This is a genomic window from Yersinia antarctica, from assembly GCF_056636475.1.
The window spans coordinates 458910-689595 of record NZ_JBSJQF010000001.1; the positions used below are offsets into that span (position 1 = coordinate 458910).

Consider the following 230686-nt stretch of genomic DNA (forward strand, 5'->3'; position numbering starts at 1 on the left):
CGGCCTTTGAACTGGCGCGTAAACAGTACCCAGCGGCGAGTCACTGGTTGATATTGTGTGGCCACGGTAATAATGGTGGCGATGGTTATATCGTTGCGAATCGGGCATTAGCCGCGGGGCTGAATGTTACGCTTATTGCCTGCCCCGGCAATCGGCCATTACCCGCACAAGCGCATCAGGCGCAATCCCAATGGTTGGCGGCAGGTGGCATAATTCACCAGCCTGAGACACCGTGGCCACAACATGTTGATTTGATTATTGATGCATTGTTGGGTATTGGCCTGCGAGCGGCACCGCAAGGCGTTTATGCTACGCTGATTGACACCGCGAATCGCCATCGGGCCGCAAAGATTGCCTTGGATATTCCTTCTGGACTCAGTGCCGACAGTGGTGCTGCTCCCGGATCTGTTATTCGCGCAGACCACACCCTGACTTTTGTCGCGCTGAAACCGGGTTTGCTCACCGGTCAGGCCCGTGATTGGGTGGGGCATTTACACTGCAATGACTTGGGGCTGACAGCATGGCTGCTCACTCAACCGCTACAAATTGAGCGAATGACTGCAGATCACCTACCGCAATGGCTACAGCCACGCCGCCCTTGTGCTCATAAAGGGGAACATGGCCGATTGTTGCTAGTGGGCGGAGATAAAGGGCTGGGAGGTGCGATTCGCATGGCCGGTGAAGCCGCTCTGCGCAGTGGGGCTGGCTTGGTGCGAGTGCTCACTCACATTGAGCATGTGGCACCGATTCTGGCGGCAAGGCCAGAGTTGATGGTACAAGAGTTAACGCCGGAAACTCTTGAACAAGGTATTGGCTGGGCTGATGTCCTGGTTGTCGGTCCAGGGTTAGGGCAGTCCGATTGGGGCCGGAATGCTCTGAATTTATTGCAACAAAGTGATAAACCAGCATTATGGGACGCAGATGCGCTCAACTTGCTGGCATTAAATCCACATAGGCGTCAGAATCGGGTATTGACCCCACATCCAGGGGAAGCTGCTCGTCTGCTTGGTTGTCGCGTCGCTGATATTGAGAGTGACCGCTTACTTTCGGCCCGAAACATCGTTAAACAATATGGTGGTGTGGTGGTATTGAAAGGTGCTGGTACCCTGATTGCCAGTGAGCAGGGCGAGATGGCGATTGCTGATGTTGGTAATGCAGGGATGGCCTCCGGCGGCATGGGGGATATTCTGTCCGGTATTATTGGTAGTTTGATAGCACAAAAGCTGGTGCTGTATGATGCTGCCTGTGCAGGTTGTGTCGTGCATGGCGTTGCCGCAGACAAACTGGCTGAAGTTCAAGGCACCCGGGGTTTACTGGCAACAGATTTACTGCCAGTTATTCCGAAGTACGTTAATCCTGAGTTAGCAAGATAGATATCACAGAATGAAAGAACTCGTTTTACCTCTGCCTGATGAGGCAGCGACCGTTGCATTAGGGGCTCGTTTGGCCCATGCCTTCAATGGTGCTAGCGTTATTTATCTGTTCGGTGACTTAGGTGCCGGAAAAACAACTTTCAGCCGCGGCTTCCTTCAGGCCCTTGGCCACATTGGTCATGTTAAAAGCCCTACTTATACCTTGGTTGAACCTTATGCGTTAACTCCAAGACCGGTTTACCATTTTGACCTATATCGTCTGGCGGATCCTGAGGAGCTGGAGTTTATGGGTATTCGTGATTATTTCGATGTGCGGGCAATTTGCCTGGTGGAATGGCCACAGCAAGGTGAGGGGTTCTTACCTCGGGCCGATATAGAGTTACATTTGGCGTATCAGGCTGAAGGGCGTGAAGCCCGTCTGGTTGCCCTTTCTGATGCGGGTGCGGATGTATTGCGCCGTTTAGCTGCTGTGCAAGGATAATTTGATAATGATGCATAGCTTGATGCTAATAAATCGCTACCAACGATCGTTTACCGCAGTCATGTTGGTTATGGTTAGTTTATTAAGCCTACCTTCCGCCTTGGCTATGAAACTCACCGATATTAAGGTGAACAATGGCCCGACGGAAAGCCGGGTGACGCTCAGTTTTGATGGTAAACCGATTTATGCCTTTTTCTCGTTGAGTTCGCCTGAGCGAGTGGTGTTGGATGTCCGCCAAAGCGGTAATCTCTCTGGTTTACCCTTGGAGTTCAGTGGGCAGAATCTGCTGAAAAGAATTCGTTCCAGTACCCCGAAAGATGAGCAAAGCACCCGTCTGGTGCTGGAATTGACGCAAAAAGTTAAAACCCGCGCGGTGACACAGCAGTCGGGCAGTAACTACACGGTGGTCATTACCATGACCGTAGCCGCCCCTGCTCGTCAGGTACAAACCACGTTAAGCCCGAACAATACGTTAAGCTCAAACAGTACGTTAAGCTCAAACAACACGTTAAGCCCAAACAGTAGGCCACTCAGCCAAACCAATACCCCTAGCCCGAATGCTGGGCGTTTGACGCCGCCGGTCAATAACGTGAATACGACACCGCGCGTGACCAGTTCAAACACCACATCGGAGGCTAAAAACCCGTTTAACAATAAGCCGACTGTGGTTGTCAGCAGTGATACCGTCACCACCAATACCGCCCGCCCGATTAAAGCCAGCCGTGTTGCTAATAGCGATCGTGTAGTGGTGGCAATCGATGCCGGTCACGGTGGGCAAGACCCAGGTGCAATCGGGCAAAATGGCCTGAAAGAGAAGAATGTCACGATTGCCATCGCCCGCCGACTTGAAGCATTGCTTAATAGCGACCCGATGTTTAAACCGGTTTTAACCCGCAATGGCGATTACTTCATTTCGGTGATGGGCCGTTCGGACGTGGCCCGTAAGCAGGGGGCTAACGTGCTGGTTTCTATTCATGCGGATGCGGCACCTAACCGCAGTGCTACTGGGGCTTCGGTCTGGGTTCTGTCAAATCGCCGTGCTAACAGTGAAATGGGCAACTGGCTGGAACAGCATGAGAAACAATCTGAATTGCTCGGTGGTGCCGGTGACGTGTTGGCGAATACCGCGTCAGACCCCTATTTGAGTCAGGCAGTATTGGATCTGCAATTCGGCCACTCCCAGCGGGTGGGCTACGACGTAGCGACCAAGGTGCTGCGTGAGCTACAAACAGTAGGTGACATTCATAAACGTCGGCCTGAACACGCGAGTCTTGGGGTGTTACGTTCACCGGATATTCCATCGTTATTAGTGGAAACCGGCTTTATCAGTAATAGTACGGAGGAGCGGCTGCTTGGCAGTAGCGCGTATCAGGAGAAGATTGCTCAGGCCATTTATAAAGGCTTGCGCAGTTATTTCCTCGCGCATCCGCTACAAGCCGACCCAAAGGTCGAAAACCGTCCGCTAATAGAAACAGCGGCGGTTGATTCTTCAGTGCAGCGTTCAAATGTTAATCAGCCAGAACCGATTGTCAGCAATGCGCAAAGCGGCAGAGTTTCTGCCGTCAAGCCTGTGGCGACAGGGAAAAGCCAAATCCATAAAGTACAACGTGGTGAAACCTTATCCGGCATTGCGAGCCAATACGGTGTCAGCATGGCGCTATTGCGGCAAAATAATACGCTGAAAAATGATGTGGTGTGGGTGGGGCAGCGTTTGAAAGTGCCGGCATTGGGCAGCACGGTAACGGCAGCGGCACCAAAAAACCAAACAATTGCTAAAAACAAAACAGTAAAACATCTGGTAAAACGCGGTGATACGCTATCAGCCATTGCGGCCAGATATGGCGTGTCGATGAGTGAGATTGAGCGGGCGAACAAGATAAAGTCAGGTAATGTCCAGCTAGGGCAAACCCTCACGATTCCACAATCGTAAGCGAAAGGAACTGCTATGCCGATTCATATTCTGCCACCACAGCTTGCTAACCAAATTGCCGCCGGTGAAGTGGTAGAGCGGCCTGCGTCGGTGGTTAAAGAGTTGGTAGAAAACAGTCTGGATGCAGGAGCTACCCGGATTGATATCGATATTGAACGGGGTGGCGCCAAACTGATTCGTATCCGCGATAATGGCTGCGGCATCGGCAAAGAAGATTTATCACTGGCGCTGGCGCGCCATGCCACCAGTAAGATAAGTTCGCTAGAAGATCTGGAAGCTATCCTCAGCATGGGCTTTCGTGGCGAAGCACTGGCCAGTATCAGTTCAGTCTCACGTCTGATTCTGACTTCCCGCACTGCCGAACAAAATGAAGCCTGGCAGGCTTATGCGGAAGGGCGTGATATGGCCGTCACTATCAAGCCAGCGGCGCATCCGGTGGGGAGTACTCTTGAAGTGCTGGATCTGTTTTATAACACGCCAGCGCGCCGCAAATTTATGCGCACTGAAAAAACCGAGTTCGGTCATATTGATGAAGTGGTGCGGCGCATTGCGCTGGCGCGCTTTGATGTGGCAATAAACCTGAGTCATAACGGTAAGTTAATGCGTCAGTACCGCGCAGCCCCTGACCCTTCACAGCACGAGCGTCGGCTGGCGAGCATCTGTGGCCCGGCTTTTTTGCAGCATGCACTGGCCATTTCCTGGCAACATGGTGATTTGACTATTCGTGGTTGGGTGGCTGATCCTGCCGCCAGTCGTACACTCAGTGAAATGCAGTATTGTTACGTCAATAATCGCATGATGCGTGATCGGTTGATTAATCACGCTATCCGTCAGGCCTATCAAGATTTACTCAAAGATGATCAACAACCCGCTTATGTTTTGTATCTGGATATTGATCCGCATCAGGTGGATGTAAATGTGCATCCGGCGAAACATGAGGTGCGTTTCCATCAGGCGCGGTTGGTACATGACTTTATTTATCAGGCTGTTACCACTGTTTTACAGCAGACTGCCTCGCCAGTGCTAAATATCAATGAAGATGGTGAAGAGATAGAAGCACCCCGCTGGCAGCCGGAAAACCGTGTGGCGGCGGGGGGGAATAAATATGCGCAACCAGAGCCTGCAAAAGCGCCAGCGGCAGAACGGACACGGGTTTCAGATAAAGTATCGTCTTCAGAACCCACGCTAGCGGCAGCGCGGTCTCCTGCCCGTGAACAGGCAGCACCTGGCTATAGCGCTGGGCAACCCTACCAAATGCAGGAAGGCGAATTGTATCGTCAATTGGTGCAACCCGCCGCTGTGAGCCAAGCCGTAGAACAGCCTGCATCGGTGCCAGCCCCGCGCTTTGCATCAGCAGATGAACCACTTCATGGTGATTATTACAGCTTTGGCCGAGTATTAACGGTATTCCCACCTTGCTATGCTTTGATTGAATATAAGCAAGGTGTGGCATTATTGGCACTGACTGTTGCCGAGCGCTGGCTGAAACAAGCTCAACTGAATCCGCCAGCCGAGGGTTTACGCCCTCAGCCATTACTTATTCCATTAAAACTGACATTAGATAAGAATGAGGCCGCAGCCTGTCTGCGCCATCAGAACTTATTGGTTACTATGGGGATAGAATTGACCGTTGAGCAGACAAGAGCCACTTTACGTGCGGTATCTTTACCATTACGCCAACAAAATTTACAAAAACTGATACCGGAACTGTTAGGCTATCTGTCGCAGCATGAAGAGATATCGCCAGATGTTCTGGCCACATGGATTGCCCGCCACCTTGGCAGCGAACATGAGGTTTGGAATATGTCTCAAGCGATACAGTTATTGACGGATGTGGAACGTCTTTGTCCGCAGTTGGTGCAATCACCGCCTGCTGGATTATTACAACCTATTGATATAAAGGCTGCATTGGCAACCCTAACACATGAATGATATTGAAAATCTAGACCGGCCACCGGCAATTTTTATTATGGGGCCTACCGCTTGTGGTAAAACAGCGCTCTCCATTGCGCTTCGCCAGCGGTTACCTGTGGAGTTAATCAGCGTCGATTCTGCCTTGATCTATCGTGGCATGGATATCGGCACGGCGAAACCCAGTGCTGAAGAACTGGCGTTAGCACCACACCGGCTGATTGATATCCGTGACCCGGCTGAATCCTACTCAGCCGCTGATTTCCGTAAAGATGCATTGAAAGTGATGGCCGATATTACCGCTGCCGGGCGAATTCCGCTGCTGGTGGGGGGGACCATGCTGTATTTTAAAGCGCTGTTGGAAGGATTATCTCCGTTGCCACCCGCAGACCCACAAGTGCGCGAGCATATTGAACAGCAGGCCGCTGAGCTGGGTTGGGAGGCATTGCATCAGCAATTGGCCAAGATAGACCCAGTTGCTGCGGCGCGAATTCATCCTAATGATCCCCAACGGCTCTCTAGAGCACTGGAAGTTTTTTTTATTTCAGGTAAAACTTTAACGGAACTGACTAAAATTTCGGGTGAAACCTTACCCTATCGGGTTCACCAATTTGCGATTGCGCCTGTTAGCCGGGAACTGTTGCACCAGCGGATTGAATTACGTTTTCATCAGATGCTGGATGCAGGATTTGAAACAGAGGCTAGGGCGCTTTTTGACCGCGGTGATTTGCATACGGATTTGCCTGCCATTCGTTGTGTGGGATACCGGCAGATGTGGTCTTATCTGTCCGGTGAGATTGATTACGACGAAATGGTTTACCGTGGAGTTTGTGCGACACGTCAACTGGCAAAGCGCCAAATGACTTGGTTACGGGGCTGGAGTTCAGTTCAGTGGCTCGACAGTGATAAGCCGGGAGAGGCTTTAGACTCTGTAATACAGGTTGTTAGTGCATAGGTTGAATGATTGTGTACAATTGATTAGTACTCAACGCGCGGATTTTTTTTACGCAGTTTATTTTCGAGCCGATAGGTTCTTAGTTAAAAACAACAAGCAAATAAGGAAAATATAGAATGGCTAAGGGGCAATCTTTGCAAGATCCGTTCCTGAACGCATTGCGTCGTGAACGGGTTCCGGTTTCTATTTATTTAGTGAATGGCATTAAACTGCAGGGCCAAGTTGAGTCTTTTGATCAGTTTGTCATTCTGTTAAAAAACACAGTCAGCCAGATGGTTTATAAACACGCCATCTCTACTGTAGTGCCTTCTCGCCCGGTTTCGCATCACAGCAATACGCCGAGTGGAAGCACCAATAATTATCATGGTAGTAATCCGTCTGCGCCGCAACAACCGCAGCAGGATAGCGATGACGCTGAATAAAGCGCATTGCTGGTCGACCATGACGGGGAACATAAACAACGGATTCGGGTTTATGTTCTCCGCACTAGCGGTTTTAATCCGTTTGAGAGGTTGCACGTTTGTTTGACCGCTATGAAGCCGGTGAGCAGGCCGTACTGGTTCATATCTATTTCTCGCAAGACAAAAACTCAGAAGATCTGCGTGAATTTGAAGCGCTGGTATCTTCTGCGGGCGTAGAAGCTTTGCAAATTGTGACGGGTAGTCGCAAAGCACCGCACCCTAAGTATTTTGTCGGTGAAGGAAAGGCCGAAGAAATTGCTGACGCGGTGAAAGCCAGTGGCGCGTCTGTCGTCTTGTTTGATCATGCCCTTTCCGCAGCGCAAGAGCGAAATCTTGAGCGTTTGTGTGAGTGTCGGGTCATTGATCGTACTGGGCTAATCTTAGATATTTTTGCCCAACGGGCCCGTACCCATGAAGGTAAATTACAGGTCGAATTAGCGCAATTACGCCATATTGCGACCCGTTTGGTACGTGGCTGGACGCATCTTGAGCGTCAAAAGGGGGGGATTGGCCTTAGAGGGCCAGGTGAAACCCAGTTGGAGACCGACCGCCGTTTGTTACGCGACCGTATCAGCTTGATTTTGAGCCGTTTGGAGCGGGTGGCAAAGCAGCGTGAGCAGGGGCGACGTGCGCGTACCCGTGCTGAAATTCCGACAGTATCTTTGGTGGGATATACCAACGCCGGTAAATCCAGCCTGTTTAACAAAATTACGGCAGCTGATGTTTATGCGGCTGACCAATTATTTGCCACGCTGGATCCTACTTTACGCCGTATTAATGTGGCGGATGTGGGTGATACAGTGTTGGCGGATACGGTAGGTTTTATCCGGCATTTGCCGCATGATTTGGTCGCTGCTTTTAAAGCGACATTACAAGAAACACGGCAAGCCTCATTACTGTTACACATTATTGATGCAGCAGACCCTCGGGTAACCGAGAATATGGCCGCAGTTGATTCTGTTTTGGCAGAAATCGAAGCGGATGAAATACCTACATTATTAGTAATGAATAAAATTGATTTGTTGGATGATTTTGTCCCGCGAATTGATCGCAACGAAGACAATCTGCCAGTCAGAGTTTGGCTTTCGGCCCAAACCGGCGCAGGGATCTCGTTGCTATTTCAAGCGTTGACGGAGCGTCTTTCAGGTGAGATCGCACACTTTGAATTACGTTTGCCACCTCAGGCAGGTCGTCTACGTAGCCGTTTTTACCAGCTTCAGGCAATTGAAAAAGAGTGGATAGACGAGGACGGAAACGTCGGTATGGTGGTCAGAATGCCTATCGTTGATTGGCGTCGTCTCTGTAAACAAGAGCAAGATTTGGTCAGTTATATTATTAATTAGTCGGTGTGGCTAATTAGTTGATTATTTGACCTTTTTTGTGAGATTAAGAGCCAGCTTCTTTGGCATGTGCTCTTGGCCTGAAGAAAACCAATCATAGAAGAATGGAGCTAAAACATGGCGTGGAATCAGCCCGGTAATAACGGACAGGACCGCGATCCGTGGGGGAGCAGCAATAATAATGGCGGCAACTCTGGCGGAAATAACAATAATAAAGGTGGTCGTGACCAAGGGCCGCCTGATCTGGATGATATCTTTCGAAAACTGAGCAAAAAACTGAGTAGCCTCGGTGGTAAAGGTGGCGGCAGCGGCAATGATAACAGTGGTACGACAAGAGGCCCTGGTTTCAGTGGCCGGATTGTGGGCATTGCTGTGGTTGCTGTGGTAGTTATCTGGGCGGCAAGTGGTTTCTATACAATTAAAGAAGCCGAGCGCGGTGTCGTTACTCGCTTGGGTAAATTAAGCCACATTGTGCAGCCTGGTTTGAACTGGAAACCGACCTTTATCGATGAAGTAACGCCAGTTAACGTTGAATCGGTACGTGAATTGGCAGCGTCCGGCGTGATGCTGACTTCTGATGAGAACGTGGTTCGCGTCGAAATGAACGTGCAGTACCGTGTGACTGATCCGGCCGCTTATCTGTTTAGCGTGACTAACCCGGACGACAGCTTGCGTCAGGCAACTGACAGCGCAGTACGTGGTGTTATTGGTAAATACACCATGGACAAAATCCTCACCGAAGGCCGTACCATCGTTCGTAGCGATACTCAACGTGTACTGGAAGAAACTATTCGTCCATACAATATGGGTATAACGCTGCTGGACGTTAACTTCCAGGCGGCGCGTCCACCAGAAGAAGTTAAAGCGGCATTTGATGATGCGATTGCAGCCCGTGAAAACGAACAACAGTATATTCGTGAAGCGGAAGCTTATACCAACGAAGTCCAACCACGGGCGAATGGTCAGGCGCAGCGTCTGTTAGAAGATGCGCGTGCTTATGCCGCACGTAAAGTGTTGGAAGCGCAGGGTGAAGTCGCAGGTTTTGCTAAGTTGTTGCCTGAGTATAAGGCGGCACCAGAAATTACCCGTGAGCGTCTATACATCGAAACGATGGAGAAGGTCCTCGGTCATACCCGCAAAGTACTAGCGAGTGATAAGGGTAATAGTCTGATGGTGTTACCACTGGACCAAATGCTGCGCGGCCAAGGTGCAGATAAGGCAGCGGATGGCAATAAAGACACAAGCCTGATTCGTCTGAATCCGCCTTCTTCTGCTAATAGCAGTCAAGAGTCTGGTGCAAGCAACGCCAATACCAGCTCAACCAGTGGCTCTATCATGGATCAGCGCCGGGCGAATGCTCAGCGTGATACTTCCACTCGCGTAGGGAGAGAATAACCAATGCGTAAGTCTTTTTTACTTATCGTCGTTGTGGTGTTAATCGCACTCTACGCTTCTCTGTTTGTGGTACAGGAAGGCCAGCGCGGCATCGTGCTACGCTTTGGCAAGGTATTACGTGATAGTGATAACAAGCCGCTGGTGTATGCACCGGGCTTGCACTTCAAAATACCGTTTATCGAAACCGTGAAAAGGTTGGATGCCCGTATTCAAACCATGGACAACCAGGCTGACCGTTTCGTTACCAACGAGAAGAAAGACCTGATTGTTGACTCCTATTTGAAATGGCGTATCAGCGATTTCAGTCGTTACTATCTGGCCACCGGTGGTGGTGATGTTTCTCAGGCCGAAGTGCTGCTGAAACGTAAGTTTAGTGACCGTTTGCGTTCTGAAATTGGTCGTTTGAACGTGCGTGACATCGTTACTGACTCACGTGGGCGTTTGACTTCAGATGTCCGTGATGCGCTGAACACCGGTAGTGTGGGTGATGAAGCTGTGACCACCGAAGCTGATGATGCAATTGCCTCTGCGGCAGCCCGTGTTGAGCAGGAAACCCGTGGCAAACAGCCTGCGGTTAACCCTAACAGTATGGCAGCGCTAGGGATTGAGGTCGTTGACGTGCGAATCAAGCAGATCAACTTACCGGCTGAAGTGTCTGATGCTATCTTCCAACGTATGCGTGCTGAGCGTGAAGCGGTAGCCCGTCGTCATCGTTCACAAGGTCAGGAAGAAGCAGAGAAGTTGCGTGCAACAGCTGACTATGAAGTAACACGTACACTGGCAGAAGCAGAACGTCAGGCGCGTATTACTCGTGGTGGCGGTGATGCAGAAGCAGCTCGTCTGTTTGCTGACGCATTCAGTAAAGACCCAGACTTTTATGCCTTCATTCGTAGCTTGCGTGCGTATGAAAACAGCTTTAACAGCGGCAATGATGTGATGGTTCTGAGCCCGGATAGCGATTTCTTCCGTTATATGAGGTCGCCGGATAACTCCAGCAAACGTCCATAACGGCTGTCGTTACAGCTCGTCTTGACCGTAACAATAAGGCCCGTTAACGCGGGCCTTTTCCATTTGAGACAAATAATGAATTCAACCATCTTGTTAGCATTGGGTCTGGTTTTGGTGCTCGAAGGGCTTGGCCCGATGCTGTACCCCAAAGCCTGGCGCAAAATGATTCAGGCGATGACCCAATTACCGGATGCCACTTTGCGCCGTTTTGGTGGCGGATTAGTGGTTGCTGGTGTGGTTATCTACTACATGTTGCGTAGCCGCATGGGTGGCTGAATGTAAGCACAAAAATTGTTCAGTTATGTGTTAAAAAGTACTGAAAGCAGCCGAATGAGATGTTAGAATCCTTTTTTAAGCAACCTGGTGATTTTTGAGATGGGTAAGAACGTCGTCGTACTGGGCACCCAATGGGGTGACGAAGGTAAGGGCAAGGTCGTTGACCTGCTGACTGAACGGGCTAATTATGTTGTGCGCTATCAAGGTGGTCACAACGCTGGCCATACTTTGGTTATCAACGGTGAGAAAACCGTTCTTCATTTAATTCCCTCAGGTATTCTGCGTGAAAACGTAACCAGCATCATCGGCAACGGTGTTGTATTGGCACCTGACGCTTTAATGAAAGAGATGACAGAGCTTGAAGCGCGCGGTGTGCCTGTACGTGAGCGACTGTTACTCTCCGAAGCATGCCCATTAATCCTGCCTTATCATGTGGCTTTGGATAATGCGCGTGAAAAAGCACGTGGTGAAAAAGCGATTGGTACTACCGGCCGTGGTATTGGTCCTGCTTATGAAGACAAAGTTGCCCGCCGTGGTCTGCGCGTCGGTGATTTGTTCAACAAAGAAACCTTCGCTATCAAACTGAAAGAAATTGTGGATTACCACAACTTCCAGTTAGTGCATTACTACAAAGCTGATGCAGTTGACTACCAAACAGTGCTGGATGAAGTATTAGCTATTGCTGATATTTTGACTGCCATGGTGGTTGATGTTTCTGACTTGCTGGACAGCGCCCGCAAGCGCGGTGATCTGATCATGTTCGAAGGCGCACAAGGCACCTTACTGGACATCGATCACGGTACTTATCCGTATGTAACTTCATCTAACACCACTGCTGGTGGCGTAGCCACCGGCTCTGGCTTGGGTCCACGTTATGTTGATTACGTCTTAGGTATCGTTAAAGCTTATTCCACCCGTGTAGGTGCAGGTCCATTCCCTACCGAGTTGAATGATGAAACTGGCGAATTCCTGCGTAAGCAAGGTAACGAATATGGCGCAACAACAGGCCGTAGCCGTCGTACCGGTTGGTTGGATATCGTTGCAGTGCGTCGCGCCGTGCAGATCAACTCCCTGTCTGGTTTCTGTATGACCAAACTGGACGTGTTAGATGGTCTGAAAGAAGTGAAGCTGTGTGTTGGCTACCGCATGCCAGATGGTCGCGAAGTTGATACTACCCCACTGGCTGCTGAAGGTTGGGAAGGTATCGAGCCAATTTACGAAACCATGCCAGGCTGGTCAGAAACCACCTTTGGTGTGAAAGAACATAGCAAGTTGCCACAGGCAGCCCTGAACTACATCAAACGAGTAGAAGAGCTGACCGGTGTTCCGGTTGATATTATCTCTACCGGTCCTGATCGTGAAGAAACCATGATCTTGCGCGACCCATTTGATGCATGATTCGTTTGATTTATGATTAAGTGGCTAACCGCCAAATAGTCAGAATTCAGACTTTAATAAACCGGGCTTAGGTCCGGTTTATTGTTTATACCCGTCATACTTCAAGCTGCATGTGCGTTGGCTACGTTCAATCACCCGAATCACTTACTCATGTAAGCTCATCGGGGTTAATGAGCCTCATCCTTGAGGTTCACCCTACGGGCTAGCATAAATGCTGTTCAAATCGGTTCCCGACCGATTTGTCTGTCTCTTGCCGCCTTCCTGCAACTCGAATTATTTAGGGTATATACCCTAAATACATTGTTAACTGCAAAGTCAGCTATTTTGGGTATAATGAGATGCAGAAGTGACCTCGGATATGCCGTTTTATACCAAAAGCGCCACCCTTCACCTAAATGATTAGCCGCAAGCTTTATGGCTGGTTTATCATTCAAAGAATATATCCGTCATACTTCAAGTTGCATGTGTGTTTGGCTGCCTTCATTCACCCTAATCACTTACTGATGTAAGCTCTTGGGGATTCGCTTAGTTGCCGCCTTCCTGTAACTCGAGTTATGTAGGATATGAGTTTTCTGAATCACACTTGGAATCGCACTTATAACCTATCCAAAAAGTGTTATTTCCGATGGGGTTAAGCCGGGTAAATTGATACTCAGGGGTATACGTGCAGTTAACAAGTTTTACTGATTATGGTTTGCGGGCGCTTACTTATATGGCCTCGCTACCGGAAGGCCAAATGACCAGCATTTCTCAGGTAACTGAGGTATATGGTGTGTCTCGCAATCATATGGTTAAAATAATCAATCAGTTGAGCCGTGTCGGTCTGGTGACCGCTGTGCGGGGCAAAAATGGTGGTATACGGTTGGGTAAACCGGCTAACCAAATTCTAATTGGTGATGTTGTGCGCCAACTGGAGCCACTGTCTCTGGTGAATTGCAGTAGTGATTTTTGCCACATAACACCCGCTTGTCGCCTGAAACAAGTGCTTAATCAGGCGGTACAGAGTTTCCTTAACGAGCTGGATAACTATACTTTGGCTGACATGGTTAAAGATAATTCCCCGCTCTACAAACTGTTACTTGTTGAGTAGATTTTTGCTTAATCAAAGATATATATACCCAAAGAACTTGGAGTTGCAGGTAGGCAGCCAGTAAACGAATCCCGATGAGCTTACACTGGTAAGTGATTCGGGTGAGAGCGCGCAGCTAACACCCCTGCGGCTTCAAGTACGCAGGGTATAAGACCTGCTGCTGACAACGGAGGAACCGCAATGTCACAAGATCCATTCTTGGAACGAGAAGCAGAAAAATATGAGTCACCGATCCCTAGTCGGGAATTCATTTTGGCTCATCTCGCGAAGCGCGAAACACCTGCCAGCCGTGAAGAGCTGGCCAATGAACTTAATTTAACCGGCGAAGAGCCTTTAGAGGCACTGCGTCGCCGCCTGCGCGCTATGGAGCGCGATGGGCAATTGGTCTTCACCCGTCGTCAGTGCTACGCCTTGCCTGAGCGTCTCGACTTACTGCGTGGGACTGTTATTGGTCACCGTGATGGTTTCGGCTTTTTACGCGTTGAAGGCAGTAAAGACGACCTGTATCTCTCCGCAGAACAGATGAAAACCGCCATTCATGGTGATGTGGTATTGGCCCAAGCAGTTGGCGCAGACCGCAAAGGCCGCCGTGAAGCACGTATCGTGCGTGTATTAGTACCGAAAACCAGCCAGATTGTTGGTCGTTACTTTACTGATGCCGGCACCGGTTTTGTGGTGCCAGATGATGGTCGATTGAGTTTTGACATTCTGATCCCGCCAGAGGCAATCAACGGTGCGCGGATGGGTTATATGGTGGTGGTCGAGTTGACTCAGCGCCCGACCCGCCGGACTAAAGCGGTAGGTAAGATAGTTGAAGTGCTCGGCGAAAATATGGGTACCAGCATGGCGGTGGATATCGCACTGCGTACCCATGAGATCCCCCATACCTGGCCGCCACAAGTTGAAAAACAAGTTGTGGATCTGAAAGAACAAGTACCGGAAGAGGCGAAGAAAGGGCGGGTGGATTTACGCAACCTGCCATTGGTCACTATTGATGGTGAAGATGCCCGCGACTTCGATGATGCTGTTTACTGCGAGAAGAAACGCGGTGGTGGCTGGCGCTTGTGGGTGGCGATTGCTGATGTCAGCTATTATGTGCGCCCACGCACCGCGCTGGATGATGAAGCTCGCAGCCGTGGTAACTCGGTTTACTTCCCGTCGCAAGTGGTTCCGATGCTGCCGGAAGTGCTCTCAAACGGCCTTTGCTCCCTGAATCCGCAGGTAGACCGCCTGTGCATGGTGTGTGAGATGACCATCTCCTCACAGGGTAAGCTGTCGTCGTATAAGTTCTACGAAGCAGTGATGAGCTCCCACGCACGTCTGACCTACACCAAAGTGTGGCGGATTATTGATGGTGAAGAGACACTGCGTGAGCAATATAAGCCGCTGGTGCCGCATCTGTTAGAACTGCATACCATGTATAAAGCGCTGGATCAGGCCCGTGCTGAGCGTGGTGGTATCGCGTTCGAAACCGAAGAAGCCAAGTTTATCTTCAACGCTGAACGGCGCATTGAACGTATTGAATCGACGGTGCGCAATGACGCGCATAAGTTGATTGAAGAGTGCATGATTTTGGCGAATATTGCAGCCGCTCGTTTTGTCGAAAAACACAACGAACCTGCATTGTTCCGTGTACATGACCGCCCAAGTGATGACCATATCTCCGCACTGCGTAGCGTGCTGAATGAGCTAGGCCTGACCTTAGGTGGCGGCTTGAAGCCCGAGCCGAAAGATTACGCTGTACTGATGGATGAAGTTGCCGATCGCCCGGACCATGAAATGCTGCAAACCATGTTGCTGCGCTCAATGAAACAGGCAATTTACGATCCAGAAAACCGGGGTCACTTTGGCCTGGCATTGGCCTCTTATGGCCATTTCACCTCACCAATCCGCCGTTATCCTGACTTGGCGATGCACCGCGCTATCAAGTACCAGCTCGCCAAAGAGCAAGGCAATCAGAAAGAGCGCTGGACACCAACCGGTGGCTGGCACAGTGAATACGAAGATATGCTGCAATTGGGCGAACACTGCTCAATGACTGAACGCCGCGCTGATGAAGCTACCCGTAACGTAGCGGACTGGCTGAAGTGTGATTTTATGCAGGATCAGGTTGGTAAAGTCTTCACCGGGATCATTGCCAGTGTTACCGGCTTTGGTTTCTTCGTGCGTTTGGATGATCTGTTTATTGATGGTTTGGTGCATGTTTCCAGCCTGGATAATGATTATTACCGTTACGACAACATCGGCCAACGTCTGATCGGCGAATCCTCAGGTCAGGTTTACCGCTTGGGTGATACCGTAGAAATTCGGGTTGAGGCGGTACATATGGATGAGCGCAAAATTGACTTTGCTCTGGTCTCCAGTACCCGTAAGCCGCGCGGTGAGGGTAAAACAGCCCGTGATAAGGCGAAGAAAGCTGATGGGCAGCGCACGATGCGTGATACCTCAACCGGTCGTGGTGGGCGTGGTAGTTCATCTGGTGCTCCGCGCCGTGATGGCGCGCCAGCCGGTGGTGGGCAGCAACGGCCTCGTCGGGCAAAAAAACCAGTGAACTTCGAGCCGGATAGTGCATTCCGCCCAGCAGATGCCGCCGCTAAACTAGACGATAAAGCACTGGCTGAGAAAAAAGCCAAAGCGAAAGCAAAACGAGCGTCCGCTAAAACCAAAAAAATTGCCGCCGCCACCAAGGCCAAGCGTGCGAAGAAGAAAACCAGCAGCGACCAGTAATGGCCTGCTGATTGTCGGACGGCCCCGGTCGCCCGCATTCGTTTACTTATTAATACTTAATCATTTATAAAAGAGCATCATGAGCGAAATTATTTACGGTATTCACGCCGTCAAAGCCCTGCTAGACAATGATCCGCAACGTTTCCTGGAAGTTTTTATTCTGAAGGGTCGTGACGATCGCCGTCTGCAACCTTTGGTCGCGGAACTGGAAGCTGCCGGTTTAGTGATTCAGGTGGCTAGCCGCCAATGGCTGGACTCTCAGGTTGAAGGGGGTGTCCATCAGGGGATCGTAGCGCGAGTGCGTGAAGGGCGTCAGTATCAGGAAAATGACTTACCTGCCCTGCTGGAAAGTGTGGATATGCCGTTCTTGCTGGTGCTGGATGGCGTAACTGACCCGCATAATCTCGGGGCATGTTTGCGTAGCGCCGATGCCGCCGGTGTCCATGCGGTTATTGTGCCACGCGATCGCTCGGCGCAGCTTAATGCTATTGCCAAGAAAGTGGCCAGTGGTGCCGCTGAGAATGTGCCATTGATTAAAGTGACTAATCTGGCGCGTACCCTGCGGTTACTGCAAGAACACAATGTCTGGATTGTTGGCACTGCCGGTGAAGCAGACCACACCTTGTATCAGAGCAAAATGACTGGCCCGATGGCGCTGGTGATGGGGGCTGAAGGTGAAGGCATGCGCCGTTTGACCCGTGAGCATTGCGATGAACTGATCAGTATTCCAATGGCGGGTACGGTTTCTTCGCTAAACGTCTCGGTTGCCACTGGGGTTTGCTTATTTGAAGTTGTGCGCCAGCGAGCATTGAAAGCGTAATATCTCTTTTGCTATTGAGTTCAGAAAGCCAGCATTTACGGATGCTGGCTTTTTTATAGGAATTTTAATTAAATCATCAGTGATATATAGGGCTTTCATCCCCGTTTGTGATGAGCCTGCCAGCAAAAATTCGCGCCTGCACCATACTTAACCCTGATTTATGAATGCCGATGGTACAGTTATATCCAAAGTAACTGAAGTTGCAGGTAGGCGGCAAGTGAACGAGTCCCGATGAGCGCACGACGGTGAGTGATTCGGGTGAGTAAGCGTAGCTAACACCCCTGCGGCTTCAGGTACGAAGGATAGAATACCGAAATGGAGGAAGGTATGGAGTGGCAGACTCACTTGGTTTTCAATCAGCCGGAGCCATTGTCGAACAGTAATTTATTTTTGTCTGACATGGCGTTGCGGGAAGCAGTGATGCGTGAACACGCTGGTTGGGATGGAGAGACTCTCTCTTTGATCGGGCTACAATTGGGATCACAGGAGTCTCTTGAACTTGGGCGGCTGGCAAACACCAATCCTCCTGAGTTATTGCGCTACGATGCTGCCGGGCAGCGGTTGAACCAAGTGCGATTTCATCCCGCGTGGTATATGTTAATGCAAGAGCTGGTCAATCATCGCCTGCATAATCTACCGTGGCAGGAAGATGCTCGAATCGGTTCTTTTGCCGCCCGTGCGGCGCGTTTTATCCTGCATGCACAGGTGGAAGCGGGCACGCTCTGCCCAATAACCATGACCTTTGGTGCTATCCCACTACTACAGCAAACACTCCCACCACTATTTCAAAACTGGCTATCGCCACTACTTTCTGATCGCTTTGATCCCCATCAGTCCATTGGTAGCCAGAAACGGGGCTTGTTGATAGGAATGGGCATGACAGAAAAACAGGGTGGTTCCGATGTACTCAGTAATACTACCCGGGCTGAGCCGCTGGAGGGGCGGGGCAATGGTGAGGCTTATCGTCTGGTGGGGCACAAGTGGTTTTTCTCGGTACCACAAAGTGATGCACACCTAGTGTTGGCGCAGACCGATGGCGGGCTATCCTGCTTCTTTCTGCCTAAAATATTGCCGGATGGCAGCTATAACGCCATTCGATTAGAACGGCTGAAAGATAAACTTGGCAACCGCTCCAATGCCAGCAGTGAAGTTGAGTTTGATAATGCGACTGCTTGGTTATTGGGGGATGAGGGCGACGGTGTGCGCCAAATTTTAAAAATGGGGGGCTATACCCGTTTTGATTGTGCGCTGGGTAGCCATGGTCTGATGCGGCGTGCCTTTTCCGTCGCGCTGTATCATGCGTGGCAGCGGCAGGCCTTTGGTAAGCCACTGGTAGACCAACCTTTGATGCGACAAGTGCTGAGCCGCATGGCATTGCGTCTGGAGGGGCATACAGCACTGCTGATGCGCTTAGCTAGCGCCTGGGGAAAGTCAGATGAGGCTCATGAGAAGATATTTAGCCGTCTACTCACTCCTGCGGCTAAATATCGGGTATGTGGGCAAGGCAGTGGGTTTGTTGCCGAGGCGATGGAGGTGCTGGGTGGGATTGGCTATTGTGAGCAGAGTGAACTGCCACGGCTCTATCGTGAAATGCCGGTAAACAGTATTTGGGAAGGTTCCGGCAATATTATGTGCCTTGATGTGTTGCGCACATTTCGCAAACTACCGGCAGCCCTTGAGATGCTACAGCAGGAGTTCTATCCGGTTCGCGGGCAGAATCGATTGTTTGATCGTGCGTGGCGGCAATTACAGCAGCGGCTGAAAAACCCCAAAGAGGAACAAGGGCGGGCATTAACTCAGCAACTGTTCGATCTGTGTTGTGCTTCTCAGCTACTGCGTTTTGCCTCACCACCACTGGCCGATGCCTGGTGCCGCATGACCTTGGATCACCGTGATCAATATATGCTGCCGGAAGCGGTTTGCGCGCGACTACTCAGTCGCGGCAGCGGCTTTCAATAGGGGAATCAGCAGTCAGCAGCAATGAGTTACTTATACAGCAGTGCGTTGGCATACCAGGTGCCGGGATAAATGCTGTCGGACAACATAATAATCAAATAGTAGGGCGCGCCACTGGCATTAGCCCTACGTTGAATTTCGGCTTCTATATCCATCGGGCTACCAAATACCTGTGCTGAGACGGTGCCTACTTTTTGCAAATTAAGGCTCTGGGCGCGGGTAATTTCTTGTGCATAAGGCTGGATTGCAGGAGGGGGGGCTGGTGTCGTATGCAAAACACTACAACCCGAAAGCCCGAGCGCCAGCAGCAAAACCCCCATCACACGTTTTATCTTCATTTATTGCCTCTTTATCAACGGCGCGGTTACCGTAAAACCCCAAGGTGAAGCGTAATATCTTGGAAGAAATTGATTTAAGACTTTATATCCTCATTTTGGCACACTGCCTTGTTCCTTGGGTATATTACGCTGGTTTTTCCTGTTTACGCGCCGCTGCATCAATAAAGGATTTTTGCCATGATTGAGATATCGCTGGAAAATATTAATGGTATTGAGGTGATTCATGCTACCCCTGCGGGTAAACGCCAGCAGCCGCTACCGACCATTTTTTTCTATCATGGCTACACCTCATCGAAAGAGGTCTATTCCTACTTCGCCTATGCCTTCGCACAAGCCGGTTTTCGCACCATCTTGCCAGATGCGGATATGCACGGTGCGCGGTTTAACGGTGATGAATCACAGCGCTTATCCTATTTCTGGGAGATCCTGAAATCAAACATTGATGAGTTGCCTGCGATTAAACAACATTATCAACAAGCAGGATTGATTGACGGTGATCGCATTGGCGTGGCGGGTGCATCAATGGGCGGTATGACCACATTGGGGGCGTTTGCTCGCTATCCATGGGTGAAAGTGGCCGCAGACTTTATGGGGTCAGGTGATTTTACCTCACTGGCCCGCTCGTTGTTTCCGCCATTGAAAGCGGGGCAGTCGGTCAACGCTGCTGAATTTGAGCGCCGTTTAGCGCCGTTGGCGGATTATGAACTGAACCATCAGTTAGAAAAGATTGCAGAGCGGCCCTTATTGGTCTGGCATGGCGAGGCTGATGAAGTGGTGCCAGCAGCAGAAAGTACGCGATTGGTACAGGCGTTAAGGGCAAGCGGGCGCGCTAATCAGCTAACCTATATTACCGAGGCCGGTATTGGCCACAAAATTACCCCAAGTGCATTAAAGGCTGGAGTCACATTCTTCAGCAGCCACTTATAAAAAAGCCCCCAAAGGTCTGGGGGCAAGGGCATATCAAAGGGCTTTTTTGGTTGTTGGTCGTCGTATTCACCGGTGTTGTATCTATACTGCTGCGTCTAACGGTAAATCTCAGCATTGACCCGAATTGAGCTGTTGCTACCCGGCTCATGCATCTGAGTAATGTGGTATGCCGTAGCACCGCGCTCATCAGCCATTTTGCTAATTTGTGCCACGGCGTCATCCGGTGACACCACATTATGGTTAAGAGAGATCTCGCCGATACTGACACGCTGCTGCTGCATCGCTTCCTGGCGGCTGATTTCTGTGGCGGCAAACGTGTTGGCGGATAAGAGCAAACTGACTGTGGCTGCGATGATGAGTGTATGTCTCATAGGTGACTCCAATATTTTATACCCGTCATACTTCAAGTAGCAGGCGCGTTGGTTGCCTTCGTTCACCCCAGTCACTTACTGGTGTAAGCTCCTGAGGATTTGCTCAGTTGCCGCCTTCCTGCAACTCGAATTATTTAGAGTATGTTTATATACTTTGAATAACTTTCCATTAACGCTACCGCTTAATATGCGGTGGATGTAAATAATTCTAGTCGCTTTTGTTAATTTAAAAATACGTAGTAATTGATTCACTTGGTCAAAAAAAATGAATGATATTTTCACTGAGCCAATGATTTTATTGAAAGATTTAATAGACTAATGGATCTACATCCATTGGTTATTTAATGAACAAAAAATGCCTTTTTAGCGAAGTAAGGGCCAGAACAAGAATAAATCCCCGTCAGTCCTTGAGTTTCAAACCGCCCGCAAGTATAGTTACGCGTCATTTTTCAGCCGCACACAAACACGTTCCTTGCCTCCATGGGCCGCGGTTGACCCTATCAGGAGGCTGAATAATCCGTAAGGAGCAATAATCGATGCGTCATTACGAAATCGTTTTTATGGTCCATCCTGACCAAAGCGAACAGGTTCCGGGCATGATCGAGCGCTATAGTGCAACTATCACTAATGCTGCTGGTACCATTCACCGTCTGGAAGACTGGGGCCGCCGTCAACTGGCTTACCCGATCAATAAACTGCATAAAGCTCACTACGTTCTGCTGAACGTTGAAGCCCCGCAGGAAGCGATCGATGAGCTGGAAACAAACTTCCGCTTCAACGACGCCGTTATCCGTAGCATGGTTATGCGCGTTAAACACGCGGTAACTGAAGCATCACCAATGGTTAAAGCGAAAGACGAACGCCGTGAGCGTCACGACTTCGCATCAGAAGCCAATGATGATTCTGAAGCTGGGGATTCTGAAGAGTAATTGCCGTGGTGACCACTAATCGTCTGGTACTTTCTGGCACAGTGTGCAAGACGCCGGTTCGAAAAGTAAGTCCTTCTGGTATTCCGCATTGTCAATTTGTGCTTGAGCACCGATCAACACAGCAGGAAGCCGGATTTAGCCGACAAACATGGTGCAGAATGCCGGTTATTGTCAGCGGACAAAAGTCACAAGCATTAACTCACAGTATAACGGTCGGCAGTCAGTTAACCGTTGAAGGCTTCATTAGCTGCCATCAAGGTCGCAATGGGCTGAACAAATTGGTTCTGCATGCCGAGCAGATTGAATTTATAGATTCTGGAGACTAGCCAAATGGCACGTTATTTCCGTCGTCGCAAGTTCTGCCGTTTTACCGCGGAAGGCGTTGTAGAGATTGATTATAAAGATATCGCTACGCTGAAAAACTATATCACTGAAAGTGGTAAAATTGTCCCGAGCCGTATTACCGGTACTCGCGCAAAATACCAGCGTCAGCTCGCCCGTTGTATCAAGCGCGCACGCTACCTGTCTTTGTTGCCGTACACTGATCGTCATCAGTAATCGGCCACTGTCCATTAACGACTTTGAGAGGATAAGGTAATGCAAGTTATTCTGCTTGATAAAGTAGCAAACCTGGGCAGCCTGGGTGACCAAGTGAACGTTAAAGCGGGCTATGCTCGTAACTTCCTGGTTCCACAAGGTAAAGCTGTTCCGGCAACGAAGAAAAACGTAGAGTTCTTTGAAGCACGCCGTGCAGAATTGGAAGCCAAATTGGCTGGCGTTCTGGCTGCTGCTGAAGCTCGCGCAACCAAAATTAACGAACTGGGCAGTGTCACCATCGCTTCTAAATCTGGCGATGAAGGCAAACTGTTCGGCTCTATCGGTACTCGTGATATCGCTGACGCAGTAACTGCGGCTGGCGTTGAAGTTACCAAGAGCGAAGTTCGTTTGCCGAATGGCGTTCTGCGTACCACAGGTGATCATGAAGTTCACTTCCAGGTACACAGCGACGTGTTCGCTAAACTGAACGTGATCGTGGTTGCAGAAGCGTAAGTTACGCTGCTGTTAACCTGCTAAAACGCCAGCCTCGTGCTGGCGTTTTGCTATCTGGTGGTTGATGAAAATAGTCATCTGCATGTTTGGCTCAACACTAAAAGCTTAACCCGCCGCTAAAATTTCAAACTTGCACTCTTCGGCGGCAACACCTGAACACTGGTAAATTTCTAGAAAAGGATTTTGTTGGTACACCCAGAGTGGTTGCCCATTGACCGATACTGGCCAAGTTTTATTACCGTAGAACATATCTATCTGCCTACCTTGCGCCTGCAAGTTATAGGTACACTTTTGAAACTCACCCTGTCCAACGATATTGTTTTTATCACTATCAATGATGATCAGCGCTTCACTAAAATTTTTAACTGAACTGTTTGGTGGAAGGGTACCTTGTAATATGCCAACCCATTCTTCATTACCTGCCGCAGGTGCACTGTAAACTCCACCAATCTGTTTAATTGTATCCACTGGCGGGCAATGCAACTGAGCTAAGGTACCAAACGAGGTGAATAGCATTAAAAAAGGTAATTTGTATTTCATATCATAGTCACTCCCTTTATTTCTCCCCGCTATCTTTCAGGCTGCTGGTGTGTTGGCGATAGTCATGACTCTTGGGGACGCTCATCGGGTTCTATGCGCTTGTCGCCTGGCTGCATCTTGAAATCTATTGGGTATATGAATGTGGTTATCAATGGTGGATGGCGTTAACCATCCAGAAAACAACCTAATTCGGAAGAGACGACGTGACAATATCAAAGAAGGTAACGGGCAGGACAAAAGTGGCTATGGATAACGGCGATTAACGGTCGCGACGATAACTGCCATCGCTCTGCCGGGTAAACAGCACTTCTGTATTATTGGTGGTTTCAATGGCCAGTGCGGCAACTACACCTTGAGCGTCCAACATAATTTTGATTTCTTGCCCAGCTTTCAGATTACTCAATGGCTTATCGCTACCCTCAACCTGTGCCATCGCAAAAACTTCATTGACCGGCAGGTTATTATCACGGAATAACTGTGCCAGTGTTTTCCCTGATTGAATTTGATAACTTTGCCAATTTCCCTGCGTCAAAGTCGGTGGTTCGGGTTCGGGAGACGCCACCGTTGGAGGTGGCGGAGCATCAAGATTGCCCTGTAATTGGGCTTGTAGTGGCGCGCTGCTGGACGGCGCGCTCACTGGGAAGGAAAGGTTGGTGTTATCCCGCGATGCGGGCCACAGCAGTGCCAGCAGCAATACAGCGGTGGCGACAATAACCCAGCGGCGATGGAACAGAGGCAAAGGTTCCATCCATTCGAAACTGTCCGGCAAATGCCAGATTTTCAGCAGCAGACCTTTGATCCCTTTTTCTGCTGTGGCGGTTGCCACGGATTCAGGGGGCACATTAACGTTTGCAGAAACGCTATCTTCGGTAGTAACAACGTTCTCCGCAGAGGCTGTGTGCTCAGGCGCACTGATTTCAGACATCAGGTTTTGCTCATCGGCAGCTTTAGAATCCGGCATGATCTTCTGCCTAATCGTCAGCCAGGTGTGCAGCAGTGGTTGATAAACCCGATTATTCTTCCTTCTCCTGGGCGCGATTCTGCCCATGGTAACCTCTCTTCAACAACGTAAAACAACATAAAATTAAATATGGGCGGTAACCCCATAGGCTTCTAAGTATATACCTTTATCCCCGTTACCTTCCAAACTACGGTTTGTTGGGTGCTTTTAATTACCCGAATCACTGGCTTGAGCCATTCAACGGGGTCCACGCGCGGGGTGTCATTGTTTCTTTTTCTTCGACAAAAGTCATCATTCACGACGCAAGATTTTACCGCGCTCCCCTGCTGCTGTTATGCTGGCAGCTTCAATATGATGAGTGACTAAAGGAAAATCCATGACGACCCCTTCTTTTGATAGCGTTGAAGCGCAAGCGAGCTACGGAATTGGTTTACAAATCGGGCAGCAATTGCAAGAGTCCGGGCTGGAAGGTTTATTGCCAGAAGCACTGTTGGCAGGTTTGCGTGACGCGATGGAAGGGAATGCACCGACCGTCCCGGTTGATGTAATACATCGCGCACTACAAGAAGTGCACGAAAAGGCTGATAAAGTGCGTGTTGATCGCCAGAGTGCGTTGGTAGAAGAAGGCAAAACCTTCTTAGAAGAAAATGCCAAGCGTGATGATGTGACCACCACTGAGTCTGGCTTACAGTTCTCCGTGTTACAGGCTGGCGAAGGCCCGATCCCATCCCGCCAGGACCGTGTTCGTGTGCACTATACGGGCCGTCTGGTTGACGGTACGGTATTTGATAGCTCAGTTGAACGTGGCCAGCCAGCAGAATTCCCGGTCAGTGGTGTTATTCCTGGTTGGATTGAAGCCTTATCCATGATGCCAGTAGGTTCTAAGTGGAAGTTGTACATCCCGCACGGCCTGGCTTATGGCGAGCGTGGCGCGGGTGCGACTATTCCACCTTTCAGCGCATTGATGTTTGAAGTGGAACTGCTGGAAATTCTGTAATTTCTGCATGCGGTGAAACCAGAAAGGGCGGCGTGATGTCGCCCTTTTGCATTTATTGATGCCGGCCATGACCAATAGCGAGATTATTCGCCTTTTAGCGCGCGCGGGAACAGCAAATTGTTTTCCAGATGAATATGTTCCATTAGATCAGTTATGAATTCATTGATACCGGTGTAGAGTGCCCGCCAGGTATTGCAGGCTCCTTCTGGTGGGGTGACATTTTGTGTTAACTGTTTTACCACTTCTAGCTGCTGCCCAACTGCATCGTGTTCCGCTTCCATCACAAATATTGGCCCACCAGCCTGAGACCCCATACCACGGGTTATCATTGGGAACAGAATTTGTTCCTCTTTGTACATATGCTGGGTTAGCTCTTCTAAAATTGCAGTAAGTTCAACCGCCAGTCCACGCGGACAGGCTGGTTTCTCGCCGTGTACCCGTTCAACTTTTTCCGCCATCAGAATTAATTCCGGTAACTGCTCACGATGGCGGTTATGGTAGCGGCTGATAATAAAATCGATGATATTAGCCAGCGACTGCTGTTGCCAATCTTCAGATGACTGAGGCTCGGATTGCAAGGCACTCAGTTGTGCTTCCAGCTCATCGATATCCAGGTTCAGCTTATTGGCTGCGCGTAGCAGTGTCTGTTTACCACCACAGCAGAAATCGAGCTGGTGGTGACGGAATAATTTTGTGGCTCGTGGAATAGCGATAGCCAGGGCACCGAGAGACTGATTGCGGTAATCCATAATGACACCTCATTGAATAGTTAAACGTCTATAACATGCATAATAAATACATGTTATAGATTGCGATATAACCACAAAGAGGTACTTGTGAAAAGTAACAGCGCGTTGAAGCGCTGTTATCCGAGATTATTTGTTCTGTAAGTCGATTTGATAAACGGCAAAGCCAATTTCATCAGTACCTTGTGCTTTCATCGGGTACTGCGCTTTTTGTTTGATAAATTCAGCGGCTTTAGCACTTGGTGACGTTTCAAAGCGGATATCCAGTGGCTGCTTACTGTCGATCGTTGCCAGACGCCAGTTATTATCAGCCTGTGGGGTAACTTGCCCGTGTTTCTTGGTTTCAGCACTGATATAAGCCGACAGTACCGCCCGGTTTTCATCAGGAGAAGCAAATGCAATATGGCTGTCACCCGTACCGGCAAATTTACCGCTATAAGCCCGATAGTTGTTGGTCGCAATCAGGAATGTGGCTTTCGGATCGATAGGTTTGCCATTAAATGTCAGGTTTTTAATCCGTTCGGCTTTATCGTTGATCAGTGCGCATTCACCGTCATAGCGCGCAGGTTGGCTGACATCGATTTCATATTTCACGCCATCGATAACATCAAAATTATAAGTACGGAAACCATCCCAGTTAATCAACGATTGTGGCTTGCTGCTGGTCACATCAATTTGATTGAATTGCGCGGCAGAGCACTCTAACCATTGCTTAACTTCCGCCCCACTGGCTTTCACTACCACCAGAGTGTTCGGATACAGATAGAGATCGGCGGCATTACGGAAGGTCAGTTCACCTTTTTCCACTTCAACAAAACTGGCGGGATCATTTTTACGCCCGCCGGCTTTGAAGGGGGCGGCGGCAGAGAGTACCGGCAGATTGGCTAAATCGGGGTCGCCTTGAATAAAGTGTTCGGTATAGGCGCGTTGAGCATTGTTCACAATCTGCACTGTCGGGTCATCTTGGATGAGTGCCAGATAGCTGTACATATTATCTGATGCTTTGCCGATCGGTTGACTGACGAAGTCACGAGTACCCTGATGGTCTGCTGCGAGCACTTTCACCAGACTGGCATCTTCGATTGCCAGCGATTTTTGTGCTGTTTTATCGTAGATCGGGCGCGCTTCAGCTTTGGCTCCAGTAACTTGCCATGGGCCTTTATCATTATTCAGGACGAAATCAACCACCCCCAGGTGATCACCCCACTGGCCCGGCATCACAGCCGGAATACCATTTAAGGTGCCTTGAGCGATATCAGCACCTTTGATGGCGGCAAAATCTTTACTAGGGAAAACGGCATGGGCGTGGCCGAACATGATGGCATCAATCCCCGGCACCTGGCTGAGGTAGTAAACTGAGTTTTCCGCCATGGTTTTATAAGGGTCACTGGAAAGCCCAGAGTGCGGGATAGCCACCACCAAATCAGCACCTTGCTTGCGCATTTCCGGTACCCATTTTTTGGCTGTTTCGGTGATGTCGTTAACGGTCACTTTTCCGCTCAGGTTCGCTTTATCCCATATCATCACTTGTGGCGGGACAAAACCAATATAACCAATGCGCAAGTTATGGGTTTTACCTTCACGATCTTGCACTGGTGTGTCGACAATCAGGTAAGGCTGGAACAGCGGCTTACCGGTTTTCACATCAATCACGTTGGCATTCACATAGGGGAATTTTGCGCCAGCCAGCGATTTTTTCAGATAATCCAGACCGTAGTTAAACTCATGGTTACCGATATTCCCCACCGCATAATCCAGCGTATTCATTGCTTTGTAGACTGGGTGAATTTCTCCGGCTTTCAATCCCTTGGCTGCCATATAGTCACCAAGCGGGCTACCTTGGATCAGGTCACCGTTATCCACCAGTACGCTGTTGGTCGCTTGTTGGCGGGCAGCACTGATCAGGCTTGCAGTGCGCACCAGACCAAACTTTTCGGTAGGTTTATCTTTGTAGTAATCAAAATCCATCATATTGCTGTGCAGGTCGGTGGTTTCCAATACCCGCAAATCAACGGTAGCAGCAGTTGCTACAGACATTGAAGTCGCGACAGCAATCAGGCTGGCAAGAAGAGATAACGTCAGCGGACGCGTGATCATGGCTTTCTCCATTAAAATCTATTCGACATGTATCGCAAAAGAATATGTAACTTTATTTAATTGCTACAACAAAGTGTGAAGTTTGGCAGAAAACGCCCTAGGATAACGCGCAGAAGTTCACAGTTGTGGCAGGTTAATCCCACTGATTTTATTGGAAGTTACCGACATTGATGGCTATTTGGTAGGAATCTTATTAGTCTGCAACTCTGATGATTGAGGGCATATCCCCGTTATCTTGTAACTTGCAGGTCTGCTGGTGGCACTTGTTGCCTTCATCTGGAAATCTATTGGGCTTAGATAATTAATTTTTACGTTTGCGTTCTAAACTGTATATATGGCGAACGAGTAGCGCGAGCCACTATTGGTCTAAACAATCACTATTGGCTTAAACAATCACTATCGATTTAAACAGCCATTATCAGTATCCGGCATGACTCATAATACCAAGGGGTGGATGATGTTAGAGCAAATTTGCCAGTTGGCCCGCGAGGCAGGCGTGGCGATTATGGCGGTCTATCAGGGGGATAAACCCCTTGATGTGGCCCATAAGAAAGATGATTCGCCAGTGACAGCGGCTGATCTTGCCGCTCACCAGATTATCAAAGCCGGATTGGCGGCACTGACTCCCGATATCCCACTGTTATCTGAAGAAGATCCGCCGGTTTGGGCGGTACGTCAACACTGGCAGCGCTACTGGCTGGTTGATCCGCTGGACGGTACTAAAGAGTTTCTACATCGGAATGGCGAGTTTACCGTTAATATCGCGTTGATTGACCAAGGAGTACCGGTGCTTGGCGTGGTATATACCCCAGTGACTGAAGTGATGTACAGCGCTGAAAACGGCCAGGCGTGGAAAGAGGAGTGTGGCAGGCGCATGCAGATTCAGGTGCGTGCTGCACTACCGCCGTTAGTGGTAGTCAGTCGCTCTCACAGTGATGCTGAATTGGAAGATTATTTGTCGCAATTAGGTGAACACCAGACTATATCAGTCGGTTCGTCACTCAAGTTTTGTCTGGTGGCGGAAGGGAAGGCGCAACTGTACCCGCGCTTTGGGCCTACTAATGTATGGGATACTGCCGCCGGGCATGCAGTAGCCATTGCTGCCGGAGCACTGGTTCACGATTGGCAGGGTAAACCACTCTCTTATACCCCACGTGAATCTTTCCTGAACCCCGGCTTTAGAGTGTCTTTATTCTAACCACATAGCCAAAGAGTGTGGCGTTGCAGGGAGGTGGCACGCAAACGAATCATATGATTCGGGTGAGTGCCCGCAGCGAATTCCCTGCAGCTTCAAACCTTAAGGGGAGATTACTGTTTCACCAGTTGGTGCAATTGATCGATCACCTGCTGTACTTCCTCCGGTGTCAATGCGCCATCTTTGGCAAATCTCACATTCCCTTGTGGGTCCAATACCACAATCGCCGAGCCCTTTTCCGCTAAACCCCAGGCCTTTTTGACATTCCCGTCGCTATCGACCACAAATTGTGACCAGGGAAAGTCGCGTTTATTACTTTCAATGCTGTTACGCACAAACACTGCCGTGCCGATGATGGCGTCATCAGTATTGACGATTGTCGTCGTTTGGTAATGTTCGTGTGGCAGATTAGCGTGCTTAATGGCTTCCACTAACGGGGCATTCAGCTCTTTTGCCGAGGTGCGGCCAGCAATATGTTGGATCACCCGCACTTTGCCGGGCAGTTGCGAGCTATTCCAGTTTTTGTAGCTAAACTGATCAGTAGCTTTATCATAATTTAATTCGCCTTTATCGCTGACACCCACCGGCGGTACCCGCTGGTTGATTTGTAGGGAGTGAGCGCAGGCCATTAGTGGTGTGAGTAGTAGTGACAGTATCAGCAGGCTATTTTTTATCATGGCATGTCCTTGTGGGATCTTATGGGTAATGTCGGGTACTAAGTCCTGCATGCAGGTCTACCCGTAGTCTTTCAAATTGCAGCTGTGTTGGCAGATTGTGTTTGCCGCTTGCCAGCATCTTGAAACCTATTGGGCATCAGTTTTCCAATAATAGGTGCAGATCAGAGGTCTGTCCTGTTTCTCTACAGTATTTATTTCTGACACTGACTAGATGGTTATTCTGTAATTAAGTCTCATTTTATCTATATGACCCTGTAATTTTGTGTAAATCCAGCAGTAATGACTGGTTTTGGCGGAACTAAAGCCCATACTCTAGGTCTATTACTCTGCAATTATATTACGTTACCTGTGATCTTGGTCGCTAAGGCACCAGAGGGAGCGTATTGATGTCATGGGAGGAAAGTAAAAAAATGAGGATCTTCCAACGTTACAATCCGGCTAAAGTGGCGATGTATGTCAAAACGCTTTTCCGAGGGAGGTTATATATCAAAGATATGGGGGCTTTTGAGTTTGACAAAGGTAAGATTTTAATCCCGAAAGTTAGGGATAAACGCCACTTTGAGGTGATGTCAGAGGTTAATCGTCAGGTGATGCGTTTGCAGGCTGATACCCTTCTTACATAATTGCTTTGGGTATGACATTAGTCTGAACAGAATTAATTGCGGCCCCTATTGTGGGGCCGCTAATGTTTTAAATAATGACTGATTTAAACTTTCATTAGGCATCACTGCTTTCGTGTGGGGCTTTTGGCAGTATTGGGGCTGGTAGGTCACTGAGTTTAGTCACCAGTAGCTGATCGATTTTGTAGCTATCGATATCGACTACTTCAAACTTGTAGCCGGCATATTTGACGAAATCCGTGCGTTTGGGAATTTTGCGCAGCATATACATCATAAAGCCGCCGATGGTTTCATAATTGCCAGACTGCGGGAACTCATCGATATGCAGCACTCGCATTACATCTTCAATCGGGGTACCGCCCTCAATCAGCCATGAACTTTCATCACGAGCAACAATTTGCTCTTCCTGCCCCTGACCGACCAAATCCCCCATCAGCGTGGTCATCACGTCATTCAGGGTAATGATACCAACCACCAGGGCGTATTCGTTGAGGATAACGGCAAAGTCTTCACCGGCGGTTTTAAAGCTCTCCAGCGCCTCGGAGAGTGTCAATGTGTCTGGCACAATCAGGGCTGAGCGAATTTGCACGCCACTGCTCAGTACCAGACTCTGGTTACCTAATACCCGGTTCAGCAAGTCTTTAGAGTCGACATAACCCACAACTTGATCGATATGACCATCACATACCAAGAATTTAGAGTGTGGGTGGGTCGAAATCTTCTCTTTTATGCTGTCTTCGCTTTCCCGCAGATCAAAATAAATCACACTTTCACGTGACGTCATCGACGAAGGAACAGTACGTGACTCCAGTTCAAAGACGTTTTCGATCAATTCATGCTCTTGTTTACGTAACACCCCGGCTAATGCACCTGCTTCCACGACGGCATAGATATCATCTGATGTGATGTCATCATTGCGTACCATTGGCAGCTTGAATAGTCGGAAGATTAGATTCGCCATCCCATTGAAGAACCAAACTAGTGGGCGACAAATCATCAGACAGAAGCGCATCGGGTTGACGATCCGAACGGCAACCGCTTCAGGTGAAATCATACCGATGCGTTTCGGGGTTAAGTCGGCAAAAAGAATAAATAAACTGGTGACCAGAACAAACGAGCAAATGAAACTCACCTGGTCGGCAAGCTCTGGTGACATGAAGCGTTCAAACACCAATTTAAAGGAGGGGGAAAACGCAGCATCACCGACGATACCCCCCAGAATGGCGACGGCATTCAAGCCAATCTGGACCACAGTGAAGAAAATCCCCGGAGTCTCTTGTAATTTAAGTACCCGCAAGGCGTTGATATCGCCTTCATCTGCCAGAAGTTTTAGTTTAATTTTGCGCGAAGCTGCCAGTGAAATCTCTGATAATGAGAAGAAGGCACTCACCGCAATTAAAAAAAGAATCAGTAAAATACTGTTTAACATAATCTGTCCGTGTCGTACCGACAATCGCGCCGGCGATCGTAAGGAAGGCCATACATTTGTTTGAATTAAAAAATACTGTTTAAATTTAAGATAACGGCAGAAAGCCGCCATCGGGCCGAGTGAACAGCCCGAATAGTATAACCCGTCTTACTTTAAGTTGCAGCGGAGTTAGCTAGGTTCATTACTCCGGCCATGCTTGAAATCCCCCTGTGGGCTAGCATAAATGCTGTTCAAACCGCATTCCAAGCGATTTGTCATTCCCTTGCTGCCAACCTGCAACTCTACGCAATTTGGGGATAATCGCAGCGATAAGAGCGTGGGCAACCTTACAAATCAGGCGGCATACACACGCCAATACCGCCAAGGTTACAATATCCATGTGGATTTTTGTGCAAATATTGCTGGTGGTCATCCTCTGCATAGTAAAACGGTAGTGCAACCGCCACTTCACTGGTAATCAACCGGCGATCAGCCGCTTGCTCCATGGCTTGCTGGAACAAGGCTTTGCTCTCGTTAGCTTGCACTTGCTGCTCAGGTGTCAAAACGTAAATGGCTGAACGATATTGTGTTCCGACATCTCCGCCTTGACGCATTCCTTGGGCGGGATCGTGATTTTCCCAGAAAATCTGCAATAGTTGCTTATAGCTGATGATGGCCGGATCAAAGACAACACGAACCACTTCTGCATGGGCTGTGCGGCCACTACAAACTTCATGATAGGTTGGGTTTGGTGTGTAGCCACCGCAATAACCTGCGGCAGTACTGTAGACGCCAGGCAGTTGCCAGAACAGGCGCTCAACCCCCCAGAAGCAACCCATGGCGAAGATAGCGATCTCCATTCCGTCAGGGATATGTGTCATGGAATGCCCATTCACCACATGGAGAGTTGCGACTGGCATTGGTGTGATTCGCCCGGGTAAGGCATTCGCCGCATCAATGACGGCAGTTTTGTCAAAATTTTGCACCAAAATAGGCTCCAATGTTTACAGTGAATTTGAAGTTTACAGTAAATTAATAACAAGATGTTTACAGTGAATAGGTATAGACAGTTGTATCTGATTGCGAGTTTGCACACAATAAGAGCCATTCTGCGTTAATGTATCGGCTTAAGGTGGAGTTTTAGGGATAACAGGTTTAAATCGGTCTTTAAGTGCGGAATGATTGCGTAAGTGATAAAAAGTCCGTCAGATCGTTTTTACAGGAAAATATACCCAATAGGTTTCAAGATGCGGTAAAGCGGCAAGGGAGAGAACCCTGATGAGCTTATAGGGTAAGTGATTCGGATGACAAATCTGCTGGGAGCAGATTTAAATGCTGCTTGCAGAGGTCAGGTCGAGTAATGAGAGTTGCCAATACACCTGCAATTTGGAAGATGGCAGGTATAAAATTAATTAGGAGTACGCGTGCCACGATACCCTATTTTGTGTTTTTTGTGCGTATTGCTCGCCACACCTCTTGCCTACGCTGCCAATGTGCGGTTGCAGGTCGAAGGTCTTAGCGGGGATTTAGAGAGAAACGTCAGGGCGCGTTTATCAACAATTGGTACGGATGAAGTGACGTCCGATGGCCGTTTCCGCTCAAGGGTGGATGACGCCATTCGTCAGGGGCTACGCGCGTTAGGTTATTACGACCCCACCATCACCTTTGATTTGCAGCCGCGCCCGGCACCTGCACGTTCCGTTTTAATTGCCAAAGTGATTCCTGGTGAACCGGTTTTGATTGCTGGTGTTGATATTGTGCTGCAAGGTGGGGCGAAAACTGATCCTGATTATCTATCATTGGTACGCCGCGATACCCCTAAAATTGGCTCAGTCCTCAATCATGGTGATTTTGATAATTTCAAAAGTTCACTGACGGGCTTAGCGTTACGCCGTGGTTATTTTGACGCCAATATGATCAAAAGCCAGTTGGGTGTTGCCGCTGAGTTGCGCAAAGCTTTTTGGGATATTGATTTTGACAGTGGCGAGCGCTACCGGTTTGGTAAAGTAGCCTTCCAAGGCTCGCAAATCCGTGAGGATTTTCTGCAAAATTTGGTGCCCTTTCATGAAGGTGAGTTTTATACTTCTGATGAACTGGCCGAATTGAACCGCCGTCTGGCTGCGACTAACTGGTTTAACTCGGTGGTGGTTTCACCGGATTTTCGCGACGCGAGAAAAACCAAAGTCCTGCCACTGGATGCGGTCGTCACTCCACGTACCGAAAATACGGTTGAATTGGGGGGCGGTTATGCGACCGATGTCGGTCCACGTCTGACGGCCAGTTGGCGTAAGCCGTGGATGAACTCCTACGGGCATAGTCTAACCACCAGTACTACACTTTCCGCGCCCGAACAGACGCTGGATTTCAGCTATCGAATCCCACTGTTAAAAAACCCGCTGGAACAGTATTACCTGTTACAGGGTGGGTTCAAACGCACCGATCTGAATGATACAAAATCTGACACCACCACCCTGAACGTTGCCCGTTTCTGGGATTTGTCCAGTGGTTGGAAGCGCTCAGTTAACCTGCGTTGGAGTTTGGATCACTTTACTCAAGGTAGTGTCACTGATACCACCATGTTGCTGTATCCGGGGGTGAACATCAGCCGTACCCGTCAGCGCGGCGGTGCTATGCCGGTGTGGGGGGATAGTCAGAATTATTCTATTGATGTGTCTGATACCACATGGGGGTCAGATGTCGATTTCGCCATATTCCAAGCGCAAAACGTGTGGATTCGTACTTTGGGTGAGAAGAACCGTTTTGTCGTTCGGGGTAACTTAGGCTGGATTGAAACCAATGATTTCGACCGGGTACCGCCGTCACTGCGTTTCTTCGCCGGTGGGGATCGCAGTATTCGTGGCTATAAATTCCGTGATATTTCCCCACGCGATAGCGAAGGTAAATTAACCGGTGCCTCTAAACTGGCAACCGGTACGCTTGAGTATCAATATAACGTTACCGGAAGATGGTGGGGGGCTGTATTTGTCGACTCGGGTGAAGCGGTTAACGATATTCGCAAGAGCGATTTCAAAACTGGCGCCGGGGTTGGGGTCCGTTGGGCTTCTCCGGTCGGTCCGATCAAGCTAGACATCGCCAAACCTATTGGTGACAACGAAGCACGTGGCGTGCAATTTTATATCGGTTTGGGGCCTGAACTATGATGTTGGTAAAGGGAGGGAGGTGGATAAAGAGACTCAGTATCGCATTTCTGCTCATTATCCTGCTGCTGGTCGGGGCTTTGGCGGGTTTGTTGGGCACCACCAGTGGTCTACATTTTGTGATAAACAGTGCCGCACGTTGGGTTCCCGGGCTGGATATCGCCAGTGTCAGTGGGGGGTGGCGTGACCTCACCTTAAAAGGCATTCAATATCAAATGCCGGGTGTCACTGTTAAAGCAGGGCAGTTCCATCTTTCATTACAGCTCTCTTGTCTAAAACGCAGTGAGTTGTGCATTAATGCCCTGACGGCACAAGATATTGATGTGGTGGTGGATACCAACGCCATGCCGCCTGCGGCCCCTGCTCCTGCCAGTAGTGAACCGATGGGGGAACTTAGTACTCCGTACCCCATTACATTGCGTATGCTGTCGCTGAATAATGTCAAAGTCACTATTGATGACACCGCGATTTCACTGGATGAATTCCGCACTGGAGCACATTGGCAACAGCGCGCACTGGCACTAATGCCGACCAAAATCAGTGGGTTATTGATAGCTTTACCAAAAACGGTGCCAGCGATGGTGCCGGATGCGGCTAAACCTGCGGTTGAAACGGCTATCGCGGTAAAAGAAGCGGTTGAGCAACAGGCAGCCGCGCCATCAGAGCAGGAAGCTCCGCTAGGTGAAACGTTAAAAGCGCTGTTTGCTAAACCGTTACTGCCAGAATTGCCGGACTTCCGTTTGCCGCTGGATTTACAGATTAAAGAGATCTCAGGGCAACAACTCCGGCTTACAGGTGATACCGACGTACTTATCAGTAGTCTTTTGCTGCAAGCCAGCACGCAACAAAACCAAATAACACTGGATAAGCTGGAGATTAAATCGCCACAGGGTGGGCTGTCAGCACAGGGTGACGCCACGCTGGCCGATAAGTGGCCAGTGAGTATGGTCATCAATAGTGCGCTGAACATTGAGCCGTTGAAAGGCGAAAAAGTAAAATTAACTGTCGGTGGTGCGCTGCGTGAAAAACTCAACGTGGCACTCAATCTGTCAGGCCCGGTGAGCGCGCAACTGGATGCAGAAACTGCGCTGGCACAGGCTGGTTTGCCACTGGCGTTAACTCTACAAAGCAAGCAACTGCGTTGGCCGTTGAGTGGCGAACCTCAATATCAAATTAATAATCTTCGAATGCGCCTCAATGGGCAGGCGACAGATTACGCACTCTCGATCCGTTCTGATTTTAAAGGCACTGACCTGCCACCGGCAGTGTTCACTCTTGACGGTAAAGGGAGTGTTGAGCAATTCAATCTGACCCGTTTACGTCTGGCGGCATTGCAAGGTAACACTGACCTGACTGGCGTAGTGGATTGGAGTAAAGCAATCAGTTGGAACTCGGTATTAACCTTATCGGGTATTAACACCGCGAAGCAGTGGCCGGAGTGGCCAGCAAAACTGGATGGTAGAATTGTCACCCGTGGCAGTATCCACGGTGGTAGTTGGCAATTACAAGTACCGGAGCTGGCACTGGACGGGAATGTGAAACAAAACCGTGTGACGGCCCGTGGCTCCCTGACAGGGAATGCGGCAGGCCAGTGGCATATTCCGGGCATTAATCTGGCATTGGGCCGTAATAGGTTAGATGTGAGAGGCAACCTTAGTGACACCTGGCAGCTCGATGCCACTGTGGATGCGCCACAACTTGATGGTGCGTTACCGGGATTGGGAGGCGTGATGAAAGGGGCGCTGAAATTGCGCGGCAACCTTACAGCACCACAACTGCTAGTGGACCTCACCGCCAGCCGCCTGCAATGGCAGGAACTGACCATTAACCGGATTAAGATTGATGGCGACGTTCGCTCCACGGATCAGATTCAGGGTCAGTTGGCCGTTAGGGTTGAGCAACTCAAGCAAGCGGAGTTGGTTGTAAGTTTATTGACGCTAGATGCCCGAGGTAGCGAAAAACAGCATCAGGTGCGCCTGAATATACAAGGGGAACCAGTTTCCGGTCAGTTGGCGCTGGATGGGAGCTTCGATCGCCAACAAGAACGTTGGCGCGGTTCGCTTAATAACACGCGTTTCGATACGCCGGTAGGTGAATGGCGTTTAAGCCGTGCGATGGCATTGGATTACCAAAATAGCTTACAGCGGGTCACCATCGGACCCCACTGTTGGCTTAACCCAAATGCAGAACTTTGTGTTCCTCGGGCCATTGAAGCTGGCCCTAGTGGGCAGGCGAGTGTGGTTCTCAATCGCTTTGATTTAGCGATGATAAAACCATTCCTTGGGCCGGATACCACCATGAGTGGCGTGTTCACTGGCCGGGCCGATGTCAGTTGGACGGCCGGTGGTAACCTGCCAGATGTACGGGTATCGCTCAGTGGCAATGGGGTTAAAGTGCAGCAAGTAGTGCAAGGTAACCCGTTACCGATTGCTTTTGAAACGCTGAATCTCAATGGTGGCCTAACCAATGGGCAAGTGCGGGCTGATTGGTTGATTAAACTGGTGAATAACGGCCAGTTCTCCGGGCAGGTTCAGGTTGCTGATCCACAAGGGCGGCGCAATTTGTCCGGTAACATTGCTATCAGTAATATTTCTTTGGCAATGATTAACCCGATACTGAGTGATGGTGAAAAAGCCGCTGGCACATTAAACGCCAATCTGCGTTTAGGGGGGAATGCGAAGAGCCCGCTAGTCTTTGGTCGTTTGGCGCTGGATAATGTCGATGTTGATGGTAGCTGGATGCCATTTGATATTACCGAAGGGCGTCTGGTGATGAACTTCGACGGTATGACCTCAACATTGGAGGGGTTAATTCGGACTTCTCAAGGGCAGCTCAATCTCTCCGGTGATGCCGATTGGCGTGATATCAATGCCTGGCGTGCCCGAATCGCCGCAAAAGGCAATAAGTTGCGGGTTACGATCCCACCAATGGTACGGATTGATGTTTCACCGGACATTGTTTTTGAAGCGACACCGCAGTTGTTCACCCTCAATGGTTCGGTTGATATTCCATGGGCGCGGATAACGGTGCAGGAAGTGCCGGAAAATGCGGTGGGTGTCTCATCAGATGAGGTGATGCTCAATAACGATCTGAAACCTATCTCCCCACGGACGGCCAGTATTCCAATCAACAGTAATCTGGTGATTCGGGTAGGTAATGATGTGCGTCTGAATGCATTTGGTTTGAAAGCCCGTTTGCAAGGTAATTTGAAAATGATCCAGGATCAGCGCGGGCTGGGCTTGAACGGGCAAATTAATATTCCGTCGGGTAGCTTCCGTGCTTATGGTCAGGATTTAATTGTCAATAAAGGGATATTGCTGTTCTCCGGCCCGCCGGATCAACCGCTACTCAATATTGAAGCGATACGTAATCCAGATGCTACGGCAGACGGTGTTACTGCTGGTGTGCGGGTTACCGGGATGGCTGATGCTCCACGGCTAGAAGTGTTCTCGGATCCGGCTATGTCACAGCAGGAGGCGTTATCATACCTGTTGCGTGGTCAGGGGTTGAGTAATTCGGGGGCTGACAGTGGCATGATGACCTCAATGCTTATTGGCATGGGGGTTGCGCAGAGCGGTAAACTTGTGGGTAAAATCGGCGAGGCATTTGGTGTCAGTAATCTGGCACTAGATACGCAGGGAGTCGGTGATAGCTCACAAGTCGTGGTAAGTGGTTATGTCACTAAAGACCTGCAAGTAAAATACGGTGTGGGTATATTTGACTCGCTGGCGACGTTAACATTACGTTATCGATTGATGCCAAGGTTGTATCTGGAAGCGGTGTCTGGTATTGATCAGGCATTAGATGTGCTTTATCAGTTTGAGTTCTAACCATGCGAATTATTGTCTACGGTAGTTTACGGCGCAAGCAAGGTAATAGTCATTGGATGACGGACGCCCAGTGGTTGGGTGAACATGACCTTGAAGGCTTTGATATGTACAACTTAGGTCATTATCCGGCGGTTATCCCCGGAGACGGCACTGTGCATTGTGAGGTTTATCGGATTAACTCATCTATTATGAATGAGTTAGATGAACTTAAAAGTAATACTAAGGATTACCGACGCGAGCTGATTCAGACGCCTTATGGTAGCGCGTGGATATACCTTTATCGCTTACCGCTCGAAGGTGTGCCACGTATCTACAGTGGCGACTGGCTAAAACGCCATGAAGAGAGCGACAAGCCATAAAATTAAGCTGTTATTAGCAAAAAAAAACACCGCTCACAGGGCGGTGTTTTTACGTTTCGCGCTTAAAGCATCCTCAAGAGGCGCTTTTTGGCATGCGAAACGGGAAATTACTTCTTCGCACGTTCGAAAGAGGCCAGGATCTCGGCTTTAGCTGCGGCGGCATCTTCCCAACCATCCACTTTCACCCACTTGCCTGTTTCCAAGTCTTTGTAATGTTCAAAGAAATGTTTAATCTGCGCTTTCAGCAGTTCTGGCAGATCATTTACATCTTTAACGTGGTCGTATTCTTTGGTCAGTTTGCTGTGTGGAACCGCAACCAGCTTGGCATCTTCGCCCGCTTCGTCAGTCATTTTTAACACGCCAACCGGACGGCAACGAATCACGGAACCTGGTTGCAACGGATACGGTGTTGGCACTAGTACATCAACCGGGTCGCCATCTAATGACAGGGTGTTGTTGATATAACCGTAGTTACATGGATAGAACATGGCAGTAGACATGAAGCGGTCTACAAACAGCGAGCCAGTCTCTTTATCGATTTCATATTTGATCGGATCCGCATTCGCAGGGATTTCGATCACTACATAGATATCTTCTGGCAGGTCTTTACCTGCGGGTACTTGGTTCAAGCTCATGTCGGTTTCCTTTTATCAAACCAGAAATGGAGTGCTGGCTATTATAGCCAACTCTTTTGTGAATTCCCGCCCTTTTCACTGTCAGATAGCGGTGAGATTGCCTGAGTGAGGGCCATTTCAGTGAGATAAAATCCCGTCATTCGCTAAATGTATCTATTTTGAGCTGTTTTTCCGGTGAGAGTTCAAGCTGACATCTGTATAGCCGATAACTTAATCAAACAATAAGACCGTCCGCTGTAATGCTAACGCTTTGTAATCTTAACCATTTGCACATAACCGGAAAAAAACCGATGTTAAAAAAGATTACCATTAAGAATGGGCTTATTGCCCAGCTAAGCTTTATGTCGTTGATTTTATTAGTTGTCAGTGTTATCGGGATTAATTCAATTCAGGAAAGTTCGCGCTCGTTGCAAATAATAAATCAAATCCAGGGGGAGGAGCTGGGTCTCTATCTAATAGCTTTAATGCCACGTTAAGCGCCAGAACTGAAGCAGCTCTGGCGATCCATCAGTTAGAAATTGGTCTGATTGAGGAATCATTACAAACGGCAAAACAGGCTGAAGGTTCACTAGCATTATCGCAAAAAGAGATGGCACGTTTTGTCAGTGCGGTATCTGACCGGGGAGACGGGCAGGGATTGGCGATAAATATCCAGAAAAGTTATAAAAATTATATTGATAAGGGCGTAATACCCATGCTGACCGCGATCAAGGCGGGGTATGCTGACGAGTATTACGCTGTATTGGAAAAGAGTATTACCGACATTAGTAAAGCCTTTAACAATGATGTCACTGCTTTTCGCAGCTATGCACTGGACGCTGGTCAATTGCAAATCGCCAACGCAAACAATGCCGCCAAAATTAAACTGACGATCATTATAGCTGCAGGGGTGATCACGTTGATCTCTGCGGTACTGGCATGGTTTGCGCTCAAATACATTATTTTGCAGCCGTTGGTGCAATCAATTCATCAGTTGGAATATATAGCTGCTGGTGATTTAACTCACAGTATCAATAGTGAGGGCAACACTGAATTGGCCCGATTGGCAAAGGCGTTACAGACGATGCAGCAATCGCTGGTGGCGTCAGTGAGTAATGTACGGGATGTGGGTGGGCAGATTGGTATTGGCTCGCGGGAATTAGCTGTCGGTAACAGTCATTTGGCTGAACGTACAGAGGAGTCGGCGTCTTCTTTGGAACAGACTGCGGCCAGCATGGAGCAGTTGACCTCAACCGTAAAAATGAATGCTGAAAACTCGGATCAGGCTAATCGTTTGGCGATGAGTGTATCGGATATTGCCAATAAGGGCAGTGAGGCCGTGAGTCATGTGGTTGATAAGATGCAGGCAATTACCACTAGTTCGCGCCGTATCTCCGATATTATTGCCGTAATTGATGGCATTGCGTTTCAGACTAATATTCTGGCACTTAACGCTGCGGTTGAGGCCGCCAGAGCCGGTGAACAGGGGCGTGGTTTTGCTGTGGTTGCGGGTGAGGTACGTAATCTGGCACAACGCAGTGCGCAGTCGGCGAAAGAGATCAAAGATCTGATTGTTGAGTCGCAAAGTCGGGTGAAGGAGGGCGCAGACATGGCCGAATCGGCAGGGAAAACCATGCATGAGATCGCAGATGAAGTTAGCCGAGTAACGGCATTGATGCGTGAGATCTCAGCCGCAAGTTATGAACAAAGTAGCGGTATTGAGCAAGTGAATGTAGCTATTGCGCAAATGGATCAGGTTGCCCAGCAGAACGCCGCATTGGTTGAACAGGCCGCCGCAGCGACGCGATCATTAGAAGAGCAAGCCAATGCATTGTCAGCCAGCATGGCAGTGTTTAAATTGCACAATCATGAGTTGGCGGTTGGAGCATAAAAAAGCAGCGGCTTAGGGGCCGCTGCTCTCTTTTTTAACTGTATTTACCCAAATTACTTGGCTTCTTCATCCGGGAATTTGGCAATAAAACCTTCCGCATCTTCCACCATGGATTTGGTACCGACAAAGAAAGGTGCGCGCTGATGCAGTTTCTCTGGCACGATATCCAAAATGCGGTTCACCCCATCCGTCGCCTTACCACCGGCTTGTTCTGCCAAGAAGGCCATAGGGTTGCATTCGTACAGTAAACGCAGTTTCCCTTGTGGGTGGCTAGCGGTGCTTGGGTAAATATAAATACCGCCTTTCAACAAGTTACGATGGAAGTCGGCAACCAGTGAACCAATGTAGCGTGAGGTATACGGGCGCTTGGTGGCTTCGTCTTGCTCCTGGCAGTACTTGATGTATTTCTTCACACCCAATGGGAATTTAATGTAGTTCCCTTCGTTGATGGAATACATGCAACCGGTTGCGGGATAACGCACTTTTTCGCCGGATAAACAGAAAACGCCCAGCGACGGATCATAAGTGAAAGTATGGACACCGTAACCTGTGGTATAGACCAGCATCGTTGAAGAACCGTAGACGACATAACCTGCGGCAACTTGTTTAGTGCCAGGTTGCAGGAAGTCAGCTTCGGTAATCGGAGTACCAAATGGGGTAATGCGGCGATAGATGGAGAAAATAGTACCGACGGATACATTCACATCGATATTTGAAGAACCATCCAGCGGATCCATCAGAACGACATATTTGGCATTTTCTGCCCGGCCACCATCAAAGATAACAATATCATCTTCTTCTTCGGAGGCGATACCGGCAACTTCGCCACGCGCTTTTAGGGCCGCTTTTAATTTTTCATTGGCAAACAAGTCCAGTTTCATCTGGTCTTCGCCCTGAATATTGGAAACACCGCTGGCACCTAAAATATCAACCAGACCTGCTTTGTTGATATCGCGATGAATAATCTTCGCGCCGAGTTTGATTGCTGAAAGTAATGCAGTTAATTCGCCGGTGGCGTGAGAGAAGTCTAGCTGTTTCTCAACGATGAATTCGCCTAACGTTTTCATGACTCAATCCCTGGATCTACGGTTAAATATCGATTTATTAACAAACAACACACCTGATGGCAGCAGTGTAGCCCAAAGGTGAGAATGATTCATAGGCAATTCCATTTCTTCTCTTTGATTCTGAGCGGTAGAATGGTTACAAACTCGAAGCTTATTAATACGGAAAATTTATGCGCATTCACATATTAGGTATCTGCGGCACTTTTATGGGCGGCCTGGCAATGCTGGCCCGCTCATTAGGTCATGAAGTGACAGGAGCGGATGCTAACGTGTATCCACCAATGAGCACGTTGCTGGAGAATCAAGGGATCGATTTAATTCAGGGATATGATCCAGCTCAACTGAGTCCCACCCCGGATTTAGTGATCATTGGTAATGCCATGAGCCGTGGTAACCCTTGTGTTGAAGCAGTATTAGAGCAAGGCATCCCTTATGTTTCCGGCCCACAATGGTTACATGACCATGTATTGCCAGAGCGTTGGGTATTAGCGGTGGCGGGTACACACGGAAAAACCACCACTGCGGGTATGGTGACCTGGATTCTGGAAGCCTGTGGTTATGAACCGGGATTCGTCATTGGCGGAGTGCCGGGTAATTTTGATGTATCAGCACGTTTAGGTAATAGCCCATTCTTTGTCATTGAAGCTGATGAATATGATTGCGCCTTCTTTGATAAGCGCTCTAAGTTTGTTCACTACAGCCCAAGAACGCTGGTTATGAATAACCTTGAGTTCGATCATGCGGATATTTTTGACGATCTGAAAGCTATCCAGAAGCAATTCCATCATCTGGTACGTTTAGTGCCAGGGAAAGGGAAAATCATCGTGCCGGATAATGATAATCACCTGAAGCAAGTGATGGCGATGGGCTGCTGGAGTGAGCAAGAGTTGGTCGGCGAAACTGGCAGTTGGTCGGCGCGCAAAGTATCGACCGATGCCAGTGTTTATGAAGTGTTTCTTGATAATAAATTAGTGGGCGAGGTCAGTTGGTCACTGGTGGGTGAACACAATATGCATAACGGTTTGATGGCGATTGCCGCTGCCCGTCATGTCGGGGTTTTACCCGCCGATGCTTGCAAGGCACTGGGTGATTTTATTAATGCTCGTCGCCGGCTGGAATTGCGGGGTGAAGCTCATGGTGTCACGGTTTATGATGATTTTGCTCATCATCCTACCGCTATTCTTGCCACTCTGGCGGCACTGCGCAGTAAAGTGGGTGGGACTGCACGTATTCTGGCCGTTTTGGAGCCACGTTCTAACACCATGAAATTAGGGCTATGTAAAAATGAGTTGGCACCTTCATTAGGTCGTGCGGATGAAGTGTTTCTGTTCCAGCCGCAGCATATCCCTTGGCAGGTAGTGGAGGTGGCTGAAGCATGTATTCAGCCTGCGCATTGGAGTGCTGATATTGATGCGTTAGTCGATATGATCGTGAAAACAGCACAACTGGGCGATCACATTCTAGTGATGAGTAACGGTGGTTTTGGTGGGATTCATAACAAATTGCTGAGCGCTTTGGATAAAAAAGCGGAGCAATAAGCTCTATCGCAGGATTAAGTCGGATAAAAAAAGCCCCCGCGATAGCGGGGGTAAAGGGTTCGTCGGATAGACGAGGGATTATTCGGATGTGAGCTGACTTCAGCCAATACTTTGTTGCAATCAATACTCTATTCAATAAGCTAAAAATTAGTATTTATCTTTATTTTCAGTCTATTGAATAAATTATCAAGGTACGAAAGTATGCCCCTCTGAGCGGGGCATTTACTTTCACTGCTGGCGCTTAATCTTATTTGTAAATCTTAGCTGTGGCGTGCCAACCATTGTCTTGATGCATACCAATGATTTTGTATGCCGTAGCGCCTTCACTATCAGCTTTTTTCGCGATGGCCTGCTCAATATCAGAAGGAGCACCGGTAATCGCGCTCACACTGACTGCGCCTAAATCAGTCATTTTGCTTGCTTGGGCGGCATTGATTGATTCCGCAGCAGATGCGCCGAAAGCAACAACAGAAAGTAAACTCAGGGCTGCCAGAGTAGTTTTGATTTTCATGATTTTTCCTTAATCAGATTCAACAATCCAAAAGTACTTTTAATGATTCTGGTACTTTTAGTTTATTGTTTTTACTGTTTATTTAATTTTTTCGATTTGGGCTTCACGCCATTTTTGATCTATCTATTGCGAATTACTGGTAAATCTTGGCAGTGGCATGCCAGTTATTTTCTTCTCGCACTTCGATCACTTTGTAAGCTTTAGCGCCCATAGCATCAGCTTTATCAGACAGCGCCTGACGAATATCGGATGGTGCGCCGTTAAGGCCACTGACGGTAATGGTGCCCATTGGTTGTAATTTTTCAGCCTGACTCTCATTGATAGAATCCGCTGCAAAAACACCAAATGACAGTGCAGAGAGAATGCTGGCAGTTGCGATGGTAGTTTTAATATTCATGTTATTGCCTCTATTTATTCTTTATCACTTCGCATGAAGTGTGATTTACGTCACGAAAATGAGTATACATCTAGTAACTGAGAATATTAATAGCAAGCTAATAATATTTAAGGTCACTTTATCGCTAGTGACTACTTTTTAAGAACTAAAAGGAATAAAAAGTGATTAAAAAACAGCACGTTCAAGTAAAAACTTAATGTTTTCAATTGAGTAAGCGTTTTTGACTAAAAGTGCGTTAGTCAGTGGTAGGTTTGACTGTAAGGGAGAGATAAGCAGAATTATTTTGTGGTTTAGACCGAAATCAGTAGTTATATGCCCTGGTTAAAGGCTATGAAGGTATGATTAATCGGATAACGGTGACAGGGATACAGTGCGGCGCAGAAGGCCGCATCTATATACATCAGACATAAAGATGTGGAATTAAAGCTCTTGTTCGAATAGCCCAAGAATGGCTTCATGCAGTTGTTTAACCGTAAAACCTCTGGCAGGCGTTGTGAAAATGGTATCGTCACCAGCAATACTGCCTAAGATCCCTTCAGCCTTACCTAATGAATCCAGCAGGCGGGCGATCAGCTGTGCCGCACCAGGGCTGGTATTAATCACAACGACTGAATCATTATAATCGACATCCAAGACCAGATTTTTTAGTGGGCTACTGGTTGTTGGCACCCCCAATTCTGCGGGTAAGCAGTAAACCATCTCCATTTTGGCATTACGCGTTCTAACCGCACCGAATTTGGTTAGCATACGTGAAACTTTGGATTGGTTGATATTTTCGAAGCCTTCTTCCTGCAAGGCCAAAACGATCTCACCTTGAGAACTGAATTTCTCTTCTTTCAATAACGCTTTAAACGCTTTGATAAGATCTTCTTGTTTTGCGGGATTACGCATTTTCTGTGCCTTGATCAGTCAATAGTGAATAGGATTATTATGCATATAAATGAATTTTTATTCAACATGACTATGGAGTATTGGCGATAAAAGCACTGATATCAAGGTGTGGTGAAATTTTCACATCATCTTACTGTTACGATTATGCTAAATCAGTTTTTATCAACATTCGGCGCGAGTAACTAAAATGTTATTAAAATGATGTTGTTCTGATGTAACGGAAGGGTGTAATGTAACCGCCGATTAACCTGTCATGAATACTTCAGTAAATTTTAGAATAATGTGCGCTATATCATTAATGAATAAGCGATTTACTCTAAAATGCATACGTCTTATGCGCCTTTTTGATGCGTGATATCTCAATCTGACTGTTAATAGATTGTGTTTAAAATCACAATAAATTAAGGTGCCTAAATAGATGAATTCACGGCAAATTTAAATTAAATATAAAAAGGAGTATAGGATGAAAGTTGCAGTTCTCGGTGCCGCTGGTGGTATCGGCCAGGCCCTCGCTCTTCTACTCAAGACCCAGCTTCCTTCAGGTTCAGACCTCTCATTATATGATATCGCGCCAGTGACTCCCGGTGTTGCGGTTGACCTGAGCCATATCCCGACCGCTGTTAATATTAAAGGCTTCAGCGGCGAAGATGCTACCCCAGCCCTTAAAGGGGCCGATATTGTTCTGATTTCTGCGGGTGTTGCACGTAAACCGGGCATGGATCGTTCAGATCTGTTCAATGTTAATGCTGGCATCGTCCGTAATCTGGTTGAGCAAATCGCGCTTACTTGCCCGAAAGCATTAATCGGTATCATTACCAACCCAGTTAACACGACAGTAGCGATCGCCGCAGAAGTACTGAAAAAAGCCGGTGTTTACGACAAGAATAAATTATTTGGCATTACGACACTGGATACCATTCGCTCTAATACCTTTGTTGCTGAACTGAAAGGTAAGCAACCTCAAGATATCGAAGTGCCGGTTATCGGTGGCCACTCTGGTGTTACCATTTTGCCATTGTTGTCACAAATTCCAGGCATTAGCTTTACCGAGCAAGAAGTGGCTGACCTGACTAAACGTATCCAGAATGCGGGTACTGAAGTTGTTGAAGCAAAAGCCGGTGGCGGGTCAGCGACTCTATCTATGGGGCAGGCTGCGGCACGTTTTGGTCTTTCTCTGGTTCGTGCTCTACAAGGCGAAAGCAATGTTGTTGAATGTTCTTACGTTGAAGGCGACGGTAAATATGCCCGTTTCTTTGCTCAGCCAATCCTGTTAGGTAAAGAGGGTGTTGCTGAACGTAAAGACATTGGCAAATTGAGTGCGTTTGAACAGCAAGCGCTAGAAAGCATGCTTGATGTATTGCACAAAGATATTGAGTTGGGCGAGCAGTTCGTCAATAACAAGTAGTAGCAGGGGCTTAAAGCTGCCCCTGAGATAATATTATCAACCGCCGAAGCTATGCATCGGCGGTTTTTTTATGCCCGAAGAATAGCCGGCCGTATCCTCACTTTTCGGTCAAGAAGAACCCCTGTTTTCGGATCAAAATAGCGTGTTGGCCAAATTTCGGAAGGATGAATCTCTAAACATTCGGCAATCAACCATTCCCCCTTTGGCCAAGGACGAGTTAACGCATTGGCAAGAGTCGAGGAACTTAACCCTGCCTCACGAGAGAGGGCGGCTAAAGTTGTGCCTTTTTTACGTAGTGCGGCAATGATGTCTGCTGGGTGCCAATCAGATTTCCTTAAAATCATCTTTAATCCTTTTTTTTTCTAAGCAGCTGACGTGTTAGTGATATAAATAACAGTACATTGTTAATCGTACTGTGAACAGAAAGTGACCATTTAGAAAGATCATACCATTTATTTTCTAAAAGATTTTAAATGTTTTCTAAATATTCCTTTTTTGTGTCACAACGCATATTAGGAAGCAACACCATGAAAAAAGAGTGGTTTGCCGCTAAGGAACTGGCAGGTCTTGAGGGATTACCCTCATCACCACAAGGCATTAACCTCATGGCGAAACGTGAGGGATGGGAACAGCGCCGTCGTCGTGGCGTTCAAGGGAAGGCGGTGGAGTATCATGTTGAAAGTTTACCTTCCACCATACTGAATTCATTACATTTAAGAGAAGAGCCGGCACAGTATACGCCAGCACGGCAAGACCCATTAGCCCTATGGATAGAGGCTTACTATCGTTTTACGGAGGTTGAACGGGAGCAGATTATTACCTTTATTTTTCGTGAAGGAGCTAAAAGCCTGATCGAGCAATTGAGAATCGATTAAGCCCGCCAGATGTGCACTTTGTGCCAGGAAATTGCTACAGCAGCTCATTGATAGAGAATTGATATGAAAAAACAATGGATTACCGCTGCTGAGCTTATTGGTATTGGCGGATTGCCTAACACGCCTGCAGGGGTTAATGGTCGAGCCAGAAAGGAAGGTTGGGAACGCAGACGTAAACTTGGGGTGCAGGGAAAGGCGGTAGAATACGCTATCGAGGGGCTACCATCTGATGTACTGTGTGTTTTACGCTTGAAAGAAACCCCCCCGGAATATGTTGTGCGGTGCAATGACCCATTGGCTATATGGATTGAAGCTTACAATCAACTCACTGATGCTGAGCGCTCGCGAGCTATTGCATTTTTGCTACGGGAAGGGGTAGGAACACTGATGAAACGTTTGGATTAATAGCAGAAAAGATAAACCCGGGCGGTAAAGCACGGGTTTCTTAATGATTTCTCAAAAGGCGCGTTGTACTGCAATGTGCGCTAAACCCTCAAGAGCCAGGCGGTATTCACTTTCAGGGAGAATCTGTAACGCAGCAATGGCTTTGTCGGCCTCTTCCTCTGCACGCCGACGGGTATAGTCAAGTGAGCCACACTGCTGCATTGCAGCCAATACGGGTTCGAGTAAATGGCGGCCATTGCCTTGTTCAATTGCTTGTCGAATCATGGCTGCTTGTTCCACGGTGCCATTACGCATGGCATGCAGTAGGGGCAATGTAGGTTTACCTTCATTGAGGTCGTCACCGGTATTCTTACCCAAAGTGGTGCCATCAGAGCTGTAATCGAGCAGGTCATCAATTAGCTGGAATGCAGTACCCAGATAACGGCCATAATTCTGTAACGCCAACTCCTGCGTTTCAGTGGCATCCGCCAGCACGGCCGCAGATTGTGAAGCTGCCTCAAACAAGCGAGCCGTTTTGCTGTAAATAACCTGCATATAGTTTTCTTCAGTGATGTCTGGGTTATTACAGTTCATTAACTGTAAGACTTCACCTTCAGCAATAACGTTTGTGGCTTCTGACATCAAAGTAAGAACGCGCAGTGATTCGAGGCCGGTCATCATCTGGAATGAGCGCGTATAGATATAGTCGCCCACCAATACACTGGCGGCATTACCAAATGCCGCATTAGCCGTCGCTTTACCACGGCGCATATCAGATTCATCGACCACATCATCATGCAGCAAGGTCGCTGTGTGGATAAATTCAATCAATGCCGCGACGGTGATATGCTTACTGCCCTGGTAGTGCAACGCACGGGCCACCAAAACGGCGATCATAGGGCGAATTCGTTTCCCGCCACCACTGATAATGTAATGGCCCAATTGATTGATGAGAACAACATCAGAGTTCAACTGGTCGAGAATTGTTGTGTTTACTGCCGCCATATCCGGCGCGGTTAACTCGATAATCTTTTCTAGGTTCATTGTTATATTCAGCTGTTTTTCTCTTTAACTGCGATGAGATTACCGCCCACATTATTACATGACGTTCCCTGAGACTATGATTGTACTTGAAAAATCCATCAAATAAACATGATGTAAGAAACTGTGCTTTTTTTCTTCGCTTGGGCTGATTATATACTTGTCATTCACTACATTTTTGCGTAGAATTCGCGCCCTATTGTGAATATTTATAGTGCGCTCTGGACTACAAAAGTGGAGTGCGCGGAAAGCGGAGTTTTATATGTACGCGGTTTTCCAAAGTGGTGGTAAACAACACCGAGTAAGCGAAGGTCAAACCATTCGCCTGGAAAAGCTGGACATCGCAACTGGTGAAACTGTTGAGTTTGACCAAGTTCTGATGATTGCTAACGGTGAAGAAATCAATATCGGCGCTCCTTTAGTCGATGGTGGCAAGATCAAGGCTGAAGTAATTGCTCACGGTCGTGGCGAGAAGATTAAGATTGTTAAATTCCGTCGTCGTAAGCATTACCGTAAGCAGCAAGGTCATCGTCAGTGGTTCACTGATGTTAAAATCACCGGTATCAGCGCTTAAGATTTAGGAGAGCGGATAAATGGCACATAAAAAGGCTGGTGGCTCGACTCGTAACGGTCGTGACTCCGAAAGTAAACGTCTTGGCGTAAAACGTTTTGGCGGCGAAGCAGTTCTGGCAGGCAGCATCATCGTTCGTCAACGTGGAACTAAGTTCCATGCAGGCACCAACGTAGGTTGCGGTAAAGACCATACTCTGTTTGCTTTGGCTGACGGTAAAGTCAAGTTCGAAGTTAAAGGCCCGAAAAACCGTAAATTTATCAGCATCGAAGCTGTATAAGTTTTTCGCGTCCTGTAAATAGATGTAAGCCCTGCAATTTCGTTGCGGGGCTTTTTACATTTCAGGGTTAACCCCTTCGGTAAAAAATGGATACGAAGCAGCAGGCTGGTTTAGGTATTTTTTTGGCACTAACCACTGCCGTATTCTGGGGTGCCTTGCCGATCGCAATGAAGCAAGTGCTTGAGGTGATGGAGCCTTTTACCATTGTTTGGTATCGCTTCACGATGGCGGCTATCGGCTTGGGGATTATTCTGGCTTCGCGTCGTCAGCTACCCTCGCTTAAACTTTTTCGCCAACGTCGCTGGCTGGTATTACTGATAGTTGCGACGTGTGGCCTACTGGGGAATTTCATCTTCTTCAGTTCATCATTACAATATCTAAGTCCGACGGCATCCCAGGTTATCGGGCAATTATCACCAGTCGGTATGATGGTTGCCAGTGTGCTGATTTTAAAAGAGCGGATGCGCATTACCCAGGTTATTGGTGCGGGTATGCTGATTTGTGGCTTGTTGTTATTTTTTAATACCAGTCTGCATGAAATCTTTACCCGTTTGACTGATTATACGCTTGGCGTGGCATTGGGAGTCTGTGCAGCGGTTGTTTGGGTCAGCTATGGTGTCGCCCAGAAGGTGCTATTAAGGCGTATGGCATCGCAACAAATTCTATTATTGTTGTACACTTTATGTGCAATTGCATTATTCCCAATGGCGAAACCAGCCGTTATTTTTCAGCTAAATGGGTGGCAGTTTGCCTGTTTACTATTTTGTGGGGTTAATACCCTAGTGGGTTACGGTGCTTTGGCTGAGGCCATGGCGCGCTGGCAGGCAGCTCAGGTAAGCGCACTTGTCACATTGACACCGTTGTTTACCTTGTTTTTTTCAATTCTATTGGCGCTGGCCTGGCCAGAAATGTTTGCCGCACCGTCCCTCAATCTTGTGGGATACGCAGGCGCATTCGTGGTAGTGGCCGGCGCAATGTTTTCCGCAATTGGACATCGTTGGTGGCCACGTCGGACAGAAATAAACCTGGTTGCTCCGCAAAAGCAGCGGCCCGGTGAATGATTTACGGAGAAAGTAAATGAAGTTTGTTGATGAAGCTACGATTTTGGTTGTAGCCGGTGACGGTGGTAACGGTTGTGTCAGCTTCCGCCGCGAAAAATATATCCCTAATGGTGGCCCTGATGGTGGTGATGGTGGTGATGGCGGCGATATTTACCTGCTGGCCGATGAAAACCTTAACACGCTGATTGATTACCGTTTTGTGAAGTCTTTCCGTGCTGAACGTGGGCAGAATGGCCAGAGCCGTGACTGTACCGGCAAACGTGGTAAAGATATCACCATTAAAGTCCCGGTTGGTACCCGCGTACTGGATCAGGGAACGGGTGAGATTGTGGGTGATATGACCCGCCATGGTCAGGTTCTGATGGTCGCGAAAGGGGGGTTCCATGGGTTAGGGAACACTCGATTCAAATCATCGGTAAACCGTGCGCCACGCCAGAAAACCATGGGTACTGAAGGCGAAACACGTGAATTGATGCTTGAGTTGTTGCTGCTGGCTGATGTGGGGATGTTAGGTTTGCCAAACGCGGGTAAATCCACCTTTATTCGTGCGGTCTCTGCGGCTAAACCAAAAGTAGCCGATTATCCATTTACGACATTGATCCCAAGTCTGGGTGTTGTACGAATGGATCATGAGCAGAGCTTTGTGGTTGCCGATATTCCCGGTTTGATCGAAGGCGCATCAGACGGTGCTGGTCTGGGTATTCGCTTCCTGAAGCATCTGGAACGTTGTCGTGTACTGTTGCACTTGGTTGATCTGGCTCCGATCGATGAATCAGATCCGATTGAGAATGCCAAAGTCATCGTTAATGAGTTACAGCAATACAGCGAAAATCTTGCAGAGAAGCCACGCTGGCTTGTTTTCAATAAGATTGACCTGATAGGTACAGAAGAAGCTGAGGTTCGCGCTAAAGCCATTGTAGAAGCGCTGGGATGGGAAGATAAGTACTACATGATTTCCGCAGCAAATCGCGACAATGTAAACGCGCTGTGCTGGGATGTCATGAAATTCCTCAACACCCAACCTAAAGCTATGGCCATTGCAGAAAGTGCACCAGAAAAAGTTGAATTCATGTGGGATGATTATCACCGTGAACAACTGGCTGAAGTGGAAGCGGCAGCGGTAGAAGAAGATGACGACGATTGGGATGAGGAAGATGATGACGGCGTAGAGTTTATCTACGAACGTTAAATTTCCGGTTGTTGTGAGTCATAACGTTGTTATGAGTATAAATGAGGGCTGCCACTTCACCTGTGGCGGCCCTTTTATTTGAACACCTAATGGGCGACACTAGCTAAATGGAGGTAACGCCGTGCCATGGGTGACGGCAGGTATCCAGCATTGCGCCTGCAGTCCTGAACGGTCTGGGCGGTTCTCCAGTGTTAACCTGCCTTGGTGCAGTTGCACAATACGGATCACGATATTTAGCCCTAACCCACTGCCGCCATAGCGTTGATCCATACGACGAAACGCTTGAGTCAATTCACCCGCCTGTTCTGGTTTTATTCCCGGCCCTTCATCCATCACTTGCAGAATGGCACCCAAGTTTTCAGTAACGAGTTTGACTGAAATCTGGCTACCAACCGGGCTATAACGATGGGCATTTTCAACTAGATTTCGCAACATCAGGCGCAGCAGCGTGGCGTCACCTTCTGTCTTGGCATAAGGCGGGAATTCCCACTGGATAGTTTGTTGCCGAAGATCACACATTTCCTGTAATTCATCTTGCAGTGGCTGCACCACATTTTCAGTCCAATCAAGAGATTGATATAGGCCACTAGCAAAATTTTGGCCTGCTCTGGATAGTGTCAGTAACTGTTCAATAGTATGCATCAATAAGTCGATGCGACTAATCAATGATTTACTTTCAGTGATCCCTTGTTGTTCCATCAACTCAAGGTGCAGACGAATCCCGGCCAGAGGTGTGCGTAACTCATGTGCGGCATCGGCAGTGAACAGGCGTTCTTGCGCAATAGTATTAGAGAGCCGGAATAACAACTGGTTAAGTGTCGATGTTACAGAGACGATTTCTTGCATATCGCTCTTAACAATCACTGGGGTGAGATTATCGGCTGAACGTTCAGCCAGCTTTTTTTGCAATTGATCAAGTGGACGAATAATCCAACTGATCGCCCAGAAAGAGAGCAAAAGGGTGATGGCCATCATGATGAGCGACGGCGCAAGCAGTGATGCAATGGCTTCCGCTATTTCCGTATCAACCCGCTCATTACGCGCTTGTGCGCTAAGGGTTTCATCAACCAGGAAGCTGATTTGTTCCTGACTTTCATGCCATAACCAAAAGGCACTAATCAACTGGGTAACCAATAATATTAACGCCAGCATTAAAATCAGACGGCGTCGCATACTGATCATGATTGTGCCTCCAGACGATAGCCAATACCCCTTACGGTACGAATACGATCTTTGCCTAATTTGCGGCGAAGATTATGGATATGCACTTCTAGCGTGTTGGAGCCGAGATCATCATTCCAGGTATACAGATCCTGCTGTAATAACTCACGGTTAACGGTTTGGCCGGCCCGCATAATTAAGCGCGAGAGGATCGCAAACTCTTTGGGTGTGATTTCCAGCGGCTGATCCTGCAAACAGACTTGCTGTGTTGATAAGTTAAGGCTCAGGTCATCTTGTTGCACCAAATTGTCACTTTGCCCCTGATAACGACGAATCAATGCGCGAACGCGTGCCAGTAACTCGGCTAACGCGAAAGGTTTGATAAGGTAATCGTCAGCACCGGCATCCAGCCCGTCAACCCGATCTTCCAGTGCATCACGGGCGGTGAGGATAAGTACCGGTAAGGTGACATGCTGGCGCCGCCATTGACGCAACAACACGGCACCATCTTGATCCGGCAGGCCGAGATCGAGGATTACCATGCTGTACTGACTGGTGTGTAATAAACTGTGCGCTTCGGCTGCGGTACCGGCACAGTCACAGGCATAGCCCTGATTGGTCAGGGCCATAGCTATCCCGCGTTGCAGCAGTTCATCATCTTCAACAATCAGTAGTTTCATAATTTTTAATTATTCTGATAGATGTCTTTATACAGGCGGCTTTCGAAGCGAACCAAAGGTGCCCGACGATTTTTTTGATCTTCAGGTGGTACGGCGTAACCCGACAAGAATTGGACAAATGCCATGCGCTGCCCACTGGCGGTAGTAATAAATCCGGCCAGATTGTATACGCCTTGTAGTGCCCCGGTTTTGGCCGAAACTTTGCCATCAACACCCGCTTCATGCAGGCCACCACGATAACGTAATGTACCGTCATAGCCCGATAATGGCAGCATTGAGATAAAATTAAGTTCTTGATCATGTTGAGCTATATATTGCAAAGCTTGCATCATGGTTGCCGGCGAAATGAGATTATGACGTGACAAACCCGACCCATCCACGACAATACTGTTCCCCAGATCCACACCGGCCTTCTGGCGCAGAACCTGACGTACCGCATCGGCACCAGCGCGCCATGTGCCCGGTACACCAAATCGCTGATGACCAATGGTCCTGAACACGGTATCGGCAATCATGTTGTCAGACTTTTTCAACATGATTTTCAGTAAGTCATGTAACGGTGCTGACTGTGCTTGGGCTAGCACGGTGCCAGCGGCATTGGGGGTCGTCTGCCGACGTAGGCTGCCGTCAATCTGAATATCCGCTTTTTTTAGTTCATCTTTCAAGATGGCACCGGCATAGCTGGCACCATTTTGTACTGCAAAGGCCAGAGGCAGCGGTTCACTGCGTTGTGTCAGGCATCCGGTAAGCGTGAATCGGTTTAATTCGCCTGGAACGACATCTAACTCGCAATATTGCGCATCTGGTGAACCTTTAGCTAAAGTACGTACTTCACTGAACATCTGCACCGGATAATAGGATGCAACTCGGATAAATGCCATGTCGCCCGGATTAGGCGCGCTGTATAGTGAGACTGAAAAACAGTTACGATCGACAATGGCCGCCGCAGGTGGGGCACTAAAACATTGTGTCATATCGTTCCACGGCCAACCGGGTGCTTTGTCGTGGCTGGCAAAAACCGACGTATCAATGATCAAATCACCTGCAACTTGTTTTACACCGGCTTTTCTTAGCGTAGCCACCATATTACGCAACTGCTGGCGTGTTAAAGTGGGGTCACCGTCAAAACGTGCAATTAAATTGCCGCGCAACACACCGTCGGTGATCGGGCCGTGACTTTCTAGTGTGGTATTGAAGCGAAAATCAGGTCCAAGCTGTAGCAAAGCGGCCAATGCGGTCAGGACTTTTTGCGTACTGGCGGGTAAGACCATCTGCTGAGCGTGATAGTCTATTGCTGGAGTCGTAGCCCCGATTTTTTGTACTACTAACGCAAGATTTGCCCCATCAGGCAGATACTGTGTGTAATTTTCGACCTGAGCCGCATTGGCGTTAGATATGCTGATATTGATCGCAATAGCACAGGCCAATCCACTGACAATTCGTGAAAAATGCATAATTTCGGTATAACTGCTGAATAACGTGTTGCCATACTACGGTGCAACGAGGGCGAAAGTAAACGATGACCCTAAAGGAACTCTACGTTAAAATGCATATCAAAATGCAGAATTGATCCTGACTTGGGGTTTTGGCTCCGGGGTGATTTTTTTTGTTTATCGCCTGGAGGCGGGTAGGCTATCAAACTAGCCGCATTTTCATTCGAAAACGTTAGGATGACGGTTTTTTGAACAGGATAGATTTAGAGGTATTTAAAAGATGAAACAGATTCCGATGACGGTAAATGGCGCAGAGAAACTGCGTGAAGAGCTGGATTTTTTAAAAGGCGTTCGTCGCCCTAAAATTATTGCTGATATCGCCACTGCCCGCGAACACGGTGACTTGAAAGAAAATGCGGAATATCATGCAGCCCGCGAGCAACAAGGGTTCTGTGAAGGCCGGATTCAAGAAATAGAAGCAAAACTCTCTAATGCGCAGGTGATTGATATCACCAGAATGCCTAATAATGGCCGCGTTATTTTTGGTGCCACGGTTCGTGTATTAAATGTGGATAGCGAAGAAGAGCAGCAATACCGGATTGTGGGTGATGATGAAGCGGATTTTAAACAAAATCTTATTTCGGTTAACTCACCTATCGCTCGTGGCCTGATTGGTAAGGAAGTTGATGACGTCGTTGTTATTCGAACTCCAGGCGGCGAAGTAGAATATGAAATTCTTAGCGTGGATTATGTGTAATACTTGTCCATCTGAGCAGCTATTACGCGTTATTTCTCAAAAATGAAGTTGTAAAGAAAAGTAAAAGGCCGCTTGCGGCCTTTTATCAGAACAAAGTGCATGGCACCTTTTCTCTAAAACAAGCGCCATTAACGCGGTAAAATAATTTTCCGCTCTTTCGCTGGGCGATAGAGCACTAAAATATTACCGATGATTTGGACGTTAACGGCACCGGTCTCACGCACGATGGCATCAGCAATTAGGGCTTTGGTTTCACGCTCTTCAGCAGTGATCTTCACCTTAATAAGTTCATGATGTTCCAGCGTTTGTTCGATTTCAGCCAGCACCCCTTCGGTTAACCCGTTATTGCCCAGCATGACTACTGGCTTTAATGGATGGGCCAGGCTTTTCAGGTGCTGTTTTTGTTTGTTATTCAGATTCATCGTCTTTTTTGCTTAAGTTGGGATTGAAAACGGTTCATTCTACCGCCATCTCATGTGTATCACCAAATCGGTCTACGTCGATGGGGAGTTTACGCGAGCTAAGCAACAGATGCGCGGGCTCTTAATTAAGATAGTTGGAAAAAGAGATGTCTAATAAAAAGCGTTCGGCTAGCTCTAGTCGCTGGTTACAAGAACACTTTAGCGATAAATATGTAATTCAGGCACAGAAAAAGGGGCTACGCTCTCGCGCCTGGTTTAAACTTGATGAAATACAACAGAACGATAAACTTTTTAAACCCGGTATGACAGTAGTCGATTTAGGCGCTGCACCCGGCGGTTGGTCCCAATATGCAGTAACCCAAATAGGCGGTAAAGGGCGGGTCATCGCATGTGATCTTCTACCAATGGATCCTATCGTTGGTGTCGATTTCCTTCAGGGCGATTTTCGTGATGAACTAGTCCTGAAAGCTTTACTTGAGCGTGTTGGGGATAAAAAAGTTCAGGTGGTCATGTGTGATATGGCCCCGAATATGAGTGGTACTCCGGCAGTCGATATACCTAAATCAATGTATCTGGTTGAATTAGCTTTAGATATGTGTCGTGATGTACTTGCGCCAGGCGGAAGTTTCCTGGTGAAGGTGTTTCAGGGAGATGGCTTTGATGAATACCTACGGGAAATTCGCTCCCTGTTTACGAAAGTTAAGATTCGTAAGCCAGACGCTTCTCGTGCGCGATCGCGTGAAGTGTACATTGTAGCGACAGGGCGGAAACTGTAGTACCCTAACGCTGTTTGTTAACACAGTTGTAATATGAGGTTAATCCCTTGAGTGACATGGCGAAAAACCTAATTCTCTGGTTAGTTATTGCAGTCGTACTGATGTCTGTATTCCAGAGCTTTGGACCCAGCGAATCGAATGGCCGTAAAGTGGATTACTCTACTTTCATGTCCGACGTAACCCAAGAACAGGTTCGTGAAGCGCGTATTAATGGGCGTGAAATTAACGTCAGTAAGAAAGATAACAGCAAATATACGACTTTCATTCCGGTCAACGATCCAAAGCTGTTAGATACCTTATTGACTAAAAATGTGAAAGTTGTTGGTGAGCCACCGGAAGAGCCGAGCTTGCTGGCCTCTATCTTTATTTCCTGGTTCCCAATGTTGTTGTTGATTGGGGTCTGGATCTTCTTTATGCGTCAAATGCAAGGTGGCGGCGGCAAAGGGGCGATGTCCTTTGGCAAGAGCAAAGCTCGCATGCTGACAGAAGATCAAATAAAAACCTCTTTTGCTGATGTGGCCGGTTGCGACGAAGCAAAAGAAGAAGTCAGTGAATTGGTTGACTATCTGCGTGAGCCAAGCCGCTTCCAGAAACTGGGCGGTAAGATTCCGAAAGGCGTATTGATGGTTGGTCCTCCAGGGACAGGTAAAACCTTGCTGGCGAAAGCCATTGCAGGTGAAGCTAAAGTGCCATTCTTCACTATTTCTGGTTCTGACTTCGTAGAAATGTTCGTTGGTGTGGGTGCATCCCGTGTCCGTGACATGTTTGAGCAGGCTAAAAAAGCCGCACCTTGTATCATCTTTATCGATGAAATCGATGCGGTAGGCCGTCAACGTGGCGCTGGTTTGGGTGGTGGTCATGACGAACGTGAACAGACACTGAACCAAATGCTGGTTGAAATGGATGGCTTTGAAGGCAATGAAGGCATCATCGTCATCGCAGCAACTAACCGTCCAGACGTTCTTGACCCGGCGTTACTGCGTCCAGGTCGTTTTGACCGTCAGGTTGTGGTTGGTTTACCTGATGTCCGTGGTCGTGAACAGATTCTTAAAGTTCATATGCGCCGCGTGCCATTAGATACCGATATCGATGCTTCAGTTATTGCACGTGGTACACCAGGCTTCTCTGGTGCTGACCTGGCTAACCTGGTCAACGAAGCCGCGTTGTTTGCTGCTCGTGGTAACAAGCGTGTTGTTTCGATGGCTGAGTTTGAGAAAGCGAAAGATAAAATTATGATGGGTGCGGAACGTCGCTCCATGGTAATGACAGAAGCACAAAAAGAATCAACGGCTTATCATGAAGCAGGCCATGCGATCATCGGTCGTCTGGTACCTGAACATGACCCAGTACATAAAGTGACCATTATTCCCCGTGGTCGTGCGTTGGGTGTAACATTCTTCCTGCCGGAAGGTGATGCTATCAGCGCTAGCCGTCAGAAACTGGAAAGCCAGATCTCTACCTTATACGGTGGTCGTCTTGCTGAAGAGATCATTTACGGGCCGGAAAAAGTCTCTACCGGTGCATCGAATGATATCAAAGTTGCCACGTCTATCGCGCGTAACATGGTGACGCAGTGGGGCTTCTCCGAAAAACTGGGGCCGTTGCTGTATGCTGAAGAAGAAGGCGAGGTATTCCTTGGCCGTTCTGTGGCAAAAGCCAAGCATATGTCTGATGAAACTGCGCGTATTATCGATCAGGAAGTTAAGTTACTTGTCGAGCGTAACTATCAGCGTGCACGTACATTGCTGATGGAAAATATGGATGTTCTGCATACCATGAAAGATGCTTTGATGAAGTATGAAACGATTGATGCACCGCAGATTGATGATTTGATGAATCGCAAAGAAGTTCGCCCGCCAGCGGGCTGGGATGATGCGACCAAGAATAAATCATCTGACAATGACAGCACACCAAAGGCACCAACGCCGGTTGATGAGCCAAATGTACCAACGCCAGGCAATTCAAATACCATGTCAGAACAGTTGGGCGATAAGTAAGTCAACTGTTGGCATCTATACTCTAAATAATTCGAGTTGCAGGAAGGCGGCAAGTGAATGAATCCCGATGAGTTGACGCCAGTCAATGATTCGGGTGAGAGAGAGCAGCTAACGCACATGCAGCTTGAAGTATACCGAGTATAAAGCGTTGTGATTAATATAAACCTCGGGCTTGCCTGGGGTTTTTCTTTTTCTAAGATATAAAATTGACGTGAACTGCCACTTTTAAGGTGCGATGACATGCATTTAACTGCCAGAGATCGGGTTCTGGATCTCTCTCTCCCACACGTTATGGGTATCTTGAATGTCACCCCGGATTCGTTTTCGGATGGTGGACATCACAATAATATTGATAAAGCATTACAGCATGCCCAATTGATGTTATCAGCAGGTGCTACGCTGATTGATATTGGTGGCGAGTCCACCCGCCCTGGTGCTGCACAAGTGAGTGAGCAGGAGGAGCTTGATCGGGTAGTGCCAGTTGTCGAGGCATTAGCCAAGCGCTTTGATACTTGGTTATCTGTAGATACCTCTAAAGCGGCGGTTATCACTGAATCTGCTCAAGCTGGTGCCCATCTGATTAATGATATCCGCTCATTACAAGAGCCAGGTGCGCTCGACGCTGCGGCAAAAACCGGTCTGCCGGTGTGCCTGATGCATATGCAGGGGCAACCGCAAAGTATGCAGCAGTCACCGCATTACGATGATTTACTGGCTGATGTAAACCAGTTCTTTGAATACCATATTGCTCGCTGTGTTGCGGCCGGTATCGCAAAAAGTAAATTGTTACTCGACCCAGGCTTCGGTTTCGGCAAAAATTTGGCGCATAATTACCAGTTATTGGCGCGACTGGCTGAACTGCATCATTTTGGGTTGCCATTGTTAGTGGGAATGTCGCGAAAATCGATGGTGGGTCAGCTATTACATGTTCCGCCACAACAGCGGGTCATCGGGAGTGTCGCTTGTGCTGTCATTGCCGCTATGCAAGGCGCACAGATTGTCCGAGTGCATGATGTCAAAGAAACTGTCGAGGCGATGCGTATCGTCGAGGCAACACTTTCAGCGAAGGGATAAATAAAAATTATGAGTAACCGTAAATACTTTGGTACAGATGGCATTCGCGGCAAAGTGGGTGAGAGTCCGATTACGCCTGATTTTGTATTAAAGCTCGGCTGGGCTGCCGGTAAGGTTCTGGCTCGACATGGTTCTCGTAAAATTATCATCGGTAAAGATACGCGTATTTCCGGCTACATGCTGGAATCGGCGCTGGAAGCCGGCTTGGCCGCCGCTGGGCTATCGGCATCATTTACCGGCCCAATGCCGACCCCTGCTGTTGCTTATCTGACCCGAACTTTCCGCGCTGAAGCGGGTATTGTTATTTCAGCGTCCCATAACCCTTTCGAAGATAATGGCATTAAATTCTTCTCAATTGATGGCACCAAACTGCCTGATGATGTGGAGGAGGCTATTGAAGCAGAAATGGAAAAACCATTAACCTGCGTTGAATCTGCCGAATTGGGTAAAGCTAACCGTATCGTGGATGCGGCCGGGCGCTACATTGAGTTCTGTAAAGGCACATTCCCGAGCGAACTTAGCCTGAAAGAGTTAAAAATTGTGGTCGATTGCGCCAATGGTGCCACCTATCACATCGCCCCAAGTGTATTACGTGAACTCGGGGCAAATGTTATCACCATCGGCTGTGAACCTGATGGCATGAATATCAATGAAGAATGTGGTGCCACGGATGTTCGCTTGCTGCAAGCGCGTGTGCTGGCTGAAGATGCACATGTTGGCCTGGCATTTGACGGTGATGGTGACCGCTTGATGATGGTTGACCATCTGGGCAACAAGGTTGATGGCGACCAGATTTTGTATATCATCGCGCGCGAAGGCTTGCGTCAGGGTCAACTGAAAGGCGGTGCGGTTGGTACGCTAATGAGTAACATGGGTTTACAGCTGGCTCTAAAAGAACTGGGTATTCCGTTTGTTCGTGCCAAAGTGGGTGACCGCTACGTACTGGAAGCCATGCAAGAGAAAGGCTGGCGCATTGGTGCTGAAAACTCAGGTCATGTAATTTTACTGGATAAAACTACCACCGGTGACGGCATTGTTGCTGGTTTGCAAGTGCTTACTGCTATGGTACGTAATCACATGAGCCTGCATGATTTATGCAGTGGCATGAAGCTATTGCCACAAATCCTGGTGAACGTACGTTTCTCTGGTGAACACAATCCTCTTAAATCTGAGGCAGTTGAAGAAGTGACTCGCCAGGTTGAAAAAGAATTGGGTGATCGTGGCCGCGTTCTGTTGCGTAAATCAGGTACCGAACCATTAATCCGCGTGATGGTTGAAGGTGATGCTGAAGAATCATTGATTGCTGAAATGGCAAACCGGATCGCAGATGCGGTGAAAGCGGCAGGTTAATGGTGCTTTTATGGGGGAGGGTGTGACTCTTTCCCCCATAAATTGCGCTGAAGTTGAATAACTTGACGCTTTTTTCTGCAAATGAACTCGTGTTGTGAAATTGCCCTTGCGTGTACTATGCGCTTTGGTTAGTATTCACACCCGCTTAAGTGGGTGAATAAGTCCCCGCTGATGGGTGAAAAGCATTTGGCATGCGGTGAATCCGCAAGGATACAGGTACAACTATGTACGAAGCTCTTCTGGTATTTTTCTTGCTGATTTCGATTGGGCTAGTTGCTCTGATCATGTTGCAGCAAGGTAAAGGCGCGGATATGGGAGCCTCATTCGGAGCAGGTGCGTCTGCAACTCTGTTCGGTTCGAATGGTTCCGGTAACTTTATGACTCGCATGACGGCTTTATTGGCGACGCTGTTCTTCGTCATTAGCTTGATTCTGGGCAATATGAGCACCAACCAGGGCCATACAGGCAGCGAGTGGGAAAACTTGGGTACGCCTGCAAAAACTGAGCAGACTACAGCTCCAGTAGCACCAGCTAAGCCAAGTAGCGATATCCCGCAGTAATGTTTTGCCAGCAGTAAGTAGTAACGATAGAAAAAAGTTTTAAAATGGTTGTGACGACTTAAATAGTAAAAACAACCAGTTGAATCAGTGCCGGGGTGGTGGAATTGGTAGACACGCTACCTTGAGGTGGTAGTGCCCGATTGGGCTTACGGGTTCAAGTCCCGTCCTCGGTACCAAATCAGTCAGATAACTTGCTTTTTTGTCGTTATCAACGTAATATTTGCCACGTTTTCGGACGCGGGGTGGAGCAGCCTGGTAGCTCGTCGGGCTCATAACCCGAAGGTCGTCGGTTCAAATCCGGCCCCCGCAACCACTTTCCTAAAGTGTTTTTTTTCAAATGTTGTATTCGGTAGACCTCAGATACTTTCGATTTCAATTTGAAAAAAATACTTGTCAGAAAGTTGTACCGAAGCCGCTTTGCGGCAAACAGGGTCCAGTTGCATAAAGCCCCGAATTTCGGGGTTTTTTGTTATTTGACAGCAGAATCACTGGGCTATTAGGCCCTTTTTTTATGTCTTGGGGGTGGGCTTGTCCACATTAGAACAAAAGTTAACAGAGATAATTTCAGCACCGGTTGAGGCCTTAGGCTATGAATTAGTCGGCATCGAGTTCATCCGGGGGCGCCAATCGACGCTACGAATCTATATTGATAGTGACGACGGAATCACTGTTGATGCTTGTGCTGATGTCAGCCACCAGGTCAGCGCTGTATTGGACGTAGAAGATCCAATTACGGTCGCTTACAACTTAGAAGTTTCCTCTCCGGGCCTTGATCGCCCTATGTTCACCGCTGAACATTATACTCGTTACCTCGGTGAAGAAGTCACTTTGGTTTTGCGTATGGCAATGCAGAACCGCCGTAAATGGCAGGGCATTATTAAAGCCGTTGATGGTGAAATGATCACGGTTACTGTGGATGGAAAAGATGAAGTGTTCGCGCTGAGCAACATCCAGAAAGCGAACCTGGTACCCCACTTTTAAAGTTTGGATGAGGCAACTAGGATGAACAAAGAGATTCTGGCTGTTGTAGAAGCAGTTTCCAATGAGAAATCCCTTCCGCGCGAGAAGATTTTTGAGGCGTTGGAAACCGCTCTAGCGACAGCGACCAAGAAAAAATACGAACAAGAAATTGAAGTTCGCGTCAGCATCGACCGTAAAACCGGTGATTTCGACACTTTCCGCCGTTGGGTCGCAGTTGACGAAGTTACCATGCCAACGCGTGAAATCACGTTGGATGCGGCTCAATATGAAGATCCAACCCTCCAGTTGGGTGATTATGTCGAAGACCAGATTGAATCTGTTACTTTTGACCGTATCACAACCCAAACAGCTAAACAGGTCATCGTACAGAAAGTACGTGAAGCCGAACGTGCTATGGTGGTTGATCAGTTCCGTCAGTATCTGGGCGAAATTGTTACCGGTGTGGTGAAAAAAGTTAACCGTGACAGTATTGCACTGGATCTGGGTAACAATGCTGAAGCCGTTATTGGCCGTGAAGACATGCTACCGCGTGAAAACTTCCGTCCAGGCGACCGTATCCGTGGTGTTCTGTATGACGTGCGTCCAGAAGCTCGCGGTGCTCAGTTGTTTGTCAGCCGTTCACGTCCTGAAATGCTGATCGAACTGTTCCGTATTGAAGTGCCAGAAATTGGCGAAGAATTGATCGAAATTAAAGCTGCCGCCCGTGATCCTGGCTCGCGTGCTAAAATTGCGGTCAAAACCAACGACAAACGTATCGATCCAGTCGGTGCTTGTGTAGGTATGCGTGGTGCCCGAGTTCAGGCTGTTTCCAGCGAGCTTGGCGGTGAGCGCATTGATATTGTATTGTGGGATGATAATCCAGCCCAGTTTGTTATTAATGCCATGGCGCCAGCTGATGTTGCGTCTATTGTGGTTGATGAAGACAGACACACGATGGATGTTGCCGTTGAAGCCAGCAACTTGGCACAGGCAATTGGCCGTAACGGCCAGAACGTACGTTTAGCAGCACAACTGAGTGGCTGGGAACTGAACGTAATGACGGCGGACGATCTTCAGGCGAAGCATCAGGCCGAAGCTCATGCCGCTATTGATACCTTCACCAAATATCTTGATATCGATGAGGACTTTGCCACCATATTGGTAGAGGAAGGTTTCTCTTCTCTGGAAGAATTGGCTTACGTGCCAATGAAAGAACTTCTGGAAATCGACGGTCTTGACGAAGATACGGTTGAAGCGCTGCGTGATCGCGCCAAAGCTGCATTGACCACGCTGGCCCTGGCACAAGAAGAAAGTCTTGGCGACCAAAAACCCGCTGATGATCTGCTGAACCTGGCGGGTCTGGAACGTAGCATGGCATTCAAATTGGCTGCGCGCGGTGTGTGTACGCTGGAAGATCTTGCCGAGCAGGGTATCGACGATCTGGCAGATATTGAAGGGCTTAGCGATGAGCAAGCCGGCGAGCTGATTATGGCCGCACGTAATATCTGTTGGTTTGGCGATAACGCGTAATAAACTGTAGCAGGAAGGAACAGCATGACAGATGTAACCGTAAAATCGCTGGCAGCTGAGATTCAGACCCCAGTTGATCGCCTGGTACAGCAATTTGCTGATGCAGGGATCAAGAAGTCTGAAGTAGACTCAGTTACCCAGCAAGAAAAAGAAACATTACTGGCGCACTTAAACCGTGAACACGGTAGTGCGCCGAATAAACTCACGTTGCAACGCAAAACGCGTAGCACCTTGAATATTCCGAGCACCGGCGGAAAAAGTAAATCGGTGCAAATCGAGGTCCGCAAGAAACGCACTTATGTAAATACGCCGGAAGCTGAACAAGCTAAAGCGGAAGAGCAGGCACAGCGTGAAGCGGAAGAGCAGGCACAACGTGAAGCGGAAGCAGCAGCGCAGAAAATCGCTGAAGAAAAAGCTAAACGTGCGGCCGAAGAACAAGCCAAACGTGAGGCCGCTGAAAAAGCTAAACGCCAAGCAGCGGAAAAAGAAAAAGTGACGAATCAACAAACCGACGAAAAAATCAAGCCAGCTCAGACCGATAAAGCACGCCGTGAAGCTGAAGCTGCCGAGCTGAAACGCTCAGTAGAAGAAGAAACACGCCGTAAGGTCGAGGAAGATGCTAAACGCGTTGCTGAGGAAGCCCGTAAAATGGCAGCCGAAAACGAAGGTAAATGGCCAGCACCTGTGGCTGAGCAGACTGAGTCTGCTGACTACCATGTAACCACTTCACAACATGCGCGCGCCGCGGAAGACGAAAACGACGCCAAAGTTGAAGGTGATCGCCGTAGCCGCACTCGTGGTGGTAAAGCAACTAAGCAGAAAAAAGGCAATAAACTCTCCGAGTCTAAAGCTGATCGTGAAGAAGCACGTGCTGTTGGCCGTAAAGGCAAACGTAAACCAAGCACACTTCAACAGAGCTTCAACAAGCCTGTTGTTGCGGTTAACCGCGATGTTGTGATTGGTGAGACTGTAACAGTTGCTGAACTGGCAAACAAAATGGCTGTTAAAGGCTCTCAGGTCATCAAAGCAATGATGAAACTGGGTGCTATGGCAACCATTAACCAGGTTATCGATCAAGAAACAGCACAGATGGTTGCTGAAGAGATGGGCCACAAAGTGATTCTGCGTCGTGAAAACGAACTGGAAGAAGCTTTGATGAGCGACCGTGATACTGGCGCTGAAGCCGCAGCCGAGCACCGCGCTCCGGTTGTGACCATCATGGGCCACGTTGACCACGGTAAAACCTCTCTGCTGGATTACATCCGCTCCACGAAAGTGGCGTCAGGTGAGGCCGGTGGTATTACACAGCACATCGGTGCTTATCACGTTGAAACTGAAAACGGCATGATCACCTTCCTGGATACCCCAGGACACGCCGCGTTTACTTCAATGCGTGCCCGTGGTGCTCAGGCGACTGATATCGTGGTGTTGGTTGTTGCAGCCGACGATGGCGTGATGCCACAGACTATCGAAGCTATTCAGCATGCCAAAGCGGCGAAAGTGCCGGTTGTGGTTGCAGTGAACAAAATCGATAAGCCAGAAGCTGATCCAGACCGCGTTAAAACCGAGCTGTCTCAGTACGGTGTCCAGCCAGAAGAGTGGGGCGGTGACTCTCAGTTCATCAACGTATCTGCGAAAGCTGGTATCGGTATTGATGAATTGTTGAACGCAATCCTGCTGCAAGCTGAAGTTCTGGAACTGAAAGCAGTTCGTACTGGCATGGCAAACGGTGTGGTTATCGAATCCTTCTTGGATAAAGGCCGTGGCCCTGTTGCTACCGTGCTGGTTCAGAAAGGTACCTTGAACAAAGGTGATATCGTACTGTGTGGCTTTGAGTATGGCCGTGTACGTGCTATGCGTGACGAGTTGGGCCGTGATATCACGTCTGCTGGTCCGTCTATTCCGGTTGAAATCCTGGGTCTGTCCAGTGTTCCTGCTGCCGGTGATGAAGTGACCGTGGTTCGTGATGAGAAGAAAGCTCGTGAAGTTGCACTGTACCGTCAGGGCAAATTCCGCGAAGTCAAACTGGCTCGTCAGCAGAAATCTAAGCTGGAAAACATGTTTGCTAACATGACCGAAGGCGAAGTTTCTGAACTGAACATCGTAATCAAGTCTGACGTACAGGGTTCTTGTGAAGCTATCTGTGATTCACTGGAAAATCTGTCTACCGATGAAGTGAAAGTGCGTATTGTTGGCTCAGGCGTTGGTGGTATCACCGAAACTGACGCAACACTGGCCGCAGCTTCTGGCGCAATCATCCTTGGCTTTAACGTTCGTGCTGATGCTTCAGCCCGTCGTGTCGTTGAAACTGAAGGTCTGGATCTACGTTACTACTCAGTAATTTATAGCCTGATCGACGAAGTCAAACAGGCGATGAGTGGTATGTTGGCACCTGAGTACAAACAACAAATCATTGGTCTGGCTGAAGTTCGTGATGTGTTTAAATCACCGAAATTTGGCGCCATTGCAGGTTGTATGGTTACTGAGGGTGTGATTAAGCGTAACAATCCAATCCGTGTTCTGCGTGACAACGTGGTTATCTATGAAGGCGAGCTGGAATCTCTGCGCCGCTTCAAAGATGACGTTAACGAAGTTCGTAATGGTATGGAGTGTGGTATCGGCGTTAAGAACTATAACGACGTCCGTACTGGTGATGTGATCGAAGTCTTCGAAATTATCGAAATCAAACGTACTATCGATTAATCGCCTCAGATCTGCTTATATCCATTTGGGGGGCCTTGGCCCCCCAATTTGTCTGGAGAATCCAAATGGCAAAAGAATTCAGCCGTTCTCAACGTGTTTCGCAGGAAATGCAAAAAGAGATCGCACTCATCTTACAACGCGAAATCAAAGACCCACGTGTTGGCATGGCTACCGTATCCGGTATCGAGCTGTCCCGTGATTTGGCTTACGCTAAAGTCTTTGTGACCTTCCTGAATGTGTTAACCGATAACGCAGACCCGGATACAGTTAAAAATGGCATTAAAGCACTGCAAGATGCCTCTGGTTATATCCGCACTCTGCTGGGTAAAGCGATGCGCTTGCGTATCGTACCGGAACTGACCTTCGCTTATGATAACTCATTGATTGAAGGCATGCGGATGTCTAACCTGGTGACTAACGTCATCAAAAATGATGTAGAACGTCAGGTTAATCCAGGTAACGACGAGGAGAAGTAATGGGGCGTCCACGTCGTCGCGGCCGTGACATTAACGGCGTTCTGTTATTGGATAAGCCGCTGGGCCTCTCCTCTAATGACGTTTTGCAGAAAGTAAAACGTCTCTTTAGCGCTAACCGCGCAGGCCATACCGGTGCACTCGATCCACTGGCGACCGGTATGTTGCCTATCTGTCTTGGTGAAGCGACCAAATTCTCTCAATTCTTGCTGGATTCTGATAAGCGCTACCTGGTGGTTGCCCGTTTGGGCCAGCGCACAGATACTTCGGATGCCGAAGGTGCGTTAATCAGTGAGCGTGAAGTTAACGTCACTCAGGCGCAGATGGATGCTGCTCTGGATAGTTTCCGCGGCGATAGCCAGCAGATACCTTCCATGTATTCGGCACTGAAGCATCAAGGTAAACCGTTGTATGAATATGCCCGGCAGGGGATTGAAGTAGAGCGCGACGCCCGTAGCATTACCGTGTATGAATTGCTGTTTATTCGCTGGGAAGGCAATGATCTTGAGCTGGAAATTCATTGCTCAAAAGGTACCTACATTCGCACTATTGTTGATGATTTGGGTGAATTATTAGGCTGTGGGGCACATGTTAGCTATCTGCGTCGTTTGCAAGTGGCCGCTTACCCAAGTGATCGCATGGTGACTTTAGAGCAGTTGACTGCCATAGTTGAAGTGGCACAGGCAGAAGAGCGCTCACCAAATCCAGAGCTGGATTTACTGTTGCTACCGATGGACAGTGCAGTATTAAACTTCCCTGAAGTCAATCTGTTACCTGCTGTTGCAGCCTATGTAAAGCAAGGGCAACCGGTGCATGTTGCTGGCGCGCCAAGCGAAGGTATGGTCCGTATCACTGAAGGCGAAGAGCGTAACTTCATTGGTATCGGCACTATCGCAGAGGATGGCCGTGTTGCACCCAAACGCCTGGTAGTAGAGGCGCAGGAAGATGCACTGTAGGCCATACTCTATATAATTCGAGTTGCAGGAAGGCGGCTACCTTGCGATTCCGCAGTGCAAAGAGTAGAATAGTGCGGCTTACATATTGGGTTGCTGAATTAGAGATCGGCGCCTGTTTTAATTTATCTATATATTTGGAGTTGTATCATGTCTCTAAGTGTTGAAGCGAAAGCTAAAATTGTTGCTGACTTCGGTCGCGGTACCAATGACACCGGTTCAAGCGAAGTTCAGGTTGCTCTGTTGACTGCTCAAATTAACCATTTGCAAGGTCACTTCTCCGAGCACAAAAAAGATCACCACAGCCGTCGTGGTCTGCTGCGTATGGTATCCACGCGTCGTAAGCTGCTGGACTACCTGAAGCGTGAAGATGTAGCACGTTATGCTTCCCTGATCGAGCGTCTGGGTCTGCGTCGCTAAGTCTGCGAGTTTCGGGAGAAAGGGGCCAAATTGGCCCCTTTTTTCTAAGAAGCAATGATAAAATACGTTAGTATATTGTTGTTGTTCTATAGGATTTGTCTACCCAATAGATTTCGAGATGTAGGAAGGCGGCAAGCGAAAGAGTCCCGATGAGCTTACATAAGTAAGTGATTCGGCTGATTGAACGCAGCCAACACAGCTACATATCGAAAGATGACGGGTATAAATAGGATCTTCCGGTGCAGAGGTTCGCGCGGCTAATGAGAGACTTTAACTCAATTAGAGTTAAGGATTGTCATTAGTCGCGAGGATGCAGTGTGAAGATATTAGTAACAGGTGGATGAGGTCGTCAATACGATCCGGCACCGCATAGTATAAGGATACTATTTTGCTGACTCCGATTATTCGTAAATTCCAGTACGGTCAACATACCGTTACCATTGAAACCGGTATGATGGCTCGCCAGGCAACGGCTGCTGTAATGGTAAGCATGGACGACACCGCAGTATTTGTGACTGTTGTTGGCCAAAAGAAAGCCAAGCCAGGTCAGAGCTTCTTCCCTCTGACCGTTAATTATCAGGAGCGTACTTACGCTGCTGGCCGTATCCCAGGTAGCTTCTTCCGTCGTGAAGGCCGCCCAAGTGAAGGCGAAACACTGACTTCACGTCTGATTGACCGTCCGATCCGCCCACTGTTCCCAGACAGCTTCTTGAACGAAGTGCAGGTGATTGCGACCGTTGTTTCTGTTAACCCACAAGTTAACCCAGACATCGTGGCACTGATTGGTGCCTCAGCAGTGCTGAGCCTGTCAGGTATTCCATTTAACGGCCCAATTGGTGCTGCTCGTGTTGGTTACATCAACGACCAATATGTGCTGAACCCAACGACCGATGAGCTGAAAGAGAGCCGCTTGGATCTGGTTGTTGCCGGTACTGCTGACGCAGTATTGATGGTTGAATCAGAAGCACAGATTCTGTCTGAAGATCAAATGTTAGGCGCGGTCATCTTCGGCCACGAACAACAACAAGTTGTGATTGAGAATATCAACGCTCTGGTTGCTGAAGTTGGCAAACCTAAGTGGGATTGGCATGCAGAGCCAGTTAACGAAGCGCTGCACGCGCGTGTTGCTGAGCTGGCAGAAGCTCGTCTGGGTGATGCTTATCGTATCACTGAGAAACAAGAGCGCTATACTCAGGTTGATGCTATTAAAGCTGACGTCACTGAAGCGCTGTTGGCACAAGATGAATCTTTAGATGCTAGCGAGATTCATGACATTCTGGGCGATGTTGAGAAAAACGTCGTTCGTAGCCGCGTATTGCGTGGCGAGCCACGTATCGATGGCCGCGAAAAAGACATGATCCGTGGTCTGGATGTGCGTACTGGTGTATTGCCACGTACCCATGGTTCTGCGTTGTTCACCCGTGGTGAAACTCAGGCGCTGGTTACTGCAACACTGGGTACTGCCCGTGATGCGCAAAATATTGATGAGCTGATGGGTGAGCGTACTGACTCATTCCTGCTACACTATAATTTCCCTCCATATTGTGTTGGTGAAACAGGTATGGTTGGTTCACCTAAGCGTCGTGAGATTGGCCATGGCCGTCTGGCGAAACGTGGTGTACTGGCAGTAATGCCAAGCCCGAGCGAGTTCCCTTACACTGTTCGTGTGGTTTCTGAAATCACCGAGTCTAACGGTTCTTCCTCAATGGCTTCTGTTTGTGGTGCTTCTTTGGCCCTGATGGATGCAGGTGTGCCAATTAAAGCCGCTGTTGCGGGTATCGCGATGGGTCTGGTTAAAGAAGGCGAAAACTTTGTTGTTCTGTCTGATATTCTGGGTGACGAAGATCACTTGGGCGACATGGACTTTAAAGTGGCAGGTAGCCGTGACGGTATTACTGCACTGCAAATGGACATTAAAATTGAAGGTATTACCCGCGAAATCATGCAGGTGGCTCTGAACCAGGCCAAGGGTGCGCGTCTGCACATTCTGGGTGTTATGGAACAGGCTATCAGCACACCTCGTGGTGATATCTCTGAGTTTGCTCCACGTATCTACACCATGAAAATCAATCCTGAGAAAATCAAGGATGTGATCGGTAAAGGTGGTTCTGTGATTCGTGCGCTGACTGATGAAACTGGCACTACCATTGAAATCGAAGATGATGGCACCATTAAGATTGCAGCAACCGACGGCGATAAAGCGAAACACGCTATCCGTCGTATCGAAGAAATCACTGCTGAAATCGAAGTGGGCCGTATCTATGCGGGTAAAGTAACTCGTATCGTTGATTTCGGTGCATTTGTGGCAATCGGCGGCGGTAAAGAAGGTTTAGTTCATATTTCTCAAATCGCTGACAAGCGTGTAGAGAAAGTGACTGACTATCTGCAAATGGGCCAAGAAGTGCCAGTTAAAGTAATGGAAGTTGATCGCCAGGGCCGTATCCGCCTGAGCATCAAAGAAGCCACTACTCCTGACGCAGAAGCTCCGGCACCAGAAGCAGCAGAGTAATAAAGTATTCCATAGCTCCTTACCTCTGGTGAGGGGCTGTGTTATCTCGAGGGCAGGATGCTCTTGTGTTAAACAAATGGATGAAAGGATATTTATCCAATGTTTGTCTTCGGGAGTAGGAAATGAAGCCTTTCTTGCGCTGGTGTTACGTTGCGACAGCACTCATGCTGGCAGGATGCAGCAACCATGATTGGCGTAAAGACGAGGTGTTGGCTATCCCGTTGCAACCTACGTTGCAGCAGGAAGTGATTCTGGCTCGCATGGAACAAATCCTTGCAAGTCGGGCACTTACGGATGATGAGCGCGCGCAGCTTTTATATGAGCGCGGAGTGCTGTATGATAGCCTCGGGCTACGGGCACTAGCGCGAAATGATTTTTCGCAAACGTTAGCTATTCGTCCTGATATGCCAGAAGTTTTTAACTATCTGGGCATTTATTTAACGCAGGCAGGCAATTTTGATGCTGCCTATGAAGCGTTTGATTCTGTACTAGAGCTTGATCCAACTTACAATTACGCGCGTTTAAACCGGGGTATCGCTCTGTATTATGGCGGTCGACTCCCGTTGGCGCAGGATGATCTGCAGGCGTTTTATCAAGACGATCCAAATGATCCCTTCCGTTCGTTATGGCTGTATCTGGTGGAAAGAGAAATCGATCCCAAGGCGGCTGCAGTAGCGTTACAACAGCGCTATGAAAAATCGGACAGAGGGCAATGGGGATGGAATATTGTCGAATTCTACTTGGGCACGATCAGCGAAAAAACGCTGATGGAAAGGCTCAAGTCAGATGCAATGGATAACACTTCGCTCGCTGAGCATCTCAGTGAAACTGACTTCTATTTAGGTAAACATTACCTAAGTCTGGGGGACAAGGACACCGCTTCGGCGCTGTTCAAACTGACGGTAGCTAACAACGTTCATAATTTTGTTGAGCACCGCTATGCATTGTTGGAATTGGCGCTTTTGGGCCAAGAACAAGACGACCTATCGGAATCGGACCAGCAATAGCTGACGAACAACTATTAGCCTGACTACCTTGGTTTTTACCAATGTTAATCACCCTAACAGGTGATGGCCTTTTTGTTCGTTTTATAATCTAATTTGAGCCGGTTCACACTTTTCAATGAAAATGACTGAAAATTTTCTCGACGAGTTATGTAGACTGGCTGCCATTATTAATGAGGCACGTGTACATGACTACTGAGCTTGAAACCTCTTTTGCTGATCTGGGGCTATCTGCTCCTATTCTTTCTGCTCTGACTGATCTTGGTTATGAAAAACCATCTCCTATCCAGTTGGAATGTATCCCACACCTGTTAAACGGCCGTGATGTTCTCGGCATGGCGCAAACAGGCAGTGGTAAAACAGCCGCGTTTGGTTTGCCGCTGTTACACAATATTAAAGCTGAGCTGAAAGCTCCACAGGTTCTGGTGCTGGCACCAACCCGTGAGTTGGCTATTCAGGTCGCACAGGCATTGTCTGATTTCTCTAAACACATTAATGGCGTCAACGTTGTAGCCCTTTACGGCGGCCAGCGTTATGACGTTCAATTACGCGCTTTGCGCCAGGGGCCACAAATTGTTGTTGGTACCCCAGGTCGTCTGTTAGACCACCTGAAACGCGGTACTCTTAACCTGTCCAACCTGAGCGGTTTAGTGTTGGATGAAGCAGATGAAATGCTGCGTATGGGCTTTATCGAAGACGTCGAAAACATTCTGGCGCAGATGCCGGCTGAACATCAGACCGCACTGTTCTCTGCGACTATGCCAGATGCGATCCGTCGTATTACCCGTAAATTTATGAAAGATCCACAGGAAGTCCGCATTCAGTCTAGCGTGACTACCCGCCCTGACATCAGCCAGAGCTTCTGGAGAGTGGGTGGCGGCTATCGCAAAAACGAAGCACTGGTACGTTTCCTGGAATCTGAAGATTTCGATGCAGCTATTATCTTCGTGCGTACCAAAAATGGCACACTGGAAGTGGCTGAAGCCTTGGAAAGTAGCGGTTATAACTGCGCTGCCTTGAACGGTGACATGAACCAGTCTTTACGTGAGCAGACACTGAACCGCCTGAAAGATGGCCGTCTGGATATTCTGATTGCAACTGACGTTGCGGCACGTGGTTTGGATGTTGACCGTATCAGCTTGGTCGTAAACTATGATATCCCTATGGATTCAGAGTCTTACGTTCACCGTATCGGCCGTACTGGTCGCGCCGGTCGTGCTGGTCGTGCGTTGCTGTTCGTTGAGAACCGTGAACGCCGTCTGTTGCAAAACATTGAACGCACCATGAAACTGACTATTCCAGAAGTTCAGTTGCCAAACCCCGAATTGTTGGGTGAACGTCGTTTAGCTCAGTTTGCTGCTAAAGTTGGCCAACAGCTGGAAAGCAGTGATTTGGACCTGTACCGTGCATTGCTGGCTAAGCTGCAACCAGAAGAAGAGTTTGATCTCGAAACCCTGGCTGCTGCACTGCTGAAAATGGCACAGGGCGAACGTCCTCTGATTCTGCCACCAGAAGCTCCGCGTCGTCCGCAGCGTGAATTCAATTCCCGTGATGACCGTGGTAGCGATCGTGGCCGTGATCGTGGTGACAGTCGTCGTGAGCCTCGCCCTGACAGCCGCGCTGACAGCCGTGATGGTGGTGAGCGTCCAGCACGTCGCGAACGTCGTGATGTTGGTGAGATGGAACTGTACCGCATTGAAGTGGGCCGTGATGATGGTGTTGAAGTTCGTCATATCGTTGGCGCGATTGCTAACGAAGGCGACATCAGCAGCCGTTACATTGGTAATATCAAGCTGTTTGCTTCGCATTCAACTATCGAGTTGCCAAAAGGCATGCCGGGCGAAATGTTATCTCACTTCACCCGTACCCGTATCCTGAACAAACCGCTGAACATGCAGTTGTTGGGTGATGCGCAGCCACATGAACGCCGTGAGCGTCCTGCTGGTGGTGCTGGTGCCGGTGGTGAGCGTCGTGGTGGTGGCCGTTCATTCGGTGGCGAACGTCGTGATGGCGCAGCAGGTGCTCCTCCTCGTCGTTCATTCGGTAGTGACCGTGCTCCAGCCGGTGGTGGCGAACAACGTCGTGGCAACCGTGATGGTCAGCGCTCAGCAGCTCCGCGTCGTGAAGATGCGCCAGCGCCAGCAGCAGCACCTACTCGCCGTCGTTTTGGTGACGCATAAGTCTTAATCATTTCTGATGATTAAAAATAAAAACCAGCCCTTGGGCTGGTTTTTTTATGTCTATAATTTTGCTTCAGTTGGCGGGTTATAGGTGCTCAACAGCTTGTAACTCTGGCTGTAATCCGGCAACTATTTCAAATGAATATAGTCGTGCCTGATGGTCGAAAATCTGGCCATTCACCATCAATTCGTCAGCCTGGGTCTCCCGCAGTAATGACTGAAGCCCATGCCGCACTTTACTTTTATCACCAATAATAGATAGGCGTAACGCCTGATCGACACCAAATTGTTCGACGGGTGAGCAGATATTATCCATGTTTTCTACTGGTGGCGGTAGTTGACCTGGCGTGCCGCGGCGTAAATTGACAAATTGCTGCTGCATGGAGGTAAACAGGAAATGGGCATCGCGCTCGCTATCTGCGGCCACCACGTTCACACAAACGATAGCATAGGGTTTTGGCCATTGAATGGACGGCTTGAAGTTTTCCCGATAGAGCTTGAGCGCCTGGAATAACATATCTGGTGCGAAATGTGAGGCGAAGGCGAACGGCAGGCCCATGGCCGCAGCCAATTGAGCGCTATACAGGCTGGACCCCAGTAGCCACAATGGAACATGCAAACCCTGCCCAGGCACGGCTTGTACCGCTTGCCCCGGTTGTACTTCAGCAAAGTAGTTTTGCAGTTCGCCAACATCGGCGGGGAAGTTATCCACTTCACCGGACAGATGGCGGCGTAGTGCCATCATGGTGCGTTGGTCACTGCCGGGAGCACGGCCAAGGCCGAGATCGATACGGTCTGGGTAGAGAGAGGCGAGGGTACCAAACTGTTCGGCAATCACCAGTGGTGAGTGGTTAGGTAGCATGACGCCGCCGGAGCCGACACGGATGCTCTTGGTACCTCCGGCAATATAGCCAATCAGTACTGAGGTCGCCGCGCTGGCAATACCTGTCATGTTATGATGCTCAGCGAGCCAATAGCGGTGATATCCCCACTTTTCAGCATGTTGAGCCAGACTCAGCGAAGCATGAAAAGCCTCTCGTGGTGTCTTGCCTTGCGCTATCGGCGATAAATCAAGCACTGAAAGCGGAACTGTCTTTTTGTCAGTCATAGAATCGTCCATCTTAACCTTATGTCGAGTCGCTTGAAGGGCGAACGCACTAATTTATTAATCCAAACAGGGGGCTAGCCGCATTAATACGCACATAAGAAGCCACATACAGTGCGCGACTATCACCTATAAAAGCATAATCTAAATCGTGGTTTGGCAAGGGGGAATAAATGCGGCGGCAAAAGGATGATTGAAGCGATGAAAAAGAGAACGCCATGGACCCTACGATTCGTGGTAGTAGCTATATCGAGTGACTGGGTAAGAATGCCTGCGCATAGAGTGATACGGGCGTAGTGCTACGCCCGATGGGTTCTTATGACACCAATTCCAGCCCCGCGAGACGCCGCCAGTAGCCGTTACAGTCGGCTTTATCGGTCAAGATGAGTGGGCTCAATCCCTGCTCATTAGCCCGGAACTGCTCGATAACTGTCAGCGTATCTAGACCTTGCGGAGAGAGTCGCACGATATCCACTAATCCTTGCATGGAAATCAGTTCATTACCGAGGTTATAGCAGTAGCCACTTTGGGTTTGAATACCGTTTAGGATGAATACCTGTTGGTCTTCTTGTGATAATACCGGCCGCCCTTGTGGGTAGTTGATGCAGCAGGTTTCACACTCATCTTTGGCTCGGTCTTCTGAGCGCGCGGTGAAGCAACGGGCAGAATAAGCCAGCGGCAGGTGGCCGTAGCTCAATACTTCTACCTCAAACTGATTGCGGAACCCCAGCTCTTCGCACTGTTGCAGCACATTAACCAGCCAGTCACGTGATAGCTCAACCGGCATACACCAACGCATCATGCCCTGACGGTGTAAAATTCGCAGAGTATAAGCGTTGTAGCAATTCAGGGCATGGCCGGCAACAAAGGGTAAGCCACGTTCAGCGGCCATATTCACCGCCCCCAGGTCATTGGCTTCCAGCAAAAACTCACCGTTTTCCACATAACGTTTTAATTCATTCAACTCTGACGGTGCTTGCAGCAGCGCCAGTGTGGAAATTACCACCTGTTTGCCACTGGCAGCCACTTCTTTAGCAAGTGCCAACCAGTCACCCACCTTCATTTCACGGCGTTTGGTACAGACATTCTCACCGAGATAAATAATGTCGGCGCTGCTGTTGGCCGCAGCCTGGTAAAAGGTTTCGATATCAGTTTTTGGCCAGTAATAGAGTACTGCGCCTAAGGCGTACTTCATGTTTCCTCCGGCTACTGCCACTTACGATGATAAGCACCCAATGTAGTTTGAGTACCTTCGGACATTGCGCCCAGTTGTTCCATCCATTCCGCTTTGGCGACAAACTGCGAAGGGTTGGCCTGATAGCGGTCAATCGCCTGTCGCCAGACCTTGGCAACCTGGCTGACATAAGCTGGACTGCGTTGGCGGCCTTCAATTTTCACTGACGCAATGTTGGCAGCAAACAGCTCCGGTAATAACTCAAGCGTATTCAAACTGGTTGGCTCTTCCAACGCATGATAGCGCTGACCGTCCACCCGATAACGGCCTTTGCACAGGGTGGGATAACCGGCATTCTCATTATCTTCATAACGGTCGATCAGCACTTCATTAAGGCGAGACTCCATCCCCTGTGGGGTTTGCTGCCAGCGAACAAAGCGCGCTGGAGAGCAGGCTCCGACCGTATTGGGTGATTCACCGGTCAAATAGGAAGAAAGGTAGCAACGCCCTTCAGCCATAATGCATAAGCTGCCAAAGGCAAATACCTCCAGTGGCACCGGGCTGGTACGCGACAGTTGTTTCACCTGATGCATTGACAGTACGCGTGGTAAAACCACTCGCGCCACATCGAAATGACGTTGATAAAAGCGGATAGCTTCATCATTGGTAGCCGACGCCTGTACCGATACATGGCGCTCAACCTCCGGGTAACGTTCGGCGGCATATTCCAGCATGGCCAAATCAGCCAGGATCAGGGCATCCGCCCCAAGCTGTGCCGCCATATCCACCGCCCGCTGCCAGCGGGAATAACCGTCAGGGTGGGCGAAGGTGTTAATGGCGATATGCAGTTTACGTTTGCGGCTATGAACGTAATTGACCGCTTCCTGCAACTTTTTATCGGTGAAATTGAGGCCAGCGAAATGGCGGGCGTTGGTATCATCTTTCAAGCCAATATAAACCGCGTCGGCACCATTATCGATGGCGGCCTTTAATGCGGGTAAGTTGCCGGCAGGACAAAGCAGCTCCATAGAGTTTTCCTGAATGAGTCAACGGCTCGCCTTGCTGAGGTTACCGCTGGCAATTATTGTTCCCCATCCGAAGATGATATTCGTGGCGATGAAAATTTTATCGAGTGGCGATTCTAGTTAACCTGCTCCACCCGGACCTTGATTTAAGGCAGTTTCTTTGGCATTGGTGTCATTCTTCTGATATTTAGCAATACTTTCAGCGATAACTTGGTGCAAAATTTATCGATATAACGCGCTTTCCGGTTTTGCTAATGTGGCAAAATAGAACTTTATTTTATGCAGATTGATACCCAAAGTAATTGGAATTGCAGGTAGCCAACACCCCTGCGGCTTCAAGTACAAAGGGGATATCACCAAAAAGGAGTCTGCCTGTGTTGGGAGAACTACGAGCACGTCTGGTGCGTCAAGGGCCGGCGCTACTGCGGGGTCCGTTAAAATTGACCCCCTTTGCCTTAAAACGTCAGGTAATAGAGCAAGTGCTGGGGTGGCAACTTCGTCAGGCTCTGCTGGACGGAGAACTGGAATTTTTGGACTCCCGCTGGTTAAAGATTGAAGTGCGAGACCTCGCATTGCAATGGTTTATGACAGTAGAACACGGTAGGCTGGTCGTAAGCCAACAGGCTGAAGCTGATGTGAGCTTTAGCGGTGATGCCAACGATCTAATTTTGATCGCTGCCCGTAAAGAAGATCCGGATACGCTGTTTTTCCAGCGCCGGTTACGAATTGAAGGGGATACCGAATTGGGTCTGTATGTCAAAAATCTAATGGATGCCATTGAGTTGGAGTCCATGCCAACACTACTGCGTGTTGGCCTGCAACAACTGGCTGAATTTATCGAGGCAGGTCAGCAAGAGGGTGCGGCGAGTGCTTCCCGTACATTAGCATCGTGCTGATCCGGGTTGAAATTCCGGTGGATGCGCCGGGGATCGACGCCCTGTTGCGTCAAGCCTTCAAGCAAGATGCAGAAGCCGAGCTGGTACAGCAACTGCGTGAAGATGGCTTATTGACGTTGGGTATCGTGGCAACTGACGATGAAGGCGGTGTGGTTGGTTATGCTGCATTCAGCCCGGTTGAGGTGGGGGGTGAAGACCGTCAATGGGTCGCACTGGCACCACTGGCCGTGGAGGAGGGGTTGCGCCGCCAGGGTTTGGCTGAAAAACTGGTCTACGAAGGGCTAGACTCTCTGAATGAGTTTGGCTATGCCGCTGTCGTGGTGCTAGGCTCTCCAGCCTATTATCAGCGTTTCGGTTTTGTACCAGCGGCTCGTCATCAATTGACCTGCCGTTGGCCCAGTACTGAAGAGGCTTTTCAGGTTTATGCGTTGGCGGAAGATGCACTGGCGGGTGCTGATGGTGAAGTGGTGTTCTCTGCCCCGTTTAATCGCTTTTAACGCCAGGTAACGATAGCAACGAAGAAGGCTGGCTAATTACCAGCTTTTCTTTTTGCTGCTTATTGAGTTGCTTCACCCGATATTCTAACTTCAATGCTGTCGATCTATCCCCTGCCTCACACTGAAATACCAAGGTTAACTCACCTTTCCCTCGCAGCGCTTTCGCGCCTTTCCCTACCTGATGTTGGGCCAATCGCCGTGTTACATCTGTGGTGATACCGGTATAGAGCATGCCAGTGGGGGTGCGCAGTAGATAGAGATACCATAGGCTGTCCGACATAATTTTATTCCAGTCCGGGGGTAGCGGTGCGGAACATTATTACCGGAATCAGCTGCGGTATCCTGATTTTTTTATCGACTGGCACCTGATTGGTTAAATATGCGGGGGAAGTGACCTTCCACCCGCAGGGTTATGGCTAGTTATTTGGTTTTTGCTGCAAACTCAAAGCGTGGTGAAACCAAACCGTACAGTGTCCAACCAAGGAAGGTAACAATCGCACCCCATGTCATGGCTTCTTGCCCTGAGCTGTAAAGCGCATAGAAGCTATACATCGCACCAATGAAGGCAATGATATTGGCTTTACGCGCTTTGGCTGGTGGCACATTGGCGGTTTTCTGGATAATGACCAGCGCTGCCATCGACAGAATATAAGGGATAATATTGGTGACTACCGCCAGATTGACCAGCACGTTGAACTGTTTGTTCAGTGACGGGCTAATGGTCATCAGGGACAGCACACTCTGGATGACAACAATGGTCAGCATCCCTTTGATGGGTGCATCGGCTTTACTGACTTTTGAGAAAATTTTCGGGAAGAAGCCTTCATCAGCAGAGGATTTGAATACCTGAGCGATGGTGAACTGCCAACCCAGTAATGAACCCACGCAGGACATGATCATCAATGCCATGATGATTTTACCGACCGCAGGGGTGAACATATAAGCGAACGCCAGGCCAAACGGCGCTGTAGAGTTAGCCAAATCCATATTTGGTACGATACCGGCAATCACGTTGGTTGAGATGATATAGATAACCGCTGCACCTAAAGTCCCACCGAGTACGGCGATCGGAACGTTACGTTCAGGGTTTTCGACAGCATCAGTATTGGCACAAGCAGATTCCAGACCAAGGAAGGCCCACAGCGTCATTGAGATAGAAGAGCCGATGGCTTCAAAAGTGGGAACTGCATGTGGGTTCCAGGCCGCCATATAGGCTGAACCACTAAACCAGAACCAACCAACGATTGAGATACCGACCACTGGGATAATAACCCCCCAGATAGTAACACTACTGATCTGCCCGGTAATGCGCGCGCCACCAAAGTTAGCAACCGTTGCCAGCCACAGTACGCCAATAGTTGCAATACAAATACCCAGTGGTGTTAGTGTCGCTCCCAACAATTCAGTGCCGTAACCTACTGCTGAGATTGCAATGGCGATATTGGCAATCAACAGTGAAGCACCATAGGTGTAGTTCGCCATAAAGTTGCCAGATTTGCCGAACGCATATTCAGCATAGCCGCCCATACCACCGGATTTACGGCTGAACATCCCACATTGGGCGAAGGCATAGGCCAGTGCGCCAATTCCCAAACGAAATGCAACAAAGTGACCCACCGGTCAGGTACGGATAAAATAGCCGTATTGACCCTGTCGGAGACCCTGTTGCATGAAGGGAAAACATTTGACTCAGCATGAGCGCTTTTACATCGAAAAACGAAAAGCTGAAGGCGTTAATCAGTCCTGCATTGCCAGAGAACTGGATGTCTCTCGCTCTACCCTGAGCCGGGAGCTCAGGCGTAATACGGACCCCGCTTTCAACGGACTTTACTCCTCCAGACGCGCTGATGCCTTAGCCAGACAACGGCGGGGCGCCACCTCGGCACACAATGCCTGTTTCCCTCTGGGCCAGCAGACACAAGACTTTCTCCGGCAGGCGCTGGCTGTACATACCTCCCCTGAGGTTATCTGTGGGAGACTGAAAATCCAGTTTGATATCGCCGTCAGCAAAAATACCCTCTACCGCTATATCCGTTCGGACAGACAGGCTGGCGGTAAGCTTTACCTTCAGCTCCCTCACCGGGGTAAACGCTATCGCTATGATACGGGTGAGCCCGGACGCACGCCCATCCCGGACAGGGTTGGCATTGAGCACAGGCCTGCTGAGGCTGAACTCAAACAGGTTCCCGGGCATGTTGAAATCGATACGATTTTTGGCAAAGACCAGAAGTCATTCCTGCTGACGGTCGTGGACAAAGCCACAAAGCAGGTCATTATCCGTAAACTCCCCAATAAGTGCGCTGAGAGCGTCGTGGAAGCGTTCAGGGACATCGTGGCGAATACTTTCTGCGAGTTTAAAACCCTGACGGCAGATAACGGACCCGAGTTTGCGAAACATAAGGACATCACTCAGGTAACGGGCGCAAAGGTTTACTTTGCCCGGCCTTATCATTCCTGGGAGCGGGGGTTGAATGAGCATACCAACGGTCTGATACGGCGGTTTTATCCGAAAGGAACCGATTTTAATGGCGTCAGCGATGAAGATATTGCGAGACTGGAGCACATCCTCAACACTCGGGGGCGCAAATCTCTGGAATACAGCTCACCGAATGAGGTATTTTTAGAGTATCTACTCGCTGCATAACGCATGATGGTTTGTTGCGTTTCGTTCGGGAATGGGGCAGTGCCATTGAACCTATTGCGGTGACTAACCATGAGACGATAGAGATTGTCCCGACTTCGGCGAGTTTGGTTGGCAGCATAATTATTCCTGACCCCATCATATTGACGGCGGTTAGAATTGTTAGCTGTACTACTCCCATCTTATTATTTGTTTTACTCATTTTTATTATCTCTTTTTTAATTTCAGAGACTGCAGGAATAATTTATTCCCGCAGGTTTGAGTTATTGGTGTCGTCAAATCCCTTTTTATTTGAAATTATAGCCTTGTTGGCGATTATCATTACTCGGTCCATCCTACTTGGACCACGCAAATAGAGTTGTCACCCGAATCACTTAATGTTAACCAGTGATTCGGGATTATTTCGTTTGCCGCCAGGCTGTAACGCCAACTAAATTGGGTATAAATTTATTATTGTTAACTTATTGCTTCATCATATAACCGTATGCACGGTTCCAACCATCTTCGTCGACTTGTAAATAAACGCCTTGTAACTCAGGCGCAAACCCTGGAAGTAAATTAATACTTTCTTCTAATGCCAGGAAATAACGCTGTGCAGCCCCCCCCCAAACTTCACCAGGGACTACACACAATACTCCCGGTGGGTAAGGAAGCGCACCTTCAGCAGCAATTCGACCTTCGGCTTTACACAATGGTACTAATTCGGCATGACCACGGACGAATTCAATATTGGCATCCTGTGGATTCATCATAACTTTAGGGAAATACTGTTTGCGGAACATCTCTTTCTGTAGCTGTTTAACATCATAGCTGACATAAAGGTCATGCATTTCCTGACATAATTTGCCAATAGTATAACCTTTGTAACGTGCTTCATTATTACGATACACAGTAGGTAATACATCGCTTAACATTGCATCTTCTTCGATGAAACGTTCAAAACGGGCAATTTGTGCGACCAGGTGCTGCATTTTCGCCAAGTCTTCTGCTGGCGTTAATAAGAATAGGATCGAGTTGAGGTCACATTTTTCTGGCACGATACCATTTTCGCGCAGGAAGTTAGCCAGAATGGTTGCTGGGATCCCTGATGCTGTATATTCACCAGTATTAGTATCAATACCCGGAGTGGTTAATAATAGTTTGCATGGGTCAACAAAATATTGTGACTCTTCATAACCTTCAAATGCATGCCATTTTTCGCCAGGAATAAAGTTAAAGAAGCGTAAGTCTTGTGCCATGGCATCGGTGTCATATTGCTGCCACAGTTTGCCATCAACTTCTACCGGTACAAAAGGCTTAATCATATTACAGGTATTCAAGATCATTTTACGTGCTTCAATACCGGTCTTAACACAATCAAGCCACATGCGTTGACCACTTTTGCCTTCATGCATTTTTGCGTTAACATCTAAAGCAGCAAACAATGGATAGAATGGGCTGGTGGAGGCGTGTAGCATAAAGGCGTTATTAAAGCGTTTATGATTGCAGTAACGATCCTGACCTTTAATATGTTTATCTTTTTTATGAATCTGCGACGTTTGTGAGAAACCGGCTTGTTGTTTATGTACTGATTGAGTAACGATAATGCCCGGATCATTTTCATTCAGTTCAAGTAATAATGGTGAACAATCTTTCATCATTGGAATGAATTGTTCGTAACCTACCCAAGCAGAGTCGAACAGAATATAGTCACAAAGGTGGCCAATTTTATCCACAACCTGACGAGCGTTATAGATGGTGCCGTCATAAGTACCCAGTTGGATGATAGCCAGACGGAATGGGCGCGCTTCGTTAGCACGATCAGGTGCTACGCTACGGATTTGTTCACGCAGGTATTTTTCTTCAAAACAGTGGGCATCAATACCACCAATAAAGCCAAATGGGTTACGGGCAGTTTCCAGATATACCGGTGTTGCACCGGCCTGAATCAGCGCACCATGATGGTTGGATTTATGGTTATTACGGTCAAACAGCACCAGGTCACCACGCGCTAACAGCGCATTGGTAGCGACTTTATTAGAAGCAGAAGTGCCGTTCAGTACGAAATAAGTTTTATCGGCGTTAAATACTTTTGCTGCATGTTTTTGAGCATCACAAGGTGCGCCTTCATGAATAAGCAAATCACCTAATTTTACGTCGGCATTACACATATCAGAGCGGAAAATAGTTTCGCCGTAGAAGTCAAAAAATTGGCGGCCCGCTGGGTGTTTACGGAAGAATTGACCACCCTGATGACCAGGGCAAGCAAAGGTAGAATTACCCATCTCCACGTATTTCTTTAATGTACTAAAGAACGGTGGCAGCAGCTCTTTTTCATATTTTTCTGCGGCTGATTCCAGTTGTTTACCATAAAAATCAGTATTGTCACCACACAGTTCAAATACCCCATTTAAAGAGGGTAATACATCGGTATTCAACTCTTCTTCACAGCAGACAGCGGCAAAAATTGGAATCTCTAAACCCAACTCATGAATGCTATCAATTACACCATTATTAATGTCCTGAACTGAAAGCACCACGGCTGCAATATCAGTAAAATCGGTATGTAAAACATCTACGACTTCGCGCTGTGATTCAAAGCAAGGTATTGCCGATAAACTTGCCGCGATATTTAATTTTTTCATCATAAATTCTCTTTTATTTTAAGAGGCTATTTTACTTGTCACTTTGAGGTTGAGCAGTGCTCGAAATCCTCACGTAGCCATGATTTATAAGGTCATGGTGTACGCTCCGGTTTCCATGCGCTGGTCGCACTAAAATTGCCTGTGACAATTACGCCTACATTATTTGTTGGTTTATTTAAGTTAATTTCCATTAAATTTTTGGTATAGCAGTCCATATCAATGAAATAATATTCATTAATAGTCTTGGCTGCTTTCTGCGTAACACCGTGACTGAATTTCAGACGCAGTGATCCTCTGGTCATTTAGCATTAATGACAAAGGTGACAGTAAATTTTACAGGATAGCTATGTTTCTGCTGAAAGATGAATAACACAGGCTGAGTATCGATTGGTTAATAAAAACCCACAATCAGATAAACGTATAAATATAACCGAGTGTTAGTCTCTTCGGAGAAAGCAGACAATAGTTAACTCAACGTAAAGGTCGTAAACACTTTTCGCATTTGTTAAATATTGTGCATAGACAATGACTATCCAATAAAAGTGGATGTCATCGCAGGGAGGATGTTATCTATAGTGATAATAAGAAAAGTTAAAATAACTACGATGTGCCGGCATCATTAAATGCGTTGTTCGCCTTATATGCGCCATTTTTTTGTTGTTATTTTCCATTTACGTAAGGTCTCTATTTTTTAATCAAGGTTTACGAGCAATGAACTGATGGTGGCTATTTTAGTCATAACACTTATTCATTCTGTGACTCAAATCATGTTTTCTACCGATTTTAAAAGGTGATATGACTAAAAAATGAATAAATTATCGATTTTATTCATTTTAAACGTTGTTTATTCAAAACTGTACTGTATGTTATGCAAAACAGTAAGGTTATATTTAACACGACGGATACATTGGCAGGCTTATTATTATCCAATATTAGCAATGAGAGCGGGTTCTTAATAGTTTTTGTATTTTATTTGTTAATCCATAATTATTTGTTACATCCAAATTTATACGTAAAATCTGCATATAAATTCATATGTACCTTATGCGGTAAATGTTAGCTAAATCACGTTATTAGGCTGTTTCTCGGCTAAGACTCTATTATTAGGAAGGATATGCTGGCAATGATCCCCTGCTCAGAGATAAGTATGGGGAAGGAGGGGCAATGGCTGCCCCGACACGAATAAGTTTAACTGAATAGCGGTAGGTCGGTGCGGGTAGCGGGGATTTTTATCTGTATAACCTGCTGTTGACGGGTCAATTTGAGCGACAATATCTGCCCATCATTCTCTACCTGGAGGTGCAGTAACGGATCATGGGTGTTCATATCAAAAACACATGTCACCTGAGCCTCCGGTTGACGATTACGCAAAATCAGGTAGCTGATATCACGTACTGACGGATTTGCCGGTGCCAGTCCTTGGAATAGTGTGGCATCGGCCGCCAGCCAAAGTGATAGCGGGTGTGCTGCTGTTTGATAGCAACACTGGATAACACCATTGAGTGGCTGGGCAGTAACCTGATGCAAATAGTGCATGGGGCCACTGTCATTGAAGACTGAATTCTCACCCATCAATTCTGTTGCTACTCCGTCGATATGCAGTGTCCAATCCCATTGTTGTTGATGTGGATTAGCGATATTACTGATATCAATGATGGCATCTTCCAGCCACAAAATACGGCGACGGAATTTTACGTCGCGATAGGATTCGCTGTCCCACTGAATCCGGGTATGGCTATCCAACTCGGGTGCTGTTTCTCCCCAATCAACCTCTGTATCCAGCCAACTAAAGTTAGCCGATTGATGCCAGTGATGGATAACCGGCACTGCTGGCGGTTGATTTGTTTGGTTAATACTGAGCGTATTGTGAGTTGCACTATTTTTGTAGTAGCCATAATGCAGTTGCGCACCGTAACCCGTGGTGCCTAAATCCGGCAGGATCTCGTGCCCTTGCTCAAACAGAATTAAATTTAGCCGATCATAATGATCATGTTCACCACCATATGGGCTGTGTTTTACCAGCAAAGCGCGCCCTGCTTGTGGCTGACGTAAAATTGTTAGCCCGCAATCCGGTGCATGCAGTGTGTCTGTCGGTATGACATCAATCATTTGTGGTGGCAATTCTTCAACACCGTACAGCAGGGCATCCAGATTTAAGCGCGGCTGTTGGCGATAAATATGTTGCAAGGCAGCGGCATACTCATCATTGCCATAAGTTTTAAAAGCAAATTCATATAAATGAGCGTGGTTGAGCTGCTCTTGCCCAGCGGTGCAATCGTTAATTCGTGGAAATGTCCCGTCTGGCATTAACATTTGAAGCGGGAAACTGAGCATATTGCGGTAATAGGGCAGGGCAAGTAGGCTATAGCGGCTACCTGCAGCCAGCTTTTCAAATGACCAGAAGCCTTGCAGTGCATAAAAGTGATAATGCACTGAGCCTTCAAACCACAATCCTTCACTGAACAGCCCATGCTCCAACTGATAACGCAGGCCATAATCTGCGTTGACGGCAAACTCAATATAGTGCTCTTCTGCCAGAATTAGGCCGATCACGGCGATCGCACTGCTGATTTTAACTTCATGGTTATGTAATTGGCGGGTACGGTGTTGCATCAGGAAATCTGCGCCTTCGCGCAATAAACGCCCGGCGATGCAGTCGCGCTGCTCCTGACAGAGGGCATCGGAGATAAAATCATAACCCAAAGCAAAATCGAGCAGGCAATTGGCCTCACACAGGGTTTGTGCATTGGCCTTACCCGGCCCGTTGTACGGAATACCGCCGTGAACTTCATAATCAGGGTAGTGACGGGCATAATTAATCAGAATGTCCCGCACTTTATTGAAGTAACACACCTCCCCAGTTAACTGCCAAAGCAGACCTAGCTGATTACAGGCTTTGGCATTCAGGCCATTAAGCGCCCGCCACCAGGCACCGTCATAGGGTTCGCCACTGAATAACTGAGAGTCAACCGGGCAACGATGCTGAGTGGGTGAGTCGCGATCCCACTCCAGCCGCACACCGTGATCCGGGCAATAATAGTAATGATTCCAGGTGGCGATACCGGTGGCAGGAACCCGTGTTGCCGAGTCCAAAACCACCCGATTATCCGCAATCAGCGTGGCAATAATCTCCGGCTGTTGCACTCTATTTCCCTGTTGTCGTACAACCCGCTGGCGGATTTTAGCCATCTGCCGATCCGTAAACTGCTTCATATCTGGTGTGTCCTCGACGAGAGTTATTTTTGCGCGATCAGGGGTTGTGTGATCGGATAAAGCAGGATTTCGACGGCATCTGGGTATTTTGCTATCAGATATTGTGCTTTCTGCTGGAACTCACCGTCAGCAGGGTAAGCTCGGGCGGCGGTTATCATATTGATCAAGGCTTTCTTATCTTGTAGGCCATCCAAGTCTTTATACGGCCAGGCTTGGTCGCTATTGATAAAACCTGCCACATATTGATAGCCTTTTTTCAGGCTGTGCTCGTCCAGAGAAAAGTTCCAGATATCTTTGTCTGCAACCTCACCCAACCGGCCTAGCTTGTTGTAGGCTTCTAAATGAAAATTACTGTAATGCCAAGGACGAGTACGTTCCAACTCGGCATTTTGTCGGCCCTGCATATCAAAATGCGAGGGGATTCGACGGAGTTGAGTTATCTCCAGGCGCTTTTGAGCGGCGGCTTTTTGGTCGCTAAATAGAGCAAAGGAGGCGGCCTGCATATCAAAATAGGTGCCGTGATTATTATGCCAATTGTCTTCTTCGAAACCGTTCTGGCTGGTAGTCATCCATTGGTAAAAGTCTTTATACCAAAGTTTGATTGCTTGATAGTCGGTATCATTAAGTACATTGGCTGGTCTTATCAATTCGACAGCATCAATCACATCGACCAGTGCCCGACTATCGATCAAACCAATCCCGCGCCCTTCATTGATACCCGGAATGGCTTGGGCATATTGTAGATTCGGGTTCATTCGGGTGTTTGGATTGACAAACCAGTTAGCCAATTGATCCCGTGCTTTCTCGGCGTACTCGGGCTTACCGGTAAAGCTATAAGCCAATGCCAAATAATAGACATCTTCGCTTAGGCTGTTCATGCGTTTTTTATCGGTGGCGTCACTATTGGCGTCTGGATTTGTTTCGCCGTCTTTACGCAAATAAGGCATGCCGTCTTTCTTGCTTGGGTCTGGCCACCAATAAGGCGGGAAGCTGTAATAGTCGTGTTTATCGCCACTGGCGGCCGACAGGCTTTTATCCATAACGGAGTACAGTGGTTTTTTTAGTGCTTTATCTGCCTTATCTATCAGATTCTTATACGATTTTTCATATAACGGATTGTTTTGTTTAACCTGAGCGATGCTGTAGTTTATATCATCCATTTTTAATAGTAATGGGTAGCTTTCCGCAGCATAAATAAAAGGGGAAGACCCCAAAAGCATAGCCAGTAATAGGTTTTTATTACCTGAAATTTTCATCACTACTCTCCTTTTTCTTTATGATTTACATTATTAAAAATAAAGAATTCTGATTGCTTTAATTGCTTTCCTTATTGTTTTAAAATAGAAATTTAACCTTATTAAAATAAAGTAATTAAATGTATTGGCACTCTTTAAATAAAAAATAACACTGTTTAATTTCAGATGGATTTGAATTCTATGGGAAAGTTTTTGGGATTTTGTGATCCAAGTCTATATTATAAATTATCTGTAAATAAATAATTTAAATTGTGATGAATATCAAATTAAATCTTAGTTTTAGACGTTTTTTAGCCAATTTTAATAATTGCATGGTTTTTTTAATTTTTAAAATGAAGGTTTTAATTTATTGTTTTATATGATTTACTTTGTTTATATTCATTTTTTGTTGATTTTTTTAATGTGATCTCAAGCAGAAATATTTAAATGGAATTAAGTTTTGTTTTTTATGGTGTAGTTTTTTGTTTTTCTCTGGGTTCTAATGTTATCGAGTGTTTCGTGATTTTATTCTGTTATTTAATCTTCTGGGTAAATTCATAAAAATTAGATTTCAACGAGGCGATGAGATGAAGACAAAAATGATAATGTCACAAGTAAAAATAAAATCCTTGCTGTTATTAACTTATTTAGCCATGGAGATCCCTTCTCTTCACGCTGCAGAAACATTGCAAGTGTGGATCCGCGCCAGTAATGATTCCAAGAATATTTATAAAAAAGAAGCCGACACTTTTGAGAAGAAAACCGGTATCAAGATTGAATATTTCAATGCGACGACTGATTTTGAACAGCGTCTGGCACGGGCCGCAGCGGGTAATGCGCTGCCGGACCTGATTTTCAACGATGCCGTGGCTATTGGGCAGTTTGTCCAGCTTGGTATTGTCGAACCGATTGAACCGAAAAATATCATTGGCGGAGAAGATATCTTCGATACCGCCTGGAAAAGTGCCCAATATATTGATGGTAAATATTATGGGGTGCCTACTTCAGCTCAGACCTTCGCCCTGTTTGTACGTAAAGACTGGCGAGAGAAACTGGGATTAGAACAGCCTAAAAACTGGCAGGATATCAGTACATTAGCGAAGGCGTTTACTTTTAATGACCCGGACGGCAACGGTAAGAACGATACCTATGGCTTTATTCTACCGGCTTCAACCACCCGTGGTTACGCCAGTTGGTTTATCAGTTCTTATCTTTGGCAGGCCGGCGGTGATTTTATTCGCCCAACCAGTGAAGGTAAATTTAAAGCATCGTTGGAAGAGCCAGCAGCGACTGAAACGCTGAGTTTCATGCGTGGCATGGTATGTGACAAAACGGTACAGCCGGGGGCTATCAATGCCACTACCGCAGATGCCATTCCATCATTCCGTTCCGGTCAAAGCGGCATGTTCTTCTCCGGCCCATATCACATTGCTTTGTTTGATAAAGATCCCGGTAAAGAGGCTTTTGAAGTGATCCCACCGCCGGCCGGAGCAAAAGGGCAGGCAACACTGGCTGAAGGCACCACCGTATTTTTGATGAAAAGCAGTCAGAAAAAAGAAGCCGCTCAGAAATTCATAGAATTCATGATCTCACCTGAAGGGCAACAAATCGGCATGGGAATGGGCAGCAACAATATGCCGGTCGTGCGCTTGTCGATTAATAAGCAAGTTGATACTAAAGCGGTTTATAACGATCCGCGCTGGGCAATGTTTGCTGACTTATATGCCGAACATGGCCGCTATATCCCACAAGTGCCTAACTGGACGCCTATTCGTCAGGTCACTGCTGAAGGTTTCAACCGCATCTTAGCCAACTGTGACAGTGATATCCCTGCTGAATTAAAAGCCGTGAATCAGAAAGTGAACGATGAATTGGCTAAACAGAATGTCTTAGGGCTGTGAGTGAAACATGATAACGCTAACCCCCCGACTAAAACGTAATCTGGTTCCGTGGCTGTTCCTGGCTCCGGCACTGGTCATCTTCACCTGGTTTAAATTCATTCCGATGCTGCAAGGGCTAGTGATGAGTTTTTACAAGGTTAACTTTAACCAGCCAAATGAGTGGGTCGGGTTTGACAACTTCTCCCGCGCGATGGGTGATGAAGCGCTGCACTCTGCGGTGTTCAACACCCTGTTATATGTGGTGGTCACCATGGTGGTGGCCGCTTTTATCGCCTTCTTTTTAGCCATGTTATTGGAAGGCCCGGCACGGCATCTGCGCTTTATCCGCACCGCTATTTTCCTGCCGGCGGTAACCAGTGCGGCTATCGTCGCCGAAATGTGGCGAATTCTGTTTAACCCGACCAGTAATGGTGTGGTGAACCATGTTCTGTCATGGTTCAGCATTGAAGCGCAGGGGTTTTTGGCAGATACCGATCAGGCGCTGTGGACTGTAATGATGCTGCATATCTGGAAAGCAGTGCCTTACAACATGGTTATCTTTATTGCCGGGCTGGTAGGCATTAGCCGTGATTTGTACGACGCCTCGAATGTGGATGGTGCCAACTGGTGGAATCGCCTACGTTACGTCACCTTACCGGGCATGATCCCAGCACTTTCAGTGGTACTGATGCTGTCGTTTATCCGTGGTTTTCGGGTGTTTGCCGAAGTGTATGCCACCACTGGCGGTGGTCCATCGAATGCAACGGAAATGATAATGACCCATATCTACAAGCTGGGCTTTGAGCAGTTTGATTATGGTTATGCCTCTGCGGTGTCCTTCCTGCTATTCGCGTTCACTGTGATATTGACGATTTGTCACCTCACATTGAAAAAGCGCATCGCCCGTTACTAACCCGAGCCGGAGACTGGTCATGAAAACTAAAAGTTGGAACAGTATCGGCCGCTGGATAATTTATGGTCTGTTACTGATTGTATTTGTTGGCCCGTACTGGGGCATTATTGCTACCGCATTCAGCGGTGCGCCAGTTAAACCCGGTGAGCTGTTGGCATGGCCAAATCAGTTCTCGTGGGACAACTTTATTTTTGCCTGGATGGATATCGGCGTCTGGCAATATCTGCTGAACTCGATCATCGTGGTGTTCTTTGGCACGGTTCTACAGGTGTCAGTCAGTGCACTGGCGGCTTATGCGTTGGCGCGTAAAAAGTTTGTCGGAGTCTCTCTGACCAGCTTGATCATCCTGTCGACCATGATGCTGCCGGAAGAGGTGATCGCTATTCCGCTCTATATGATCATTAACTGGCAACTGCCAATTATCGATTCCTCGTTGTACAACAGCTATTTGGGCATGATCCTACCGGTGGTTGGCTGGGCCTTCTCAATCTTTGTTTTGACTGAGTTTATGGCTGCTATCCCAAAAGAGTTGGAAGAGGCGGCACGCATTGATGGTGCCAGCGAATGGCAAATTTTCTTCCATGTGATCCTGCCACTGGTTAAACCGGCTTTGGGCACGGTAGTTACCTTCGGATTTATCATGATTTGGGATCAATATCTGTTGCCGCTGATTGTCGTGAATCAGGACAGTTTGAATACCATTCCGGTGATCCTCGGCACGTTACGTACCGACGAGAGCATCACACCAAATATCTTTATTGCCATCACCCTATTGGCGATGCTGCCGAGCATCATCGTGTATCTGGGTCTGCAAAAACATTTCAATCGCGGGATCATGTCTGGCGCGGTTAAAGGTTAGGGAGAAACAAAATGGGATCGGTTGTACTTAAAAATGTCTGTAAATCTTACGGTGACACCCATGTGATCCGCGATGTATCGCTGGAAATCCCTGACGGTGAGTTCTGCGTATTAGTTGGCCCGAGTGGCTGCGGAAAATCCACCTTACTGCGTATGATTGCCGGGCTGGAAGAGATTTCCGGCGGCACGGTAGGCATTAATGATAAAGATGTCACCGACGTTGAACCTAAGATGCGCGATATCGCTATGGTGTTCCAAAGCTATGCTCTCTATCCACAGATGACGGTGCGCGAGAACATGGGTTTTGCACTGAAAATGGCCAAAATGTCCAAGGCGGAGATCAATAACAAAGTCGAAACCACGGCAGAGTTATTGGGTTTACAGGCCCTTTTGGAGCGGTTGCCGAAAGATTTGTCCGGTGGTCAGCGTCAGCGCGTCGCCATGGGGCGGGCTATCGTGCGTAACCCACAGGTATTCTTGTTTGATGAGCCATTATCGAATCTGGACGCCAAATTGCGTACTCAGGTGCGTGGTGAGATCCGCGAATTGCATCAGCGGCTGAAAACCACCTCTGTTTATGTCACCCATGATCAAATAGAAGCGATGACGATGGGGCAAATGATCGTGGTACTGCGCGAAGGGCGCATCGAGCAGGTCGGATCGCCATTGGACTTGTATGATCGTCCGGCTAACTTGTTCGTCGCGGGGTTTATTGGATCACCTGAAATCAATCAATTGAAAGGCTCCGTGGTGCAACAGGGTGATAAATTCCTGCTACAACTGGAAGATGGCTCATTGCTGACATTGCCTGTTGGCTTGCAGTTGAGCGACGGGCAGCGCGTGGTGTACGCCATTCGGCCAGAGCAGGTCAACGTGGTAGATGCGACACACAGTGCCAGTGCACTGAAAGCGACCATTACTGCGATTGAGAATACCGGCTCGGATATGCAGCTATTTTGTAGCACTGGCGGTGGCCGCTTTACCTCGGTTTTCAAACAGCGTTTGGCGGTGAATGCAGGGGAGACGGTCTATCTGCAACCTAAGCTTGCCGGTATCCACATTTTTGATGCTGCCACCGGTTTACGGGTTGCTTGTCAGGCTACATAAGGAAGCAAATACCCATGACGCCAATGAAAACGTCTATGACGCCAATAAAATTGTATACGCTGGATCTAGATTGCCTGATCAAGGCGAAAGCGGTATTACAGCAACCTTTTTCACCATTACAACCGGCATTACGCCGGTTATTAAGTGAAGCCGATATATTGCGTGATCAGCCACCGGAAAGTGTGACTGATAAAAAGTTATTGCCGGTCAGTGGTGATATTCACGACTATTACAGCTTTGGTACTTATTGGTGGCCAAATCCGCGCAAGCCTAATGGTTTACCCTATGTGCGCCGCGATGGGCATACCAACCCGCAGAGTCAGAATGACGATACTGATACTCAACGTATCGTACGAATGTGTGATCGCTGCCTGACACTGGGGCTGGCCTACTATTTTACCGGGAATAGCCGTTATGCACAGGTGGCCGCCGAGCAGATACGTTGCTGGTTTTTAGATGCTAAAACTCGTATGAATCCGCATCTTAATTACGGGCAGGCCATTCCTGGTATCGTTTCTGGCCGTGGTACCGGCCTGATTGATACCCGCCTGATGTGGATGGTGATTGATACTCTCGGCTTGATATCACCAGCCAAGCTGCTCGATACCGAGGATACTGCGGTGTTACAGCAATGGTTCCGTGATTTTAACCATTGGATGTTCCACAGCGAAGTGGGCCATTCAGAGTATGTCTGGCACAACAACCACGGCACCTGGTATGACGTACAGCGCGCGGCCAATGCGATGTTTTATGGCGATCGCGGGCTGGTTTCCACCATTATCCAGCAAGGTATCACCCAACGGTTGGCGGCGCAGATTGCCCAAGATGGTAAACAGTGGATGGAGCTGGAACGCACCGTGCCGTTCCATTACTCGTTGTTCAATTTGGAAGCCCATCTACTGCTATGTCGCTACGGTGAACATGTTGAAATTGATCGCTGGGAGTGGATACAGGATGGCCGCAATGTTCAGCAGGGGATTGACTATCTGCTACCGTTTATTGCTGAACCGGAGCTGTGGCCCTACCGCGATTTGCGTGGCATCGACTATGACAGTGCATTGCGGTTGTTATTACAGGCCGCCCGGGGTTACCCGATGGACGCCAAACGCTATCATGCGGTGCTTGCCACCTTCCCGGTGGAAACCCTGACATCCCGTGATCGTCTGTTGTGGCAGAATTAATTGGGTCAAAGTTAATAGAGGCAAAGTTGATGTACACTCAGGGCTATTTCTAAGTCAGAGGGCGTTGTGAATAATGAGTGACGTGAATAACCCTGAGGATCTGCTTGGTATTAACCGCTTTCTGCGCCAGCAACATGTACTGACGCTGTGTGCGGGCAGTGGTATCGATATGTGGTGTGCCAACTGTTTTTACGTATTTGATGAAACGCAGATGGCGCTATTTATCATGACAGAAAAGCACACCCGACATGGTGAACTGATGCAGATAAACCCACAGGTTGTCGGCACCATCGCCACCCAGCCGCGCACAGTAGCCTTGATTAAAGGTATTCAATACCGCGCAGAGATAAGCGAATTAACGGGGGATGCGGAACACCGCGCCCGCCAGCGCTACTGCCGCCGCTTTCCGGTGGCTAAAGTGGTATCCGCTCCACTCTGGCAGCTCAATCTGCTGGAAATCAAGATGACTAATAATACCCTTGGTTTTGGCAAAAAACTGTATTGGCAGCAAGACTCTTCACTATAAATTTCCTGTTTTAATGATAACTGCTATTTTTCGATTCTATGTAATAGTGTCTCTGGTATGTATTATTCATAACAATTGATTTCAATAATTGTCTCCGCACTTTTTCGCGGCATTAGCATCAATACCAGAAGGCAGGAGGTCAGATGGCGAAGGTATTATTACTGGGCGCAAGTGGCCTGGTGGGGGGCGAATTACTGCGCCTGTTACGTTTGGATGCCAGAGTGACATCCATCATTGCACCTAGCCGTAAACCCTTGCCAGCCATGAATAAACTGATTAATCCGCAGGGTGAAAATATCGGCGAGTTGCTGAAAACCTTGGATCAACCGGTGGAGTTGGTTTTTTGCTGTTTGGGGACCACCCGTAAGCAAGCTGGCAGCCAGGCGGCATTTCGTTTGGTGGATTATCGGTTGGTATTGGCCGCTGGTGAAACCGGCTTGCGGCTGGGCGCACGGCATTTTCTATTGGTAAGCGCGATGGGTGCTAATGCCAACTCATGGGTGTTTTATAACCGCACCAAAGGTGAGGCCGAGCGTGATTTACAGGCTCAGGGCTGGCCACAACTTACTTTTGCCCGGCCCTCAATGCTGGCAGGTCAGCGCGATAAGCCCCGCTTGATGGAGAGCCTGAGCGCGCCTCTGTTTGCCTTATTGCCAGATAAGTGGCGCTTGATTAAAGGCAAAGATGTCGCACAGGCGATGCTGGATCAGGCTTTTGCGCCGCCGAAAGAGGGCGTGACAATCTTAACCTCCGCTCAGATGCAGCAGCGTTGATCATAATAGGGTAATCGTCTGATTATCATGGGCGATTGCCACCTCTGCCGGTAATGGGTGGTCAAGCAACCATCGATCAAGTTGGTGGCTGGCATGGGTCAGCAACGTCTGTTGTGGCATTAGCAAATCCTTAATGGCTAACGCGATGGTTACATCATTGTGATTGCGTGGCGGCGGCGTCTGCGGCGGGTGGCTGCAATCCAGCACCAGCAGATCGATATTTTTGCTGGTCAGAAATAGCGCACTATCAGCGGGTAGCCCGACGGTATCGGTTAAATAGGCGATGGTCCGGCTGGGGCTTTGCAATAAATAGCCGAAGGTTATTTTGGAATGGGTTAGCGGCACCGGTGTGACCCGTAAGTCACCAAAATGGAGGGTCTGGAATGCGGCCATCGGCGGCTGAAAATGCAGAATTCCAGGATGTTTGAACAGATCGTCACAGCCGTCTGGATCCGGCGGTCCGTAGATCGGGATCGAATTTCCGCATCCCCAACGTAACGGAAATAACCCCTGAACATGATCCATGTGGTAATGTGTAAGCAAAAAACGCTGAATTTCCCCCGCAGTAAACTGCTGATCCAGTGTCGGCAATCCGGCATCAATCAAGGTGGTTTCCCCCTGATATCGCAGCATGGCACTGCAAGGTTTACGGCCCAATGCGGGCTGCACTCTGGCTTTAGCACAAATCACGCAGTCACAACCAAATACCGGCACCTGCTGGGCGCAACCGGTGCCTAACAGTGTCAGTTCCATTTTTTATCCCCCATTTCTTTACTGGTTAGGGGAGCTAGCAGTAATTGTTGTAACTGCCCCAGTGTGTGGTGCAGCTCACCATCATTAGACAGTTGCAAACAGTTAACCGGTAGCTGTTGCTGATAGTGTTGCGCCCGTTGTAATCGTGCATTGATCTGTTCATTGTTCTCTCGGCCACGTTGCTGCAATCGTTGCGCCAAAATAGCCGGAGAAACCGTCAGACAGAGCGGCAAAAGTTGGTCGGAATAGCGCTGTTGTGCCTCTGGCAGATAAGCTCTGGAGCCATTAACCACCACATCTAACCCGTGTTGTAGCCAGATATCAATCTCAATACCTATGCCATAGTGATACTGATGCGCTTGCCAGTACAGCGCGAATAATCCTTGGGCCGCCCGCAGTAAAAACTCCTGTTCACTTAGCGCAACATGGTTTTCCGCCCCGGCATTGGCCTGGCGGGTGATATAACGATGTGCCACGATAATATTTGCCGGATTGGCTGCCCGCAGCGCCGACAGCAGACAATCTTTTCCGGCCCCTGATGCCCCCATCAGATAGATTAAGCGCCCCATCAGAACACCTGTATTCCCTGACGCCAGACGTTTTGCACGTAAACATGTTTACTTTGCGCACTGTCATGAGCGCGTGCCAGTATCAAATCAGCCCGTTTACCTTCGGCAATAACACCACGATCCTGTAGTCCCAAGGCGTTGGCAGGATTACGTGTTACCAAATTAACCGCTTGCGGTAAGGTGAAGCTATTGGTTGCATCGTGTGCGATACGAAAGGCCGCATCCAGCAAGCTGGCTGGGTAATAGTCAGACGATAAAATATCCAGTACTCCAATAGCGGCCAGTTGGTGTGCTGCAACATTGCCTGAATGGGAGCCACCACGGACGATATTTGGCGCGCCCATCAATACTTGTAAACCATGCTGATGTGACGCTCTGGCCGCCACCTCCGTGGTGGGAAATTCAGCAATCACACTGCCCAGTGCTTGTGATTGTGCCACATGTTCCGCCGTGGCATCATCGTGACTGGCGAGGGCAATGCCCCGCTGAGAGCAGTGATCGGCGATCGCTGTTCGATTCGGCGCTGACCAGCGCGCTGACAGGGTGATTTGCTCTTCCTCAAACTCTGCCATTTGTTGATCATTAAGATGGTATTTGCCCTGATAATACTCACGATATTTTGCCCGGGAGGCGAATTGACGCTGGCCTGGTGAGTGATCCATCAGCGATACCAATGACAGTTCAGGCTGCATCATCAGTTCTTCAAACAGCGGTAGAGTACTTTCATGAGGTAATTCACAACGTAAATGAATCCGGTGTTCTGCCCGGTTCAGTCCCGCCCGCTGACTATCCACCACCGCATTAATCATTTTTTGCAGATTATCCAGACGATGCCCGCCATCGCGCACATCGCCAATCGCCACTGCGTCCAACACGGTGGTGATCCCACTGGCAACCATCAGCGCATCATGGCTGCTCATCGCCGAATGAGCTGGCCAATCAACGTTGGGGCGTGGGGTAAAAAACTTGTCCAGATTATCGGTATGCAGCTCGATCAATCCCGGCAACAGCCAGCCATGTTGTCCATCTAAGGCGGCAGAGAGTTGGGTTGGGCGATCACTGTAATTGTGGATAACCCCGTTTTTGATTTCGAGCGATCCGTTGACCACCTGATCTTCAAGAATAAGGTTGATGTTATTGAGGATCATGCGGGTATCTCCGGACTGGCATCGGCGGGAAAGGGCGTCATGACCAGTAAGCGATCACTGACATGGTTACGTACGGCCTCATCGTGGAAAATTCCAATGATGGCGGCCCCTCGCTGTTTAGCTTCATCAATCAGGCTAACGACTGCCGCGCTATTGGTGCTGTCGAGCGATGCCGTTGGCTCATCAAGCAGCAATATGGGGTAATCTTTGATAAAACCACGGGCGATATTGACCCGCTGCTGCTCGCCGCCGGAAAAGGTCGAGGGGGCCAGATCCCATAAGCGTGGTGGAACATTGAGGCGAGTCAGGAGATCCTGCGCGCGCTGTTGGCATATATGGCGTTCAACGCCAAGCTCCAGTAGCGGTTGCATCACCACATTTAATGCACTGATCCGTGGGATCACCCGCAAAAATTGGCTGACCCAACCCACGGTATGACGGCGTACCTCCATAATTTGTCGCGCTGGTGCTGCCACAATGTCGAGCCATTCCCCCTGATGCTTGACCCAGATATGCCCGCTGTCTGGCAGATAGTTGGCATATAAAGAGCGTAGCAGAGTAGATTTACCGCTGCCGGAATGGCCGTGTAATACCACACATTCACCGCTACTCACTTCCAGTGAGGTTTGATGCAATACCGGTAAGCGAATACCATGCTGGTGGTGTAGTACGAAGGTTTTACTGAGATTTTCAACTCTCAGTTGTGGGTGATTGATATGCCGTTGCTGGTGATTCATAGTGAGCTCTCGTTAATCTATTCACGGGTTAACAGACAAAACAGTCAGTTTTGCAGCACCGATGAAACCAATAGTTGGGTGTAGGGATGATGGGGATCGTCTAGTACTCGATCGGTCAGGCCGCTTTCGATAACCTGACCCTCCTTCATCACCAGCAACCGGTGTGCCAATAGCCGGGCCACACCGAGATCATGAGTGACAATCACCACTGCCAGTTGCATTTCCACCACCAGATTGCGCAGTAAATCCAGTAGTCGCGCTTGTACTGATACATCCAGGCCACCCGTCGGTTCGTCCATAAATACCAGCTTGGGGTGGGTCACCAGATTGCGGGCAATTTGCAGACGTTGTTGCATGCCGCCGGAGAAGGTAGTGGGTAAGTCATCCAAGCGTGATAGTGGGATCTCGACATCCTCCAGCCAGCGCCCTGCTTGTTGGCGGATGTCGCCGTAATGGCGCTGGCCAATAGCCATTAGACGCTCGCCGATATTGCCACCGGCGGAAACCTGTGGGCGCAAACCATCCAGTGGATGCTGATGGACCACCCCCCATTCGGTGCGCAGTAAACAGCGGCGCTGACTTTCAGCCATCTGATATAAATCAACTGGTTGCTGGGCACCAGAGTGGTAAATAACCTGCCCATGCTGTGGCGGCAACCGGGCAGAAATCGATTTTAATAAGGTGGTTTTGCCAGAGCCGGATTCACCGACAATTCCCAATACTTCACCGGGATAGAGCTGGAAAGAGACGTTGCTAAACCCCTTACCTGGCGCATACAAGTGTGTGAGATTCTCCACTGATAGCAGTGGGTGAGCGGCTGCGGATGATGAAATAACCTGTTCGGAAATCATTGAATATTTACCTCTTGTGCCGCCAGTTGCTGCTGGCAAAAATCAGTATCAGAACAGACAAACATTCGGCTGCCCTGATCGTCCATCACCACTTCATCAAGATAGCTGTGGCGCGAGCCGCACAAGGCACAGGGTTTATCCCATTGCTGCACGGTAAATGGGTGATCGTCGAAATCCAGACTTTCCACCTTGGTAAAGGGAGGCAGGGCATATAACCGCTTCTCGCGACCGGCCCCGAACAGTTGCAGCGCGGGCATCATGTGCATTTTGGGGTTATCAAATTTTGGGATCGGTGAAGGGTCCATCACGTAGCGATCGTTCACTTTGACCGGATAGGCGTAGGTGGTGGCGATATGGCCGTAGCGGGCGATATCTTCATACAGTTTTACCTGCATCACGCCGTATTCTTCCAGCGCATGCATTTTGCGCGTTTCGGTTTCGCGTGGTTCGATAAAGCGCAGTGGCTCTGGGATCGGCACCTGATAGATAAGGATCTGATCTTCGCTCAGTGGTGTTTCAGGAATGCGATGCCGGGTTTGGATCAAGCTGGCATCGACAGTGCTTTCGGTGGTCGTCACCCCGCTGACGCGCTGAAAAAAACGGCGGATAGAGACAGCATTGGTGGTGTCATCTGCCCCTTGGTCGATCACTTTTAATACATCTTTGCGGCCAATCAGGCTGGCGGTCAATTGAATGCCACCGGTGCCCCAACCATAAGGCATCGGCATTTCCCGCCCGCCGAACGGCACTTGATAACCGGGGATCGCCACTGCTTTTAGCAGCGCGCGGCGTAAAGTCCGTTTGGTTTGCTCATCCAGGTATCCCAGATTATAACCGGTGAGAACCTCAGTCATGGCGTGGTTCCTGTTCTTGAGAGGATGGCTGTTGCGAGGCGAGTAAGTGCTCACGACGCAGGCGTTTTAGCAATTCCAGTTCCGCTTGAAAATCTACGTAATGCGGCAGTTTAAGATGAGAAACAAACCCCGCGGCTTCGACATTATCGGCATGGGAGAGCACGAATTCTTCATCCTGCGCCGGGCTGGTGACCTTTTCGTCATATTCGCGGCTTTGTAAGGCTCTATCCATCAGCGCCATCGACATCGCTTTGCGCTCACCACGGCCAAACACCAGACCATAACCACGTGTAAAGTGCGGTGGTTCTGATTCCGGGCTGACGAAGCCATTTACCATCTCGCATTCGCTCAGCAAAATTTCGCCGATATCAATAGCAAATCCCAGTTCTTCCGGTTGAATTGAAACGCTCAGATGACCGGTGCGGATCTCGGCGGCAAAGGGATGGGTGCGGCCATAACCGCGTTGCGTGGAATAGCTTAGCGCCAACAGAAAACCTTCATCGCCACGGGCCAGTTGTTGCAACCGGGCCGAGCGATTGCAGGGGTAAACAGGAGGATTTCGGGTGATATCTTCCGGCTGAGTACCGTCATCTTGCTCTGTCAGGGCAAGCTGCTCTTGAACTAATAAATCAAACACATGGGCACAGTTATTGCGTAATAAGTCATCGGATAATGTTTCGCCATCGTTGCGCGCTTGCGGTGCATCGCCTGCGGCCAGCAGGGTAAAATCCAGCAGCCGGTGGGTGTAATCATAGGTTGGACCGAGCACTTGCCCGCCAGGCAAGTCTTTGTAAATGGCTGAAATACGACGCTCTAGCCGCATATGCTCGCTTGCTAGCGGTTGACTGACAGCCAAACGGGGTAAGGTTGTGCGGTAAGCGCGTAGTAGGAAAATGGCTTCCACCAAGTCACCACTGGCTTGTTTAATTGCCAGTGCGGCCAGCTCGCGATCATAGATGCCCCCTTCGGTCATCACCCGATCAACCGCCAGACCGAGTTGTTGTTCAATTTGCTCGCAATCGACTGCCGGGATCTGGCTGTCGCCACGCCGTTGCTGTTCCAGCAATTGATGGGCTGCTGCAATCGCTTTTTCGCCCCCTTTGACTGCAACGTACATCAGCACACCTCCACATGGGTGGTTCGTGGGATTGCCATCAGGTTCTCGCCACAGGTAAACAGAAAATCGATGCCAGCCGGAAATGCAGCAGGGCGGTTAAGCAGATAATTCAAGACGGTGGCGGGCAGGTGTGGTGCAACAGTGCGGCTGTGTTCAATACCTGGCCCGCGTAACCGTAATGGCACGCCGTGGTGTAGGCTGTCGGTCTGAATCACCACCGTAGTGGATTGTTCCGGTGAGAGTTCATTACCTGCCGGGCAGGTAGCGAGTTGCTCTGCTGTTATCTCATTATTAAATAATGAAAAAGAGGATTTATCACCGCATGTCGTTAGGGGCGCACCGGTATGAAAACGCACATTGTGTTGCACGCTGTCACTATTAAGTGCTGCGTCGAGATAGAGTGGCGTCTCTTGGTCGGCCAGCGTGAGCAAAACACTGGTGGTTGCTGGGTTCAGTGGTTGCCAGCCGGTAGCATGGGGCAGTGTTACCAGCACGCCCGGTTCACTCAACGCTTTGAGAATACGACGAAAAGTGTGCTGCGCATCATCCACCGGATGCTCAAAATGAGTTAATAAGTTCATCAGTCCTCTCCCCGCACCAAGGTGAAGAAATCAACCTTACTGGCGGTGATAGCATCAGCGCGTAATTGCCGCCGTTCTTGTTGTATTGCGGCCAGTGGGTGAATCACGGTTTTCAGCAATAATTCATTCAACCCGGCGGGTTTACCCTTGACGGTGGAGAGTTGTAACAAGGCATCCAGCACGGCGCACAGCTCGGCATGAGGCTTATTACGCCCGGCAATGTAGCTGTAACCATAAATATCCGTGCTGTCGTTAAGCTTGATAACGGCACGCGTTATGGTCATATCACCAAGGATAAAACGGCGACCAGTAGCCCCCATCCGGGCCTGTAATTGGTTTAAACCTATCTCTGGGGCGCGGATCACCTGATATTCCGGTGATAAATTCAAGGCTTGCCAGTGAGCGAGCAACTCTGCTGGCTGGCAGTGGGCTAACACCGACATCCAGTTTTGCCGAGTGGTATGGCGAGTTTCCATTCAGTGCTCCATCGTCAATTCAATCATGTCGGCCCGCGTCAGGCTGACGGAGTATTCCGCCACCTGCTGGCTATCAACACAGATATTTAAGGTTCGCACACAGAGCAGCGGCGCATGAGTCGCAATCTCGAGTAAGCGGCTCTCTTTTGCCTGCGCACGACGTGCGCTGATGCGGGTTTGGCTACGACTCAGTGGTTGTTGTAAATGCTGGGTGATGAATTGATGCAATGAACCGGAGTTGAATTGTTGTAAAGCAGGCCACCAGCGCAGGTCTGGCAGGTAGTGATCGATAACACAGACTGGTACGCCATTAACCCGCCGCAGAGTACGTAAATGGATCACGGTGGTGCCTTCTGCCAGTGAGAGCGCTTTGGCTACATGCTCTATACACGGGCGCAAGACTGCGAGTAAGCGCTCACTGGTGGGGTCACTACCTTGATCCAGCAAGTTCTGGCTAAAGCGAGCATTAGCATGCAGTGGATAGTCATACGGGCGCATTAATACCAGCGTGCCGATGCCCTGGCGGCGTTGTAGCCAGCCACGTTCAACCAGTTCATCCACTGCCCGACGCAAGGTATGGCGATTAACTTGATAGCGATCAGCCAGTTGTTGTTCAGAAGGCAGGTAATCGCCACAACGATAGGCACCACGCAATTCCTGTTCTAATTGGGCCGCAATTTGTTGATAGCGGGTGGGGTAGCTGGTCGGTGGTCTAGATAAGTGCATGGTAGATATACCCTCTCAGTGCTATCCCCCTCATGGCCGTTTCTAGCCGCAGCGAAGCAACAGAAGTAGCAAAACGGACGAGCAGATGGCGGATAGTCATAGTGATAACCGGTAAGTGATCTCACCGCTATGCTGGCTGTTTTTGATGACAGTAGGGTTAAGCTGAGATGGCGGAACGATGAAGTTTTTGCGTTTATCGGTGCGGGTTTTATTGAGAAAATAGAGATTTTTATAAGAAAAAGTTTTATCGCATTATCAAAATGATACATATCCAGCCGATAAATTTTCATTTAAAACAAAAAATAAACATTACCTTAACTTGAGTGAAACATAAGTGTCTCTTATGGTTATTTCACGCCGCTGTGGCGTTCTCTCTGGGGGGTTATGCTATGAGCCCTAATAATATCAGCCGTCTGAGCACAATCAGTTTGGTAATATTGCTTGCCAGCTCACTTGCGGCATGTAGTGGAAGTGGTGGTGGTTCTCACAATACTGCGAAGAATAATACGGGTCAGGCCGCCGGTGGAACTGGTTCTGGTAGTGATGGCAGTGGCGGCGATGGTAATGGTGGCACTGGCTCTGGCGGCGGAACGGGCGGAGGAACAGATAACGGTGGTGGGACAACCGCGAATAATTCCGCGGTCGGGAATGTGGTTAGTGGTGTCGGTACCGCCGTAGATGGTGTCGGCAATACGGTCAGTGATGTTGTCAGCCAAACACCTGTCGGCAGCTTGCCAATCGTCGGTGGTGGTTTGGTCACCGTGGTTGACAGTGCAGGTAATGCAGTCAGTGAGGTTGGGACCGGATTACAGAATGGCGTCGGCCAATTAGGAAATAATCCTAATGCTTTAGGCACGACAGCCGCCAGTGTACCGAAAGCTGTCGCTGATGTCGGTACTGGTGTTTCAGGATTGGGAGGCACGGTCTCAGGTATCGCTGCTAATACACCATTGGGCGGTGTTACTAGTACGGCAGGTGGGCTGGTGGATAAGACCGGTGGTGCGGTAACGTCCATTGGTAATGGGCTGGCGCAAGACCTGCAAACCGGTACCACCAGTAAGTTGACGACCGCAGCGACCGGCATAGTGACGCCGGTGGTGGGTCAGGTACAAGACATTACGCAAACCGTAGGTGCAACCACGGGGATTGGCGCACCGGTTAATAACTTATTGACCGCGGTCGGCGGCACCGTTGCGGCGACGGGGACACAAGTGGGTACGAGTGTGCCAACCTTAGCGGGAGTGGGCCAGGTATTACAAGGCACCGGGCAGGCAGTTGAGAGGGCCGGTGGTCTGGTCACTCCTCCAGCGTCAACTGGCGGTTCGAATGGCTTATTGGCGGGCGTTACCACGACCTTGACTCCCAGCACCGGTGGCAGTAATAGCGGGTTGCTGGCAGGTGTGACTAACACCGTTGGTGGCATTACCGGTGGGTTGACTGCGGGCGTCTCCGCTAACGCAAATGCCAGTGCGGGGGGAGGCTTGGGCGGAATATTAAAACCAAAAACCAATTAAAAATATAATGAGATTTGCTCTCCCTTACTCTCTGGGGAGAGCCTCGCTGTCTGACGATAATAAAAATAGGCTATTAAAATTATAATTTAATGTGCGCATAAGGAAATATTCTATGAATAATAGAGTGTGGCTGTTATTGTTATTTGGCACTGGTGGTATATGGCAATATAGTGCATGGGCCAATACGGTTCCCATGTTGATTGATCAGAATAATCCGTCCAGAATATCACGTGACATTGCTAAGCCCCAAACCACACGAACAGTACCACCTGCTATTTCAGTGTCTGCTCCCAATGCTAAGTTAACACTTGAAACCTTAATTGATGTGCAGCATATTCAATTTATTGGCGGTACACGTTATGATCTTAAGTTACTTCGTGAACCGTTCAACGGTTATATTGGTAAAAAAGTACCGTTAAAGAGTTTATTGGTGGCAACTCAATCTATTACTACATTATATCAGCAAGACGGTTATATTCTCTCTTATGCTTATTTACCCTCAGATAACTTTATTAATGGCACGGTAAAAATAGGCTTGGTTGAGGGTTACATTGCCAATACGCGGATTCAAAGTGAAAATGTTGCGATAGGCCGCTGGCTAACCAAGCTATCACAGCGCATCATGGCAGAGAAGCCACTGACGCAGGACACCTTTGAACGCTACAATATTTTGATGAGCCGGACCCCAGATACCAAAATCATTGCCACGGCTAAAAACCCGGATAATATTTATGGCGCGACACTACTGGACGTTAAAGCCGAACATCCACGTAACTGGAATGTTAGTACTGCGCTGGATAGTCGCAAAGGAGTATACAGTGGTGTACTTAATGCAACCTTAAGTGGATTTACACCCTATGCCGAACAATTTGGTGTGGCGACGTTATTACCGCTCGACAGTAAAAATCGCGACCAATATCTTGGTTTAAACTATCAACAATATCTAGGGAGCAATGGATTATTACTACAAACCCGTGGCAGCTATTATAAGCAGGTTCCCAAAGACTATACCGATGTACTGACATTGTATCCGCAAGATATTACCTTATCAACGCGTTCCGAGCAGACGCAATATACCGGTGGTGTGGTATTGAGTTATCCATTGCAATTAACGCGCAAGCGGCAATGGACCCTGAGTGGTGGCGTAGATTATCTAGAGAAAAGTTACAATTTAAAAACTCGCGCCCGATTTAATACTGTTAATAATTATTTGCTGGATTTAGAAGAGCAGAATCAGCGAATGCGTTATCCGGCGGCTGAATTAGCACTGGCGGGTTATCAGGAATATACCCAATCTTATTGGAGCACCCGCGCCAGTGTGCGCAAAGGGATCAATGGTGCTCTGGCATCCAGTTCGGTACCGTGGGGCGACTTGGGCTTTACCCGCTGGAAACTCACCGGTGACGGGGCATATCTGATGGACGAGAAATGGCGCTTGAGTGCCTCGGCAGAAGGGGATTGGTCGGACAATGATTTACCCGAGGCCGAGCATGTCACTTTTGGCGGACTGCGCTTCGGCCGTGGTTATCCAGACAGTGACGCAACCGGGGATTATGGTTATGGCGGGCAGGTAGAAATGCGCTATCTGCATAACCGGGAACAGGGCAACTGGTTGAAGACGGTCCAACCTTATGTGGTTTTGGATACAGCCCACACGTGGTACAACTCTGCCATTTTCCCCGCGAAGAAGCTGGCTTCATATGCCGTTGGGGTGACCTTTGGTGACAACAAACACTATTCACTGTCATTGGAAGGGGCGAGGCCGATTGGCGACCTCCCCAGTGATAGCACACGCCGTGATTGGCGGTTTAATGCTACTTTGACCTATAATTTTGCCAATTAACGCAGGTGATGGATAACCTGATTACCGCTGCCACGCCAGATAAGCGAGGGATCTTTTAGATCTTGCACGAATTTGCCGTCAACCAACACGTTGATCAGATCAACCACTTGCTGTTGTTCGTCGGTCAGTTCAGCCAGGGTGTAGCCCGTCCAGACCCAAATATCTTTGCTATCGCACTCATTACGCACTCGCTTAACCAGTTGCAGTATCGCAGACAGGTTTTGCGGGTGCAGTGGATCACCGCCGGAGAGGGATAACCCTTGCCGATGGATGCGGGCGTCATTGAGATCAGCCACTATCTGATCCTCTAGTTCACGAGTAAATGGCTTACCCGAATTCAGTCGCCAGGTACTTTTGTTATAACAACCCACACACTCGTGCATGCAGCCAGAGACGAACAGCGTGCAGCGGGTGCCGGGGCCGTTGATGACATCGACCGGGTAGTATTGATGGTAATTTATAATCAGTGCCTCCCTTTGTACTTGGCGCTGCGGGGGTGTTGGCTGAGTTCGCAAACCCGAATCACTTGACTACTATGTAAGTTCATCGGGATGAGTTCGCTTGCCGGCTACCTGCAACTCCAATTACTTTGGGTAATATCGTATTAAGCGGTTAGCCCAGTTGTCCGTTCGCCAGATGTTTCACGCGCCGCTTCACTTCTTCTTGCTTACCGGCATTGAATGGTCGTGCATCCGGGCTCCCCAGATAGCCACATACTCTGCGGGTTACCGAGACTTTCGATGGCTCATGATTGCCACATTTCGGGCAGGTAAAACCTTTACTGGTACAAGAGAATTCACCGGTGAAGCCACATTCGTAGCACTCATCAATTGGCGTGTTAGTACCGTAATAAGGCACCCGACTGTAGCTGTAGTCCCAGACATCTTCCAACGCTCTGAGGTTGTGCTGCAAGTTAGGGTATTCGCCGTAACAAATGAAGCCACCGTTCGCCAATGGTGGGTAAGGTGCTTCGAAGTCCAGTTTGTCGTATGGGTTAACTTTCTTCTCAACATCCAGATGGAAGCTGTTGGTGTAATAGCCTTTGTCGGTGACGCCGTCCACCACACCAAATTCAGCGGTATCAAGGCGGCAGAAACGGTCACACAGGTTTTCACTTGGTGTGCTGTACAAGCTGAAGGCGTAGCCGGTTTCATCTTTCCAGGTGTCTGTTGCTTGTCTCATCCGTTCGACGATAGCCACGCCCTTTTCACGCAATTTTTCGTCATCAAAGACATGGGTCTGATGGCCAAACAGCGCATTAACCGTTTCATGGATACCGATAAAGCCCAGCGAGATGGATGCACGGCCATTTTTAAAGATCTCAGAAACGTTGTCGTCGGCTTGTAAGCGCACGCCGCAAGCCCCTTCCATATACAGAATCGGAGCCACACGGGCTTTAATCCCTTCCAGACGGGCAATACGGGTCATCAGGGCTTTCTTGGCTAACAGCAGGCGTTCATCCAGTAATTGCCAGAACTGGGCTTCATCGCCTTTGGCTTCCAGCGCAATACGTGGCAGGTTGAGACTGATAACCCCGAGGTTATTACGGCCATCGTGGATCTGTTTACCCTCTTCTTCATACACTCCGAGGAAGCTGCGGCAACCCATTGGTGTTTTAAAGGAACCGGTTACTTTTACTACTTGGTCGTAATTTAGAATGTCCGGGTACATGCGTTTAGTCGCACACTCCAGCGCCAGCTGTTTGATATCGTAATTGGCATCGCCAAACTTGTGATTAAGACCGTCACGGATAGCAAACACCAGTTTCGGGAATACCGCGGTTTTGCGATTTTTGCCCAAACCGGCAATACGGTTACGCAGAATGGCCTGCTGGATCATGCGCGATTGCCAACTGGTGCCTAAGCCAAAACCGAAAGTGACAAAGGGGGTCTGACCATTGGCGGTGTGGAGGGTGTTAACTTCATATTCCAGCGACTGGAAGGCGTCGTAACACTCTTTCTCGGTGCGCGACATGGCATAACCGGCGGCATCAGGAATTTGCCACTCTTGAGCCACAGATTTATGTTTGTTAAAACTTTCAGTGACAAACGGGGCCAGAATTTCATCGATACGGTTAATGGTTGTACCACCATAGATATGGCTGGCAACCTGCGCGATAATCTGTGCGGTCACTGCGGTGGCGGTAGAAATGGATTTCGGTGGTTCAATTTCCGCATTACCCATTTTAAAGCCTTGGGTTAGCATGCCATCGAGATCAATCAACATACAGTTGAACATTGGGAAGAAGGGCGCGTAATCCAAATCGTGATAGTGGATTTCACCACGTTCATGCGCTAACACCACATCCCGTGGCAAGATATGCTGTTTGGCATAGTGTTTCGCCACAATACCGGCCAGCAGATCGCGCTGGGTGGGGATCACTTTACTGTCTTTATTGGCATTTTCGTTAAGCAGCGCTTTGTTACTTTGCTCAACCAATCCACGGATTTCCTGATTCAGGCGACCACGCAGCTCCCGCGAGATATCCCGGTCATGGCGATATTCAATATAGGCGCGGGCTAACTGCTTGTATTGACCGGCCATCAGTTGGTTTTCTACCGCAGTTTGGATGTCGCGGATATCAACTTTAGGCTGGTTTTCCATCGTCTGAGCGACCACACGGGCAACAGTTGCACAATAATCTGCGTCCACAACGTCAACAGCCAAGGCTGCGCGTTCGACGGCTTCCTTGATCCGCACCTCATCAAAAGGTACCTGACAACCGTCCCGTTTAATCACTACTGTTTTCACAATGCCTGCTCCTGTAGCCGGTAATAATTATCCACAAGAAATCTTATCCACAAGGCAAGCCGCAGCGGGTAAGGGCTGCGAGGGAGGTGTGGATGGTTTTGTGGATAACTACTACATATAGATGTTTGAATTCCTACAACCACTATATATGGGTAATGGCAGAAGTGACAGTCAACTAATTTGACTTAGAACAAGGAAATCGACGTTAGGTCTATTCCCTGCTCAGTGCGTCACAAAAACGATATTTTTATGTGACTTATTGTGCGGATAAAGCGTGATGTGGGCCGAAATGTTTTAACAGGAAATCAACCCAAACACGGACTCTGGGTGGTAAATCGGCAGAAGCATAATAAAGCCATACTGGGGTCGGGGCGGGCCAGTAACTCACCAATACCGGCATAAGGCTGCCATCGGCAAAGTGTGGCGCTGCATGCCATTGTGCCACATAGGTGATCCCCATATCCGCTAATGCGGCATGTAGCAGCATATCCGGCTGGGAAGAGATCAAACGACCTGATAACTCTAAGGATTGAACCTCATTATTCTGCTGCAATTGCCATTTTACTCTCCGGCCATTTGATGGATTACGGTGTATTAAACACTGATGTTGATAGAGATCCTGTGGGTTGGCGGGTGAACCATTGTGGGCCAGATAAGCAGGGGATGCCGCCAGCAGCATTTGCATTGGGTAAAACTGACGAGCAATCAAGCGGCTATCGGGATCGATGCGAGTGCCGATGCCGACATCAAATCCTTCTCCGACCAAATTCACCACTCTGGCCTCCAGTGAAAGATCCAAATCAATCTGCGGATAACGCGCCATAAATTTTGGAATAAGTGGCATCAACAGTTGGCGGCCAAAGCCGGGAATGACACTGACCCGCACCGTACCACTGGGTTGTTGCTCATCATTACGTACCGTATCCAGAGTGTTGGAAAGTGCCTGCCACAGTGGTGCCACTCGTGCCAATAATGTTTTACCTTCATCCGTTAGCACCACGCTGTGGGTATTGCGCTGAAACAGACGTAGCGCCAGTTTTTCTTCCAGTACACGAATATTCTTGCTGACCGCAGCAGGTGTGATACCTAGCTGCCTGGCTGCGGTGGAGAAGTTGTCACTCTGAGCTGCGGTGAGAAAAGCGGGCAGTAAACGATGAATATCCAGAGGCAGCGACATAGTGGTTGATACCTTTAGTTGAAATTAATGTGACTGATAGCAGCCTACACCGACCAGCCGGAAAATGAAAAAATAGGTTTATCAAACTGGTTGGAGAAGTGCTATGCCCGCTATTTTAGTCTTAACATCCCATCGTCACCCGGATGAGTCTCGTATTAACCGTCGGTTGATAGAGGCCATCCGCCCATTAGCGAATGTCACGGTGCATGAATTGATGCGTGAATACCCTGATTTTCAGATAGATGTGGCGCGGGAACAGGAGTTGTTGAAGTCACATGATGTGATTGTGATGATGTTTCCGTTTTACTGGTACAGCTCACCGGCTATTTTAAGTGAATGGCAGGATGCGGTATTAACCCATGGTTTTGCCTACGGCAGTGGTGGCAATAAGCTACAGGGTAAGCCGTTGCAGTTGGTGGTTTCCACTGGAGGGAAGGCTCAGGATTATACGCCACAGGGATATAACCGTTATCCGGCGTTAGATCTGTTATTGCCCTTCCATGCCATGGCGAACCTGACCGGAATGGATTATTTACCACCGTTTTTGGTGCAGGGGGCAAATGAGATGGAGGAGGAGACGTTGGATGGCTATGTTCAGGGTGCGGTGGGGTTGATGAAGGGGTTTTAGTCACTAGTCCTGGTGGTAAGTGATCCGGTTCATTATTTTGGTTGATTTGGTGATTTGGTGATTCGGTGCTCGGATTTGGTTGTTAGAGTAGATCGGATCATTATTTCGGTTGATAATCGTTCAGTGCTCAATTCATTTCCGCCACCTCAACCGAGTTAAGGCCCATAAGCGTGGGCCTTAACAATCCGCGCTTGCGCACGTATCGCTGGCCTGCTGCGCAGGTACCCTCAATCATCGTTCCGGCTAACGGACGGCTTTATTCGCGTCCCTGCTCATGACGCCTCAACCCGCCGTCCTTGGCGGGTTGCCTTGCCTACTCTCTTCACTCGGCGGCTCAAATGTGCTTTTAAACATCAAAACCTAAAGAAAAGGTTTTGATTTTGACGTTGGGCGCAAGTCGGCCCCGGTTCGATTAGCCTGCAAGCGGCCGGAGGGCATGGCGAAGCCACAATATTTCGCGCAAGCGCGGGATTCCACAAGGGGGCCCGCCCGCCCCCTTTGGCGGTTGAGGCGACTAGGGTTAGGTTAGCCGTAAAGTTATAACAACCGAATCCGAGCACCGAATCAACCGAAACAGTGATCCGATCTATTCTATAAACCAAAACTTAACCCTCGAGTGAACGGCAAAACGCTATCCCATAAAATGCTCAGCCAGCTCTAAATCCCGCCGGGCAAACTCTCTTACTATCTTCCCGCTCTCCATCAGGGCCGCACGTTCAGACATATGGGCCACCACATCGCTGTCGTGGCTGACCAATAAATACGTCATGCCATGTTCGCGTTTCAAGTGATTGAGCAAATTGAGGATTTCCGCCTGAACCGACATATCTAATGCTGAAGTAGGTTCATCCAACAACAACAGTTTAGGGCGCAGCAGCAAGGCGCGGGCAATAGCAATGCGTTGGCGCTGGCCGCCAGAGAACTGATGAGGGTAACGCTGGGCGGCAGAAGCAGGCAGACCTACTTGCTCTAATGCACTTACAATTCGCTGCTGGATATTCTTTTCACCGTGAATCTGTAATGGCTCACCCAATGTGCGTTGAATATTATGCTGAGGGTGCAGCGAGGCATAGGGGTCTTGAAACACCATCTGCACATCTTTACGCAGTTGGCCGGTGAAACGTTGCCCTGGCCGTAACGGCGTACCCAGCAAGGTTATCTCTCCTTGCCATTCTCGCTGTAGACCGGCCAAAGTACGTAATACTGTAGATTTACCACAACCGGATGCGCCGATCAGGCTGAAGGTTTCACCCGCTTCAACCGCAAAGCTTACTGATTCAACTGCGGTTTTCACCTGATTTCTCTGCGGAAAACTGACCCGGAGATTATTGACTTCAATCAGTGCCATGGGAACCTCCAGAGAAATCAGCGCTGCGATCTAATACTGGCAAGTCAGTGCCATAGGTACCGGCATTCGGACGGCAGGCCCATAACGTATGGGTATAAGGATGAGTTGAATAAGGCAAATCTGCCGCCGCCCCTTGATCGACCAGTTTCCCTTGATACATCACCAGCACGCGATGGCAATGCTCAGCGACCAACGGCAAATCGTGGCTTATTAACAGTAAACTCATATTGCGCTGCTCGGTTTGTTCAACAATCAATTCAAGAATTTGATTACGCAGTTTGGCATCCAAGGCTGATGTTGGTTCGTCGGCAATTAATACTCGTGGGTTATTCACCAACGCTATAGCTAACATTGCCCTCTGGCCCATTCCGCCGGAGAGTTGACCAGGATAGCTGTGGTAAGCACCTTCATTCAGCCCGACGGCGGCCAGTGCATTTAATACTCGTTCATGAGCATCGGCCCCTGAAAGAGCATTATGTAACAGCAGGGATTCTTCAATTTGCTTACCCACGGTTCGCACCGGATTCAGTGCGTAGCGGGGATCTTGCAGCACCATAGCAATTTCACTGCCACGTAACGCCCCCCACTGTTTCGACTTAAGGGATGTCAAATCGTGTTCGACGATCTTACCGGGATTTCCTTGTTCATCGGTATTGTCAGAGTAATAACTCAGCTTTTTGGCGCTGACTTTGCCCGGTGAGCGAACTAACCCCATCAGAGCTCTGGCAGTAATGGATTTACCGGAACCGGATTCACCGACCAGTGCTACGCGCTCATGGCCGAGCTGGAAGGAGATATTATCCACCACCCGCTGTTGTTTAAAGTCGACACTCAAGCCTTCAACGGCGAAAATTTTATCAGTCATGGTGAGGGTCCAAAATATCGCGCAGGCCATCGCCTAACAGATTAAAAGCCATGCTGCTGAGCAAAATGGCGCAGCCCGGAATCGCGGCGATCCACCATTGATCGAAGATAACCTGCATTCCGTCGGCAACCATTGATCCCCATTCGGACATGGGCGGTCTGGCTCCTAGCCCGAGGAAACCTAACCCGGCAGCGGCCAAAATAATGCCAGCTAAATCCAGCGCCAGACGCACCACCGCCGAGGGGAGACACATGGGTAAAATATGGCCCCACAACAGCCGAAGACCTTTAATTCCCATCATTTCAGCGGCGGCCAGATAATCACTTTTGCGCAATAATTGGATCTCGGCTCTGGCCTGACGGGCATAGGCCGGCCAGGTAGTCAGCGCCAATGCCAATGCACCGTTAATCAAACCGGGGCCGAGCATCGCCACGAAGGCAAAGGCCAGAATCAGCCGTGGCATCGACATCACTACATCAGTGATGCGCATCAAAATGCGTTCGAGCCAGCCACCGTAATAGCCGGACAGCACGCCGACCAGTAACCCCAATGGTAGCGTGATCACGGTAACCAGCAGTACCAGCCCTAAGGTTGGGCGGGTGCCGTAAATCAGGCGCGACAGCATATCGCGGCCATAACTATCAGTACCGAGCCAGTGGTGTGCACCTGGCGGTAATAAACGGTCGGCTGCGTTTTGCCAGTTGGGATCTTGTGGCGCTAACCACGGAGCGAAAATCGCAATGATCACCAGCGAGGAGAGAATAAACAGCCCAATGCTGGTGGAGGGGGAACGCTTTAGCGCGTGGCAGAAGGTTATCATCGACATATCAACGCGTTCTCGGATCCAGCAGGCGGACCAGCAGATCCGTCACATTGTTAATCAAAATAAAGCAGATACCTAGCAGCAGTGTCCCGCCCATAATCGCGGTGGTATCGCCAGCAAATAGTGCGCTGGTCAGGTAACGGCCAATACCCGGCCAGGCAAAAACGGTTTCGGTTAACACCGCGCCTTCCAACATACTGGTATAGGCCAGCGCAATCACGGTCAGTAATGTGCCACGGATATTGGGTAGTACATGCATCAGCAGAATTCGCATTTCGCCCGCGCCTTTCGCTCGCGCCAATGTAATGTACTCTTTATTCAACTCGCTCAGACAGGCTGAGCGGGTCAGGCGGGTGATACTGGCTAGGGCATAATAAGAAAGCAGGGAAACCGGCAAAATTAAATGGGCGATGGCATTACTAAAGGCACCAGCATCATCGGAGCGCCAGGTGTCGATCAGCGCAAACCCCGTCTTCGCTTCCACAGTATATTGATAAATATCGTCAAGGCGGCCGGGGCCTGGGCTCCATTGCAGGCGCGCATAAAACAACAGCAACATCAGCAGGCCAAGCCAAAATATAGGTACCGAGTTACCCAGCAGGGTGATAAAGCGAATCGTGGCATCCAGCTTGCTGCCTGCCCAGCGGGCGCACAACAAGCCGAGGATAACCCCCAGTGCTGCGCCAATCACTAATGACAAGGTGGCCAATTCTAACGAGGCAGGGAAAACTGTCAGCAGATCCTGTAACACCGGTTGGCCGCTGGCACTGGCAGTACCCAGATCGCCATGCAGCAGCCGCACCAAATAGTGCCAGAACTGTACGGCTAATGGCTGATCCAGCCCAAGTTGGTGTTTAACTTGCTGATAGGTAGCCTCACTGGCGTGGTCCCCCACGATTTGTAATACCCTATCTACCGGCGACAGCGCCGACAGGAAAAAGGTAATTACCAGCAGACCGAATAAGGTCAGGGCCAGGGTAAATAAACCCTGTAAAAACCCCCAAAGACGACGCCGGGATTGGGTTCCCGGCGTATTATTTAGTGCTACAGACATCGACTAGCAACTCACTATTTCACAAATAAATTTATCAATATATCAACCAGCTATGCCCAAGAACTTGGCGTTACAGGTAGGCGGCAAGTGAACGAGTCCCGATGAGCTTACACTGGTAAGTGATTCGGGTAAGTTCACGCAGCTAACAACCCTGCAACTTCAAGTACGCAGGGAATAGGCTATTTGCTGACACGGTCATAATAGACCATATCCGCATTCAGACCTTGCTGGTAGCCTTTTACGTTATCGCGCAGCACAACTTGTGCTTTGGCTTGATCAATAAAGATATAAGGCGAGTTCTGTTGCAGCTCTTGTTGCAACTGGGTATAGAGCGCAGTGCGTTTCGCCGGATCGGCTTCTGCGACGGCGGCCAGTGTTTGTTTATTCAGCTCAGGAATAACCCAACCGTTTAAACCGGCAACAGTGCTGCTCTTGCCGTCGTTATAGGCAAAGGCGCTGGCATTGGAGTGCGCATCAAAGTAATCTGGGATCCACAAGCGGATAGCCGACTGATGTTGTTTAGCGCGGACTCGACCATATACTTGGCTGCCTGCTGCTGGCAGTAACACCAGTTTCACGCCACCTTGGGCAAAGCTTGCCTGTAACGACTGAGCGATAGTGATAAACGGAGGTTTGTTCTCAACATCCAGTGTCAATGTGGCATCTTTAATGCCTGCTTTGGCCAAAATCTCTTTAGCTTTAGCCGGATCAAAGGTGAATGGATTGCTTTCGAGAGCACCTGGTAAACCGACCGGCAGGAAACTTTGATGCACGAAATATTGGCCTTTCAGCAGATCTTTGGTAATTCCTTCATAATCAACCAAATAGCGTGAAGCGAGCCAAAATTCAGGTTTGCTCAATAGTGGGTTAGCAGGATTGGCGGTGTTGAATACCAAATAGTTTTGTTCCGCTGAAGGGATCTCAACCACCTTAACGCCAGCTTGTGTTTTCAGCGCGGCGGTCTGATCTGGTCCCAATTCACGGGCAATATCGGCATCACCCTGCTGAATAAGCAGGCGGCGGGCACTTGGGTCCGGTACGTTTTTGATAATGATATTTTTAATCAGCGGCTTATCACCCGGAGATGTCGGGTTGGCATCCAGCACGATGGCTTGGTGCGGCTGATATACCCGCATTTTGAACGGACCACTACCGGCGGAATGCATTTTCAGCCAGGCATTACCATAGTCGTTTTCTTTAACATTGGCGGTGACGGCTTTCTTATCAACAATTGAGGCGATTGGGGTTGATAAGATATTCAGAGCAACCGCTGGGCTGACATCAGCGCTCCAGCTCAGTTGAACGGTCTTGTTATCAATCTTTTTCAGATGTTGATCGATGTTGCTAGCATCCCAGCCCAGTACGTTAAGGATGAAAGCCGGTGAACGGTTCATTTTTATCGCACGGGTAAAGGAGTAAATCACGTCATCGGCCTGCACTGGATTACCAGAAGCAAATTCAGCCTGCGGACGTAATTTCACGGTAAGGGTTTTGGCTGCGGCATCACCTTGCCAACTTTCAGCAAGGATCGGCACCACTTTTGCCGGATCATCACGATCAGCCTGTACCAGCCGCTGGTAGAGACTTGGAACCGTTTGAATACTCGACAGTTCATTACTTTCAGCCGGATCAAGGCTGACGATATCATCCAGGGATTGTACTACGACCAGAGTATCTGGTGGCGTTGCTGCCAATGCACCGCCAGATAGTGCTGTCAAAACCAATAATGACAGAATTTTAGCTTTCATTGTGACTCCCCGAAATGGGCTACAACCACGAATGTTTTTCGCGTTAATAGCAAGTATAGATAGTTAACATCGCTAGGAAATTATTGTTTTTTCGACTATTTCATCGCAGTTTCTCACGATAATGGCTTTACTGTCTGTGGTCAAAGTCTCAACAGTTATTTGTTATAACAATTAGTGATAAAAAAATATTACAAAAACGTAATGATTATTAATTCGCCCAGCAGCAGCACAATCTTTATTCCAGATTAATAAATGTTAAACACTTCCCACTAAATGAACAGTGAACTGGTTATAATGAAACGTTATTTCATTTTATTTACACGAAAGGGAAAGCCATGATTACCGGAAATATTCATCATTTGGAATTGTTGCCTTATCTGCCTGCACAATTAAAAGAAGCTATTGAGTATGTGAAGAGCCATATCACCGCAGAAACCCCATTGGGTAAGCATGATATTGATGGTAATAATCTATTCGTATTGATCTCCAATGACTGCACGGATTATCTGGAAAATCGCCGTGCGGAATATCACGCTAAGTATCTGGATATTCAGATTGTTTTGGCGGGCGTCGAGGGGATGACGTTCAGTAATCAGCCTGCCGGTAAGCCGGACACTGACTGGTTAGCGGACAAAGACATCGCTTTTTTACCGGCGGGTGTTGATGAGAAGCAGTTTGTCATGCAGACCGGTGATTTTGTGGTGTTCTACCCAGGTGAAGTGCATAAACCACTGTGTGCGGTGGGGGAACCGGCTAATGTGCGTAAAGCTGTTGTGAAGATATCTGTAAAATAAGCTATTTCACTTGTCAGCTTGAACTTCGGGCAGTGCTCGCCGCCGTCACATACTCCGTGTATGCTCCGTTGGCTGCGCGCTGTCCGCACTCAATCTGCCTGCGCCAATAACGCTTATTGATTAGATGTGAAAATAATTAAAAGCCGACACATCAGATGATCGGCCCTGTTATGTTTAGTCTTGACCCAATGTCGCGACCATCACTGCTTTGATGGTATGCAGGCGGTTTTCTGCTTGATCAAATACGATGCTGTGAGCAGATTCAAACACCTCTTCGGTAACCTCCATTCCCCCCGGCAAATCATACTGTTCGGCCATTTGTTTGCCCACGGTAGTTTGGTCATCGTGGAACGCAGGCAGGCAGTGCAGGAATTTGACCTGCGGGTTACCAGTGAGTTTTACCACCTCCATATTGACCTGATAAGGTTTCAGTAAGGCAACACGTTCTTGCCACACCTCTTTCGGCTCACCCATTGACACCCAAACATCGGTGTACAGGAAATCAGCGCCTTTTACCCCTTCGGCAATATCTTCTGTCAGTGTTATTTTTCCGCCCGTTTTCTGTGCCTGCGCCCGACAAGCCGCCACCAGACTGGCCTCTGGCCAACATGCTTTTGGTGCAACCAGGCGTAGATCCATCCCGACCAGCGCCGCCGCCTCCAGCATGGTGTTACCCATGTTGTTACGTGCATCTCCAAGATAGGCAAATTTCATTTCACTCAGCGCCTTACCCGGCAAATGTTCTTGCATGGTCAGCAAATCAGCCAGTAGCTGGGTTGGATGGAATTCATTTGTCAGACCATTCCATACCGGGACGCCGGCAAATTCGGCCAACGTTTCAACGATTTGTTGCCCGTGACCGCGATATTGGATACCGTCATACATGCGGCCTAGCACTCTGGCGGTATCTTTAATTGATTCTTTATGCCCAATTTGGCTCCCACCTGGGCCGAGGTAAGTCACGCGAGCACCTTGATCATATGCGGCAACTTCGAAAGAGCATCGGGTACGAGTTGAGTCTTTTTCGAAGATGAGCGCGATATTCTTACCTGCTAATTTTTGCTGCTCACAGCCTGATTTCTTGGCTTGCTTGAGTTCAGCAGCTAGGTCCAGCAGGGCCGTAATCTCGGTGGGGGTAAAATCCAGTAACCTTAGAAAGTGACGTTTATAGAACTGACTCATCTGTTCATCTCCATTTGCCCTTCATATTTGCTGTCTGGCTACAACACCAATTATTGGGGGGATTAATTGAACTTCAATATGAATTTAAATTCAATTTATACGTATAAATATTCAATTACAACCCTAATCAATAAATCTTTCTCGTTTATAGTGGAGGCATTAGCGTGGGTGTGGGAAAATAGCATCATACAAAGCCCATTGACTGAGGATAAAGGCATGGCAAACCGCGAAATGCTGGACGAACAACGTGACGAGACCCGCCTGATCATCGAAGAACTGCTAGACGATGGCAGTGACCCAGATGCGCTATACACCATTGAACATCACCTTTCCGCTGAGAAGTTCGACGTGTTGGAGAAGGCTGCCGTTGAAGCATTCAAGCTGGGTTATGAAGTGACAGATGCTGAAGAGCTGGAAGTGGAAGATGGCTCATTAGTGATGTGTTGTGACGTGATCAGTGAAGTTGCACTAAATGCTGAAATCATTGATGCACAGGTTGAACAACTGATTGCACTGGCCGAAACCTGTGGCGTTAACTACGATGGTTGGGGCACCTACTACGAAGACCCGAACGCCGAAGATGACGAAGACGGTGATTTCGACGGTGAAGAGTTGGTGGACGAAGACGACGACGGTAAGCGCCACTAAATTACCCTTCGTCCTTGACGCTATAGCGGTGTTAGCTGCACTCACTCACCCGAATCACTGACTTGAGTCAGCTCATCGGGATTTGCTCGTTTGCTGCCTTGCTATAGCGCCAATGACTTTGGGTAATTGCCTTGGTGCTTGATGCTATAGCGGTGTTAGTGGCTCTTACTCACCCGAATCACTGACTTGAGTCAGCTCATCGGGATTTGCTCGTTTGCTGTCTTGCTGTAGTGCCAATGACTTTGAGGAATCCCCTTTGCTCTTGGCGCTATAGCCGCGTTAGCGGCATTTTCCAGCTAATACTATCAGGGCGCTTGATGCGCCCTGAATAATCACAGTTTTTTTAGCATCGTCACTTCGCAGTCCACATGGCCGGTATTGCCCATCGAACAGTCAATATGCTCAAAACCCAGTTTCTCATATAAGCCAATGGCGCTGGTCAGGCTGGCAGTGGTTTCCAGATAGCAGCGACCAAAACCCTGCTGACGAGCAAACGCCAACGCTTGTAACGCTAACTGTTTTGCCAAACCTTTACCGCGTAATATGGGCAGGAAATACATTTTCTGCAATTCACACAGATCGGCTTCGCCACCTGACAACGGTGCTACGCCGCCGCCGCCAGCGATATTACCGTCGACCTCGATCACCCAATAAGCGCTACGTGGCTGACTATATAGCTCAAACAAGTGATCCAGATTAGGATCAGATACGGTATAGCCTTTATCTGCGGTCAAGCCGAATTCAGCCGAAACATCACGGATAACATTGGCGATAGCGAGATTGTCTGCGACGGTGATAGGGCGCACCAGCAGACGGATCGGTGTGGCAGTGGTCATGGCGTATTACTCTATAAACCAATGGGTAATAACATAGTAATAATCTGTAATACCATCTATACCCGTCATACTTCAAGCTGTATGTGCGTTGGTTGCACTCAATAACCCGAATCACTTACTACCAGTAAGCTCATCGGGATGAATGAGGCTCATCCTGCGAGCTAGCATAAATGCTGTTCAAATCGGTTCCCGACCGATTTGTCTCTCGCTTGCCGTCTTCCTACAACTCGGATTATTTATGGTATGACACTGAATGAATGTAATGATAAAAAAACAGCGGCTAAATAATTAGCTCGCTGTTCTTATCAGGCTGTCGGGACTCGGGTTAATTACAGAGCAGCGATGACTGCCTGCTGTTCAATTAACTTTTGTTTGGCTTCAGCACAGGCCGCCATTCTTTCACGCTCTTTGGCAACTACCGCTTCAGGCGCGCGCGCCACAAAGCCTTCGTTACCCAGTTTGCTTTCGATACGCTCAATCTCGGCTTCCAGTTTTGCGACTTCCTTAGCCAAACGATCCAGCTCAGTAGCTTTATCGATCAAGCCCGCCATTGGAATCAGCACTTCTGCGCCTTCAACCAGTTTGGTCACCGACACCGGGCCTTTATCACCATCAGCGAGCAGAGTGAGAGAGGACAAGCGTGCCAGCGACTGGATGAAACTCTGGTTTTCCAACACACGGCGCTGAGCTTCAGGACTGGCTCCACGCAGTATGACTTCCAGCGGCTTACCTGGCGCGATGTTCATCTCTGCACGGATATTACGCACCGCAATGATGGTTTGCTTGATCCACTCCAAATCACTCAGGGCTTTCTCATCTACCTGGCTGGCATCATATTCTGGGAAAGGTTGTAGCATAATGGTATCTGCTGTAATGCCTTTCAGGGTTTTAACCCGCTGCCAGATAGTTTCAGTGATGTAAGGAATGATTGGATGCGCCAGGCGCAGCAATGCTTCCAGCACCTCAATCAGGGTATGACGGGTACCGCGCAGTTCAGCATCAGAACCACTGTTCATCACCGGCTTGGTCAGCTCCAGATACCAGTCACAGAACTGGTTCCAGGTAAACTCATACAAAATACCCGCCGCTAGATCGAAGCGGTAAGTATCCATTGCTTCACGGTAGGCTTTGATGGTCTGATTGAATTCCGCCAGAATCCAGCGGTCAGCCAGTGATAGCACCATTTCGCCGCCGTTCTGCCCGCAATCTTGTCCTTCAGTATTCATCAGCACGAAACGGCTAGCATTCCACAGCTTATTACAGAAGTTACGATAGCCTTCCAGGCGTTTCATGTCCCAGTTGATATCACGGCCGGTAGAGGCCAGCGCTGCCAGCGTAAAGCGCAGGGCATCAGTGCCGTGCGGTTCAATACCGTTCGGGAACTGTTTCTCGGTGCGCTTGCGGATTTTTTCCGCCAACTGTGGCTGCATCATGTTACCGGTACGTTTTTCCAGCAACTCTTCCAGTGAAATACCGTCAACCATATCCAGTGGGTCGATGACGTTACCTTTCGACTTGGACATTTTCTGCCCTTCGTCATCGCGAATAAGACCGGTCATATAGACGGTCTTAAACGGCACCTGCGGTTTACCATTTTCATCTTTCATAAAGTGCATGGTCATCATGATCATGCGGGCAATCCAGAAGAAAATAATGTCGAAACCACTGACCACAACACTGGTCGGGTGGAAGGTTTTCAAGGCATCGGTTTGCTCAGGCCAGCCCAATGTGGAGAATGTCCATAGACCGGATGAGAACCAGGTATCCAGCACGTCTTCGTCTTGACGCAATGCCACGTCTGCGCCCAGATTGTTTTCGCGGCGCACTTCAGCTTCATCGCGGCCGACGTACACTTTACCTTGCTCGTCATACCAGGCCGGAATACGGTGGCCCCACCACAGTTGGCGAGAGATACACCAATCCTGAATGTCGCGCATCCATGAGTAATACATGTTTTCGTACTGCTTAGGCACGAACTGAATTTCACCGTTTTCTACCGCTTCAATGGCAACTTTAGCCAGCGGTGCCGTGCGTACATACCATTGGTCGGTCAGCATCGGCTCGATAACCACGCCGCCACGGTCGCCATAAGGCACCGTCAGGTCGTGCGGTTTAACCTCTTCCAGCAGGCCAAGTTTATCAAATTCAGCGACGACAGCTTTACGGGCAGCAAAACGTTCCAGACCCTGGAATTGTTCTGGGATTGCACCGCTGCAAGCATCGGTAGCTTCACCGTTAGTATCAAACACTTCAGCTTCAGCACGGATATCACCGTCGAAAGTCAGAATGTTGATCATCGGCAGGGCGTGACGTTTACCTACTTCATAGTCATTAAAATCGTGCGCTGGGGTGATTTTCACGCAACCAGTGCCTTTTTCCATATCGGCATGTTCGTCACCGAGGATCGGAATACGGCGGCCAACTAACGGCAGGTAAACTTCTTTACCGATCAGATCTTTATAGCGCGGATCTTCCGGATTCACTGCAACACCGGTATCACCCAATACGGTTTCCGGGCGAGTGGTGGCGACCACCAGATAATCTTTACCTTCGGCGGTTTTGGCACCATCGGCTAGCGGATAACGCAGATGCCACATGGAACCTTTGGATTCGCGGTTTTCTACTTCCAGATCAGAAATAGCGGTGCGCAGTTTTGGATCCCAATTCACCAGGCGCTTGCCACGGTAAATCAGATCTTCTTTGTGCAGGCGAACAAACACTTCTTTAACTGCATTAGACAGGCCATCGTCCATGGTGAAACGCTCACGTTCCCAATCCACAGAGTTACCCAGACGGCGCATCTGGCGAGTGATGGTGCCGCCTGACTCGCCTTTCCACTGCCAGATTTTATCGATAAACGCATCGCGGCCATAATCGTGGCGGGTTTTGCCTTCTTCTGCGGCAATCTTACGCTCAACCACCATTTGGGTTGCGATACCGGCATGGTCGGTACCCGCCTGCCAGAGGGTATTTTTCCCCTGCATGCGCTGGTAGCGAATCAAGGTATCCATAATCGTCTGCTGGAAAGCATGGCCCATATGCAGGCTGCCGGTTACGTTTGGCGGCGGGATCATGATGCAATAGCTTTCTTTACTGGTATCGCCGTTCGGTTTGAAATAGCCCTGTTTTTCCCAGTGTTCATACAGCGGCTGTTCGATTTCTTGCGGGCTGTATGTTTTATCGAGGGACGGCTCAGTTTTGTCGATATTAGAAGGTGTGTTTTCCATTTTCTTTTTATTTCAATTAGTTGGCGGCGTTGCCGTAGTCAAGTGGAAGCCGACGCTGCGATAAGACTTATATCGGTCGCGCGCCAACTGTTTCAAATTTTCTTCGTAAGGGACGAAGTCTACCACTTCATGGAAAGCGGTGGCAAAACCTGCGAACTCTGGCAGCAGGCTGATAAGCAGGTCGCGGGGTGAATTACCGCGCCGTTCCGGCCAGGCAAGTTCGACTGGCGCGCCATATTTTGGCCCTTCACCGGCCAGATTGTGTGGCACAAATTGGTCTGGTGCTCGTTGCCACAGGGCTTCATCCAGCCGCTGAGCCTGTTCCTGACTTTCACAGGCGATTAGCACCCGTTTGCCCGCCCGCCAATGGACAGCTGCAACTTCGCAGGCCAACGCCTCATGAGCACGTAGTTCACCGGCGGGCGTGTCGTGTTCGAGCAGGTAGAAGGTGGCGTTTTTCATAGGTTCTCAGCACCCTTCGTCCTTGACGCCGCAGGGGTGTTGGTTGCACTCACTCACCCGAATCACTTACTGATGTAAGCTCATCGGGATGAGTTCGTTTGCCGCCTACCTGCAACCCCAATGAGCTTGGGTGTATATCAAATGGAATACATCAAACGATTAATCGTCGCCGTTTAGTCCTGCACGATTTAGCAGGAACTGAGACAACAACGCGACCGGACGGCCTGTTGCACCTTTGTTCTTGCCTGAACGCCATGCAGTGCCGGCGATATCCAGATGCGCCCAGCTATATTTACGGGTAAAGCGCGACAAGAAGCAGCCTGCGGTAATGGCTCCACCAGCACGGCCGCCAATATTTGCCATATCGGCAAAATTGGAGTCCAGTTGCTCGACGTATTCATCACCCAGCGGCAAGCGCCATGCACGGTCACCGGCTTGTTCGGACGCCCCAATCAGCTCATGAGCTAATGGATTATGATTCGACATTAAACCGGTAATGTGGTGCCCTAATGCCACCACACACGCGCCGGTCAGTGTAGCGATATCAATCACCAGTTCTGGATCAAAACGCTCAACGTAGGTCAGCGCATCGCACAGTACCAAACGGCCTTCAGCATCGGTATTCAACACTTCGACTGTTTGGCCGGACATGGTGGTTAGAATATCACCAGGGCGATAAGCACGGCCACCCGGCATATTCTCACAACCCGCCAATACACCAATTACGTTCAACGGCAATTGCAGCTCAGCCACCACCCGCATCACGCCATAAACGGTTGCTGCACCGCACATGTCGTATTTCATCTCGTCCATGCCTTCGGCCGGTTTGATGGAAATACCACCAGAGTCGAAGGTCAGCCCCTTGCCTACCAGCACAATTGGCTTAGCGTCAGGGTTCGGATTACCCTTATATTCTATCACCGACATTAATGATTCATTCTGCGAACCATGGCCAACAGCCAGATAAGAGTGCATTCCCAGCTCTTTCATCTGCTGCTCACCAATGACGCGAGTAATGATATTGGTGCTAAATGCATCGGCCAGTTGGCGCGCCTGAGACGCCAGATACGCGGCGTTACAGATGTTGGGTGGCATATTGCCCAAGTCTTTAGCGGCTTTGATACCAGATGCCACAGCCAGACCGTGCTGTATTGCGCGCTCACCGCTGGTCAATTCGCGGCGGGTTGGCACATTGAACACCATTTTACGCAACGGGCGGCGAGGCTCGGTTTTATTACTTTTAAGTTGATCGAAGGTGTAAAGCGTTTCTTTGGCTGTTTCTACCGCCTGACGCACCTTCCAATAAGTATTGCGGCCTTTAACATGCAGTTCAGTCAGGAAGCAGACTGCCTCCATTGAACCGGTGTCATTAAGGGTATTGATGGTCTTCTGGATCACTTGCTTGTACTGGCGTTCATCAAGCTCACGCTCTTTACCACAACCAATTAACAAGATGCGCTCGGAGAGAATATTCGGCACATGGTGCAGTAACAGCGTCTGCCCGACTTTGCCTTCAAGTTCACCACGGCGCAATAAAGCGCTGATGTAGCCATCACTAATTTTGTCGAGTTGTTCGGCAATTGGAGATAGACGACGAGGTTCGAAAACGCCGACTACAATACAGGCACTGCGCTGTTTTTCCGGGCTGCCGCTCTTTACACTGAACTCCATGCACTCTCCTGAATCTTAAAGACAAAGGCGGAAGCTACCGCTAGAATGTAGCGCTCCGCAACGATCTCTCTCCGTTGTGTTAACGACGTGTGTTAACCTTAACGGCATAAGTTGTTTTGTTTTGGCGACTATAAGCATGTTCCTATAGGACACCTAAACGCTAGATGCTGTAATACTATTTTAGCTGTGAAGGTTGCCATATGATGATAATAAATGGCGGATTAACGATGAAACTATCGATTTTCCTGCAAAAAGACAAGTTTTCACAGGCGTATTAGCGTGATCATCATTAGATATCTGGTACGGGAAACACTTAAGAGCCAAATTGCGATTCTGTTCATCCTGCTATTAATCTTCTTTAGTCAGAAGTTAGTACGGATATTAGGCGCTGCGGTCGATGGTGAAATACCGACAAACCTGGTTTTATCCCTTTTAGGGCTCGGTGTGCCGGAAATGGCACAACTTATCCTGCCATTGAGCTTATTCCTTGGCCTGCTGATGACGTTGGGCAAATTGTACACGGAGAGTGAAATCACCGTGATGCATGCCTGCGGCATGGGCAAAAAATCCCTCATAATGGCTGCATTGATTCTGGCGCTGGTGACTTCTGCTCTGGCGGCGGTCAATACCATCTGGCTTGGTCCGTGGTCTTCTAAACATCAAGATGAAGTATTGAACGACGCCCGCGCTAACCCAAGTTTGGCCGCTTTGGCCGGTGGGCAGTTTAAGTCTTCAACCGATGGCAATTCAGCCTTATTTATCGGTAATGTGACAGGCAAAGAGTTTAACCGTGTATTTTTGGCACAATTGCGGCCAAACGGTAACCAACGCCCCTCTGTGGTTGTAGCAGATAGCGGCCATATGACCGAACGACCAGATGGCTCACAAGTGGTTATTTTAAACAAAGGTACCCGCTATGAAGGCACCGCGTTGTTGCGCGATTTCCGCATCACTGATTTTGTTGATTACCAAGCAATAATCGGCCATCAGGAAGTGCAACAAAACAACAATGTGGCTGAACAGATGACTATGAAACAGCTATGGCGTGCAAATGAACCCGATGCCCGCGCAGAGTTTCATTGGCGTCTGACACTGATTGTATCGGTGATTATCATGGCGTTGTTGGTGGTGCCACTGAGTGTTGTCAATCCACGTCAGGGGCGAGTGCTGAGCATGTTGCCGGCAATGTTGCTGTATTTGATTTTCTTCCTGTTACAAAGCTCCCTGCGTTCTAATGCAGGTAACGGCAAGCTGGACCCACTTGTCTGGATGTGGACCGTAAACGGTGCATATCTAGCGGTTGCGGTGGTATTGAACCTGTGGGATGGCCTGCCGGCTCGTAAGTTACGTGCGCGATTGAGAGGTGCTGCCTGATGTTTGGTGTATTAGACCGTTATATCGGACGGACTATCCTCAATACCATTTTGATGACGTTATTCATGCTGGTATCGCTCTCTGGCATCATCAAGTTTGTCGATCAGCTACGTAAAGTCGGGCAGGGTGACTACTCAGCAGTTTCCGCTGGCATGTACACTCTACTGAGTATCCCTAAGGATATTGAGATCTTTTTCCCGATGGCGGCGCTATTAGGCGCATTGCTGGGTCTTGGGTCATTAGCGACTCGCAGTGAACTGGTGGTGATGCAGGCATCAGGTTTTACCCGCATGCAAATTGCCGCGTCGGTGATGAAAACCGCGATTCCGCTGGTATTGTTGACAATGGCGATCGGCGAGTGGGTTGCGCCTCAAGGTGAGCAGATGGCGCGTAATTTCCGCGCTCAGCAGATGTATGGTGGTTCACTCTTATCAACGCAATCGGGTCTGTGGGCGAAAGACGGTTCTGACTTTATCTATATCCAGCGGGTATCGGGTGACAATGAACTGACCGGGGTTAACATTTATCATTTTGATAAACAAGATCGCCTGCTTTCAGTGCGTTACGCCGCAACAGCCACTTATGACGACAATATTTGGCGTTTATCGCAGGTTGATGAATCTGATCTTACCAATCCTAAGCAAGTGACTGGCTCTCAGACCTTGACTGGCGAGTGGAAGACCAATCTGACCCCAGAGAAACTGGGGGTGGTTGCGATGAATCCCGACTCGCTCTCCATTCGTGGTTTATACGATTACAGTAAGTACCTGCGGCAAAGTGGGCAGGAATCGAGCCGTTACGAGTTGAACATGTGGGGCAAGATATTCGCACCATTCTCAGTCGCGGTAATGATGCTAATGGCGTTGTCATTTATTTTTGGCCCATTACGTAGTGTACCGATGGGTGTTCGGGTGGTTACCGGTATCTTCTTCGGCTTTGTTTTCTACGTACTGGATCAGATTTTTGGCCCACTTAGTTTGGTTTACAGCATTCCACCGGTCATCGGTGCGCTATTACCGAGTATACTTTTCCTCCTAATCAGTGTTTATTTGCTGCTAAAACGGCGTTGATGGCGTTTTTTTCGACACTTAGACTAAACTTGGTGGGATAACAGTTGCATGCGGATCATTGCTAGGTATAATTCACCTCGTTCTCCGCATACTACTTCAGTGCCGAAGTGGCGAAATCGGTAGACGCAGTTGACTCAAAATCAACCGCCGCGAGGCATGCCGGTTCGATTCCGGCCTTCGGCACCATTAGTATGTAAAGAGACCTCAACTGAGGTCTTTTTTTATGTCCAAAATCCAGTCACAGCAAGGCTTCACGTTATTTTGAGGTCTATTCACGTCTATTGCAATCAACCCCATTCAGGGGGCACAATCGGGGGCATATCACTTCGATTGGAAATTATGCCCCCAAAATGAAACTAAACGCCCGTCAAATCGAGACTGCAAAGCCAAAGGATAAAGCCTACAAGATGGCTGATGGTGGCGGTCTGTATCTGGAAGTCTCCCCGCGTGGCTCTAAATACTGGCGCATGAAGTACCGCCGCCCGTCCGACAAGAAAGAGGATAGGCTAGCTTTTGGCGTATACCCCGCAGTTGGTCTAGCTGATGCCAGGGCGAAACGTGATGATGCCAAAAAGCTACTGGCACAGGGTATTGACCCAAAAGCCGAGCAAAAAGGGGCACGATCTGAATCGGAGGGGGCATTTCTATTTGAAACTATCGCTCGTCAGTGGCATGCGAGCATGCTTACGTGGAGTGAAGACCACAGCAAGCAAGTTTTGCGGGGGCTGGAACAATATATTTTCCCTGCAATTGGCGCATTAGATGCAAGAAAATTGAGAACCAGCCAGTTGTTGGCACCTATCAAGTTGGTTGATGCTGCTGGAAAGCATGATGTGGCGCAGCGATTACAGCAACGTGTAACGGCGATTATGCGTTTTGGGGTACAGAATGATGTTCTGGAATTTAACCCAGCTAGTGATATGGTTGGCGCACTGAGTGTAACTAAAGCGACACATCACCCTGCATTGCCTCCAGCCAGAATAAACGAGTTCCTTGCCAGATTATCCAGCTACAAAGGCCGTAGAATCACTCGTCTAGCCGTAGAACTTACGCTCCTTACTTTTGTGCGTTCCAGTGAGATGCGCTTTGCTCGTTGGGCTGAGGTCGATTTTCAAAAGGAAGTCTGGAATATTCCCGGCAAGCGCGAACCCATAGCGGGTGTGAAGCATTCAAGCCGCGGCATGAAAATGAAAACAGATCATACCGTCCCTCTAAGTAAACAAGCACTGCATGTACTGGTACAACTGCACAACCTCAGCGGCAAAGGTGAGGTTATCTTCCCCAGCGACCACGACCCCAAAAAAGTAATGAGTGAAAATACGGTAAATAATGCCCTCCGTGGTATGGGCTATGACACAAAAACAGAAGTGTGCGGGCATGGTTTCAGGACGATGGCGCGTGGCGCTCTTGGAGAGTCAAAGCTCTGGAGTGATGACGCAATAGAGCGGCAGTTAAGCCATGTGGAGCGCAATAGTGTCAGGGCTGCCTACATACACACTTCTGAGCACATTGAAGAACGTCAGTTAATGCTCCAGTGGTGGGCTGATTATCTGGATGCGAGCAAGGTTGCGCATATCACCCCGTTTGATTTTGCGAAGCTGGTGGGTAAAAATGCGTGATGCTGGATGTAACTACAGTGGTAGACTATAGTAGACGTTAAGAGATAAGGCTATGTCTAGGTTCGCTACTGAAAACCCGTATACCTCTACGGGCTGGCATAGCCCCCAATATTTAGAGGGCGAGAGGTGGCGTGTGAAAGACAATATTCCTATTGACCCATTATTCGAGTTAAAAGAAAAAGCCAGAAAATTTATTTCTGTAGAAGATGCTCTTTACATCATTAGTGAAAAATTGGGATGCCCGCTTGCCACTGCTGCGGAAATTATTCTATCAAAAATTCCAGATGAAAATGATTGGAACGGTAACCCTATAAACCCGACTTTTTTCGGGAAAAATCTAGGAATAGCTACGTTTTCTCATTGTGATGATCGACCTCTATTACGCTCAATGCTACTGAGCATCATTGAAGAGGATTTCTATGCATTTGAAGAAATCACAGCAACAGCCTCCGTTGACCTTGATAGTGACATACCTTTTTGAATAAGCGGGATAATGTTATGGAACAGCGTAGATTAAAAAAAGAATATAAAGAATATGGTTTTATTAAAGTACAGTTAGAGGAGCGCTTAGGATTTACTCTTGGGAGTGAAAGTGATTCCTTACCAGATTATCTTAAACCATACAAAACAAGAGTTGGTATTCAATTAACAGAAGTTGCAAACATTATGGCTGGTTGTAAGCCTAGAGATATAATAAACAGACTCCCTGAAGCTGAAATTATTGGTGGATTCACGGCTTCATTGTGGGATGCCGTGGATCACAATATTTTATCTGGTACAAATGTGGTTGTTGATTACGATTACAACGAAGCTCGTAGGGCTGATATTACCCTTTTAAAAGATGAAGTAACGGAATGGGCAAAAAAGTACGACATAAAATGGCCTTTTAGTTTAGCCCATAAAAAGAATGAAGGTGAAGCGGAATCAGCAGAAAATACCGTTCAAATCATTCAAACATTAATGGCTGAAAAAGAGGCTATTGAAAAGGAATTACTAGAGCTTAAAACTATGTTGCCAATTTCATTGGGGCAATATAGACAAGATGACCCGTTGTCTATTGCCATAAAGTTACGTAACGCTGAGTGGTCAAATTATGATGTGGATAACAGAAGAACGATACCTAACCAAGATGCCCTTATTGCCCAGATTAAAGAGCAATATAGTGAATTTGACATGAAAGATGTGCAAGCCAGAGCAATAGAAAAAGTAGCCTGCCCCATTCAGAGGTAATGCCCTGTCCCCTAAAACACCTAGCCCTGACCCCGTTAGGGCTTTTTTACTCCAACCCTGAGGGTGAGTATTGCCTGTTTACCCTTCCCCCTCAGGGCAAACCTTCTCACATTTGGGGTAAAACACCATTAGCCCTAATGGTTAAAATACCACGGCTTACCATTAGGGCTAATGGTGTGAAAAAAATAGCCATTTCCGTGTAACGATATACCTCGTAAACCCCAATAGACGTTACGAGGCAAATATGTCGCAGTCCTTAATTCGCTTATCAGAAGTCCAACGCCGTACTGGCTATAGCAAGGCGTGGATATACCGGTTACTTAAAGAAGAACGTTTCCCTGCATCCATTAAGATTGGTTCTCGAGCGATTGCTTTTATCGAGAGTGAAATTGACGAGTGGATTAATCAGCGTATCGCTGAATCGCGCGGGGAGGCCGCATAATGCAAAAGAAAACCCGCACAGAGGCGGGCATTATCGAACAGGTTAGCGCCAACGATAATACCGCTGTTCATCATATTAAGCCACCACCGAAGAAACACCGCGCCCGCTGCTATATGATGCGTACCGGCGTTAACGGTTTCACTGAAAATGAAATCCTCTATTATTGCCACCTCGCCTCTGGTCGTAATTATGCAACCGAATTAGAACGTCAGCTTGATATTCAGTTAGAGCGTATTGACGAACCTAACCCCGATGGTATTGGTAGCCACTTCCGTTATCGCTTTATGGGCCGTGGCGATGTACTCCGTGTAATCCAACTCGTTAATAACAATGCCACTGCTGGTGGTTATTCACTGCTATCACAGCGGCAAATTAACGACATTCTTAGCCTTTACCCGGATATATCTACCGCCGCATAACGGAGCCTGAAAATATGACTATTCAAAACATGGCAAATAGCCGTGACGGGTACCCCTACGCCCAAAACACGGTGAGCGATATTAACGGTAATAACTTTGCCGCTATTGTTCCAGTTATTCCCGGTCAGATTGGCGGGCATGATACCAGCATTGTGAGCGCCAAAGCTTTACACAAAGTACTGGGAGTGGGGCGTGTGTTCGCCAGTTGGTTTAATGCGCGAGTAGAAGAATACGGATTTATCAATGCGACTGATTATGTCGAGTCTGATCCCTTCGATTTCAGGAACCAAAGTACATCTATTGACCAATTAACACCGGAACGGGTGTTTAATCCAAAGCGTGGCCGCCCAGAAAAAGACTATCTGATTACCCTCGGCATGGCTAAAGAGCTGGCAATGGTTGAGCGCAATGAGCAAGGCCGTGCCGTTCGCCGCTACTTCATTCAATGCGAAGAAGCATTACAGCTTAATGCGCCAACGATAGCAGCTAAATATCGCCGTCAACTCAAAGCCCGTATTGGTGCCGCCAACATGTTTAAGCCGATGTGTACCGCTCTGGATGTTGCCCGCGCTGAACAGGGCAAGCAGACATTGCCAAGGCACTACACCAACGAGAGCAATATGCTAGCTCGCATTGTCTTGGGTGGGCTAACAGCCAAGCAGTGGGCGCAGGTAAATAATATTGATGGTGAGCCGCGCGACAGCATGAACACCGACCAACTAGATCACCTAGCCTATTTGGAAAGTACCAATATCACACTGATTGATATGGGAATGGACTATCACCCACGAAAGGCTGAACTTGAGCGCCTCTCTCAGCGCTGGTTAGCTAAACGCTTAGGGGTAGGACATGACTAAGCCAACAGGCAAGCCTCAACCAGGGCAGCGCTACAAAGACTCACACGGACACCGGATCACGGTGGTTAGTGTGGAGTTCCTACGGGTGACGTTTTGCCGCGACGGGTACGATCACCCATGCGTACAGCCGTTAGAGCGTTTCAGCAATGATTATCAGCTTATCGCCAGGGGTGAGGATGCTTAACAACAATCAAGGCGCTATGAGTGGCGTACAAGTAAACGGCCTGCCGATTGAACTGGTGTGCCAATGGGTTGAGTTCTGGACTAAGCAAAGTTTCGCTGTGTCGGTGCCAACTGAGCTACGTCGCCAGTATTACCCGGACGATGCGGCATTCAGTAAGGCTATGCGCAAAGCTGGTTATGTGCCGGTTCGTACTCGAAAGCTGACAGGGAAAAAAGAGAGCTTTTGGCTGTATCGGGTAACTGGCAATGATAAGGGGGTATGTCCAGCAGACCCCTTATCTAGCAAGGCTTGCGGCCCATTTGTGCAGGTATCACATAAGCCACGATATGGTTATAACGAGGTCGCCTTAGATGGGAAATTACTTCATGTATACGGCGACCATATCCGTTTACTGACTAAAAAACGGGTTCGTGTGAATGGTAAGCAGGTTCAGGGCTACACAGTTAAAGGGTTACGTGTGGAGGTGGTGGGATGATGCTAACGATTACAGCAGCCGTCCAGAAAGAAGCCTTTCCCCTGGCTGGCCTGATGTATGCAAATGTTAACGTTCAGACCTTAACCAAACTTAACCGAATGATGACAAATGATGACGCTCAGAACCTAACAAAACCTGACATTGAATCAGGGAAACCTTTCTCAGATTACAAGATTGGATGCCGCCAAAACGCGACAAATCACGACGTTTTAAGCCCGTACGCTGGTGGCGAAATCCTAACAAATCCTAACGTTCTGGCGAATTTCGAGACAAGTACGCGAGGCCAGAAAGGTTTTTCGGAAGTCATTACGCGAGAAGAATTGAGTTTCGTGACCAGTACGCGCGCGGAGTTTCTGGAGTCCATAAAAAAGGGCAGCACTGCGAATGCTACCCTTTGGCCCCACGTTGAAAAGGTTCAGTCTTTTGGCTTTTTACGTTGGCGTAGTTTGATTTCACTCTGCGCTACATCAACGATGGCTCTGATATTTTCCCCTGCTTTTGTACCGATATCTTCGATACGAGCCAGAGCCTCTAGTGCGCCACTGAGATTGGATAGCAACTTACCCTCATCGCTCTCTTTGAGCTGGCGGCGGGCTATCTCACCCTGCATAGCTGTAACGATAAAACCGGCATTACTTTCACCGTCCATTTTTACCGCTTCCATACCATCCATTACATCGTGTGGAATGCGAATGGATATTTGTTTTGATTTGTCGTTAACCGTATTTGTTGCCATGTTCAGCACCTTGAATAAAACGTGTGATTCATTATACAGGAAATCAAATCACACAAAACACTTGATGTGTGATTCATTTAATTGTAATTTAAATCACACCTTATCCACAGATAAGGCACAGGCAGTACACAAAATAACGAAGCCCAGCAGTGCGCTAACACTAACCGGGCCTCTTACCACCAACGATAGATTGAGTATCGAGGTAGCTATGTTAAATCATACCCCAACTCGCTTTAAATTTCTCTTTCTCGCCGTGTGCCGTTCTGACCTGAACGCCAAGCCGCACCGCAAATCAGTCACCGCCCATTCTGAACAAGATGCCCGCCGCTCTCTGTCTGGCCAGTTTGTGCTTTCCTTTGCTGGCCGCATCCCCAATCGGGAGGTAATGGCATGAGTAATAAGACAATCACCCTAGATGATGTCATGTGCCGCATCCAGCAAGCGCAAACCGTGCTTCACCTCTGGCTAGGCACCTTAACCACAGATGATGGAAATACCCCCGATATGGTTGATTCAGTTCTGACCATTCTGGATAGCCTGCCTGATGCGATAGCTAATCAAATGGAGCGTAAATAATGGCGCATGAAATCACATTAGAAAAAGCGGCAGAAATGGCACGTCAGGCCGAGTTAGTTTGTCTCTTGCTTGAGAGTCATCCCCATGAATTACAAGACAGTGATGTAGTAGATATTGCAAGCCTAGTAGCCAAGCTGGCTGGTCGTGTTGCTGGGTGGTTAATCGAGGAGCAAGCGCAACGGGTGGCCAATCATGAAAACTAACCAACTGGAAGAGGCTTACTGTCAAGTAAAGCAAGCACAAGCGGTCTTGGCAACGTGGCTTGAACTCATTACTAGCAATAACAATAACTCCAATATGATTGGCGCAATTATTACTCTCTTGGATGGTGTGCCAGAAATAATGCTTACAGCCAACAGTGAGCTATGCGATTACGTTATGCAGGAATATAAGGAAGGCAAAAAATGAACGATATTCCGTCTATTTCGCCAAAAACACCCAGCATTTCAGTCCATGTTTACGTAGAGGCCACCCCTGATGGTATCAACTTCATGACCCGCAATGACGAAGGTCTTTATCAGCATAACAAGCTGGTGGGCTACTCCGCGATTATCCGTCAACTGGATAACGGGCAATTCGATAACACGCTATCTGATGGCTTGCGGGTACTGGCTGAAATCTATCAGGGCAACATTAACGGCTGGTTTAGGCAATCGGATGAGCAAGCGGTAACGTGCTGGCGCTGGATAGTTGCCACGCTGTTTATTAACGAGCAACTGGCGCAGTACGGCACCATTGAAGCGACCAAAGAGGACGGCACAACAGAACGCGCAGCCGTTTACCGTGGTCAGCATGGCGGCATTGTTATTTATCCCGCTACAGAACGTTTCGCACTGGCTAATAACGTGGAGGGACTGGCATTCGAGAAGTTTGGCGCTGACGCTCATAGAAAGGCGGTCATGATTTATCAGTCTATGACTGAGACTGACAGCAACGGCGGCAATCTGAGGCTATCACAGTGGGGGCGGGACTCTATGGCGCTACTACATGATGGTTTTATCGAAATGCTCAACACCGAAGGAATACCCGCCGCACCCGTGGCGCATTAAGGGGAAACCATGAAACTGATAACCAAAAATTTCCGACTCAATGCGCTGGCTAACCAGTATTCGGCAGCAGTGTATGACCATGTGACGCAACAGAACGGCGGCGATTTCTTCATTGTGGACTCTGGCGGGCTTTCCCTCCGCATTGACATTGTAGGCGGCGTGTCCGGCGTCCGTGGGCTGGTAGATGCCTACTATCTGGAAGCCTTAAAGCTGAATTATCCAGCGTGGGAGAGGCTGGCAATCGACGTGCTGACTAACTGCCTGAAAGAAAACAACTCTGTCACAGATGTAGGCATTGAAATCTGGCAAAGCATGGGTTCCGACATCGGTTCGACAGTGGCAGGTAACGGAGGCCCTTTCAATGCGTAACATTGACCTTATACGCGAAGTAACCACCTCAGCCGCTGGGCGCTGGCCTGATGTGTTATCACTGGCAGGCATTACTGTACCGCATTCACCCCGCCAACATTCTGAATGTCCGGCGTGTGGTGGCACTGATCGCTTTCGGTTCGACGATGGCGGGCGCGGTTCCCATTTCTGCAATCAGTGCGGCGCAGGTGATGGGCTGGACTTAGTGGCGAAGGTAAACCACTGCGATACCACCGAGGCCGCCCGTTTAGTGGCTGATGTGTTGGGTATTGATTACCGGACAGCAACGGAAACGGCCCCCCAGTCCACCCGCCAAGATAAGGCGGTAATGGAGACAGAGCGGCAGCACCGCGAACAGCAGGCCACAGCGGAGCAGGAACAGAAGCGCCAGCAGTTCAATCGCCGTTATACCGCATTATACAATAGTGCTACGCTGGGCGAATCGGAATACCTCACCGCCAAGGGACTGACCGGCTTCACATTCCCTATGTTGACAGATGGGCGCTTACTGGTGGCTTTAACCGACGAAACCGGCACCGTGACGGCGGCGCAGACGATTACAACCACTGGAGAGAAACGGCAGGTAACGGATGGCACTAAGCGGGGCGCATTCTATGCCGTAAACGCGCCAGAACAGCCGCAGGTGGTGATTATTAGCGAAGGGCTGGCAACCGCACTAACCGCTCACGTAATGCGCCCTGATGCGCTGACAGTGGCGTCTATTGATGCCGGTAATTTGTTGCCCGTGGCGGAGGTGATGCGCCGCCGATATCCACAGGCGAAAATCATCATTGCCGCAGATAACGACTGGTACGAACCAGAAGAATGTGACGAAAAAGGCAAACCTAAGCAGAATATTGGCACTATCTCCGCTGAAAAAGCCGCCATTTCCATTTCTGGCTGGGTAGCCTTACCACCGACTGACCACAAAGCCGATTGGGACGACTGCCGCCAACAAAACGGTACAGAAGCCACTACACGCGCTTTTACTGAATCACTGTACCAACCAAAGGGGGCGAGTATGTCCGTTCAGCTCAAGGCGATAGAGGGCGGTAAAAAAGACCGCCAACAGACTGACCCGCTCAAGCCTCATATTACCAGCCGGAAAGATGGTGTTTATTGGATCACGCCGAAGGTGGATAAAGAAAGCGGCGAGATTATCAACAATGAAAGTTGGTTATGTTCGCCGCTGGAGGTGATTGGCACTGGCAGGGACGATAAAGACCAATACCTGATTATCCGCTGGCTGCCGATAGGTGAAGATATACCGACTACAGCAGCGATTCCCCTGGCTGATATTGGAGAGCGTGAGGGCTGGCGCACTCTAAAGGCTGGAGGGGTGAACGTGACCACTAAAAGCACACTCAGGGCAATACTGGCCGACTGGCTACAGCGCGGCGGCTCCCTTGAGATATGGCGTGTGGCTCAGGCTACCGGTTGGCAGTGCGGCGCATACATCATGCCGGACGGTGAAATCATCGGAACACCTGAAAAGCCGGTTTTGTTCAATGGTCGCAGTGCTGCCGCTGCCGGGTACACAGTGAAAGGTACACCGGAAAGCTGGCGTGATTCGGTGGCAAGGCTGGCGCGGGGCAATCCGTCCATGATGGCGGGGATAGGTGCCGCACTTGCAGCGCCGCTAATTGGCCTTGCCGGTGCTGATGGGTTCGGTATTCACTTTTATGAACAATCGAGTTCAGGAAAAACCACCACGGCCAATATTGCCAGCAGCCTATACGGTGAACCGGATGCCCTGCGTTTGACATGGTTCGGAACGGCTTTAGGTATTGCCAATGAAGCCGCCGCACACAATGATGGGCTGATGCCGCTGGATGAGGTAGGGCAAGGCGCTGATCCTGATAGCGTGGCTAAGTCCGCCTATACGCTGTTTAACGGTGTTGGCAAGCTCCAGGGGGCCAAAGAAGGCGGCAACCGTGATTTAAAACGCTGGCGAACGGTAGCAATCAGCACCGGGGAAATGGACTTAGAAACGTTTATCGCCAGTTCAGGACGCAAGGTGAAAGCCGGTCAACTGGTTCGCTTGCTAAATATCCCACTGGAGAAGGCGCACCAGCATCATGATACACCCAACGGCAAGGCCCACGCTGACGCTCTGAAAGATGCCTACCAGCACAACTACGGGGCCGCAGGGCGTTACTGGATTAAGCACCTTGCAGACCACCAGCAACAGGCCGTAGCCGCTGTTAGAGAAGCGGAAAGCCGTTGGCGCTCATTGATACCGGCTGATTATGGGGAACAGGTTCACCGTGTAGCGGCTCGTTTTGCAGTGCTTGAAGCAGCATTGCTGTTTGGGCGGGTTATCACGGGTTGGGATGAGCAAGAGTGCCGGGATGCGGTACAGCATAATTTCAATGCCTGGATAAAAGAATTCGGTACCGGCAACAAAGAGCACCAGCAGATTATAGAGCAGACAGAGGGATTTCTGAACGCTTACGGCCTGAGTCGATTCGCGCCACTGCCTTATGACCCGCAGAGCCTCCCTATTCGCGATTTGGCGGGGTATCGGGACAAAGGCAAGCATGACCGTGACGCAATGGTGTTCTACACCTTCCCGGCTGCGTTCGAAGATGAGATAGCACGGGGCTTCAATGTAAAACACTTTGCCAAAGCATTAGCGGGCGCAGGGATGTTAACCCCACCAGCAAGCGGGCGAGGTTATCAGCGTAAGTCACCGCGCATTGATGGCCGTCAGATCAATGTCTACGTGATCCAGCACATGCCGGAAAGTAGCCAGCCAGACGAATAATTATTTATCACATGCGAGGTTTTTATGTTGGTTCAGTTAGTTCAGTTGGTTCAATTTGTAAAGATGTTTGTTTTATAAGGAATTTAATTTCCATTTTGAACCAACACTGAACCAACAAATAGGGCTTTTGAACCAACATTTGAGGCCGCGAACTGTGGGAGGCCTTCACTGGCTGGCTAAGAATCATACAGATCACCCACTGAACCAACACGAAAATAGCGTTTGTTGGTTCAAAAAGGGTATTTGTTGGTTCAGAGATTCATGTTTTTTCCTTTAAAAACAGATGTCTTTACAAATTGAACCAACTGAACCGACTGAACCAACACCCTTTTGCTTATATAGAAGCATTGATTCGGTTTTGGACTTAGATAACTGACGAGTAATTGGGCGCGTGCTAGGATTAACCCGTACTTTACTAATGGGAATAGGGATATGAAAAAAGCACTTTTAGCGAGCGTTATTGCCGCCATATTATTGACTGGATGCGGCCCAAAAGAGTTAACTCCTGAGCAAAAACAAGAAGTGGAAAGTCTCAAAAGTGAGCTTTCACAGACAGAAAAAGAAATAACCGAGGCAGTAGAGCGACAGAGTCAGCACATGGGTGGGTTAATCAAAAATCTAACGACTGCCAGGCTTGAAGTGTTGGGAACTAATAAAGCTCTTTTAGAACAGCGTATTAATGCTATTGAGGCTGGAGCTAAGATTGACGTAACAATTAGTGGTATTAAACCAAATCCAGAGGTTGCCGCAGCGTTAAAAGCTGAAATTGATGAGCTTGATATCCAAATCAGTGATGCAAAAAAAGAAGTAAGCCAATATAGCGGCGGTCTAATCCAGGCGTTGAAACTGTCTACTGTTGCGACACAGGAACAGACTAGGGCGATGCTACAGCAACGGTATCTTTCTGCGACGTATGGATTAGCTGAGGTGAAGGTACCTAACGAGCAAGCAAGTACGGCTGTTACAGTAAAACAAACTGAGCAAGCCGCACCAGCAACCACAAGCGCACCATTACTTCCCCCAGGCGAAGGGCCGTTCGGCTTAGAAGCCGGGTTATCTAAAAAGAATATTGAAGATATGACTGGAGAAAACCTCAAGCCAGTGGCAGATCGCGCGAATCTTTACACCTCTGAGTCGCTACCTAAGCAGAACGCTGATTTCGATGCTTACGGACTTCTTATTTCTCCTACGGCTGGCTTATGTCAAATCAGAGCCATTGGTAAAAACGTTGATACTGATCGTTATGGTATTGCTCTGAAATCGAAATATGAAGAACTGAGTGGTTCACTATCCTCCATTTACGGTAAGGCTGAGAAAAATGATTTCTTGCTGTCTGGTTCAATCTGGAAAGAGCCTCAAGACTGGATGATGGCATTGAATAAAAAAGAGCGATTCTTGTCAGCGGAATGGAAAGGGACAAAAGAAGTCCCACTGAAAAACAATTTACATTCCGTATCTGTGGAAGTCAGGTCAAATGATCCTGGTAAGGGATATGTTTTCCTTCAATATGATTTCAATAACAGTGATATTTGCAAAGAAGAGATCGATGGTGTTAAGAAAAGTTCACTGTAAGCAGTAACTTCAATGATAACCAGCCCCGCGATGCGGGGTTTCTACGCTAAATATCTTCCTTGAACGCAACCTAAAGCTTGGTTATTCAGTTGTAGGGGTATCTACATAGTTACGAGTCGTAAATTGCGCACTGCGAACCAACCTCACGCTTAAACGCGCAGTTATAAAAATCCCCCGGAAACGAAACCCGAATCCAATGCGCAAAATAGCCTGTAACCATTGCCAGCTCTGCTATCACGGTACGCAATTCGCAAAATAAATTCACAATTCGCAGTTAAATACGCATATTATTTCGTATTCAGTTTGCGCACGATTCGCAGTTTATGCGCAATGATCCGCAGGGGTAACGCCAGTGAGAGACAGAACGCGCAGCTATACAACGGATTTACCCCGTATCGGTCTGCCATTCCTGGCTAATATGCGGCGCAGCTTGGCAGATACAGCACTGGGTACGCAGATTAGCTGTCAGACAGAGAGCGGAACACTTTATTCATTCAGTCAGGCAGATGGGTATGCTATGACCATCAACGGTGTGACGCGAGCAATCAGAATCACCACTACACGGGCAGGCTTCGGCGTTCGCGAGTGGTATTTATGCCCGCATTGCGTTAGCCGTGTAGCTAAGCTGTATATCGGTTCAAAAGATATCGCTTGCAGGAAGTGTTGGGGGCTACATTACGCCAGCCAGAGCGAGGACAGATTGGGAAGAATGCGCATGATGTTGCGCCGCCAGCGATATGCTATATGGGGGAATACAGAACAAACCCGTAACCTGACTATTTCCCCGTATTTATTTCCAAAACCAAAGGGCATGAGATGGGAAACGTTTGAGCGAAAGCTAGCCCGGTTGATAGCAAGTGAGCAGGCATATTGGCGGGTGTTCAGTCCATTAGTGGATAGGATAACCGGGCATATACGGTAGTAACCCGTCGAACTGACGATATAATGACCGTACATCACAGCCAGCCAGGATAATCATGACCCCACGCGAGATAGAGTTGCTCACCATTGCCAAGTTAGAGCATGAAGGCCACCAGCTCACCCAAGCAGACCATCGAGAGATACACCGTTCAATACAGAATGGCATTGCTTACCGCGCCAGATACCGCAGCATGATGACCAGCCCGGCCTACCAGTGGAAAAAATCAGCGCCGCGCAGGTGATTTTTATCGGTACGCAAAGTGGTACGCGATAATAACACAGCAGTAAAGTGCGTACCGTCGAGACCCGTGCCAGTCCTGATATCAGCGAATATAGTACGCAAAATTAAAGCGAGTTACCGGGTAATACGAAACCGATTCGAGGTTCGCGCACCGCCGCGCCCGAAAAGGAATTGCGATATCACAATCCCACCAGCGAGGCCGCACCATGTTAGACCGCCAAACGTTAGAGCTGACCATACTCAAGATTGCCCGCCAGAAAGGTGAGCCGCTTGACAGGCACACGCTGTGTACCATTCGCAATAGTGTCGCCCAGGCACTTCAAGCGAAAGAACGACACAAGCAAAGGATGACGACGCCAGAGTATCAGTAGAAGAAGCCGGCTCCACGCAGATAGCTGAGTTTTTATAGTTAATAAGGGAGTACGGTATTGTCATCTATGGTCATCAAGCGAATGAGCCTCGGATGAACATAAAGCTTTTCACGCCCTGCCGTTATCTCATGAAGAATGCCGATGTCGCAAAGTTGCTTCAAATAAACAGAGGCTGTTTGACGCTTAACCACTCCTTGATCGGTCAGGTTAGATATGCGGCAATATGGTTGCTCAAAAATAATCTGTACCAACTCATGACTATAGATTTTTGGCAATGACTCTCGAATGTGGTGAGCAGTTACTTCAAGCAATTTCCTAACCGCCGCAATTTTATCTGTTGTCCATTTTGATGTTTCCTGAACGGCCTCTAGCATAAAAATTATCCAGCGTTCCCAGTCACCAGAGGCCGTCACCCCGCGGAGTCGCTCATAGTAATCGGCCTTATGTGCGACTATATATCGGCTGAGATAGAGGACGGGTAGCGTTAGCAGGTTCTTTTCAATTAGGAACAAGATATTAATAATGCGTCCTGTCCTCCCGTTCCCATCTGAAAATGGGTGGATTGCTTCAAACTGGTAATGTGCAATCGCCATTTTCACTAACGGATCGACATCATCATCCGCGTGAATGAATTTTTCCCAGTTGCTAAGAAGGTCACGTATCACAACTTCACCTACTGGCGGTGTGTAAACAACGGTCTTCTCACTACTCACCAGAGCCGTACCGGGAATTTTGCGGATATCCATGTCAGTATTTTTCAATGTGCTACAAATACCGATGGCTGTAGACGTGCACAATGGGCGCTGCTCAAGATGACGAAACCCATCATAAAGCGCAGTGCGATAGCGTAGGGCCTCTTTCGTTGCCGGATCGGCTTGACTGTCCTCTTGAGAAAACTGAAAAAGTTTATCGGATGTTGTCACGATATTTTCAATTTCAGACGAGTCTTTGGCCTCCAGTAAGGGGATTAAATTAATCAACAACCCTTGGTTGGGTAGTAACTCTCCTGCTTGTTTTAGCTCAGCCAGTGCGGCCCGAGCTTTGATGCATGATTTCAGCACAGGGATGGACTCCATCAGCTCACTTTTTGGTGGCAGAGGCGGGAGTTGGTTAAAGGCTTCTTGAGGATCCCAATTCATATGTTTAAAAACCCCGTAGTTATCGACACGTTTTCCTGACATGTCGACACCATAAACATATCTCCAGAATATGTCGATAAAAACGAACTAAATCGACACGTTTTAGTGTTATGTCGATAAGGTGAACATATCTAGTCTTATAGTGATGGCCACACCGGCTTACGAATGGACGAGGCAGACACCTCGGAGGTGATGCGCTATCTGGTTGAACATCAATTTCTAAAAACTTAGGTACAGCCAACTAAACGCCACAGGCCGCTGCTATCTTCGCAGGTGTACCCGCCTGACGTCTCCAGGCGCTGTAAATATCCTTATCCCACGCTTTACCCGCCTTAGTCTGATAACCGGCCTCATTGAGCCGCTCAGAGATGATGCGCCCATTGTCCAAACCCTCGCGGATAGTCTGAGCAACCACAGCCACTACAGCAGCTTGATTGTATGGATGTGGGGGAATGCCTTGCTTACCTCCCCCCAGAGCAGCCGCAGCCGTTTCCAGTCGCTTAACCAGCGCCAACATACGATTATCAACGTTACTGTCTGGCTGGTTAATTTTGTGGCGTACCGCATCAATGAGCCACGCCGTTTTATCTGAACCGGAATCGCTCACGGCAGCAGTAAATGATTCGACCAGTTCAGCGGGAAGGCGAAAGGTTACAGACAGGGATTTACTCATAATAACCACCAGCATCAAGGGAATATAAAACCATTTTACTACTGTAAGACAACGTAAGACAGTATTGATATTCTACATGTGGGATTATCCCGTATGTAGACTTTGCAAGTCAGCAATACTGACACACAAATGTTAAAGTTCAGTCTGGTAAGAGGGTCATATCTACGGCGAAGCTGAATAAAGACCGCAAGAAGTACGGGTGTTGTGATATCGCAATACCTTACCGAGAAGGTGAAGAGCGAGCTGAGGATTTGGTACGCAAGCAGGTACGCAGCAAAATAATGCTTTTGAGTGCGTCACTTAAAGCGGGCAACCGTCATGAATTTAAGACTGTTTAGGACGGATTAGAATCCTAAACTTACGCAAACCTGCACACACCAAGGTTTTGTTGCAAACTGACGATAACTCACGTCTTAAATTTTATGTGGGTTTATGTGGGTTATTGTAGCGGTTCATTGCCGCATGATTAGTTATATTAAGATTGTCATTTCGAAAGCATCAATAACCTGCCGCCTATTGGTGCGCATGGCTTTAATGGGAATCTCCACTAGCATGACAGCAAACTAAAATCGGTATCCATTGGCGAGGTATCCAAACTGGTATCCACCGAAATGCATGGTTTCCACTGGTGGGGTGTCCACGGTGGTTTCCAGCCAAAAGCACCATTAAAACCTGTGACCCCAATTCAGGTTTGGCCACTACGGTTAATCAATCCGCACCACTTCCCCCTCAATGGCTTCATGCTTCCCGCCATCGTCACGCATAACCACACAGGAACCGGGCAAAGCATAGCGCGAGACGTTACACCACACGCCGCGCCCACCACCTGACTGTGTAGTATCCTGCCTTTGCTCATAGCTGGTTATCTTTTCCAGCAGGCCCGCTTTAACCATTGATTCCAGCGTTCGCCGGGTAGACTCAATATAGTGACTGTTTTCGAATGCCCCGGTACCGAAAAGCATGTATGCCACCCCGGACACATCGAGCGGAGGTGCGCCAATCTCACCTGTTACCCATTCGAGGTTGCCCGGTTCGTAATAGCTCAATATTTCTTTTTTACGGTTTGTCATTCTCATGGCGGGGTAATTCCTTAATGTGGGATACATCTATCCTACAATAAAAATAATTTTTAGGTTCCGATTTGGATCCGGAGCACGGAACCAAACCGAATTGATGGGATAAATTTTGAGTAAAAATGAAAGAACGAAAATCAATATGGGGGCACAAAAAGGGGCATTTTATTTTTTAAATTAAATTTAGTTCATATAAAACAATAAATTAAATTATTATTCTATTCCGGCCTTCGCACCATTAGTATGTAAATAGACCTCAACTGAGGTCTTTTTTTATGCCTAAAATCCAGTCGCCGCAAGGCTCCTCTCGCTTTTTCAGTCAACATAAGTCAACCTGATTCAATCTACATCAACTTACTGATGTGGGTACAATTGTGGGTATATCCCGCTTCGATAATGTTTGTACCCACACAGAACCTTTGAAAGGATATTCAACATGGCTCTGAGTGATGTGAAGGTTCGTACAGCCAAGCCTGAAGCTAAAGCTTATAAGCTCACAGATGGCGACGGCATGGTGTTGCTGGTTCATCCTAACGGTTCAAAGTACTGGCGCTTACGTTATCGCTTTGATGGTAAGGAGAAGATGCTGGCATTGGGTATATACCCTGAGGTGACTCTTGCTGATGCCAGGGCGCGACGTGATGAAGCCCGTAAGCAGTTAGCAAATGGCATTGACCCTAGTGATAAAAAGAAAACAGATAAGATCGAGCAAGCTGAAACTCGAACATTCAAAGAAGTTGCAATTGAATGGCATGCTACGAATAAGAAGTGGTCGAAGGATCATAGCAATCGTGTTTTGAAAACCCTCGAGGACAACCTCTTCCCCTCTATCGGTAAATGCAATATTACCGAACTTAAAACCCGCGATTTGCTGGCACCCATCAAAGCGGTAGAGAAGTCAGGGCGTCTTGAGGTGGCTTCGCGCCTACAGCAGCGCACGACTGCAATCATGCGCTATGCCGTTCAAAGCGGTTTGACCGATTATAATCCCGCGCAGGAAATGGCTGGAGCTGTCGCTACAGCAAAACGACAACATCGCCCCGCCTTAGAACTTAGCCGTACTCCTGAATTACTTCAGCGTATCGATACCTACACCGGCAGACCACTCACTCGTTTAGCTATAGAAATAACGTTGCTTACCTTTATCCGTTCCAGCGAACTGCGTTTCGCCCGCTGGTCAGAGATCGACTTCGAGACATCAATGTGGACGATACCGGCAGATCGTGAACCATTGGAAGGCGTTAAGCATTCCCACCGTGGATCTAAGATGCGAACGCCGCACCTGGTGCCCTTATCTCGACAGGCCCTTGCAGTCCTTGAGAAAATAAAACGGCTAAATGGTAATCGCGATTTAATTTTCGTTGGTGATCACGATCCGCGTAAACCGATGAGTGAAAATACGGTTAACAATGCACTCCGGGTTATGGGCTATGACACTAAGGTGGAAGTCTGCGGTCACGGTTTTAGAACCATGGCCTGTAGTTCATTGATTGAGTCAGGGATGTGGTCGAAGGATGCGGTAGAGCGGCAGATGAGCCATCAGGAGCGTAACTCTGTGCGTGCGTCTTACATTCATAAGGCGGAACACCTAGACGAGCGCAGACTCATGCTGCAGTGGTGGGCTAATTATCTGGATGCTAATCGAGAGAAGGGGGTTAGTCCGTTTGATTTTGGGAAATTGGTGTCTCCGATGTATTAACGACTGTCCCAGAATTAGGTACTTTGAACAAAGCCTGCCACCGCAAGGTGGCAGGCAGACAGCCTTAGTTTTTTATATTTTTATGCAACCAAGGTAACGCGTTGGAACTATTTGATAAAATCGTCTTCGGGTAGAATGAAGTCATCATCCTCTGCGGATACTGTAGTTTTTAAGGAATAACAATGGCTGTTAATCAGGCGAAGATTTTTGAACATCTCGAACAACTTGTAGCAACTCCTGAGCAATACGAATTTATCTACGGTTTTTTAACTGCCTTTGAATTCCCTAAAGCGACCCTGAGTCTGATTCGGCAAGGTGGGGCGCGGAATGTTGCGAAAGAGACTGGTCACGTCGCATTAAAAAATAAACTCTACTACCAGCCAGTGGCGGAGACTGATGATATTGAATTTGTTTTTGAGCAACGTATTGCCGATACGGCTATTGCTAAAAATAAGATCCGCTTCGTTCTGATGACAAATTTTGTTCGTTTTTTAGCCTGGGACACGCTGACACAAGAACGTCTCGACATTGAGTTCGAAGAGTTGCCACGTAACTACGGCTTTTTCTTACCGTTGGTCGGGCTGGAGAAGGCTATTCTTAATAGCGAAAACCCGGCTGATGTGAAAGCCGCTGAGAAAATGGGGAAGTTGTTTGATCTTATCAAAGCGCGTAATGATTTAAGCAAAGCAGAAGATATCCATGCACTTAATGTCTTCCTTACTCGCTTGTTGTTTTGCTTCTTTGCTGAAGATACCGGTATCTTTGAAAAAGGCCAATTCACATCGGCAGTAAAAAGCTACACCGCCGAAGATGGCAGTGATTTAGATCAGTTTCTGACAGACTTGTTTGCCGTGATGAACAGCAACCCGGATAGCAAATTACGCCTGTTACTTCCCATTCATTTGACCGCATTCCCCTATGTTAATGGTGGCCTATTTGCCACTGATGAGCCTGTTCCAGAATTGGGACTAAAGGGGCGACGTATTTTACTTGAATGCGGTGCAATGGACTGGAGCGCTATAAATCCTGATATCTTTGGCAGTATGTTCCAGGCAGTAATTGATGTGGATCAGCGTAGCCGTTTAGGCCAGCATTACACCTCCTACAGCAACATTATGAAGGTTATACAACCTCTGTTCCTTGAACCTCTGCGTAGCGAGTTGGAAAAGCAGCGCACAAATACCAATGGTCTTAAACGATTACTGGTTCGTCTGGGCGAAATTAAAATTTTCGATCCAGCATGCGGTTCAGGTAATTTCCTGATTGTTGCCTATAAAGAACTGCGTCTATTGGAAATGGATGTTATCCGGGCTCTATTGCATAGTGATCCACAGTCGTTCCTTATGAGTAGGATTCATCTCGATCAGTTCTATGGTATTGAGATCGATGACTTTGCCTGTGAGATAGCCCGTTTATCCCTCTGGCTTGCGGAGCATCAGCTAAATAAACAATGGGAAGAACATATTGGTTCAGCACCACCAGCACTACCGTTGCGTTCATCAGGTAAAATTTGGAGTGGTAACAGCCTGAAAATTGATTGGCAGACAGTGTGTCCAAAGGGTGCTGATGATGAAGTTTATGTGATTGGCAACCCGCCGTTTTTAGGAACGTTAGGCCGCTCTGATGAACAGCGTGCTGATATGCAGTCGGTATTTAGAGGTTTCAAGTCATTAGGTGGTTTGGATTTTGTTGCCTGTTGGTTCTGGAAGGGAGCGCAATATATCCAAAATAGCCGTGCTGAACTAGCATTGGTGGCTACAAATTCGCTATGCCAAGGAGAGCAGGTAGCAACTCTATGGCCTTCTGTATTCGAGCTGGGTCTATGCATTCATTTTGCTTACCCGACCTTTGCATGGGCAAATAATGCTCGTGATAAAGCTGCGGTGCATGTGGTTATTGTTGGTCTATCAGGACGAAGCAAAACTCGCCAACTTTACCAACAGGTAGAAGGACATTGGCACAGTAAACTGGTGAACAACATTAGCCCTTATCTGATTGAAGGCAGCAACATAGCCGTGCTGGCAAAATCCAAACCAATAAACGATGCATCTTTTATTATGGTCAAAGGTAATCAAGCTACTGATGGCGGTAACTTGCTGATGAATCGTGCGGAACGCGATATTTTGCTTAGACAAGAACCACAAGCCGCCCCTTGGATTAAAAGAGTTATGGGAGCGGATGAGTTTCTCAATGGCAAAGAGCGCTGGTGTTTATGGTTGGCAGATATTACCAATACAGAGCTTCAGTCGATGCCACTTGTCTTAAACCGAGTCCAAAAAGTAGCAGAAGCACGGCGTAAAAGCCCAGACAAAGGCGCTCAGAAAATGGCTGAGCGCCCTCATCAATTCAGAGATTTAAATAATCCAGATGATTATATTTTGATACCTAGTGTTTCGTCAGAGCGACGAACCTATGTTCCTATTGGCTTTTATGATGCCAGTGTAATTTCAACTAATCTTAATTTCATTATTCCCAATGGCACTTTATACGAATTTGCCATCCTGACCTCGCTAATGCACAACGACTGGATGCGACTGGTAGCAGGGCGTCTTGAGAGTCGCTACCGCTATTCAGCAACAGTCGTTTACAACCCCTTCCCTTGGCCTGGTGTGACTGATGAACAGCGTAATTCGCTTATTGCATTGGCAAAAAAAGTATTACTGACGCGGGAAAATTACCCAGAAAATACTCTAGCTGAGTTGTATGACCCGTTAAAGATGCCCGCTGACTTGCTGGAGGCCCATCAGGCACTGGATAAGGCTGTTGACCGCCTCTACCGTGATAAACCATTCAAGGACGCCACTGAGCGTTTAAGCTGCCTTTTAGAACGCTATGAATCACTGACTAAAGCATAAAGTTTCGCTCTTCCAGACAGGGCATACAGAGGATTGCATTGTGGACAATATTTTACAGGTGACTTACGGACAGACCGGGCAAAGTGCGCAGCTTAATGATCTTGGTATGCGGGAAATGCAGGCTCGGGCCTTTGAGCAGCGCAGCAGCTCTTATCTACTTATCAAGGCTCCACCAGCGTCTGGTAAATCAAGAGCATTAATGTTCCTTGCCCTGGATAAACTCGTCAATCAGGAATTACGCAAAGCTATTGTCGCTGTCCCAGAAATGTCTATTGGTGGTTCTTTTAAAAATACCGATCTCAAGAAGCATGGTTTTTTCGCCGATTGGAAAGTGAAACCTGAAAATAATTTGTGCATTGGCGGTGGGGAGGCTGGGAAGGTTGAAGCGTTTAAGCGTTTTATGGCAAGTTCCGACGATATTCTGGTTTGTACTCATGCCACCCTGCGCTTTGCTTTCGATAAGTTGAACATTGAATCATTTAACGATTGTCTGGTGGCTATAGATGAGTTCCATCATGTCTCTGCGGATGAAAACAACCGTTTGGGTAATCTGATTGATGCACTGATGCAAGGTTCTGATGCGCAGATTGTTGCGATGACGGGCTCTTATTTTCGAGGGGATACCGTCCCCATCCTGCAACCCGAAGATGAATCCCAGTTCACGAAAGTGACCTATACCTACTACGAACAGCTCAATGGATATCAGTATTTAAAATCTTTAGGTATTGGCTACCATTTTTATCAGGGGCCATACATCAAAGCACTACCTTCGGTACTGGATGCCAGCAAAAAAACCATTATCCATATTCCCAATGTTAATTCCGGCGAATCAACAAAAGATAAACATGCCGAGGTTGATGCCATCCTGGATGCGCTGGGTGAGGTGCAACAGCAAGAGCCAGATACCGGTATCTATCGAGTGAAACGCAAAAGCGATGGCAAATTGTTGCGTGTAGCGAATCTGGTTGATGATAACCCGGCGGAAAGGCCGAAGGTTCAGGCGTATCTGCGTAACATTCAGTCTGCTGAGGATATGGATATCATCATTGCATTAGGCATGGCGAAAGAGGGATTTGACTGGCCTTTCTGTGAGCATGTGCTGACGATTGGTTATCGCAGCTCTATGACTGAAATCGTGCAGATTATTGGGCGTGCTACACGAGATTGCGAAGGTAAGACCCACGCGCAGTTTACAAACCTTATAGCTCAACCTGATGCGCAAGATGATGACGTTAAAGTATCGGTAAACAACATGCTTAAGGCTATCACCACCTCGTTACTGATGGAGCAAATCATGGCTCCAAACATTCAATTTAAACCGCGATCTCAATGGACTGGTGAGCCATTGCCTGCCAATACGGTTCTGGTTGATGATCATGTATCACCGATATCAGATAAGGTACTGACAATCCTTAACGGCGGAAAAAACGAGATCCTGGCAGCCTTAATGGCGAATGAGCAGGTGGTTAAAGAGGCTATCACCGAATCAACACCGCCTGAAGTAATCACTCAGGTAGTGTTACCATCGGTGATACAAATGCTGCACCCTGACTTGACTGAGTACGAACTAGAACAGGTGCGCAGTGGTATTTTGCAGAGTCTTTTTGTGGGTCAATGCGGGGGTCTTGTGGATGAATCAGATTTACCGCCGGGTGCCATTATCGATAAAACCCCTGGTCAGCGTACCGGTAGTTCGAATGACTCGTTAAATGTTAACCACCAGTTTTTAAAAATGGGTGATAAATTCATCAATATTGAAAATCTGAATATTGACTTGATTGATGCGGTGAATCCTTTTCATGGTGCTTACGAGATTTTGTCAAAATCAGTCACCGCGACGATGCTAAAAACGATTCAGGAAGCAGTCAGAGCAAATCAGGCGCAGGTATCTGAGGAAGAAGCAGTGATGCTCTGGCCTAGAATTAAAGCATTTGCCAGTGAACATCAGCGGGAGCCATCACTTAATGCCAGCGATGCGATAGAGGTTCGTTATGCTGAAGCATTGGCCTATATCCGAAAAATGAAACAACAGCGCGCTGTGCGACAGGAGCTGTAACTTATGCTCAGGCTTTCTCCTGTTCAACCTCGTCAAAAGGCGACCATTGACGATATTTTTTCTGAAGCTGATGATCTAGGTTTACTGGTGGTTGAACCCCTGAAAATGTACTCATCTACCGGTAATCTGTCTGTCAGTCGATTAGAAGAGATTAATGCCTTTTATGTGGTTCACGGCCATCCTCCTCTAACCGATTCGGAGGAGTTTAAAGAAACGCTACTTGCTCAACGTTTGAGAGCACTCAGGGATAACAAACAATGCCATGAGGTGTTGCAGCCGTTTGATATTCACGGCTTACTTGCGGGTGCAAACACCGATAATATCCATGAACCATCGGCATCATTATCAGCCCCCCCTGTCGTGGTTGATAAATCTGAGTTGGTCACCTCGCTGGACGATATCTTTGCAGATGACGATGATGGGCTACTCTCATTTTCTGCACCCGATATTTTCGCCTTAAAACATGTCCCTATTGAAAAGAAAGCTCAGCCGGATGAGATTGCAAAACGGCAACCTTGCCCCGATTTCTATCGCTTTGCCCCACTGTTTGGGACCGTCCAAAATGGCCTAAAAACGGGAGAGTTTTCATTTGTACGTTTCCGCCATGAGTTAAAAATTCATGAAGGTGATTTTTTTATCCTCAATGGAGTGATGGGCTATGTAGATAAAGTCGGTGAGCGGTTAGATGAGTACGGTCCTTGGAATGCCCGATTGCATCTAGTATTCGAAAACGGGACTGAGTTGAATATGCTTTTCCTCTCACTTACACATGGTCTTGTTCGTGATACGGAAGGCCGTAAAGTTGTGCTGAATGGACATGCGATCCGACCTGATGAGACACCGGTTCCGACGGGATTTGTCTATGTACTTGCCACGCATAGCAATCAACCCGCTCTTCAACGTTATAAATCTGATTTGTATAAAATTGGCTTTACCGAAGGAACGGTCGAAGAGCGCATTAAACATGCGGAAAAGGATAAAACCTTTCTTGAGGCACCAGTGCGGATTGTCATGACCACACAATGCTTCAATATCAACACCCAAAAACTGGAAGCGCTTATTCATGGATTTTTAGGAGCACAGCGACTGAGTATCACGCTACGGGGAAAAGATGGCCAGAACTACCATCCACGTGAATGGTTTTATGCGCCTTTAGCAACCGTGCTGACGGTGATTAAGCATATTCTTGATGGCACTATCTCGCAATACAGGATGGATAACACCACTGGAAAAATTGTGGCTAAGCGAGACGTTAACCATCTATAGCGCTTTTTGGTGAGCAAATTCTTTGGAATACCGTAAGGAACGTTAAAAAGAAAGGTGGCAATACGGAAATTGAAATGAAGGAAGATACTTCCTGTTGTATTACTTCGAGTATTTTTCAAGCGAGTACAGGAAATACCATTTAGTTAAGTACAAAGAATCGTTACTCACGTCAAACAACTTCAATTCAGTATTAATATAATAATCAGGTACATATTGAAGTGTATATTGGCTAATTAAAAAAGAAAATTTCGATTTTTGACCGATACATAACTCGTGACTTATGCACATGGAGCTGACTTTGGATACAACAGGAACCACCCCGGAATCTCAACAGTATATCAAATTAGTTGCTGAAGAAGCTTTATCACAACTTGAGCAAATATCCGTTGCTGCTGTACGGAAACTGAGTAACGGCCGAACTAAAGGCGCAGATGCCCTTGCTAGCGTTAATACGATGACGTCAAGCTCTGCGATTTATAATCTTGAGCATATTGGGCAAACAAACCGCGAGAGCTATGAGGTCCTGCTGAATGAACCTGCCATCGCGCGAATCGTGGTAATTGATGAGCAAAACGTTGAGCGAACATATTATATTTGTCGTTCGACCCCTTTATCAGGTTTCTCTAACCTTGCCAGTTATCGTGCTCCAATAGGACGGTTGGCTTCCCTGGAGATTGGTGCCGAATTCACACTTCCCGATGGGTCGATTGTGGAAGTTTTAGAGCGAGCTAAACTGAGGCCGGAGCAACAGCTAGATGGTTGGGATTCTCGCGATACGATCATTGAATCTGCGGAATTTGGACCACTGACGGTTGAATCATTGCGTGTAGAGTTAACCAAAATTTTTGGTGAAGGGGAAACGGAAGATCTACTGGAACAGTTACTCGCGGAAGAAACGTCCAGGATGAACATCATTGACGGTGTTCGTCGCGCTGTAATAACCAAGATGGGACTCAGGGATCAGCCTATTTTGGATCAATATCAGGATGAGATTTTCCGACTTCCTCTTGATACTCGTTTACTTATTTTGGGTCCTCCGGGGACAGGTAAAACGACAACGCTGATTAGGCGTTTGGGGCAAAAACTCGATTTGGATTACCTTGATGAAGATGAAAAACGACTTATAAACTCTGTTACCCCTTCACACATTTCGCACACTGCAAGTTGGCTCATGTTCACGCCGACAGAATTGCTTAAACAATACCTTAAAGAAGCATTCGCGCGCGAAGGGATCGTTGCTTCAGACATGCAAATTCAAACTTGGCACGATTATCGACGTGAACTCGCCAGAAGTTCCTTTGGAGTACTTAGAACAGCTTCTGGCAGGGGAAGTTTTATCTTCAAAGATGATTTATCTAGTTTGTCAGAAGATGCTTTGGCGAAACCTATAGATTGGTTCAGCGATTTTGATGGATGGCAGCGAAGGGAGTTTCTACGCGCGTTACGAGAGGCTGCTGATCAATTAGGTAATGCAGAATCGGCCGAGGTACAGCGTTTGGCCTTTCGGCTATCAGGGATTTTGGCTGATGCCAGTGAGCAGGATTTTGATACCACCTTTGGCAGGCTTGCCCCTGAAATTTCGATTGTACAAGGGTTGGTTTCTTCCTTGAAAGAATCTTCTGATGCCAAGATAAAAGGTGCCCTAACCCTTCAGGTGAATCGAAACCGATTCTTCCTTGATGATCTCGCTCGATTTATTGCCAGCTCACCTCAAATTCAAACGACTAATGCAGATGAGCAGGATGATAATGATGACGATGAAGATAACAATACTTCTCGAACAGGACGTATTGCTGCGGTAAATGCGTTTATGTCTGCAGTGCGTGCTCAAGTCCGAGCCGCTGTTTTGAAGCGAACTGTAAGTAAAACAACTCGTAATGGACAAATTCTGGAATGGCTGGACGGACGTGGCCTTCCTGATAAAGATTGCATAAGTGTTGGGACTAGTTTGCTTGTACAAGGCTATGCTCGGCATTTTAGCAATCCCCTCAAACGTTATCTGGATGGTATTCCCAAAAACTATCGTACATTTAGGCGTGAGCGCCAAAAAGAAGGTTTGTGGTATCAAGGGGGCAGCTTTGATGCACGTGAGATTCACCCGCTTGAACTTGATGTTATTTTACTCGCAATTTTGCGTACTGCGAATAGCTTACTTAGTAGTCCTCGTATACAGCGTGATATAGATAACCCTGCCTGGACAGCGCTAAAACCAATTATTGATCTCTATCGCAATCAAATATTAGTTGATGAGACGACCGACTTTTCTCCAATACAGTTAGCTTGCATGGCTGCATTGACAAATCCGCGTTTAAATTCATTTTTTGCTTGTGGTGATTTTAATCAACGACTGACAACCTGGGGTTCGCGTTCGATTAAAGAGCTAGAATGGGTTTATCCCGCCCTGGAGGTTAAGTATGTATCTGTTCCTTACCGTCAGAGCAAACAACTAAGTGATCTTGCCTGTAGTGTCACAGATATAGTCGGTGGAACAGTGAGTGATTTCGCATTTCCTGCGTATATGGATCCGAATGGGGTTCAACCGGTATTACTAGAACAAGCAGACCAAAAAATATGTATTACATGGTTAGCTGATCGTATTCGTGAAATTGAACATTTTGTAGGCCAGTTACCATCAATTGCCATTTTTGTGAATGAAGAAAGTGATGTTGAACCGTTAGCTACAGCTTTAAATACTACTTTGGCTGAGTACAACATTCCAGTTGTGGCATGTCATGAGGGGCAAGCAGTAAGCTTGGAAAGTAACGTCCGCGTGTTTGATATCCGACATATCAAAGGGTTGGAGTTTGAGGCTGTTTTCTTCGTAAGTGTAGATAAGCTTGCTATTCAGCAGCCAACACTATTTGACAAGTACCTCTATGTTGGCACTACACGTGCGGCTACCTATCTGGGCATGACTTGTGAGGGGGCATTGCCCCAGACTATTGAAGTTTTACGTCCCCACTTTGGGCTGCATTGGGGCCAGGATACCTGAATGTAGTTAATCAGACCAACGCCATGGCGTTGGTCTGATTGAGAAATCGAGGGGGGAGGCGAAGTACATCTAGGTTTTTTAGAGGCCATACAGACAGGCCAGAATTAGTGTTTCCGATGAAATAAATCTACAACATTTGATTGTTCATTTTCTTTCACCTCTGGTGTCAAACTATTCTTGAGCTTAATCTTTGAATTAATATCAAGAAGTGGTTTGTCTGCCAGGTAACTACGAGGAAGCGAAAGAATATCTTCAACATCAACACGTGACATACTCAGCGACTCAAGCAATGTTGATTTTGAGAACGTGTTTGTTTCAAACAACAAATTAACACATCGTGGAAGTAACCTCACCGACTCTGGCTTACGTAGATCATCAAGTGGCTCACCTTTTCTCCAGCCACGAGCTGAAACACTTTTATAAAGACGTTGATACTCAAGCGGAGAGATAAGCTCCAGTGATTTAGCCCGATGGATCATCGATTGAGCAGACATTCCCCAGCGAGTTTTCAGTGAAATAAAATTCTCCAGAGTTGGGTAAGGTGGCAATTCTATCGAAAATGCTTCTTCAGGCAGCATTAAGCATGCCGCAAACTTATGAGCCTGCTCTTCAATTGGCTTAAAATTAATAGAATCAAGCCGCTCAACATATCGATGCAATACGATGTGACCAAGCTCGTGCGCAGCATCAAAACGACTTCTATAGTAATTATTTTTGTCGCTTGCAAGAATGATGTAAGGACGAGCTTCTGACTCATTCCATTGAGAATAACCATCCATCATCGCACTCCCCTGCTCAAAACGAGAGCAGACCACACCCGCATTCTCGATAATCAAGAGCAGATCAGTGATTGGCGCAATACCTAGCCCCCATTGCTGGCGGCATTTGGCTGCCATGATTTCAATCATTTCATCATCGATTGCCCGGTAATCTGTGACTTTCAGATATGGAACATCAACGTCTGGATAATCCAGATATTCCTGTAATATTGCCGAAATCTCCTGCAGCCATCCCATATACCGCTCGGAAGCATTACACAGATCTTTAGCTGTGCTTGCCATTGTCCGGAAAAATACGGGGTTATTTTCTTTCACAACAACAGGTTTGGTAAACCAAGTGACAGGACAATTTAGAACCTGTCCCAAGTTAGCAATAACTTCAGCATCAGGAGAATGGCTGCCATTCTCCCATTTCGTAATCGTAGAAGGGGAACGGTCAACCAAACGGCCTAAATTAATTTTAGATAACCCTCGAGCTTCGCGAAGTTGGGTTAGTCTCTCTGGCTGAAAACCTGTAATTCCCACTCTCATAATTTCACCACGTTAGTTTTCCTGTTCCTTCAGGCGTTTCTTTAGTTGAGGAATAACTTTATCAGGTATAACCACAGCCTGCTCATTATGATAAAGCTCAAGCAACTCGGCTACAGAACGGTTAAAGTGATACCCCTTCATGTTCGTAAAGGGTACGACAATCCTTAAATCCAGCATGCTATCTTGCGAGTGGCTGTGGGGGGGATTGATATTTAAAACGAACATTCCAAGTGTGCCTACACCACCTTCAGACTCCGCACGTTCACTAAATAAATCTGGTGTGTATCCCTCAAAATTCTCGTTTAACTCCGCCAGTAATGAACGATGCTTCGCACCTCGAATACTTGCTTCATCATAGTTCAGCCCAATTCGGCTGATCTTGACACCTGCTGAGTTAAGGACGATATAACTCTCACCTTTAGGCGTCGTGTCAACATCACTACAAACAATCCCGGAATTTTCTGCAGCCCGACGAAATGCAGCATTTAGAAGATAATGCCGAGCCTGAGGGCGAAAGCGGGTTTGCTCTGGCTCACCAAGTTTTGCGATGTTTCCCATCGTAAGTGCATTTGTAGCCACATACGCCGTATACAACTCTTCCTGGATGTTAAGCCAGAATTCTCGTTGAAAGGCATTAACGATCACCGCGCTAATATCTTCCTGCACATCGCTCTTACTCATTTAGATACCCCGATTGCGTTAAGCAGATTTAATGATAGTTTTTTTTCGTTTTGACAGCAAGCAGAGTTCTTCAGTCGGGGGAATGAAACTGTCGTTTAGAAAAGATCATTCTTTGGGAAACTGTTATTGACACCAATTCTTCCCAACACAAACAAATTATTGCGATCGTGTTCGCATCGTGGACAATGCAACACCATGTGTTGAACTTATATCAACGAAATCAATAATTTTTATTAAGTCATGGGATGAGCAATGGACACGAATACTCAGGGTTTTGCGTCATATTGGCGCAATTCCTTAGCAGATGCCGAGTCTGGCAAAGGGGCATTTGAGCGCAGGGATACAGAGGCATTCACCCAGTGGATGGATATCACTGCGGGACGATTGAATGAGGAAATTGTTCGCGCGTTTTTTGAGGGGGAAGTCGATACGGTTAAAACCGTTGAAGTGATGCTACGCCCACAAGTGTGGATCCGCCTGATACAGCATGGCAAAGAGCGGACGGCTGGAGTTCCTGGTATCGTCACTCCGTTAGTGACATCTGCTCTCCTGAACCGTGAAGGATTTTTATTCCCCATTGGGGCAACCACCATTCCTCGTGATCTACTCGAACCGCTCCCTAAAGGCACCTTCTCAATTGGCGAGATGGCGCAATATGACAAATACAAAACCACGCATGATTCGATCACCTTCGGTGAGGATGATGAACAGCAACGCCGTGAGGAAAATGACGAACAGCGAGCTGAACGTTATGCAAAGCATCAGCTGCAGTGGCAAAAGTATCTAACTGAGTCAAATCATCTCCTAAAGAACGTGGCCGAAACATGGCTCTCTACCCACGAGCAATACGAACCCGCTGGGTACCCCCCATGTCAGGGTAGTTGTCGCCTCTAACTGAAAACATCCAAGGGGCTGGAGACAACAAGAATGAAAACGTATTCACCTGAGCTTAAAGCCGCTGTGATTGCCAGAATGATGCCACCACACAATCAGCCGGTTGTTCAGATTGCACGCTCTGAGGGGATCCCTGTCAATACGCTTTACACCTGGCGCTCCAAGGCAGGTATTTCGACCGCGAGCACCCACGTTGAGGTAAAAACCCCGCAGCAATGGTCCCGTGAGGCTCGTTTTGCCATCCTGGTTGAAACGGCACCTCTTTCCGCCCATGCTGTTGCTGAGTACTGTCGCCGTAAAGGGCTCTACCCTGAGCAAATTCAGCAGTGGAAGAATGAGATAATGCAGCCAGATCCGCGTGAAGAGAAAGCACTCGTCAAGAAACAGCAAAACGAAATTCATCAGCTTAAGCGTGAAATTGCCCGCAAGGATAAGGCGTTGGCTGAGGCTGCGGCATTGCTGATATTGCAAAAAAAGTTCAAGGCGTTGTTCGTCGAGGAAAACGGGGACGAATGACGCCGACTCCGGACAGGCTGCGATTGATGACAATCGTAAAGGAAGCCGTTGCTGCAGGCGCGAGGCTGAGCGAGGCTTGCCAGTCTATTGGGCTTAGTGAGCGAACATTACAGCGTTGGGGAAAAGGGACGCATGACCGCAGACCCACGGCGTCACGGCCCATCCCGAAGAACAAACTCACTGCCGAAGAGGAACAACAGGTTTTAGCCCTCTGTCATGAACTGCGGTTCGCCAGCCTGCCACCGACGCAAATCGTTCCTTTGTTGGCGGATGAAAAGCGCTATATCGCCAGTGAGTCAACGTTTTATCGGATACTAAGACGTGCTGGCGAAACAACGCACCGTGGTCGGCAGAGGGTAGCGCAAAGCAAGCCGCTATCGACCTGGAGGGCGACGGCACCGAATCAGGTGTGGTCATGGGATATTACCTGGCTGAGGTCGCTGACGGCAGGACACTGGTTCTATCTGTACCTGATAGAAGACGTGTTCAGCCGCAAAATCGTCGGTCACGAGGTTCACTTGGTTGAAAGTGGTGAGCATGCGGCAGAGCTGATGAATCGGACAGTGCTGAGCGAACGCTGTTGGCAGGAGCCGCTGGTACTGCATGCGGATAACGGAGCCCCGATGAAGTCACAGGTGCTGCAGGTAAAGCTTGCGGAACTTAAGATAACCCCGTCGCACAGCCGGCCACGGGTGAGCAACGATAACGCGTATGTTGAATCGCTGTTCAGGACGTTGAAATACGTGCCGAGCTGGCCGGAGAAGGGCTTCGCGACGCTGGAGGATGCGCAGGCGTGGGTAGAAACCTTCGTTGGCTGGTATAACGAAGAACATCGGCACAGTGGTATCCGTTACGTCACACCAGGGCAATGACACAGAGGTGAAGATCGGGCACTACTGGCGCAGCGTAAATCGGTCTATGAAGCGGCGAAAATGCAGAATCCACATCGGTGGTCAGGTTCAACGAGAAACTGGCACCGGCAGGATGAGGTCTGGTTAAATCCGGAACGTGAAACGTTGGCCGCATGAATTAACTGAGGCGACAACTACCTTGACACGCGCCGGGTATGGTTATGTTATCAAAGCGAACCAACCCGGAGGGGCCAGTATCCATATCTTGCCCATGTACGATCATCTGCTGTCGTGCAAAAAAGAGGTTCCATTACTAACGCGCTTTGCTTCGACTGAAATGCCATCTGTAGAATCTCTCCTTGCCGCCAATGCAATGTTCTGTGAGCGTCTGGGGCATTCCGGGGATGAGTTCCCGTTGGCAATGGCGCAGCGAGATGCCCTAAGCCATTATCTCACTCAGCAATCTGGCGATATCCTCGCGGTGAATGGTCCGCCGGGAACCGGAAAAACCACTCTGGTTCTCTCTATCATTGCTACTGAATGGGCAAGAGCGGCCCTCAATAAAACCGAGCCGCCGGTGGTGATTGCCACCTCAACCAATAATCAGGCTGTGACCAATATTATCGAAGCCTTCGGTAAGGATTTTTCCACTGGCACCGGAGCTATATCCGGGCGCTGGCTGCCTGAGCTAAAAAGCTATGGCGCTTACTTCCCGTCTTCTAGCCGTAAGGCTGACGCAGCGAAAAAATACCAGACGGATGATTTTTTTAACCGCGTTGAATCTCTGGAGTACGTTGAAGAGGCACAGATCTTCTATCTAGAGAAGGCAAGGGCGGCGTTTCCATCGTCGGATTGCAGCTCTCCCGAACGCGTCGTGGATCTTCTACACGAATGTTTAATCGAGCACTCCGAGCAGCTTAAGCAAATCAAGCCCGCATGGGATAGTCTGAACCTTATTCGTAAGGAACGGACCGCCATCAGCGAAGATCTCGACCAGTACGTCAGGACAAAAATACGTTACTGCTCGGTAGCACGAATGAAATCGCTTTTTTGAACCAAGGCAAAAAACAGTGGCGGCAATATCGTGCGGGTGAGTCGATAGTGTATGCATTCTTCTCTTGGCTCCCCGCAGTCCGTACAAAGCGTCACTACCAGATTAACCTCTTCCTGGACGAGGCGTTTGGCACAAGAATGGCTGCGTTTCGGGGGACCGCACCTGAAGGTATCGACGCGTATATCGACGACCTTGTTGCCCTGGTGCAAACAGAACGGGATGGATATCAGCAGCAAATCGATCTTGCCCAAGACGTCTCCCGACGCGAAAGTGAGGCTGCCCGATATTGGCATGAACTGACCCACTCACTAGGGCATACGAGCGAAGAGGAGCTGAGCCTGGCTGGAGCTGATGAGCTTGCCGATATGAAGCTCCGCTTCCCGGCATTCCTGTTGGCGACCCACTACTGGGAAGGTCGTTGGCTGATGGATATGGCGACGATTGATAATCTTCAAAAAGAAAAAGGCCGTAGAGGGGCGAAAAGCGTGAAAGCCCGCTGGCAGCGCAGAATGAAGATTACTCCTTGCGTCGTGATGACCTGCTACATGCTGCCTAACCATATGAAGACCTGTGAGTTTGTCGGTGGGGCTAAGAAATTTGATGACAACTATTTATATAATTTTGCCGACTTGCTGATAGTGGATGAAGCGGGGCAGGTGCTCCCCGAAGTGGCTGCAGCCTCCTTCGCACTAGCGAAGAAAGCGCTAGTGATTGGCGATACGGAGCAGATTGCGCCCATCTGGAACAGTTTACCTAGCATTGATATCGGCAATATGGTGGAAGAGAACATTCTCCCCGGCGGTACCCAGGAAGAGCTCACGGATGCCTATGCACTGGTGTGTGATTCAGGGAAAAGTGCAGCATCGGGCAGCGTAATGAAGATTGCCCAGTTTAATTCTCGCTATCACTACGATCCGGATTTAGCCCGTGGGATGTATTTGTACGAGCACCGCCGCTGCTTCGATAATATTATCGGCTACTGCAATACTCTGTGCTACCACGGCAAGTTACAACCAAAGCGGGGAATCGAAAATGAGACGCTTTTTCCTGCGATGGGATATCTGCATATTGATGGTAAAGGCATGCAGGCAAACAGTGGGAGTCGCTATAACGCTTTTGAGGCAGAGACAATAGCGGCCTGGCTAACGGCTCACAAAGAAGAAATCGAGCGTCATTACCACAAACCGCTGCATAAAGTAGTTGGGGTCGTGACGCCATTTTCAACGCAGGTGAACGCTATTAAAGCAGCGTTACGCAAGCTCGACATTAACTGTAGCGGTGATGAGGATTCGCTAACGGTTGGTACAGTGCACTCGTTGCAGGGGGCAGAAAGAGCGATCGTGCTCTTCTCCCCGGTCTATTCGAAACATGAAGATGGTGGGTTTATCGACAGCGACAGTAGCATGCTGAACGTTGCCGTATCCCGCGCTAAAGATAGCTTCCTGGTCTTTGGTGATATGGACCTGTTTGAGATCCAGCCTGGCTATTCGCCACGTGGATTGCTGGCAAAATACCTGTTTGCTTCCACTAGCAATGCATTGCAGTTTGAGTTTCAGGAGCGCAAAGATTTAAGCGCGGAACAAACGCAGATCTCAACTTTGCACGGCGTGGAACAGCATGATGCATTTCTGAACCAGAGCTTTAGCACTATCGTGAAGAGCATTACCATCGTTTCCCCTTGGTTGACCTGGCAAAAGCTGGAACAAACAGGCTTTCTGGCGTCGATGATCCAGGCGAGCTCACGCGGCATTGATATTACTGTAGTAACGGACAGAAATTTTAATACCGAACACTCTAATTATGAAAAGCGCAAAGAAAAGCAGCAGCGTCTTAACGATGCAGTGGATAAGCTAACCGAGATGGGCATCACTACGAAGCTGGTCAATCGAGTTCACAGTAAAATTGTGATTGGGGATGAAGGGCTACTATGTGTGGGATCGTTTAACTGGTTCAGCGCTGCGAGAGAAGGTAAGTATCAACGGTACGATACGTCGATGGTGTACTGTAGTGGTCAACTAAAATTGGCCACGGTAGTAGACTGTTCATAGAACAGCCGTTCGGATTCATTGGGCGTTAAGCCTCCGTTGTACCAGTGCGGGCGAAGTTCGCTGTAGTAACCCGTTATATATCGGGTGATTGCATTTCTGCCCTCCCCGAAGCTCTGGTAACCTGTCGTCGGTACCCATTCGGATTTCAGACTTCTGAAAAATCGCTCCATTGGCGCGTTGTCCCAACAGTTCCCACGCCGGCTTAGGCTCTGTTTTATCCGGTAACGCCACAGCAACTGACGGTATTTTTTACTGGTGTAATGACTGCCCTGATCGCTGTGGAACATCACTCCGCCTGGGCGTCCCCTGAGTTCCCATGCCATCTGTAACGCTTTACCCGTTAGCGCTGAGTCAGGTGAAAACGACATCGCCCAGCCTATGGGCTTGCGGGCAAACAGATCCAACACCACAGCCAGATAAGCCCAGCGCTTACCTGTCCAGATATAGGTCACATCGCCACACCAAACCTCATTCGGTTGGGTTACTGCAAACTGCCGCTCCAATAGATTCGATATATCAACATGCTCCTGCCCACCCCGTTTATATTTGTGTGTGGGACGCTGGCAACTTGTCATGTTCAGCTCTGCCATCAATTTTCCGGCAAGCCAACGCCCCAGTTTTACGCCCTTATTCGTCACCATTATGGCGATATTTCGGGCACCGGCTGACCCGCCGCTAGCATGCCAGACTTCGTTAACCAGGCTGCGTTTAATGGTGCGCTCGACATCTGGGACGCGTTCTCTGTTATGCCAGTACCGATAGCTGCTACGCTGAACATCAAAAGCCTTACACAGTGCTTTTACCGAATAAAGCGCTCTCAATTTATCGACTATCGCGAACTGTTCAACGAGTCCGACATCAAGAGAGCGGTGGCCTTTTTTAGAATTTCGTTCTCCATTTCAAGACGTTGAATCCTTTTCTTCATTTCCCGAAGTTCTATTTGTTCAGGCGTCAGTGGAAGCCCAACGGGGGTTTTACCCTGACGTTCCAATCTGAGCTTACCCACCCATCGGCTAAGGGCGGAAAGACTGACATTCATGGCTTTAGCGGCCTCCGAATGAGAGTATTTCTGGTCAACAACCAGCTTTGCCGCTTCGAGTTTGAATTCAGCCGTGAAATATTTGGTCATGGATCACCTGTAAAGTTATTGAGGCAAGAATAACACCTCTGGTCAGGTGGCCAAATTCACTATGCCACTACACATTCAGGCGAGCAGAAGCATCGATAAAACTCTGACTGTTTCCACTCATCTCCATCGCCGGGTGAACTGAAACGCCACGTATATGCTGTAGCATTTTCAGTGCGGCGCCAGGACCACCTTGCGAAAGTTTGAGCCGGGCGGTTTCGTAGGCAATTGCCTGCCCTTCAGGCATTAAACGAGGATGCAGAAAACGTGTTTTAGAGGGCAGCTCTTTCGCAACGTCTTCTTTTAAACGACGAAACGCTAAAGGCGGTAGCTGATTGCGAGGCTCAAAAACCAGCTGATACAGTTGAAGCATATTCTGTTCATCAGGTTCGCTGTACAGGCTATTGAAATTACGTAACGTATCGAGAGACCCGGGGGCCAGTTGATCCATGACCGCCCATAGGTCACTTGTTGTATTCTCAATAGGTGTGCCTGTAAGGCCAATTCGATAGTCAGCATTGATGGCTCGAGCTGCACGGGCGCGAAGCGAGTCAGGATTTTTTATTGCCTGAATTTCATCAAAGACAACGGCTGAGAAATGAATTTTCGCAAGGGAATGCTGATAATTGGTGAGCGTTGTGTAAGTTGTTAATATCCAGAAGCGATGGCCTTTGCCCTCCTCGATCGCTTCATGTAGCTGCCGAAAATTCAGTAAGTGAGTACCATCTTTTGTCTCGACACCTTTAGCATCGAAATTTTTATACTGACTTAATGATGAACCATATAGGCGGAGCAAATGGCCGAGCCCTTCGCCATCAGTATGCTGTACTACCTCTGCATTCCAATTTTCCAGGAGGGATGTGGGCGCCACAATTAATATCGGTCCGCATTCTTTATTGCTGGCAGTATTGACGCGGTTGTTCTCTTTTAACCAGCGAAGAAATGCAATGGTTTGAAGCGTCTTACCCAATCCTTGTTCATCTGCGTTCAAGATGCCAGGCATTCCTGACTTCCACGAAGAAAGTTGCAGGCTAAAGCTCTCTAGTTGATGCGATCGCAATGCGGTTTTAACGCCTGTAGGCAGTTGCTCGTCGATAAATACAGGACGTTCTGTAAGGTCCGGCCTCCAAGATATTTCTTCAAAATTATCTTTGGTATCAAGGATAACCGTAGCAGCATGTGGGTTATCAACTGTGGGCTTATCTTTCTTTTCTGTTATTTCTGTCGCGGCCTCGATCTGTTTAAGATCAGCCAGTCGCTTTTCAAGTGCGCCTAACGTGTCTTCGGTGGCTTTAATTGGATAAGAAGCGACTTCAACTTCCTGTTGCGATGCATCTATGGCATTACGTATCTGCTCGCAGACATTTGCCAGCGCGTGGCTATCCATCGCATCAATAATTTTGGCTAGAGCGTCGGGAATTACCTCTGGTAACCAGACCGTTTCGCTAGTCATGTGCGCTGAAACAGCACCTTTTCGGTAATGCAAAATACCTTTAACGCGTTCGGAATACTCAACGGTTTCGATAAAAGCGGGACCTGAAATGGCTTCAATTGCTTCTTCCTCGCCGACCTCATCGAGCCCATCCAGCTTACCTGATTGCCTCAGGTATTTTTCAACAGCATCGGTAATTGCAGGTCGTGGGTTTTCGATAAAAGCGCGTCGCTCTTCAGGTGCAGACTTTTGCTTCTGTACCATGATGTCAAGAATAGGGCGTGCGCTTCGGTCAATGACCAGATAATTGCCTTCGCCAACACGATAAGCGGAAAGAGCCCCTTGAGTTCTGACACGTTGCTGGAAACGACGTAAAGTTTGTTCACGTAGCTCACCTGCAGCTTCGCTGACAGCTTTTCCGTTATTTTCTAGCTCTTCTATGTTCCTGCCAGAGAAAGGGACTATTTCGAAATCATCAGAGCCATTTGAGCTGGTGGAAATAGAAAAACGATCCGCAATACAGACTTCTAAACCTTGCATAAAATCGGTCATCGATACCCGAACGGCATTGATCTCATTGCCCATCTGGACGCCGGGATCGAGAGACTGCCTGAAACGAGCCAGCGATTCCCAGTCGGATGCTTCACCGCCGCCTGGTGTAAATTTTTCTGCGACGTCAATGGCCTCCATCATCCATAATGGCAACCGGCGTAAACCCTGAGATGTGGCTAAAATTGCCCCTGTTCGTTGTGGTATTTGGCGAACACCGTTGCGTAGCCATTCATGTTGTAAACGAAAAGTATCGCTACCTAATGAACCTTCAATGTCGGTTTTTAATGTTAAATCGACAAGAGGAGGTAAGCACAGATTCTGTGCTGTTTCTGAGTCAAGTAGGCCAGTCAACCGGTGACTCATTTCTATAGAATCATGACTTATGTGCAAATGTTCTTCAAATTCTTCCGCCAGGGCTTTCAGATCGGCTATAGCGAAAGCTAATGCGCGATCGTTATGCGTGAGACCAGATAATGTTGCGGATTGCTGCCGTTTAAACAGACGGTTGATTAAACTCTGTTTTTCGTCAGCAATATTCAGAGTGATCGTTTCTGCATTATGATCGAAGGTAAATGTCATGACAGATACTCAATTTGTTCACGCACTTTATCCTGCCAGCCGCTGAAATGTGGAATAGCAACAGGATTCGGTAGCATACGGATTTGTTCGCAATTGTATTTTAATTGGTACAGTTCTGGGCTGCGTTTATTATCATTTCTGAAAATATGAACTTTATAACTGTGTGAACCTTCAATTACGATGCATTTCCCAATTTGTAAAATGAGCAATGAGGTTTTATCACGATTACCAAGAGCCGTTTGAATTCCGAAGTTCAGCGTTGAAGAGTCCCTCATAGAACCTTTCATTTCTTTTGCTTTTTGGGAGGCAATGCTGCTAAACGCTACCCACGCTGCAGTGATTTTTCCTTGGTTATAAAGCCCTAACCAAAATTCACGCCGTGGTTCCCACATATGGCTGTCTTCCACTTTCGAGACCACATCCAGGAAGAACAAAATGTTCTCACGCGTAAGCCAGTTAATGATGAGATTACGGCATTTTTCATCCACGCTGCCCCATACGCCCCCGCGACTAAGGCGTGGATCTTCGTAAAAAGCTACAAGTGTTTCAGTCAGAAAACGTGAGAGCCCCTCGTCGGGTTGCTTATACAGCCAATGTGACAACAACGCATTGATGGCCTCAGAAGCACCACTCATTAACGCGTTACTTTTGCCATCGGGTTTCAACCAGGCAAATAGTTTCTTAATGGTTGCTTTTTCATTTAATTCAGGCCTAAGCAACGCGATATACGCCAGATGGGCATGCGACATTAAACCCGGCTCGTGCGGGTGTGTGATGCCAAACTGTTTGAGCTCTTTCCATGGTGAGTCCATCATCACCATTTTTTCGGCCAACGCTTGATGCGCCTGATTCGCGTCAAAGAATTCAGGCAATTGATCGATAACATCTTTCCATTTATCGCTCATGTGCTCGCTGGAGATATCAAGACAGTTTTTAATTTTGGTTGTGTGCTCTGAACCAGGTTCGTAACTGCGAATGTATGCCGAAATCATTGCGGAAATAAAGGATGATGAGTCCGTAACAATGGTTTCCCGCAGATAAAACTCTTGCAGCGCGGCAAAGTCGTCCTGAGTTCTGAATTCTTTATCAAAAACAATCGGTGCCCCAGAGCAGATGAATGACATTTTCACCTCATCCCATTGCCAGCTTTCTACATACCCGAGCAGCTTGCGTAAAACCTTTTCACGATCGCGTTCGGCAATCTCTCTAACTACATCTGGCCAACGCTCATGAATGGCTTGAATCTTGGCCGATAAACCTTTTGATACCGCTATTGCTGGCTTGAAAAGTGCGACTGGCTTCAGAAAGATATCGCTCAATTTCATGGCATGCTCTTCTTCAACGGTTCAATCAGACGCTGGCGAATGTCTTCAATTTCTGCAGCATTGGCTGGTGTATGCATAATAATGCGAAGATCGATGCGGCGATTCATTGCCATATTCTGTTGTGTGTCATTAGGGCGAACAGGACGCATTTTACCGTAGCCCGCAACCGAAAGAACCGGCTGATGCCGCATATTGAAATGTGCGACCAAATCCGGTGCAGCCGCAAGCATGCTGGTAAATGTCGTTATTGCACGGTTAGTCGAAAGATTCAGGTTATAAACATCATCACCTTTCGAGTCAGTATGGCCTTCAATCTGAACAGCCTCAATGATGGCGAATGAAGGATTACAGCTTTTGTTCCAACCCGTATTCTGGTTAAAGGTATAGCAGGGCAGGAGTGAGTCGAGGGTTTTTGCCAGCGCTTCGACAATCTTTCGCTTGTCATCGTTTAAGGCAAAACTATTGCTGATAAATAGCCCTTCGCCTTGGAAACGCAGAGTTCCTTCCTCAGGAATCACATCAACTGGCAACAATGGAAAAGACTGTTTGAGATTATCGCGTAGCTGATAAAGTAGGTTAAGGCGAGCTGTTGCTGCGCGAGACATATACTGTTCCAAAGGATCAACTCGCTTCAATGCTGCTATTTCAGAGCGGAGATCTTCAATCGTTTTATCGCGTGATTGAACAGCTTGTTCATATTCGTCGCGGGGAACAGTATTTTTATCGTTATACCGGCTGGCAAAGAATGCGAGCAGCACCATAACGATAAACAGGAAGCTCACCGTCATGTCCGTCATTGAAACAAAGACGGATTCTTCTTCCTCTTCATTTGAACGCTTGCGATTGGCGTTCCCTCTCATGACATGCGTCCCTGTTTAGGCGCAAAATTTTCGGCCTGGTGGACAATACCCTGCATTGTATCCAGTGCTGGCATTAACGCGGACTGCATAGTTTTAACGTGATCAAACAGTGTTTCTACAGACGTTGCAACTTGCTCCTGATAAGAGTCGAACGCCTTGCCGAGCTTCTCATCAATACTATCCAGCCGTTCACCCTGATCACGTAATGCAGTGATCAGAGACTGAAGGTTAGTCAGAGTGGATTCAACCGCACGCTGCTGTCCACCCAATGTCTCTTGCGCTGCCGACAGTGTCATAGCGGATTGCTCAGCATTCGTTTTCGCTGCGTTGGCAATAGCTGAAAGGCTATTCTCGCTGCTTTCACGTAGTTGACGCGTGCTGATTTCAATACGCTCCATCACCGAGCGGATCGGGTCGGCTGCGTCAGTGAGTGATTGAGCCGACGAGCGGAAGCTACCTGATGCATTTTCAGAGGCAATGGCTCCCTCTTTAATACCATCTGAAGCACGACGTAAAGCGGTACTTGTTTCGTCAAGCATGCCCATGACGCCTTCCAGTTTTTCCGCAATGGTAGAAAGAGGGGAAAGAAGTTGGCTGCTGGCGTTCTGAGTCATCGTTTCTGTCGCTTTGGTGATCTCTCCGGCGGTATTATCAAATGCGCTCAGTATGTTTGTCGCAGCCTGACCGATAGCATCACTCGCTTGTGAGGCAGATTCTGACATGCGAGCTTGTGCGGCTTCTGCGCCCTGTTTTGCTGCGGTTTCCATTTCTGTTCGGATCCCCAGGGCGGCGGCTTTCATATCTGCAGCTGCTTCGCCCATTGCTCTTGCGCCATCACCCGTATTGTCTTTAATGCCTTGTAGCGTTGAATTCATGGTTGCCAGCAGGTTTTCGGAACCTTGATTAAATGCAGACGTTGCCGTTTCAGCTGTTTGTGACATACCTTCCCGCAGTGTTTCAACCGCCAGACCTAAGCGCCCAATAGCGCTTTCCATTTCGTTGCCCATTTTCCCTGAGCTTTGATCCATTCTTTCCGCGAGCAATTTGATTTGATCGCCTGCCAGCGAAATACGCTCACTGGCTTGTGTTAAGGCCCGGCCAACATCTTCAGAAAAACGCGAGGAGAGACTTTGTACCATTTCGCCGACACCATCATTACCTAAGCGGCTAACTTGTTCTATGACTGGGGTAATTGCTGAGCTGATGGATTCCGAAATCGCTCTTGGCAGATCTTCGCGAAGTGGGCGACCAATTTCTGCCACCATCTCAAGTCCCAGCTTTCGGAAATGTTCTCGACTTTCAATCGTAGCCTTTAGCTGACGAATGGATAAATCTTCCAGACTGATAAATGTCAGGCGTTTTTCAATCAAACTATTGAGGCTATGAACTGTTTTTTCCAGCTGTGAGGTGCCACTACGCAAGCCTATGGTAAAAACTATTGAGCAGAAAAGGCCCGTGAGCGACATGATGAACTTCGCTGAGGCGATGGTAAGTAAACCTTCTAATGCCGCGCTACCGCCATCGTCCAGAGAGGTACTCATCGAATTAAGCGCAGAAATCAAGCCGAGGAAGGTCAGAGAAAGACCAATAGTTACAAACAATCCCGGAACGATGCGCCAGAATCCCTGTGTGAAATGCAAATCATCCAAATTAAAAAACTGACTAGGGCGAACAGCATTGCGAACGACAAGCTTACCGTCCTGATCGTCGACAATATGGGTTTCCCGATATTCCTTCCATGCCTCGGCCACATTTTGCTGTTCTTCTGTCATATTTAAGGCAGCGATACTGGCATCGACGTTAGTTACATGCTGGCTAAATTTATCTTCCGGGGTTTTGGCAATAATGGCATGGATGCTGCCAAGTGCAGTAAGACGGCGCTTAACCAGCTTTCGCCAGCGTACTACGATAATACAAAGAGCGGCGACTAATAGAATAGTCACATAGCCGGGAGCCGCATCATTTTTCAATATTGAAGCAATATGCAAAATGCCATTACGCACCAGCACGCCAGGGGCCAGCAAGATGTCCATCTTTTACACCATAAGTAACGAGGAGGGCGGTATTTTTTTATAAGATTACTCTAATTGATTTCTAAGATCTTATCTATCCTTCAGTATCGGTGGCACAGCCAGGCTTGTGTAAGTAATTTAAGCTATAAAAATTATAAGGTTGAGTATTTTTAGATGTTATCCAAGAATATTTGGTCAATACAACTCATTATATTTCTAGATGTTAATGTCATTTTGGCAGTTACTAGTCGTCACCAGTTCACGCAAAGCGGCGGTACGCTACAAACTGGCGTTTGATAACCCGTTTTATACCCTGCGCAGAACAGGAAAAACGGACTGGCAGGGAATGATCGTCGAAACTGGTACTGAGCATCGACGTGCTCTGAGTCTTACGTCGCTCAATGATCTGCTTAATAGTTAACTGAGTTCTGCGGATCCCGATATGAGCGATCGCCTTATGCTGCGTGGTGTTCGGGCGCAGGATGAAGTGCAAAGTGAGGGAGATACTGAAATTGTCAAGTTAGACGCCACTAGTTATTTCCGCCTATTTCAGGCCACATAGCAACGACAAAACTGGCTCGCAGAGGTAGAAGATGGCGCTCAGCTTTATCGTCGCCTGTTCAGTGAAGCTGGCTGTCTGCTGTAACTGGCAGAAATAGCTAGGGAGCGAGCGAAGCAACCCACTCATCCGGTATTTAACTGGTTCCTTGCGCAGGAAATTCACAGTCTGGCCGCTCTGGCAAGAAAGCGTGTTAAAAGCATCCGGCGCAAGCAGGGGGCAGAAACAATATCAGTGGCAGAACACTTGTGGGAGTCTCTACGCCAATTCCCAAACGAAATGCAACAAAGTGACCCACCGGTCAGGTACGGATAAAATAGCCGTATTGACCCTGTCGGAGACCCTGTTGCATGAAGGGAAAACATTTGACTCAGCATGAGCGCTTTTACATCGAAAAACGAAAAGCTGAAGGCGTTAATCAGTCCTGCATTGCCAGAGAGCTCGGCGTCTCTCGCTCTACCCTGAGCCGGGAGCTCAGACGTAATACGGACCCCGCCTTCAACGGACTTTACTCCTCCAGACGCGCTGATGCCTTAGCCAGACAACGGCGGGGCGACACCTCGGCACACAATGCCTGTGTCCCTCTGGGCCAGCAGACACAAGACTTTCTCCGGCAGGCGCTGGCTGTACATACCTCCCCTGAGGTTATCTGTGGGAGACTGAAAATCCAGTTTGATATCGCCGTCAGCAAAAATACCCTCTACCGCTATATCCGTTCGGACAGACAGGCTGGCGGTAAGCTTTACCTTCAGCTCCCTCACCGGGGTAAACGCTATCGCTATGATACGGGTGAGCCCGGACGCACGCCCATCCCGGACAGGGTTGGCATTGAGCACAGGCCTGCTGAGGCTGAACTCAAACAGGTTCCCGGGCATGTTGAAATCGATACGATTTTTGGCAAAGACCAGAAGTCATTCCTGCTGACGGTCGTGGACAAAGCCACAAAGCAGGTCATTATCCGTAAACTCCCCAATAAGTGCGCTGAGAGCGTCGTGGAAGCGTTCAGGGACATCGTGGCGAATACTTTCTGTGAGTTTAAAACCCTGACGGCAGATAACGGACCCGAGTTTGCGAAACATAAGGACATCACTCAGGTAACGGGCGCAAAGGTTTACTTTGCCCGGCCTTATCATTCCTGGGAGCGGGGGTTGAATGAGCATACCAACGGTCTGATACGGCGGTTTTATCCGAAAGGAACCGATTTTAATGGCGTCAGCGATGAAGATATTGCGAGACTGGAGCACATCCTCAACACTCGGGGGCGCAAATCTCTGGAATACAGCTCACCGAATGAGGTATTTTTAGAGTATCTACTCGCTGCATAACGCATGATGGTTTGTTGCGTTTCGTTCGGGAATGGGGCCTACAGGTTGTAAGCCCCATACTGAACGGTGATGTCGCCAGCCAGCGTTATCTCACTGCCATCAGGGAGGATTAACTGTAGCATTATTATTTTAATCCTTGCTTTAACTGTTTAATCCCGGCATTACGCCAACATAAAAGCGTCCAGGTCATCCGAATTTTTAATGATCTTGTCTTTCTCCACGCCGTAGGCTTGGGCTAGTTCAATGCTTGTCTCTAGCAATTGGCGGTTATTTACAAAATTGAATGCCGCTAATGTCAGTTCGCCTAATGCTGCGAATTCAGACAAAATTCGGTTAAGCGCTCGTTGCTCAATGTCATTTAAACGGCGATTAAAATCCTCCATTCTAGCTGTCAGAGCCTGACGAGCTTTACTGTCCAGATTTTTAGCCACAGTAACCATGAATTTCCCTGAGATAGATCCAATTACGGCGCCCAGAATTGGAACAGGAATTAACGCCTGGCCAGCAATAGCCATCGCACCGACGATGGCGGACTCTGCGCAGACGATAAGCCCAAGATCGGTAAACTCATCAAGATCTATCTCGCCACGCTGGTAAGATATCGGGTGTAGTGGCACACTGAATTTGGCCACCTGAATAGAGGTGATATCATCACCTCATAGTCAAAAAAAGGTGACACAATGAACAAAAGTAATAGACGTAATTTTAGCCCTGAGTTCAAACTTGAAGCCGTTCAGTTAGTCCTCGTCAGCATTACACCGTGGCCGCCGCTGTTGCGGCAATGAATGTCGGTAAATCCACCATGGATAAGTGGGTCCGGCAATTGAAAGAAGAACTAGCGGGGAAATCACCCATAGCTTCGCCAATAACACCTGAGCAGATTGAAATACGTGAACTGAAGAAGAGAATTCAACGTATTGAAATGGAAAGGGATATATTAAAAAAGGCTACCGTGCTCTTGATGTCAGACTCCCTGAACAGTTCTCATTAGTTGAGAAGCTCAGGGCGCGGTTTCCTGTTGCGGTTGTGTGCAACGTGTTTGGGGTTCATCGCAGCAGTTATAAATATTGGCGACAGCCAAAGAAGCCTGATGCCACACGCGTGGCATTACTCAGTCTTGTTCGTGAAAGCTATCGCGAAAGTAACGGCTCCGCAGGTGCACGTAATATTGCCGCAATGGTCACCACCAAAGGCGTAAAACTGAGCCGCTGGCGGGCAACAAAACTAATGAAAGAACTTAATCTCATCAGTTGTCAGCAGCCTGGCCATCGATATAAGAAGGTGTCTAAGGAGAACGTAGAGATCCCCAATCATCTGGAACGCCAGTTTGCAGTAACAGAGCCTAATCAGGTCTGGTGCGGTGATGTGACTTATATCTGGACGGGTAAACGCTGGACTTATTTAGCCGTTATGTTTGATCTGTTTTCCCGAAAGCTGGTTGGCTGGGCGATGTCATTTTTCCCGGACTCTACACTGACAGGTAAAGCGCTGTCCATGGCCTGGGAAGCACGAGGAAAGCCCGCTAATTTGCTGTATCACTCGGATCAAGGTAGCCACTATGCCAGCAGGAATTTCAGACAGTTACTGTGGAGATATCAGATAAAGCAAAGCCTGAGTCGCAGGGGAAATTGCTGGGATAACAGTCCAATGGAACGGTTCTTCAGAAGCCTGAAAACAGAGTGGGTGCTGGAATATGGGTATGCAAACTTTAGCGAAGCCAGCACAGCGATAACAAATTACATCACTGGATATTACAGCCAGCTCAGACCTCATCAATATAATGGTGATTTGACGCCGAATGAATCAGAACGATTGTTCTGGAAAAACTCTAAAGCCGTGGCCAGTTTTGCTTGACCACTACAATACCTTTTTCAGGCTTAAACATTGTCCGTGGAACACCATCGATATTCTTAGAAGCGAATGTGTTCGTCGTCGGATTGTAATATAACTAATCACCATTAGGACGGATTTTAGTCAACGTATCGCACCAACGGCGGTAAGCCGCATCCGTTGCCGCAACTGACCATTAAGGGGCGATGGCTGGAAGCGTTGGGCTTCACCCACGGCCAGCGGGTGAGTATTACGGCTGAACAGGGGAAGTTGGTGATCAAGTTGGCGGATAAGGGATAACTGGCTGACCTGTAAAGTAAAATCCCGCCACTGAGGGCAGGATTTCACTATTCACATCTGTAATTTCCAAAAATTCATGCCATTAATAAGCCAGTATTGTTCCTTGTCTGGTACTAGCAAGCCAAAATCACTATTTGCTTGAGCGTTCCAATCAGAAGGCACAGACGCTTCGTGATTTCTATCCCAATCAGTATGGCGATATATTTTTTTGTCAAAATTAATATAAAACTTAGGTAGCCGCATTCTCCAGCTATCCCACTCAACTGATACTGGATCTGTTAATGTACATAAAAATCGCTCAACATAATCATAAAAACTGACAAGCCGCTCATCATCCCTGTCCAATGTGAAGAATGATCTCATCCAATCAACTGTATAAATAGCAACATCATTTCTGGTTATGTAATCTTTAAAGTTATCCTTAGACAATACAGGAACTCCATTTCTGAATGAACTTACTGCCTCGTCATACAGAGACTCCTTCATCCATCCTTTAGCTATATACGCCTTATATTCCGGCCTAACATCTATACAATAATTATCCTTATTATCAATAAGATAATAATGAACACCATCCGCAACAAAGATAGCTATATCTTTATCACCATTAAAAATGGCATCGAGTAAATTCTGATAATCATTTGTTAAATTCATTCAGAAATTCCTCTTTCGTTAATACGCGAGCTTTTGATGAGTTTTGCTCTATCAGCCTATCCCACACCTTAGGCAGTTCAAGTGAAACACTAGGTTGACCTTTTGTAGGATCGACAATCTTAGGAGCATCCGGATCTTTCGGCACTCCAGGAATTGGCCTCTGGGGTACTGCTGCATCTATTATTTGTTTATGGAGAGTCGTATCGATTTCAAATACGACTACGCTACCATCTTGTCTTCTATTAGTCAGGTAATAAGCAGCATGATTTGGTCCATTAGTGCTAACACACAATTGCCCACTACAACCTGAGTTAATAGTCACACTTCCATCAGTGTTTACATTAATTCTATTCTGACTCGTTTGTGTACCATTTCCTCCACCTTCAACCCGAAAATAAGTTTCAGATGAGTTTGGTACATTTTCTATAGGTTTTGCCGTCGAGCTTCCAGGTTTCGCCCCCGGAGCTACATCCTTCCCGAACTGCTTCGCTAGTGCCCCTGATGCCACTACCGCACTGAAGCCACCCGTGATGTACATTGTACCAACATAGGCTCTTGCTCTGGCCTCTTCCTCCGTGTAGCCGAAGGTCATAAACGCCTGCGTATACCCTTCCAGAATGTTAAACACTTCCTTCGCATTCGGGTCTGTAGAGTTCAACAGATTCTGTATCTGTTGATACCCAGCCTGAGCCTCTTTCGGGTTCTGGTAAGTTTGGTTGAAGTAGGTATTTAGCGCTTCTTTGGCTTTATCCTTCTCCGAATCACAAGCTTTACCACTTTGTTGGCAAGCATTCAAAAACGCCAGATCACTTTCCAGATCCTTGCGATTTAACGCCTCCTTATCTTTCTGTTCTTCTGGCGTCAGGTTCTGTTTGTAGTTGAGATATGTCTGGCGGTCCTTGTCGCTACTGCTCAGATAGTTATTCTCAACCGCATTCTTCCCAGCCTGCGCCCCAGCAACGGCACTACCCGTGCTATCGCCTACTAGGCCACCGGATAGTCCCGCCGCCAGGGAGCTGAGGTTAACAATAACCTGCTTCTGCGCTTCGGTCAGGTCTTTGGTCTCGATATTCGGGTAGAGGTTGTTTTTGATGTAGATGGCGGCCAATTCACCACTTAAAGCTCCGGCACCACCTGCGGCAGCGCTGTTGCCTTGCAGGTGAGAGAGCACTGCGCCCAACACCGCATGTGCCCCAATGCGTGCCGTTTCATTATCTTCACCGGCGACATCTTTAATCATCTGCGCCAGATACGGGGCTGATGCACCCGCCAGTGCTTTGGTCATATCACCACCAGCCAATCCTTGCAGAGCAGCGGTGGCTGCTTGCGCGATCTTTTGGTAGGTGCCGCCAATACCATAATCTTTCATGGCATCTTTATAGACTGGCGATGCTTCTATCTCTTTCTGGGTTGGGTTGAGATTACCACCTTTCGCCAATGCATCTTTCGCCGCAGTGGTGGCCTGGATCTGCCCCTGCGTGCTAATAACATCAAACACCTGCCCGCCAATCTCGCCAATCAACTGCGCTTCTTTCAGGCGGTTTTGCTCTTTCTCTTTATCAAAGATAGGGGTGAGGGCGTTATTGGCATGTTCGACGTCACGGCTCAGGTCGTCGACATTTTGCTGCTGTTTGTCTTGATCGCGAATGATGATGCTACAGTCAGACACTGCCGCATGGGTGGTGCCTTGCGCGTTGCCATCATTATTGGCCCCGACCAGCACCAGATTGCCCATGTTGCCGAGGAAGTTATCCGCTACACTACCGCTGGTGCTGATGCTGCCACTCTGATGTTCGGTTTTGAACTCTGCTTTATTTTCAATATTGCTAAAGCCCAGTGTGCCGGTATCAAGTTTATTCTTATCCGCTGTTGCCGTAGAGCCAATCACCGCACCGTTAAGCTGGGTGTGTTCCCCTACGGTAATATCAAAGCCACCTTTGCCTGCAAAGATACCGGTCTGTTCTTGCACCGAATCAAAGTTGCTGTGCATTTTGTCCTGGCTGATACTCAGGTTCGCCGAGCTGTTACCGACACCCCATACCACTACGCTGACGCCGCCGCTGATGCTTTGCTGCTTCGAGTCGTAACGGTCACTGTCTTGCTGGCTTTGTAAGGCCAGATTGCGGCCGACATCGGCTTCCACTTTGTCGCCACTGAGTTGTGCACCCTGCAAGGTAGTATCACGGCCACTGGTGAGAGAGAGAGTATTGCCACTGTCGAGGGTAGTTTCAGACCAATAAGTGCCATCACCACTGTCGTTGCCTTTGGATTTATTGGCATTGGCAAAAACACTCACCCCGATTTTGTCACCAAAACTGATACTGGCACCGATATTACCGCCACTGCTGCTGTTGCTGCCTTCGCTTTTCTGGGTATTAGCTGCCCCGAGTAACAGCAGGTCTCGATCGGCAGCCAACGTAGTGTCGTGGCCCGCTTGGAGCTGGCTCCCGCCGATGATGATATCACCACTGTTGGCAAGTTGACCTTTACCGGTGGCAGTGATATTGAGGTCATTGCCTGCGGTGAGAGTTGAACCACTGACGGCTTGTTGTTCCTGATGTTGTTGCGAGGTCGATTTTTGTGAGCCTAATGACACACTGATACCAATCAGGCTGCCGGTATCGGTATTGCCCTGTGCCTGAGCCAGATCCACGGCCTGTTTAGCCGATATTCCTGTCAGAGCCGCTTTGGTGCCTTTTAATGCTGCCAGACGGCCATTGGTTTCGTCTTTTGCCTCTTGTACGGTTGTCACCGCCGTGTTCAGCGCTGAACCTACCGCGCCGGAAAGCGCGAGTGTTAAGCCACTGCTTTTTTGTTCATAAAGCTGATCGCTGCTGCGTTTGTCCTGACCCGGTTCAATGATGACGCTATCACCGGTGACACTTAGATTTTTATTGGCCAGAATATCTGCGCCACCAATATGGGCGGTGCCGCCCGCCTTGATGGCGACATCGCCGCCCGTGCTACCAATAGTGCTGGCACTTTGGCTTTGTGTCGTCCCTGAATCACGACTTTGTTGGCGTGATGAAGTGCTGCCAATAGTGACCCCGATGCCACCACCACTGAACATGCCGCTTTTTTTCTGTTCAGACAAACGGTAGCTGGATTGTTCTTCGGTGGCCGCCACAATATCCACATTGTTGCCCGCAGTCAGTGCGACATTATTGTCACCGACAACCGCAGAGCCTTTCACCAGTAAGTCATTACCGGCAGATACCGACACATTTTTGCCACTGAGCAGCGAGCCTTGCTCTTGTGTGGCGTAATCTTCAGATACCACGTGGGTAGTGGTCTTCGACAGCCTTTTCTTCTTAACGGTGGTTTCTTCAAAGAAGGAATAATCACTTTCTGTCGCCGTGGCCACATTAATGTCATGGCCGGCTTTCAGGGCAATATCACCACTAGCCTGCGCCTGTGTGGCCTGTAAATTAATGTCATTACCGGCCAGAATGGTGGTGTCCCCACCGCTAACGATTTCAGTCCCTTGCTGACGGATGGATTCATTAATTTGCTGTTTCCGATCACCGTGGCTTTCGCTGTAGGTGCTGCTTTGCTGGGCATTAAGATTGACGTCACGGCCAGCCTTGAGTGTGCTGTCGTTATCTGACACCAGCGCTGCTGCCTGTGAGTTGATATCACGCCCGGCATCCAATGTCAGATTATTGCCACTGGTTATCACTGAGCGGGTGGCATCAGTGGTACGATTTTCACTGTTATTGGTTTTTTGTTGGCTATTTTTCTCCGCTGTTTCCAGCGAAATATCACGCCCTGCAGACAGCCCGACGTTCCCCTTCGCGGCCAGTTCACTGGCCGTCAGTGACACATCGTTGCCTGCATTGAGGGTCCCCCAGCACTAATTTCACTGCCCAGACTGTCGCGCTGCTCACTTTGTTGATAACCGTTGCGGCGATCACGCTGTTGATTATGTTCATTATTGCTGAGCGTGGTATTGGCTTTGATATCAACATCACCACCCGCTTGCATATCCAAATTACCACCAGCAGACACCTTGGCACCCGTGACTAAAATGTCTTTTCCTGCATTCAGACTGAGAGAGTCCCCGGCGCTGATAGTGGCGGTAACCCCCCCAGAGTTTCTGGCTGTGATTAACCCCCAATACGACACTGGATAATTTGCGGCTGCTGCTTTGCAAAAGACTGTCATTGAGATAATTGCGATTAAGGCGATGGGTTAGGCCGAGCGACAGGCCAGTTTTCATATCACTGTCCCGATACACAACACGCGAAATGGCGAAACGGTGCGTCTGGCTGTCGCCACTGGAGAGCCAGTCAAAGCCACGGTTAGTCACGGTGGAGAGGTAATCACTGTATGAATAATTGTAATCTGCCAGCCAGTAACCATAGGGGACACTGACACCAGTCTGCACACTGCGGGCATTATGGCTGCTGGCAAAATCGCTACTACGCGAACCGGAAACAAACCACTGATCAGCTAAACCAAGCAGATTGTTGGCTGTTAGCGAGCCATTAATCTGGCCAGTACCGGTACTTTTTTGCCCACTATTATCAAAACCGACACCAAGATTTAGAGGAAATTCAGGTGTCGCGGTGAGATTGACGATGGAATAACCGGCTTCGGTCCCTGGCAATATTTCAATTTGCACCGGAGTTTGGCGTAAACGGTTAATTTGCTCCACGCCCTGTTCAATATCACGCAGATTAAGAATCTTCCCCTCAAGCCCTGGGAATGCCATTTTTAACTGGCGAGACGTTTTTCCATCTAGCTCGATTTTTTGTAGTTTACCTTCCAGCACAGCCAGTTGTAGGGTGCCTTGTGATAAATCCTGCTCAATCAGAAATACCCGACTGGTAATATAACCACGCGAAATATACCAATCAGACATTTCTTGTATTAAGGTCTGGATCTGACTTAAGCCCAGACATTTATTCAAGTAAGGTTGAAGTAATTTTTGTTTGTCCCGTGCAGGTAAATGGTCTGCGCCTTGTAGATGAACAGTATTAATCAAAAAACAGGCACCAGCCGGTGCTGGGAGCGGTTTTGGTGCGACGAGCTCGGGAGTTAGGCTACGTTGTAATTCCTGACGCTGGCGCTGGTTCTGTTCCAAAATATCGCGCTGTTGCTGCTGAATAGTATTTCTATCAGCAGGGCTCAGCATATTGGCATAAGCAGTAAATGAGAATGACAGGGACAGCAAAGTGGCTGCTATCTGTAAATATTTAGACATGGCATCCATTCCAGTTTTTATTGGATTTATTATTTCGGCGTATTATATCTATTAGCCTAACTACTGCAATTGATGAAATGAAAGGCTAACGGTAGCCTCTTTGTGTAACGATCTGATGTGGAAGAAATAATATTAAACACGGGAAGTTTTTTTTAAAAGTATAATTCAATGGATTATATTAATTTTTAAGTATATTACCCTGACTTATTATAAACAAATAAAGAATTGATCTTAAGGTTTGGCTTTGTTTGAATGTTTATTCTCTGTGCGGGTACTGCGGCACTAGCAGCCAGTTAAACAGGAGTAGGTATGGAATTGCAGGGTTTTGGACTGAACTACATCGAGAAATGGCTACCTGAAGCCTCCGTGAAGTACAAAGACGGTAGCTATGATAAGAGATTAGAACAACACAAGGACAGTGATTGAATCTGGATTATGTCGAGGGACATGGCTTAACCCGGCGTATCTGTCCTGTCAGTACGGGGTGCACTGGCCAGGCTCTGTGCTCAGTAGGGAACGAGTCGGTATAGCGCCACTAGCACCACTATATTCAATATCACACTGATGATGAAGTACGTTTTAAAGGGCTGTTTTTGTGTTTTATGGCGAAAGATTTGCTGACCGAGAATTGCTCCGGGCCATCCACCCACAAATCCAAACACCAGCAAGGTGAACTCAGACACTCTACGCCAGGCTTTGCGGGCCGCCATTTTATCTACACCATAAACCACGAGCGTCAACACGTTAGCGAACAGGAACCACATCACAAGAGGATGAAGCAAAAATGAGCAGCCGATAGCAACTAAGGCCAGAAGCAAATAACAGAAGCGATTGAGGTTCATACGATAGCAACAGCATTAATCAATCAGAATGGAAGGGAACTATATCCGATTCTGGAGGAGGCGGTAATCTTAACGTTTTCCAAACGGCCGTTTACAGGCAAAAGTACTGCTTTAGCGGTTGTTATTACCGTAGAATAACGTCGGGTTTGACGCTCAGGGCAACTTGATGGTCATCGCTCAAACTGCTTTCCGTCGTATACAGGAGTTGTTGGCATTGGGGGCATGTTTTTGTTCCAGTATACTTATGCTGGCATAGCACACAGAAGTAAGCTCTGTGTGGCAGAGAACTCAATGGCACATGTTGGGCCATGATAGTCCTGCGCAGGGTACTTAAGGTATCAGTAGTTTGTGACGATGTTGATGCCATTTTTGCTCGGTATTTACAGTTTATATCGGGGTTAAAATCGGGATGCTCCTGGTCATGAATGAATAGACGCCCTGCGACATGAGTATGTTGTAATTGCAGCGGGTTATGGCAGGAAGGGCAGTAATAGCATTCAGTTGCTGAACCTAGAAAAATACTTGCACTATTCACTCGTGAGCCCTCTGTTGTCAGGGCGGTTCTGATGCGTTGATACATGATGATATCCTTAATTACCCTAAGTTTTACGTTTGGTTAAATCGGCCTACGGTATATATGGTGGTCCATGGAATTGCTTTGGGGTAATGATGTTGTATAGCTATACGGTGAGAAAATTGGGGCTCAGAAGCTTGTTTGGGATGTATTTGATACTGTGAATACCGGTCTGGCAGGGTCTACAGTATTTCTCCCATAGTAGTGACCCGCGCATAATGAGGTATAACCCCTTTCCGCCGAATTGCAGGTATGGTTATGGTTGAAGGAATGCATAGAGAGGTAGATGAGCCATTAAGAACGTAGCTCTGTACGTGCGGCTTATATCCATAAAGCTGAGCGATCCAATGGGGGCTGATTATTTAGATGCCAACCGGGAACGGATGATTAGGCCGTTTGATTTTGCCAAGAAAAATGACCTGTAAAGATCACCGATGGCGGATAATTCTGATTAGTCAGCTGGTTAGTCATCGACAAAAGGGGCGTTAGCCCCAGTAGTTAATTAAGACGGAACTTATTTACGATCTTTATTCGCTTGTGCTAATACAGAGGCTGCTAGCTGCTTTGTCAATGCACAGGAATTTGGGTTATCAAGTGCAACCGATGCTTTATGTTCCATTTCTCCACTTGTCTGATTTGGTGTTCCTCGTTGGGAGAGAGCAGAACCAGCAAGGCTTTTCTGGATTGCAGAAGCGTTAGGGTCATTTAAAGTCTTCGCAGCAACGGAAGCTACATTGCCAGATGTTTGTTTTGTATTTTTACTCATGGCCTGAATCCTTATAAGAGAAGTATTGATGTAGTATATATGGTATCTTGTTTTTATATAGACACAATATATGGTGTTAATCCTAATATTTAGTGGTTAATTTTTCAATAGTAACTCAGACGGTTTACTGGACTAAATTACAGTTAGTAGAATGTTCAGTATTTTATGTTGAAAATATGACTTAAAATGATGTTATTTGGATTTGTTAACTACTTTATTGAGATGAGCGCACAGACTTGAATGTTTGGAGTCATAATTTAAATCTATGAAATGTGATGCTCTAATTGATCCTGGATTATGCAAAATAATTGAGCTATAAATTAAATGTCAGTAAATTATTCATATCTAATACTGACATAGCGTTTAACAGCTTCGACCATCTGGGTTCCCGCTGTAGGTTCTCCAGTCCTTGTCCAATATCGCGTAAATATAACAGCTCTCCAGGCAGGGAGGGAAGGTTATAATACAGAAAATAATACACTAGCTATTAATATAAAATAATATGAGCGTGACGCAAAAATCTTCTTAGTCAATATATTGGATATATGAATATAAAAATAGTGTGCGCATTATGTTTATATAAACGTTACTTATAGTGTATTTTGTAGTGAGAGTACGATAATTAAAGTAGGGGTAATTGAATAATAAATGGTGTTAAAAAGAAATAAAGTAAATTAAATTACATTTAATTCATTATTTAATATGGCTCTGATCTTTATTCTCATGGAAGAGAGATTGTAAATCCGATGGTCGGTCGGCGGTCAACTCTTCCGACTTGCGACAATACAGAAATATTTATGCTGGACTGGTACTGAAACACGGTATTGAGTGCAGACTTACTGTTGGGGATCTCTCGACAAGCTTGAGCTCAAGCTCATAGTGAGTGGTAAATAAAAACGGAACGGCCAGTTTTTGACTAGGTAGACGGTAAATGAGCATATTAAGCAATAAAATTTATGGATTTTGGGGAGGATGAGCGGCCCCCCTTTGGCAAGTTAGCCTTGCTCTACAGGAGGAGCCGTGAGTTATTGATAGGTTTCCCCGATAAAGCCCTGGTGAGGCGAAATCAGTATTTGCAGACAGAGCAGGCCAAACAGATAACATTCACGAGATAAGTTGGTATTTTTTAGCTCTGTCACATTAAATATAAACACTTAACGCCATTGTGGGAACGGGTGAAAACCACTCTTGTAACACTTTAAGAAAAGTGATATTAAAATCAGTTGGAGTTTATTAATTTGATTGCAATTTGAATTATTAATATAGGAAGGTATGTTACGAAAATGAATATTAACGTCACGGATACGCCAAACCCACAAGACGAAGAGTATGTCATTGATAGTCTTTGGGCTCACAATAATAAAACTGAAGCTGTAGACATTCATCCGCTATTCTTAACGGTTACCAACGACAACGGCAAAATTGTAGCAGGATTGGTTGCCAGAACCTGGTGGGGTGGGCTTGAGGTCCAGTATCTTTGGGTCAGTGATGAATATCGTAAAAGTGGCTATGGTCGCCAATTAATGGAAAAAGCAGAAGAAGAAGCCATAAAACGCGGTTGTCATATGGCTTATGTAGATACTTTCGATTTCCAGGCCAGAGGTTTTTATGAAAAGTTAGGCTATCGTGTCTATGGCGATTTAGGTGGATATGCCAAAAAACATACTCGGCACTATCTGGCAAAAGAAATTTAACCGGTTTTAATCGGCGAGGTCGTAATGGATTTGCCCGATAAAAATAATGAAATTTATTTCAAGGGCCTTATTGCCATGATGGAGCACCTCAGTGAGCCATGGGGCATTAAAGATCTCAATTCCCGCCATATCTATATGAACAAGGCAGCCTATCTTTATACCAATACACCATTGAACTTTGAGATAGAGGGGAAGCTGGACGATGAGTTTCCTGCTAACTGGGCTGAATTTTCTCCCGAGTTTATGGAGCATGATAAGAGAACCGAAGAGTCACAAGATCGGGTTACTGTCATAGAAACACATTATTGGTATGGTAAAGATACTCTGACCCCCTTTATCAGTGAAAAGCTGCCTATTTATAATGATAAAAAAGAAGTCATTGGTGTTATGTGGAGTGCCAAACCACTTAATACGTTATCTCCACTCAAATACATAAACCAACAAAAACCAAGCGTCCTGACCACCGAAATTAATAGTAAGACTTTTACCCGCGCTGAGCTTGACGTTATATTTTTAATGTTGCAAAGACTTTCTGTTAAAGAGATCGCTAAGATATATAACATCAGCACTAAAACAATAGAAAACAGAATATATACTATTTATCAAAAATCTGATGTCCACACGTTGCAACAGTTTGAGGAGTTTTGCAAATTTGCACATTTGGATAATTATATTCCGGATCGACTGGTAGCAAAAGGAATCCAGTTTATCTGAACTACAAGGGTGCACTTTATCGTGATCAAAATTGAAGACTATCCATTAAGCCGCGTGCCACAGGATAAAAGGGTTTCATTTTTAAGCGTTGCCATCGTTCACATGGGTATGCTGACCGCGCTGGATCAATTTATGCTGGGGGCGGTGCTGGGTAACTCCATGACACTGACTGATGCATTCACCGCAATCCTTATTGGCAGCATAATATTTGGTGTGGTGACCTACGGTCTTGGGCTGGCCGGTATGCGTGAAGGGATCTCCGGTAGCCTGTTGGCTCGCTGGTGTGGCTTTGGTCGCTTAGGCTCAGTACTGATCGGGATTGTGGTGGCCGTGAGTTTATTGGGTTGGTTTGGTATACAAAACGCTATTTTTGCCAAATCGCTTGATTTCGCGCTGGGTAATAAACTGGGATTCGGATTCGCGGCAGCTTTATCGGGTAGCCTGCTGACTATCTTGGTGGCATTTGGTTTTAAGGCATTGCGCATCGCCGCACGTATTGCGGTTCCGATGTTTATTTTGCTGGTGGCTTATATCTCTATTAGTACGCTGTCCGGGCATAATTTGCATGAAATTATGCAGTTGATACCACCGGGTGATCCTCTGTCTATCAGCGCAGGTATCACTATCGTTGTCGGGGGCGCTATCGTGGCAAGCTTGATGACCCCTGACCTAACGCGTTATTCCAAAAATGGGAAGCATGTGTTGGGTGTGACGATTTTCACTATTGTGGCCGGGGAGTTCGTGGTCAATGGCTTGGCTATCTTGATTGCTAAAACGCTCGGAACGGCTGATGTGGTGACTATTATGTCTCAGGCCGCGGGTGGTGCAGGCTTGCTGGTGGTGGTGTTCTCAACATTAAGAGTTAATGACCTTAATCTGTACTCTTCGTCCCTCGGTATCGTCAATGCGGTCGAGGGGCTGACCGGGAAAAAACTGAAATACACCTTAACCACGTTAGTTATCGGCGTGCTGGGTACGACACTTTCCGTGTTAGGGATTTTGGATCGGTTTGTGGATTTCCTTACGGTGCTAGGCGTGGTATTCCCGCCGATTATCGGCATCATGCTGGTGGACTATTTTGTGTTGCGCTCTCATCGCAATATTCTGGATAAGAGTCGACTGGAAGGGAAACTCCCTGACGAAACCCAAACACCAGTTATCGGTTGGGTTGCCATTATCGCCAGTATTGTCGGCAGTGTTATCGGATTGGTGACTGAGTGGGGGATTCCAACCATTAACTCGCTGGTTGCCGCCAGCTTGATATATTGGCTATTCAAAGTGGCAGTCAGTCGTAATCAAAAAAGTATTGAATCAGAAAAAGCGATTTAACGTTATTCTGAATACTCCTCGCAGTGCGGGGAGTATTTGGAAATCCATTCATTACCTGCTCGCGCTCAAACTACTGATACAGCCTCGGTAAACTTTCAATCTACGCCTGCTATTCCATCTGATTCTTTTTGAGGATACTTTGCCGTTGCTAGCGCTGGCCCATGCTTCTTTCTACTATCGCCATAATCAACTCAAATAGCTCAGATTTTGCCTGTGAGGCGGTGATTTCGCCGCTAGCAGCAGAACACGATAACCCTTCTGCTGCACCTAGCAATGCCCATAGGCTGGCATCTGAAATCAGATTCCCTTTAGCATAGGGCGCGAGTATATTCCGGCATTTGTGGATGTACGCCTTAGAATATTCACGTTTCATCTCATCCAGCTCAGGCGTGCCTTTTAATGCTGCAATGACCCCAGAGATTTCCTGCCCCTGAAGCAGGACACAGTCAATATATGATGAGGCGGTCACAGTGGCGATAGCAGTGAGTGTTGGCTCGCATTGCGCAATGGCCGCATCCATCAATGCGGTTTGGCGGCTATCAAACTCTTTATAAAGTTCGGCAAAAAGTCCAGCTCGGGTGCCGAAATGGTCATAAACCACCGGTTTAGTGACGCCGGAGCGCTCAGCAAGGCGGCCTAGCGTCAGGGCTTCAGTGCCTTCTTCCCGCACCAGTTGCCATGCTGTATTCATTAATTGGTGGTAACGCTCTTCACGCGATAGGCGAAGTCGTGACGATACATTCTTTTTGCTAGTTGACATGCTTATATACCAAAGGTAACTTACCAACAGTAACTTACTAATGGTATATAGATTACGCCAACGGCATTTTAATGGCAATCAGGAGTCAGATTATGCATTCACTTATCGTTACCTCACATCCGCTTCATGAATCACTCACTAACAGTGTTGCACGACAGATTGCAGCGGGGTTGGTTGCATCGGATTCTACACACACTTATGAGATTGCCGATATTGCTACCGAAGGTTTTGACCCAAGGTTTACCGCAGTGGATATTGCTGCTTTTAATCGGCAAGCTTCGCTGGCGGATGATGTGCTGGCGGAGCAACAGAGGATTGAGCGAGCAGATGCGCTGGTATTAGTGTTCCCAATTTACTGGTGGTCGATGCCCGCATTGTTAAAAGGATGGATTGATCGCGTGTTTTCCAATGGCTGGGCCTATGATGACGCGGGGGAGTTGATCAAAAAGCTGACGCATCTGCCAGTACATATCATTGGAATCGGTGCGGCCGCGCATAAGACTTATATCAATCATGGCTTTGCCGAAGCGATGAAAATACAGATTGAGCACGGTATTTTCAATTTCTGCGGTGCACCGGTGATGAGTTCAACCGTGTTACTGCTGCCAGACTTAGGTGGCCCTGGTCCGGTACTTGAAGCCGCATATAATATGGGTACTAATATCTTTGCCTGCGAGACAGCAGCAGGATGATGGCCTGAAAGTTAGTGATTCCACTTCCGTTTATCCTCCATGGAGAAGTGGAATCAACTAGATTTAATTACGCAATTGGCAACGTTTTTCGCGTTTTTTTAGGCTTCAGATAACGTGAAGGCCAGATCTCCGCAGGATGTAATTCCAGCACCTGTGCAATCAAGTTTTCGCCCTTCGGCCAATGGCGCAACAGCGTATTCGCCAGCGTTGAAGAGGCCAGCCCTGACTCTCGGGAAAGTGCCGCCATCGTTGTACCGCGTTTTTTCAAACCCGCGATAATATCTGCCGGATGCCAGTCTTGTTTATCCATAATGTTTAATCCTCCATGTGATGTGTTCGAGTAATTATCCTATCCGCGTAAAAATATCCCAAAACAGGATATTTTTGGGGTATGGATTGTTGTGGTTAATTTAGATTTTGTATGGTTATCCGAGTTAGGGCTGAAGATATATTGGGGAGGATAGGGTACCCATACCCCACAACACCTGGCATAGTTAACGCATTCAATAAAATGACTCACTAATTTTGGGTGACGATGCATGGCGGCGGTAAATCACTGGACGCGGGATCAATTGTTAGTTGCTTTTACACTGTATAGCCAAATTCCCTTTGGCAAATTGCATTCCAGAAATCCCGATATTATTCATTACGCCGCGTTAATTGGCAGAACCCCTTCGGCACTCGCGATGAAGTTGGTCAATTTAGCCAGTCTGGACCCTTTTATTACTGACTCAGGCCGCAGTGGTTTAACGAGTGTCTCTAAGGCCGACCGAGCTTTATGGCTGGAATTGAATGAGAATGCTGAAGTTTTTGAATTGCAATGCCAACAGGCGATGAGTGAGTTAGAAAAGCCGATTACCCAACTATTTGATAGTAATATTAAAGTTGATAATAGTATTAACGCTGACAGTGGTATTAAAGACTTTAGTGGCGGCGAAAGAACTACGATTATTAAAGCTAGGGTCGGTCAGCAATTATTTCGTAAAAATGTACTGCACATCTATGACAATCGTTGCTGTATTACTGAACTAGAAGTACCTGCATTACTCGTTGCCAGCCATATTCGCCCATGGAGTCACGGCGCTGAACATCGGCTTAATCCCAGTAATGGTCTGTGCCTTTCAAGCTTGCACGACCGGGCCTTTGATCAGGGATTAATCACCTTTAATGAGCATCTGGAAATGGTGTTATCCCCTCTGATCAAAAAACTCAAAAGCAGTATCAGTGAAGATAATTTCGCTAAATATGAAGGGCGGAAGCTGCGTTTACCGGTTAAGTTTTCCCCCGATGAAGGGCAGATGGCGTATCACCGCCAGAATATCTTCATAAAATAGAGCATGCTGACAAAGTGAAATGAAGGGGATACTTACTGTTGGGGCAATAGTGGCGTAAGCCACCGTGCACTCTGAGTGCGGTAAACCCTTCATTCACTGCGCCAGGAATCGCGTTGTTATAAACCTCAGTGTGTCAGGTTTATTTCAACAAGAACGACTGACCCTGTTTCAGCACTAAATCACAGGCTTTGGTTTTGATTTTTTCAGTGATTTGCTCACTGCCCAGATCGTTCAAATTCAAACTCTTACCTTCACCGGTTTTCAGTAATCCGCCTAAACCTTCCTGATAGTCCTGGCTCTTGGCATTTTCGGTACTGGTGATACCCAGTTTACTCATCAATTGGTCTTTAATCGCCGAAGTGCCATTGGCCGACAGTACATTATTTTGTACGCAATATTGCAATATACCGGCAGCATTGGTCATGGTGCTGGCACTTAGCCCTTTATCGCCACCATTGAGTAAGCCGGTCAATGACGACAATGAAGATGAGCTATCACCCGATTTACTGTATTGGTCAGCAGCACTTTTTACTGAATCCAATAGGCTATTGGCGTGAACGGTAGCCGTCAGCAGCGTGGTAGAAAAAGCCAAAGCCAGCGCCAGGCGATAAGTGGTGTTCATAGAAACTCCTGTTTTACAGCGGCCTCACTGCCATGAGGCCGTGATACCACCAGAAAGACTGCTAATTATTTTCTTCGGCGCTAAGAATAACGCAAAGGAGACATTTTGCTGATAGGTGTTATCTGATAACGCGGCAACTTGCTGAATTACCACGGGCTTCATATCGCGTTTAAATTCCCCCTCTTAATGCCCATACCTTAGGCGCAAAACCTCCGGGTAAGGGTCAAAATAGCGCTGCTGGGCAAGATAGCTGTCGGGATATTCAGCTAAATAATGTTTGAGCAGGGTAATGGGGGCAAGCAGTGGCTGACTGCCTTGACGATAACGCAAAATCAGTTGTGCCAGCTCGCTGCGTTGCCGGGGGCTGAGTTGGTTGCTGAAATAGCCTTGGACATGCTGCAAGACATTGGTGTGACCACGGCGCGAGGAGTGTTGGCTCATCAGGGCCATCAGCCGGTTACGGTATTCAAAAGCACATTCATTAATTGAAGGCCATTGGTCGATAGCCGCAACGAAACGCCCTAATTCACGGTAGGCAGGTTGCGAATGAGCTAGTAATAACAATTTATAGCGGCTATGGAAAGCGATCAGCCGGGCGCGGCTCATGCCTTGTTGCCATAGCTGATTAAACTCATGTAAGGCATAGATTCGTGCCACAAAATTCTCTTTCAGCTCAGGGTCACACAGGCGGCCATCTTCCTCAATGGGGAGCCACGGTAGTTGGCGCATTAATTCTTGAGTGAAAATACCAGTACCACTTTTGCGGTTATTTTTGCCATCGGTTTCATACACCCGCACTCGCTCCATGCCGCAGCTAGGGGATTTGGCGCAAACCACATAGCCGCTTAAATGCTGCAATCCCGCAATTCTTTTCGCGGAGAAGTCCTGCATGGCGCGGGTCAGGTCGGTTTCTGGTTGGTTACTAAAGCTGAGACGAATATCATCAGCGCCTGCTTTAACCAAGCGCAGCGCTGGGCGGGGCGAAGGCAGCCCGATTGCCATCTCAGGGCAGATCGGCTCAAAATGAACAAAAGGGGCCAACTCGTCCACGGCAAATGTTAGACGTTTATGCCCGCCATCGAAACGTACTTTCTCACCTAACAGGCAAGCGCTGATGCCGACGGCGATTTTGTCTGACATGGTTTTGCCTCATGATTTATCGTGATTACACTTATCTACTTTCATTATAGTTAAGGTCTAAGCATTTCCGGTACTGGTGATGATCAGTTTACTCATTAAGCATTTTGTTGATAGGTGTCATCTTATAACGCGGAATATTTGATTGTGACTAACCCAATAAATCGGGGCCAATAATCCTATAATTATCAGCCCCGGAGTAATACGAGTCAGTTTTTACCCTTCATTAGCGGCTGGCTTTGATTGGCGGAATTTACGTACTACTCGCAGGATTGGCGGCAGCACCAACACCACCACGGCCAGTATTAGCAAGCTTTTTGCAATAGGGCTCGACCACAAAATAGTGTAATTGCCATTGCTAATGGACAGTGCACGGCGCAGGTTTTGCTCCAGCATTTCGCCCAGAACAAAGCCTAAAATCAGCGGGGACATGGGGAAGTTCATTTTTCTCAGCAGATAGCCAAAGATACCCAATCCAACCATGAGCATCAGGTCGAAAGTGGTGCTGTGCACCGCATACACCCCCACCGCAGAGACTGCTGCAATGGCGGGGACCAGGAACCATAACGGAATGGTTAACATGCGGGTGAAGAAGCCAACCAGAGGTAGGTTCATCAGCAGTAATATAACGTTGGCTATCAACAGCGAGGCAATTAACCCCCAGACAATATCCGGTTGCTCGGTGAACATCGCAGGCCCCGGTGTGATGTTATACAGGGTCAATGCTCCCATCATTACCGCCGTAGTGCCTGAGCCTGGAACGCCCAGAGTGAGCATCGGAATAAAAGATCCACAGGCAGAAGCATTATTCGCCGCTTCAGGTGCGGCAACACCACGAATATCCCCTTTACCAAAACTATCGCTGTTACCACTGATGCGCTTTTCGGTCATGTAGGTCAGCGCACTGGCGATGGTTGCCCCTGCGCCCGGCAAAATCCCAACAAAGAAACCGATCACTGAAGATCGCAGTGTTGGCCCAACACATTCTGCCGCCTCTTTGCGGTTGAACATCAGGCGACCGGTTTTACGCACCAATTTCTGGCCGGTACTGGTACTTTCCAGCATCAACAAGATCTCACTGACCGAGAACAAGCCGATCACCACCACGATAAATTGAATTCCATCAGAGAGGTGGACACTATCAAAGGTGAAGCGATAAACGCCGGTGTTTGCATCAACGCCGACTGTCGCCAACCCCAATCCGATTAAGGCGGCGAGCAGTGATTTCAAGGGATTTTGGCTCATCATGCTGCCAAGGCAGGCGATGGCGAAGACCATTAACGCGAAATACTCCGAGGGTCCGAATGCCAGTGACCACTGTGCCAGTAGCGGTGCAAACAGAATGATCCCACCAATAGCCAAGAGTGAACCAACAAATGAGCTAACTGCTGAAATGGATAGCGCTACACCGGCACGGCCCTGCTGCGCCATTGGATAACCATCAAGGGCGGTCATGATAGCCGCGGCATCACCGGGGACATTAAGTAATATGGATGAGATGCGCCCACCATATTCACAACCGATATAAACCGTAGCCAGCAAGATCAGGGCAGACTCGGCGGGCAGTTTTAGGGCAAAAGCGAGTGGCAGCAAAATGGCCACGCCGTTGATCGGCCCCAGTCCTGGGAGTAAGCCAACAATGGTACCGATAAAGCAGCCTATCAGGGCAATCATCAGGTTTTGTGGTGTTAATGCCACCTCAAATCCTTGCGATAAATACATCCAAGTTTCCATCACAGCCTCGTTAGTTCAGCCAAACGCCAAGTGGTAGGGTGACATCAAGTAAATAGTCAAAGGCATAGAATAATGACGCGCCCAGGACCACGCCGGACAGCGCAGCGACCCATATTTTTGCCTCAAATAACAATGCGATGCTAAATGTTAGCAGGGCTGTCGCCAGCGGGAATCCAAGCGACTCAAACCCCCAGGCATAGAGCACCAGCGTAATCACCATCACCAACAGGCGATGCAATACTTTGGCGTGCGGCCATGCGATAACATCTGGTTTACGCAGCAGCAATAGCAACGCGCACAGTGTCATTAACGCCAGAATTGCCATCGGGAAAGGGCGCGGGCCTAGCGGCTCATAACTGTATTCGCTTTGAATTCCCCAGCCGATAAATAAGCCGCTGATACAGAGTAGGATCCAGATACTGGCAAAAATACGATCGCTCATGATCTTTCTCCTTAATTATTTGGCCAGCCCGAATGCTTTAGCTTGTTCACGATATTGTTCAATCTGTTTTTTGACATACACATCCAGCTCTTTGCCGGTCAGGTTGAACTCAAATAAGCCGCGTAATTCGCGCTGTTTTTTGAACTCGTCAGTTTGTACCAAGGTGTTAAAGGTCTCCGTCCACCATTGATATTCGGCATCACTGACCTTCGGCCCGAGATAGAAACCACGAATAATCGGCCACACTAAATTGAAGCCTTGTTCTTTAGCCGTAGGAATATTAGCCAGTTGGCCAGGCAGGCGTTGTTCTGCATAAACAGCCAATATCCGTAGTTTGTCGCCTGCCAGATAGGGCACCATTTCACTTAAGTCCCCGGACACCGCCTGAATATGGTTACCTAACAATGCGGTAACCGGTTCACCGCCACCCTCAAAGGCCACATAGCGCATTTTATGGGGATCGACGCCCACCTCACGGGCCAGTAACGCCGTTTTCATCCAGTCCTGGCTGCCAATCGAGGCACCGGCCCCGAATACCACGCTGTTAGGATCTTGTTTAAAGGCATCCATCAGATCTGTTAGCGTTTTATAGGGAGAGTCAGCCCGCACGGCGATCATGCCGTAATCAGTGCCAACGGCCGCCAACCACTTCACATCGTCAGGGCTATAACGGCCAAATTTATTTTGTGCCAGATTAAGTAAAGAGCCGCCGGAGAACGCGACCACGGTGCCAAACTCTGCTGGCCGTTGCGCCACGATGGCGTTATAGGCAACCGCTCCGACACCTCCTGGCATATAGCTGACCCGCATTGGGCGATCAATTGCTTTAGTCTCTTGCAGGGAAACCTGAATCAATTTACAGGTAAGATCAAAGCCGCCGCCGGGTTTGGCTGGCGCAATACATTCTGTTCTGCCAGGTGCCTCGATAGCCTGTGCCATTTGTGCTGTCAGTATCAGAATCGAGGCGGCTAAAGTGCGGGTAATTATCCTTTTCATCTTATTCCCTCATTATTTTCGTCTAAATTGTGAGCCTTCCCGCGATTGCGAGGTTGCTGAATTGTTAATAGATTAACCTTTCAGTTACCTTTCAATGGGAAGGAAAAAGTACAGGATGTGATATGCGTCTCTTGTTGGTAGAGGATCACCCCGAGTTATCTCACTGGTTACAGAAAGCATTGACTCATGCGGGCTTCGCTGTGGATGTGGCAAATGATGGTGTTGCCGCCGATCATTTGCTGCAAAACGAAAATTACGCGCTGGTGGTATTGGATGTGGCGTTGCCACGTTTGAACGGGTTAGATTTGCTGGCCCGGCTACGTAAGCGTGGGCAAACGCTGCCGGTGCTGTTGTTGACCGCCAGAACGGAAGTGGCAGACCGGGTGAAAGGGCTGAACTTGGGGGCGGATGACTATTTGACGAAACCGTTTGAACTGGATGAACTGGAGGCGCGGATACGTGCTCTATTACGGCGTAGTGTCGGTGGAACCGGGCAGGCGGTGCAATTTGGTGAGTTGACCTATCACGACGAAGGTTACTTTCTGTTAGCGGATAAGCCACTGGCGCTGACACCGCGGGAATCGGCAGTATTAACCTCACTGATGCATCGCCGGGGTAGGCCAGTTGCCAAACAACAACTGTTTGAGCAGGTATTTACCTTATCCGATGATGCCAATCCAGAAAGTATTGAACTGTATGTGCATCGGGTGCGTAAAAAGCTGCATGGCAGTAATGTCTCTATCCAGACTTTACGCGGTTTAGGTTACAGCCTGGAATGCACTAATGGCATGCTCTAACACTACTGTGCCACGATGGTTTAAAGCCCCACATTCGCTGTTTCATCAATTGCTGCTGTTTTTTGGTGTCCCACTACTGATTTTGGGCGGGATCTCTATTTATACCCATTATATCAGTGCGATGAATGCGGCTACGTTAGCTTATGACCGCACGTTATTAGCCTCTGCCCGGACGGTGGCGGAGCGGTTGGTTGTTCGTCATGGGCAGCTAGAGGTTGATGTCCCTTATATTGTCCTCGATAGTTTTGAGCGCAATATGAATGATCAGCTTTACTATCAGGTGATTACGCCAGAGGGGAAAAGTATAGCTGGCTACAATGATTTACCGCCTTTCCCGCTGAATACGCCACGATCCCTTCTCTACCCTGCATTGGTACATTTTTATGATGCCGAGTACCGAGGCAAACCAATACGTGTGGCTGCGCTTTATCAACCGGTTAATGAGTCTGGTGTTATGGGGATGGCGATGGTGCTGGTGGCTGAAACGCTAGCATCCCGCCATGATCTGGCACAGCAGATCATGATATCGGCAGTCTTGACCCAAGGTACGCTGGTGCTCTTGACGCTGGTAATGGCGTATATCTTACTCAAAGGTATTCTCAAGCCATTACGTAAGCTATCAGGCTTGATGCTGCGGCGTGATCCCGGTGAACTGACCCCGCTCCCCAAAGTGTTGCCATGGTCAGAAATGGAACCGTTGTTATTGGCCTTTGATCGCTACATCGAGCGTTTACGGGAAATGGTGGCACGTCAGGGGCGCTTTAGTGCTGATGCCTCTCATCAATTGCGTACACCGTTAACGGTGTTGAAAACGCAGGTGGCGGTGGCGCTGGCCAGTGACTCCCCACAACAATGGCGTGAAAGCCTATTGGCGATGCGCGGGACACTGGATCACACCGTTTCCCTGACGGATCGGTTATTGCAGTTATCACGGATGAAAGTACACGAGCGCAGACTACAACCGGTTAATCTCGGCCCACTATTACGCGACGCGTGTTTTGCACACCTTGCTCAAGCCCGCAGCAAGCAGATTGATCTGGGCTATGAGGGGGGGGCTGAGTGCTGGATCGAGGGGGATGCCTTATTGCTGACGGAACTGTGCGATAACCTGCTGGACAACGCGTTGAAATACACACCAAAGCAGGGCGTGGTGACGGTACGGTTGGTTATAGGCGGTGACACAGGGCGCTGTTGGTTAGAAATAGAAGACAGTGGCCCTGGTATTGCACAAGATGAAGCTGCGCAAGCGCTGATGCCATTCCACCGGTTGGATAATGTGGGTGAGCAGCAAGGGGCGGGGCTGGGGTTAGCATTGGTAAAAGACATTACGACCTACCATAAAACCCGCCCAGAGTTATTGCACAGTGAGTTACTAGGCGGTTTATGGGTGCGGATAAGTTTTAGCGTGTGCGCGTGATGTGGCTCAGTCGCTAAATTTGCCATGCGGCTCCAACATGCGGGCAGCGTAGGAAATCGGCTGCCCGTGTCGGCTAAGGCATCAGGCCGATAAATACTGTTTTCTTGCGTGGGCCGGTCATCAATCCCTCCAGTTGTTCGACACACTTCAGGTAATGGGGGGTTTGCTTATGTGCCGCCACCGCAGCTTCATCGGTATAAGCCTCATAGATATAAAAACGGGTTGGGATCGTCTCGTCCCTTAGCACATCAAAACGCAAGTTCCCCGCCTCGCGGATAGAACCCTGATGATTGGCGCGAAAAACCTCAATAAACTGCTCAACTTTGTCATCTTTCACATTAATTTCGACGAGAGTCACGTGCATATTTGTCTCCTGATTACCAAAGGTCTCCTTATTACCGAAGACCTCCTTGTCACGGCTTAGCAGTCACTGACTGGCAGCGATGCCCACTCAACCTTTTTCATCTAAGAACAGCTTATAGGCTGTTTGTGCATTTTCATTTTTATGTACCACTGCATGAACCGCTTTCAGCATGGCAATTGGGGCTTCTGACTGGAAGATATTGCGCCCCATATCTACACCTGACGCTCCCTGATCAATGGCTTGATAGCACATTTCCAATGCATCGCGTTCTGGTAGTTTTTTACCACCGGCAATGACGATAGGCACTGGACAACCGGCAGCGATACGTTCAAATCCACTGTCGACATAATAGGTTTTGATCACCTGTGCGCCCATCTCAGCGGCAATTCGGGTGGCCAGAGAGAAGTAGCGCTGGTCGCGAGCCATGTCTTTACCGACGCCAGTCACGGCCATGGTAGGCATGCCGTAGCGCATTCCCTGATCAACTAATTGAATGATATTTTTAATCGACTGATGCTCGTGTTCAGTGCCGATATAGACTTGTGCCGCCACGGCGCAGGAGTTGAGCCGCAATGCATCTTCCATTGCCACCGCCACCGCTTCGTTGGATAAATCAGTCAGAATCGAGTTGGCACCAGATGCGCGCAGTACCACCGGGCGATTGGCCGACGCGGGGACGATACTGCGCAAAATGCCACGGGTACACATTAGGACATCGGCATATTCAAACAGCGGGGCGATATTGATATCAATCCGCTCCAGGCCCGTGGTCGGCCCCTGAAAATAACCGTGATCAAATGCCAGCATTACCGTGCGATTGGTTTTCGGATTGAAAATTCGCGCCAGCCGGGATTGCATCCCCCAATCCAGTGAACCCGAGCCTTTCAGTGTAAAGGCAGGATTTATCTGCGGCACGCCAATACCGAAATCTTTACCGTCTTTAATATCGTCTAAATCAGCCATCTGTTATTACTCCCTTAGTCCTGTTCCGGCCCGCCGGTGGACGGGCCGCCGAGATTAAAAATCGTATTTGTCGATGTTTTCTTTAGTGAAAATGACCCGCTATGGCAGTAACACAATGCCGCTGCCTTTAGCCTCATGGTCATAGCCCTGAATGCTATTCGGTGCCACTTCAACCACGCCAATGTTCGGGATATCAATTTTATCGCCGACATTCAGGTCGCCTTTTTTCAGCATTTCATTGGCGACATAAACTGAAATCTTGCCTTGATTAACCACATCCCACAGACCGAATTCCTTGACCGTGCCGCGCTGAACATAAGGGCGCATCACGTTTGGAGTACTGAAGCCGACGATCGCCACATTGTCGCGTTTCAGGTTTTCTGCTGCTTGTGCCGCAGCGGGCAGGGCGTTGGCATCTGGGGCAATAATGGCATCCAGATCGCTATAAGCTTTTAAGATGCCTTCTGCGGTTTGCAGTGATTTTGTGGCATCGTTATAGCCGAACTGGGTGGTGACCACTTCCCAACCGGGGTGATCTTGTTGGATTTTTTTCTTCGCTTCATTGACCCATTGGTTCTGATCGGTAACCGTCGGGCTGGAATAGAAGAAGGCGACCTTGGCTTTATCTTTTTTCACTTGATTCGCGGCCATATCGACCAGCATCGAACCCAATTGATTTGGGGTACCTTGGTTGATGTAAACCGAGCGACATTCTGGTTTGGTATCAGAGTCCCAGGTCAAGATTTTGACGCCCCGTTGCATCGCGCGTTTTAACGCAGGGCACAGTCCATCCGGTGAGACTGCCGAAACCACAATGGCGTTGTAACCCTGATTGACGAAGTTATTGATTAACTGAACCTGGCCGGAAACACTCGGTTCTGTCGGGCCATCGTAGGTCACATCCACACCCAGCTCTTTACCGGCATCAACGGCACCTTTACCGCCGCTGGTGAAGAAGCCGACCCCGACCAGTTTCGGGATAAATGCGATGCGTTCTGCCGCTTGAGCAGTAGTGATACAGGCAAATCCAAGGGCACAAACCAGTGCCAGCTTTTTTAATCTTTGTGTTTTCATTGCTATCTCCGAAGAAGCTAGGGGTAGAGGTGTTGGCAATTTCACTACAAAAGAAAACAGGTATTAACTTAGGGTGTGTCTGCTGCGACGACGTTGCAGCCATTCATGAATCAGATGTCGGTGCAGGCTGATAGAGCGCCCAACCACCGCTAGAATCAGTAATGCACCTGACAACGCACTCGATATCTGGTTTGGTGTGCCAATCATTTGCAAACCTTGCTGTAAGTAACCCACCAGTAATATCGCCAGTGCCGTCCCGAGGATGGAGCCAGAGCCGCCGTAGATGTTAGCGCCCCCCAGTACCACTGCGGTGATGGCTGGCATCAGGAACGAAGCCCCCAAATCAGAGCGTGCCGAACCGAAATAAGAGACCAATAGGACCGCGGCAATCGCAGACGCCACACCCGTCAGGGCATACAGGATGCATAAGGTACGCGCGACGGGCAGGGCGCTGTAACGGGCCACCCGACTGTTTTGCCCGATAAGGAATACGTTGCGGCCGCTATGAGTGCGGTGCATCAGTAGCCAGAACAGCAGCACGCAGACCATAAAGATAACCAGTGGGACGGGCAGGCCGAACAACGTTTGGTTGGCAAAATCGGTAAAGGCTGTTGGGAAACCGCCAATGCCCTCATAGCCGGTCGCGCCGGAAATGCCGGACAACAGCAAGGCGCTGCCGCCGAACAGGTACATGGTGCCTAGAGTTATGACCAACGGGTTGACGCCGGTATACAGAATCAGCCCGGCATTAATCAAACCGCATAACGCGCCAACCACCAGTGTCAGCGGGATCGCGACACTCATGGGGACGCCAGCTTGAAACATCACGCCTAGGAATATGGAGCACAATCCGATAGTTGAACCGAATGAGATGTCAATTCCGCCACTGACAATCACCATGGTCAGCGGCAAAGCTACAATGCCGATGCAGATGAAATCACTGGTACTGAACAGCAATACGTTGATATCCAGCATGCGAGAATTCGATAAACCAAACAGCAGGATTTCCAGCACTAACAGTGCAGCCAAGGCCAGTTCCCATCCATAACGGCGATATATATTCATCGCGCCACCTCTTTTTATACCCTTCATCTTTCAAATTGCAGGTGTGTTACCTACTCTCGTTTAGCCGAATCACTTACCACTGTATGCTCATCGGGATTCTCTCGTTTGCCGCCTTCCTGCATCATGAAATCTATTGGGTATAACGTTTTTCTTCTTATCCGAAGTTGTCGACTTACCAGAAACTGCCGGTCGAGCATTAAAGCGAGCATATTTCTGCTGGCGGATATTGCGCTCAATGGCACAGCGCAGGCGGCCATCGAACACCAGCACACCCAGCAACACCAGTCCGGCAATAAAGTCATTCCACCAAGCAGGCAGGCGCAGTAGCACCAGCACGCTGTCGATTTGTGTTAATAGGTAAGCCCCCAGAATGGCCCCAAGAATGGTGCCGGTACCACCGAGCAGGCTGATCCCACCGAGAACACAAGCGGCGATGGCTTTCATCTCTAACCCACTGCCCGTCTGATTAGGGATAAAGCCAATTTGGGAGGCGAAGACAATCCCTGCCAGCGCGGCCATCACCCCATTCATTGAGAAGGCAAAAATACGAATACTGTCGGTGCGGATCCCCAGTTGGCGTGCACCCTGCAAGTTATCGCCGGTAGCATAGAAACTGCGGCCAAAGGCGGTTTTACCTAGCAACAAGGCCATAGCTACAATCAGCAGCATAATTAGCCAGCCGATAGGAGAGATAGAAAACAGAATGGGGGTGGATAAACTTTTCAAGTCTGCTGGCAGCCCTTCTATCCATTTCCCGCCGGTTATCAATAGCATCAGGCCGCGATACAACCCCAGCGTACCCAGGGTGGCGACAATCGCCGGGATGCGCAGCCAGGTAACCAAAATGCCATTAAAGAAGCCCGTCACCATGCCGACCAGCAGAGCAAACAGGCAGGAGATTGCCAGCCCGAAACCAGCATTGAGCGCCATACCCACAGTGACGGCACATAAGCCGGTAATGGAGCCGACGGACACATCGATATTGCGGGTTAGCATCACCATGGTGGCGCCGATGGCTAACAGGATCAGGATCTGTGCGCTGCTGAAAATCATGGTGAAGGTTTGCAAGGTGAAGTAATTACTGTCGATCACACCAAGCAAGGCAAATAAAGCCAAAATCGCCAGCAGTGCGGTACCTTCACGATTGTTTTGAATAAATTGATAGCTTTGAATAAATTTCAACATGATGCGCCCTCGCTTTCAGCAGATTGGCGGGCATCGGTATTATGTTCACCAAAGGCCAGATGCATAATGGTATCGACATTCATTTCCGCCCCACTGACTGCGCCACTGATTTCACCCTGATGCATGACCAACACCCGGGAAGCCATCTGCACTACTTCTTCCAGATCTGACGAGATAAAAATGATCGCCACATGCTGAGAGGCAATACTGCGGATCAATTGATAAATATCGCTGCGCGCTGATACATCTACGCCACGAGTAGGTTCATCAATAATCAGTAGCAACGGATTGGCTTCAAGGCATTTCGCAATCAACAGCTTTTGTTGATTGCCACCAGACAAGGTGCGCACGGGTTGCTCAAGGTGGCTGAACTTAATGTTTAGTGCCCGCCGATAGCGTTCCAGAATGGCGGCTTCCTGTGCCGGATGTGTCCATAACCCCTGATTACCCTGGGTGAGCGAGCAGACATTCCAACTGAGCGGAGCATCCAGATAGAGGCCGGAGGCTTGGCGGTCTTCCGGCAGATAAACCAACCCAGTTGCCAGACGATTGACGGTTTTCATCAATGTGATATCAATCCCTTCCAGCCTGACGTGACCACCGCTGGCGGGCCGTAAACCATAAAGTGTTTCAGCAAGTTCTGTTCTGCCTGCGCCAACCACCCCCGCTAATCCCAAAATTTCACCGGCATGCACCTCAAAAGAGATATGGGCAAAACCTTCACCACTCAGATCGGCAACTTCTATCACCGGTTGATTGGACTGAGCACGCGCTTGAGAGCGGCGGTTACCGGGCAGTTCCAGCCATAGCTTCTGGGTATCAGATAATTCGCTGTTTTTGGCCTGTGGCTTAATGGCCTGAATAATCGTATCGATGGAGAAATCAGTGGTGGCGCCACTTAGAGCGATGCCACCATCGCGCATGACACTGACCCAATCTGCCAGTTGACGTATTTCAGGTAATTTGTGGGAGATAAATACCACTCCGACACCTTGCTGCAATAACATTTTGATTTGGCTAAATAGACGATTGGTTTCCGCCGGTGTTAGTGACGCTGTTGGCTCATCAAGGATCAAAATACGTGAGTCACGCATCAAGCCGCGCATAATTTCTACTAGCTGTTGATCTGCTACATCCAGTGAACCGGCGCTGACTGACAGATCCAAATGGCAACCCAGGTTTTTGAGTAATTGCGCCATCTTCTTCTTATCTGCCTGATGTTTGGGCAAACGAAACAGAATATTTTCTTGTACCGACAGATTGGCAAATAACATCGGTTCTTGGGGGACCAAATAGATACCGAGTTGATGTGCTTTTGCTGGGGTGAGATTAAGGCAGGGTTGCCCATTGATCTCGATGGTACCGCTGTCTGGTGGCAGCACGCCGGCGATGATCTTCATCAACGTCGATTTCCCCGCGCCATTTCCTCCCAACAGGGCATGTACCTGTCCTGGTTGCAGAGTAAAGTCGATACTCTTCAATACCACTACGCCGGAAAACTGCTTGCTGATACCACGAACCTGGAGCAGCGGTGGCGGATTGGTGTGCGGCATCAGTGGCTCCTGTTTATGAACAAAAATATTTTAAATTTAAAAGTGTTCAAAAAAGATAGCTGCATAATCCCATTTATGGCGTAATCAAGATCACATTTCCGTGAATAAAAAAATTTAAATTAAAATGTGTTCAAATGTATTGCCTAAGCTGTTAGCGTAGTTCTCAACTGAGATTTATACCCGTCATCTTTCAAGTTGTAGGTGTGTTGGCTGTGCTCAATCGCCCGAATTACTTACTTATGTAAGCTCATCGGGATTATGAACCTCATCAGAGGCTCACCCTACGGGCCAGCGCAAGCGCTGTTCAAAATGGTTTACAACCAATTTGTCTTTCGCTTGCCGCCTTCCTGCATCTTGAAATCTCTTGGGTATAGCATTTATCAGACCGTGGATTTTTGATCGATGATGAATCAATGAATCAATGAAGAATGAGAAAGCGGCAATAGGGATCACGGCTAATGATGAGAGAAAAATCAGTAACAAAAGAAAAACCCATGTCGTCTAACGATGAATACAAATATCCGGGTAATAGCATGAGTGAAGAGGAACTGCTCGCTCGCATTGCGTGGTTTTATTATCACGATGGCTTAACACAAGGGGATATTGGCGAACTGTTGGGGTTAACCCGACTGAAGGTCTCCAGATTGCTGGAAAAAGGCCGCCAGTCTGGGGTTATTCGGGTACAGATTAATTCGCGCTATGAGGGTTGTCTGGAGCTGGAAAACACCTTGCAACAGCATTTCGGCCTCAAGCATATCCGCATTCTGCCTTCTCTGGCTGATCTCAGTATCAGTAGCCGGTTGGGGATTGGCGCTGCACATTTATTGATGGCATTGATACAACCACAACAACTACTGGCAGTCGGCTTTGGTGAAACCACCATGTGTGCCTTACAGCATTTAAGCGGTTTTATCGCTTCGCAGCAGGTCAGACTGGTGACGCTTTCCGGTGGGGTTGGCTCTTATATGACCGGTATTGGCCAGTTGGATGCCGCTTGTCAGGTCAGCATTATTCCTGCGCCGTTGCGTGCTTCCAGTGCCACAGTGGCGGAGACATTCCGTCAGGAAAACAGTGTGCGCGATGTGATGCTAGCCGCCCGAGCGGCTGATGTTGCCGTCGTGGGTATCGGTTCGGTCAATCAGCAAAAAGAGGCCACCATTTTACGCTCCGGCTATATCGGTGAAGGTGAACAACTGATGTTCAGTCGCAAGGGGGCGGTCGGCGATATCCTTGGCTACTTTATGCAAGCCGATGGCGCATTGGTGCCGGAGATGCAGATTCACCAGGAGCTGATTGGCGTCTCACTGGCAGATCTGACCAACATCCCGACAGTGATTGGTGTCGCCGGTGGCATTGAAAAATCAGAAGCGATTGTGGCTGCATTGCGCGGAAAATACGTGAATGCATTAGTGACGGATGAGCTAACAGCAAGATCAATCATCAAATTGCTTTGATTGGCTATTTTACTTGCCAGCTTAGGCTTGCGCAGGGGTTCAAGAATTACGCCAATAGTTTTGGTTATTCTTTTGAGAAAAAAGCAGTAGAGGACAGGTTTATTCATAAATTCATATAAAACAGAGGATAGCGTAATGAGTCAATTCTCTACGACCACATCGGCTGAATACCTGATGGCGCTGGATGCCGGCACCGGCAGTGTCCGGGCTGTCATATTTGATCTTAATGGTAATCAGATAGCGGCCGGACAGGCTGAGTGGCTACATTTGCCAGTACCTGATGTCCCAGGGTCGATGGAGTTTGATTTAGCGACTAACTGGAAGTTGGCCTGCCAGTGCATCCGCCAAGCATTGCATCAGGCTAAGCTACCGGCGAGTGCTATTCGCGCCGTGGCTGCCTGCTCAATGCGCGAAGGCATTGTGCTTTATGATCGCAGTGGCAAACCTATTTGGGCGTGTGCCAATGTGGATGCCCGTGCCAGCCGTGAAGTCAGTGAGCTTAAAGAGCTGCATAATGATGGGTTTGAATTCGAGGTTTATCAATGTTCAGGCCAAACTCTGGCACTAAGTGCTATGCCTCGGTTACTGTGGCTGGCGCATTACCGCCCGGATATCTATCGCCAGGCGGGTACATTAACCATGATAAGCGACTGGCTAGCCAATATGCTCAGTGGCGAACTGGCGGTTGATCCTTCGAATGCAGGAACCACCGGCATGCTGGATTTAGTCACCCGTAACTGGCAACCGAGCTTGCTGGAGATGGCTGGACTACGTGCCGATATTTTATCGCCGGTCAAAGAAACTGGAACACTGCTAGGCCATGTCACAGCACAAGCCGCAGAAGAGAGTGGTCTGCTGGCGGGAACGCCAGTGGTGATGGGCGGTGGTGATGTACAATTAGGTTGTTTGGGGTTGGGGGTCGTTCAACCGGGTCAGACCGCAGTATTGGGCGGCACCTTCTGGCAGCAGGTGGTTAATTTGCCTAAGCCGATTACCGATCCGGATATGAATACGCGTATTAACCCTCATGTTATTCCCGGTATGGTACAGGCTGAATCCATCAGTTTCTTTACCGGCCTGACCATGCGCTGGTTCCGTGATGCATTTTGCGCCGAAGAGAAATTACTGGCTCAGCGGCTGGGTATCGATACCTACAGTTTATTGGAGGATATGGCCGCCCGCGTACCGGCAGGGGCATACGGCATCATGCCGATTTTCTCCGATGTAATGCGCTTCAAATCCTGGTATCACGCCGCACCTTCCTTTATTAACCTTTCACTTGATCCAGAAAAATGCAACAAAGCTACCCTGTTCCGTGCTCTGGAAGAGAATGCCGCGATAGTCTCGGCCTGTAACTTAGCGCAAATTGCTGAGTTCTCCGGCGTCAAAGCAGCCTCAGTGGTATTTGCAGGCGGAGGTTCAAAAGGGAAACTGTGGAGCCAGATTTTGGCCGATGTGACCGGGGTTCCTGTACGAGTACCCGTTGTCAAAGAAGCCACGGCTCTCGGTTGTGCTATCGCCGCGGGTGTGGGGGTCGGGCTGTATGACGCGCTAGATAAAACCGGTGAGCGGCTAGTGCGCTGGGAGCGAGAATACACCCCGAACACCGAGCATCAGGCACTGTATCAAGCCGCAAAAGTAAACTGGCAAGCAGTGTATACCGATCAGTTGTCGCTGGTGGACAGTGGGTTGACGACTTCCCTATGGAAAGCCCCTGGCCTCTAAAATTGGCTATCTTACTTGCCAGCTTGAGCTTCGGGGCAGTGCTCGCCGCCGTCACGTACTGCGTGTACGCTCCGTTGGCTGCGCGGCTTTCCGCACTCAATCTGCCTGCGCCGATAACGCCAATTTCCTCTGATAATTATCTTACTTGCCAGCTTGAGTTTCGGGGCAGTGCTCGCCGACGTCACGTACTGCGTGTACGCTCCGTTGGCTGCGCGGCTTTCCGCACTCAATCTGCCTGCGCCGATAACGCCAATTTCCTCTGATAATTATCTTACTTGCCAGCTTGAGTTTCGGGGCAGAATGATCATTACAATCATTCGTGGCTTTATAGAGTTAAGTAAGAAAGATATTGGCATGCTATACCCTAAATAATTCGAGTTGCAGGAAAGCGGCAACTGAGTAAATCCCCAGGAGCTTACTCAAGTAAGTGACTGGGGTGAGCGAGGGCAGCCAAAGCACATGAAGCTTGAAGTATGACGGATATAAAAGAATTGCCATGCAGCAAACACTTGGATAGCATTATTGCCCCCCTTCGTTGCCGATGATGGCGCATCCTATGATGAATACATCAAATAAGACAGAATCACCTGCCGGGCAACCTTCTGCTCCTGTTGCTACCGCCCAACAGCGAGCATTTAACCTGCCAGATACACTGCGGGACAAAAGTAACGTTCAGCGCATTTTAGTGATTAAATTACGCCATTTCGGCGATGTTTTACTCACAACGCCACTACTGAGTACCTTACAAGCCAACTACCCACAAGCAAAAATCGACGTGCTGCTGTATGGCGGAACGCAAGATATGCTGCGGGAGAACAAAACGGTCAATCATGCATTTATTGTTGACCGTGGCCTCAAGCATGCGGGTCTAAAGGCCCAAATCAGTGGCGAAAAAGCGCTGTTTAATGCATTGAAAGAACACCATTATGATCTGATTCTCAATTTATCCGATCAATGGCGAGCCGCAGCGTATTGTCGTTTATTAAAACCTGGCTTCAGTATTGGTTTTCATTATCCCAAACGCGATACCTGGCTATGGCGCTATTGTCATTCTACATTGGTTGATATCCCCAATGCGGCCAAAAGGCATACCGTACTCAATAATCTGGATATTCTCGCGCCACTGCAACTGGCTGATATTATTACTGATGTTACCATGTCTTATGGTGTGCACGATGTTGAACGGGTACAGAAATTGTGCCAACAACGCCATATCAATGACTATATATTGATCCAACCTTCTGCTCGCTGGAAGTTCAAAACATGGGCCAGTGAATCATTTAGCCAACTGGTAAATCATCTCACTGAGCAAGGTGAAACCATTCTACTTACCGGCGGCAAAGATCAGGCTGAATTGGATTATATTGCTGAGATCATTGCCGGATGCACACAACCCGAGAAGGTAGTTAATTTGTCTGGCCTGCTGGCGCTACCGGAACTGGCAGTATTTATCGATAACGCTAAGCTCTTTATTGGCGTAGATTCCGTGGCAATGCATATGGCTGCAGCCTTACAAACACCCGCAGTGGTTCTCTTTGGCCCCAGTAATCTTAACCAATGGCATCCGTGGCAGGCTCCACACACGCTGTTATGGGCCGGGCATTACCGCACGTTGCCACACCCTAATGAGATAGATACTGACACTACCGATCGGTATTTGAACGCCATTCCGGTGAGCGAAGTTATCAGTGCTGTTGATGCGTGGCGCGCCCAAAGCCATTAACGGGGGCGCATCAGTAACCTTATTTTCCGCTAACCAGCTTAAGCTGAGAGAATTATGACAATCCCATCGACTTCTTCACCGGCCGCTTTCACGGTCAACCGCCGTAGTGAAATGCTGGGGGGTATTGCAGCATTGCTGCTAGGTATCTCTTTACCGACATCCAACCCACTGATCAATATCTCGCTGGTTTTAATCCTGACCTGTTTGATAATTAATCGCAACACATTGCAATTCAAACCATTACTGACGAATCCGTTGGTTTACCTGCCTGCTGCGATGTTTGCATTGTTGGCATTGTCACTGCTGTTTCATCACAACAGTTATGGCCCGGATATGGTGGGTAAAGATAAGAAATTTCTTTATGTATTACCGTTAGCCCTGTTTTTTATCAACCAACCACGGTTGATAAAATTGTTTGGAATCGGCTTCTTAGCGGCTAACGCGGTGGCATTAGCCGGAACACTGGCCGTTGGGGTGTTGCACATTCCCATTGGCAATGTAGATCCAACCAATCCGACTATCTTTAAACTGCAAATTACCCAAAACTTCTTTATGGCTTTGGCCGCCATGTTGTGGCTGGCGCTGGCCTTTAAAAATCAGGGCTGGAAACTCTGGGGGTATGGCTTGCTGGTGGCAGCGGCGAGCTACAGTATTCTGTTCTTGGTATTGGGGCGAACCGGTTATGTGGCATTAGTTGTTGGGCTAGGGATATGGCTATTCTTCTCTCTGGGGCGCCGCCAACGCTGGCTATTGGTAGTGTTAGGGGCGATAGCCTTTGCTGCACTACTACTGATACCCAATAAAGCGACCGACCGTATCGTGCAGGGTGTCGATGAGATAAAAGTCTGTATGGCCGCGTCTGCGGATGATGTAAATGATGCTTGTCGTAGTTCTATGGGGCAACGTTCGGCCTTTGCCATTGAAGCGGTGCGGCTAATTAAAGAGTCACCTATTCTGGGGCACGGTGCTGGCGGCTTCTATTATGAGAACCCAGAGATCAATTACAAAATCAATAATCCACACAACCAATATCTGTTGGAAACGATCCAATCAGGCTTTGTTGGCTTAATTATCTTTTTGGCATGGATTGTTTGTTGTTATCGCGTTATTTGGCAACAAATACCGGTTTTACGCAATGTACTACTGGCTGTATTGACCAGTTATATGGCGTGTAATTTCTTTAATTCATTCCTGCTGGACTCATCTGAAGGCCATCTATTTATGATCTTCGTAGCAATTTTGGCGGGCTATTCAGTGACAGAGACGCAGCATGTATCGGATAAGCAATTGACATAACAGTTACACATTTCTGCTAATTTGACGTGCTATAAAACGGCTCCTAATGGGGGCCGTTTTTGTTGATTCCGTCATGATGATGCATGCTTTGAAGCTAAAAAGTGAATTTTAACGGAAAGGCTGACATCTCTATTTGAAATAGGAGGTCTTTAATAAAATGTACATATTACACACTAAATATACGTATTTTATTTACGCTTTCTTATACATTGTAGGAATAATAAGAGGAAAAATTGGCTTTTCCTACGTGATTTCATCATTATAACCCTATAAATGGTAAGATATTTCGACATTAAATATCAATGTTCCTAATGAAATTATGGGAAAGATGAATATATTCGCTATCTAAAGCACTTTTTTACTGGTGATTGATTCTGTGTTTTTTGATTTTTTAAAATTAAAGCACTGGTTTTATGTGATTTATTGGCGTTATCAAGTGACGATTTTCACTTGACCAGATGTAAAAATCGAATATTTAATGTTCACAATAAATCTAAATGAAATCTAAATGAAATCTAAATGAAATCTAAATGAAATCTAAATGAAATCTAAATGAAATCTAAATGAAATCTAAATAATTATTGTAATAATGCGATTTTTATTGATTTTATCTCTAATAGTAACTACGCAATAATGATTTAAAAAACTATTACATCCGTTTTATAAAAATTAAAACGGAGTATATAAATGTGGCTGTCATCTGATTGTCTGCGTCTGATTGATGGCGGATATAGGGGAGTAAATGTGAGCTAATAGAGAATTTTAATAAGACATTGCCTATTTTAACAATGGAATGGATTATTTTTAACTTATTGAAATTTAAGGATATTTAAATTATATTTTTAATGGTTAATCTATAAGCTTAGTTCATAGAACGAGAGTCCGCAAGATGGCAGGGACTCTCGTTCATATGTCTATTATTAAATTAATGCGGGTACTGGAATCATCTTAAATGATCCGTCTAATAAAAACAGATTTCTATGCTAATAGAATAGGTGGATTGCAGTGAATTAAACTGAAATGTCATTTTCTGAATATACAAAATGATGACTTTGAACACTGTTACAAAATTCTGATGTATGTGATAATTTTATCAAGAATTTACATATTGTAAGATTTGGTCTACTTTCCCGGCATTATGCAATAGTTTTAAAGGAAGCTATGATAACTATGTATTTATATTGATAAGTGGGTCTGGGTGAATCTGTTTGTAGGATAAGCAGAATTTACATTTAACTTAATTTATCCAATGTCATTGAGAGCATCATGGCCAATTCAACAACGAATAAATTATCTTTACCGGCCCTTACCTCTTTGGTGGTCGGTTCAATGATCGGGGCCGGTATATTTTCATTGCCGGCAACATTTGGACGAGCAACCGGTGGGTTTGGCGCACTTATCGCCTGGTGTATAGCGGGGGGTGGGATGCTAATGCTGGCTTTTGTTTTTCAAACATTAGCGCAGCGTAAACCTAATCTCGATTCTGGTGTATTCATTTACGCAAAAGAGGGCTTCGGGGATTATCTTGGTTTTGCTTCTGCATTAGGTTTCTGGGCCGGTACCTGTATTGGTAACGTCTCTTATTTTGTTCTTATCAAATCAACGTTAGGGGCATTCTTCCCTATATTTGGTGATGGTAATACTATTCCGGCGGTGTTAATTGCCTCCGTTATCTTGTGGGGATTCCATATCCTGATATTGCGCGGCGTTAAAGAAGCTGCAGCAATTAATACCATCGCCACCTTCGCAAAAATAATTCCAATCTTCATTTTCGTCATCGTACTGATTTTTGCCTTTAAAGGTGATGTTTTTGCGCTGAACTTCTGGGGTACGCCAGATGTGATTAAAGGTGCTGATTTATCCCATCTGAATGACTATGGCTATGTTGGTCATGCGGCGGCGGCAATCACCACGTCAGTTGAACCTGAGTCTCTATTCTCTCAGGTACGTAGCACCATGCTGGTCACAGTATTTGTATTCTTGGGTATCGAAGGTGCGAGTGTTTATTCACGTTATGCCAAAGAACGTAGCCATGTTGGTATCGCGACCGTTCTGGGCTTTATTGGTGTGCTGTGCCTGCTGGTATTGATCACCATGTTGTCTTACGGCGTGTTACTGCGCCCTGATTTGGCGGCATTACGCCAGCCATCAATGGCTGGGGTGTTAGAGGCGATAGTCGGCCGCTGGGGGGCAATATTTATCAGTGTGGGTCTGATTATCTCCGTGTTGGGTGCTTATTTATCATGGTCACTACTGGCAGCGGAAGTGCTGTTTTCGGCGGCTAAGAGTAACAGCATGCCAAAAATCTTCGCGACTGAAAACAGCAATGCTGTGCCTTCAGCAGCGGTTTGGCTGACCAACATCTTTATACAGATATTCTTAATTCTCACCTTGTTTACTGATTATGCTTTTCAACTGGCGCTGGAATTAACCAGTTCATTAACTCTGATCCCTTATCTGTTAGTAGGGGCTTATGGCCTGAAATTGGCATGGACCGGTGAGACTTACGAAACGAATAACCGTGGTCATAGAAAAGATTTGATTTTTGCCATCATTGCGACTTTCTACTCTGCTCTGATGATTTACGCCGGCGGCCTGAAATACGTGCTGTTGTCGGCCATTATTTACGGGCCGGGCACTATTTTGTATCTGATTGCCAAACGTGAACAGCATCAAAAAGCCTTTAATTCCTATGAAAGAATACTGTTTATTGTTCTGATTGTTGCTGCGGTGGCTGCGATTTATAGCATTGCTACCGGGATTATCACCATATAATTTATTGGAGTTCTTATGTCAGATAAAGCTAAGAAAACTCACGCTAAACCTAAGTTTGGTGTTCACTCTGAAGTCGGCAAGTTACATAAAGTAATGGTGTGCGCCCCAGGACGTGCCCATAACCGCCTGACGCCAAGTAATTGTGATGAATTATTATTTGATGATGTCCTGTGGGTAGAGAGAGCCAAGCGCGACCATTTTGATTTTATGACCAAAATGCGTGAACGCGGTGTTGATGTGGTTGAGATGCATAATCTGCTGGCTGAAACGGTCGCCATTCCAGCGGCGAAAAAGTGGATTTTGGATCAGCAAATTGTGCCGAATGAAGTGTCATTGGGCATTTTGCAAGAAACCCGCAGCTATCTGGAAAGCCTGGAGCCGCGCGTGCTGGCTGAAGTGCTGATTGGCGGCTTGTCCACCACCGAACTGCATAAAGACGGTAAATGTGACAAAGAAGAGTTGAAGCTGATCCGCGAAGCGGTTGGTATTACTGAATACTTGTTACCACCGTTGCCCAATACACTGTATACCCGCGATACCACTTGCTGGATCTATGGCGGTGTGACACTAAACCCACTGTATTGGCCGGCGCGTCATGAAGAAACCATCCTCACCACGGCTATCTATAAATTCCACCCGGACTTTGGTGACGCCAATGTGAAAGTGTGGTGGGGTGACCCGACGCAGCACCACGGCACTGCGACGCTGGAAGGCGGTGATGTGATGCCAATCGGTAATAAAACCGTGTTAATCGGCATGAGTGAGCGAACTTCGCATCAGGCAATCACGCAGTTGGCGCAATCGCTGTTTAAAAATAGCGAAGGGCAGGTGGAGCGCGTCATGATCGCGGCCATGCCTAAATTGCGTGCCGCTATGCATCTGGATACCGTGTTCACCTTCTGCGACCGTGATGTAGTGACGTTATATCCGGCGATTGTTAATCAGATCCAAACCTTCTCACTGCGCCCTGATAATGGCCCGACCGGCATTAAGTTAAGTCGTGATAAAGGCACCTTTGTTGAAGCAGTTGCTGGCGCGCTTAACCTGAAAAAACTGCGTGTGGTTGAGACCGAAGGTAATGATTACGATACAGAACGTCAACAATGGGACAGTGGTAATAACATGGTTGCTCTTTCACCAGGTGTGGTGCTGGCCTATGACCGTAATACCAAAACCAATACCCAGTTGCGTAAAGAAGGGGTCGAAGTGATTGAGATAGTCGGCAGTGAATTAGGCCGTGGGCGTGGGGGCGGTCACTGTATGACGTGTCCAATCATCCGGGATGCCGTCGACTACTAATCCCCTTCGGCCTTGAAGCCACAGGGGTGTTAGCTGCGCGCACTTACCCGAATCACTTACTTATGTAAGCTCATCGGGATTCGCTCAATTGCCGCCTTCTTGCAACTCGAATTATATAGGGTATAGCGCAGTTGCTCTTAAAAAATAGCTGATAGTGAGTAGCAGAGTAGTGCTATTTCGCTATTGGCTATCTCTGTTTTAGCAGCCAGAGATTTGTATTTGGCAAGAAAGCACGACATTACGTTTTTAAAGCCGAGAAATGATGAACTAAGATGAAAAGGGTGATCAAGTGAAATACGTGTATTTAGTGTGCTTTTTGCTGATAGTGACCCTGATGACGCTTTTTGTATTTCAAAACAGCGGGCTAGTGAACTTATCTTTACTTTCCATGCAAATAACACTACCCATTTCGGTGCTAATTGTGCTGATCTATTTTCTAGGGATGTTTACCGGGGGATTATTAATCACACTAATAAGAGCGCTGGTGCGCCGTCTGTCACAAAAAAGTGAAGCCCAAAACAGATAAAGAAGTGTGAATAATTAATCTGCAATAATTATTAAAATCTGACTCAACGAGATCTTATAGTGAAGATAAAAACAGTAATCACTCTGCTATTAACGTTTCTTCTCGCTGCTTGCGACAGAACTCCCCCTGAAGTCGCAGAAAGTGTGCGCCCGGTAAAAATATTTACCGTTGAAGACAGTGGGCAAAATGGCACTCGCTATTTTCCAGCGCGATTACAAGCTGGCGATGAAACTCAGCTCTCCTTTAAGCGAAGTGGGCAATTGCAACAGTTGCTGGTGCGTGAAGGTGAGCAGGTGAAAAAAGGCCAAGTCATTGCCAGACTGAATGATACGGATTTGAACCTACGAGTCAGGGATCGTCAGTCTACCTTTAATCTGGCTCGCGATCAGTTTAACCGTTTCAATACCTTGCAAGGGCAAAGGGCGGTATCTCGTGCTGAGTTGGATGTACGTCGTGCTGAGATGGAATCGGCGCGTGCGGCCTTGGAAATTGCACAAAAAGAACTTAGTGATGCAACTATTACCGCACCTTTTGATGGCATTATTGCCAATGTGAATGTGCGTAACCATCAGGTCATGGCCCCAGGTCAGGCGGTTGCCACATTAAGTGCATTGGATACGTTAGATGTGGTGTTCAGTGTGCCGGAGCGCCTGTTTACTACGCTGGATATCAGCAATCGTAACTACAAACCAACGGTATTACTTAATCATATGCCGGGGCGCGAATTTATTGCTGAGTATAAAGAACACACCACCTCAACCACCTCTGCTTCACAGACTTTCCAGGTGACACTGACGATGAAGCGCCCGGCTGATATGCCATTGCTTTCAGGTATCAGTGGCCGGGTAAGAATCAACTCTGGCAATCTGTCTGGCACTGATCATCCGACGATTATCGTACCAGTGGAAGCCGTGTTTAACCCAGACACTGCCCAATTGAATGATGCAAGAGTCTGGGTTATCAAGAATGATGATGGTCAGATGCATGTTGAAGAGCGCAAAGTTCAGGTAGCTCAATTGACCGCCAACGGTATTCAAATCACCTCCGGTCTGGCTGATGGCGAGCAGATTGTCTCCGCAGGTACCGGTGAGCTTCGCCCAAATCAGGTTGTCCGGGCTTGGGTCCGTGAGCGGGGTCTCTGATGAAGCTGACTGACAATTTTATCAATAATAATACCCGTATCTGGCTAACGATTCTGTTGCTGGGTATTGGTGGCATTATTGCCTATCTCAATATAGGCAGGCTGGAAGACCCAGCCTTCACCATCAAAACGGCGGTAGTTGTCACCCGTTATGATGGTGCATCAGCACAGCAGGTAGAAGAGGAAGTCACACTCCCATTGGAGAATGCCATTCAGGAACTCTCTTATGTTGACGACGTCACTTCTATTTCCAGTGCCGGTTTATCACAAATAACTATCAATATTCGCGCACAATATGGCGCGAATGAGTTACCGCAAATCTGGGATGAACTGCGGCGTAAAATCAACGATAACAGTGTGCGTTTGCCACCGGGAGCCAGTGCGCCGATGGTCAATGACGACTTTGGCGATGTTTATGGCTTCTTCTTCTCACTCACGGGAGAGGGGTACAGTAACCAGGATTTACGTAATTTTGCCGAGCAACTGCGACGTGAACTGGTACTGGTACCCGGGGTAGGTAAAGTGGGTATTGTGGGTATTCTGCCTGAAGAAGTTCAGGTGGAGATTTCTCGTGCCCAGATGACCGCCGCAGGTATCACGCCACAGCAGTTATCCGATTTACTGAGCCGCCAGAATGTGGTGTCCGATGCGGGCCAGTTGCAGGTGGGCAGTGAGTCTATTCGTTTGCATCCAACCGGTGAATTCCAAAGTGTACAAGAACTGGGGAATTTACTGGTAAGTCAGCCCGGCAGCCCGAAAAGCGTGTATTTGCGTGATATCGCTACTGTCTCTCAAGGTTTTGGCCATTCACCGACCAATATTTATCGTGCCAACGGTAAACCTGCATTGGCACTGGGGATTTCGTTTGCCCCGAATGTCAACGTGGTAAACGTAGGTAATGCGATTAAAGCCCGGCTGGCGCAGCTTGACGGTGAACGCCCGTTAGGTATGCATATCAACGTGTTCTATGATCAGTCCCATGAAGTTGAAGGGGCGGTTAACGGTTTTATCCTTAACTTCCTGTTGGCACTGTTGATTGTTGTGGTCACTTTGCTGATTTTCATGGGGGTGCGCAGCGGTATAGTGATTGCTATCTCGTTGGCACTTAACGTACTGGGTACGTTGCTCATTATGTGGCTATTTAATATCGAGCTACAGCGAGTGTCGTTAGGGGCGCTGATTATCGCGCTAAGTATGTTGGTGGATAACGCCATTGTGGTGGTGGAAGGTATCGTTGTTGGTCGCCAGCGAGGCGAAAGCATCTTTACCGCTATTAGCAATGTGGTGAAGCGCTCAATGATGCCGTTGTTAGGCGCGACTATCATTGCCATTCTGGCCTTTGCACCTATCGGCCTGTCCAATGATGCAACGGGTGAATACTGTAAATCGTTATTCCAGGTGTTGTTGATCTCGCTGATGTTAAGTTGGTTCACGGCACTGACGCTAACACCGGTCTTTGCTAAGTGGGCATTCCAAAACCAGAAACCGGCGAAAGTGGATGCCGATAAGCCGGCCAGACAACCTTATGATGGGTGGTTATTCCGCTATTATCGGGTGATATTGAATAAATTACTGCAACATCGCAGTATCACTTTGGTGCTGCTGGCGGCCATGTTAGTGGCATCGGTGGTGGGTTTTGGTCATGTTCGCCAGAGCTTCTTCCCGCCCTCTAATACGCCAATCTTCTTCGTTGATATCTGGCTGCCGAATGGTACTGATATCAATTACACCGAAGGGATAGCGAACAAGGTTGAGCAGTATATCAAGCAGCAAAAAGGGGTTGAGGACACCATGGTGACGATTGGTCAGGGCGCAATGCGCTTTATGCTGACCTACAATGCTCAACGTCGTTATCCTAACTATGCGCAGGTGATGGTTCGTACCGAGGACCTCAGCCAAATACCGGGTTTGATTGATGAAATCGAATCCTATATGCATGACGAATACCCGCAGGTTGATGCGCAGATAAAACGCATCATGTTTGGGCCGTCCAACAACAGTTCCATTGAAGCACGCTTTGTTGGCCCGGATCCTGAAGTGTTACGAACCCTGGCAGCGCAAGCGGAAAAAGCGATCATTGCTGATCCGATGGCAGATGGTGCACGGCATGACTGGCAGGATCGTAGCAAAATGATCCGGCCACAATTCTCCGACTATCTGGGGCGCGAACTGGGGGTAGATAAACGCGAAGTTGATGGCACATTGCGCATGAGCTTTGGTGGCCTGCCGGTAGGATTATACCGTGATGGCACTCGCTTAATGCCGATTGTACTGCGCACACCGGATGCAGAACGGCTTAATGCAGAACGGCTGAATGATGTGATGGTATGGAGTCAGGCGCGCCTGGCCTTTATCCCGATCGATAACGTTGTCACCAGTTTTGAAACCGAGTGGGAAGATCCGCTCATTATGCGCCTGGATCGCAAGCGGACGCTGACGGTACAAACGGATCCGACCCAACAAGGCGGTGAGACCTCTGCTGAACTGTTGCGGCGTATCAAACCGGGTGTGGAAGCCATTCAGTTACCGCGCGGATACGAACTGGAGTGGGGCGGTGACTATGAAAGTACCAAGGAAGCACAACGGGGTATTTTCACCAGTTTGCCGATCGCGTTCCTGATTATGTTCATCGTAACGGTATTGATGTTCAGCTCGGTGCGCAATGCTATAGCGATCTGGCTGACGGTGCCACTGGCATTAATTGGTGTCACGGTAGGCTTCCTGTTGACGGGGATTCCATTCGGTTTTATGGCTTTGTTGGGGCTGTTAAGTCTGAGTGGTATGTTGATACGTAACGGCATTGTGTTGGTGGAAGAGATAGGCTTACAGCGACAGGAAAAACCACTGCGCGAAGCTATTATTGATGCCTCTACCGCCCGTTTACGGCCTATTATGTTGACGGCATTTACCACGGTTCTGGGGCTGGCTCCGCTGCTCAGTGATGCTTTCTTCCAGAGTATGGCGGTGGTCATCATGTTTGGTCTGGGCTTTGCAACGGTGCTGACATTGCTGGTGTTACCAGTGATTTACAGTTGTATGAATCCAGAACCTAAAGAGAAAGTGAGTGACGAACCCGTCAGTGAATAACGGTTAGTGTGGCGTTAGCACTACCGAGAATGACTAAAGCTGCCCCTTTTATTGGGGTGGCTTTTTTTATGGCTGGTGCCTATCGCGGGTAAACCTATTTCTATTTTACCTTCTTACACTGTTTGGCGGCTTCTGTGCGCCACTTCTCTTCCTGTCCCTGTGTTACGGCATTATCGTTCCAATATGAAACCATGCTGAGATAACGGAGTTTCATAATGGAACGTTTTAACTGTTGGTTCTCAGCCTGTTTTTTGCGCTTATAGTGGATGCAGTTTCATCAAATTGACCCTAAAAATTATTTATTCTTACATTATCTCTTACGCTACAGGAGCAAGATATGCTGAAAGTCATTCAATCTCCGTCCAAATATATTCAAGGTGCCAATGCATTACAGTCCATTGGTGAATTTGCTAAGTTATTGGCTAATAACTATTTTATCATTGCTGATGATTTCGTCATGAAGCTGACTGCTGATACCGTCGGCTCCAGCCTGCAAGCCAGTGAGCTGGAACATCATTTCAGCCGCTTTAATGGCGAATGTTCCCGTCACGAAATTGAGCGGTTGACGGTTGAGCTGAAAAAGCACGGCTGTAATGGAGTGGTTGGTATCGGTGGCGGGAAAACCCTCGATACGGCTAAAGCGATTGCTCACTATCAGCATATCCCTGTCGTTGTGGTGCCTACTATTGCCTCTACCGATGCCCCGACCAGCGCCTTATCCGTTATTTATACCGAACAGGGCAAGTTCGCTGAATATATGATTTACCCGAAAAACCCTGACATCGTACTGATGGATTCCACCATTATTGCCAAAGCACCAGTACGTTTGCTGGTCGCTGGTATGGGCGATGCGCTGTCTACTTATTTTGAAGCACAAGCCTGTTTTGATGCTAAAGCTATCAGTATGGCTGGTGGTGCATCGACATTAGCGGCAGTTACACTGGCTCGCTTGTGTTACGAAACCCTGCTGGCGGAGGGCTATAAAGCCAAACTGGCGGTAGAGGCGGGTGTTGTGACCGAAGCGGTTGAACGTATTATCGAAGCCAATACCTATCTGAGCGGTATTGGTTTTGAAAGTAGTGGTCTGGCGGCCGCTCACGCCATTCATAACGGTTTCACCGTATTAGATGAGTGCCACCACTTGTATCACGGTGAGAAAGTGGCCTTTGGTACCCTGACGCAGCTCGTATTACAGAACAGCAGCATGGAAGAGATCGAGACAGTGCTCTCATTCTGCCAGCAACTGGGTTTACCAATCACATTGGCTGAGATGGGCGTTTCTCAGGATATTGAACGCAAGATCCATGATGTCGCCAAGGCCAGCTGTGCTGAGGGAGAAACCATCCACAACATGCCGTTCAAGGTCACACCTGACAGTGTCTATGCTGCAATTATGGTAGCTGACCGCTTGGGTCAGGCTTTCCTCAACTAATCTGTGCGGCAAATACGTTCTGAGTTGAAAATCGACCGAGTCTGCCGGTGTTTCTCATCATCGGCAGCTCTGTTCTCCAGCCATTCCCGTTCGCGGAGCATAAAATGAAAAAATTAATTAACAGCGTTGAGAGTGTGTTACAGGAGCAAATTCAGGGGCTGGTTGCGGCGCATCCTGAGCTAACATTACATCAAGAGCCCCTTTTCATCACCCGTGCAGATGCGCCAGTGAGTGGCAAAGTTGCATTGATGTCCGGTGGTGGCAGTGGTCACGAACCGATGCATTGTGGCTTTATTGGCGAAGGCATGTTGGATGGCGCCTGCCCGGGTGAGATTTTTACCTCGCCGACCCCCGATCAAATGTATGAATGCGGCCAAGCCATTGATGGTGGGCCAGGTGTGCTGATGCTAATTAAGAATTACACTGGCGACATTCTAAACTTTGAAACTGCAGCCGAGCTGTTGCATGCCGGTGGCACCGCTGTTGCTACCTTAGTGATAGACGATGATGTGGCGGTCAAAGATAGCCTGTATACCGCCGGGCGGCGTGGGGTGGCGAACACGGTCATTATAGAAAAATTACTCGGTGCTGCTGCGGCACGTGGTGATTCATTAGATGAATGCGCACTACTGGGGCAGAAAATTAATAATCAGGGGCATTCTATTGGCATCGCGCTTGGTGCTTGTACTGTACCCGCTGCCGGTAAGCCGTCATTTATTTTGGCTGAAAATGAGATGGAATTTGGTGTGGGTATCCATGGCGAACCGGGTATTGAGCGTCGGCCATTTACTTCACTGAATAACACGGTAGACGCCATGTTCCAGACCTTGATTGATCACGGCAGCTATCAGCGCACATTACGCCACTGGGATCGACAAGCCGGTGACTGGAACGAGACGCGCCAGAGTAAGCAACCCTTAGCCAAAGGCGATCGGGTCATTGTTCTGGTCAATAACCTTGGCGCGACCCCCTTATCGGAACTTTATGGTGTCTGGCACCGTCTGGCGGAGTGCTGTACACAATTCGGTTTGACCATCGAGCGTAAATTGATTGGTTCTTATTGTACGTCATTGGATATGCAGGGTATGTCCATCACCGTGCTGAAAGTTGATGATGAACTCCTGTCATTGTGGGATGCCCCAGTAAGTACCCCCGCGCTGCGCTGGGGTTGCTGATATCTCCTTGGTACTTGAAGCCGCAGGGATGCGCGACTTTCACCAACCCGAATCACTGAGTTTAATTCAGCACAAGTGCTGAAAATAATCTTACAAAACAATGCGCCAGGAGAAGAACATGGGACTCACCAAACAACAAATTGTCAGTTGGTTACAGTTATGTGCTGAAGTTTTCAGCGAGCAGCGAGATTTTTTGACGCAGTTGGATACTGAAATCGGCGACGGCGACCATGGCCTGAACATGAATCGCGGCTTTAATAAAGTGGTCGAAAAGTTACCGACCTTTGCCGATAAAGACATTGGTTTTATCCTGAAAAATACCGGTATGACACTGCTTTCAAGTGTTGGCGGCGCCAGCGGCCCGCTGTTTGGCACGTTTTTTATTCGCGCAGCACAAAGCACGAATGCTAAGCAGAGCCTCGATCTGACGGCGGTTTGTCAGATGTTTAAAGATGGAGTGGAAGGGGTAGTGATGCGCGGTAAAGCGGAACCGGGCGATAAAACGATGTGTGATGTTTGGTGGGCGGTAGTGGCGCAACTCGAACAGGCAAATCAGCAGGGAGCCACGGTGGTAGATGCATTGCAGCAGGCCGTTGAACGTGCCCAGCAAGCATTGGCCGGCACTATTACTATGCAGGCCCGCAAAGGCCGTGCCAGCTATCTGGGCGAACGGAGTATTGGTCATCAGGACCCAGGGGCAACATCAGCCATGCTGATGATGCAGGCGTTATGGCAGGTTGCCAGTCATTAATCAGGCTGGACTGACACGTTTATCAGGAGGAAAGATGGTCAATCTCGTTGTAGTTTCTCATAGCGCGCTGCTGGCTCAGGGTGTGGCCGAACTGGCACAGCAAATGACACAAGGGAGCTGCCAGTTAGCGGTTGCTGCCGGTGTAGACGACCTGGATCATCCTATTGGCACGGATGCCATTAAAGTGATGGAAGCCATTGAGTCGGTTTACACCCCATCTGGGGTACTGGTTTTGATGGATTTAGGCAGTGCCTTACTCAGCGCAGAAACGGCACTGGAGCTATTAGACCCCGATATGGCGCAACATGTGCAACTCTGTGCCGCACCACTGGTGGAAGGGACTCTCGCTGCTGTCGTCGCTGCATCATCTGGCGCTTCACTTGCCGACGTCCGTGCTGAAGCAATGGGGGCGTTGATAGCGAAAGCCACTCAGCTAGGGGAAGAAGCCGTGGTACCTGCCAGTAATGCGGTGGCTAAGGCGGCAGCGGATGCTCAGAGTGTCAGTTGGGTGGTGCGCAATCCTAACGGGTTACATGTGCGACCGGCGGCTAAATTGGTCGAAGCATTGGCTCCGTTCGCGGCAGATTTACTGCTGGAAAAAAATGGTCAGTGTGTGAATCCACGCAGCCTGAACCAGCTCGCAATATTGCAAGTTCGTAAAGGTGATACCATTCGTTTGCTGGCCAGTGGTGAGCAAGCAGGCGAGGCGCTAGATGCTTTTATGCAATTGGCGCGGCAACATTTTGGCGAATTCGTCACCACCACCAGTGAGGGGGAATTTACTGGCGTCATGGTGCCTCGTGGCGCGATTAGTGCACCATTGTTGCAATGGTTACCCGCCATTCCGGTTTTTTTACCTCAAACAATCAATGCTGAACAGGTAGTTAAAGAGCAGCGGCGTTTACAACAGGCGTTGGCGCAAACTGTGGCTGATTTGCAGCAGTTGGCACAACAGGCAGAACAGCAGATTAGCCCTGAAGCAGCGGCTATTTTTAACGCTCATGTGATGCTGATTGATGATGAGGAACTGCATCAGGCGATGGATGCGCGCGTAGAGCGTCAGTTAGTTTGTGCAGAATCGGCATTGCAGGATGAATTGATGACAATGGTGGAAGATTATCTGGCTCTGGATGATGAGTATCTACGCGTTCGGGAATTAGATATCCGCGATATACTTAACCGCACATTGGGCCATTTGACCGGGCTACCACCAGTTTCTCTTTCAGTTAGTGGTGAAATTATATTATTAGCCGAGGAATTATTGCCTTCACAAATGGTTGGGCTGAACCACCGGCAGGTAAAAGGCATCTGTTTAAGCAAGGGGCATATCATGTCTCATAGCGCTATTCTGGCTAAAGAGTTGAATATTCCAATGTTAGTCGGTGCCATGGGTTGCCTGGAAGCCAGCCGTAATGGGCAAAATGCAATATTAGATACCGCAATCGGGGCACTGAAACTGCAATAAAAAATCACCGCCAAAATGCTTAACTGAACATTGTAGCTCTGCATCAGTCCAGAGCTGCAATTTGCGGAATCAGATATCTCAGTGGAGACAAAATCTGGTTTCGCCAGTTATAGCGCTCTTCTATTAATGTAGCTCCGGCTTGTCTGATTTTATCTATTTCGCCGTCGGTTAATTGGCAAATCTGGCGTATTATTTCCGCTAAACTTGCTGCGTTCCCGGGGATGTGAAGGAACCCATCGATCCCATGTTCAACTTGCTCACTCAAACCGCCGGAGTCGGCAACAATTAACAATGCTCCCTGCTGTCTGGCCAGCCAACGTGATTCCATCGGAATCAATCCATTAGGTTCATTCTCAGCAGAAAGAACGCAAACCCGCGTATTACGCCATTGAATAAGACATGCCATTAGTTCGCGATCAAAAGAATTGATCAGAGAGGCAGAGATATCGAGTCGGCTCGCTAAGGCAGATAACTCCGGCAAAATCGGGTCACTCATAATAACGGGATGAATATCATTACCCAGATAACAGGCTGCTCTGAGCAACAGATCATGGCGTTTGTAATGAACCCCTCTGCCTAAAGTGATAGCTAATGAGTGATCCAGCGATATTCCGTGTGATGAGAGTGTGTCACTGATTTCCTGATCACTGCGTATTCGAAACCAGGGGTCATTGATATTTATTCCTGCAGGTGTCGGTATAAATGATTGTGGGTCAGCACCGTATTGTGCCACTAAGTGCATTGCCAGGAAGTTGCTGATATTACCGAGCTTGATATTAGAATCAATCTTGGCCCAGTGAACAGCCAATGATTCAGCCATAATACGTTCAGGATTCGGTAATGGCATTTCATGATTAAATGCCGTGCCATGGGAAATATAGATAATTTTTAGATTACGTTTCTCAATAGCCGCATGCAAACGAGCAATTAGCGGCGTGAACGAAAACGGCAATTCATGACAAAAGGCCAGAGTGATATCGTAATGGCTACTGAGATCAATAATTTTTGCCGCCCCTGCAGCAGAGGAGATTTGCCAGTTCTGTAAGTTACCAAGAAAAGCATCACCGTAGGGCCATGAACAATCAACGCCTTTCCCCAATGTCATGTCTGGTACAGTTGAAAAGGTCCCCCCATATTATGAATTTGGTTAATAAAATAACCATAATTACTGGTGTCAAAAAAATAATTATATTTACTGGAGGCAATTTCAATAAAATGAGGTTCTAAGCTGATATTATTATCAGCCAGTAATTTAATTACCTCCGGTAATGCCATAATTTGCCCTCTGATATAAGAACCTACTCCGCCGACAAAAAGTTGTACGCCTTCGGTTATTAAATGGATAATGCCAATTTTTAGGCTGTTATTATCACCAATAGATGATTTATCTTCATGCATAGAAACCTCATATTTTTAACATACAGATATGATTTACAGTTGTATTAATACAAAGAGATTAATGACGTGTTTTTCTTGTATATCATGTAATTGTTGATGAACAGGAAATCTAGCCCACAGTTTAAGAATAAATTGACGGCATCCTTAGGGGTTTCCACTATTGGCATTCCTTTGGTGTTCAAAGAGGTATTCAGTAATATAGGCACGCCAGTCTCGGCAAAAAAATAATTTATCAAGGTATGGAATTTTTTATTCATCTCCTTTTTGACAGTTTGCACGCGGGCACTACCGTCTACATGGACAATCGAAGGTAGTGCTGCTCGATATTTTTCTTTGACATAGGCAATAAATAGCATGTGATCACTATCATGGTTCAAGTCGAAATAGTCATTCGCTTTTTCATGCAAAACGGCAGGAGCAAAGGGGCGAAAATCCTCGCGATATTTAACGTTAGTATTAATATGATCTTTCATTCGAGGGTTACGGGGGTCCGCTAAGATACTTCTGTTTCCTAAAGCGCGAGGGCCAAATTCAGACTCCCCTTGGAACCAGGCAATAACATTACCTGCCACGATGGATTTTGCGGCAATAGCTTCAATATCATCATAGTAAGTATATTCAATTTTATCGGCATGCTTTTCAAGCTCTGCCATAACACTAATATCATCATATTTTTTGCCAAAGTATGTTGAGCCAGAGTGTTTTACTCGCTCTTTCTTCAGCACTTCCAACCAGCCATAATAGCAACAACCAATTGATAGCCCGTTATCTCCCGCCGCAGGTTGGATATAGAGACGCTCAAACTCACTATTAGTAATGAGCTTTTCATTTGCGGTGGCATTTAATGCAACCCCTCCGGCATAAGCAAAGTTTTTCATAGGATAAAGTTGGTAGTAATGGCTGAACAGATAAAACAGTGCTTCCTCGAGTTTGGTTTGCGCCCAATAGGCTAAATCGGCGTAATATTGGAAGTTGTCACGAAAATGAGTAGGACCAGAGTTTAACAGAGGGTCTATTTTTGCCCACCAGTCACTACGCAACACCACTTTGCCGGAATCGAAGTAGAACGGTATCCAATCGATTACATTCGGCCTTCCGTAAGGGGCTAATCCCATCAACTTACCTGCGCAATCCAGCTCGCCAAAAATATACAGCGCTATCCCTTCATAAAACTCACCAATAGAATTTTCTATTTCCCAGCTCGAAACAGGATAGTCTTTGCGATTCTTTCGATTAACCCACCTGGAGAAGTCTTTGAAGATAGGCTTGATTTTACTATCTTGATAAACGTAGTAGCTGCATGTTTCCCAGTAACGGTAACGATTGTTAACGTGGATACTATTCGCACCTTTGATATCCTCAACAATGTCATTACAACTGTCTAAGCTACCTCCATGGCCATCAATAACCACAATACCCATATCATCAAAAGGTGATGTTCCTATGGCACTGTAGGCATGTGCCAAGTGATGAGAAAGTGTGATGATCGGCACCATGGGGGGTAAAACCCTATTTTTCCGCTGTTCTAATGATTGGCTAAATAATGGATTATAAGAGTTTTGTTCTACTATCAATGAGAGGTCCTTATATTCAATACCCGCAGCATCTAAACAATATTGAATAGTTGAATTATCATTAAATCCATCATGTTTTACTCGGGATATTCTTTCCTTCTCAATCGAGAATATAATTTTGCCATCTTTCATTAGACATGTTGAGCCATCATGCGATAGAGCAGTACCGAGAATATAAATTGGATTACACATAAAAGTAATATCCTTATTAATTTAGCCTTCTGTTAATTAAGAATGTAAGCAAGTCGACGTGATAGTGCGAGTGTTGTTAACGATGGATTAGCCGCACCTGGTCGTGGGAATGTACTTGGGCCAACAGCATATAGATTTTTGATATGATCAAATTCATGATTTTCATTCAATATTTCTCCCAGTGGCAGAGTACTACTTTCATGGTTTTCCGTTCCAAGTGGGCTTATCCATGTGACGGGTTTGTTGGCATGGACTACCCTCGATGGGGAATGAAATTCATGATAGACATCCCCCATGGTTCTGGCATGGACAGTAAAACCGCCTTCAAAAACTAATGGGGAAAAGGGGATTGATATATTTTCACAAATTCCATGCCAGAATATATTTAGTTCATCCCGCTGTTTTTGTATCAATACATTATCATCATTATTTAAACCACTATAAATTGATAAAGGCATGTTCTCATCATTTCTATTTATGAAAATATATCCGTGATCGGAGGGGATCTGTTCGCCCATTGTCCATACTTCTAATTCAATGCCAAAATCTGATTGGGTGATAGTGAAAAATAAATTAAATCTTTCTCCTGCGGAACTATGGCAAAAGAATATAGTGTCAGATTTATATTAAATTAACTCTCTCAGCATATCGGATAGTTTATAATACTCAAATGTCACATTAAACCCCTGAACAATGTGATCGACGAGTCCAGTTATTTTTTCCTCAATTAAATGTCCCGAATCATAAAGTACTTGCGCTGCCAAACGTGTATTCTCAATGGTACCTAAGGCGAGAACACATTTATCAGCGAAGATGGTATGTACCTCATTAGAGCCAATATGTCTCAACTTAGCGCCAATACAGTGACCATTTTTAACGATGAGTGACATAACTTCATACCCAGGAATTATTTTCGGGTTAGATCTTAATTGGTTATCTTCTTTCCAATAGGAAAGTGGTGAATAAGATTCCCAGCCACCTGATGAATTAATATTACGAATAACCTGAGGTGTTATTTTAAACTCAAAACCAGAAAGCTGAAGAGAGTAATCTATATCGTGATTCTTATCTGCCCATGCGAGCATTTCAGACTGCACCTGTGTGTAAAGTGATGGTCCACCTAACCAACTTTCAGTAAGATCATGGGCAATATTTGAAGGCCAGAATTTAAGTGTCTCAGCCTCTATTGGTAAAATAACACCATGCCAATAAAGGGATCTACCGCCGACTCTACGACGTAGACAAGTTCCTTTAGCAAAATGAGGTTCATTTAAAGAATGCCATGAACGGTAGGAGTATTTATCAGATCCTTCATTTTTCCAATATTCATTGGCTCGTTCATATTCACCTCCTGCATTTATATGGTTGTAATCATCTGCTGGACCAGCTTCTATAACGACGATGTCTTTTATTCCTCTACAATTTAAATGCTTAGCTAACTCTAAACCCGACATTCCAGCGCCGAGTATTAAAATTTTTATTTTGGGTGGTATTTCATTTTTATTTTTGCGTATGTTTATATCTATAATATTCATTATATATTCCTTTGAAGTGAGTTTTTCTTGAAAGTAATAATCTCTATTTATAATAACTTATGCATAAATTTACTCCACGGTTCTCTAGGGAATTTTGATTGAACAAATTTTTTATTATTAGCTAATAGCGTTTTAATCTCGTCAGCCCCGGCAGCATGTAACTGCATCCATTCAAATAACTGTTGTGCAGCATCCCTGGGGTGTTCTGGGATTACTTTAATGTGATGGTACTCAGTGCCATAAAACTCAGTGAAGGCCGTATACTGTGTTACTGCGCAGGGAATACCTGCAATAGCAGCAAGTGCTGGACCTAAACCGACACTTTCCACGTTCTCTACATTAGGTGTAAATAAAACTGCGCCGGATAACGTATGGCAAATGATAAGTAAGTCAATTTCATCTAAATGCCATTTGTTGTCTTTATCTTTATATGTTTTTATCGGTACTTCATCTAAAAATATAATACTATTGTCTAGGTTGTATTTTTTTACCTGCTCTTTTAAATCATGAGCATACTCAGAATCTTCATTCATGTTCCCGAATATCAACAGTTTCGGCGTGGGTAGTTTTTTTTCTTTATAAATATCAAGTAGCTTATTAAAAACACTTATTGATATTTCGATACCCTTGACTCTAAATACTCTAACGGGAACTATAACAATAGATGAACCTATAGCTATATTATATTGGTTTAAAAAATCAATGTGAATATTGCTAAAAGCAGACACATCGATTGACGGTAATATATTAGGAATGACATCAGGTACCAATTCTGTTGGATAGTCTCTACTTTCCTTCGCCAAGGCTTCAGACGCAACTATCCATTTAGTATAGGTATTATCTTGTGGTATGGGTGTCAATATATTGGGTTTTTCAGGATATAGTCTTTCTTCATGTTCATAAATGGCATAACTACCAAATAGGTCATGATCC

198 protein-coding genes, 3 tRNA genes and 12 pseudogenes (2 of these 213 only partly in view) are annotated in these 230686 nt (G+C 48.0%); 122 read left to right on the plus strand and 91 right to left on the minus strand.

The window, feature by feature from the left end:
• The 15 genes from nnr to ACWJJO_RS02120 all read left to right on the plus strand — a co-directional run.
• Positions 1 to 1373, plus strand: the 3' portion of a protein-coding gene (gene nnr / locus ACWJJO_RS02050) for a bifunctional ADP-dependent NAD(P)H-hydrate dehydratase/NAD(P)H-hydrate epimerase (RefSeq protein WP_481090572.1). The gene continues 142 nt to the left of window position 1, outside the view; only the last 1373 of its 1515 coding nucleotides appear in the window; its start codon lies off the left edge, out of view; the stop codon is at positions 1371 to 1373.
• A 10-nt stretch (positions 1374 to 1383) separates the two neighbouring features.
• Positions 1384 to 1854, plus strand: a complete 471-nt coding sequence (gene tsaE, locus ACWJJO_RS02055; RefSeq protein WP_481090573.1) for a tRNA (adenosine(37)-N6)-threonylcarbamoyltransferase complex ATPase subunit type 1 TsaE — start codon at positions 1384 to 1386, stop codon at positions 1852 to 1854.
• 61 nt (positions 1855 to 1915) lie between these two features.
• Positions 1916 to 3784: an N-acetylmuramoyl-L-alanine amidase AmiB gene (gene amiB / locus ACWJJO_RS02060; RefSeq protein ID WP_481091554.1), complete on the plus strand. Its 1869-nt coding sequence runs from the start codon at positions 1916 to 1918 to the stop codon at positions 3782 to 3784.
• 15 nt (positions 3785 to 3799) lie between these two features.
• The gene (gene mutL / locus ACWJJO_RS02065; protein WP_481090574.1) at positions 3800 to 5716 is read left to right on the plus strand and encodes a DNA mismatch repair endonuclease MutL; all 1917 of its coding nucleotides are present in this window, start codon (positions 3800 to 3802) and stop codon (positions 5714 to 5716) included.
• Entirely contained in the window at positions 5709 to 6650 is a 942-nt protein-coding gene (miaA, locus tag ACWJJO_RS02070) for a tRNA (adenosine(37)-N6)-dimethylallyltransferase MiaA (protein WP_083160977.1), read from the plus strand. Before mutL ends, miaA begins: the two co-directional genes overlap by 8 nt.
• A 116-nt stretch (positions 6651 to 6766) precedes the next feature.
• Entirely contained in the window at positions 6767 to 7072 is a 306-nt protein-coding gene (hfq, locus tag ACWJJO_RS02075) for an RNA chaperone Hfq (protein WP_002209151.1), read from the plus strand.
• A gap of 98 nt (positions 7073 to 7170) precedes the next feature.
• Positions 7171 to 8454 carry a ribosome rescue GTPase HflX gene (gene hflX / locus ACWJJO_RS02080; protein ID WP_083160975.1) on the plus strand — a complete coding sequence of 428 codons (1284 nt, stop codon included), beginning with the start codon at positions 7171 to 7173 and terminating at the stop codon, positions 8452 to 8454.
• 114 nt (positions 8455 to 8568) lie between these two features.
• Positions 8569 to 9846 (plus strand): FtsH protease activity modulator HflK, encoded by a 1278-nt coding sequence (gene hflK / locus ACWJJO_RS02085; protein WP_083160973.1) that lies wholly within the window; start codon positions 8569 to 8571, stop codon positions 9844 to 9846.
• A 3-nt stretch (positions 9847 to 9849) separates the two neighbouring features.
• Positions 9850 to 10854, plus strand: a complete 1005-nt coding sequence (hflC, locus tag ACWJJO_RS02090) for a protease modulator HflC (RefSeq protein WP_083160971.1) — start codon at positions 9850 to 9852, stop codon at positions 10852 to 10854.
• Between the two features lie 75 nt (positions 10855 to 10929).
• The gene (locus ACWJJO_RS02095) at positions 10930 to 11130 is read left to right on the plus strand and encodes a DUF2065 family protein (protein WP_005193214.1); all 201 of its coding nucleotides are present in this window, start codon (positions 10930 to 10932) and stop codon (positions 11128 to 11130) included.
• A gap of 99 nt (positions 11131 to 11229) precedes the next feature.
• Positions 11230 to 12528 (plus strand): adenylosuccinate synthase, encoded by a 1299-nt coding sequence (locus tag ACWJJO_RS02100; protein WP_083160969.1) that lies wholly within the window; start codon positions 11230 to 11232, stop codon positions 12526 to 12528.
• A gap of 664 nt (positions 12529 to 13192) precedes the next feature.
• Positions 13193 to 13618, plus strand: coding sequence for a nitric oxide-sensing transcriptional repressor NsrR (gene nsrR, locus ACWJJO_RS02105; protein ID WP_083160967.1), 426 nt, complete (start codon positions 13193 to 13195; stop codon positions 13616 to 13618).
• A 180-nt stretch (positions 13619 to 13798) separates the two neighbouring features.
• Complete coding sequence (gene rnr, locus ACWJJO_RS02110) at positions 13799 to 16345, plus strand: ribonuclease R (protein WP_372568575.1); 2547 nt, start codon at positions 13799 to 13801, stop codon at positions 16343 to 16345.
• Between the two features lie 79 nt (positions 16346 to 16424).
• Complete coding sequence (gene rlmB, locus ACWJJO_RS02115) at positions 16425 to 17165, plus strand: 23S rRNA (guanosine(2251)-2'-O)-methyltransferase RlmB (RefSeq protein WP_005193288.1); 741 nt, start codon at positions 16425 to 16427, stop codon at positions 17163 to 17165.
• 315 nt (positions 17166 to 17480) lie between these two features.
• The gene (locus ACWJJO_RS02120; protein ID WP_083160963.1) at positions 17481 to 19124 is read left to right on the plus strand and encodes an isovaleryl-CoA dehydrogenase; all 1644 of its coding nucleotides are present in this window, start codon (positions 17481 to 17483) and stop codon (positions 19122 to 19124) included.
• A 26-nt stretch (positions 19125 to 19150) separates the two neighbouring features.
• Here ACWJJO_RS02120 and bsmA read toward each other — a convergent pair whose 3' ends face one another.
• Positions 19151 to 19459, minus strand: a complete 309-nt coding sequence (gene bsmA, locus ACWJJO_RS02125; protein WP_083160961.1) for a biofilm peroxide resistance protein BsmA — start codon at positions 19457 to 19459, stop codon at positions 19151 to 19153.
• A 177-nt stretch (positions 19460 to 19636) separates the two neighbouring features.
• Here bsmA and yjfP point away from each other — a divergent pair, with 177 nt between their 5' ends.
• Positions 19637 to 20386 (plus strand): esterase, encoded by a 750-nt coding sequence (yjfP, locus tag ACWJJO_RS02130; protein WP_372568577.1) that lies wholly within the window; start codon positions 19637 to 19639, stop codon positions 20384 to 20386.
• Positions 20387 to 20481: 95 nt separating this feature from the next.
• Here the strand turns inward: yjfP and ACWJJO_RS02135 are convergent, their stop codons facing one another.
• Positions 20482 to 20757: a YdgH/BhsA/McbA family protein gene (locus ACWJJO_RS02135; RefSeq protein ID WP_083160957.1), complete on the minus strand. Its 276-nt coding sequence runs from the start codon at positions 20755 to 20757 to the stop codon at positions 20482 to 20484.
• A gap of 536 nt (positions 20758 to 21293) precedes the next feature.
• Here ACWJJO_RS02135 and rpsF point away from each other — a divergent pair.
• The 4 genes from rpsF to rplI are packed head-to-tail and all read left to right on the plus strand — an operon-like array spanning position 21294 to position 22736.
• Positions 21294 to 21686, plus strand: a complete 393-nt coding sequence (gene rpsF / locus ACWJJO_RS02140; protein WP_002210153.1) for a 30S ribosomal protein S6 — start codon at positions 21294 to 21296, stop codon at positions 21684 to 21686.
• Between the two features lie 5 nt (positions 21687 to 21691).
• Positions 21692 to 22012, plus strand: coding sequence for a primosomal replication protein N (gene priB, locus ACWJJO_RS02145; RefSeq protein ID WP_049613473.1), 321 nt, complete (start codon positions 21692 to 21694; stop codon positions 22010 to 22012).
• 4 nt (positions 22013 to 22016) lie between these two features.
• A complete protein-coding gene (gene rpsR, locus ACWJJO_RS02150; protein ID WP_002210155.1) occupies positions 22017 to 22244 on the plus strand; it encodes a 30S ribosomal protein S18 in 228 nt (75 codons plus the stop codon).
• Positions 22245 to 22283: 39 nt separating this feature from the next.
• Complete coding sequence (rplI, locus tag ACWJJO_RS02155; RefSeq protein WP_005186343.1) at positions 22284 to 22736, plus strand: 50S ribosomal protein L9; 453 nt, start codon at positions 22284 to 22286, stop codon at positions 22734 to 22736.
• Positions 22737 to 22841: 105 nt separating this feature from the next.
• On the opposite strand, the gene ACWJJO_RS02160 is transcribed toward rplI, so the two are convergent.
• Together ACWJJO_RS02160 and ACWJJO_RS02165 are read right to left on the minus strand one after the other, a co-directional pair.
• Positions 22842 to 23276, minus strand: a complete 435-nt coding sequence (locus ACWJJO_RS02160; RefSeq protein WP_083160955.1) for a DUF3757 domain-containing protein — start codon at positions 23274 to 23276, stop codon at positions 22842 to 22844.
• Between the two features lie 259 nt (positions 23277 to 23535).
• Entirely contained in the window at positions 23536 to 24324 is a 789-nt protein-coding gene (locus ACWJJO_RS02165; RefSeq protein WP_372568578.1) for a LysM-like peptidoglycan-binding domain-containing protein, read from the minus strand.
• A 289-nt stretch (positions 24325 to 24613) separates the two neighbouring features.
• Between ACWJJO_RS02165 and bamJ the strand changes: the two genes are divergently transcribed.
• Positions 24614 to 25234 carry a BamJ family beta-barrel-assembly machinery protein gene (bamJ, locus tag ACWJJO_RS02170; RefSeq protein ID WP_083160951.1) on the plus strand — a complete coding sequence of 207 codons (621 nt, stop codon included), beginning with the start codon at positions 24614 to 24616 and terminating at the stop codon, positions 25232 to 25234.
• Between the two features lie 83 nt (positions 25235 to 25317).
• On the opposite strand, the gene ytfE is transcribed toward bamJ, so the two are convergent.
• The gene (ytfE, locus tag ACWJJO_RS02175; protein ID WP_083160949.1) at positions 25318 to 25983 is read right to left on the minus strand and encodes an iron-sulfur cluster repair protein YtfE; all 666 of its coding nucleotides are present in this window, start codon (positions 25981 to 25983) and stop codon (positions 25318 to 25320) included.
• A gap of 126 nt (positions 25984 to 26109) precedes the next feature.
• Complete coding sequence (locus tag ACWJJO_RS02180) at positions 26110 to 28089, minus strand: bifunctional 2',3'-cyclic-nucleotide 2'-phosphodiesterase/3'-nucleotidase (protein ID WP_372568579.1); 1980 nt, start codon at positions 28087 to 28089, stop codon at positions 26110 to 26112.
• A gap of 445 nt (positions 28090 to 28534) precedes the next feature.
• Between ACWJJO_RS02180 and cysQ the strand changes: the two genes are divergently transcribed.
• On the plus strand, positions 28535 to 29275 hold the full coding sequence (gene cysQ / locus ACWJJO_RS02185) for a 3'(2'),5'-bisphosphate nucleotidase CysQ (protein WP_420072802.1): 741 nt from the start codon (positions 28535 to 28537) through the stop codon (positions 29273 to 29275).
• A 110-nt stretch (positions 29276 to 29385) separates the two neighbouring features.
• On the opposite strand, the gene ACWJJO_RS02190 is transcribed toward cysQ, so the two are convergent.
• Positions 29386 to 29949, minus strand: a complete 564-nt coding sequence (locus tag ACWJJO_RS02190; RefSeq protein WP_083160943.1) for a YtfJ family protein — start codon at positions 29947 to 29949, stop codon at positions 29386 to 29388.
• A 410-nt stretch (positions 29950 to 30359) separates the two neighbouring features.
• Here ACWJJO_RS02190 and ACWJJO_RS02195 point away from each other — a divergent pair, with 410 nt between their 5' ends.
• Positions 30360 to 30572, plus strand: coding sequence for a DUF1107 domain-containing protein (locus ACWJJO_RS02195; protein WP_032906682.1), 213 nt, complete (start codon positions 30360 to 30362; stop codon positions 30570 to 30572).
• Between the two features lie 94 nt (positions 30573 to 30666).
• Here ACWJJO_RS02195 and paeA read toward each other — a convergent pair whose 3' ends face one another.
• Both paeA and msrA read right to left on the minus strand, forming a co-directional pair.
• A complete protein-coding gene (gene paeA / locus ACWJJO_RS02200) occupies positions 30667 to 31998 on the minus strand; it encodes a polyamine export protein PaeA (RefSeq protein WP_083160941.1) in 1332 nt (443 codons plus the stop codon).
• Between the two features lie 326 nt (positions 31999 to 32324).
• Complete coding sequence (msrA, locus tag ACWJJO_RS02205) at positions 32325 to 32963, minus strand: peptide-methionine (S)-S-oxide reductase MsrA (protein ID WP_102970485.1); 639 nt, start codon at positions 32961 to 32963, stop codon at positions 32325 to 32327.
• A 438-nt stretch (positions 32964 to 33401) separates the two neighbouring features.
• Between msrA and tamA the strand changes: the two genes are divergently transcribed.
• Genes tamA through ACWJJO_RS02220 form a run of 3 tightly spaced genes read left to right on the plus strand, consistent with a single transcriptional unit; the run spans position 33402 to position 39324 of the window.
• Positions 33402 to 35138 (plus strand): autotransporter assembly complex protein TamA, encoded by a 1737-nt coding sequence (tamA, locus tag ACWJJO_RS02210; protein ID WP_102970484.1) that lies wholly within the window; start codon positions 33402 to 33404, stop codon positions 35136 to 35138.
• The gene (gene tamB / locus ACWJJO_RS02215; RefSeq protein WP_153046290.1) at positions 35138 to 38965 is read left to right on the plus strand and encodes an autotransporter assembly complex protein TamB; all 3828 of its coding nucleotides are present in this window, start codon (positions 35138 to 35140) and stop codon (positions 38963 to 38965) included. Before tamA ends, tamB begins: the two co-directional genes overlap by 1 nt.
• A 2-nt stretch (positions 38966 to 38967) precedes the next feature.
• Positions 38968 to 39324, plus strand: a complete 357-nt coding sequence (locus tag ACWJJO_RS02220; protein ID WP_083160939.1) for a gamma-glutamylcyclotransferase family protein — start codon at positions 38968 to 38970, stop codon at positions 39322 to 39324.
• A 107-nt stretch (positions 39325 to 39431) separates the two neighbouring features.
• Here ACWJJO_RS02220 and ppa read toward each other — a convergent pair whose 3' ends face one another.
• A complete protein-coding gene (gene ppa / locus ACWJJO_RS02225; RefSeq protein WP_083160937.1) occupies positions 39432 to 39959 on the minus strand; it encodes an inorganic diphosphatase in 528 nt (175 codons plus the stop codon).
• Between the two features lie 290 nt (positions 39960 to 40249).
• Between ppa and ACWJJO_RS02230 the strand changes: the two are divergent.
• Positions 40250 to 41829, plus strand: a pseudogene (locus ACWJJO_RS02230) (methyl-accepting chemotaxis protein).
• Between the two features lie 53 nt (positions 41830 to 41882).
• Here ACWJJO_RS02230 and fbp read toward each other — a convergent pair.
• Positions 41883 to 42896: a class 1 fructose-bisphosphatase gene (gene fbp / locus ACWJJO_RS02235; RefSeq protein WP_083160935.1), complete on the minus strand. Its 1014-nt coding sequence runs from the start codon at positions 42894 to 42896 to the stop codon at positions 41883 to 41885.
• A gap of 170 nt (positions 42897 to 43066) precedes the next feature.
• On the opposite strand from fbp, the gene mpl reads away from it, so the two are divergent.
• Complete coding sequence (gene mpl, locus ACWJJO_RS02240) at positions 43067 to 44434, plus strand: UDP-N-acetylmuramate:L-alanyl-gamma-D-glutamyl-meso-diaminopimelate ligase (protein WP_083160933.1); 1368 nt, start codon at positions 43067 to 43069, stop codon at positions 44432 to 44434.
• Between the two features lie 247 nt (positions 44435 to 44681).
• Here the strand turns inward: mpl and ACWJJO_RS02245 are convergent, their stop codons facing one another.
• The 3 genes from ACWJJO_RS02245 to argR all read right to left on the minus strand — a co-directional run bounded on the left by ACWJJO_RS02245 (position 44682) and on the right by argR (position 46233).
• Positions 44682 to 44945 (minus strand): YdgH/BhsA/McbA-like domain containing protein, encoded by a 264-nt coding sequence (locus ACWJJO_RS02245; RefSeq protein ID WP_083160931.1) that lies wholly within the window; start codon positions 44943 to 44945, stop codon positions 44682 to 44684.
• Positions 44946 to 45078: 133 nt separating this feature from the next.
• Entirely contained in the window at positions 45079 to 45342 is a 264-nt protein-coding gene (yhcN, locus tag ACWJJO_RS02250) for a peroxide/acid stress response protein YhcN (protein WP_083160929.1), read from the minus strand.
• 420 nt (positions 45343 to 45762) lie between these two features.
• The gene (argR, locus tag ACWJJO_RS02255; RefSeq protein ID WP_004707043.1) at positions 45763 to 46233 is read right to left on the minus strand and encodes a transcriptional regulator ArgR; all 471 of its coding nucleotides are present in this window, start codon (positions 46231 to 46233) and stop codon (positions 45763 to 45765) included.
• A 463-nt stretch (positions 46234 to 46696) separates the two neighbouring features.
• Here argR and mdh point away from each other — a divergent pair, with 463 nt between their 5' ends.
• Positions 46697 to 47638, plus strand: a complete 942-nt coding sequence (mdh, locus tag ACWJJO_RS02260; RefSeq protein ID WP_481090575.1) for a malate dehydrogenase — start codon at positions 46697 to 46699, stop codon at positions 47636 to 47638.
• A 68-nt stretch (positions 47639 to 47706) separates the two neighbouring features.
• On the opposite strand, the gene ACWJJO_RS02265 is transcribed toward mdh, so the two are convergent.
• A complete protein-coding gene (locus ACWJJO_RS02265) occupies positions 47707 to 47982 on the minus strand; it encodes a helix-turn-helix domain-containing protein (RefSeq protein WP_083160925.1) in 276 nt (91 codons plus the stop codon).
• Between the two features lie 183 nt (positions 47983 to 48165).
• On the opposite strand from ACWJJO_RS02265, the gene ACWJJO_RS02270 reads away from it, so the two are divergent.
• Together ACWJJO_RS02270 and ACWJJO_RS02275 are read left to right on the plus strand one after the other, a co-directional pair.
• On the plus strand, positions 48166 to 48513 hold the full coding sequence (locus ACWJJO_RS02270) for a DNA-binding protein (RefSeq protein ID WP_083160923.1): 348 nt from the start codon (positions 48166 to 48168) through the stop codon (positions 48511 to 48513).
• Between the two features lie 63 nt (positions 48514 to 48576).
• Complete coding sequence (locus tag ACWJJO_RS02275) at positions 48577 to 48918, plus strand: DNA-binding protein (RefSeq protein WP_481090576.1); 342 nt, start codon at positions 48577 to 48579, stop codon at positions 48916 to 48918.
• A 51-nt stretch (positions 48919 to 48969) separates the two neighbouring features.
• Here the strand turns inward: ACWJJO_RS02275 and ispB are convergent, their stop codons facing one another.
• The gene (gene ispB / locus ACWJJO_RS02280; protein WP_083160919.1) at positions 48970 to 49941 is read right to left on the minus strand and encodes an octaprenyl diphosphate synthase; all 972 of its coding nucleotides are present in this window, start codon (positions 49939 to 49941) and stop codon (positions 48970 to 48972) included.
• 259 nt (positions 49942 to 50200) lie between these two features.
• On the opposite strand from ispB, the gene rplU reads away from it, so the two are divergent.
• From rplU to cgtA, 4 genes are all read left to right on the plus strand, one after another.
• Positions 50201 to 50512, plus strand: coding sequence for a 50S ribosomal protein L21 (rplU, locus tag ACWJJO_RS02285; protein ID WP_005186422.1), 312 nt, complete (start codon positions 50201 to 50203; stop codon positions 50510 to 50512).
• Between the two features lie 19 nt (positions 50513 to 50531).
• Positions 50532 to 50789 (plus strand): 50S ribosomal protein L27, encoded by a 258-nt coding sequence (rpmA, locus tag ACWJJO_RS02290; protein WP_083160917.1) that lies wholly within the window; start codon positions 50532 to 50534, stop codon positions 50787 to 50789.
• An 86-nt stretch (positions 50790 to 50875) separates the two neighbouring features.
• Positions 50876 to 51850 (plus strand): DMT family transporter, encoded by a 975-nt coding sequence (locus ACWJJO_RS02295; protein WP_083160915.1) that lies wholly within the window; start codon positions 50876 to 50878, stop codon positions 51848 to 51850.
• A gap of 16 nt (positions 51851 to 51866) precedes the next feature.
• A complete protein-coding gene (cgtA, locus tag ACWJJO_RS02300) occupies positions 51867 to 53039 on the plus strand; it encodes an Obg family GTPase CgtA (protein ID WP_083160913.1) in 1173 nt (390 codons plus the stop codon).
• A gap of 99 nt (positions 53040 to 53138) precedes the next feature.
• Here the strand turns inward: cgtA and pmrB are convergent, their stop codons facing one another.
• The 3 genes from pmrB to dacB are packed head-to-tail and all read right to left on the minus strand — an operon-like array spanning position 53139 to position 56334.
• A complete protein-coding gene (gene pmrB, locus ACWJJO_RS02305; protein ID WP_083160911.1) occupies positions 53139 to 54221 on the minus strand; it encodes a two-component system sensor histidine kinase PmrB in 1083 nt (360 codons plus the stop codon).
• Positions 54218 to 54880 carry a two-component system response regulator PmrA gene (gene pmrA, locus ACWJJO_RS02310; RefSeq protein ID WP_083160909.1) on the minus strand — a complete coding sequence of 221 codons (663 nt, stop codon included), beginning with the start codon at positions 54878 to 54880 and terminating at the stop codon, positions 54218 to 54220. The genes pmrB and pmrA overlap by 4 nt, the downstream gene beginning before the upstream one ends.
• 5 nt (positions 54881 to 54885) lie before the next feature.
• Positions 54886 to 56334 carry a serine-type D-Ala-D-Ala carboxypeptidase gene (dacB, locus tag ACWJJO_RS02315; RefSeq protein WP_481090577.1) on the minus strand — a complete coding sequence of 483 codons (1449 nt, stop codon included), beginning with the start codon at positions 56332 to 56334 and terminating at the stop codon, positions 54886 to 54888.
• Positions 56335 to 56593: 259 nt separating this feature from the next.
• Between dacB and greA the strand changes: the two genes are divergently transcribed.
• Positions 56594 to 57070, plus strand: a complete 477-nt coding sequence (gene greA, locus ACWJJO_RS02320) for a transcription elongation factor GreA (protein WP_005186441.1) — start codon at positions 56594 to 56596, stop codon at positions 57068 to 57070.
• A gap of 128 nt (positions 57071 to 57198) precedes the next feature.
• Here greA and yhbY read toward each other — a convergent pair whose 3' ends face one another.
• Positions 57199 to 57492 (minus strand): ribosome assembly RNA-binding protein YhbY, encoded by a 294-nt coding sequence (gene yhbY, locus ACWJJO_RS02325; protein ID WP_004389225.1) that lies wholly within the window; start codon positions 57490 to 57492, stop codon positions 57199 to 57201.
• Between the two features lie 146 nt (positions 57493 to 57638).
• On the opposite strand from yhbY, the gene rlmE reads away from it, so the two are divergent.
• The 17 genes from rlmE to ACWJJO_RS02410 all read left to right on the plus strand — a co-directional run bounded on the left by rlmE (position 57639) and on the right by ACWJJO_RS02410 (position 75981).
• Positions 57639 to 58268 carry a 23S rRNA (uridine(2552)-2'-O)-methyltransferase RlmE gene (gene rlmE / locus ACWJJO_RS02330; RefSeq protein WP_083160905.1) on the plus strand — a complete coding sequence of 210 codons (630 nt, stop codon included), beginning with the start codon at positions 57639 to 57641 and terminating at the stop codon, positions 58266 to 58268.
• Positions 58269 to 58324: 56 nt separating this feature from the next.
• Complete coding sequence (gene ftsH / locus ACWJJO_RS02335; RefSeq protein ID WP_083160903.1) at positions 58325 to 60265, plus strand: ATP-dependent zinc metalloprotease FtsH; 1941 nt, start codon at positions 58325 to 58327, stop codon at positions 60263 to 60265.
• Between the two features lie 240 nt (positions 60266 to 60505).
• Entirely contained in the window at positions 60506 to 61339 is an 834-nt protein-coding gene (gene folP / locus ACWJJO_RS02340) for a dihydropteroate synthase (RefSeq protein WP_083160901.1), read from the plus strand.
• Positions 61340 to 61348: 9 nt separating this feature from the next.
• Positions 61349 to 62689 (plus strand): phosphoglucosamine mutase, encoded by a 1341-nt coding sequence (gene glmM, locus ACWJJO_RS02345; RefSeq protein ID WP_083160899.1) that lies wholly within the window; start codon positions 61349 to 61351, stop codon positions 62687 to 62689.
• 224 nt (positions 62690 to 62913) lie between these two features.
• Complete coding sequence (secG, locus tag ACWJJO_RS02350) at positions 62914 to 63249, plus strand: preprotein translocase subunit SecG (protein ID WP_005186467.1); 336 nt, start codon at positions 62914 to 62916, stop codon at positions 63247 to 63249.
• Positions 63250 to 63338: 89 nt separating this feature from the next.
• Positions 63339 to 63425 (plus strand) — tRNA-Leu (locus tag ACWJJO_RS02355).
• 60 nt (positions 63426 to 63485) lie between these two features.
• Positions 63486 to 63562: transfer RNA gene (locus tag ACWJJO_RS02360), tRNA-Met, on the plus strand.
• Between the two features lie 215 nt (positions 63563 to 63777).
• Positions 63778 to 64230, plus strand: coding sequence for a ribosome maturation factor RimP (rimP, locus tag ACWJJO_RS02365; RefSeq protein ID WP_002222054.1), 453 nt, complete (start codon positions 63778 to 63780; stop codon positions 64228 to 64230).
• Positions 64231 to 64251: 21 nt separating this feature from the next.
• Positions 64252 to 65739, plus strand: a complete 1488-nt coding sequence (gene nusA / locus ACWJJO_RS02370) for a transcription termination factor NusA (RefSeq protein ID WP_083160895.1) — start codon at positions 64252 to 64254, stop codon at positions 65737 to 65739.
• Positions 65740 to 65763: 24 nt separating this feature from the next.
• Positions 65764 to 68442, plus strand: coding sequence for a translation initiation factor IF-2 (infB, locus tag ACWJJO_RS02375; RefSeq protein ID WP_083160894.1), 2679 nt, complete (start codon positions 65764 to 65766; stop codon positions 68440 to 68442).
• Positions 68443 to 68507: 65 nt separating this feature from the next.
• A complete protein-coding gene (gene rbfA / locus ACWJJO_RS02380; RefSeq protein ID WP_032816249.1) occupies positions 68508 to 68918 on the plus strand; it encodes a 30S ribosome-binding factor RbfA in 411 nt (136 codons plus the stop codon).
• Positions 68918 to 69871, plus strand: coding sequence for a tRNA pseudouridine(55) synthase TruB (gene truB / locus ACWJJO_RS02385; protein ID WP_083160893.1), 954 nt, complete (start codon positions 68918 to 68920; stop codon positions 69869 to 69871). Before rbfA ends, truB begins: the two co-directional genes overlap by 1 nt.
• A 147-nt stretch (positions 69872 to 70018) precedes the next feature.
• Positions 70019 to 70288: a 30S ribosomal protein S15 gene (gene rpsO, locus ACWJJO_RS02390; protein WP_050085613.1), complete on the plus strand. Its 270-nt coding sequence runs from the start codon at positions 70019 to 70021 to the stop codon at positions 70286 to 70288.
• 388 nt (positions 70289 to 70676) lie between these two features.
• A complete protein-coding gene (pnp, locus tag ACWJJO_RS02395) occupies positions 70677 to 72797 on the plus strand; it encodes a polyribonucleotide nucleotidyltransferase (RefSeq protein WP_083160892.1) in 2121 nt (706 codons plus the stop codon).
• 122 nt (positions 72798 to 72919) lie between these two features.
• Positions 72920 to 73804, plus strand: a complete 885-nt coding sequence (gene nlpI, locus ACWJJO_RS02400; RefSeq protein ID WP_481090578.1) for a lipoprotein NlpI — start codon at positions 72920 to 72922, stop codon at positions 73802 to 73804.
• A gap of 121 nt (positions 73805 to 73925) precedes the next feature.
• Complete coding sequence (yrbN, locus tag ACWJJO_RS02405; protein ID WP_223499600.1) at positions 73926 to 74000, plus strand: protein YrbN; 75 nt, start codon at positions 73926 to 73928, stop codon at positions 73998 to 74000.
• Positions 73990 to 75981: a DEAD/DEAH family ATP-dependent RNA helicase gene (locus ACWJJO_RS02410; protein ID WP_481090579.1), complete on the plus strand. Its 1992-nt coding sequence runs from the start codon at positions 73990 to 73992 to the stop codon at positions 75979 to 75981. Before yrbN ends, ACWJJO_RS02410 begins: the two co-directional genes overlap by 11 nt.
• 85 nt (positions 75982 to 76066) lie before the next feature.
• Here ACWJJO_RS02410 and ACWJJO_RS02415 read toward each other — a convergent pair whose 3' ends face one another.
• From ACWJJO_RS02415 to ubiU, 3 genes are all read right to left on the minus strand, one after another.
• Entirely contained in the window at positions 76067 to 77089 is a 1023-nt protein-coding gene (locus ACWJJO_RS02415; RefSeq protein WP_481090580.1) for a luciferase-like monooxygenase, read from the minus strand.
• A 313-nt stretch (positions 77090 to 77402) separates the two neighbouring features.
• Positions 77403 to 78281 carry a U32 family peptidase gene (locus ACWJJO_RS02420; RefSeq protein WP_083160888.1) on the minus strand — a complete coding sequence of 293 codons (879 nt, stop codon included), beginning with the start codon at positions 78279 to 78281 and terminating at the stop codon, positions 77403 to 77405.
• Between the two features lie 11 nt (positions 78282 to 78292).
• Positions 78293 to 79288, minus strand: a complete 996-nt coding sequence (gene ubiU, locus ACWJJO_RS02425; protein ID WP_083160887.1) for a ubiquinone anaerobic biosynthesis protein UbiU — start codon at positions 79286 to 79288, stop codon at positions 78293 to 78295.
• Positions 79289 to 79659: 371 nt separating this feature from the next.
• Here ubiU and ubiT point away from each other — a divergent pair, with 371 nt between their 5' ends.
• Both ubiT and ACWJJO_RS02435 read left to right on the plus strand, forming a co-directional pair.
• Positions 79660 to 80181: a ubiquinone anaerobic biosynthesis accessory factor UbiT gene (gene ubiT / locus ACWJJO_RS02430; protein WP_083160886.1), complete on the plus strand. Its 522-nt coding sequence runs from the start codon at positions 79660 to 79662 to the stop codon at positions 80179 to 80181.
• Positions 80175 to 80678, plus strand: coding sequence for a GNAT family N-acetyltransferase (locus ACWJJO_RS02435; protein ID WP_083160884.1), 504 nt, complete (start codon positions 80175 to 80177; stop codon positions 80676 to 80678). The genes ubiT and ACWJJO_RS02435 overlap by 7 nt, the downstream gene beginning before the upstream one ends.
• Here ACWJJO_RS02435 and ACWJJO_RS02440 read toward each other — a convergent pair.
• Positions 80665 to 80958, minus strand: a complete 294-nt coding sequence (locus tag ACWJJO_RS02440) for a GIY-YIG nuclease family protein (protein ID WP_083160882.1) — start codon at positions 80956 to 80958, stop codon at positions 80665 to 80667. The genes ACWJJO_RS02435 and ACWJJO_RS02440 overlap by 14 nt on opposite strands.
• 140 nt (positions 80959 to 81098) lie before the next feature.
• A pseudogene (gene potE, locus ACWJJO_RS02445) lies at positions 81099 to 82271 on the minus strand (putrescine-ornithine antiporter); the annotation flags it as partial.
• Positions 82272 to 82347: 76 nt separating this feature from the next.
• Between potE (ACWJJO_RS02445) and ACWJJO_RS02450 the strand changes: the two are divergent.
• Complete coding sequence (locus ACWJJO_RS02450; protein ID WP_481090514.1) at positions 82348 to 83322, plus strand: IS30 family transposase; 975 nt, start codon at positions 82348 to 82350, stop codon at positions 83320 to 83322.
• 28 nt (positions 83323 to 83350) lie between these two features.
• On the opposite strand, the pseudogene potE (ACWJJO_RS02455) reads toward ACWJJO_RS02450, so the two are convergent.
• From potE (ACWJJO_RS02455) to ACWJJO_RS02475, 5 genes and pseudogenes are all read right to left on the minus strand, one after another.
• Positions 83351 to 83521 (minus strand): annotated as a pseudogene (gene potE / locus ACWJJO_RS02455) (putrescine-ornithine antiporter); the annotation flags it as partial.
• 259 nt (positions 83522 to 83780) lie between these two features.
• Complete coding sequence (gene speF / locus ACWJJO_RS02460; protein ID WP_102970570.1) at positions 83781 to 85943, minus strand: ornithine decarboxylase SpeF; 2163 nt, start codon at positions 85941 to 85943, stop codon at positions 83781 to 83783.
• Positions 85944 to 86509: 566 nt separating this feature from the next.
• On the minus strand, positions 86510 to 86614 hold the full coding sequence (gene speFL, locus ACWJJO_RS02465; protein ID WP_105877053.1) for a leader peptide SpeFL: 105 nt from the start codon (positions 86612 to 86614) through the stop codon (positions 86510 to 86512).
• A gap of 517 nt (positions 86615 to 87131) precedes the next feature.
• Positions 87132 to 89156 carry a heparinase II/III domain-containing protein gene (locus tag ACWJJO_RS02470; protein WP_481090581.1) on the minus strand — a complete coding sequence of 675 codons (2025 nt, stop codon included), beginning with the start codon at positions 89154 to 89156 and terminating at the stop codon, positions 87132 to 87134.
• A gap of 23 nt (positions 89157 to 89179) precedes the next feature.
• A complete protein-coding gene (locus tag ACWJJO_RS02475; protein ID WP_193784742.1) occupies positions 89180 to 90415 on the minus strand; it encodes an alginate lyase family protein in 1236 nt (411 codons plus the stop codon).
• Positions 90416 to 90978: 563 nt separating this feature from the next.
• On the opposite strand from ACWJJO_RS02475, the gene ACWJJO_RS02480 reads away from it, so the two are divergent.
• The 7 genes from ACWJJO_RS02480 to ACWJJO_RS02510 all read left to right on the plus strand — a co-directional run bounded on the left by ACWJJO_RS02480 (position 90979) and on the right by ACWJJO_RS02510 (position 97629).
• On the plus strand, positions 90979 to 92292 hold the full coding sequence (locus ACWJJO_RS02480; protein ID WP_481090582.1) for an ABC transporter substrate-binding protein: 1314 nt from the start codon (positions 90979 to 90981) through the stop codon (positions 92290 to 92292).
• A gap of 7 nt (positions 92293 to 92299) precedes the next feature.
• Positions 92300 to 93184 (plus strand): carbohydrate ABC transporter permease, encoded by an 885-nt coding sequence (locus ACWJJO_RS02485; RefSeq protein WP_083160872.1) that lies wholly within the window; start codon positions 92300 to 92302, stop codon positions 93182 to 93184.
• Between the two features lie 19 nt (positions 93185 to 93203).
• Positions 93204 to 94043 carry a carbohydrate ABC transporter permease gene (locus ACWJJO_RS02490; protein WP_083160870.1) on the plus strand — a complete coding sequence of 280 codons (840 nt, stop codon included), beginning with the start codon at positions 93204 to 93206 and terminating at the stop codon, positions 94041 to 94043.
• An 11-nt stretch (positions 94044 to 94054) separates the two neighbouring features.
• Entirely contained in the window at positions 94055 to 95149 is a 1095-nt protein-coding gene (locus ACWJJO_RS02495; protein WP_050312219.1) for an ABC transporter ATP-binding protein, read from the plus strand.
• Positions 95150 to 95163: 14 nt separating this feature from the next.
• The gene (locus tag ACWJJO_RS02500; protein ID WP_083160868.1) at positions 95164 to 96330 is read left to right on the plus strand and encodes an alginate lyase family protein; all 1167 of its coding nucleotides are present in this window, start codon (positions 95164 to 95166) and stop codon (positions 96328 to 96330) included.
• Positions 96331 to 96403: 73 nt separating this feature from the next.
• Positions 96404 to 96856, plus strand: coding sequence for a YhbP family protein (locus ACWJJO_RS02505; protein WP_193784741.1), 453 nt, complete (start codon positions 96404 to 96406; stop codon positions 96854 to 96856).
• Positions 96857 to 96999: 143 nt separating this feature from the next.
• Positions 97000 to 97629, plus strand: a complete 630-nt coding sequence (locus ACWJJO_RS02510; protein ID WP_083160866.1) for a Rossmann-fold NAD(P)-binding domain-containing protein — start codon at positions 97000 to 97002, stop codon at positions 97627 to 97629.
• Here the strand turns inward: ACWJJO_RS02510 and phnP are convergent, their stop codons facing one another.
• The 10 genes from phnP to phnF form a co-directional block, all read right to left on the minus strand.
• Entirely contained in the window at positions 97630 to 98382 is a 753-nt protein-coding gene (gene phnP, locus ACWJJO_RS02515; protein WP_083160864.1) for a phosphonate metabolism protein PhnP, read from the minus strand.
• Positions 98373 to 98951, minus strand: a complete 579-nt coding sequence (gene phnN, locus ACWJJO_RS02520) for a ribose 1,5-bisphosphokinase (protein ID WP_481090583.1) — start codon at positions 98949 to 98951, stop codon at positions 98373 to 98375. Before phnN ends, phnP begins: the two co-directional genes overlap by 10 nt.
• Entirely contained in the window at positions 98951 to 100099 is a 1149-nt protein-coding gene (phnM, locus tag ACWJJO_RS02525) for an alpha-D-ribose 1-methylphosphonate 5-triphosphate diphosphatase (protein ID WP_420072957.1), read from the minus strand. Before phnM ends, phnN begins: the two co-directional genes overlap by 1 nt.
• On the minus strand, positions 100096 to 100815 hold the full coding sequence (gene phnL, locus ACWJJO_RS02530; RefSeq protein ID WP_005186537.1) for a phosphonate C-P lyase system protein PhnL: 720 nt from the start codon (positions 100813 to 100815) through the stop codon (positions 100096 to 100098). Before phnL ends, phnM begins: the two co-directional genes overlap by 4 nt.
• A gap of 65 nt (positions 100816 to 100880) precedes the next feature.
• Entirely contained in the window at positions 100881 to 101687 is an 807-nt protein-coding gene (gene phnK / locus ACWJJO_RS02535; protein WP_372568587.1) for a phosphonate C-P lyase system protein PhnK, read from the minus strand.
• Complete coding sequence (locus tag ACWJJO_RS02540) at positions 101684 to 102541, minus strand: alpha-D-ribose 1-methylphosphonate 5-phosphate C-P-lyase PhnJ (protein ID WP_481090584.1); 858 nt, start codon at positions 102539 to 102541, stop codon at positions 101684 to 101686. The genes phnK and ACWJJO_RS02540 overlap by 4 nt, the downstream gene beginning before the upstream one ends.
• Complete coding sequence (locus ACWJJO_RS02545) at positions 102534 to 103658, minus strand: carbon-phosphorus lyase complex subunit (protein WP_481090585.1); 1125 nt, start codon at positions 103656 to 103658, stop codon at positions 102534 to 102536. Before ACWJJO_RS02545 ends, ACWJJO_RS02540 begins: the two co-directional genes overlap by 8 nt.
• A complete protein-coding gene (gene phnH / locus ACWJJO_RS02550) occupies positions 103658 to 104239 on the minus strand; it encodes a phosphonate C-P lyase system protein PhnH (protein WP_420072960.1) in 582 nt (193 codons plus the stop codon). Before phnH ends, ACWJJO_RS02545 begins: the two co-directional genes overlap by 1 nt.
• Positions 104239 to 104715 (minus strand): phosphonate C-P lyase system protein PhnG, encoded by a 477-nt coding sequence (gene phnG / locus ACWJJO_RS02555; RefSeq protein WP_083160852.1) that lies wholly within the window; start codon positions 104713 to 104715, stop codon positions 104239 to 104241. Before phnG ends, phnH begins: the two co-directional genes overlap by 1 nt.
• Positions 104716 to 105441, minus strand: a complete 726-nt coding sequence (gene phnF, locus ACWJJO_RS02560) for a phosphonate metabolism transcriptional regulator PhnF (RefSeq protein ID WP_083160850.1) — start codon at positions 105439 to 105441, stop codon at positions 104716 to 104718.
• A gap of 389 nt (positions 105442 to 105830) precedes the next feature.
• Here phnF and ACWJJO_RS02565 point away from each other — a divergent pair, with 389 nt between their 5' ends.
• Both ACWJJO_RS02565 and ACWJJO_RS02570 read left to right on the plus strand, forming a co-directional pair.
• Positions 105831 to 106955 (plus strand): collagen-like triple helix repeat-containing protein, encoded by a 1125-nt coding sequence (locus ACWJJO_RS02565; RefSeq protein WP_481090586.1) that lies wholly within the window; start codon positions 105831 to 105833, stop codon positions 106953 to 106955.
• Between the two features lie 112 nt (positions 106956 to 107067).
• On the plus strand, positions 107068 to 108798 hold the full coding sequence (locus ACWJJO_RS02570; protein ID WP_372568590.1) for a ShlB/FhaC/HecB family hemolysin secretion/activation protein: 1731 nt from the start codon (positions 107068 to 107070) through the stop codon (positions 108796 to 108798).
• On the opposite strand, the gene nrdG is transcribed toward ACWJJO_RS02570, so the two are convergent.
• The 3 genes from nrdG to ACWJJO_RS02585 form a co-directional block, all read right to left on the minus strand.
• Positions 108795 to 109259: an anaerobic ribonucleoside-triphosphate reductase-activating protein gene (gene nrdG, locus ACWJJO_RS02575; RefSeq protein ID WP_083163906.1), complete on the minus strand. Its 465-nt coding sequence runs from the start codon at positions 109257 to 109259 to the stop codon at positions 108795 to 108797. The genes ACWJJO_RS02570 and nrdG overlap by 4 nt on opposite strands.
• 151 nt (positions 109260 to 109410) lie before the next feature.
• On the minus strand, positions 109411 to 111549 hold the full coding sequence (nrdD, locus tag ACWJJO_RS02580) for an anaerobic ribonucleoside-triphosphate reductase (protein WP_372568591.1): 2139 nt from the start codon (positions 111547 to 111549) through the stop codon (positions 109411 to 109413).
• 256 nt (positions 111550 to 111805) lie between these two features.
• Positions 111806 to 112726, minus strand: coding sequence for a LysR family transcriptional regulator (locus ACWJJO_RS02585; protein ID WP_442848190.1), 921 nt, complete (start codon positions 112724 to 112726; stop codon positions 111806 to 111808).
• A 103-nt stretch (positions 112727 to 112829) separates the two neighbouring features.
• Here ACWJJO_RS02585 and ACWJJO_RS02590 point away from each other — a divergent pair, with 103 nt between their 5' ends.
• A complete protein-coding gene (locus tag ACWJJO_RS02590; RefSeq protein ID WP_481090587.1) occupies positions 112830 to 113354 on the plus strand; it encodes an NAD(P)H-dependent oxidoreductase in 525 nt (174 codons plus the stop codon).
• 631 nt (positions 113355 to 113985) lie between these two features.
• Here ACWJJO_RS02590 and ACWJJO_RS02595 read toward each other — a convergent pair.
• The 5 genes from ACWJJO_RS02595 to ACWJJO_RS02615 all read right to left on the minus strand — a co-directional run bounded on the left by ACWJJO_RS02595 (position 113986) and on the right by ACWJJO_RS02615 (position 119192).
• Positions 113986 to 114702 carry an ABC transporter ATP-binding protein gene (locus tag ACWJJO_RS02595; protein WP_083160838.1) on the minus strand — a complete coding sequence of 239 codons (717 nt, stop codon included), beginning with the start codon at positions 114700 to 114702 and terminating at the stop codon, positions 113986 to 113988.
• Positions 114689 to 115567: an ABC transporter ATP-binding protein gene (locus ACWJJO_RS02600; protein ID WP_442848188.1), complete on the minus strand. Its 879-nt coding sequence runs from the start codon at positions 115565 to 115567 to the stop codon at positions 114689 to 114691. The genes ACWJJO_RS02595 and ACWJJO_RS02600 overlap by 14 nt, the downstream gene beginning before the upstream one ends.
• Positions 115560 to 116393, minus strand: coding sequence for an ABC transporter permease (locus ACWJJO_RS02605; RefSeq protein WP_005186584.1), 834 nt, complete (start codon positions 116391 to 116393; stop codon positions 115560 to 115562). Before ACWJJO_RS02605 ends, ACWJJO_RS02600 begins: the two co-directional genes overlap by 8 nt.
• 1 nt (position 116394) lies before the next feature.
• Positions 116395 to 117444, minus strand: coding sequence for an ABC transporter permease (locus tag ACWJJO_RS02610; RefSeq protein WP_083160834.1), 1050 nt, complete (start codon positions 117442 to 117444; stop codon positions 116395 to 116397).
• Positions 117445 to 117623: 179 nt separating this feature from the next.
• Positions 117624 to 119192, minus strand: coding sequence for an ABC transporter substrate-binding protein (locus tag ACWJJO_RS02615; RefSeq protein ID WP_083160832.1), 1569 nt, complete (start codon positions 119190 to 119192; stop codon positions 117624 to 117626).
• Between the two features lie 335 nt (positions 119193 to 119527).
• On the opposite strand from ACWJJO_RS02615, the gene ACWJJO_RS02620 reads away from it, so the two are divergent.
• The gene (locus ACWJJO_RS02620) at positions 119528 to 119986 is read left to right on the plus strand and encodes a NanQ anomerase/TabA/YiaL family protein (protein ID WP_083160830.1); all 459 of its coding nucleotides are present in this window, start codon (positions 119528 to 119530) and stop codon (positions 119984 to 119986) included.
• Positions 119987 to 120160: 174 nt separating this feature from the next.
• On the opposite strand, the gene argF is transcribed toward ACWJJO_RS02620, so the two are convergent.
• On the minus strand, positions 120161 to 121168 hold the full coding sequence (argF, locus tag ACWJJO_RS02625; RefSeq protein ID WP_083160828.1) for an ornithine carbamoyltransferase: 1008 nt from the start codon (positions 121166 to 121168) through the stop codon (positions 120161 to 120163).
• A gap of 216 nt (positions 121169 to 121384) precedes the next feature.
• On the opposite strand from argF, the gene rraB reads away from it, so the two are divergent.
• Positions 121385 to 121816: a ribonuclease E inhibitor RraB gene (gene rraB, locus ACWJJO_RS02630; RefSeq protein WP_083160826.1), complete on the plus strand. Its 432-nt coding sequence runs from the start codon at positions 121385 to 121387 to the stop codon at positions 121814 to 121816.
• Between the two features lie 332 nt (positions 121817 to 122148).
• Here the strand turns inward: rraB and ACWJJO_RS02635 are convergent, their stop codons facing one another.
• From ACWJJO_RS02635 to pepA, 4 genes are all read right to left on the minus strand, one after another.
• Positions 122149 to 122652 carry a GNAT family N-acetyltransferase gene (locus ACWJJO_RS02635; RefSeq protein WP_005186590.1) on the minus strand — a complete coding sequence of 168 codons (504 nt, stop codon included), beginning with the start codon at positions 122650 to 122652 and terminating at the stop codon, positions 122149 to 122151.
• 329 nt (positions 122653 to 122981) lie between these two features.
• Positions 122982 to 125879 (minus strand): valine--tRNA ligase, encoded by a 2898-nt coding sequence (locus ACWJJO_RS02640; protein WP_420072966.1) that lies wholly within the window; start codon positions 125877 to 125879, stop codon positions 122982 to 122984.
• A 12-nt stretch (positions 125880 to 125891) separates the two neighbouring features.
• Positions 125892 to 126341, minus strand: a complete 450-nt coding sequence (locus ACWJJO_RS02645; protein WP_004704882.1) for a DNA polymerase III subunit chi — start codon at positions 126339 to 126341, stop codon at positions 125892 to 125894.
• A gap of 159 nt (positions 126342 to 126500) precedes the next feature.
• The gene (gene pepA, locus ACWJJO_RS02650; RefSeq protein ID WP_481090588.1) at positions 126501 to 128012 is read right to left on the minus strand and encodes a leucyl aminopeptidase; all 1512 of its coding nucleotides are present in this window, start codon (positions 128010 to 128012) and stop codon (positions 126501 to 126503) included.
• Between the two features lie 279 nt (positions 128013 to 128291).
• On the opposite strand from pepA, the gene lptF reads away from it, so the two are divergent.
• From lptF to ACWJJO_RS02705, 11 genes are all read left to right on the plus strand, one after another.
• Positions 128292 to 129386, plus strand: coding sequence for an LPS export ABC transporter permease LptF (lptF, locus tag ACWJJO_RS02655; RefSeq protein ID WP_083160822.1), 1095 nt, complete (start codon positions 128292 to 128294; stop codon positions 129384 to 129386).
• On the plus strand, positions 129386 to 130456 hold the full coding sequence (gene lptG, locus ACWJJO_RS02660; protein ID WP_083160821.1) for an LPS export ABC transporter permease LptG: 1071 nt from the start codon (positions 129386 to 129388) through the stop codon (positions 130454 to 130456). The genes lptF and lptG overlap by 1 nt, the downstream gene beginning before the upstream one ends.
• A 101-nt stretch (positions 130457 to 130557) precedes the next feature.
• Positions 130558 to 130642, plus strand: a tRNA-Leu gene (locus ACWJJO_RS02665).
• A 164-nt stretch (positions 130643 to 130806) separates the two neighbouring features.
• The gene (locus ACWJJO_RS02670) at positions 130807 to 132075 is read left to right on the plus strand and encodes a tyrosine-type recombinase/integrase (RefSeq protein WP_481090589.1); all 1269 of its coding nucleotides are present in this window, start codon (positions 130807 to 130809) and stop codon (positions 132073 to 132075) included.
• A 133-nt stretch (positions 132076 to 132208) separates the two neighbouring features.
• The gene (locus ACWJJO_RS02675) at positions 132209 to 132556 is read left to right on the plus strand and encodes a hypothetical protein (RefSeq protein ID WP_481090590.1); all 348 of its coding nucleotides are present in this window, start codon (positions 132209 to 132211) and stop codon (positions 132554 to 132556) included.
• 17 nt (positions 132557 to 132573) lie between these two features.
• Positions 132574 to 133305, plus strand: coding sequence for a hypothetical protein (locus ACWJJO_RS02680; protein ID WP_481090591.1), 732 nt, complete (start codon positions 132574 to 132576; stop codon positions 133303 to 133305).
• A 244-nt stretch (positions 133306 to 133549) separates the two neighbouring features.
• Complete coding sequence (locus ACWJJO_RS02685) at positions 133550 to 133747, plus strand: helix-turn-helix transcriptional regulator (protein ID WP_038400474.1); 198 nt, start codon at positions 133550 to 133552, stop codon at positions 133745 to 133747.
• Positions 133747 to 134166: a hypothetical protein gene (locus tag ACWJJO_RS02690; RefSeq protein WP_481090592.1), complete on the plus strand. Its 420-nt coding sequence runs from the start codon at positions 133747 to 133749 to the stop codon at positions 134164 to 134166. Before ACWJJO_RS02685 ends, ACWJJO_RS02690 begins: the two co-directional genes overlap by 1 nt.
• A gap of 14 nt (positions 134167 to 134180) precedes the next feature.
• Entirely contained in the window at positions 134181 to 135023 is an 843-nt protein-coding gene (locus tag ACWJJO_RS02695; protein WP_481090593.1) for an antA/AntB antirepressor family protein, read from the plus strand.
• On the plus strand, positions 135016 to 135207 hold the full coding sequence (locus ACWJJO_RS02700; RefSeq protein ID WP_481090594.1) for a DUF4222 domain-containing protein: 192 nt from the start codon (positions 135016 to 135018) through the stop codon (positions 135205 to 135207). The genes ACWJJO_RS02695 and ACWJJO_RS02700 overlap by 8 nt, the downstream gene beginning before the upstream one ends.
• On the plus strand, positions 135200 to 135682 hold the full coding sequence (locus tag ACWJJO_RS02705) for a hypothetical protein (RefSeq protein ID WP_481090595.1): 483 nt from the start codon (positions 135200 to 135202) through the stop codon (positions 135680 to 135682). The genes ACWJJO_RS02700 and ACWJJO_RS02705 overlap by 8 nt, the downstream gene beginning before the upstream one ends.
• A 415-nt stretch (positions 135683 to 136097) precedes the next feature.
• Here the strand turns inward: ACWJJO_RS02705 and ACWJJO_RS02710 are convergent, their stop codons facing one another.
• Complete coding sequence (locus ACWJJO_RS02710) at positions 136098 to 136418, minus strand: YlcI/YnfO family protein (protein ID WP_408068074.1); 321 nt, start codon at positions 136416 to 136418, stop codon at positions 136098 to 136100.
• 208 nt (positions 136419 to 136626) lie between these two features.
• On the opposite strand from ACWJJO_RS02710, the gene ACWJJO_RS02715 reads away from it, so the two are divergent.
• From ACWJJO_RS02715 to ACWJJO_RS02760, 10 genes are all read left to right on the plus strand, one after another.
• The gene (locus tag ACWJJO_RS02715) at positions 136627 to 136812 is read left to right on the plus strand and encodes a host cell division inhibitor Icd-like protein (protein WP_481090596.1); all 186 of its coding nucleotides are present in this window, start codon (positions 136627 to 136629) and stop codon (positions 136810 to 136812) included.
• Complete coding sequence (locus tag ACWJJO_RS02720) at positions 136809 to 136994, plus strand: hypothetical protein (protein ID WP_481090597.1); 186 nt, start codon at positions 136809 to 136811, stop codon at positions 136992 to 136994. The genes ACWJJO_RS02715 and ACWJJO_RS02720 overlap by 4 nt, the downstream gene beginning before the upstream one ends.
• Positions 136994 to 137197, plus strand: coding sequence for a hypothetical protein (locus tag ACWJJO_RS02725; RefSeq protein ID WP_481090598.1), 204 nt, complete (start codon positions 136994 to 136996; stop codon positions 137195 to 137197). The genes ACWJJO_RS02720 and ACWJJO_RS02725 overlap by 1 nt, the downstream gene beginning before the upstream one ends.
• Positions 137187 to 137402: a hypothetical protein gene (locus ACWJJO_RS02730; protein WP_481090599.1), complete on the plus strand. Its 216-nt coding sequence runs from the start codon at positions 137187 to 137189 to the stop codon at positions 137400 to 137402. The genes ACWJJO_RS02725 and ACWJJO_RS02730 overlap by 11 nt, the downstream gene beginning before the upstream one ends.
• Complete coding sequence (locus tag ACWJJO_RS02735) at positions 137399 to 138043, plus strand: hypothetical protein (RefSeq protein ID WP_481090600.1); 645 nt, start codon at positions 137399 to 137401, stop codon at positions 138041 to 138043. Before ACWJJO_RS02730 ends, ACWJJO_RS02735 begins: the two co-directional genes overlap by 4 nt.
• Positions 138044 to 138058: 15 nt before the next feature.
• Entirely contained in the window at positions 138059 to 138412 is a 354-nt protein-coding gene (locus tag ACWJJO_RS02740) for a hypothetical protein (protein ID WP_481091555.1), read from the plus strand.
• Entirely contained in the window at positions 138405 to 141179 is a 2775-nt protein-coding gene (locus tag ACWJJO_RS02745; RefSeq protein WP_481090601.1) for a DUF927 domain-containing protein, read from the plus strand. The genes ACWJJO_RS02740 and ACWJJO_RS02745 overlap by 8 nt, the downstream gene beginning before the upstream one ends.
• A gap of 432 nt (positions 141180 to 141611) precedes the next feature.
• Entirely contained in the window at positions 141612 to 142751 is a 1140-nt protein-coding gene (locus tag ACWJJO_RS02750; protein ID WP_481090602.1) for a hypothetical protein, read from the plus strand.
• A 352-nt stretch (positions 142752 to 143103) separates the two neighbouring features.
• The gene (locus ACWJJO_RS02755; RefSeq protein WP_481090603.1) at positions 143104 to 143673 is read left to right on the plus strand and encodes a hypothetical protein; all 570 of its coding nucleotides are present in this window, start codon (positions 143104 to 143106) and stop codon (positions 143671 to 143673) included.
• A 55-nt stretch (positions 143674 to 143728) separates the two neighbouring features.
• Positions 143729 to 143914, plus strand: coding sequence for a hypothetical protein (locus ACWJJO_RS02760; RefSeq protein ID WP_481090604.1), 186 nt, complete (start codon positions 143729 to 143731; stop codon positions 143912 to 143914).
• 408 nt (positions 143915 to 144322) lie between these two features.
• Here ACWJJO_RS02760 and fic read toward each other — a convergent pair whose 3' ends face one another.
• The 3 genes from fic to ACWJJO_RS02775 form a co-directional block, all read right to left on the minus strand.
• The gene (fic, locus tag ACWJJO_RS02765; protein WP_481091556.1) at positions 144323 to 145423 is read right to left on the minus strand and encodes a protein adenylyltransferase Fic; all 1101 of its coding nucleotides are present in this window, start codon (positions 145421 to 145423) and stop codon (positions 144323 to 144325) included.
• 241 nt (positions 145424 to 145664) lie between these two features.
• A complete protein-coding gene (locus ACWJJO_RS02770) occupies positions 145665 to 146096 on the minus strand; it encodes a hypothetical protein (protein ID WP_481090605.1) in 432 nt (143 codons plus the stop codon).
• 704 nt (positions 146097 to 146800) lie between these two features.
• Complete coding sequence (locus tag ACWJJO_RS02775) at positions 146801 to 147172, minus strand: hypothetical protein (protein ID WP_481090606.1); 372 nt, start codon at positions 147170 to 147172, stop codon at positions 146801 to 146803.
• 433 nt (positions 147173 to 147605) lie between these two features.
• Here ACWJJO_RS02775 and ACWJJO_RS02780 point away from each other — a divergent pair, with 433 nt between their 5' ends.
• The 5 genes from ACWJJO_RS02780 to ACWJJO_RS02800 all read left to right on the plus strand — a co-directional run bounded on the left by ACWJJO_RS02780 (position 147606) and on the right by ACWJJO_RS02800 (position 158037).
• Positions 147606 to 148868, plus strand: a complete 1263-nt coding sequence (locus ACWJJO_RS02780; protein ID WP_481090607.1) for a tyrosine-type recombinase/integrase — start codon at positions 147606 to 147608, stop codon at positions 148866 to 148868.
• Between the two features lie 182 nt (positions 148869 to 149050).
• Positions 149051 to 151723 (plus strand): DNA methyltransferase, encoded by a 2673-nt coding sequence (locus ACWJJO_RS02785; RefSeq protein WP_481090608.1) that lies wholly within the window; start codon positions 149051 to 149053, stop codon positions 151721 to 151723.
• A gap of 40 nt (positions 151724 to 151763) precedes the next feature.
• Positions 151764 to 153779: a DEAD/DEAH box helicase gene (locus tag ACWJJO_RS02790; RefSeq protein WP_481090609.1), complete on the plus strand. Its 2016-nt coding sequence runs from the start codon at positions 151764 to 151766 to the stop codon at positions 153777 to 153779.
• A 3-nt stretch (positions 153780 to 153782) separates the two neighbouring features.
• The gene (locus tag ACWJJO_RS02795; protein WP_481090610.1) at positions 153783 to 155045 is read left to right on the plus strand and encodes a GIY-YIG nuclease family protein; all 1263 of its coding nucleotides are present in this window, start codon (positions 153783 to 153785) and stop codon (positions 155043 to 155045) included.
• A gap of 298 nt (positions 155046 to 155343) precedes the next feature.
• Positions 155344 to 158037, plus strand: coding sequence for an ATP-binding protein (locus ACWJJO_RS02800; protein ID WP_481090611.1), 2694 nt, complete (start codon positions 155344 to 155346; stop codon positions 158035 to 158037).
• Positions 158038 to 158141: 104 nt separating this feature from the next.
• On the opposite strand, the gene ACWJJO_RS02805 is transcribed toward ACWJJO_RS02800, so the two are convergent.
• Positions 158142 to 159347 carry a helix-turn-helix domain-containing protein gene (locus ACWJJO_RS02805; protein WP_481090612.1) on the minus strand — a complete coding sequence of 402 codons (1206 nt, stop codon included), beginning with the start codon at positions 159345 to 159347 and terminating at the stop codon, positions 158142 to 158144.
• 12 nt (positions 159348 to 159359) lie between these two features.
• Positions 159360 to 160028, minus strand: coding sequence for a hypothetical protein (locus ACWJJO_RS02810; RefSeq protein ID WP_481090613.1), 669 nt, complete (start codon positions 160026 to 160028; stop codon positions 159360 to 159362).
• A 252-nt stretch (positions 160029 to 160280) separates the two neighbouring features.
• Between ACWJJO_RS02810 and ACWJJO_RS02815 the strand changes: the two are divergent.
• From ACWJJO_RS02815 to ACWJJO_RS02825, 3 pseudogenes are all read left to right on the plus strand, one after another.
• Positions 160281 to 160886, plus strand: a pseudogene (locus ACWJJO_RS02815) (DNA helicase); the annotation flags it as partial.
• A 69-nt stretch (positions 160887 to 160955) separates the two neighbouring features.
• A pseudogene (locus ACWJJO_RS02820) lies at positions 160956 to 162466 on the plus strand (IS3 family transposase).
• A 31-nt stretch (positions 162467 to 162497) separates the two neighbouring features.
• Positions 162498 to 165391, plus strand: a pseudogene (locus ACWJJO_RS02825) (AAA domain-containing protein); the annotation flags it as partial.
• On the opposite strand, the gene ACWJJO_RS02830 reads toward ACWJJO_RS02825, so the two are convergent.
• From ACWJJO_RS02830 to ACWJJO_RS02850, 5 genes are all read right to left on the minus strand, one after another.
• A protein-coding gene (locus tag ACWJJO_RS02830) for an IS3 family transposase (protein WP_481090614.1) occupies positions 165355 to 166520 on the minus strand; the annotation gives its coding sequence in 2 pieces (ribosomal slippage) (positions 165355 to 166265 and positions 166265 to 166520; 1167 coding nt in all). The pseudogene ACWJJO_RS02825 and the gene ACWJJO_RS02830 sit on opposite strands and share 37 nt — an antisense overlap.
• A gap of 67 nt (positions 166521 to 166587) precedes the next feature.
• Positions 166588 to 169080, minus strand: a complete 2493-nt coding sequence (locus ACWJJO_RS02835) for an SNF2-related protein (RefSeq protein ID WP_481090615.1) — start codon at positions 169078 to 169080, stop codon at positions 166588 to 166590.
• Positions 169077 to 170405, minus strand: a complete 1329-nt coding sequence (locus tag ACWJJO_RS02840; protein WP_481090616.1) for an EH signature domain-containing protein — start codon at positions 170403 to 170405, stop codon at positions 169077 to 169079. The genes ACWJJO_RS02835 and ACWJJO_RS02840 overlap by 4 nt, the downstream gene beginning before the upstream one ends.
• Complete coding sequence (locus ACWJJO_RS02845; RefSeq protein ID WP_057534530.1) at positions 170402 to 171265, minus strand: OmpA family protein; 864 nt, start codon at positions 171263 to 171265, stop codon at positions 170402 to 170404. The genes ACWJJO_RS02840 and ACWJJO_RS02845 overlap by 4 nt, the downstream gene beginning before the upstream one ends.
• The gene (locus ACWJJO_RS02850) at positions 171262 to 173298 is read right to left on the minus strand and encodes a hypothetical protein (protein WP_481090617.1); all 2037 of its coding nucleotides are present in this window, start codon (positions 173296 to 173298) and stop codon (positions 171262 to 171264) included. The genes ACWJJO_RS02845 and ACWJJO_RS02850 overlap by 4 nt, the downstream gene beginning before the upstream one ends.
• Positions 173299 to 173503: 205 nt before the next feature.
• Between ACWJJO_RS02850 and ACWJJO_RS02855 the strand changes: the two genes are divergently transcribed.
• On the plus strand, positions 173504 to 173698 hold the full coding sequence (locus ACWJJO_RS02855) for a hypothetical protein (RefSeq protein WP_481090618.1): 195 nt from the start codon (positions 173504 to 173506) through the stop codon (positions 173696 to 173698).
• A 488-nt stretch (positions 173699 to 174186) separates the two neighbouring features.
• Positions 174187 to 175161: an IS30 family transposase gene (locus tag ACWJJO_RS02860; protein WP_481090619.1), complete on the plus strand. Its 975-nt coding sequence runs from the start codon at positions 174187 to 174189 to the stop codon at positions 175159 to 175161.
• Between the two features lie 161 nt (positions 175162 to 175322).
• Here ACWJJO_RS02860 and ACWJJO_RS02865 read toward each other — a convergent pair whose 3' ends face one another.
• Positions 175323 to 175793, minus strand: coding sequence for a hypothetical protein (locus ACWJJO_RS02865; RefSeq protein ID WP_481090620.1), 471 nt, complete (start codon positions 175791 to 175793; stop codon positions 175323 to 175325).
• A gap of 48 nt (positions 175794 to 175841) precedes the next feature.
• Here ACWJJO_RS02865 and ACWJJO_RS02870 point away from each other — a divergent pair.
• Positions 175842 to 177015: pseudogene (locus tag ACWJJO_RS02870) on the plus strand (IS3 family transposase).
• Between the two features lie 126 nt (positions 177016 to 177141).
• Positions 177142 to 177291: pseudogene (locus tag ACWJJO_RS02875) on the plus strand (SymE family type I addiction module toxin); the annotation flags it as partial.
• Positions 177292 to 177342: 51 nt separating this feature from the next.
• On the opposite strand, the gene ACWJJO_RS02880 reads toward ACWJJO_RS02875, so the two are convergent.
• From ACWJJO_RS02880 to ACWJJO_RS02905, 6 genes and pseudogenes are all read right to left on the minus strand, one after another.
• The gene (locus tag ACWJJO_RS02880) at positions 177343 to 177945 is read right to left on the minus strand and encodes a hypothetical protein (RefSeq protein WP_050539740.1); all 603 of its coding nucleotides are present in this window, start codon (positions 177943 to 177945) and stop codon (positions 177343 to 177345) included.
• Positions 177929 to 181768, minus strand: coding sequence for a hemagglutinin repeat-containing protein (locus ACWJJO_RS02885; RefSeq protein ID WP_481090621.1), 3840 nt, complete (start codon positions 181766 to 181768; stop codon positions 177929 to 177931). The genes ACWJJO_RS02880 and ACWJJO_RS02885 overlap by 17 nt, the downstream gene beginning before the upstream one ends.
• Complete coding sequence (locus ACWJJO_RS02890) at positions 181759 to 182109, minus strand: hemagglutinin repeat-containing protein (RefSeq protein ID WP_481090622.1); 351 nt, start codon at positions 182107 to 182109, stop codon at positions 181759 to 181761. Before ACWJJO_RS02890 ends, ACWJJO_RS02885 begins: the two co-directional genes overlap by 10 nt.
• Positions 182024 to 183160 (minus strand): annotated as a pseudogene (locus ACWJJO_RS02895) (ShlB/FhaC/HecB family hemolysin secretion/activation protein); the annotation flags it as partial. The pseudogene ACWJJO_RS02895 and the gene ACWJJO_RS02890, both read right to left, overlap by 86 nt.
• Before the next feature lie 497 nt (positions 183161 to 183657).
• Positions 183658 to 183993 carry a DUF1294 domain-containing protein gene (locus ACWJJO_RS02900; protein ID WP_050311260.1) on the minus strand — a complete coding sequence of 112 codons (336 nt, stop codon included), beginning with the start codon at positions 183991 to 183993 and terminating at the stop codon, positions 183658 to 183660.
• A gap of 124 nt (positions 183994 to 184117) precedes the next feature.
• Positions 184118 to 184573 carry a putative zinc ribbon protein gene (locus ACWJJO_RS02905; RefSeq protein WP_481090623.1) on the minus strand — a complete coding sequence of 152 codons (456 nt, stop codon included), beginning with the start codon at positions 184571 to 184573 and terminating at the stop codon, positions 184118 to 184120.
• Between the two features lie 229 nt (positions 184574 to 184802).
• Here ACWJJO_RS02905 and ACWJJO_RS02910 point away from each other — a divergent pair.
• Positions 184803 to 184992 (plus strand): annotated as a pseudogene (locus tag ACWJJO_RS02910) (hypothetical protein); the annotation flags it as partial.
• A gap of 89 nt (positions 184993 to 185081) precedes the next feature.
• On the opposite strand, the gene ACWJJO_RS02915 reads toward ACWJJO_RS02910, so the two are convergent.
• A complete protein-coding gene (locus tag ACWJJO_RS02915; RefSeq protein ID WP_372557899.1) occupies positions 185082 to 185333 on the minus strand; it encodes a hypothetical protein in 252 nt (83 codons plus the stop codon).
• 313 nt (positions 185334 to 185646) lie between these two features.
• Positions 185647 to 185814, minus strand: a complete 168-nt coding sequence (locus tag ACWJJO_RS02920; protein WP_193784737.1) for a POTRA domain-containing protein — start codon at positions 185812 to 185814, stop codon at positions 185647 to 185649.
• Positions 185815 to 186616: 802 nt separating this feature from the next.
• Here ACWJJO_RS02920 and ACWJJO_RS02925 point away from each other — a divergent pair.
• Genes ACWJJO_RS02925 through ACWJJO_RS02935 form a run of 3 tightly spaced genes read left to right on the plus strand, consistent with a single transcriptional unit; the run spans position 186617 to position 189070 of the window.
• Entirely contained in the window at positions 186617 to 187027 is a 411-nt protein-coding gene (locus tag ACWJJO_RS02925; protein ID WP_083160793.1) for a GNAT family N-acetyltransferase, read from the plus strand.
• Positions 187028 to 187051: 24 nt separating this feature from the next.
• Positions 187052 to 187741 carry a helix-turn-helix transcriptional regulator gene (locus ACWJJO_RS02930; RefSeq protein ID WP_083160791.1) on the plus strand — a complete coding sequence of 230 codons (690 nt, stop codon included), beginning with the start codon at positions 187052 to 187054 and terminating at the stop codon, positions 187739 to 187741.
• Positions 187742 to 187762: 21 nt separating this feature from the next.
• Positions 187763 to 189070 carry a cytosine permease gene (locus ACWJJO_RS02935; protein ID WP_372568624.1) on the plus strand — a complete coding sequence of 436 codons (1308 nt, stop codon included), beginning with the start codon at positions 187763 to 187765 and terminating at the stop codon, positions 189068 to 189070.
• A gap of 148 nt (positions 189071 to 189218) precedes the next feature.
• On the opposite strand, the gene ACWJJO_RS02940 is transcribed toward ACWJJO_RS02935, so the two are convergent.
• Complete coding sequence (locus ACWJJO_RS02940; RefSeq protein WP_442821462.1) at positions 189219 to 189761, minus strand: TetR/AcrR family transcriptional regulator; 543 nt, start codon at positions 189759 to 189761, stop codon at positions 189219 to 189221.
• 161 nt (positions 189762 to 189922) lie between these two features.
• Here ACWJJO_RS02940 and ACWJJO_RS02945 point away from each other — a divergent pair, with 161 nt between their 5' ends.
• Complete coding sequence (locus tag ACWJJO_RS02945) at positions 189923 to 190522, plus strand: NAD(P)H-dependent oxidoreductase (protein ID WP_083160787.1); 600 nt, start codon at positions 189923 to 189925, stop codon at positions 190520 to 190522.
• 67 nt (positions 190523 to 190589) lie between these two features.
• On the opposite strand, the gene ACWJJO_RS02950 is transcribed toward ACWJJO_RS02945, so the two are convergent.
• The gene (locus tag ACWJJO_RS02950) at positions 190590 to 190832 is read right to left on the minus strand and encodes a helix-turn-helix domain-containing protein (protein WP_083160785.1); all 243 of its coding nucleotides are present in this window, start codon (positions 190830 to 190832) and stop codon (positions 190590 to 190592) included.
• A 229-nt stretch (positions 190833 to 191061) separates the two neighbouring features.
• Between ACWJJO_RS02950 and ACWJJO_RS02955 the strand changes: the two genes are divergently transcribed.
• Positions 191062 to 191856 carry an HNH endonuclease gene (locus ACWJJO_RS02955; RefSeq protein ID WP_083160783.1) on the plus strand — a complete coding sequence of 265 codons (795 nt, stop codon included), beginning with the start codon at positions 191062 to 191064 and terminating at the stop codon, positions 191854 to 191856.
• Between the two features lie 139 nt (positions 191857 to 191995).
• Here ACWJJO_RS02955 and ACWJJO_RS02960 read toward each other — a convergent pair whose 3' ends face one another.
• The 6 genes from ACWJJO_RS02960 to ACWJJO_RS02985 form a co-directional block, all read right to left on the minus strand.
• Positions 191996 to 192478: a YjjA family protein gene (locus ACWJJO_RS02960; RefSeq protein WP_372557903.1), complete on the minus strand. Its 483-nt coding sequence runs from the start codon at positions 192476 to 192478 to the stop codon at positions 191996 to 191998.
• Between the two features lie 24 nt (positions 192479 to 192502).
• The gene (locus tag ACWJJO_RS02965) at positions 192503 to 192640 is read right to left on the minus strand and encodes a hypothetical protein (RefSeq protein WP_193784736.1); all 138 of its coding nucleotides are present in this window, start codon (positions 192638 to 192640) and stop codon (positions 192503 to 192505) included.
• 21 nt (positions 192641 to 192661) lie between these two features.
• Positions 192662 to 193618, minus strand: coding sequence for a YbgA family protein (locus ACWJJO_RS02970; RefSeq protein ID WP_083160780.1), 957 nt, complete (start codon positions 193616 to 193618; stop codon positions 192662 to 192664).
• Positions 193619 to 193831: 213 nt separating this feature from the next.
• A complete protein-coding gene (locus ACWJJO_RS02975) occupies positions 193832 to 195349 on the minus strand; it encodes a tripartite tricarboxylate transporter permease (protein ID WP_083160779.1) in 1518 nt (505 codons plus the stop codon).
• A 10-nt stretch (positions 195350 to 195359) separates the two neighbouring features.
• A complete protein-coding gene (locus tag ACWJJO_RS02980; RefSeq protein WP_481090624.1) occupies positions 195360 to 195791 on the minus strand; it encodes a tripartite tricarboxylate transporter TctB family protein in 432 nt (143 codons plus the stop codon).
• A gap of 15 nt (positions 195792 to 195806) precedes the next feature.
• Positions 195807 to 196787 (minus strand): Bug family tripartite tricarboxylate transporter substrate binding protein, encoded by a 981-nt coding sequence (locus tag ACWJJO_RS02985; protein ID WP_372568625.1) that lies wholly within the window; start codon positions 196785 to 196787, stop codon positions 195807 to 195809.
• A gap of 122 nt (positions 196788 to 196909) precedes the next feature.
• Here ACWJJO_RS02985 and tctD point away from each other — a divergent pair, with 122 nt between their 5' ends.
• Together tctD and ACWJJO_RS02995 are read left to right on the plus strand one after the other, a co-directional pair.
• Complete coding sequence (tctD, locus tag ACWJJO_RS02990; RefSeq protein ID WP_083160774.1) at positions 196910 to 197584, plus strand: transcriptional regulator TctD; 675 nt, start codon at positions 196910 to 196912, stop codon at positions 197582 to 197584.
• Positions 197571 to 199001, plus strand: coding sequence for a sensor histidine kinase (locus ACWJJO_RS02995; protein ID WP_481090625.1), 1431 nt, complete (start codon positions 197571 to 197573; stop codon positions 198999 to 199001). The genes tctD and ACWJJO_RS02995 overlap by 14 nt, the downstream gene beginning before the upstream one ends.
• Positions 199002 to 199074: 73 nt before the next feature.
• On the opposite strand, the gene lsrG is transcribed toward ACWJJO_RS02995, so the two are convergent.
• The 6 genes from lsrG to lsrA form a co-directional block, all read right to left on the minus strand.
• The gene (lsrG, locus tag ACWJJO_RS03000; RefSeq protein ID WP_083160770.1) at positions 199075 to 199365 is read right to left on the minus strand and encodes a (4S)-4-hydroxy-5-phosphonooxypentane-2,3-dione isomerase; all 291 of its coding nucleotides are present in this window, start codon (positions 199363 to 199365) and stop codon (positions 199075 to 199077) included.
• Between the two features lie 87 nt (positions 199366 to 199452).
• A complete protein-coding gene (lsrF, locus tag ACWJJO_RS03005; protein ID WP_083160768.1) occupies positions 199453 to 200328 on the minus strand; it encodes a 3-hydroxy-5-phosphonooxypentane-2,4-dione thiolase in 876 nt (291 codons plus the stop codon).
• A 99-nt stretch (positions 200329 to 200427) separates the two neighbouring features.
• Positions 200428 to 201402, minus strand: coding sequence for an autoinducer 2 ABC transporter substrate-binding protein LsrB (gene lsrB, locus ACWJJO_RS03010; protein WP_481090626.1), 975 nt, complete (start codon positions 201400 to 201402; stop codon positions 200428 to 200430).
• 63 nt (positions 201403 to 201465) lie between these two features.
• Positions 201466 to 202467, minus strand: coding sequence for an autoinducer 2 ABC transporter permease LsrD (lsrD, locus tag ACWJJO_RS03015; RefSeq protein WP_481090627.1), 1002 nt, complete (start codon positions 202465 to 202467; stop codon positions 201466 to 201468).
• An 87-nt stretch (positions 202468 to 202554) separates the two neighbouring features.
• Positions 202555 to 203652 carry an autoinducer 2 ABC transporter permease LsrC gene (gene lsrC / locus ACWJJO_RS03020; protein ID WP_083160759.1) on the minus strand — a complete coding sequence of 366 codons (1098 nt, stop codon included), beginning with the start codon at positions 203650 to 203652 and terminating at the stop codon, positions 202555 to 202557.
• Positions 203646 to 205205 carry an autoinducer 2 ABC transporter ATP-binding protein LsrA gene (lsrA, locus tag ACWJJO_RS03025; protein WP_083160757.1) on the minus strand — a complete coding sequence of 520 codons (1560 nt, stop codon included), beginning with the start codon at positions 205203 to 205205 and terminating at the stop codon, positions 203646 to 203648. The genes lsrC and lsrA overlap by 7 nt, the downstream gene beginning before the upstream one ends.
• 461 nt (positions 205206 to 205666) lie before the next feature.
• On the opposite strand from lsrA, the gene lsrR reads away from it, so the two are divergent.
• From lsrR to dhaM, 13 genes are all read left to right on the plus strand, one after another.
• Entirely contained in the window at positions 205667 to 206659 is a 993-nt protein-coding gene (gene lsrR, locus ACWJJO_RS03030; RefSeq protein ID WP_481091557.1) for a transcriptional regulator LsrR, read from the plus strand.
• Between the two features lie 135 nt (positions 206660 to 206794).
• On the plus strand, positions 206795 to 208384 hold the full coding sequence (gene lsrK / locus ACWJJO_RS03035) for an autoinducer-2 kinase (protein WP_372568626.1): 1590 nt from the start codon (positions 206795 to 206797) through the stop codon (positions 208382 to 208384).
• A 556-nt stretch (positions 208385 to 208940) separates the two neighbouring features.
• Positions 208941 to 210107 (plus strand): putative lipopolysaccharide heptosyltransferase III, encoded by a 1167-nt coding sequence (gene rfaQ, locus ACWJJO_RS03040; RefSeq protein ID WP_083160755.1) that lies wholly within the window; start codon positions 208941 to 208943, stop codon positions 210105 to 210107.
• Between the two features lie 54 nt (positions 210108 to 210161).
• Complete coding sequence (gene waaL-ps, locus ACWJJO_RS03045; RefSeq protein WP_481090628.1) at positions 210162 to 211403, plus strand: O-antigen polysaccharide ligase WaaL-ps; 1242 nt, start codon at positions 210162 to 210164, stop codon at positions 211401 to 211403.
• A 1266-nt stretch (positions 211404 to 212669) separates the two neighbouring features.
• The gene (locus ACWJJO_RS03050; RefSeq protein ID WP_083160751.1) at positions 212670 to 214178 is read left to right on the plus strand and encodes an amino acid permease; all 1509 of its coding nucleotides are present in this window, start codon (positions 212670 to 212672) and stop codon (positions 214176 to 214178) included.
• 15 nt (positions 214179 to 214193) lie between these two features.
• The gene (arcA, locus tag ACWJJO_RS03055) at positions 214194 to 215477 is read left to right on the plus strand and encodes an arginine deiminase (RefSeq protein ID WP_372568629.1); all 1284 of its coding nucleotides are present in this window, start codon (positions 214194 to 214196) and stop codon (positions 215475 to 215477) included.
• A gap of 289 nt (positions 215478 to 215766) precedes the next feature.
• Positions 215767 to 216003 carry a LapA family protein gene (locus ACWJJO_RS03060; RefSeq protein ID WP_083160747.1) on the plus strand — a complete coding sequence of 79 codons (237 nt, stop codon included), beginning with the start codon at positions 215767 to 215769 and terminating at the stop codon, positions 216001 to 216003.
• Positions 216004 to 216062: 59 nt separating this feature from the next.
• Positions 216063 to 217145: an efflux RND transporter periplasmic adaptor subunit gene (locus ACWJJO_RS03065; RefSeq protein ID WP_372568630.1), complete on the plus strand. Its 1083-nt coding sequence runs from the start codon at positions 216063 to 216065 to the stop codon at positions 217143 to 217145.
• Positions 217145 to 220231, plus strand: a complete 3087-nt coding sequence (locus ACWJJO_RS03070; RefSeq protein WP_083160743.1) for an efflux RND transporter permease subunit — start codon at positions 217145 to 217147, stop codon at positions 220229 to 220231. Before ACWJJO_RS03065 ends, ACWJJO_RS03070 begins: the two co-directional genes overlap by 1 nt.
• Positions 220232 to 220568: 337 nt before the next feature.
• Entirely contained in the window at positions 220569 to 221663 is a 1095-nt protein-coding gene (locus tag ACWJJO_RS03075; protein WP_083160741.1) for a glycerol dehydrogenase, read from the plus strand.
• 104 nt (positions 221664 to 221767) lie between these two features.
• The gene (gene dhaK, locus ACWJJO_RS03080) at positions 221768 to 222838 is read left to right on the plus strand and encodes a dihydroxyacetone kinase subunit DhaK (protein ID WP_083160739.1); all 1071 of its coding nucleotides are present in this window, start codon (positions 221768 to 221770) and stop codon (positions 222836 to 222838) included.
• Positions 222839 to 222956: 118 nt separating this feature from the next.
• Entirely contained in the window at positions 222957 to 223589 is a 633-nt protein-coding gene (dhaL, locus tag ACWJJO_RS03085) for a dihydroxyacetone kinase subunit DhaL (RefSeq protein WP_442821290.1), read from the plus strand.
• Positions 223590 to 223623: 34 nt separating this feature from the next.
• Complete coding sequence (gene dhaM, locus ACWJJO_RS03090; RefSeq protein WP_481090629.1) at positions 223624 to 225054, plus strand: dihydroxyacetone kinase phosphoryl donor subunit DhaM; 1431 nt, start codon at positions 223624 to 223626, stop codon at positions 225052 to 225054.
• Between the two features lie 43 nt (positions 225055 to 225097).
• Here the strand turns inward: dhaM and ACWJJO_RS03095 are convergent.
• From ACWJJO_RS03095 to ACWJJO_RS03110, 4 genes and pseudogenes are all read right to left on the minus strand, one after another.
• Positions 225098 to 226452: pseudogene (locus ACWJJO_RS03095) on the minus strand (glycosyltransferase family 4 protein).
• A gap of 44 nt (positions 226453 to 226496) precedes the next feature.
• Positions 226497 to 228218, minus strand: a complete 1722-nt coding sequence (locus ACWJJO_RS03100; protein WP_372568632.1) for a carbamoyltransferase family protein — start codon at positions 228216 to 228218, stop codon at positions 226497 to 226499.
• Positions 228219 to 228250: 32 nt separating this feature from the next.
• A pseudogene (locus tag ACWJJO_RS03105) lies at positions 228251 to 229753 on the minus strand (GMC family oxidoreductase).
• 47 nt (positions 229754 to 229800) lie between these two features.
• Positions 229801 to 230686: the 3' portion of a glycosyltransferase family protein gene (locus ACWJJO_RS03110; protein ID WP_481090630.1), read on the minus strand. It continues 515 nt past the right edge of the window; only the last 886 of its 1401 coding nucleotides appear in the window; its start codon lies beyond the right edge, outside the window; the stop codon is at positions 229801 to 229803.

Coding starts and splice junctions, on each gene's coding strand:
- ACWJJO_RS02775 (WP_481090606.1), bottom strand. CDS start 147,172: ATGAGAATGACAAACCGTAAAAAAGAAATATTGAGCTATTACGAACCG.
- rlmB (WP_005193288.1), top strand. CDS start 16,425: ATGAGCGAAATTATTTACGGTATTCACGCCGTCAAAGCCCTGCTAGAC.
- ACWJJO_RS03050 (WP_083160751.1), top strand. CDS start 212,670: ATGGCCAATTCAACAACGAATAAATTATCTTTACCGGCCCTTACCTCT.
- ACWJJO_RS02295 (WP_083160915.1), top strand. CDS start 50,876: ATGGATACGAAGCAGCAGGCTGGTTTAGGTATTTTTTTGGCACTAACC.
- argF (WP_083160828.1), bottom strand. CDS start 121,168: ATGAGTCAGTTCTATAAACGTCACTTTCTAAGGTTACTGGATTTTACC.
- lptG (WP_083160821.1), top strand. CDS start 129,386: ATGTTTGGTGTATTAGACCGTTATATCGGACGGACTATCCTCAATACC.
- ACWJJO_RS02975 (WP_083160779.1), bottom strand. CDS start 195,349: ATGGAAACTTGGATGTATTTATCGCAAGGATTTGAGGTGGCATTAACA.
- ACWJJO_RS02440 (WP_083160882.1), bottom strand. CDS start 80,958: ATGTCGGACAGCCTATGGTATCTCTATCTACTGCGCACCCCCACTGGC.
- ACWJJO_RS02165 (WP_372568578.1), bottom strand. CDS start 24,324: ATGGGCAGAATCGCGCCCAGGAGAAGGAAGAATAATCGGGTTTATCAA.
- ACWJJO_RS02595 (WP_083160838.1), bottom strand. CDS start 114,702: ATGGCACTGATTGAAGTCAATAATCTCCGGGTCAGTTTTCCGCAGAGA.
- hflC (WP_083160971.1), top strand. CDS start 9,850: ATGCGTAAGTCTTTTTTACTTATCGTCGTTGTGGTGTTAATCGCACTC.
- lsrC (WP_083160759.1), bottom strand. CDS start 203,652: ATGTTGAAATTTATTCAAAGCTATCAATTTATTCAAAACAATCGTGAA.
- lsrA (WP_083160757.1), bottom strand. CDS start 205,205: ATGCCGCACACCAATCCGCCACCGCTGCTCCAGGTTCGTGGTATCAGC.
- rpsR (WP_002210155.1), top strand. CDS start 22,017: ATGGCACGTTATTTCCGTCGTCGCAAGTTCTGCCGTTTTACCGCGGAA.
- ACWJJO_RS02715 (WP_481090596.1), top strand. CDS start 136,627: ATGTTAAATCATACCCCAACTCGCTTTAAATTTCTCTTTCTCGCCGTG.
- rpmA (WP_083160917.1), top strand. CDS start 50,532: ATGGCACATAAAAAGGCTGGTGGCTCGACTCGTAACGGTCGTGACTCC.
- ftsH (WP_083160903.1), top strand. CDS start 58,325: ATGGCGAAAAACCTAATTCTCTGGTTAGTTATTGCAGTCGTACTGATG.
- hflK (WP_083160973.1), top strand. CDS start 8,569: ATGGCGTGGAATCAGCCCGGTAATAACGGACAGGACCGCGATCCGTGG.
- ACWJJO_RS02905 (WP_481090623.1), bottom strand. CDS start 184,573: ATGTATCAACGCATCAGAACCGCCCTGACAACAGAGGGCTCACGAGTG.
- ACWJJO_RS02915 (WP_372557899.1), bottom strand. CDS start 185,333: ATGAGTAAAAATACAAAACAAACATCTGGCAATGTAGCTTCCGTTGCT.
- ACWJJO_RS02745 (WP_481090601.1), top strand. CDS start 138,405: ATGCGTAACATTGACCTTATACGCGAAGTAACCACCTCAGCCGCTGGG.
- ACWJJO_RS02855 (WP_481090618.1), top strand. CDS start 173,504: ATGTCATTTTGGCAGTTACTAGTCGTCACCAGTTCACGCAAAGCGGCG.
- ACWJJO_RS02610 (WP_083160834.1), bottom strand. CDS start 117,444: ATGTCTGTAGCACTAAATAATACGCCGGGAACCCAATCCCGGCGTCGT.
- ACWJJO_RS02890 (WP_481090622.1), bottom strand. CDS start 182,109: ATGACAGTCTTTTGCAAAGCAGCAGCCGCAAATTATCCAGTGTCGTAT.
- rlmE (WP_083160905.1), top strand. CDS start 57,639: ATGTCTAATAAAAAGCGTTCGGCTAGCTCTAGTCGCTGGTTACAAGAA.
- fic (WP_481091556.1), bottom strand. CDS start 145,423: ATGAATTGGGATCCTCAAGAAGCCTTTAACCAACTCCCGCCTCTGCCA.
- pepA (WP_481090588.1), bottom strand. CDS start 128,012: ATGGAGTTCAGTGTAAAGAGCGGCAGCCCGGAAAAACAGCGCAGTGCC.
- ACWJJO_RS02835 (WP_481090615.1), bottom strand. CDS start 169,080: ATGACATTTACCTTCGATCATAATGCAGAAACGATCACTCTGAATATT.
- folP (WP_083160901.1), top strand. CDS start 60,506: ATGCATTTAACTGCCAGAGATCGGGTTCTGGATCTCTCTCTCCCACAC.
- tctD (WP_083160774.1), top strand. CDS start 196,910: ATGCGTCTCTTGTTGGTAGAGGATCACCCCGAGTTATCTCACTGGTTA.
- ACWJJO_RS02420 (WP_083160888.1), bottom strand. CDS start 78,281: ATGAAGTACGCCTTAGGCGCAGTACTCTATTACTGGCCAAAAACTGAT.
- ACWJJO_RS02410 (WP_481090579.1), top strand. CDS start 73,990: ATGACTACTGAGCTTGAAACCTCTTTTGCTGATCTGGGGCTATCTGCT.
- dhaL (WP_442821290.1), top strand. CDS start 222,957: ATGGGACTCACCAAACAACAAATTGTCAGTTGGTTACAGTTATGTGCT.
- ACWJJO_RS02450 (WP_481090514.1), top strand. CDS start 82,348: ATGAAGGGAAAACATTTGACTCAGCATGAGCGCTTTTACATCGAAAAA.
- rraB (WP_083160826.1), top strand. CDS start 121,385: ATGGCAAACCGCGAAATGCTGGACGAACAACGTGACGAGACCCGCCTG.
- ACWJJO_RS03075 (WP_083160741.1), top strand. CDS start 220,569: ATGCTGAAAGTCATTCAATCTCCGTCCAAATATATTCAAGGTGCCAAT.
- ACWJJO_RS02605 (WP_005186584.1), bottom strand. CDS start 116,393: ATGTCGATGATAACCTTCTGCCACGCGCTAAAGCGTTCCCCCTCCACC.
- tsaE (WP_481090573.1), top strand. CDS start 1,384: ATGAAAGAACTCGTTTTACCTCTGCCTGATGAGGCAGCGACCGTTGCA.
- ACWJJO_RS02735 (WP_481090600.1), top strand. CDS start 137,399: ATGAACGATATTCCGTCTATTTCGCCAAAAACACCCAGCATTTCAGTC.
- dacB (WP_481090577.1), bottom strand. CDS start 56,334: ATGCATTTTTCACGAATTGTCAGTGGATTGGCCTGTGCTATTGCGATC.
- dhaM (WP_481090629.1), top strand. CDS start 223,624: ATGGTCAATCTCGTTGTAGTTTCTCATAGCGCGCTGCTGGCTCAGGGT.
- pmrB (WP_083160911.1), bottom strand. CDS start 54,221: ATGATCAGTATGCGACGCCGTCTGATTTTAATGCTGGCGTTAATATTA.
- lsrG (WP_083160770.1), bottom strand. CDS start 199,365: ATGCACGTGACTCTCGTCGAAATTAATGTGAAAGATGACAAAGTTGAG.
- ACWJJO_RS02995 (WP_481090625.1), top strand. CDS start 197,571: ATGGCATGCTCTAACACTACTGTGCCACGATGGTTTAAAGCCCCACAT.
- ACWJJO_RS02180 (WP_372568579.1), bottom strand. CDS start 28,089: ATGGAGAAAGCCATGATCACGCGTCCGCTGACGTTATCTCTTCTTGCC.
- ACWJJO_RS02135 (WP_083160957.1), bottom strand. CDS start 20,757: ATGAGACATACACTCATCATCGCAGCCACAGTCAGTTTGCTCTTATCC.
- speFL (WP_105877053.1), bottom strand. CDS start 86,614: ATGGAAAATAACAACAAAAAAATGGCGCATATAAGGCGAACAACGCAT.
- ACWJJO_RS02860 (WP_481090619.1), top strand. CDS start 174,187: ATGAAGGGAAAACATTTGACTCAGCATGAGCGCTTTTACATCGAAAAA.
- ACWJJO_RS02760 (WP_481090604.1), top strand. CDS start 143,729: ATGACCCCACGCGAGATAGAGTTGCTCACCATTGCCAAGTTAGAGCAT.
- ACWJJO_RS02510 (WP_083160866.1), top strand. CDS start 97,000: ATGGCGAAGGTATTATTACTGGGCGCAAGTGGCCTGGTGGGGGGCGAA.
- waaL-ps (WP_481090628.1), top strand. CDS start 210,162: ATGACAATCCCATCGACTTCTTCACCGGCCGCTTTCACGGTCAACCGC.
- ACWJJO_RS02095 (WP_005193214.1), top strand. CDS start 10,930: ATGAATTCAACCATCTTGTTAGCATTGGGTCTGGTTTTGGTGCTCGAA.
- nusA (WP_083160895.1), top strand. CDS start 64,252: ATGAACAAAGAGATTCTGGCTGTTGTAGAAGCAGTTTCCAATGAGAAA.
- ACWJJO_RS02930 (WP_083160791.1), top strand. CDS start 187,052: ATGGATTTGCCCGATAAAAATAATGAAATTTATTTCAAGGGCCTTATT.
- ACWJJO_RS02980 (WP_481090624.1), bottom strand. CDS start 195,791: ATGAGCGATCGTATTTTTGCCAGTATCTGGATCCTACTCTGTATCAGC.
- phnP (WP_083160864.1), bottom strand. CDS start 98,382: ATGGAACTGACACTGTTAGGCACCGGTTGCGCCCAGCAGGTGCCGGTA.
- ACWJJO_RS02245 (WP_083160931.1), bottom strand. CDS start 44,945: ATGAAAATCAAAACTACTCTGGCAGCCCTGAGTTTACTTTCTGTTGTT.
- ACWJJO_RS02485 (WP_083160872.1), top strand. CDS start 92,300: ATGATAACGCTAACCCCCCGACTAAAACGTAATCTGGTTCCGTGGCTG.
- ACWJJO_RS02720 (WP_481090597.1), top strand. CDS start 136,809: ATGAGTAATAAGACAATCACCCTAGATGATGTCATGTGCCGCATCCAG.
- paeA (WP_083160941.1), bottom strand. CDS start 31,998: ATGTTAAACAGTATTTTACTGATTCTTTTTTTAATTGCGGTGAGTGCC.
- fbp (WP_083160935.1), bottom strand. CDS start 42,896: ATGAAAACGTTAGGCGAATTCATCGTTGAGAAACAGCTAGACTTCTCT.
- ACWJJO_RS02795 (WP_481090610.1), top strand. CDS start 153,783: ATGCTCAGGCTTTCTCCTGTTCAACCTCGTCAAAAGGCGACCATTGAC.
- ACWJJO_RS02770 (WP_481090605.1), bottom strand. CDS start 146,096: ATGAGTAAATCCCTGTCTGTAACCTTTCGCCTTCCCGCTGAACTGGTC.
- phnG (WP_083160852.1), bottom strand. CDS start 104,715: ATGGAAACTCGCCATACCACTCGGCAAAACTGGATGTCGGTGTTAGCC.
- ACWJJO_RS03100 (WP_372568632.1), bottom strand. CDS start 228,218: ATGTGTAATCCAATTTATATTCTCGGTACTGCTCTATCGCATGATGGC.
- ACWJJO_RS02685 (WP_038400474.1), top strand. CDS start 133,550: ATGTCGCAGTCCTTAATTCGCTTATCAGAAGTCCAACGCCGTACTGGC.
- ACWJJO_RS02615 (WP_083160832.1), bottom strand. CDS start 119,192: ATGAAAGCTAAAATTCTGTCATTATTGGTTTTGACAGCACTATCTGGC.
- ACWJJO_RS02220 (WP_083160939.1), top strand. CDS start 38,968: ATGCGAATTATTGTCTACGGTAGTTTACGGCGCAAGCAAGGTAATAGT.
- mpl (WP_083160933.1), top strand. CDS start 43,067: ATGCGCATTCACATATTAGGTATCTGCGGCACTTTTATGGGCGGCCTG.
- ACWJJO_RS02195 (WP_032906682.1), top strand. CDS start 30,360: ATGAGGATCTTCCAACGTTACAATCCGGCTAAAGTGGCGATGTATGTC.
- lsrF (WP_083160768.1), bottom strand. CDS start 200,328: ATGGCTGATTTAGACGATATTAAAGACGGTAAAGATTTCGGTATTGGC.
- ACWJJO_RS02565 (WP_481090586.1), top strand. CDS start 105,831: ATGAGCCCTAATAATATCAGCCGTCTGAGCACAATCAGTTTGGTAATA.
- ACWJJO_RS02645 (WP_004704882.1), bottom strand. CDS start 126,341: ATGAAAAACGCCACCTTCTACCTGCTCGAACACGACACGCCCGCCGGT.
- ACWJJO_RS02640 (WP_420072966.1), bottom strand. CDS start 125,879: ATGGAAAACACACCTTCTAATATCGACAAAACTGAGCCGTCCCTCGAT.
- pmrA (WP_083160909.1), bottom strand. CDS start 54,880: ATGAAACTACTGATTGTTGAAGATGATGAACTGCTGCAACGCGGGATA.
- ACWJJO_RS02810 (WP_481090613.1), bottom strand. CDS start 160,028: ATGAGTAAGAGCGATGTGCAGGAAGATATTAGCGCGGTGATCGTTAAT.
- bsmA (WP_083160961.1), bottom strand. CDS start 19,459: ATGAAGATAAAACGTGTGATGGGGGTTTTGCTGCTGGCGCTCGGGCTT.
- phnH (WP_420072960.1), bottom strand. CDS start 104,239: ATGAACTTATTAACTCATTTTGAGCATCCGGTGGATGATGCGCAGCAC.
- lsrK (WP_372568626.1), top strand. CDS start 206,795: ATGAGTCAATTCTCTACGACCACATCGGCTGAATACCTGATGGCGCTG.
- dhaK (WP_083160739.1), top strand. CDS start 221,768: ATGAAAAAATTAATTAACAGCGTTGAGAGTGTGTTACAGGAGCAAATT.
- phnF (WP_083160850.1), bottom strand. CDS start 105,441: ATGCACTTATCTAGACCACCGACCAGCTACCCCACCCGCTATCAACAA.
- ACWJJO_RS02190 (WP_083160943.1), bottom strand. CDS start 29,949: ATGATAAAAAATAGCCTGCTGATACTGTCACTACTACTCACACCACTA.
- ACWJJO_RS02840 (WP_481090616.1), bottom strand. CDS start 170,405: ATGAAATTGAGCGATATCTTTCTGAAGCCAGTCGCACTTTTCAAGCCA.
- ACWJJO_RS02845 (WP_057534530.1), bottom strand. CDS start 171,265: ATGAGAGGGAACGCCAATCGCAAGCGTTCAAATGAAGAGGAAGAAGAA.
- ACWJJO_RS02970 (WP_083160780.1), bottom strand. CDS start 193,618: ATGTCAGACAAAATCGCCGTCGGCATCAGCGCTTGCCTGTTAGGTGAG.
- rplI (WP_005186343.1), top strand. CDS start 22,284: ATGCAAGTTATTCTGCTTGATAAAGTAGCAAACCTGGGCAGCCTGGGT.
- greA (WP_005186441.1), top strand. CDS start 56,594: ATGAAACAGATTCCGATGACGGTAAATGGCGCAGAGAAACTGCGTGAA.
- ACWJJO_RS02730 (WP_481090599.1), top strand. CDS start 137,187: ATGAAAACTAACCAACTGGAAGAGGCTTACTGTCAAGTAAAGCAAGCA.
- ACWJJO_RS02850 (WP_481090617.1), bottom strand. CDS start 173,298: ATGGACATCTTGCTGGCCCCTGGCGTGCTGGTGCGTAATGGCATTTTG.
- lsrD (WP_481090627.1), bottom strand. CDS start 202,467: ATGAATATATATCGCCGTTATGGATGGGAACTGGCCTTGGCTGCACTG.
- ACWJJO_RS02635 (WP_005186590.1), bottom strand. CDS start 122,652: ATGACCACTGCCACACCGATCCGTCTGCTGGTGCGCCCTATCACCGTC.
- ACWJJO_RS02940 (WP_442821462.1), bottom strand. CDS start 189,761: ATGAATACAGCATGGCAACTGGTGCGGGAAGAAGGCACTGAAGCCCTG.
- hfq (WP_002209151.1), top strand. CDS start 6,767: ATGGCTAAGGGGCAATCTTTGCAAGATCCGTTCCTGAACGCATTGCGT.
- ACWJJO_RS02545 (WP_481090585.1), bottom strand. CDS start 103,658: ATGTACGTTGCAGTCAAAGGGGGCGAAAAAGCGATTGCAGCAGCCCAT.
- ACWJJO_RS02725 (WP_481090598.1), top strand. CDS start 136,994: ATGGCGCATGAAATCACATTAGAAAAAGCGGCAGAAATGGCACGTCAG.
- ACWJJO_RS02495 (WP_050312219.1), top strand. CDS start 94,055: ATGGGATCGGTTGTACTTAAAAATGTCTGTAAATCTTACGGTGACACC.
- ACWJJO_RS03070 (WP_083160743.1), top strand. CDS start 217,145: ATGAAGCTGACTGACAATTTTATCAATAATAATACCCGTATCTGGCTA.
- ACWJJO_RS02880 (WP_050539740.1), bottom strand. CDS start 177,945: ATGAATTTAACAAATGATTATCAGAATTTACTCGATGCCATTTTTAAT.
- lsrR (WP_481091557.1), top strand. CDS start 205,667: ATGAGAGAAAAATCAGTAACAAAAGAAAAACCCATGTCGTCTAACGAT.
- ACWJJO_RS02590 (WP_481090587.1), top strand. CDS start 112,830: ATGCCCGCTATTTTAGTCTTAACATCCCATCGTCACCCGGATGAGTCT.
- rpsO (WP_050085613.1), top strand. CDS start 70,019: ATGTCTCTAAGTGTTGAAGCGAAAGCTAAAATTGTTGCTGACTTCGGT.
- ACWJJO_RS02680 (WP_481090591.1), top strand. CDS start 132,574: ATGGAACAGCGTAGATTAAAAAAAGAATATAAAGAATATGGTTTTATT.
- ACWJJO_RS02540 (WP_481090584.1), bottom strand. CDS start 102,541: ATGACTGAGGTTCTCACCGGTTATAATCTGGGATACCTGGATGAGCAA.
- ACWJJO_RS02470 (WP_481090581.1), bottom strand. CDS start 89,156: ATGAAGCAGTTTACGGATCGGCAGATGGCTAAAATCCGCCAGCGGGTT.
- ACWJJO_RS02945 (WP_083160787.1), top strand. CDS start 189,923: ATGCATTCACTTATCGTTACCTCACATCCGCTTCATGAATCACTCACT.
- ACWJJO_RS02505 (WP_193784741.1), top strand. CDS start 96,404: ATGAGTGACGTGAATAACCCTGAGGATCTGCTTGGTATTAACCGCTTT.
- ACWJJO_RS02570 (WP_372568590.1), top strand. CDS start 107,068: ATGAATAATAGAGTGTGGCTGTTATTGTTATTTGGCACTGGTGGTATA.
- argR (WP_004707043.1), bottom strand. CDS start 46,233: ATGCGTAATCCCGCAAAACAAGAAGATCTTATCAAAGCGTTTAAAGCG.
- ACWJJO_RS02690 (WP_481090592.1), top strand. CDS start 133,747: ATGCAAAAGAAAACCCGCACAGAGGCGGGCATTATCGAACAGGTTAGC.
- ACWJJO_RS02750 (WP_481090602.1), top strand. CDS start 141,612: ATGAAAAAAGCACTTTTAGCGAGCGTTATTGCCGCCATATTATTGACT.
- infB (WP_083160894.1), top strand. CDS start 65,764: ATGACAGATGTAACCGTAAAATCGCTGGCAGCTGAGATTCAGACCCCA.
- ACWJJO_RS02600 (WP_442848188.1), bottom strand. CDS start 115,567: ATGACTGATAAAATTTTCGCCGTTGAAGGCTTGAGTGTCGACTTTAAA.
- ACWJJO_RS02955 (WP_083160783.1), top strand. CDS start 191,062: ATGGCGGCGGTAAATCACTGGACGCGGGATCAATTGTTAGTTGCTTTT.
- ACWJJO_RS02585 (WP_442848190.1), bottom strand. CDS start 112,726: ATGTCGCTGCCTCTGGATATTCATCGTTTACTGCCCGCTTTTCTCACC.
- yjfP (WP_372568577.1), top strand. CDS start 19,637: ATGATTGAGATATCGCTGGAAAATATTAATGGTATTGAGGTGATTCAT.
- ACWJJO_RS02500 (WP_083160868.1), top strand. CDS start 95,164: ATGACGCCAATGAAAACGTCTATGACGCCAATAAAATTGTATACGCTG.
- phnM (WP_420072957.1), bottom strand. CDS start 100,099: ATGATCCTCAATAACATCAACCTTATTCTTGAAGATCAGGTGGTCAAC.
- lsrB (WP_481090626.1), bottom strand. CDS start 201,402: ATGAAAACACAAAGATTAAAAAAGCTGGCACTGGTTTGTGCCCTTGGA.
- ispB (WP_083160919.1), bottom strand. CDS start 49,941: ATGAACCTAGAAAAGATTATCGAGTTAACCGCGCCGGATATGGCGGCA.
- glmM (WP_083160899.1), top strand. CDS start 61,349: ATGAGTAACCGTAAATACTTTGGTACAGATGGCATTCGCGGCAAAGTG.
- ACWJJO_RS02160 (WP_083160955.1), bottom strand. CDS start 23,276: ATGAAATACAAATTACCTTTTTTAATGCTATTCACCTCGTTTGGTACC.
- ACWJJO_RS02785 (WP_481090608.1), top strand. CDS start 149,051: ATGGCTGTTAATCAGGCGAAGATTTTTGAACATCTCGAACAACTTGTA.
- yhcN (WP_083160929.1), bottom strand. CDS start 45,342: ATGAATATTAAAACTACCATCGCAACTGCCAGCATTCTCTCTGCACTG.
- rfaQ (WP_083160755.1), top strand. CDS start 208,941: ATGATGAATACATCAAATAAGACAGAATCACCTGCCGGGCAACCTTCT.
- rbfA (WP_032816249.1), top strand. CDS start 68,508: ATGGCAAAAGAATTCAGCCGTTCTCAACGTGTTTCGCAGGAAATGCAA.
- ytfE (WP_083160949.1), bottom strand. CDS start 25,983: ATGGATTACCGCAATCAGTCTCTCGGTGCCCTGGCTATCGCTATTCCA.
- ACWJJO_RS02900 (WP_050311260.1), bottom strand. CDS start 183,993: ATGAACCTCAATCGCTTCTGTTATTTGCTTCTGGCCTTAGTTGCTATC.
- ACWJJO_RS02490 (WP_083160870.1), top strand. CDS start 93,204: ATGAAAACTAAAAGTTGGAACAGTATCGGCCGCTGGATAATTTATGGT.
- ACWJJO_RS02925 (WP_083160793.1), top strand. CDS start 186,617: ATGAATATTAACGTCACGGATACGCCAAACCCACAAGACGAAGAGTAT.
- mutL (WP_481090574.1), top strand. CDS start 3,800: ATGCCGATTCATATTCTGCCACCACAGCTTGCTAACCAAATTGCCGCC.
- cgtA (WP_083160913.1), top strand. CDS start 51,867: ATGAAGTTTGTTGATGAAGCTACGATTTTGGTTGTAGCCGGTGACGGT.
- ACWJJO_RS02670 (WP_481090589.1), top strand. CDS start 130,807: ATGAAACTAAACGCCCGTCAAATCGAGACTGCAAAGCCAAAGGATAAA.
- ACWJJO_RS02710 (WP_408068074.1), bottom strand. CDS start 136,418: ATGGCAACAAATACGGTTAACGACAAATCAAAACAAATATCCATTCGC.
- mdh (WP_481090575.1), top strand. CDS start 46,697: ATGAAAGTTGCAGTTCTCGGTGCCGCTGGTGGTATCGGCCAGGCCCTC.
- ppa (WP_083160937.1), bottom strand. CDS start 39,959: ATGAGCTTGAACCAAGTACCCGCAGGTAAAGACCTGCCAGAAGATATC.
- ACWJJO_RS02620 (WP_083160830.1), top strand. CDS start 119,528: ATGATTACCGGAAATATTCATCATTTGGAATTGTTGCCTTATCTGCCT.
- arcA (WP_372568629.1), top strand. CDS start 214,194: ATGTCAGATAAAGCTAAGAAAACTCACGCTAAACCTAAGTTTGGTGTT.
- ACWJJO_RS02265 (WP_083160925.1), bottom strand. CDS start 47,982: ATGATTTTAAGGAAATCTGATTGGCACCCAGCAGACATCATTGCCGCA.
- rpsF (WP_002210153.1), top strand. CDS start 21,294: ATGCGTCATTACGAAATCGTTTTTATGGTCCATCCTGACCAAAGCGAA.
- ACWJJO_RS02270 (WP_083160923.1), top strand. CDS start 48,166: ATGAAAAAAGAGTGGTTTGCCGCTAAGGAACTGGCAGGTCTTGAGGGA.
- nlpI (WP_481090578.1), top strand. CDS start 72,920: ATGAAGCCTTTCTTGCGCTGGTGTTACGTTGCGACAGCACTCATGCTG.
- speF (WP_102970570.1), bottom strand. CDS start 85,943: ATGAAAAAATTAAATATCGCGGCAAGTTTATCGGCAATACCTTGCTTT.
- ACWJJO_RS02415 (WP_481090580.1), bottom strand. CDS start 77,089: ATGACTGACAAAAAGACAGTTCCGCTTTCAGTGCTTGATTTATCGCCG.
- phnN (WP_481090583.1), bottom strand. CDS start 98,951: ATGGGGCGCTTAATCTATCTGATGGGGGCATCAGGGGCCGGAAAAGAT.
- phnK (WP_372568587.1), bottom strand. CDS start 101,687: ATGATTTCCGAACAGGTTATTTCATCATCCGCAGCCGCTCACCCACTG.
- miaA (WP_083160977.1), top strand. CDS start 5,709: ATGAATGATATTGAAAATCTAGACCGGCCACCGGCAATTTTTATTATG.
- ACWJJO_RS02780 (WP_481090607.1), top strand. CDS start 147,606: ATGGCTCTGAGTGATGTGAAGGTTCGTACAGCCAAGCCTGAAGCTAAA.
- ACWJJO_RS02695 (WP_481090593.1), top strand. CDS start 134,181: ATGACTATTCAAAACATGGCAAATAGCCGTGACGGGTACCCCTACGCC.
- bamJ (WP_083160951.1), top strand. CDS start 24,614: ATGACGACCCCTTCTTTTGATAGCGTTGAAGCGCAAGCGAGCTACGGA.
- rnr (WP_372568575.1), top strand. CDS start 13,799: ATGTCACAAGATCCATTCTTGGAACGAGAAGCAGAAAAATATGAGTCA.
- ACWJJO_RS02275 (WP_481090576.1), top strand. CDS start 48,577: ATGAAAAAACAATGGATTACCGCTGCTGAGCTTATTGGTATTGGCGGA.
- ACWJJO_RS02480 (WP_481090582.1), top strand. CDS start 90,979: ATGAAGACAAAAATGATAATGTCACAAGTAAAAATAAAATCCTTGCTG.
- yhbY (WP_004389225.1), bottom strand. CDS start 57,492: ATGAATCTGAATAACAAACAAAAACAGCACCTGAAAAGCCTGGCCCAT.
- truB (WP_083160893.1), top strand. CDS start 68,918: ATGGGGCGTCCACGTCGTCGCGGCCGTGACATTAACGGCGTTCTGTTA.
- rplU (WP_005186422.1), top strand. CDS start 50,201: ATGTACGCGGTTTTCCAAAGTGGTGGTAAACAACACCGAGTAAGCGAA.
- cysQ (WP_420072802.1), top strand. CDS start 28,535: ATGTTAGAGCAAATTTGCCAGTTGGCCCGCGAGGCAGGCGTGGCGATT.
- ACWJJO_RS02705 (WP_481090595.1), top strand. CDS start 135,200: ATGCTTAACAACAATCAAGGCGCTATGAGTGGCGTACAAGTAAACGGC.
- ACWJJO_RS02950 (WP_083160785.1), bottom strand. CDS start 190,832: ATGGATAAACAAGACTGGCATCCGGCAGATATTATCGCGGGTTTGAAA.
- secG (WP_005186467.1), top strand. CDS start 62,914: ATGTACGAAGCTCTTCTGGTATTTTTCTTGCTGATTTCGATTGGGCTA.
- ACWJJO_RS02965 (WP_193784736.1), bottom strand. CDS start 192,640: ATGAAGCCCGTGGTAATTCAGCAAGTTGCCGCGTTATCAGATAACACC.
- ubiU (WP_083160887.1), bottom strand. CDS start 79,288: ATGGAGCTGCTTTGTCCTGCCGGCAACTTACCCGCATTAAAGGCCGCC.
- ACWJJO_RS02985 (WP_372568625.1), bottom strand. CDS start 196,787: ATGAAAAGGATAATTACCCGCACTTTAGCCGCCTCGATTCTGATACTG.
- ACWJJO_RS02700 (WP_481090594.1), top strand. CDS start 135,016: ATGACTAAGCCAACAGGCAAGCCTCAACCAGGGCAGCGCTACAAAGAC.
- tamB (WP_153046290.1), top strand. CDS start 35,138: ATGTTGGTAAAGGGAGGGAGGTGGATAAAGAGACTCAGTATCGCATTT.
- ACWJJO_RS02805 (WP_481090612.1), bottom strand. CDS start 159,347: ATGAGAGTGGGAATTACAGGTTTTCAGCCAGAGAGACTAACCCAACTT.
- amiB (WP_481091554.1), top strand. CDS start 1,916: ATGTTGGTTATGGTTAGTTTATTAAGCCTACCTTCCGCCTTGGCTATG.
- ACWJJO_RS02100 (WP_083160969.1), top strand. CDS start 11,230: ATGGGTAAGAACGTCGTCGTACTGGGCACCCAATGGGGTGACGAAGGT.
- ACWJJO_RS02960 (WP_372557903.1), bottom strand. CDS start 192,478: ATGAACACCACTTATCGCCTGGCGCTGGCTTTGGCTTTTTCTACCACG.
- ACWJJO_RS02120 (WP_083160963.1), top strand. CDS start 17,481: ATGGAGGAAGGTATGGAGTGGCAGACTCACTTGGTTTTCAATCAGCCG.